This window comes from Gelidibacter sediminis, assembly GCF_004364975.1.
Lineage (GTDB): Bacteria > Bacteroidota > Bacteroidia > Flavobacteriales > Flavobacteriaceae > Gelidibacter > Gelidibacter sediminis.
On sequence record NZ_SOBW01000008.1, the window covers coordinates 288,358 to 519,043 of the forward strand.

The following is a 230,686-nucleotide window of genomic DNA, read 5'->3' on the forward strand; positions in this document are numbered from 1 at the left end:
TTAGTATTGTTCTTAATTTGTTCTTGATCCTGTTCATCTTCACTCTAGCATTTACCTCGCTGATCCCCAAGGTTACACTAATTTCTCTATAGTCTTTATCTTCTAAATATAGAAACACAAGAGCTTTTTCAATATCATTCAATTGGTGGACGGCGTCATACAATAATTTTAACTGCTGTTCTTCAGTGTCGTCATACTCTTCAGCACTGAGCTTAAATTGATAGGTCTCTAATTCATAAGTGTTGATAGTGCGCTTTGATTTTCTGTATAAGGTGATGGCGGTATTTAAACCCACACGGTACATCCAAGTGCTAAACTTTGCGTCACCTCGGAACTTAGGATAAGCTTTCCATAATTGAATGGTGATCTCCTGAAACAAATCATTATGCGCCTCTCTATGGTTTGTATATAGCCTACAAACTTTATGCACAATGTTCTGATGCTCCTCTAGTAACGCGACAAAATTATGTTCTAATTCGTTGTTCAAATCGGGTAGTTAGTTACAAGGTTAGTAGGAAGATGAGGGGTTTTGTTACATTAAATAGTATTTATTTTTTTAAAATAAATGCCTGCACATTAATTTAGACTAAAGCTTTAATGGATATGGTTAAAATATCTGATTAATAATGATTTGATTATAAACTATAGGTAAAATCTATCGTTGTTTTAATAGGCCTAAAACGATAAAATATTGCGCCAACCCATACGTCAACATGACGAAAATGGATGCAAACGGGATGGCCATATAAAATTTATGAAGTGCTAATATACTATCTGAAATGACAAACAAAAGTGCTCCATTAAACACCAATATAAAACTATACTTGGGTACATTATACCGACGTAAATAGGATGTAATTACCATGATTAAAATGACGACCATGTAAATTATGACGGGAATCAATAAATCATTCAAACCTTTTTTCAATATAGAAAGAAAACCAAATGTATATAATGCTAATATGCCAATAAGGACAATTGGATTTATTTTTGGGTTTCTTCTTTTGTAAAATACAACACTATACATTAGATGCGCCATTAAAAAGGATATCAACCCTAATATGAAATAGAGGTCAGATTGGGTGTCAAATAGTAATAAGATATCTCCTGCCAATGAGAACATGAGAGCCAGTACGGTCAATGATTGTGTTTTGGTGCCTAGATGCTTGCTCTGACTTAAAAAATAGAATAAGAGACTTATAAGTAACAACGGTTTGGTAATATGGTGCCAAAACGCCAATGTCTCTATGGTGCCGCAAATAAGCTCCGCCATTAGAAGAACTGCAAATACAAAGGCAAATTGAGTATCGGGTTTTGAGAGCATGAGCTAGTAATTGATTTGCGAAAACATGTGTTATAGTTCTTAGAGTATGAATGGAATTCTCGTGAGGTTAAATGGAAGATCAAAACATCCTATACATCTCAAAATTATTTATTCTGCACCTGAAGCTTCTTTTGTTCTAAGTTTATCCAATTGTTCCTGCGCCTTCTTTAGTTGCTCTTTGGTAGCCGGTGTTGGCATTTGATGTTTGGCGTCCTCTGGCTCATAAGTTAGCGCAACGTAATATGGGTAATGATCAGATTCTATTGAGTTGCCAACTCTTAATTCGGCTACTCTGAATTCTGGTGAGACAAATACATGATCTAATGGCCATCTGAGTAAAAATTTTGTGGCGTCAAACGTATTGTAAAATCCGCGACCAACCCTTACATCAAGCAACTCGCTGGTAGCTTGAAACAAAAGTGTTGTTGGAGACCATGCAACATCATTAAAATCGCCAATAACAATGACTGGAATTCTGGAGTTGCGCGCCAATTCAGAAGTCATCATGAGCTCTGCATCCCGATCAGTGGATAAAGGGTTTTCTTGGGGCATAGGCGGGGTGGGGTGAATGGCGTAAATCTGTGCCAAATCTCCAGAAGGTAATCGCACTTTACTATGGATGGACGGAATGGAATCCGTCACCAAAAATTTAACTTCCGGATTTACGAGCTCTAGTTTTGAATACATGAGAATGCCATAAGTGTTTTCTAATGGTAACTCTACCTTATACATATACTCTGATGATATTGATTGTACAATAGCATTGCGCCAGCGGGTGTTGGCTTCAGTAAATACTATTACATCAGCATCCATCTCATTTATAATAGCCTTTAATTTATTGTCATTTTCATTTTTCTGCAACACATTAGCAGTAAGAACCTTTATGGCGGAGGTTGAGTTGTTAGTTGTGGCATCTAAGACCTGTTTTTTATAAAATGGAGTGTAGGGCGCAATTTTTGAAAATTGAAATATAAAACATGTTATAAGTATAGTTACGAAGGCATAATCTTTCAAATCTTTAAAATCAAATTTTATATAATACACCAAAATGGCTAGTAATGTGAGAGATGTTAACTGTATATGTGGGAAGTCAAACATCCTAATCCACCAGTAGTCTGCTGGAATTAGTGGTAAGAGCGTGAGTGCAATAGCAATAATTCCAAATCCGGTTAAAAACTTTTTTAGAGACATACGTTAATTTTGACCTGAAAATAGTTAAAATTTTAACAAATTAATTGTTATTTATAAAATAATGGATTAGCGTTAATGCTTTTGGTAATAGAAACATTATAATTCTTTTAAAATAAAGAAATTGCAATAAACATTTAATTATGAAAACAGCATATCAAAATTGTATTGAAGCCTGCCAAAAATGCTTGGTAGATTGCCAGAACTGTCTTATCGAAATGACTGGTAAGGAAAGTATGAATGATTGTCCAAAATGTTGTGTAGAATGTATTGATGCCTGCTTGGTGGCCATTAAAATGATGTCAGCCAACAGCAAACATGCTGCTAATTATTGTAAACTCTGTGCAGAAATATGTGAATGGTGTGCTGAGCAATGTAGCCAACACGATCATGAACATTGTCAAATTTGCGCAGAATCTTGCAGAAAGTGCGCTGAAGAATGTAGAAAAATGGCTGCTTAATTTCTGTCTTATAAATAAACTATGGCAATACTCGGTAATATAATCAAAGGTTTCATAGATGTAAAAGAATCCTTTTCATCAGAAACAAATCCAATAAAAGAACAGCAGGAAGTCTTAAAAAAGCTTTTGTCAACTGCAAAGGATACGGCATTTGGAAATCACTATGATTTTCAATCCATATTGAATTCAGAAAATCCTTCCGAAGTCTTTGCTAATACTGTGCCTTACTTTGACTATAATAAGATTCATAATGAGTGGTGGTATCGATTACAAGAGGGAGAAGAGAACATTACTTGGCCTGGTCACCCCAATTATTTTGCATTGAGTTCAGGAACCACCGGAAAGTCGAGTAAAAGGATTCCTGTAACAGACGCGATGATAGACGCTATTAAACAAACAGGAATTCAACAAGTTTTTGCCTTGAGTAATTTTGATTTTCCTGCAGATTTTTTCGAGAAAGAAATTATGATGTTGGGTAGTTCTACCGAGCTTAAAGCGCACAACGATCATTTAGAAGGTGAGATTAGCGGTATTAGTGCCAGTAATATACCTTTCTGGTTTAAATCATACTATAAACCAGGTGAAGAAATTGCTAAGATAGACGATTGGGATGCACGTGTACAAAAAATTGCGGAAAATGCTGAAAAATGGGATATTGGAGCGTTAAGTGGGATTCCTTCATGGATTGAGCTGATGTTACAAAAAGTTATCAGCCATCATAATCTTAACAATATCCACGAAATATGGCCAAATCTTCAAGTGTATACATCTGGTGGGGTCGCCTTTGGGCCTTACGAAAAAAGTTTTAATGCCTTATTGGCACGACCTATTACGGTAATTGATACTTATTTAGCATCAGAAGGGTTCGTTGCGTTTCAATCGCGACCAGACACTGATGCCATGAAACTCGTAACTGATGAAGGCATCTATTTTGAATTTGTGCCGTTCAAACCTGAGTACATCAATGAAGATGGTTCTCTAATTGAGAATGCGCCGTCTGTAACCCTGGGGAATGTTACTACAAATCAGGATTATGTGTTAATTATGAGTACGGTTAGTGGTGCTTGGCGTTATGAAATTGGAGACACCATAGCTTTTACTGATGTTGAACGTGCCGAAATTATCATTACAGGTCGTACCAAATTTTTCTTGAACACTGTAGGCTCTCAGCTCTCAGTAAACAAAATGGATGATGCTATGAAGCATCTTGAAGATCAATTTTCTACCAAAATTCCAGAGTACACCATTTGTGCAAAACGATGCGAAGATGGCGAATTTTATCATTGTTGGTATATAGGTACAGAAGATGATCTCAATAACGAAGAGATTGCCAATAGCTTAGATATATTTTTAAAAGAAGCCAACAAAAATTATAAGGTTGCGCGAAGTAAGGCTTTGAAAGGCGTGAAAGTTACGGCAATTCAGCCTTCAGTATTTCATGAATGGAGTGGTGCCAATAAGAAAAAAGGCGGTCAGGTAAAAATGGAAAGGGTTATGAAAGAGGACAAGTTTAAAGAGTGGGAAGAATTTGTTAATCAACAATAGACTCACTAATCTTTGCTTTGGAATTTCGCCTTTCAATAAGATCCATGATTTCTTCGGGAGATAAATAATATTTTTTGATTCTCAATTTGTAAGCGTCATGAATCTCGGCATTATTGAGTATAAAATCTTTAGTCTTAAGAATATAATCTTCCATATTATGTTGAACCGCATAGGTGTCAGCGGCACGTTCAGCTTCTACAATATGAGTGTCAGATAAGAGGTATTTAATGCCAAACCATATTAAGTTTAACTTACTTCTATTTGTGTAATCCATGATATGTCCTAACTCATGACCTATCCAACCAATCAATATATCGGACGGGATGTGAGTTGTTAAAAATTGTTTATCCGCAATTTTAAATGACTCACTAATCAGGATAACGTAGCTTCTATGCTGCCTACTTCTAAAAAAACTACCAAACGTAGGTCTAGCTTGCATAGTCGATTTTTTGATGTGGGGCTTAAATCGAAATTCAATGGGAGTCTCTTTGAGCTCCGGATAAAATTCAAGAGCTTTATTAATTTCTTTAGCGATGGAATTGGGGATAATATGCTGTGCGTTCATTGCCGTGTTTAGACTTATAAATAAATAGATTAGGTATTTCATAGTGTAGCATCTTCAAAATACATCTATTTTAAAGAATGAGGGGCAGGTTTTAAATTTATTTAACGAAATAGGAATTCCGTTAAAGTATGTGTCTTTAGAGACAAACAAGTGTTAATAATTATGATACTTTTGAACATCAAAAAAATGACTCTCAGTCCCCACTGATTATCTTTTTTTGCCCCCTACATTAAAAAAAACGGTTATATACCGTTTTTTTTTTTTTTATTATTTTATTTTTAAGGCTATTTAATAGCATTCGAAACATTTTAAATAATGCCCATTAAATTCAACATTTTCTGAGCCTTTTAGAATTTTTGTTGGGTATTCTTTATCATTCAAAACCCGCTTAAATTCTTCTGCATATTTTAGGAGTTGATCTCTCCTGCTTTTTAACTTTTTTTCAATGTCTTTACCATCCAACTCATATATTTGTGAGGGCCATTGGCGCATCGCTTTTTTAATCACTTTGTCAGTCAATAGTTGTTGTAAAGCTTTGGCCTCTTCCATAAAAACATGTTTTGGAGTGCTCTTCAGAAAGTATATATCAAAGTCATGAATTAATCCTGGCATGTAGTCAATATCGGCTTGAAAAGGTCGCATTTCTGGTGTCACATTTTTACTTGCAATAATATTAGGAATAAGTCCGCTGATGCTAAAAAAAGCATTATCTCTATCTGCCGGTAACGGAATGGCAATTTGCCTACCATCTTGCTCCTTAATGATCCAGCCCCATTGTTTGGCATGTCTATCCCAATCGCCAATAACCAAATCAAATAGTCGTGCTCTTACCAGTGCACGCTCATCTATTTTAAGGGACTCCCCAAGCTCTAATTTTAATTCCTGCAAATCGTCAGTTTCTATGATTTTACTGACGTTATCCTCTGATGTCCAGTTAGCATCACTTTCTGTCTCATGTTCAAATAGAAAAAGTTTATTTCCATAATTTTCGTTAAATTCTTGTAGCGCATCCTGCTTTGGTATGAAATAGATTTTTGGCTGTGTGTGGTGTATATGCACAGCATCGGCCAAAACAGCAACAACTGTAGCCGCATAAGGATGTTGTGCTGAAATACCATCTACAATAATATTTTCAAGCCCCAATGTTTTTGCAAATTCTGGAACTAATGGATCCGGATTTTTATTGATGCTTCTCAGCGTGTATTTATTGCCTATGCTATCTTCAAGTTTTAAGGATTTGGTTTGGTTGCCCCCACCTTCCTTTACTACAGTAAGTCCGCCTAGAAGAGTGTCTAAAAATGCAATTTTCACTTGTATTGGTGTGGACCATGCTTTGCGATAGTGTTCGCCTTGCATCATTTTTTTGAGATCATTGGCTTGGTATAATGTGCTGGCCGCTATGGTGAGCGAATCATAATCTTTAAAATTGATTTCCTCAATATTATCAGGACCAACAATGGCCGAAGTTTTATATTCGTCTGGCGTGCTATTTAGGGATATATATAGTAAAATGATAAAAAGAATAAGGACGGCGCCTATTATTAATATTACTTTTTTCATAAAAATTTTGTTTGTTAATTTTGATAAGGTGTAATCTAAAGCATCCTTTTAGACCTTACTGAAAAACTGGTTCATTGTCTTTGCGCCACTTAATATTGCAGCCTAAACTAGGTTTTTGATGTTTTGGCGATTTTTGATCTGCCAAAAGTGCCTCAATTGCATTAATCATATCTTCTCCAGAAACTGGGATGCCATTGCCAGGTCGAGAATTGTCTAATTGTCCTCTATAAAACAACTCTAAATCCGCGTTAAATAGATAAAAATCTGGCGTACAAGCTGCTTTATAGGCTTTGGCAACGCTTTGGGTCTGATCATATAAATAAGGAAAAATAAATCCTTCATTAATGGCATTTTCCTTCATTAATTCCGGACTATCCTCAAGGTAATTAACAACATCATTACTAGAGATAGCTATAAATTCTATGCCTTTAGACTTGTATTCCTTGGCAAGTTTTGCAAGTTGAGGGTTTACATGCTTTACAAAAGGACAATGATTGCAAATAAACATTATAACTGTTCCTTTCAACCCTTTACAAGATTCTAAGGAAACGTGATTGCCACTTACAGTGTCCAATAAATTGAATGCAGGAGCTGAGGTACCTAATGACAGCATATTTGAGGGCGTTCGGGCCATAGATTTATTTTATTATCTTGTAATTTATTAGAATTTTTTTAGAATGGAAAAGATAATAACTTTTGAGGAGTTCACCAAAGTTGATTTGCGCATTGGAACTATTATTGAGGTACATGAATTTCCGGAAGCACGTCAACCTGCATATCAACTGCTTATTGATTTTGGAGACCTCGGAATTAAAAAGTCTTCAGCTCAAATCACCACCATTTATTCTAAGGATGATCTCCTTAATAAACAGATAGTTGCGGTAGTTAATTTTCCGAAAAAACAAATTGCCAACTTTATGAGTGAATGTTTAGTGGTTGGGGCTATTAATAAGAAGGATGTGTTTTTGTTACATCCAGAAAAACGGGTCAACAATGGGTCGGCGGTTAGCTAAAGTCATTTGTTGATATACACATATGTATGAACAATATAAAAATTACGCGGTTTATATGTATTTGTGTTAACCGCGTAATTTATGGTTTGAATACTACTTCAATTATTAAACATCAAAGTTCTTCTCTAAAAAAGATAGCGTTCATCATCAATTTATTAGTTCCAAACCAAAATGCTCTAAAATTAGTATTATCTGTAAATGCCACTACTTTTCCACGTTTTAAACGCTGCATCTGATAAGGTACACTCAGCGCCAAGCTGTCTAAATTTGGTTTGGATACGTAGCCACTCAATAGTGGGTTTTTTGTATATTGGATAGGGTTATTATAGCTCTGTTTATCAGGATTTACGAATATTGTAGAACCTCTGAATAGTGGTAATTTATTATTTTTAAATCCAAAATTAATAGGGTGTGAGCGGTCTAGTTTCGCTTCAAATATTGCCCCTCCAATTACTTGGGCGCCGTTATAATCACTTCGGTCTTCAAAAGTTACATTTTTAGCAACGCGCTCCATTTTTTTGAAGTCTAATTTGATGAGTTTGTTCGTATCTAGCCAACGTACAGCGTTTTCAAACCCGATAAGTGTACCTCCATTTTCAACCCATAACGTCAATTTTTCAGCCGCACTCTTGCTGAGGTTGGCACTAGGTAGAATGATGGTATTATAGCGACTTAGATCTGCTCGGTCTAATTGGTCAGTATCTAGCCTTGTTAAGCTCATGTCATAGCGTTGGTCCAATAAATGCCAGATTTCGCCAGCATCGTAAGGCGACACACCCGAGCCAACAATCATGGCAACTTTAGGAGGTGTTAGCGATTTAAAATGATTGCTACCCAAATCAATTCCTTGAGTTAAGCCAGTTGCTACAGCATCTATTTCTACATGTGCATCTTGAGCCAAACCATTTAAAAACGCATAGAGTTCTTCAGGGTTTTTTGTTTGATTTTGAACAGGTATCATAATAGTGCCATAGTCATATGTCTTGCCATTTGTGCTAAATTGTTTCATGCCAACCTTAACACGAAGGTCACTTTTTAAGATCTGATTTAATACCTTAGGGGTGTAATACTCATGCCATTCCATGACATAGGCATAATTGCTTTTTCCGGAAACACGCCCTGGTTTCCGCTTTAGATTGGTTATTTTTTCACCTAAATTTGAAGATGACACTCCTTCAGCATAATCTAAATTGAATGCCAAGGGTAATGTCCACGCGGAAACGTCATAAAACAAACTATCTTCAAAGGTTGTTCGTTTTTCAAACATTGCAGTAATGAGTCGTGTATTCTTTTGATCAGTAGGAATAACGTAGCTATATCCTCGTTTAAATGCTTTGCCGTCAATAATGGCATCTTCTTTCAGTTCATAAATGCTGATTTGATGTCTTCTTAGTATTTCTGCTAATTCAAATGCTTTAGCAGCATCTTTTTCATCACCAAAGACAATATTTTTACCCTTTAATTTTTTGGCTTCTGAACGGGCATTTTTGAAAAAATCATGTTGGTACTTTAAAATGTCTTCGCGCATATGCACTGCTGCTTCCAAGGTAGAAAGTGCCGCTGTAAACTGATTTCTTATTGTGAAGGGAAAGGTTAGGAGTCCGTTGTCGCTTTCCTGAACATGACCTCGGGAGCTGGCTTGCTCAAAAAGAATACCAATACCACCATTGATATCAGGAAATGTAGAACCTTTACCATAGTAAAAATCGTCAAAACTTTCTTCTGTATAGTAGAAAGAGCCAATTTTATCTAAAGCTCGGGCATGAAAGTCTCCAATTTTGCTGGTCAATTCCTGATTTAATCTTGGGGTTAGTGGATGGGTTCTGCTTGGTATTCCTGGCTGAAAGAAGAAGGAAGAATTGGTGCTCATTTCATGATGATCAGTAAGAATGTTTGGCAACCACTTATGGAAAGTTTCCAATCTTACCTTTGATTCTGGCAACTGCACAGGTAACCAGTCTCTATTCATATCAAACCAATAGTGGTTGGTTCTGCCTCCAGGCCAAACTTCTGAAAATTCACGATCGTTAGGATCCGAAATTAAATTTTTGCTTCTGTTAGAATTTGCCCAATAAGCAAAGCGCTGTAACCCATCTGGGTTAAACGAAGGATCAAATAGCACCACCATGTTTTTTAACATCTCTTTAACTTCGTTGCTTTCTGCCGCTGCAAGGTAGTAGGCTACCAATAATGCCGCATTAGACCCGCTAGGTTCATTGCCATGAATTGAAAATCCTTGGTTTACCACAATAGGCATTGTGCTTATATTGACCGCGGTATGGTCTTCAGTGGCTGCAATATGTTGTGACCGAATGACGTCAATATTTTGATGGTTTTGAGGAGATGTAATGGTAAGAAGAATTAAAGGTCGACCCTCAAAAGTTGTGCCTCTAGTATCTAAAGTGATTCTATCAGAACTTTTTGCCAAGGCTTTCAAATATTCCACCAATTTGTCATGGGTAACGTGCCATTCCCCTACCTCATGCCCTATAACAGATTGGGGTGTGGGAATAGCTTGGTTATATGTTGTGTTTTGCGGTAAATAATAGGATAGATCTGTCTGTTTTTGCCCGAAAATGACCCACGACGATAAGAGAAATAGAGTGTAAAAAAATTTCATGATTAAAATAAATATAAAGAAGCGTTAATATGGTGTTTTTGAACGGATAGGGAAGCTGGCTATAAAAAAACCGCCATGTCATATAGCGGTTTTTTGTAATGCTGAGTACGTTGTTTGGCGATTAAATATCTTCAAATTTAATATCAGTAAAGCTTTCTGTAGATTTGATAATCTCTGCGTTAGAAGAGCTTACTTCAGTGTCAAATTCATCTTTCTTGAAATCTTTTTGGTGACGCTCACTAATGACTTCATCACCTTTCTCATTAATGACATAGTCTGTCATTTCTCTTAAAATCTCATTAAATTCACTAAAATCCTCCTTGTAAAGATATATTTTATGTTTTTTGTAGTGAAAAGATCCATCGTCATTTGTGAATTTTTTACTCTCAGTAATAGTGAGGTAATAATCTCCAGCTTTTGTGGCCCTAACGTCAAAAAAATAGGTTCTTCTTCCTGCGCGCAATACTTTAGAGAATATTTCCTCTTTCTCCATCATTCCGTGATCACTCATAGATTTTTATTTTAATTAGTAACAGTTTACGTACCAAAAATCTAAAAAAAAACTATAGTAACCAACAATTTCTGATATTTCTTTTAAGGAAATTTTAAGAATGTATTTCTCCACCATTAGCGGTGGTTATAATGGAATTATTCCTTTTTATTGAGCCTGGAAACCTTATTGGTTCTTAAAATTTAATATGTAGATCTTCCTTACGTGCGTTTGGGCGTTGCGCTGAAACTTTTAGTTGTTTTCTGTCAATTGTTTAAGATATAATTCTCTATAATAGCCATCCACATCTATAAGTGTATCATGAGAGCCTGATTGAATCATCTTACCATCTTCTAACACAATGATGTTATCTGCACTCTTAGCTGAAGAGACTCTATGGCTTACAATAATAGTAGTCTTATCTCTTGTAATGGCCCTCAGGTTATTCAGGATTTTCTCTTCAGTTTCGGTATCTACGGCCGACAAACAATCATCAAATAATAAAATTTGAGGTGCCTTAATGATGGCTCGGGCAATGGAAACCCTTTGTTTCTGTCCACCAGACAGGGTTATGCCACGTTCACCCAAAACAGTGTCATAACCTTTAGAAAATCCTTTAATGTTTTTGTGTACGTCTGCATTTTTTGCCGCATTGATAACTTCTTCTTCGGTTGCATCTTCCTTGCCAAACATGATGTTATTTCTAATACTATCCGAAAACAAAAAGGCTTCTTGTGGTACGTATCCAAGATTGTTTCTCAAACTATTTAAGTTCAGGTTTTGAATAGGGGTACCATCTATTTTAATCTCGCCCGAGCTAACATCATACAACCGACCAATAAGATCTAACACCGTTGATTTTCCTGAACCTGTTTTGCCAATAATGGCCATGGTGTCGCCTTTTTTAAGCTTGAAACTCACTTTGTTTAAAGCTTGGATGTTGGTGTCTGGATAGGTAAATGAGACGTTGTCAAATTCGATAGCTCCTTCTATATGGGAAGGCTCCGGATTGGTATTTTTAATAGTAGGTTCCTGTTTTAAAAATTCATTGATGCGCTTTTGGGATGCTTCAGCTTGTTGTACTACAGATGTCACCCAGCCAACGGTTGCTACGGGCCATGTGAGTAAGTTGACATAAATGATAAACTTGGCTATAACCCCTAAACTTTCAATTTCTCCATCTATATATTGTTTTCCGCCAATATAGATTACAATAATATTACTGAGACCGATTAAGAAAATCATTAGCGGAAAGAATAATGCTTGAATCCTGGCGAGGTCAATATTTTTTTCTCTGCTTTCTGCAGAGAGTTTGTAAAATTCAGCATTAGTGCTGGCTTCCAAACCATAAGACTTTATAACACTGACACCACTAAAGGTTTCTTGAGAAAAAGTTGAGAGTTTCGATAACCATTGCTGTACAATTGTACTTCGTTTATGAATGGATTTACTTAAAATATAAATAAAGTAAGACAGTATAGGTAGCGGAATAACAGTGTATAAAGTTAAGGTGGGCGCTGAATTGAACATTAATATAAGGGCAATAACAAATAATGTTACCGTGTTAATACTATACATAAGGGCAGGGCCTGCGTATTCCCTTACTTTACCCACGTCTTCACTAATTCTGTTCATTAAATCTCCGGTGCGGTTAGATTTGTAAAAATCAAGAGACAGGCGTTGGTATTGTTGATAGACTTCGTTTTTTAGGTCGTACTCAATCTTCCGAGATACATATATTATAGTTTGCCGCATCAAAAATGTGAATATACCGCCGATAATTGCAGCGCCAACGATATAAAGAATATTGATGAGTAATTCGGTTTTTACGGTCGCAACATCAGTGGTGATTCCCTTTCTATAATTATCAATGACGTCTACAGAATTTCCTACCAATTCTGGGGTGAAAAGTAAAAAAATTCTTGCAATAATTGTGATTAAAATACCTGCAAGTAATTTATATCTGTATTTGTAAAAGTATTTATTGACGTGTTGTAATTCTCTCATTGATAAATCTAAACCGTTTGAAATTGATGATTTGATAATTTAGCAGCTATAATTTTGCTAGAACTCCAATATTCATTTATTTTTGGGCCTAATATTTAGATAATCTAAAAAAGGCTGAATTAATTATAAGTATATGAATTCAAAAGTTATAAGTGCTAAGGAACTTGCAAAGGCAGACCCTGTCTTTGGACAACTTTCTTTTGATGATCACGAACAAATTGTGTTTTGCAATGACAAAGATACTGGTTTAAAAGCAATAATTGGTATCCATAATACGGTTTTAGGCCCAGCATTAGGCGGAACGAGGATGTGGAATTACGCTAATGAATGGGAAGCATTAAATGATGTTTTAAGACTCTCTCGAGGTATGACCTTTAAATCGGCAATCACGGGTTTAAATTTAGGAGGTGGTAAAGCAGTAATCATCGGCGATGCCAAAACCCAAAAAACGCCTGAATTAATGCGTAAATTTGGTGAGTTTGTACATTCCCTGAGCGGTAAGTATATTACTGCAGAAGATGTGGGGATGACTACTGAAGATATGGATACTGTAAGAGAAGTTACACCTTATGTTACGGGGATTTCTGAAAGTAAAGGAGGGGCGGGTAACCCTTCTCCAATTACTGCTTTTGGCGTTTTTATGGGCATGAAGGCTGCAGCAAAATATCAATTTGGATCTAATGTTTTAGAAGATAAGTCTGTATTTGTTCAAGGTATAGGGAATGTAGGAGAGGCTCTAGTAGAACATTTAGTTAATGAAGGAGCCAAGGTAACTATTGCAGATCTTAGTGAAGAACGCTTGGAAAGCGTTAGCAATAAATATGGTGTAGCTATCTATAAAGGTAAAGACATTTATAGTGAGGCTATGGACATCTACGCGCCTTGCGCATTGGGGGCTACAATTAATGATGAAACCATAAATAAGATTAAAGCTAAGGTAATTGCTGGAGCGGCAAATAACCAATTGGCCGAAGATAGACACGGTGTAATGTTGCAAGAACGAGGTATTGTGTATGCACCTGACTTCTTGATCAACGCTGGCGGAATTATTAACGTCTATGCTGAGCTAGAAAATTATGGGCGTGAGGAAATTATTCGGAGAACAGAAAACATTTACAATACTACTTTAGAAATACTAGAGCGGGCCGCAACTAATGGGGTTACACCCAATGTTGCAGCGTTAAATACTGCACAAGAACGAATTGCAAAACGAAAAGCCGAAGATTCAAAATAAGGCGAATATATCTGCTGTTTTTGTTTTGAAGTTATAAATTAATACTATTTTTGCAGGGCGAAAAGTCAACCATACTTTTCGCCCTTTTAATTTAATAAGTTCTTACAAATGCTAAATAGAAGACATATTCGTATAAAAGTGATGCAAACCCTTTATGCGTTTAAAGGTGGAGAAAGTGACGATTTCAAAAAAGACGAGCGATTCTTACTTCAAAGTCTCGATCACATGTATGATTTACACCTCTTAATGTTATCCCTCTTAATAGAGGTTCAAAAGCGGGCTGAAGATTATCAGGATAAATCCCAGCGCAAAATTTTAGCAACCAAAGAAGAAAAACATCCGAATTCAAAATTTATTAATAACCAAGTATTGCAACTCTTAAGAGAAGACCGGTCACTTCAAATAGAGATTGAAAAGCGCAAGATTGATTATTGGTATCTAGATTTTGAGTATGTTGATATCATTTTTAAAAGCATTTTGGAAAGTGAGCTCTATAAGGACTACATGAAAACGTCTGTATCTGACTTTAAAGAGGACCGAAATTTTATTATGGACGTGTTTAGTGATATTGTAGCTCCAAATGATAAGCTTTATGATTATATTGAAGATAAACGACTGACCTGGTTAGACGATTTGCCAGTAGTCAATACGGGAATATTGAAATTGCTTAGAAAAGTTAAAAAGGAAAACAGCCACAATTACTTTACTCCAAAATTGTTTAAAGACACAGAGGATAGAGAGTTTGCAACAACACTGTTTAAAAAGTCTATTCTTAATAAGTCTAAGTTCAATGAAGAGGTGGCCGCAAAAACCAAAAATTGGGATGCAGACCGGATTGCAAGTTTGGATGCCATTTTACTTCAAATGGCTATTTGTGAATTTCAAAAATTCCCTTCCATTCCTGTTAAAGTAACAATTAATGAATATATAGATATTGCTAAAGAATACTCAACACCTAAGAGTAGCTTCTTTATAAACGGTATTTTAGATAAAATTGTTAAGGAATATACTGAGAAAGGCGAATTAAATAAAATAGGACGAGGGTTGATGTAGTAAGAAATTATTCTTATTTTTACCTTCTTAAAGTTGTTTTAAACAGAACATATAAAAAAGAATACAATGAAAAAAGTAATGTTAGGTGTTAGCGCACTATGTTTGGTAGCATTTATGTCTTGTAAAGAAGATGCTACAGCAAAAATCAAATCTGAAAATGTAGCCGAAGCGGCAGAGAGAGATGCTAATTCAGGGAGCTTTGCAGTAATTGAATTTGAAGAAGTTGAACACGATTTTGGAACAATACAAAACGGAACACCAGTAGAAACAGTATTTAAATATAAAAATACGGGAACATCTCCTTTAGTGGTGAGTGATATTAAAAGTACTTGCGGATGTACAGTGCCATCAGATTGGACACGACAAGTGGCACCTGGTGAAACTGGTGAATTTAAAGTTAAGTTTGACGGAAAAGGTAATGGTGTAGTTACAAAATCAATTACTATGACCACAAACACTGAAAAAGGAGCAGAAACGGTTAGAATTAAAGCTATGGTAGAAGGTGGCGCTGGAACAGCACAACCTGCGGCCCAAACAGGAACGCAATCTATCATGCAGCAACCAGCTCGTAAATACAGTACACAACCTGGTCATGAAGGCCATAACCACGACTAATAATACTTAAGAATCAATGGGAGAAGGAATAAGTTCATTTTTGCCTTTTATAGCAATGTTTGCTGTAGTTTATTTTTTTATGATTGCACCGCAAATGAAACGTGCCAAAAAGGAGAAAAAGTTTGCAAGTGAATTGAAAAGAGGTGACAAAGTAATTACCAAAAGCGGAATGCACGGTAAGATTGTTGACCTAAATGATAAAGATAACAGTTGTGTTATTGAAACCTTAGCGGGAAAAATAAAATTTGATCGCTCTGCAATTTCCATGGAGATGAGCAGTAAGCTTAACATTGATCCTGCAACAACAACATCAAAGTAAACTTTGTTTAAAGTCTAAAAAAGCCACTTAAAAGTGGCTTTTTTTTTGTTAACAGTTTTTGTATTTATCGTGAAGTCCCATACCTTTTAAAATCATTGGTTTAATTTTATTCAATCGGGAATGTTTGGTATTATCTCTTTTTGCTGATGCAATATGTTCTGCATACTCCCTCTGTTTTCCGGGAGTGAGGCTGTCAAAACTTTGCTTAAAGATTTTATCTTGTTGGAATGCTTCTTTTAAAAGAGATGGAAGGTCAACATTTTTACTTTTGCGTTCTGGCAGCAATTCTTTACCCAATTTTTGGTTTTCAATGGCCTCCTTGACATAAGCCAAAACCACTGGTTTATTAATGTCTACTATTGATACAAAGCGCATTTGCCGCAAGCCCTTCGTTTTTTCTTGGGCATTCATCAACAGTTGATTGTCGTCTTTTAAAAACACACCATTAAAAAACCATATACAGAAGTGATTCTTAAAAGCGCCAATTCCCAATACATTTTTACCATTTAAAGTGTATACAGGTGCGCTCCATTTTAGGGTTTCTTCTAATTCTGTAGAAGTGATGAGTTGTCTTAAAGTTTTAAGTGCTTCGCCATAATGGGAATAAAGTTCAATATATTCATCTACAGTAGTTGCTTTTGCCATAGGGCAATAAATTTTTAGGGATTGATTTTGTGTATTAAAATTAATAAAAATCCTTATACATCAAATATTTGATAATCCTATTACTTTCTTAACGCTGTCAATTCTGCAATTTTACAAATAACTTCAGTAGCTTTAATCATGCTCTCTACAGGAACATACTCATAACGTCCGTGAAAATTATGGCCACCAGCAAATATATTGGGGCAGGGTAAACCCATATAGCTTAATTGCGAACCATCAGTGCCCCCTCTAATAGGTTTTATAAGTGGTTTAATGTTAACCGCTAACATTGCCTCCGCAGCAATATCTACAATGTGCATAACCGGCTCAATCTTTTCTTTCATATTGAAGTATTGATCTTCGATATCTATAGTCACAACCTCTCTTTCGTATTGTGTGTTGATGTCAAAAGTCAATTGGTGCATTGCTTCTTTTCTGGCGTTAAAATGATCTTTGTCATGATCTCGCACAATGTACTTCAATACTGTTTCCTCTACACTACCATCTATGCTGGCAAGGTGAAAAAAGCCTTGATAATTTTCAGTATGTTCAGGGGTTTCCAATAATGGAAGTGAGTTAATGAATTCAGTAGCTATATACATGGAGTTGACCATCTTCCCTTTAGCATAACCAGGATGCACAATGGTGCCTTTTATTTTTACGGTAGCGGCAGCAGCGTTGAAATTTTCATATTCTAATTCGCCTATCTGGCTGCCATCCATTGTATAGGCCCATTCCGCACCAAATTTCTCTACATCAAATTTATGGGCCCCTCGACCAATTTCTTCATCAGGGGTAAACCCAATTCTTATTTCTCCATGTTTAATTTCAGGATGCTGAATCAGGTATTCCATAGCAGAAACAATCTCTGTAATCCCTGCTTTGTCATCAGCACCTAAAAGCGTGTTGCCGTCAGTAGTTATGAGCGTTTGACCAGTGTACTGTAATAAATCATCAAACAGGTCAGGAGATAAGACAATGTCCTTTTCAGCATTTAAAACAATGTCTTTACCATCGTATTTTTCAATAATTTGAGGTTTTATGTTTGCACCGGTAAAATCTGGAGAGGTATCAAAATGAGAAATAAATCCGATAACGGGAACATCATGATCAACATTACTGGGTAAAGTTGCCATGATATAAGCATTCTGGTCTATGGATACATCTGTCATGCCTATGGCAGTAAGTTCTTTAACCAACGCATGGGCCAAATTCCACTGTTTTTCAGTACTTGGGGTCGTGTCAGAATTAGGATCAGATTCTGTATCAATAGTAACGTAACTTATAAACCTGTCAATTATGTGTTTCTTATCAATCATATAATTTTTCTTTAATGATGCAAAATAAAGCATATTCAAATGAACATTTACGAGGTTGGTTAAATTTTCAGTAAATATTCCCATTATAATAGGATGATGTTAACTACTTAATTAAATAAATTAACGCAATCAAACAAATGATGAGCAGCACTAAAAAACAACACTGCCTAAACTGTATCTAAGTATTGAGTTATTAGCAAAGCATATGATGAACGTTTTTTATTTGCAAGAGTCAGTTTTAATCTTAAATTATTTTATATAAAATGAATCCCTTTAAAAACTGCCCTATATTTGGGTAATTTTTATTTTTGCACTTATGTATAGAACATTACTTCGTCCACTATTATTTTCATTTGATCCTGAAGCTATCCATCACTTTACCTTTAAGGTAGTGAGGTTAGCTAATGCTATTGGATTAGGAACAATTTTCAGGTCATTATATAAAGTAGATCATCCTGCTCTAAAACGAGAGCTTTTTGGTTTACAATTTCCAAACCCTGTAGGTTTGGCCGCTGGGTTTGACAAAGATGCGAAGCTGTTTAAAGAACTTTCAAATTTGGGATTCGGTTTCGTAGAAATTGGAACTGTGACACCAAAACCACAGTCCGGTAATGAAAAGCCTCGTTTGTTTAGGCTGAAAGAAGATGCAGCAATAATCAATAGAATGGGTTTTAACAACGGTGGTGTAGAAGATGCTGTAGAACGCTTAAAGACCAATGCTCCAGTTGGAAATAAACATCGGGTTTTAATTGGTGGTAATATTGGTAAAAATAAAGTAACACCTAATGAAGATGCTGTTAAAGATTACATCATCTGCTTTGATGCCATGTTTGACTATGTCGATTATTTCGTGGTCAATGTGAGCTCTCCAAATACCCCAAATCTTCGTGCTTTACAGGAAAAGAAACCGCTTACGGATTTGTTACGAACGCTTCAAGACAAAAACAATTTGAAGGAGAAACGGAAACCTATTCTTTTAAAAATTGCGCCCGACTTAACCGATGAACAACTTTTAGATATTATTGATATTGTTTCAATAACCAATATTGACGGTGTTATTGCTACCAATACCACTATTTTAAGAGAGGGTTTACAAAGTGCAAACAAAGACGAATTAGGCGGTTTAAGTGGACGACCTTTAGCAAAAAGAGCTACAGAAGTCATTCGGTTTTTAGCAGAAAAAAGCCATAAAGCATTCCCAATTATTGGGGTAGGAGGAATTCATACGCCTGAAGATGCATTAGAAAAGCTAGCCGCAGGCGCTGATTTGGTGCAGTTGTATACTGGTTTTATATATGAAGGACCCCAACTGATTAAAGATATTAACAAGGCAATTATAAAACGAACGTAAGGTTTTTGACGATATAGACTACAGTGAATTAATAGATAAACCTTGCCAGCTGGCCATGATAGAAACGCTCATCTCATTTTCAATAGCCACCCTTGCGTTGGCCATTTCTCCAGGCCCCGATAATATATATGTCCTGACCCAATCATTGATTAATGGTACTAAAAGTGGCGTTGCTACAACTGCCGGATTAATCAGCGGCTGTATTGTGCATACCACCTTATTGGCCTTCGGAATTTCTGCCATCATTACGGCTTCAGAATCTCTCTTTTATGGTATAAAAGTGCTTGGCGCGTGTTATTTACTCTATTTAGCTTACATGGTTTTTAAGAGCGATCACTCTATTTTATTGTCTGATGACGCCCCAAAAAGATCCTATTGGATGCTTTTTAAAACAGGGGTGATCATGAACTTGGTGAACCCCAAAGTCATGATTTTCTTTTTAGCATTTTTCCCTGGGTTCTTATGGGAAAAGGATGGAAATACTGTTGTTCAATTTTATATCTTGGGCGCTGTATTTATGGCCGTGTCATTCGTTGTTTTCAGTGGAATAGCGCTTTTGGCAGGTCGGATTTCAGATTTTATTACAGAACAAAAAGGAGTTGGTATTGTTCTGAAATGGCTCCAAATTGTTGTGTTTGTTGGTATTGCACTCTACATTATTGTTGATTAATTTATATGTTGTTGTTGATTGGAGATGCTAAAAATTGTTAGGGTGGGTAAATGAGGTATTAAAAAAAATATACCAATAGACACACATCACTTATTTCTGTAATGTTTTTTTATAGGGAAGGATTTCTTCTACAAATGAATTCCTATCTTTGAACCCATGCAACACGTAAAAATCATAGAATGTCCGCGCGATGCCATGCAAGGCATTAAGGATTTTATTCCAACCGATAAAAAAGTACAGTACATCCAGTCGCTGTTGCGCGTTGGTTTTGATACTATAGATTTTGGCAGTTTTGTGTCGCCTAAAGCTATTCCGCAAATGGTCGATACTGCAGAAGTGCTTTCAAAATTAGACCTTTCTAAAACGAAGAGTAAATTACTCTCCATAATAGCTAATACTAGAGGTGCGGAAGATGCATCTGTGCATCCTGAAATACAATACTTGGGATATCCATTTTCTATTTCAGAGAACTTTCAAATGAGAAATACTCATAAAACCATAGCTGAGTCAGTAGTAACCTTAAATGAGATTCTAGAAATTGCTGATCAAAGCAATAAGGAAGTGGTGGTGTATATTTCTATGGGCTTTGGCAATCCTTATGGAGATCCGTGGAATGTGGATATTGTTGGCGATTGGACGGAGCGTTTAGCTACTATGGGTGTCAAAATATTGTCGTTGAGTGATACTGTAGGAACCTCAAATCCGGAGAACATTAATTATCTGTTTTCAAACTTAATCCCAAAATATCCACATATCGAGTTTGGAGCACATCTTCATACTACTCCAACCTCGTGGCACGAAAAGGTGGACGCTGCCTTTAAAGCTGGCTGTAATCGTTTTGATGGCGCTATTCAAGGCTTTGGTGGGTGTCCGATGGCTAAAGATGAGTTGACGGGTAACATGCCTACTGAAAAATTGTTATCTTATTTTACAGCAAAACAACGGTGCGATCTTAATGCCCTAAGTTTTGAAAGCGCCTATAATGAGGCCACGAAAATTTTTTCGTCCTACCATTGATTAAATTTAACTTTTAGTAAGATTCACAATCACAGTTATTTAACGTTGTGTTAAAAATATTATTTTAAATTAATCTAAATAAGCTTTGTCAAATTGAAATCGTGTTTTATTTTTGCCGAATAATTAATTATAAATAATCATTCTAAATAAAAACAATTTCAAACTCTTACAATGAAAAATAATTTATTGGTAGTAGCGCTGTTAATTTCAGCTATTACATTTTCACAAACATCTCAAGATTCTTTACCGGTCAATAAAGACCAAAATTCTGCTGAACGTATACTCTCGGGTAATATCAGTTCTGGTGTTACAGTAGGTGGCTACGGTGAAATTACTTATAATCAGCCGGAAGGAGGCAATGGCGAGCTGGACGTTCAACGTTTGGTGTTAATGTTTGGCTACAAATTTAATGACAAAGTGCAATTTGTAACTGAAGTTGAATTTGAACATGTTAGTGAAGTGTATGTAGAGCAAGCTTTTTTACAGTACAGTTTAAATGACAATTTGAATCTTCGTGGTGGATTAATGCTTGTGCCTATGGGTATTATTAATGAATACCATGAGCCTACCACATTTAACGGTGTAGAGCGCCCAAGTATGGACAAAAGCATTGTCCCAACAACTTGGAGAGAAATTGGTGTTGGTGTGGCTGGAACTGTGGATGATGCATCATTACGTTATCAGGCATATATTTTTAACGGATTTGCTTCTGTTAATGGTTCTAAATTCTTAGGCGGTAAAGATGGCTTGAGAAATGGCCGTCAAAAGGGAATTAAATCGAACATCGATTCACCTAACCTTTCTGCAAAATTGGATTATTACGGATTGCCAGGATTGCGTTTAGGATTGTCTGGCTATGTAGGACGCTCTCAAGCTGAAGATAATGTAGAGGAATTGGATGGTTCTAGTGTAGGTATTTCTATGGTAGGATTGGATGCACGTTACAACTTTAAACGATTTGCTGCCCGCGGACAATTTGTATACTCCTCTTTAACCGATACTGAGGCTTATAATGAATTGCATTATGATTTAGATGCCAATCCAACCCAAGGCTTAGGTAGTGCTATGCAAGGATGGTATTTAGAGGCAGCGTACAATTTATTACCGCTTACAAAGCAACAGCAATTGTATGCCTTCGCACGTTATGAAGCTTATGACACAAATGCGTCTGTAAGTGGAGATTTGTTAGTCAATGATGCCTTTAATAGAAGCGATTGGACTGTTGGTCTATCTTACAAATTAGCTCCAGGTGCGGTCCTAAAAGCAGATTATCAATTTAGGGATGATGCTACGTCTGCTAATTTGGCCAACCAATTAAACCTTGGTATTGGCGTGTGGTTCTAATTAAATTTGATTTACTATAAACGTGTCAATAGCTAGAGAATTATATCTCTAGCTTTTGGCATGTTAATTGGACAAGAGAAACAATTAAATATCTTTGCAACATGAATTTGAAATTTACCATTATCATTTTTATTCTTACTGCATTTCAAAATGTAGAATTGCCTAAGCATATACAGAAGAAAGTTGATAAAGAAATAAGTGAAACATTTCAATCAACCGCAACTCAATTTGAAACGTTTAAAATTCCGCAGGATGTTGCGAAAGGTTTGCCCTCAACCTTTGGGTCTGACAATTTTTTTAAAATTCGCCATAACAACAAATTGTTAGGGTATGCTTATATTGCTAAAGCTCCAAGTAAAACGGATGAATTTGATTATTTGGTACTATTAAACCCTGATCTTGTGGTGTTGTCTACAAAAGTATTGGTCTATCGTGAAGATTATGGAGGAGAAATTGGAAGTAAGCGCTGGTTGCGTCAATTTATTGGAAAATCCCTAAAGGACGAGCTGCGTTATGGCGACAATATTATGGCTATTTCAGGAGCTACTATCTCAGTTAGATCTATGACATCAGCAATGAACGATCTTTTAAAGTCATTAAAAATACTTCACTCTAAAAATATCATTTAGTATGCATCTAAATGGCTTGATATATACATTCCCTAAAGAAATAAAATTCTTAATTGCTGCGTTTATAATCGTATTAAGTGTTGGGTTTTATACAGGTTTGCTTTTTGTAGGCAATACATCAGGAGCAGAGCCGAAAGGGATTGAAGAACAGTATTTGGGAAATGAACTTGATGAGGATGCTAGTGTGATGAAATTTAAAAAAAGTGAGCAAGAAATGCTGACCTTGGTTCATAACCACATTTTGTCTATGTCCATTATTTTCTTTTTAGTGGGAATTCTATTAAGTACCACGCAACTCAACAAAAAACTCAAGCTATTCTTAATTGTAGAACCTTTCTTATCTGTGATATTGACCTTTGGTGGCTTATATTTTCTTTGGTCCGGTCATTTATGGATGAAGTATATTGTCATGTTTTCTGGTATGCTTATGGCTATAACCTATACATGCTCTATAGTCGTTATTCTAGTTCAAGTATTCCAATCAAAAAAGGTTTTGTAAATATATCATCAGATATCATCCTTTATAATAAATTGAGGCCTCTTCTAAACTTTAGTTTTATTTTTATTAGGTGTATAACTTCAAGGTGCTCGTTACTAGTGCCAAATTGTACATAGATTTTAAAGTTATTAGCAAGGTTCTCTACTCATAATCTACAGTTGTATCTACAATAATTTATAACCCAATAATTTTAGGTTATTGTTTATTAAAGCATAAATAATTATTTTAAGATAATCTTAAATCTGTTTTCGGTATAAATATTGTACATTTGCACGCAATTAAACCGTAATTGCAATGACAGCACACGAAAGCAAAATAGTAAGTGAGGGATTAACTTATGATGACGTACTCCTAATTCCTGCATATTCTGAAGTCCTTCCTCGAGAGGTCAACATTCAAACCCAATTTACACGTAATATTAAGATTAATGTTCCTATTGTATCTGCCGCTATGGATACGGTAACTGAGAGTGCTATGGCTATTGCCATTGCTCGAGAAGGTGGAATTGGTGTCTTGCATAAAAATATGAGTATTGCGCAACAAGCTAATGAAGTGCGAAAAGTGAAGCGTGCTGAGAGTGGTATGATAACTGACCCTGTAACGATGCCGTTAACGGCAACAGTTTTAGATGCGAAGCAACTAATGGCAGAACATAGTATTGGTGGTATTCCAATTACTGATGGGAAGGGGGTCTTAAAAGGTATTGTTACCAATCGTGATTTACGTTTTGAAAAAGATGGCTCTCGTGCCATTTTAGAAGTCATGACTAAGGATAATCTCGTAACTGCACCCGTCGGAACATCATTGCAGGATGCCGAAGGAATTCTTCAAAAGAACAAGATTGAGAAATTACTGATTGTTGATGAGAATTACAATTTAGCGGGTTTAATTACATTTAGAGACATTACCAAATTAACTACAAAACCTATCTCAAATAAAGATACTTACGGGCGTTTGCGTGTTGCAGCGGCAATCGGTGTAACGGGTGATGCTGTTGAAAGGGCAGAAGCTTTAGTGAAATCTGGCGTAGATGCTGTTATCATTGATACTGCTCACGGACATACCAAAGGTGTGGTGACAATTTTAAAAGAAATTAAAAAACTATTCCCTGAGCTTGAAGTGGTGGTTGGTAATATAGCTACGGCAGAAGCTGCTGAATATTTGGTTGAGGCCGGTGCAGATGCCATTAAAGTTGGTATCGGACCAGGATCTATTTGCACCACAAGGGTTGTTGCAGGTGTTGGTTTTCCACAATTCTCAGCAGTATTAGAAGTGGCTGCAGCCATTAAAGGTTCTGGTGTTCCTGTAATTGCAGATGGCGGCATCCGCTATACAGGAGATATTCCTAAAGCCATTGCGGCCGGCGCAGATACGGTGATGTTAGGTTCCTTATTGGCTGGTACAAAAGAATCTCCAGGAGAAACTATCATCTATGAAGGTCGTAAATTTAAATCCTATAGAGGTATGGGATCTGTGGATGCCATGAAACAGGGTAGTAAAGACCGTTATTTTCAAGATGTTGAAGATGACATTAAAAAATTGGTTCCAGAGGGCATCGTAGGACGCGTACCATACAAAGGCGATCTTTTTGAGAGTATCCACCAATTTATTGGAGGTTTGCGTGCCGGTATGGGCTATTGCGGCGCTAAAGACATTGAAACACTTAAAGAAAATGGTCGTTTCGTAAAAATAACATCTTCCGGAATTAATGAAAGTCACCCTCATGATGTGACCATTACTGAAGAATCTCCTAATTACTCAAGATAAATTACTTAAGTAATTCGATATAAAACACGACCTTGATAGGTCGTGTTTTTTTATGGTTATTATAAATTTTTAGTGTATTTTGTATGGGACTTCTATTGATGTACCTGTGGGTACTCAATATTCATGATTTTAAAGCTACGATCTTCCTTGGCCAATTTAAGAACAGCAATATCTCCTACTTGTTTGTCTGTTAATAATTTGGCGATGGGTGATAAAAATGAAATTTTTCTTTTTGAGATATCCGCTTCGTCTACCCCAACAATTTGATAGTGTTGTAAGTTTTTATCGGAACCTATTTTTAAGGTAACAATGGCTCCAAAACGCACTTCATTTTGCGGTTGAGTTGATAAATCCACTATCTTGGCGGTTAGAATCCTATTATTGAGTAACTGTAATTTGGCATTGATATAATTTGTGGTAATTCGTTTTTCCTTTTCATTGGTATTGTCTAACCCGTCACGTTCTGTAATTAGTCGTTCTCTTTCACCTAATAATTCGTCCATACCTACCTGAGTCACATAATTAATAGCGCCTTCTGGCAAATCTGCTCTCGGGGGTACCATTGGCACTTCTTCTTGATCCTCTTCTTTTACAAATCCTCTGCTCATAATAAACGTTTTTTGTCAGGTTGCTTGCTAAGGTTAACAAACTATAGCTTTAACTAACATTTAAAAATAAATAGAATACGGGGTAATGGTTGTCCGTATGAGTTATTTTATGAACGCAATACCAAGTCTAAAGTCATTAAACACAGTTCAACGCGCTTTTCTGTAAATAGTGCTAGGAAGTTGTCGTTGTAAGTTCAGTCAACACCTGCTTAAACACGTCTACTGGTTGTGCGCCCGTTACGGCACTTTTTCGATTAAAGACAATTGTTGGGACCGATGTTACTCCTAATTGGCGCCAAAATTCTTCCGCATTCTTTACATCGCTACGTACCTTATTATCCTCTAGGCGTGTTAATGCTTCTTCCACATTTAACCCAACATCAGATAATATTTGGTTTAATACCGTTCTGTCCGACACATCTTTTCGATTACTAAAAAAAGCCTTCGTCAATCGCATCTGTAATTCTGTTTGTTTACCAAATTGTTTGGCATAGTCCAACAAAATATGCGCATCAAAGGTGTTGACAATTCGCATCTCATCAAAATAATCGAACTTAAAATCGACCTCTTCCCCCGCAGCAACCAAGTGTTGGTGTGATGCTTCTTGTTGTTCAGAAGTAGAACCATATTTTTCGGCGAGATGTTCTTTCAAATTTTGTCCTTCCATGGGCATGTTTGGATTTAATTCAAATGGCTGCCATTCAATTTCTACCTGATCTTGAATGCCCAATTCCGTAATGGCTTTTTCTAACCGTTTATAACCTATGGTACACCAAGGACATACCACATCAGAAACAATATCTATTTTTAATTTCTCTTTCATTGTTTTATAGTTTGTTAAAATCTTAATCGTAATACATAGCATAAACTTTCATTGTAGCGCTGATATTCCTCAGATTTGTAGTTGGTTGCTCACAATCCATAATACTACATTCTATTTATTTGATACTTCTAGACTCGAGGCCTAGCCGCTCAGTACTATATTTAATTCAACTCTGATAGCGCAGATTTTTATCCCCCCCCCCTTTTGAAAAATTTGACAGGTGAACTAAATGAATTTGATTACAGAGGTCTCTTGCAAAAGGCTGTTAAAACCACAGAGAAATGCTATGGATTGTAAGTTAGATGTTCAATATTAAATCATAAATTATAAGTTTTTAAAACCATAAAACTGTAATTTCGCGCGTAAATAATTATGACATTCAATGACGGATTTTAAACCTATTATAAAGGTTCTTGAAGAGGCTTATGAAATCCCACATTTGCAGGCTACCAGAAAAATATCTGCGTTGTTGCCTTACAATTACTATGAAACGGATAAACATTTCCCTGTGCTTTATTTACAGGATGGGCAAAATTTGTTTAACCCCATGTCTCCTTTTGGCGATTGGGCTATAGATCAGTCGTTGGCAAAACTGGCCGAGCAGGGCATGAGTGATATTATTGTCATTGCTATAGATCATGGAGAAGACGAGCGTATCACTGAGTATCTGCCGTATTACCATCCGAGATATGGTGAAGGGAAAGGCAATTTCTACATTCAGTTTATCATTGAAAAATTAATTCCTTACATTAACAGTAATTATAGGACACTGCCTGATTTTCAGAATACGGGCATTGGTGGGAGTTCTTTGGGAGGTCTGATTAGCCTACACGCAGGATTGTCAAATCCGGGTGTTTTTGGTAAAATGATGATATTTTCACCAAGTCTGTGGATTGCGAAAACAATTTTCAATCAAACGGAATCATTTCAGCCTTTACAGGAGTCAAAAATTTATTTGTATTCAGGAGGTAATGAAAGTGCCGAACATTTGCCAAATGCTCAAAAACTGGAAGCCATTTTTAGAGAAAAGATGGTTGAAAATCATTCGATAGATTTCCATTTTTCAATCAACGAAATAGGAAAACATGCGGAAATTTATTGGAAACATGAGTTTCCAAAAGCTGTGAAATGGCTTTATTTTTAATTTGAAATTATGATTTATAAACACATTACCCAACTTAACATTCATCAAGATGTCATTGTACCATGTCGTAAAGGGCAATTGGACCATCTTAGTCAATATACCACGGTAAACGACCCAGATTTTAATGGTGAGTTTTCAACCGTTCAAATGCTTTACGGAGCAGAAGGCAATAGAGTTTATTTGTTAGGGTTAGGAGAGGAGAAGGATGCCGTAAAAATTGATGACGCCTTCAGAAAGCTCAGTTTTGATTATAAAAAATATTGGAAAGAACCTGTTCAAATTATAACAGAAGGTTTTTCTGATGCTGAACTTCGTAAAGTGGTGATTGGTTTAGAAATGTCGGCTTACAATATTGGCGCTTTTAAATCTAAAAAGGAGCAGGATGGGCCAATTACATTTGAAATTGTAAATTCTCAAAACGTGACCGCCCTTCTTGAAGAATCTCAAGAAATTGGCGCCACCATTAATAGAATTAAAACATTAGTAGATGCACCGGCCAATCAAAAAACACCTGAGTTTTTAGGGCAATGGGCGCAAGCTTCTGCGCATGATGCTAACTACACATGCACAGTATTACACAAAAAGGAACTTGAAGCCCAAGGATTCCAAGCCGTTATGGCGGTAGGGCAAGGTAGTGCAAATCCGCCAGTGGTTATTGTAACTGAATATATGCCGAATAAAGATGCTGCGGTGGATATCGGTTTGGTAGGTAAAGGCATCACTTTTGATACCGGCGGTTTGTCAATTAAGCCTTCAACTAATTTGCATTATATGAAGAGTGACATGGGAGGCGCCGCTATTGTACTTGGCGTTGTAGAATTGGTGGCAAAATTGAAACTCAACGTTAATGTTGTTGGTGTAGTAGCTTCTGCAGAAAACGCGGTAGATAGCAATAGTTACCGTCCTGGAGATGTTATAAACAGTTACTCAGGAAAAACTATAGAAATTATTGATACTGACGCTGAAGGTCGTCTGGTCTTAGCAGATGGCTTAAATTATATTATTAAGGAATTTAAGCCCAAGCAAGTTATAGATTTGGCTACTTTAACGGGGAGTGTCGTTCAAACCTTAGGATATTCCGCTGCAGGCATGTTTACCAACAATACCGAGATGGCACAAAAACTCTCAACAATAGGGTTTGAAATCAATGAACGGGTGTGGCCGTTACCCCTATTCTCAGACTTTGATAGTGATTTGCATAGTGATATTGCGGACCTCAGAAACTTTAGTGGGAAACCTATTGCAGGTGCAACTACCGCAGCAAAGTTTTTAGAAGCTTTTACGGAGGAGCATCAGGCATGGATGCATTTGGATATTGCCGGCGTATCATTTGGCGACTCTAAATATGCCAAAATGAAAAGTGCAAGTGGCTATGGCGTCCAATTAATGGTAAATTATATCAAATCTATTTCAGAGAACTAAAAGTTTATTTTGTATTTTGTGTGAGAATAGTACTGAAGTAACCGTTGCTTCAGGAAGAGTTTTTATTTAAGGTATCTTATCTAAAAGCTTTCATCAATAAAAACTCCACAGTAATATGTCTGCCAAACGACCACTCAATTTTCTATGTGTTACTACGTATCATAAAGGTGCCGATTTTATAAAAAGCTGTAAAGCTGAAGGCAATAATGTCTATTTATTGACCAAAAAGAAATTGGAACACGAGGTGTGGCCGTGGGAAGCCATTGATGATGTGTTTTACGTGGAAAATTGGAATCAAAGTGATGTCACCAAGGGCATCGCTTATAAATTCAGAACTATAAAGTTCGATCGTTTTGTGGCCTTGGATGATTTCGATGTCGAAAAAGTAGCGCTTTTGCGCGAACATTTCAGAATGCCCGGCATGGGCAGAACGACCTCACATTATTTTAGGGATAAATTGGCCATGCGTATGAAAGCGCAGGAGGAAGGCGTCAATGTACCCAGGTTTACAGCTCTTTTTCATGATGTTGATATCAATGCCTTTGCGGATAATGTGAGTCCACCATGGTTCCTAAAACCGCGTTTGGAAGCTTCTGCAACCGGTATTAAGAAGATCAACAATCGCGAAGAACTTTGGCAAATAGTCAATGCACTTCAAGACGAACGTGATAATTATTTAATTGAAAAGTTTGCCCCAGGTGATGTTTACCATGTAGACAGCTTGACGCTTGACGGAAAAGTCATATTTTCCAGAGTGAGCAAATATTTGGATACGCCGTTCGAAGTGGCCCATGGTGGAGGTGTCTTCAGATCTGCCACTTGCAAAATTGGCACAAAAATAGAAAAGGCATTAACCAAAATGAACGCTGAGGTCATGACCGCTTTCGGGATGCAGTTTGGTGCATCTCACACTGAGTTTATTGAGTCTAAAGACACAGGCGAATTGTTTTTTCTGGAAACATCTTCACGTGTAGGCGGGGCTAATTTAGCGGAAATGGTAGAGTTGGCATCGGGTATTAATCTCTGGGGAGAATGGGCGCGTATTGAGAGTGCCACCCTAAGGAATGAAAAGTATACCTTGCCTGAAGTCAAAAATCAGTATGCGGGAATTGTGGTGTCCTTAAGTAAATTTGAGAATCCGGATACGTCAAGTTTTAACGATCCTGAAATTGTATGGCGAATGGATAAGAAATGGCATATCGGGATGATTGTAGTTTCTGAAAATGCAGAACGGGTGATGGAGTTGTTAGATGATTATACCAAGCGTATTGCGACTGATTTCCATGCGAGTATTCCGGCACCGGATAAGAGTTTGTGATTTAAGATAGAACGCTGAGTGTTTATGATTTTCACTGATTTTTAAAAGGAATTACCTAAAATCTACTTCACCGTCTGAACGGACCGGCAGGTCAGCGTTCCACTTAAAGAAACTTAAGATTAAAAAATTCTATTTTTAAGATTTCGTGAAGAATGATGAACGGTCAAAATGTCTATTCGTGATGGACTGACAACTTTATAGATAATTCTATAGTGGCCTTCAATTAATTGTCTTGTATGTTGTTTATTTATTTCAGGAACGGTTTGCCCAGAATAAATCTGAGAATGTAGAATCTTCGTGCGTTACTTGATTCTTATAACTTGAAGTTTAGCGTAGTTTTTAGAATCTTTTGAAATGTAATCAAAAATAGCTCTTAAATCTGCAACAGATTGATGGGTCCAATTTATTTGAACCATTTTTCTAGTTGCAGTTTTTAGAATCTTTTGAAATGTAATCAAAAATAGCTCTTAAATCTGCAACAGATTGATGGGTCCAATTTATTTGAACCATTTTTCTAGTTCAGTGGTTAAGTCAGATTCAGAAACATAATTCCCACTTTCAGACTGTTGGTACCCGTTCTCTATTTTTTCAATTAAAATTAATCACTCAATGAGTTCATCAATAGTAAATTCGTCAGGTATACTTTCGATTTGTTCTTTTAATTTAGTCTTTGTAATCATCACACAAGATTGAAATCTAATATACAAAATTATTGATTTGGTCTACTTAAAAAGGGAATTAACTTGCTAATCCGATGGAACTCGGATGAGGATGATTGTTTATGATTTATAAATAGATATCTGTGATAATCAGTTAACTCTGCGTCGCCCGCCAGAACGGTCGGGCAGGTCAGTGTTCCAACAATCTCACGGTTCAAAAAAACCAGTGCTGCCACCAACCCAAGTTTTATCCTTGTTGTACTTTACACCCACCATTTCGCCTTTACTGAGTCGCATCAAATTACTGACAATTTGAGTTTGATTGGTTTTGCTATTATGGAGTAACATCATCCGAATCTCACACTTTGCCGGTTCATCCATGGTTTGGATGATAGGCGCATAGGCTACTTTTTCTTGTAACAGGTAATTCGATTTATCTTTAACAGCGTCTATCTTCGCCTGATCGACATGTATTTCAACGCCAGCTCCCGCAAAAGAGTAGAGCGGTTTTAAAACATAATTTTCTAAATCTGTCGGGATGTTTTCAAGTTGGTCCAAGTAATAGGATTTTGGAACATAGTCACCTTTTAGCAATGGCATCGTGTATTTGCTAATTCTGAAAAACCAATTGGGGTGTCCAATCCATTCAATATCTACGTCTTCTTTAAAATCAAATTCCCGGTCTAAATCTGGCCGTTGGTCCAATTCATCAAAAATGATGCGGTTATAAATCTTTAAGACTCGAATTTCTTCGCCATTAGCATCCACATAAAATAATTGCCTTCCTCTTTTAATCAATTCGGAAATGCACAACACTTTAATTCCTAACAACGCTTCCGTGGCATAAAAGTCGATGGCTGTAGCCTGTTTTTCAGGCTCAATTTCTAAAAGAATCACTTGTTTGGGATCGGTAGCTCCTACAATTTCTGCGCGTAATAACTCCACATATTCTTGAGAAGTCAGCTCGTTAAGGTGTTGCGAAAAATCATGTGGAATTGCCTCGTAATGTTTACGATACATCCTGCCTAAAAGTTCCTGAAAAAAGTAGAGGGACGGAAACCCTTGCAGTTCGATAAGTTTAGGGGTGAGTTCTCCGTTGTCATCTAAACACACTCCAAAATCCAATTGTAAAAATTTTGCGTGCGCATCTTCATTAGGCACTCTCATTGCCTCGTTAAAGAACGCACCGTCAGTGAGGTCTTTAAAATTAGGCTGATTGATAACTTTCATAATGTCATCACAAGCTTCCATTAATTGTTTTTTTAATGCTTTTGGAATAAAAACAGGCGTTTCGGCAATTTTAAATTGAGGTGTATAATTGAATTGCGTGTTAATATCAGCCAGCATGCCAGCGTATTTATCATCCGTAAATTGCGCGTTGAATGCTTGGCGTAAGGAGGCAATCATAGTGTTATGAGATTAGTTCTGGTGACAATTGTTTAATAGCGCTTGCAATATAGTTGGGTAGAATGATTTTGTGGGTTTTAATGATTTTATCCGGGTCGTCCATTTTATCCATCATATCATCATATTTTTCTTCACCAAAATTGGCAATGACCTTATGTTTATTGGCATCGGCGAGAAAGTGGGCACGCATCCCAATAGGATCGGCTTCGGGGTGGAATTGTGTACCTACAAATTCCTTAGAAAAACGTACCGCCATAATGGCGCGCTCATAACTTACATGGCTGCGGATTTTTTCTAAACTTAAAATAGAAGCGCCGTGTTCCTTAAAGACTTTCAGTCGGGGTTGTACCAATTGCCAATCACGAGAATCTACAGCATAAAACGGATCGTCCAAACCTTCTAAAAGCGGGTCTTTTAGCCCTGCTTTAGTTTTGTGGATGGGCAAAACCCCAAAAGAAGTGCTACGTCTTGGTCGCATTTCGCCTAATTTAAAATAATCGCATACCACTTGAAAGGAGTAGCAAATAAAGAACATATATTTCTTTTGATCTAAAGAACTCTTATTGAAATCCCACAAGTCTTGAACCAAATTCAGATAGGGAATGCGCCAAGGTCCATCCTCAAGCGGACTGTCCGGTCCGCCGCTCGAAATATAAATATCGTAAGAGCTGTCTGGTAATTCATCAGCACCTCTCACATTAAATATGGCATAATCAACTTCATCTTCAAAGCCTCTCACAATATCAGCAATACAACGCAAGCCCTGATTGGGTTGGTTGTTGTTCATATCCAGTATGGCTACTTTTATCTTTTCTTTGGGCATGTATAGTGTTCTAAGTTCCTAAAACGGTCTGTGCAATAATATAATCGACCACCTTGGTCAAATCCTTGGTGTCTTCATAAACAGCAATTTGCCGATCAGCTCCCGTTCCGTTAACTAACATAGTCTTAATATGCTCTATTTCCTTACGCGATCCGAGCTCATCCACAACATCATCAACAAATTCGAGTAATTCTAGCATTAATTCTCTGGTGGGCACTTCACATTCTTTGCCAAAATCAATCATCTTCCCATCGATTCCGTATCTACTGGCACGCCATTTATTCTCATTGATTAAGGCGCGGTGGTAGAGCATAAAATTAAGATTTTGAGTTCTTAATTTATAAAGTTTAGCAACTAGAGCTTGAATTAAGGCGGCAATGCTCAAGGTTTCCTCAATAGTCATCGGCACGTCACAAATCCGCACTTCCACCGTTGGAAAAACGGGATGGATCCGGATGTCCCACCAAATTTTCTTCGGATTGTCAATACACTTTGTTTTAATCAGGATGTCAATATAATGCTCATATTCTGCAACGGTTTGAAAAACGCCAGGGATTCCTGTTCTAGGGAATTTGTCAAATATTTTTGAACGAAATGATTTGAACCCTGTATTACGGCCTTCCCAAAATGGCGAATTGGTAGACAGCGCGTATAAATGCGGTAAAAAATAACGCATGGCATTGGTTAAATGCAAGGCCAATTGTTTGTCTTCAATACCTATATGCACATGCAGTCCGAAAATTAAATTTGAGCGGGCAGTATCTTGAAGTTCATTAACAATCTCGTCATATCGCGGATTAGGGGTCATCAATTGAGTTTCCCATTTGGTAAACGGATGAGTGCCGGCTGCGGCAATTTTAAATCCTAATGTACCTGCAATTTCTGAAATGGACTTTCGCAAATGCGTCAGCTCCGTGCGTGCTTCACTGATGTCCTTACAAATATTGGTGCCCACCTCCACAACAGCCTGATGCATTTCAGCCTTTACTTGCTCATTTAAGAGTTTGGCCGCTTCTGATACAATTTGCTGATCATGGGAAATTAATTCTCGGGTTTTCGGACAGATGACTTGATATTCTTCTTCAATGCCTAATGTGAACTTCATAAAATACAATTGGTTTTAATTACTATTGCGGCATAAATGATGTCTTTCAAATACTTTAAAAGAGCACCGTATAATTATTTATAAGTGGTTTTTTTACCGGTAATTTGGTCTTTAACAAAAGTTCCCCAAGTGAGGTTCATCTTGTCATTTTTATATTTCTTAGCCTTCGCAATGGCCATGTTGGCCGCGTTTTCAACAATCCATTCAAAATTGTCCTGACCTACCGAATTGATATCAGCATCAGGCGCTGGATTACAGAAATCGATGGCATAAGGGATACCGTCTCTTACGGCAAATTCCACAGTGTTAAAATCGTAGCCTAAAGCTTTATTGAGTCGGATACAGTATTTTTTGATTAAGTCTAACAGCTCTTGTTTAACAGGAGGCCCGTCAATGACATAGCGTAAATGATGCGGATTTCGCGGTTCATACTGCATAATATGCACGTTGTCCGTATCTAACACATAACATCTGAAATACTCGGTAAAATTGATTTCTTCTTGCAACATCATTACCAAGTTTTCAGTTTCGCCGTGTTTTTTCCACAAATCTTGCGAATTTTCAACACGATACACACTTTTCCAGCCGCCACCATCATGAGGTTTCATATAGGCAGGAAAACCAATGGTATCGAACATATGTTCCCAAGCAAAAGGGAATTTCATGTTTCTAAATGAATTTTCATCTGTATCAGGCGGACGGTGTGAAGACGGTAAAATAAATGTTTTTGGTACCGGCACACCCACTTTTTCTGCCAAGGCATTATTGAAGAATTTTTCGTCGGCACTCCACCAAAACGGATTGTTGATGACCGCAGTCCCAGAAATTGCCGCGTTTTTTAAATAGGCGCGATAAAACGGGACGTCCTGAGATATTCTGTCAATTATTACCGCATAATCCGTAGGTTTTGCCTGTTCTACCATATCGATAGAAACGGCTTCCGCCATAATATTTTTTACTTTCTTCTCATTAACACGATCTATAAATGCCTGTGGAAACGTGTTTTCTTTTCCGAATAGGATGCCAATTTTTTTCATATGTATAAATTTTTGGTGGTGTATCTTAATTAGTTTAAAGTTTTGAAAGGTATTCTGGAAATATATCGCGCCATAATGGCCAATCGTGTTTTGCCCATTTTCGGACATCATACCAAAAGGGAATATTTTTATCGCGGAGTATTTGGGCCATTTTTTCGTTCGCTTCCAAACAAATATCCCATTCGCCAACGCCAAGGATAATCTTCATTTTCCATAAATCGGGATGGTTATTTCCGGGTAAAAAATCTATGGGGTTATTGAAAAATACAGTGTTATCATAATAACCGTCTACAAACGATTTGATATCAAAAGCGCCGCTCATACTAAACATATGGCTTACCTTTTCTGGATGCTTAAACGCGAAATTTGAGGCTTGATAGCCTCCAAAACTCGGTCCTGCTACCGCAACCTTAGGCAATCCTTTGTCCTCACAAATAGGGTTGACTATTTCATTCATAATAAACTGATCGTACCATTCGTGGTTTCTTGCACGTTGTGATGGATGGATTTCTTTATTGTACCAACTCAGTTCGTTAATACCATCAGGACAATAGATTTGGACTTTACCTTGCTCCACAAACCATCGGACAGATTCTATAAGTTTCATGTCTTTACATTCGTTGTGTTTTCCCATGGTCGTTGGGAATAATATGACGGGATACCCGGCATGTCCAAAAACGAGCATTTCTATATCCTTGCTAAGGGTTGGGGAGTACCATTTGTGATGTTGTTCTTTCAATAGTTGAGTGCTTTAGTGTGTAAGGTGTCCTCGTAAAACTATGTGTGGACGCAATGGTCAGTCATAGGTTAAGCGTGTTCTGTTTTAACTTGATACAGATACAACAATATACTTTTTTTAATTATAAATTGCGATGAAATACAGTGAGATTCTTAAAATTTTATAGAATATGGATTAAAGTTGATATTGTAGTTGTGTTTATCTTATGTTTTAATGATAAAGCTTAAGATATTTTTAGCACTACAATAAGGTGCTAGGTTGTTTTTGTAGTGTCAACTCGCGCCTTCAAATAAAATTAAATACCTATAATGAGCAAGAGGTTATCGTGGCCAGAGAGCGCGAAAAAGAATTTAAGGAATGGTTGGAATAGTTATTCATCAATCCTATTCTCATCAAATGCCGAAGGGAGTAATTTCGGGATAAACTTGATAAATAAAGGCAGTAAGAGTGCACCTCCTGGCAACATAAAGATGGCTAAACTTGGTATCGATTTAAAGATGTCCATCAATTGTTCTTGAACTTTTTTATGTTCGGCCGCTGTGAGTTCTCGTGTGGTGGACTTGGTTAAAAGCACCATCAATTCTTTACTCTCCTTGAGTTCTTGTAGTAAGCGTTTGCTGTTTCTACTGATTAGCTTCATCACCATCTTGCTCGAATTGTCATAAAAACTCTTCACAAAATTTTTGGAGCCTAAGGCAGCAATTTTGCTTTTATTCGAACTATAGAAAAGGTCAATATCAACAATAGACTGTCTTAACACTACGATTTCGAGATCTAGATGTTCACAGAATTGAGCTAAAAACAGGTTCTCACTCTTATCAATCACATTATCTGTCCAGGATGCCATGCAGGCAATATCAATAATATACCGTTTTTCTAAAGAAGTCTTGAGCGTAGCGATGGCTTCACCATAATCTAAAGGGCCATTGGAATGGTAACGTCTGGATAATTTAAAGAGCTTGGTTAAACTGTCGTCATACTTGGTCTTTTGAAGTTTAGATTCAAAAACTTCAACCACTATAGTCTCAATAGTCGTTTCAATGTCTTGTAGATATTTGTCTGAAACGGTGTTGGTGTCCAAATATTTCTGATACGCTAAGACATCTACAAACAATAGGGCGTTAGTGATGAAATAATTAAAATTCTTGGTAAACACGTTGTCATCAATATGTACGCGTTTTTCAATCAAGTCTTCCAATAACGCCCCAGATTTCTTTTTGATTAATAGCGATTGAAAAATGGAGGTTTTACTGACCGTTATGGCACTATAGAAATTAATGACCGTGTCTATAAATTTTTCTTCGGATGGGTTTTGCTTATAGAAATAGAAAAACGCTAAAATTAAATTGACTTTACACAATTCTTCGTCGGTCAAGTCTTTTTTAGGAACCGCATTGCTAACAACCCCCACATTACTACCATAGATAAATCCGCACTGCTTGAGTTCTTGATAAAAACTTTCAAGAGTGATGTTGAAAAAAGTTTCATCCAGCGAAACTTCTTTTAGTAATTTTTTGATCCAGCCCGAAGCAGAAGGATTCATAGTCGCTATTCAATTAGACTGCAAAGATACTTTTAAAAATAAAATTCCTCATTTTTTTACGTTAACAAAACTTTAACAAAACCGACATTCTTAATTTTCCGTAGGTATGCACAGAGACATTAATAATTAACAAAAATCTCATTATTATGAAAAAATCAAAACTTTTATTAGGAGCGGCAGTTATCGCGGTAACGGGCTTCTTCGCAATTGCGGCAGATCATATTGATGCGCCTGCGGTTACTGGTGGTACAAATGACATCACCGACTTCTATGCCTTTCAGGGGCAGAACACGAACAACATTGTTTTTGTAGCAAACCTTCAAGGACTTTTATCTCCAACGGCAACTCAAAATGCAAAATTTGATGAAAACACCATGTTGGAAATAAATATTGACACCAATGGTGATGCTGTTGAAGATCTGGTTATCCAAGCCATTCCTAAAAATGGTAAAATGTATTTCTTTGGACCGGTGGCTCCAGGGCAAACAGGATTGAGTAGTACAGTACGCACAATGGGTACAATGGCTAGTGTAGATATTACACCAGCAGGTTCAAACGCTATGGTTTCTACCAATGCAGGCATGAGCTTTTTTGCTGGCCCACGTGATGATCCTTTCTTTTTTGACTTTGATCAATATACTGCTATTTTAGCTGGTAATGCTAGTGGTTTTAATAACCCAGGAACAGACAAATTTAAAGGCACAAATGTGTTATCAATTGTGGTAGAAGTGCCAAAATCAATGATTGGTGGTAGTGGAAACATCAACACATGGATAGAATCAAAAAGAAAACAATAAACTCTAAAAAACTTTTATTATGAAATTCAATAATATAAAAATTGCTGCACTAGCAGTATTGGTATCATTAACTGCATATAACTGTAGTAATGACGACGACGCGATGGATAATTCAGGACCTGACTTTTCAGGCAACTACGTCCAAGAAGATCAAATGGCAAGGCCAGCGATTAACACGGTATTTGTAACAACTGGAAACAAAGATGCTTTTAATACAACGGTACCTTCTAAACAGAATGCTGCTTTTCAAGCTGCATTTCAAAGTAGATTACTTGCTTTAAATTCTGGATATACAACAAATGCTTTAGGCATGGATGCTGCAACTTTTACCGGTGCGTTGGCTACTGATGTCTTGACGGTTTCCTTAGATGGAAAAACTACATTTTTTGACGGTACGAATGTCTTAACAGGTCGTGCATTAGCTGATGATGTAATTGACACAGAACTACTCTTAATTTTTGGAGGGCCAACAGGTGGCGATAATGGTGCTGTAACGAGTGATAATGTAAGTGCGAATGATAAACCATTCTCTAATTCATTCCCATACTTGGCAGCGCCACATATGTAATTATATAATCCCTGAACTCGCACTCACGTTAGTTCAGGGTTATTTTACAATACTCATAACAAAAACTCAAAAACTCAAAAACTCAAAAACTCAAAAACTCAAAAAATCAAACTCATGAATTCACACTATATCTTATCACTTTTTACTTTGGTGATCCTAAGTAGTTGTAGCACATCTCCGAATAAAGTTAGTGATGTTTCAGATTATAATGATTATCTGAATGTTGCAGAAAACAAAACGATGATGGATGCACAAAAAGACTACGATTTTTGGACTGCAAAATCTGCTGAGGCTCATAATCCATATTCTTATGCAAGTCAGATTGCAAATTCACAGTCGGCTTTATTTGCTACAACTGGAAATATTGATTACTTAAAATCAGCCGAAACACATTTAGTTCAACTGAATCAATCTAACAACTACAGTGTTTCTGGTCCGATGAGAAGCTTAGCGGCCAATTACATATCACAACATAAATTTAAGGAAGCTTTGCAATTATTGAATAAAGCTGAAATGAATGGCGATAATCTGGACGGTACCAAAAAAATGCTATTTGATGTGCATTTGGAATTGGGAAATTACAAACTGGCCAAAACCTATTTAGAAGGCTTCGCGAACATGTCAGATTTTGATTATTTGATCCGACTCTCCAAATGGAGTGACCATCAAGGCAATTTAGATGCTGCTATCCAATACATGGAAAAAGCTAAAGTAATCGCAGAAGCATCTAATTTGGATGGCATTAAACAATGGTCTTATACTAACTTGGCCGATTTTTATGGACATGCCGGTAGAATTGAGGATTCGTATACCCATTTCTTAAAAGCACTGGAATTGGATCCAAATGATGCCTATGCTAAAAAAGGTATCGCCTGGATCGTTTATTCTCATGAGAAAAACCCGGATGAGGCCTTACGCATTTTAAATACGGTAATGAAAGATTACCATGCTCCAGACTATTACCTATTAAAATCAGAAATTTTTGAGTTTAAAGGAGATTTAACATCTAAGAATGAACAATTGGCGCTCTACCATGATGCGGTTAAAAATGAAGCTTACGGTGTTATGTACAATCAATATAACGTGCAATTATACACCCAGGAGAATCATAATTTACTGGAGGCCATTGCCATTGCAAAAATAGAAGTAGAAAACCGTCCAACACCACATTCTTATGATTTATTGGCTTGGTCTTATTTTAAAAACGGACAATTGCAGGAAGCATTACAATTGACTAAAAACCATGTATTAGGACATACTTCGGAACCTAAGGCGTTATACCATAGTGCTGAAATATTAAAGGCTTCCGGTAATTTAGAAAAGGTAAAGGAACTCAAACCAGATCTCATGGCAAGTTCATATGAATTGGGACCGATAATGGCAGAAAAAGTAAGCAAACTATAAAAGTGGACACCTATGAAACTTGTAAATTTAACAACATTGTTTGCGGTGTTGGGTGGTATCGCTCTGGCGCATTCCCAACAAATAAAAGGTAAGATTACGGATCAACAAAACCAACCTTTAGAAGCTGCCTACGTATATAATATTAATAGTAAAAGTCATGCCCACACGTCGGAAAACGGTGTGTTTATTATCGAAAACAATAGGGTAGGTGACAGTCTAAAAATAGGACTGTTAGGCTACGAAACTAGAATTGTTACCTTGAACGCTTCCAACTTTTCACAGATGATTACCACGATTCTTCAAGAAAAGACATTTCAATTGGATGAGATGGTGCTTACAGAAGAGCTGAATCCGGTAAGTACAATCAGTCGTTTGGATTTAAATACCAACCCGCTGAACTCCTCACAGGAAGCCTTGCGGAAAATTCCAGGTTTGATTATAGGTCAGCATGCCGGTGGTGGTAAGGCAGAACAAATATTCTTAAGAGGTTTTGATATTGATCATGGTACGGATATTTCCATTTCAGTAGACGGAATGCCAGTAAATATGGTTTCTCATGCCCACGGACAAGGCTATAGCGATTTGCATTTCCTTATCCCAGAAACGGTTAATAAGATTGATTTTGGAAAAGGACCTTATTCGGCTAAGCATGGCGATTTTGCCACTGCAGGTTATGTCGATTTTTCTACCCGAGATGTCTTGAAAGAAAGTTCAATATCCGTTACTGCAGGACAGTTTAATAGTTTGCGGACCTTAGGTTTATTCAATCTATTGGAAACTACGACAAATCAAAATGCCTATATCGCAGCCGAATATTTAGCGAATGATGGACCTTATGAATCCCCTCAAAACTTTGATCGGATCAATATTTTTGGCAAATATGTGGCCTTTTCTCCCAATAATGATAAGATATCCTTAACAGCGTCGCATTTTACAAGTGGGTGGGATGCTTCAGGACAAATTCCGCAGCGTGCAGTTGATAGTGGAATGATTTCAAGATTTGGAGCCATTGACGATACTGAAGGTGGCGAAACGGAACGCACCAATTTAAATGTGCAACTCAGCAAGCGCTTATCCAATAAAACGACGTTTAAAACCAATGCCTATTATTCGCATTACACATTTGAACTGTATTCTAATTTCACCTTCTTTTTAGAAGATCCTATCAACGGTGATCAAATTAAACAAAAGGAAAACCGAAACATATTCGGCCTGAATACGTCGCTTGTTCATGATACCAATATAGGAAATACGCCATTGACGTTAACCTCCGGTTTAGGATTTAGAAAAGATAGGGTAGATGGTATTGAATTATCGCACACTTTAAACAGAAGCACGATTTTAGAACACCTGCAATTGGGCGATTTAAATGAAACGAACGTTAATGCCTTTATAAATGCCGAGTTTGAATTAGGGAAATTCAGGATTGCCCCAGCCTTGCGTTTGGATTATTTTAAATTTTTATACCAAGATCAATTGCAATCAGAATACCAGAATCTTGCAGAAACTAAGGCTATAGTGAGTCCGAAGTTTAATTTTTACTGGGATGTAAAAGATAACTATCAAGTCTTTTTAAAGTCAGGTATTGGGTTTCATAGCAATGACACTCGGGTTGTTGTGGCCAATCAAGGTAAAGAAATCTTGCCACGAGCTTATGGTGTGGACTTAGGCGATATTTGGAAACCATTTCCAAACTTAGTTGTAAACACTACGCTATGGTATTTGTTTTTAGAACAAGAATTTGTCTATGTGGGCGATGCGGGAATTGTAGAGCCTAGTGGCAAAACAGAACGTTACGGCTTGGATTTTGGATTTCGTTACCAATTTAATGATTATCTGTTTTTAGATACTGATATGACACTGACTCACGCTAGAAGTACAGAAGATCCTAAAGGCCAAAATTACATTCCGCTGGCGCCAAGCTTTACCATGGCAGGAGGCTTATCCCTTAACGAATGGAACGGTTTTTCTGGAGGCTTACGTTACAGATTTATAGATGACCGACCTGCAAATGAAGATAATTCTATAGTGGCGAAAGGTTATTTTATTACGGATATGAATGCCAATTACAAGTTTGATAGTATCACTATAGGATTTGCTATTGAAAATCTATTTGATGTGGCCTGGAATGAAACCCAGTTTGCCACGGAATCAAGACTTCAAAATGAAGCGCAAGCGGTAGAAGAAATTCATTTTACACCTGGAACACCATTTTTTATTAAAGGCACTATTGCCTATACTTTTTAAATAATACGATTTTAAGTCTGATATTGTTAAGACAATAAGACTTGCACAAATGAATAGAGTTCATTTTGTAAAGAGACCACGTGAGTTGTGGTAGTTTTTTAGAGTTTTTTGTTAGTGGAAAGCACTTGGCCATAGAGATAGGGTTAGGTGCTTTCCTAATTATAGTCTTGAGGTTGTTTTGATTTAGTCAAGAGGATTCAAAAGTTCTTTTTTTGGCAGTTAGAACGGTTTTAATAGTACGATTCGATATTGAAATCTATAGTTTAGGAACTATGCAGCTATTTATATTTCAAAGATTCATGAACTTTGATGTACTCTTGCTGATCATCAGCAAGCACCATTAAAGTGTCGCCTGCTTTTATCTCAGTGGAGCCGCCAGGGCGGATAAACTGATTGTCGCGTTTAATCATGATGATAAACGCTGATCTTGGGAAATTCAGATCTACAATACGCTTATTAACTGCGAAAAAATCAGGCGAAATCGAGAATTCCTGCAATGACGATTTTGGTAGTTCTAAAAGCAATTGGTCTACCTCGTTAATGATCTTCGATTTTTCAGGCAATCCTACATTGAGCCATTTTGCTAAAACGGACAAAGTGGTGCCTTGAATCAAAATTGACGTAACAGAGATGAAAAAGACGATACTGAAAATCATATTCGCTTTTTCAATTCCTGCTAAGAGTGGATACGTTGCAAATACAATCGGTACGGCGCCTCGCAATCCTACCCAAGAAATATAGAAACGGCGTCTTAATTTCATTTTGAAAAACACTAAACTGATAAAGACACCAACAGGGCGAGCAATGAAAATAAGAAATAATGAAATGAGCATTCCAATGCCAATATAAGGCACTATTTGAGAAGGAAAGACTAACAATCCTAAGGTAAGGAAGAGTACTATTTGCATCAACCAAGCCAATCCATCAAACATTTTTAATATAGTAGCTTTATGAATAATATCCTGATTGCCCAAATACACTGCACAAATATATATGGCAAGGAATCCGTTTCCACCCACAAAATCTGTCGCAGAAAATGTGATGAACATAAGCGCTATGACCAATACTGGATAAAGACCTTCAAAATCAAGTTTAATTCTATTGATAATATATTTGCTTGCATATCCAAATCCAAACCCTGCAGTAGCCCCTACTACCATCTGCTGAAGAAACATAGGGATTATGGACGCCAAACCTTGATCTTGATTGATTACTAGGGTCAAGAAAGCAATGGTCAGCACATACGCCATCGGGTCATTGCTACCACTTTCCAACTCTAATGTTGGTCTGAGGTTTGTTTTTAGGGCGAGATTTTTAGAGCGTAAAATGGAGAATACGGCCGCAGCATCAGTGGAAGACACAATAGATCCTAATAGCAAACTTTCATATATGGTGAAATCAGTAACATAATACACAAAAGTGCCTAGTGATACTGCGGTTAACAAAACCCCTAGGGTGGATAGCATAATTCCTTCTTTAAGAACGGGTTTTATAGAACTCCAGTTGGTGTCCAATCCACCAGAAAATAAGATGAAATTCAGTGAGATGATACCGATAAGCTGCGCGTAACTTGGATTATTAAAACGAATATCACCAATACCATCTGAGCCAGCCAGCATGCCGATAGCCAAAAACAAAATTAATGTTGGTACGCCAAATTTATAGGATGTTTTTCCGACAATAACGCTGATAAAAAGTAATAACGAACCAACTAATAAAATGTTTTCAATGGTTAATTGCATGCGTTTTTCTTTTTTTTATGGATTCAAGCGAAGATACTTTTTTTTCTTTTCAAAATTTTGAGAGTGTTTAAAGGAATAGTCGTTATGAAATTAAAATATTCCGCAATAAAAAAAGCACCAACAAACGTTGGTGCTTTAAGATATATGTTGAAAGTCTATTTAAGGTGCCGCAGCTACCACAACTCCTAAGGTATACAATTGGTCCATGGTAGGTGTTTCACTACCACCTTCAGGCTCTAAAGTGATTCCAAAAGCTTCACTCTCGTTAGCGTTGGCAATGGCAAATATTTTGTTGTCATCTGAATTAAAATTGTCAATAGTACCTAAACTCGTAGGTGTTAACGGATTCAATTTTAAAGACCATACTTGGTACACTTTACCAGCAGGTGCTTCAGGCAGACCTTGGGCATCTAGATAAATGCTGTTGTCTTTCTTGTTCCAATACACCTTAGCGTAGGTGTTTGCAAATTCACCCTGTCCCCCCAGCGGTACTGAAATGATATCTTTGTCACGTAAAATGTTCAATAGGTTTTTGGATGCGGCAAGGTCTGTTTTTGCGTTTGCAATTTGCTCTTCTAAATACGCATTCTCTATTTCGGCAGTCGTTAAGTTGGATTTTAGATTGTTAGTTTGATTTAATGTCCAAAGCAATCCAGCGCCAATAATAAAGGCAGCAGCCCAGCCTGTATAAGTAATCCAGTTGTATTTAGGTTTTACAATAGAAATCACTTTAGGGATCGACTCTCTATTTGCAGATTGATTTTGAACCCTTGTTTTAATAGGTTCAAATAAATCAGCAGTAGTATTCGGAGCTGCAGCAGCAGTTAATTTTTTGATGGCAGCCTCAATCTGTTCTACTTCCTTCTGTATTTCCGGATGTTGTTGCATCAAACGGTACACCTCTCTATTTTCTTGATCAGAAAGGGCGCCAGCGACGTACAATTCTAAAATTCCAGATGCTATGTAAGCGGTTATATCCATATTATTGAAGTACAATAGTTCTTAATTCGTTAATGCAATTTCTGTTCCGTGTTTTAATTGTGCCAATAGGCATGTCAAGTGTTTCTGAAGCCTCCTTTTGGGTATAGCCCTTAAAGTAAAGCAGTTCAATAACTTCAATGCATTTTTTAGCAAGTTGACTCACAAATTTTTTAATTCCAATGGCGTCAGTCTGATCATCCAAACTATCACCGTGGGCCAGAATATCTACGAAATATTCGGCACCTAGGTTTTTTTTAGAATTCTTAAAGGCTTTTGAACGGGTTTTGTCAATGGCCGCATTTCTGGCAATGTTCAGGATCCAAGTAAAGAATCGTCCCTTTTCTGCCGAATAGCTGGCAGCATTGTTCCAAGCTTTGATAAACACATCCTGCATCAATTCTTCAGCAATATCATGATCTCTCACAATGTTGTAGATAACGCCATGCATACTCTTACTATACATGTTATAAAGCTCCTCAAATGCTTTGACGTCCTTCTGTTGGAATTTTGTGATCAATAGTTCTAATTGCTGCATAAAGTTTTGTTTTTAGGAAATATTGCTGAAAATTAAGAAAAGCCACCTTTTATAGTGGCTTTTAATGTTATTTAGATATAACGTATAAATATTATTTAATAATACCTCCACAACTAACGCGTCCACCTGCATTACCTGTTGGTTGCGTTTTAAAGTCGTCAACACCTTCGTGAATTATGATAGCTTTACCAACAATATCTTTGTTGGCATCTCCACATCCAATACACCATTCATCTGTAGTAACAGTTATAGTTCCGTTTCCATTGGCATCAGCTTTAAAGTTTCCGATATCACCTTTATGGTAACCATCTGGGCTTCCCCATTTACCGTGTGGTTGATTTGTTGGGTTCCAATGTCCACCGGATGATGTCCCATCATCTGCTGAACAGTCAGCTTTTTCATGAAGATGAATAGCGTGTTCACCTTCTTTAAGTCCACCAACAACTGCAACCATGGTAACGGTGCCATCTTCTTCAGTAAACACAGCGTTTCCTTTTACAGTACTTCCGCTTTTAGGCTCTAAGGCTACCTGCATTTTCTTAATGTCAACAGTCTTAGTTTCCTCTATTTCTTCTATTACTTCTGTCTTAGTTTCTTTCTTGTCTTTTTTACAAGATGTAGTCATGGTCAGTGCAAATACTGCAATGAAAATGAATGATAATCGTTTCATATGTTTAAGTTATTTAGTGTTTAATGATTAAAGTTACTATTTATTTAGGGCTTAAACAACCATCTATGTTAATTTCAGTAACTCCTGCTTTATTGTCATTTGATCTTCAATTCATAAAATTACAGGAAAGGGAATTGCGTGTATGACTTATATCATATTTTTTATAGCCGATTTAGAATAATTTTGCCTCAAACATAAGTATGATAAACATGATGCGGTCTTTAATTGATAAATATAATGTTGCAGGTCCTCGATATACAAGCTATCCAACAGTTCCATATTGGGACACTGACACATTTACCATGCAAAAATGGAAAAACGCATTAATTGAGGCCTTTAATGAAAGTAATGAAGCCGAAGGTATCAGCTTATATCTGCATTTACCGTTTTGCGAAAGTTTATGCACTTTTTGCGGATGCCATAAACGCATTACAAAGCAACATAGTGTGGAAACGCCGTATATTAATGCGTTAATAAAAGAGTGGGATTTATATTGTGATATTTTACCTACAAAACCCAAAATTAAAGAGTTGCATTTGGGCGGTGGCACCCCGACATTCTTTTCGCCTGAAAATTTGAACTTACTCATTAAGAGTTTGTTAAATCGCGCCACATTGGCTGATGGTTATGAGTTTAGCTTTGAGGGACATCCAAACAATACTACTGAAGAACATCTACAAACGTTTTATGACTTAGGATTTAGACGCGTTAGTTATGGTGTTCAGGATTATAATGAAACCGTCCAAAAAGCCATCCACAGAATACAACCTTTTGAAAATGTAAAGCGCGTTACAGAGCAAGCTAGAGCTATCGGATACACTTCCGTTAGTCATGATATTATATTTGGATTGCCGTTTCAAACCGAGGCGCATGTGACAGAAACCATAGCTAAAACTAAATCTTTGAAGCCTGATAGAATTGCCTTTTACAGCTATGCCCATGTGCCTTGGATTAAAGGTAATGGCCAACGTGGTTTTGATGAAAGCAATTTGCCATCTGGAACAGCCAAACGTCAGCAATATGAATTGGGTAAAACCTTACTCGCAGAAGCTGGCTATCACGAAATTGGCATGGATCACTTTGCATTGCCATCAGATTCTTTGTACCAATCCATGACCAACAAAACCTTACATCGGAATTTTATGGGGTATACAGCTTCAAAAACAAAAGCAATGATTGGTTTGGGGGTATCTTCAATTAGCGATAGTTGGTATGGTTTTGCACAAAATGTTAAAGGTATTGAAGCATATTATAGTTTACTTAATGAAGGCATTATTCCTGTTGTTAAAGGACATATCTTAAATACTGAAGATTTAATTATTAGAAGACATATTTTAAATTTGATGTGCCAATTTGAGACGTCTTGGAGTTTGGATGCACTCAAATTTGAAGAGTTGCCAGAAGTGCTGAGCAATTTAGAAGAAATGGAACATGATGGACTGCTGACTATAAATAATTCAACATTAACAGTAACCGAAAAAGGCAAACCGTTTGTACGAAATATATGTATGTCATTTGATTTGCTTTTAAGACGTAAACAACCACAAACGCGCATTTTTTCAATGACTGTTTAAAGTGTGTCAATATGTTATTGACATACAGAACTAACGCCTTAATTAATATATTTTCCTAATTATGGGATAAAATACAACCTATTATGAAAAAAATAATTGTACCAATAGACTTTTCAAAATATTCTGAATATGCTTTAGAAGCCGCCGCGATATTGGCGAAGAAGAACAATTCAGAAATTTTGGCATTGCACATGTTAGAAATGGCTGATGGCTTATTTACTGCGTCTGATGCTGGACAAAAACCTAAAATGTTATATTTTTTAAAACTAGCGGAGCAAAAATTTGATGAATTTTTGAATAAGCCGTTTTTAGAAGGCATCAACGTAACGCCCATAGTAAAACAATCTAAAGTGTTTAGTGAAGTAAGTGAGGTAGGCGCTCAACATCATGCTGACCTTATTGTAATGGGATCGCACGGTGTTAGTGGTTTTACCGAGGTATTTGTAGGTTCTAACACTGAAAAAGTAGTGCGTTATTCAGAAATTCCAGTCTTAGTTATTAAGCGAAAACCGAATACACTTAGCTTTGATACTACAATTTTTGCTTCCAATTTCTCAGAAGAAGCGGTTGGAGCATATTTAAAAGCTTTAAAAATGTTACCAAAAACGGCCAAGATAGAATTGCTGTATGTTAACGTTCCTGGAGAAGATTTTAAAAGCACTTCAGAAATGGAACAACAAGCTGCAAATTTCCTGACAAAAGCTGAAGGCAACTTAGACCGACTCAACACCGTTAATTATGTGTCAGATTACTCAGTAGAAAAAGGTATCCTAAATTTCTCGAATCTTGTGGGGGCTGACCTGATCATGCTACCAACTCGTGGTAAAAAGGGCCTGGCACATTTTTTTGAAGGAAGTATTTCTGAAGATTTGGTCAATCATGCCAATTTGCCGGTCATGACTTTTAAAATATAACCACACCATAAATTTTATAAATTACCTTAGCTGGACGGAAGTTCAGCTTTTCTTTTATCTTTATCTAATGTGGATAAAATTGTCCTAATATGACCATCGTCATATTTTTATGAGATTGATTAATTTAATTTTGAACCATAAACCAATATGTATATGAAACCACAAACAATCCTTAAAACAGTGTCGCTGCTGTCATTATTATTAGTGTTCAGTTGCTTTAAAGACAAAAAAACCGAATATGCTTCTGCTGAAGATATTCCTGTAAGTCGTGAAATGATTGCAGAATTGACTGCTCCACCACACGTGCCAACGCCAATTGGTAAGCGCAAAGCCAAAAAACTTATTGTAAAAATGGAAATCCTTGAAGAAGAAGGAGAAATTACTGATGGCGTACGTTATGTTTATTGGACTTTTGGAGGTTCAGTGCCTGGTAGTTTTATCAGAACTCGTGTGGGAGATGAAATTGAATTCCATTTACAAAACCACCCAGACAATAAATTACCACACAACATCGATTTACACGCAGTAAACGGACCTGGTGGAGGTGCTGAATCTTCTTTTGTAGCGCCAGGCCACGAAAAGGTGTTTTCATTTAAGGTGTTAAATCCAGGCTTATATGTCTATCATTGCGCAACAGCACCGGTAGGGATGCATATTGCCAATGGAATGTATGGGCTTATTTTAGTAGAACCAGAAGGCGGTTTGCCTCCGGTAGATAAGGAATACTACGTAATGCAAGGCGATTTCTACACGAAAGGTGCCAATGGAGAACGTGGATTGCAACCTTTTGACATGCAAAAAGCGGTTGATGAAAAAGCAGATTATGTTGTGTTTAACGGTAAAGTAGGGTCCCTAACTGGTGATGGTGCCTTAACAGCAAAAGTTGGAGAAACTGTTAGATTGTTTGTTGGAAATGGTGGGCCTGGATTGGTATCATCTTTCCATGTCATCGGTGAAATTTTTGATAAAGTGTACGTAGAAGGTGGAGATTTGGTTAACACCAATGTTCAAACAACCTTAATTCCTGCAGGTGGTGCTGCCATAGTGGAGTTTAAAGTTGAGGTGCCGGGAACGTTTATTTTGGTAGATCACTCCATTTTTAGAGCATTTAATAAAGGTGCCCTAGGGATGTTGAAAGTGGATGGAGAAGAGGATAAGAAAATATTTTCAGGAGAGTTGATGGAAAATATTTATATTCCTGAGGGTCCTGGAATCCAAACTATGCCGACTACAGATGAAATTAAAGAATCTGCAATACCTGCAAAATCATTTGCTGAGCAAATGGAGTTTGGAAAACAAATTTACGGACAAACATGTATTGCTTGTCACCAGTCAGAAGGACAAGGTATTCCTGGTGCGTTTCCTCCATTGGCAAAATCAGACTACCTAAATGCAGACGTAGACCGCGCAATTAGTGCCGTACTTCATGGATTAAGTGGCGAAATCACCGTAAATGGCGAAAAATACAACAGTATCATGACCAAGCAAATGATTTCCCAAGAAGAAGTTGCTAATGTGATGACCTATGTGTATAACAGTTGGGGTAATAATAAAACAGTTGTTACACCAGCAATGGTTAAAAAAGTAAGTGAAAAAAAGTAATTGATTTACCACCTTTAAATAAATTTTAAACTAATAATTATGCGTACCAAAATCTTCAGATTGTCTTTTGTTCTAATGTTTGTGCAACTGTTTAGTTATGGACAATCTGAAGGTATGGCGCGTATTGAAGGTGCACGTTATATCCCTTTATATGGAAGGGATTCAACGGTAGTTGCTGTTAAAGATTTCGATTTGGACGTGTACCCTGTAACCAATAAGGAATATCTAGATTTTGTAAAGAATTTTCCAAATTGGCAGAAATCTAAAGCCAAAAAGATATTTGCAGATGGCTCCTATCTCAGAAATTGGAAAAATGATTTAGAGCTAAATGACGACGCTTTGCCTAACAGTCCTGTGACATACGTCAGTTGGTTTGCGGCAAAATCATATTGTGCCAGTCAAGGCAAACGTTTGCCAACAATGGATGAATGGGAATACGCCGCAATGGCTGATGAAAAGCTCAAGGACGCCCGAATCAAAAAATCCTACAATGAACAAATCTTATCGTGGTACGAAGCCCCGCGTTCTAATGAAAATGTCATTGGTCAACATCCAAAAAATTATTGGGGAGTTCATGATTTACACGGTCTGGTTTGGGAATGGACGTCAGATTTCAACTCCGTTTTACTATCTGGAGAATCGCGGAAGGATAATGAAAAAGACAACAATTTATTTTGCGGAAGCGCCGCATTGGGTGCGACAGATTTGATGAATTATGCGGCTTTTATGCGCTATGCGTTTAGAGGAAGCGTTAAGGCTAATTATGCTATTAAAAATCTGGGATTCAGATGTGCAAAAGACGTTGAAAACATAAAATAAACATGAAAAATACGTTACTAATATTATGTAGCATTCTTTTTATCGGATTGACCTCTTGTAAAAACGAATCGGCTAAAACTTCAGATGTTATCGCTTATTACTGCCCGATGGAATGTGAAGGAGATAAAACCTATGATGAACCTGGCAGTTGCCCAGTTTGTAATATGGATTTAGTGCTTGTTGATACCAATGTAGATATGGCATCCGATGAAATTTCAGAAACTTCAATTTTTAATCTCACCTCCACATGGACCAACCAAAATGGCGAAGACCTTCAATTGGAAGATTTAAAAGGTGATGTTTTGGTAATGGTTATGGTGTATACCTCATGTAAGGCAGCCTGCCCAAGATTGGTTGCGGATATGCGTAACATTGAAGAGCGATTACCTAAAGATGCCAAAAACAATTTAAAAATGGTTTTTGTGAGTATTGATCCAAATACTGATACTCCAGAACGCTTAAAGGCGTTTGCAGAAGAAAATGTAATGGATAAAGAACCGTGGTTATTCTTAAGGTCATCAGTAGATAATACACGAGAGTTTGCGGCTGTATTGGCTGTAAATTATATGAAAATTTCGCCTCTAGATTTTTCCCACTCTAATATCATAAGTGTATTCAATAAACAAGGCGAGCTCGTATACCAACAAGAGGGACTCGGTGTCAACTCTGATGCTACCGTACAGCATATTAAAGACGCTATGGCAATCTAATACGTTTGCTCAACTTTGGTAATCTAATTCCAGAATCATGAAAAAACTAGTCATTTTAGCATGCCTCGGCATGTTGAGCCTCACTACCTATGCCCAAGAATTTGGGATCGATTTACAGTTAAGGCCTCGTGTTGAGTATCGGCATGGCTACAAAACCTTGATTCCTGATGCTATTGATGCTGCGACTTTTGTGTCACAACGATCTCGGCTTAATCTGAAGTATGGCAGAACAACACTCAATGCCTTTATATCCTTGCAAAATGTAAGAGTTTGGGGTGATGTAAGCACTTTATCTGCGACAGATGCTAACGGTACAGCCATTCATGAAGCATGGGCATCATTTAAATTAGATTCGGTATTGAGCTTTAAAATGGGGCGTCAAGAAATAATTTATGACGATTCTAGAATTTTCGGTAACGTTGATTGGGCACAGACGGGGAGAAGCCACGACGCTTTTATTGCTACTTACCAGCCTAATGTAAATAATCGTGTAGATCTTGGTATCGCCCTAAATGAAGAAGATGAAACCCTTTTTAAAACGGATTATAATGTCAATAATTACAAGGCTTTTCAATATGTATGGTATCATACAAAATTTGATAATTTAAATTTAAGTCTGTTAGCACTGAATACAGGGTTTACAGTTAATACCGATGGTAACCAGGAAGTAGATTACAACCAAACTTTTGGTGCGTATGTCACTTTCGGAAAAAACGTGTTCAAAGCAGATGCTTCAGCCTATTATCAAACGGGGAAAATCGCGGATCGCGACTTGAATGCTTTTAATGTGTCTGGAAATTTGCATTATCAAGTAACTTCAAGTCTTAATCTTGGTATTGGTGCTGAATATGTATCGGGAACGGATATGAACAGTACGGATTCTGAGATCAATTCTTTTAACCCGTTATTTGGAACCAATCATAAATTTAACGGTTGGATGGATTATTTTTTTGTGGGCAACCATATCAATTCTGTGGGTTTGGTGGATATCAATCTACCCATAAAATATCAACAGGATAAATGGACACTTCAATTGATTCCACACCTTTTTTCATCTGCGGCGACGGTAGTAAATCTTATGGGCAATGAACAGGATGCTTATTTAGGCACCGAAATTGATTTTTCATTGGGCTATAAAATCGCTAATGACATCGATTTTCAATTAGGATATTCACATATGTTCGCTTCCGACACGATGCAATTGCTTAAAGGCGGTAATAACGACAACACGAATAATTGGGCTTGGGCCATGTTTGTGTTCAAACCTAAACTATTTACGCATACTAAATAACACGTTTTAGAAACCTTCCAAAAAGGATCAAAACATCCTTCAGAATTTTCATATGAATTTTGAGGGATTTTTTTCAGTCTTATCTAATTTTTGATTCATGATTTGCCCTACTAGGATTCATGAAATCCTTTGCTGAAATACAATCTTTATTTATATAGGATAATTTTATCCTATATATGATTTTTATCATGTTTTTTAAAAACCTAAGGTTATAAATTTGTTAAAGAAAACCAAAATTAAGGCTGTTGTCTTAATGTATCAAATGGAGTTTCAGAACCATAAATTAGAACCTAAAATTATAAAACAATGAAAAAATCATTATTGATTATTACAGGATTTTGCTTCATGCTATTCCTAGGATGTGGAGATGGCGAGAAGAAGAAAGATTCTCCTTATGAAAAATCTACTTCTGTAGAACAAACAACACCAGCAAAATCTAAAGTGCCAGCTTCAGAACGTATCGATTTAACAAGTAAAGGTGTGGGCCCTATTAGTTCGATTACCCTTCCTTCGGAAATAGACCAAACAATGGTGGCGCACGGGAAGGACGTATATGAAAAAATGTGTACGGCATGCCATAAGGTTGATAAAAAATTCATAGGACCACCACCAGTAGGATTGTTGGAACGCAGAACACCGGAATGGATTATGAACATGATCTTAAACCCTGAAGAAATGGTTCAACAAGATCCTCTTGCTAAAGACTTATTGATGGAGTTTAATGGTGCCCCAATGGCAAATCAACATCTTTCTGAAGAAGACGCAAGGGCTGTTCTTGAATATTTTAGAACCCTATAATAGTTAACATATGAAAACTACACTTAAACTTTTTAGTTTTTTACTGCTAATCGTAGTGTCTGTATCATGTAAAGAAAGTACTGACCAACAAGCAGAAACACCGATAACTACAGTAGAAACAACTGATGATAAAAATAAAGGTCAAGCGTTTATAAAAGATGACCTGGCTACACCTAATGTTTTACAGATAGCTGTAGGCTCAGAAGATCATACCACACTGGTAGCAGCTGTTCAAGCAGCACAATTGGAGAATGTTCTGGTTAATGCCGGTCCGTTGATGGTATTTGCACCAACTAATGAAGCTTTTGATGCCTTGCCGGCTGGCACTGTTGAAGGCTTATTAAAACCAGAGAATAAGGAAGCTTTGTCTGATATTCTTAAATATCATGTAACGCCTGGCAATTATTCAAAAGAATTCTTAACCAAATTTAAGAAACTAGGACAAGCTAACAATCAATATGTACAGATAGAGATGATTGATGGTGAACCCATAATTGGAGGCGCCAAAATTATTGCAAGTATACCGGCTGGTAATGGTATTGTACATGTAGTAGATAAAGTATTACTGCCACCAACTGACAAGAACTAACACGAATTAAAATTTAGAACTAATGAAGAATATATTACAAACCACAATTGCTCTTGTTGTAATCCTAATAGGGTTTACAAGTTGCAACAACTCAGAAAATTCGAAGGGCAAATCTGGTGCCTTGGCAAGTAATGTTGCTGAAAAAGTATATGTTGCACCAGGTGAGCATGATTCGCATTATGCATTTATTTCAGGAGGATACAGTGGAAACTTAACGGTTTACGGTTTGCCTTCTGGAAGGATGTTTAAAGAAATTCCAGTCTTCTCACAATTCCCAACCAATGGCTATGGATATTCTGAGGAAACAAAACCCTTATTAGAGACCTCATACGGATTTATTCCTTGGGATGATTCGCATCACCCAGACATTTCTCAAACCAATGGAAAACTGGATGGACGTTGGGTTTTTATCAATGGAAACAACACCCCGCGTATTGCTCGAATCAGTTTGACCACATTTGAAACGGAAGAAATCATTGAAGTTCCAAACAGTGCAGGAAACCATAGTTCTTCTTTTATAACAGAAAACACAGAGTATGTAGTTGCAGGGACACGTTTTTCTGTGCCAGTACCTCAACGGGATATGCCAATTAAAGATTATAAGGGCAACTTTAAAGGCGCTTTAACTTTTATTTCTGTAGATCCTGAACATGGACATATGGATATCAAATTCCAAATTCTTATGCCAGGTTTTAATTATGATTTATCACATCCTGGACGTGGAAAGTCACACGGTTGGTTCTTCTTTACAACGTATAATACGGAAGAAGCAAGCTCATTATTAGAGGTCAATGCCTCTCAAAATGATAAAGATTTTATTGCCGCAATCAATTGGAAGAAAATTGAAGAATACGTCAATAATGGTGGTGGTAGAATGATGCCAACTAATTATGCACACAATGTTCATGATGAGGCAACGCACACTGCAACCTCTACAATGAAGAAAGAAGTACGTGTTGTGGATCCAGCTGACATTCCTGGTGCAATTTATTTATTGCCTACACCAAAATCGCCACACGGGTGTGACGTAGATCCATCTGGTGAATATATTGTAGGTAATGGAAAATTATCGGCTAATTTAACGGTGCATTCTTTTACAAAAATGCTTGATGCCATCGAGAAGAAAAAATTTGACGGTGATGCGTACGGTATTCCGATCTTAAAATTTGAAGACGTATTGGCAGGTTCTGTTGAACAACCAGGATTAGGCCCATTACATACAGAGTTTGATGGCAAAGGGAATGCATATACAACGTTCTTTATTTCTTCTGAAGTTGTTAAATGGAAATTAGGTACTTGGGAAGTTCTGGATAGAAAACCTACCTACTATTCGGTTGGTCACTTAACAATTCCTGGAGGCAACTCAAGAGAGCCATTTGGTAAATATATGTTTGCCATGAATAAAATTACCAAAGATCGTTACTTGCCTACTGGTCCAGAAATGGAGCACTCAGCACAGTTGTATGACATTTCTGGAGATAAAATGGAGTTATTAATAGATTTCCCAACACATGGTGAGCCCCATTATGCTGCTGCCATTCCTGCGGAAATCATTAAAAATAATTCTAAGAAAATCTACCGACTGGCTGAAAATAAACATCCTAGAAAGACAACAACGGATGCTGAGACAAAAGTTGTACGCGATGGTAAAAATGTACACGTGTATATGGCCATGATTCGCAGCCATTTCTCACCAGATAATATTGAGGGTATCAAAGTAGGAGACAAAGTTTTCTTTCACTTGACAAACCTTGAGCAGGATTTTGATGTGCCACACGGTTTTGCGATGATTGGTGCTAATAATGCAGAATTATTAGTTGCTCCAGGTCAGACAAGAACCTTAACCTGGGAACCAAAACAAGTAGGGGTATGGCCATTCTATTGTACAGACTTCTGCTCTGCACTTCATCAAGAAATGCAAGGTTATGTGCGAGTATCTCCTGCAGATTCCAACATCCAATTATCTTGGTCATTAGGTGACTAGTTTTGATTAATAGCAGATAGGGAAATTTTGTTTTAGTGTTTATTTTCCTATGAAAGGCGAGAGTTGTGGTTTCGCTCTCGCCTTTCTTTATTAAATCACTAAAAACAGTATGTAAAAAGTTTCCGCATAACTAAATAATACTAAATTATTCTAAATGAAAACGGCTAGCATTATAATGATACTCGGTTCCTTGCTATTATTGGGACTCTTTAAATTCCCCCTCTGGAACATCATGCTTGGCGCACCACAATATCCAGACCCCTTAGGTATGAATATATATATTGATGGTATTAAGGGTGTTGAAGAATTTGATTTGCAAAATATTGATGGTATTAACCACTACATTGGCATGAAGACCATCCCGAAACCCGAAGAAATGTGGGAGTTTTCCGTGTTTCCCAAAGTTATTTTGGGCATGTCAGTATTGGGTGTCATAATTGGCTTGTTGGGTTTTTTTGGAAAAGTAAGCTATAAATTCTTTTTAGGTTGGTTTGTTTTAATGGCCGTTTTAGGCCTTCTTGGGATGTATGATTTTAATAATTGGCTGATTTCTTACGGCAGCGATCTGGATCCTAATGCAATTATTAAAGTGACCAATCCGGACGGTTCACCAATGTCCTATAAACCACCATTATTTGGCTTTCAAAAGCTACTTAACTTTGATGTAACATCATTACCCCATATAGGAGGTTACCTTATGTTTGTCGGGATGCTCTTAACCTTAATAGCATCATGGTTAGGAAGAAAGGCAAGTTTAAAAACATCTACGGCGTAAACATTCATTGTGTATAAAACACGAAACCCATGAAAACACTAAAACACTATTCAATTTTGGCATTACTGCTAGTCATGTTCAATTGTACTGTATCTCCCAAAGCCATAGATTATGGCAATGATGGCTGCAGCTTTTGTAAAATGACCATTGTAGACAAGACACATGCTGCGGAAATTGTAACTAAAAAAAATAAAGCCTATAAATTTGACGCAACAGAATGTATGGTCAATTTTATGGATGATTTTAAGTCTTCAGAAATTGAACTTTTTCTCTCTAATGATTTTTCTGAGCCAGGGACCTTGATTGATGCAAAGAAAGCAACATTCTTAATCAGTAAAAATATTCCAAGCCCTATGGGTGCCTATCTTTCAGCTTTTAAAAATAAAGCGGATGCCCAAAATAAGCAGGCTGAAGAAGGAGGCGATTTATACTCGTGGGAGGAATTATTAATGCATCTTAAAGGCTAGCCACATGAAAAAGTTAGTCGTTTTTATGAGCGTCATGTTAATGACGGTTACATCTGTTGCACAAAAATTAGAAGTATGCAAAACCTGTGCAATTACTACAGTGCAAGCGGCTATAACCCAGGCCAAGCCATTTGATACCATCATTATTAGGAAAGGCATTTATAAAGAGTTTGATCTCAATGTAGATAAACCGCTGACAATCATCGGGAAAAACCAACCTGTAATTGATGGTGAATTAAAGGGTGAAATTATAACCATAACCTCAGACAATGTCGCCATTGACGGTCTTATCATTAAAAATGTCGGTACGAGTTATACATCAGATTATGCAGCAATTCGTGTAAAGCGGAGTAAAAATTTCACCATTCAAAATGTTGTTCTGGAAAAACTTTTTTTCGGAATATATATTGAACGCTCTAATGATGGAAAGATTCTTAATAATAAGATCATCGGAGATGCGGTTGAAGAATACAACTCCGGAAATGGAATTCAGTTATGGTACAGTAAAAATATTCAAATTGAACATAATGTTGTGCAACATGTGCGGGATGGTATTTATCTCGAATTCTCTGATTTTTGCACCATCAAAAACAACCTGAGCTCCTTAAATGTGAGATATGGCCTGCACTTTATGTTCTCCAATGACGATGTCTATGAGAATAATGAATTCTCTAATAATGGCGCTGGTGTGGCGGTCATGTTTTCCAAGCGCATAAAAATGTATAATAATTTGTTCAAGGACAATTGGGGAACTGCGTCCTATGGCATGTTGCTAAAAGAAATTAATGATGCTGAGATTATTGGCAATACCTTTCATGACAACACCATTGGGATTAATATAGAAGGCTCTAACCGCATTATTTACAAACACAATAATTTCAGAAATAATGGTTGGGCCATTAAAGTCCGCGGAGCCTGCTACACCAATACGTTTACTGAAAATAATTTTTTATACAACTCTTTTGACATTGCCTACAACAGCAATGTTAATGATAATACATTCGATCGTAATTTTTGGAGCAGTTATACCGGTTATGATTTAAATAAAAATGGGATTGGTGATATTCCTTATAGACCGGTAAAATTATTTTCATACATCGTCAATCGCACCCCAGAGACCATCATATTATTGCGGAGCATGTTTATTGATATTATTGATTTCTCTGAAAAAGTGTCCCCTGTTTTCACCCCAGATGATTTGATGGATAATAACCCTCTAATGAAAAAAGCCACATGGTAACAATACAAGGTTTACATAAAAAATTCGGAAAAAATCTCGTCTTGAGCGGACTGGACCTGAGCATCAGCGCAGGTGGCATATTTGCCATTCTAGGCCCGAATGGTTCTGGAAAAACAACATTAATTAAGTCGGTATTAGGAATGGTCATTCCTGATAAAGGTGACATTACGGTATTGGGTAAAAATATTACCCAGAATTCAGATTACCGCCATCAGATTGATTATTTGCCGCAAATCGCAAATTTCCCAAGTAACTTAAAGGTTAGGGAACTTATAAAGATGATCAAGGATTTACGTAAATCTACCAAAGAAGATGAGCGCCTGATAGAATTGTTCAAACTAACGCCGTTTTTAGATAAGAAATTAGGCCAACTTTCTGGAGGTACAAAACAGAAAGTAAACCTGGTATTGACCTTTATGTTTGACAGCCCCATCATTATTTTAGATGAGCCTACTTCAGGTTTGGATCCCATTTCAATGCTTCGCTTAAAGGATTTAATTCAAACGGAAAAAGAAAAAGGAAAAACCATTCTAATCACTTCTCATATTATGAGTTTTGTTGAAGAAATCTCAGATGAAATCGTCTTCATTTTGGAAGGCAAAATTTACTTTAAAGGAACCATATCAGAATTAAAAACCAAGACCAATCAGCCAGATTTTGAACATGCTATTGCGTCCATCTTAACTGACAATCATGCTTAAAATATTAAAATATAGTTTTTATGACCTGATGCGCAGCCGTTGGAGTTATGTCTATTTTGCATTCTATCTCCTGCTTGGCATCGTCTTATTATTCTTAAATAACGATTTATCAAAAGCGGTCATCACCCTAATGAATGTCATCATTATTCTGGTGCCGTTAATAGGAACCATTTTTGGAGTCATGTATTATTACAATTCTAAAGAATTTACAGAACTGCTGTTGGCACAACCTTTAAAACGCTCTTCTATTTTTTTGGGACAGTATTTAGGCGTCGCAATATCGCTATCCATGAGTTTAATTTTAGGATTAGGATTGCCATTTGTATTCTACGGATTGTTTGAGAGTAGTGCCATCTGGGACTTTTCATTGCTGCTGATAACTGGAACATTTTTGACCTTAATTTTTACTGCGCTTGCTTTTAACATAGCGCTTTCCAATGAAAATAAAATCAAAGGCTTTGGTTATGCCATCTTGCTATGGCTCTTTTTAGCGGTTATTTATGATGGCATATTTTTAATGATATTGATAGGTTTTGAAGAATATCCATTAGATAAGGTATCATTAATTGGCACCATGCTGAATCCTATAGATTTATCCCGAACCTTGATTCTATTAAAATTGGATATTTCTGCATTATTAGGCTACACTGGCGCCATTTTTAAACAGTTTTTTGGAACTAGTTTTGGATTGATAGTTTCTTTTATTGCCTTAAGTTTATGGGTAATAGTACCTGTACTGCGCATTGTCTATAAATCGAAGAAAAAGGATTTTTAATGCATTTCAGATGGCTTTTAAATTGTGACTAGTGCGACTTAAAGTTGAAATCATTGTTCGTAAATTTGTAATATGATTGCAGGCATTGCACATAAAATCACAGCCTTTTTATTGGTGTTTATATTATTCGCACATAATATCAACACCCTCGTGATTATTGGCGATTTCTTAGCGAACCAAGCCGTTATAGCAAAAAATTTCTGTATCCAAAAAGACAACCAGCAAGGTTGTAACGGAAAGTGTCAGTTGACCAAAGAACTCAAACAAAGCACACCAGAATCTAATACTGACTTGCCTGCTCAAGAAACTAGACGCCTGTCTTTAGATGTGTTTTGCTTATTTCAAATAGCGCGTTCAACGATTGAAAACGAAGCTCCCACAAAACTCCAAAATGCGCATTTTTATTTCGAAAATCATCTAATTCTTAGATATCAAGATATCGAGACCCCACCACCAAATTTTAGTTAATTTTTTTCGGTATAAAAAAACCAATGGTTTTTTACTTTTCTGGCTTGTAAATACGAGCTAGCAGGAGGTTTTACAATTTATTATAACCAGATACTCAAAAAAAATGAAATTAAAATATATCATCTCAATCCTATGTGTCGTCCTATTTACGCTCTCCTGTTCTACAGATGACGATACCAACTCAATACTTAATGAAGTGGAAGATCTTATCAAAATTCAAGATATTAATAATAACACACACACCATTGAATTCTTTAATAAAACTGGCAAATTTGAAACAGGGTACAACGCGATTAGTTTGCGCATCAAAGATAACACCACTGATACTTATGTGGAGAATGCCTCACTAAATTGGATACCGGTCATGCAAATGCCAACTACAGCGCATTCTTCACCAAAATCTGAGATTTCAAAAACCATAGGAATGAAGACTGTTTATGAAGGGTTTATTGTCTATCAAATGGCAAATCTTGATGGTTCAGGATGGTCGTTATCTATAGATTATACAATTGATGGCAATACCTATAATGCCAGTTCAGATATTGTGGTGATGCAAAGCGAATTTCAAAATGTAACCAGTTTTACTGGTGCTGATGAAAAGCGTTATGTGCTGGTCCTGAGGGCGCCAGAAGAGCCTAAAATAGCGATTAACAGGTTGAAAGTTGGCTTGTTTACCATGGAAACAATGATGTCATTTCCGGTAGTTGAAGCTTTTAGAATGACCTTGGATCCACGTATGCCTGGGATGGGAAACCACAGTTCTCCAAACAATACGGATTTGACCTACAATAGTGCAAAACAATTGTATGAGGGTAATTTATCCTTAACAATGACGGGCTATTGGGTGCTCAACCTACAATTGTTGAATGCTGCTGGAGAACTTCTTAAAGGAGAACCAATCACTGAGGATCATCCAAAAAGTTCACTTTATTTAGAACTTGAATTTTAATCCATTCTATTTTACAAAGCTATCTAAACACATCGTTCTGTCAGGTTGAGCGCAGTCAAAACCTATTTAATATGGAGAGCACTTTCAGTCTGACAGGCGGTATAGTTTTTTAACCACTACTACAATGAAAAAGCTCATAACAGCTGTCATTTTGGTGTTTTGTTACGGATTTATAGTCGCTCAAGAATCAAATGACACTAAAAAAGATACCACCAAATTAGAAGAGATTACTTTGGTTGGCCGACGTCAATTAAGCAATTACCGTCAAGAGAAAACCTTATCAAGTATAGACGATTATTTAGAAAAATCGAATAAAATTACCATGATCAAACGTGGTAATTACGCTTGGGAACCGGCCATGAACAACATGAATAGCGAACGTTTAAACGTTACTATTGATGGCATGCAAATATTTGGAGCATGTACAGATAAAATGGATCCCATCACCTCTTATGTAGATGTGTCCAACTTACAAAAAGTAAGCGTAGGTTCAGGACAATCGGGTTCAGAGAACGGTCATACCATTGGGGGCGGTATCGATTTGCAATTACCAACTGCTAAATTCTACCAATCTGGATTAAAAACGAGCGTCGATTTGGGTTACGAAACCAACGGCAATTATAAAACCGGCGGACTGGACCTTGAATATTCCGGAGATCGTTTTTATTTCAATACGGACGGGATTTTTCGAAAATCAGATAATTATGATGCCGGAGATCGTCATGAAGTATTATACTCGCAATTCCAGAAGTATAATATTTCATTACAAACCGGGTATAAGCTCAATGATAAACATACGTTGGATGCCGCTATTATTTATGATAAAGCTACAGATGTGGGCTATCCAGCACTGACGATGGATGTGTCGCTTGCAGAAGCGCTGATCACTTCGGTGACCCATAATTATGCGAATGACTCTACGTTTATCGAATCGTTGGAGTCGAAATTGTATTTCAATACCATTACGCACGTTATGGACGATTCCAAGCGTCCTATTGTACCTATCCGTATGGATATGCCCGGGTGGAGCGACACCTACGGATTTTACAGTAAAGCGGCTATGAGTATCAGCAAACACACACTTTTAGTAAATCTTAACGGGTTTTACAACCGTTCTTTGGCTGAAATGACCATGTACCCAAATGATCCTAATCAATCCGCAATGTTTATGTACACTTGGCCTGATATCAGAACTTTATATTCTGGAATCTATGCTAAAGATGTGTACGCCTTTAATGAGCATGCGTCTCTGTCTGCAGCGGTGAGAGTTGGATTTCACCGGAATGAAATTGCTAAAAAAACAGGTTTGCAAAGTCTTCAGATCTTCTATCCAAGCATTGAGGATACAAAACACCGAGTATTGTCGAGTTTTACTACAGATTATACGTTTAAAAAGCAGCACTATGATGTATCATTTGGTGTAGGCTATGGTGAAAGAGCGCCTTCAGTAAGTGAAGGGTATGGTTTTTTCCTCTTCAATAGTTTTGATAATTATGATTATATTGGAAACCCAACCTTAAAGAACGAAAAAGCTTTGGAAGCTAATGTTAAGGCCAATTACCACAAGCGTAATTTTCATATAGGTGTAGAGACCTCATATTTCTATATCATGGACTATATCATAGGAACCATTGACGAAAGTTTGAGTTCCATGACCATTGGTGCCAACGGTGTCAGGATGTATAGCGCGTTATCCAATGCCCGCATATTTGACGTGTATATAAATTCAAGTTACAAATTATCACGTTCATTTTCTGTCAATGGAACCATAGGCTATAATTATGGAACCGGCAGTAATGATGAGAACCTGCCCTTGATCAAACCATTTACCTATATCGCTGAAGTAAACTATTCTACATCAAAATTTAATGCAGCGCTTCAGTTGGAAGGGAATGGCAACCAAAGTAACTATGGCAGTTTTTATGGTGAAGATGAGACACCTGGATATGCAATTTTAAATCTGAATTTAGGAAATAAATTGATTATTCAGAACAATAAAGTTGTCCTCAAATATGGAGTCGAAAATATTTTGGATGCGAGCTATTCAACTTATGCTGATTGGAAAAACATTCCCAGACAAGGCCGTAATTTTTATATGAACTTGTCTTTTGTGATCCGTTAAGTTAACGCCAAAACTCGTCTTTCACATTATCTACAAAGCCTTCTTCATGATGAATTTCGGCAATGAGCGCCAATTGTTCTTCGGTTGCTGCTTTCTGAATTTCAGGGAACAAAGTGCGTTCTTCAAAACGGATATGCTGCTCTAATTCTTCCTCAATTTTATGAAGATTTTTAGCGGCATCTTCGTCATTGGTAAATAAGCGTTTTAAACGTCTATGCTCCGCTAGGGCACGTTTAACAAGTTCATTATCTGAAGGTAAAATGGTAAAAATATGCGTTTCTTCTAATGCAAAGTGTGGTATCAAATGGTTTTCAAAAAACCAATCGGCATATTGTTTAATACGTTCAATTTCAATGTTTTTACTAAATCCACTTCTGATTTTCCAAGATAGCAACAAACCGTGGTGATGCTCTCTGCTTAAAGGTTGCAATGCTTTATGTCGTTTTAATGGTTTTGGTGTCATAATTTTTGAGATTTAAAATGAACAATAAGATGCCCACAGGTAAAAAGATGCTGCATAATAGCAACATGAGATAATAATGAGGTAACATTCCTAAGCCTAAAAAATAGAAAATTCCTTGAAGAATGAGTAATGCTTCTGTAGTAATAAAACCAAATATAAAAGCATAAATTCCAATACTTAAACTCTTGCCACTAATATTTTTTGGAAATTTCTGTGCTAAAAAAGCAAATAAAAACCCGCTAATAACGCCCAACATCATTAAATGAATAAAACCAATTACAAAGTTACGGTATTGGTAGGCCATCTCAGCAACTTGTGGGAAAATGGATGCGGATTGCAATACAATTTTTAACATAAAAGAGAGTAACGCCAAGCCATAGAGTGCTTTGATGGGTTTAGAAATTCCCGCCCAAAATGGGGTCCAATGTGGTTTTAACAATAGGATAAAATAATAACCTGAAAGTAGCTGTAGCAAGACGCCTAATCCGTTTATGATCAACCATAATGGGTGGTGTACAAACCAACTTACAGGTAAGGCGAAGGTTAAGATGGTTGCGGCTATAAGTGTATTGAAAAATCGTTTAAATAGCCTTGAATGGCTTAAATTGAATTGATTTAGAAACACTGCCAAAACGGCCAGCATAAACCATCCATTAAACTGAAAATGTAAAAAGAACTGAATGGCAATTTGATAAAATGCTGACATCTGACCTAAGGTAGCCACTGCTGGTCCCAAGCACCAAACACCAACTGTTGATACTATCATAAACAGCAATGACCATTTTAACAACCTACGAACAAGAGGTGAGCTGACCTTATGGTTCTTCCAGACCAAGATTGCAAAATAGTAGCTGCAGAAAATATGCAAACTAGAGAAGGTTATGGAGATTGCCGCGTATCCGGTAACCGGGAAGCTGACCATCATGCCTACAACTGAAATTTGAGTTAACCAAAATAAGCGCTGATACACAGGTTTTTTATCTGGTATAAAATAATAGACTATAAAGAGGTATAACATTAAATACACCCAGCCTAACATGGCAACATGCGAATGCGCATGGGTGAGGTATCTAAAATTAATGTGGAGGGGTTGTACAAATATATAGCGTAATGTTAAACCCATTAAAGCGGCTACCAGGAAGTTGATGAGGCATACAGCAATAAGCTTTTTTTGCATTAAGAAATGATTTGGTTTTATAAAGTTACACATAATGTCAGATAAAAACACTTCCTAACTCATTTCATTTAACTGATGCTCATTTCCCCTCAAAGAAACGTAGGTCGCAACAGATAAAAATTAAGAAAGGAAGTGTTACCTTAACAAAAAAACTAAATAAATATTATTTTAATGATGTTTCCAATTTTATAGCTTGCGGAAACAAAATGTTATTTTCCAAATGGATATGTAAATGCAAATCTTTTTCAAACTCCTCTAGCATTGCAAAAGTTACCTTATAAGTGTTACAAGCATCTGCAGGAGGTGTATAATTATTGGTCAACTCGGCAATTTTTCTAAATCGTTCACCTTCAGCTTCATGTTCGTGTTTCATCATCGCGATAGGGTTTTCTACAGTATTAAACTGAGGAGACTCAATTTTAGTACCTTCTATTTGAGCTTTTAACATGCGTTTGATAAATGGGAAGATTATTAATTCTTCTTTTTTCATATGCGCTGCCAATTCTTTGGAACAGCCAATAAATAATGCTGTAATTTCTAACAACTCCGGATGTCTTAATCCGTGTACTTTGCATAATTTATCTAAAAACTGACGTAATATAGGCGACTTTTCCTCCACATAGCGATGGTGTTTTTTTTCTATGTATTCTGCCAATAAATCTAATGGCCATGATTTATAATCGATGGATTGTTGACTGTTGGAAGATTGAATAGCTTCTAATTTGGTCAATAGTTCATCAATGTCTATTTGATTTTTGTTGCAAACCTCTTCAATGGTTCTTTCACCTTTACAGCAAAAGTCTATCCCGTAAGTCGAAAAGACAGCAGCAGTTCTGAAATCCTCAGCCACAAATTGACCGATCTGTTTTTGTGAATCTTTATGTAATGTTTCCATAAAATTGTCCCATACCTAAATATTTAAGGCGTTTTTCTGGGCGTTTTAAATTAGACAAAAGTTAATTCGGATAAAATCATCCTATTTATAGTTAAATTTTTTTATAATTTTAGAAAGCTTGCTCCAGACTTTACATCCAAGGCCAATTGCTCTAAATTTGTACTTTCTAACATGTCTTTCAACTGTGTTCTTATGCTTTTAAATTGGTCGTGAACAGGGCAGGGGAGGTGTTCATCACACACATGCAAACCCAGTCCGCAACCTTTATAAATACTATCGCCGTCAATGGCTTTTACAATTTGAGAGAGTTTTGTAGCGGCAATATCTTTTTTAGGAATTTCAAATCCGCCATAAGCACCCTTCACTGATTTAATTATTTTATGCCTGACCAAATCTTGAAGTATTTTTGCTGTAAACGCTTCAGGAGAATCAATTTCTTTAGCAATTTCTTTTAAACTCACGCGGTGGTCATCATAAGAGCTAGTCGCTATATAAATAGACGCTTTTAATCCGTATTCGCAGGCTTTAGAAAACATATTGCTATAATTTTGTCATACAAAGATACGTAATATTTTAAATAGGACCAAACTATCCTTATTAAAATTTAATGGTAATTACAATTGTTGTTAGTGGCATTCAATTTCACCTTGAGCCATTTCAGTTACCGGGGCGGGAGATAGGTAAGGAATGTCAAGGCCCATGCCGCGTATAATAAATAACAAACCGATGGCTATTACAACTACTGGAATAGCTTTTTGGATGTGACGTTTGACATTGGTATTTAAAAATTTACCTAAGTAAATTGCGGAGGTCATTAGCGGGATAGTACCTAATCCGAACAACGCCATATACAAACTTCCTTGAAGAGCGCTGCTCATAGCTAGAGACGCAAAGACCGCCATATAAACCAATCCACAGGGTAAGAATCCGTTTAGAAATCCGATGGTAAGAAACGTGTCAGCCGTTTTTTTCTTTAAAGCCTGACCTAAAGCTGTCTTGACTTTAGAAATGAGTTTGTAAAGCGGTTTGGAAAAATTGTATTTGTTAAAGGTTTTTGTAGGAATTACAACAACCACTATCATTAGAACTCCTATAAGGATGGATAGTTGTTGTTGCAGTCCAAAGATATATAAGCTTTTGCCAACCAATCCGAAGATTAGTCCGATAAGACTATAAGCGAGAATTCTGCCAAAATGATAGGTGAAAATTTGAACTACTTTTTTGGTGGAATTGGTGCGGTCTACAGGCAACATAAAGGCTATGGGGCCACACATGCCTATGCAATGAAAGCTTCCCAACAGGCCAAATATGAGTGCAGACCATAACATTTAATACGTAATATCCTTTTTAAAAATGTACGCATTGCCTTGATACTTCCAATCCACTTTAATGTTCCAACGACCACCTAACAAACGTTTGTCAGGTATGAGCAAATTATGGTCAGACAATGAAATTGCACTTTCAAAGTCTAATTGTTTATTAGATGGTCTATAAAGGAACACTTTACCCGTAATATCTGATGGCGTCATGCTCTCAGGAAATGTGATGACTAATCCGTCTTCAGTATGGGACCAGAAAAGATCTGTTTTTAGTGTTTGCGCATTGCGTTGCTTATGAAGTTCATTTTCAAATTCCAGTTCTTGGCCGTAATAGTTTTCTGTTACCAAATCGTGTTCATATTTTTTGTTAACCGTCATAGATATAACAAAATATAATATGAAGCTAATAAAGCCTATAAATGCCAAAACAATACCTGTACCCCAATTGAATTTCATAATCGCTATATTCCTGTGCAGACAGGATTTTTTTTTAGTTAATAGTATACTTTCTTAATTTACATATAAGCTACAGGAGCTTCAATAACTTGTATTTTATTCAACTGACCATAACATTTCTCTACTTGTAACTTCTTGGTCCCAAAAAGTTAACGGTGGTTGTTTCAATCAAATCGTCATCACTGTACACCTCAATCATCAATTTAGTTTTATCAGATTCCAATTCACTCTGCGGAATTTCGATAAACATGGTGCCTTCTGCTAAGCCTTGCATCGGAACGGTAAATCGATCTTCTGCCGACACTACTTTAATAGTCCCATTATAGCTTCGCAATTTAAAGTGGATCTCAGGAATATCCCTTGTTGTTTTATTGATGAGTTTATAAGTGAATACGTTACTGATAATGTTATTGTCCTTATGTTCAAATAACTGACCAGGAAGGCGTAATACACGTGCTTCAACATCATTTCGCAACATCAACATGCCTATTAGCAACCCTGTTAGAATTACCAATACAGCAGAATACCCTTTAAGTCGTGGTGTAAACTCAAATTTCTTTTTCTTTTCAATATTTTCTTCACTAGCATATCTTATAAGACCCTTAGGCAGGTTGATGCTTTCCATAATATGGTCACACTCATCAATGCAGGCGGTACAGTTAACACACTCCAACTGGGTCCCGTTTCTAATATCGATACCGGTAGGACAAACATTTACACATTGGAAACAATCAATACAATCACCATGGCCCAATGCTTCCCTGTCTTCGTTTTTACGGAATTTTTTACGTCCATTTTCACCTTCACCACGCTTATGATCGTAGGCCACTACAATAGATTTGTTGTCCAACAGTACGCCTTGAAGCCTTCCATAAGGACATGCTATGATGCACACTTGCTCTCTAAACCAAGCAAATACAAAGTAAAATACAGCTGTAAATATTACCAATGATATAAACGTACTGGCATGTGCCAATGGACCATCAGTTATATAATTGATCAATTTGTCACTACCTATTAAATACGCTAAAAACACATTAGCAATAACGAAGGAAATGACTAAAAATAGGGACCATTTTATGCCACGCTTTCTAATTTTTTCGGCGTTCCATTCTTGTCGATCCAAACGCATTTGGGCGCCTCTATCACCTTCAATCCAATATTCAATGCGTCTAAAAACCATTTCCATGAATATGGTTTGTGGACAAATCCATCCGCAAAAAATTCGACCAAAAGCTACCGTAAACAGGGCAATAAAAATCACACCAATCAGCATAGAGATCACAAATAGATGAAAATCTTGCGGCCAAAAAGGAAAGCCAAAAATATTAAACCTCCGCTCTAAAATATTGAACATCAAAAATTGATTGCCATTTATTTTAATGAACGGGGCTAGCAAAAAGAACGCAAGTAGAATATAGCTGACCCATTTACGGTAGTCATAAAAGCGGCCACTTGGCTTTTTAGGGAACACCCATTTGCGCTTCCCTTCTTCCGTAAGGGTGCCAATCGTATCTCTAAAGCTTTCGTTTTGGGGAGTTTCCACTTTCTATTTTTATAGATTTATACACTGTTATTACATTACCCATTTAACTGGCATAGCCACGCAAATAGGTTATTCTTCTGTGTTTTATTGTTCGGCATTGTCATCTACCCAAATCTCGCCTTCTGGTTCTTTAGGTTTTGCAGGGGTTGTGCCTTCAAATGTCATAATATAGCTTGCAACTTGTGCCATCTCATTAGGTTTTAAGGTAGATTTCCATGCAATCATACCTTTTCCACTACGGCCACCTTCACTAATAGTATTAAAAATATTCTTAATGCCGCCACCTAAAATCCAGTGTTCATCCGCAAGGTTAGGTCCAATACCGCCACCCCCATCTGACATATGACAGGCCACACAATTAGCTTCATAGATAATCTTGCCGTTAGCCAAATCAGCCGGATCTGTCAGTACTGTTACGGTATTGATATCTACCAAATCTTTTGCTGTCTTTTTGTATTCTTCCAGCTCGGCTTTAGCTATTTCTAAGGTGGTTTGCAGTTCTTCATATTGATTCTCTCCATCAAAAACATGGTAGCGAATTAAATATACAGCTGCAAAAACTATCGATGCATAAAACCCATAAAGCCACCATGGTGGAAGGTCGTTATCCAATTCTTTAATGCCATCATAATCATGGTCAAGCACAATTTCGCCTTCTTTTTCAATTGGTTTTGAACCCAACATCTTTTTATACGTGGTGCTAATCCATTGTTTAAGTTGTGATGGAGAAGTTTTTGTTGCCATAAATCGGGCTTTTGCAACGTCATCTAAACTTTGATACATGACGTTCTCTAAAGCAGCTATAATGGCTTCAATGGCCAAAAGCAGTAACAATACCAACAAAAGGAACAAAATAATCATTGGATTGGCAATGAACGCAGGTTGATCTCCCGAGTCCACAAAAAATTCAATTAGACCCCAAATGATAAAAAATATCAAAGGCACCCTAACGTAAGATGGAATTAAATGTCTCATAGTGTTGTGTCGTTTTCGTTGTCTAATGGAATATCACTCATTCTTTGAATGTAGTCTTTTTTGGCGGTAAAGACCCACCAGAAAAGTGCTACAAAAAAAGTAAAGAAAATAAGTAAGGAAATCACTGGGTATATTTCTATACCTGCAATGCTATCCATATGGTTTTTTACAAATTTTAGCATGGTTGTTAGTTTTGTGTCGTTTCTAAATCTTGTATTTTAATATCTGTTCCTAAACGCTGTAAATAGGCAATGATAGCTACTATTTCACGATTTCGCATTTCTACAAAGTCGTCACCACTGCTTTTTTTATCTGCTTCATAAGAAGCTACAAAATCTGGGTCGGCATATAGATTATTTTCAATCTGCTCACCTTGCTCAGCCATGTGCTGCTGTGCATTTGCAATGTCTTCATCCGTGTAAGGCACGCCTAAATTGACCATGGCCTTCATCTTATTTTCTGTATTGGATTTATCCAATTCAGTAGTAATCATCCATTTATAGGCTGGCATAATGGAGCCTGATGAGGTGCTTTGTGGATCATACATATGGTTGAAATGCCAATTGTCAGAATATTTACCTCCAATTCTATGTAAATCTGGTCCAGTACGTTTACTGCCCCATAAGAATGGATGATCATAAACATACTCCCCTGCTTTCGAGAATTCGCCGTAGCGTTCTACTTCATCCCTAAATGGTCTAATCATTTGAGAGTGGCATCCTACACAGCCTTCACGAATATAGAGGTCTCTGCCTTCAAGTTCTAAAGGTGTGTATGGTTTGACACTGGTAATGGTTGGAATGTTTGATTTTACCATAATGGTGGGCACAATTTGGATTATACCACCAATAAGGATAGCAATTGTAGCGCCAATAGTCAATTGGATTGGTCTACGCTCCAACCAGCTGTGCCAGTGCTCTCCAGCCACACGGCTTTTAGAAACACGTTGCAAAGCTGTAGCTTCAGCAAGCTCATCAGTTACTTCACTACCTTTTCTGATGGTTTGGATCACGTTATAACACATGATCAACATACCAGCTATAAATAAAGTACCACCTATGGCGCGCATCCAGTACATTGGCATAATTTCAGTAACAGTTTCTAAAAAGTTACCATATACTAGAGTCCCGTCAGGATTAAATTGTTTCCACATACTGGCCTGTGTAAATCCGGCCACATATAATGGGAGCGCATACATGATGATTCCTAAGGTTCCAATCCAGAAATGGACGTTGGCTAAGCCAATAGAATACAATTTACTTTTGGTCATTCGCGGAATTAACCAATAGATCATACCAAAGGTTAAGAATCCGTTCCAAGCCAATGCGCCAACATGTACGTGGGCAATAATCCAGTCTGTATAATGCGCTATGGCATTCACGTTTTTCAAAGATAACATTGGGCCTTCAAATGTTGCCATCCCGTAACCGGTCAGGGCCACAACCATAAATTTTAAAACAGGATCAGTTCTTACTTTGTCCCAAGCACCACGAAGTGTCAGAAGTCCGTTGATCATTCCACCCCAAGAAGGCATTAATAACATAACAGAGAATGCCACACCTAAATTCTGTGCCCATTCTGGTAATGCGGTATATAATAAGTGATGTGGTCCTGCCCAGATATAAATAAAAATCAAGGACCAGAAGTGAATAATGGAGAGTCGGTAAGAATACACCGGTCTGTTAGCCGCTTTTGGTACAAAATAGTACATCAATCCTAAGAATGGTGTGGTTAAGAAGAACGCCACCGCATTATGTCCGTACCACCATTGTACAAGAGCATCCTGAACTCCTGCATACACCGAATAACTTTTAAAAGCACTTACAGGTATTGCCAAACTATTAAATATATGGAGTACCGCAACGGTTACGAAGGTTGCAATATAAAACCAAATGGCCACATACAAATGGCGTTGCCGTCTTCGTAAAATGGTTCCGATAAGGTTCCAACCGAATGCCACCCAAACCACCGCAATAGCAATATCAAAAGGCCATTCTAATTCGGCGTATTCTTTAGATGACGAAAACCCTAAAGGAAGGGTAATGGCAGCACCAACGATAATTAATTGCCAGCCCCAAAAGTTGAAATTACTTAAAGCATCGCTAAACATCCGGGCTTTAAGTAAACGCTGTGACGAATAATAAATTCCGGCAAAAATGGCATTCCCAACAAAAGCAAAGATTACCGCATTGGTGTGCAAAGGTCTTAATCTACCAAAGCTCAACCATGAAACGCCATCAGTTAAATTTGGGAATAGAAATAAGAAAGCCAGTAATAGCCCCACCAACATCCCTATTACGCCCCAAAACATGGTAGCATATAGGAACTTTTTGACGATTTTATTATCGTAATAAAATTGTTGCATCTCCATAGTAAAATAATTAGTCTTGATTAGTTAGTTTTGATGTTTTTGGTTTTTCTTTTATAAGCTCGTCTTCAAAAAGCATACGAACGGAAGGGGTGTAACTGTCATCATACTGTCCACTTTTAACTGCCACGATAAAGGCAATAAAAAAGATGACAGCAACAATGATGCTGATAGTCAATAAAATATAGATAACACTCATACCTAATTAGAAGTTATGCATCAAAATTACAGTTGATGCAATAGTTATTTTATGATATAAATCATGTTTTGCGATTTTTACATTTATAAAATCGCGATTATTTAAACTTAAAATGTCTTATTTATTTCAAACATATACATTTTTTATTACAATGGTAATTTCATACATCACTTTAAATTTCGAGATACCCAATTGGTGGCTATGGTGGTAAATACCACAACACTTATAGAACTTAAAGGCATCAGGATGGCCGCAATAACAGGAGCTAATTGCCCGGTGACAGCAAAATACACACCAATTACATTGTAGAATAGGGATAACATAAAGCTCCAATTCACAATTTTTATGGCCGATTTTGATAAGCCTAGGAAATCTCCCAAACGGTTAAATTTTTCCGCGTCCAGAATGGCGTCACAGGCAGGTGAAAACACATTGACATTTTCAGATAGTGCAATCCCAACATTACTTTGTGCTAAAGCACCAGCATCATTCAATCCGTCGCCAAGCATCATCACTTTAGCGCCTTCACTTTGATGGTATTTAATATATTCTAATTTATCATCTGGTTTTTGATTGAAGAGCATCTTGGTTCTAACCGGCAATAATTTTTTCAGATTCTCCAATTCGCCTTCGTTATCGCCCGATAGAATGGCCAAATCATACTGTTTTTTGAGGGTGTTGAACAATTGTGACAATCCTTTTCGGTAGCTGTTGTAAAATGTGTACTTGCCTTTGTAGGTGTTGTTGCTGCTAATATGAACGGCAGTATTCAACAAGGCGGTTTCGGTATTTTTACCAACAAAATTAGCCGATCCTATTTTGATCCGATCTTTAAGGTGTACGCCTTCAAGGCCTTGGCCTAGATGTTCTTCAAACTGATCGAGGGTAATGATGTCATGTTCTTCTAAAAGCGCATAGAGCGTTCTGCTAAGTGGGTGGTTAGAGCCTCTCAAAGTATTTTTTAGCAACTTCTCTTCTGAAGACGATAAAGTAGCCCCTTCATACTTTGCAGTGCTCTGTTTATTGGAAGTTATTGTTCCTGTTTTATCGAATATGATGGTGTCAATGGCCGCCATTTGCTCAATAACCGTAGCATTTTTGAGATAAAATTTATGTTTTCCAAAAATTCGTAGCATATTTCCAAGGGTGAACGGCGCAGCTAAAGCAATGGCACATGGGCAGGCAATGATTAATACCGATGTAAAAACATTCAGTGCCTTGCTAGAATCGTAAAACAACCAAAACGTTGTAGAGATAAACGCAATACTCAATACGACTATGGTAAAGCGCTTACTGATCATGTTGGTTAAGGTAGTAAAGCCATCTTCTTTAGATTTGTTAAACACATCATTCCCCCACAATTGGGTTAAATAACTTTGTTCCACACTTTTTAAAGCTTCCATTTCAATGCTTCCTGAAGTTTGTTTACCACCTGCAAAAAGTTTATCGCCTGACACTTTCCGTACCGCTTCAGATTCGCCCGTTACAAAACTGTAATCAATTTTGGCATTTCCTTTAATCAGAACTCCATCTACAGGAATAAGCTCCTCATTTCTAATCAGCAGTCGGTCGCTTTCTTTAATATCATAGACTTGAACGGGTTGTTCTTTTCCATCCTTGGTTATTTTGGTGATAGCAATAGGGAAATAGGATTTATAATCGCGTTCAAAGGATAAAAAGGAATAGGTCTTTTGCTGGAAGAATTTCCCTAATAATAGAAAGAATAATAATCCGGTTAAACTATCAAAGAAACCAGAACCGAAATCGAACATGATGTCTATTGTACTTCTTAAAAAGAGCACAATAATTCCTAGCGCAATAGGGACATCAATATTTAAGACTTTTGCCCGCAACCCTTTGTAGGCGGATACGAAATAATCTGACGATGCATAAAATACTACCGGTAAAGAAAAGGCAAACATTAACCATCTAAAGAATGGTTTATACTGTTCCAACCAAAATTCATTGACTTCAAAATATTCCGGAAACGATAAAAACATCACATTTCCGAAAGCAAAACCGGCAATACCAAGTTTGTAAATTAGGGAGCGATTTACGTGGCTCTTTCCTGTAGAGAAATCTTCTAAACTAATGTAGGGCTCATAACCAATTGAACTCAATAAAATGACGACTTCCTTTAAGCTGTAGTGTTCGGAATTGTACTGAAGCCGAACTGTTTTTTTACCGAAGTCGACTTGTGGAGACGATATATTTGGGTTAAGCTTATTGAGGTTTTCGAGGATCCAAATACAGGAGCTGCAATGAATTTGCGGAATGTAGAGTGTGACGATTTGAGATTTACCGTCATCAAACTCTACTAATTTATCTATAATGTTTTGTTGGCTAAGAAAATCATATTTACCCTGAATATCTTGAGGTGTGGTTCCCGGGTTGGATTGTAAGTCATAATAGCAGGTAAGATCATTATCTGAGAAAATCTCATACACGGTCTTACAGCCCTGACAACAAAAAGATTTTTCATCATGAAGAACTGTGGACGTGTCACAAAGATCGCCACAGTGGAAACAACTCGTATGTTCCATAATTATGCTCATTTATACCTGCCGCAAATGTTTTAATTATATTCTTTATAAAAAATGATATATGTCATAGTTTATGGCAAAATTGGAATATTGCGGTGCGGATATATTCTTCAAATAATTCCATCGCGAACATAATAGCTGAGGAGGTATATCCCGACATGGTTTTAAATAGGGCGGCATGAACAATGATAAACCCCAAAGCTATGACACCTTGGGGTTATAAATTACCAATTTTGTTTTAAATTCAATTGTGAAGAGATATCAGTCTTCCGCTTTAATTTCCGTTGATTTCAATTCGCCATCAACAGGTTGTTTGTCAGCTTTTAAATAGGTGTCCAGAAATTGGACTACTCTGCTATACGCTTCAATTTGATTTTCTTTTTTGATAAATCCGTGGCCTTCATCTTCAAAAAGCACATATTCTACAGGCACTCCATTTTTCCTAACACCGGCAACAATTTCATCAGACTCTACCTGAAGCACTCTAGGGTCTTTAGAGCCTTGTAAAACGATGAGTGGCTTAGTAACTTTATCAGTATGGAATAATGGTGAAATGCGTTTCAATCGGACAGAATCAGCCGTATATGGATCTCCTAATTCTAAATACAACGATTTCCGCATCGATTCCCAATACGGAGGAATGCTTTTGAGAGTCCTGATCCAGTTGGTCACACCAAATAAATTCACGCCAACATCAAATTCTTCAGGGGCATAGGTAAGCGCTGCCATGGTCATATAGCCGCCATAAGATCCGCCTATGATTACTATTTTGCTACCGTCAATCTCAGGTTGGGTTGCTAGCCAGTTTTTGCCTTCAACACAGTCTTGTAAATCTTTTTCACCGTGATTTAAATCGTCCATTTGATAAAACGTTTTTCCATATCCGCTGCTGCCACGGTTATTTACCGCTAAGACAGCATAACCTTGATTGACCATATATTGGATCATCGAACTGAAATTCTGGCGGGTCTGTCCTCCCGGACCACCGTGTACCCAAACCATGGCAGGAACCTTGTTGTTTTCAGAAGCTTGATGTGGCAGGTAATAAATGGCAGGAATTTCTACGCCATCAAAAGATTTGTAACGCACTACCTTTGCCGTAACTAAATCTTCTGGGTGAATCTCATCGTTTAACACATTCGTTATTTGATATTTTTGCTTTGTTTCAAAATTATAGGTGAATAAATTGGAAGGCGTATTAGAACCTCCAACATATAACCTCATCCATTTTTCGTCATTACTAAAGCCGACACTTGTAATACTTTGATCTCCAAAATCGGGTAAAGCGATAGGCTTGTTAGTTTTGGTGTCAATCACTTCAATGGCATTTTTCCCATCCTCATTCACGTAAACCACCATATAACTGCCTTGTTCTGTAAACCCTGCACCCATAATGTCCCACGGCTTTTGTAACACCGTTGTGGTTTCTTTGGTATTCAAATCGTATTTCATCAAATAGGAAAATTCTGCACCATCATCAGTTGTATAATACAGCGCGCTATTGTCATTTGAGAAGTCTTGCGCTGAATTGCTACTTTGGTTGGTATTAATTTTTGTTTTCTGCCTTGTTTTGACATTATAAACATACAAATCGCTGTCATTGGTGTTTAAGGACTGTACCAAAGCAATATGATTTTTGTCCTTAGAAATAGCGCTGAAATTAAGGCCGTCATTATTTTGATAAATCATTTTAGAATTAAAATTGCTGACATCCATTTCATAAACATCAAAGAATTTCGGATTCATTTTATTTGATCCAAAGTAAAACGATTTCCCATCCTTAGCCCAACCGTAAAATTGTGCTTTCGCTTCCTTTTCTGGCGTTAAATCTTTGATGGTTCCTGTACTATCCCGTAAAAAAATATGATCAATTTCGTCGCCATTACCATCTGCAGACAATAACATACGGTCATCATGAGGAAAAAACGATTCCGCAAAATAAGACGTGCTGTCAGATGCTGTTACAGGCGTGTAGTTACCTCCAGTTGTAGGTACGGTGTACACGTTATAAATTCCTGACCGATTACTGGAGATTAAAAGTTTAGAATTGTCATAGGAAAAACTACCGCCACCTACGGCTTCATTGTCCATAAATTGCTCGATGGTATACTGCTGTACGGTCATTGCAGTATCTTCTTTTTGTGCGTCTTTGTTGTCTTTACAACTCGAGCATAAAAGAATTAGGAAAATAAATAGAAAGTGTTTCATATGGATTGGTTTTAGTGTTGATTGGTTACAGTTTTGTTAGTATAAAGCTCTGAAAACACAGATGAGTGAGGTTCTATAAATCAGACCCTTGCCTTAAAGATAATAAAAACGCATTACTTGATTTGCAAAATCGATGTTAATAGCAATTGGGGGCATTCAAAATGTTGTATTTTTATGAGGCTATGATAAATAATACGAATACACGCAAAGGGTTTGTTTTTAAAACCTACGAAGCCCCGTTTCAATCGCCTTTTGATAAATTATTTGAAATTTTCAAGGAATTGATAACGCATACTTCTGGCGATTTTGATGAAGCCATTGATTGGTTGCGCGAGCTGGACAAGGAGTACAAATTGACCACCGCAGAATATACAGTGGATGATTTTATTGAAGACCTTAAGAAGAAAGGCTATATAAAAAAAGAAATTGATCCGGATGGCAATGGTGGGATGGCCATTACCGCGAAAACAGAACGCGCTATTAGGCAACAAGCCTTAGACCATATTTTTGGAAATATCAAGCGCAGTGGCCAGGGCAATCACAAAAGTAAAAGTCCTGGAATTGGTGATGAGCATACAGGCGATTTCAGAAATTATCAGTTTGGCGATGCTTTAGATAAAGTTTCCATGACCGAGAGTTTGAAGAACGCTCAAATCAACCATGGTATTGGCGATTTCAGGTTGTCTGAAGACGATTTGGTGGTTGAAGAAACGCTGCATAAATCGCAAATGAGTACGGTTTTGATGATTGACATCAGTCACAGTATGATTTTATACGGAGAAGACCGCATCACTCCAGCTAAGAAAGTGGCGATGGCCTTGGCAGAATTGATTACCACACGCTATCCAAAAGATACTTTGGATATTATTGTGTTCGGAAATGACGCTTGGCAGATTGAAATCAAAGATTTACCGTATTTAAAGGTCGGTCCATACCACACCAATACCGTTGCCGGTTTACAATTGGCGATGGATTTACTCCGAAGAAAGCGAAATACCAATAAACAGATTTTTATGATTACGGATGGGAAGCCAAGTTGTTTGCGACTTCCGGACGGCCAGTATTATAAAGACAGTGCAGGTTTAAATCCCTACATTACCAATAAGTGTTATGATATGGCCCAACAGGCCAGAAAACTGCACATCCCGATCACTACGTTTATGATTGCGCAAGACCCGTATTTAATGCAGTTTGTGCAGGAATTTACACACGCCAATCAAGGAAAGGCATTTTATACCGGAATTAAAGGTTTGGGAGAAATGATTTTTGAAGATTATGAAACGAATCGGAAGAAACGAATTCGGGGGTAGATTTTTTTGAGAAAATTGAAAATAGAAAAGAGAATAGCGAGAAGAGATTGCTGATAGGACATGATGCTTACACCAAGAATTATCTGTTGGCGTTCTCAGTACACAAAACATAGAAACAGAATATGAACATAGAAAAAATAACCACCTTAGGCGAACTTAAAAAGGCCGGGTACCAAAGCAAGTCTATTAAGGATGAATTACGAGATAATCTGATTCAGAAAATTAAGAATAAAGAAACCACTTTTGAAGGCGTTCATGGCTACGAGAATACCGTAGTTCCAGAATTGGAGCGCGCCATTTTATCCCGTCATAATATCAATTTATTAGGTTTGCGTGGTCAAGCAAAAACGAGACTAGCACGTTTGATGCTGAATCTATTGGATGAATACATTCCCGTAGTGGAGGGTTCTGAAATTAATGATGATCCGTTACATCCCATTTCAAGATTTGCTAAAGAATTGATTAAAGAGAAAGGCGATGATACGCCGATATTTTGGTTGCACCGAAGCGAACGTTTTGCTGAAAAATTGGCCACCCCAGATGTGACCGTGGCCGATTTGATTGGTGATGTAGACCCGATTAAAGCAGCGAACTTAAAATTGAGTTATGCGGATGATCGTGTGATTCATTACGGGATGATTCCACGTGCCAACCGTTGCATCTTTGTTATAAATGAGCTGCCAGATTTGCAAGCACGGATTCAGGTGGCCTTATTTAATATTTTACAGGAAGGCGATATTCAAATTAGAGGTTTCAAATTGAGATTGCCTTTGGACATTCAATTTTTGTTTACGGCGAATCCTGAAGATTATACCAATAGAGGTAGTATCGTAACCCCATTGAAAGATAGAATTGGGTCTCAAATTCTAACTCATTATCCGTCAGATATTGAAACAGCACGCTTGATCACAGAACAAGAAGCACGCTTAGTGGAAGGTCAGAAAGACATGGTTGAGGTACCTGATTTGGCACGGGATTTATTGGAGCAGATTGTCTTTGAAGCCCGTGAAAGCGATTTTATAGATGCTAAAAGTGGTGTAAGTGCACGTTTGAGTATTACCGCTCTTGAGAACTTGTTGAGTACCGCAGAACGTCGTGCCTTAAAAGCTGGAGATCCTAAAACAATGGTACGCTTAAGCGATTTTGTGGGCATCATTCCGTCCATTACGGGTAAAGTGGAATTGGTTTATGAAGGAGAGCAGGAAGGTGCTGCCGTTGTGGCTTATAACTTAATTGGCGAAGCGGTTAAAAACCTATTTGAAGAGTTCTTTCCTAAGATTGAAAAATTGAAAAAGGAAGATACTGAAACAGCTTATGATGAGGTCATCTCATGGTTTTTTAATCAGAAGGATGGTTTTGAGTTGTTAGATGATTTAAACGAAAAAGAGTACAAAAAAGTGTTGGATGCTATTTCACCTTTAGAAGACTTGTTAAAAGAACACCAGCCTAATTTGGATATAAAAGAAAGTTACTTTGTTAAAGAATTTGTGCTTTGGGCCTTAGTGGAATTTAAACAGTTGAATAAATATCGTTTTTCTGAAGGCACTCAATTTCAGGACCCTTATGGCAGTTTTATAAGCGGTATATAATTTTATTTAAGGCCATCATTCCTTTAAATGAATCAAGTTCCTTTTGAGATTTGAAGTAATTTTATCCTGTGATCATTTTACATAGTAACTTAAATTAAACTATTATGAAAACGAACAAAGACACAAGGTCTCAAGATAAACAAAGCTTAAAAGATCAAGCCATCAATATAAAAGAGAAAGCCTCAGATGGCAAAAAAATTAATCCGCAAGTCGAGCAAAAACAGGAAAAACATCAACCTCGTGATAACGCTTAACTAAGGCAAAAATAGACATTCAATTATGATGGCAACAAATTTATTAGGAATGGCAAATTTTCTTGTAAAAGGAAAAAAAGCGAGTATGGTCCTCATTGGAGTTCAATTGGCCTATTTAATTTATAAATATCAAAAGGACAAAAAAGCTCAACTTAAAAGACTTAAGGCTAAATTTTAAAAAACCAATAGGTCAAATAAATTATCACTACATACTTTAAAAAGTAAATAGTCTTTAATATCCATTAAAAACCCAGTAGGTCACTACTGGGTTTTTCTTTGTATCTATTACTAATGTTGTGGCTTATAAGTGCGCTAGACACTTATAACTTCTTTTTAGCTACATAATAATTAGGATTAACAGTCAATGCGTTTCCTTGTGTTTTGATACTGGTCCAATTCGCTTTAGGGTAGAGCTGTACTCTTTCTTCATTAATAGACACTTCAATTGGCATGTCGAAATCTGAAATAGTGTTTATCCATCGGTATTTTAAGTCACCTTCTATAAATTCATATTCTAAAATTGGGATTCTGAAATCTCTTAAATATTGATTAAAAAAAGCGGTTAATTCGATTCCGGATTGTTCAGAAATATAAGTTTCAATTTGGTCTGTTGTAACGGTTTGATGATAAAAAGTTTTATTTAAACCTCTTAGAATCTCACGCCATTTTTCATCATTATTAATCCATTGCCTTAACGTGTGTAACATATTGGAGCCTTTAAAATACATATCACCAGAACCAGACTGATTCACATGATAAGGCCCAATAATGGGTTTGTCATTTTGAATGGCTCGACGCGTCCCAATTACATATTCAGAGGCAGCGTTTTTACCATAGAAATAATCCAAAAACAGACTTTCAGAATAGGCGGTGAAACTCTCGTGAATCCACATGTCAGCCATATCTTTGTAAGTGATATTGTTGGCAAACCACTCGTGTCCGGATTCGTGTATGATGATAAAATCAAATTTTAAGCCCCATCCCGTCCCTGAAACATCATTCCCTAAATACCCTTTTTTATACTGATTGCCATAGGTTACAGAACTTTGGTGTTCCATTCCCAAATAAGGCACTTCTACCAATTTGAAACCGTCATCATAAAATGGATAAGGCCCAAACCAATGTTCAAATGCTTCCATCATTCGTGGGGCATCTTTAAAATGTGTTTTTGCCTTTTCAAGATTATTGCGCAACACGTAATAATCCATTTTTAACGGCCCTTTTTCGCCATTGTAGGTTTCGGAAAAATGGACATAATCGCCAATATTGACGTTCACGCCATAATTGTTGATAGGATTATAGACAAACCAATTATAGGTTTTTCTACCGTTTTCCAAAGTGTCTATACTGCGTAATTGCCCGTTAGAAACATTCATTAAATCTTTAGGGACGGTCACGCTAATGAGCATGCTATCTACTTCGTCGTACATGTGATCTTTATTGGGCCACCACACACTTGCACCAAGCCCTTGGCAGGAGGTTGCTACAAAGTCATTGCCGTTATCATCTTTTTTCCAAGAAAAGCCACCATCCCAAGGCGCTCTTATGGCTTCTTTAGGCTGACCTTCATAATACACCTCTAAACTTTGAATGCTTCCAACTTCCTGAGCATTTTTTAAGGTGATGAAATGCGCATTGCCTTCATGTGAAATCTCTAAAGGAATATCGTCTTGAGTGACTTTGGTGATGGTTAAAGGGGATTGCAAATCAATTTGAAGTAAGTTATGTGGCTCCAAAACCTTATACTGAACGGTGTTTTTCCCTTTGATGGATTTTGAGGAAGGATTCACTTCAACATCCAGATGGTAATAGGTCAAATCCCACCAAGCGCGTTCGGGCGTTATAGAACCTCTCAAAGTATCCTGTCTTGTAAACGATTTCTCTTGGGCTGTTGCCGTTTGAAATGTTATTAAGGCAAGAGCCATTACAATATATTTGTTCATTGTTTAGTTTCTTAAGATAGAATTTGGGAACACTACTACGCTTTCATGACCGTCGGGTCCTACAGAAGCAACGCCAAAATAATAATTATCAATGACAATGCCGTTGAGTGTAAATTCTTCAGTATTGCTTACATATCGAGAATGGTCCCAAGTGGGAGACGTTGTGTCTCTCCAATAAATTTTATAGCCTTTAGCGCCTTCAACTCTATCCCATTTCAATTTAGCGGATGGCTCCACAATGCCACCAATAGCAACAGTTTTAGGTGGAGGAGGAGCAGAGGCTAAACTCGCCAAACTAATCGCGTTGACGGCGGTTAGTTTGGCGGCGTAAGGAAAATTGACATGTTCAAAGGTATCGCCATAGGCAATGCCGTTTTCAGTACGGATATCTTGATGTTGTTGGGTGTAATTTTCGTGGGCTTCCATAATTCTAATGCCGGGAAACCCTAAATCATTAAATGGACGGTGGTGTCCGCCACGGCCAAATCGATCTAATCTGTACACCAGCATCGGATTCATTTCTGGCATGTAAGTTTGCGTAGTTTTGTGGACATAGCGTGCCAATTGACGTGAAATCCCATCGACTTCACCACCATAAAATCGGCGCATTTGACGTTCCTTTTCAGTTTCAGTAGGAGGGACGGGTTCAGAAAAAATTCTAAAGGTGCGGTTGTCAATGACCCCATCAACACCTTCAATATTACCGATCATGTCATTATTTAGAATACCAATAATATCCCAGCCTTGTTCTTTAGCATGAGCAGCCAAACCAGCGCCGCCAAAGAGACCTTGTTCTTCTCCAGAAAGCCCGACGTAAATAATACTGTTTTCAAATTTATATTTTGATAATACCCGGGCAGCTTCAATAGTGCCTGCCATTCCGGAAGCATTATCATTAGCGCCAGGAGCGTCACTAGTAAAATCCATCGTGTCGCTGCCACGCGAATCAATATCACCACTCATGATAATATAGCGGTTGGGATATGTACTTCCTTTTTGAATAGCAAGTACATTAACCACCCAAGCATCGTGAGGAACACGGTTGTTACCTTCTTTTGTCACAAAATCCTTTTGGTATGACACCTTTAAACAGTTGTTGCATTCTTTGGAGATGGTTTCAAATTCTTTTTTAATCCAACGTCTTGCGGCGCCAATTCCTCGAGTATCTGAAGTTGTGTCACTAAAGGTGTTTCGGGTGCCAAAATTGACGAGTGTTTGCACATCTTTTTCGATACGCTCAGCTGAAACAGCATCAATAATATCGTACATCTTTTGATCCGTTTGGGCATTAAGGCTCAAGCTGAAACACGCGACTAAGCTGAATTTTAAAATATATTTCATATTAATTATTTTGAAAAATTGGATTTCGATTCTATTTTTTATAATTGAATTTTACGTTTTCTATACGACCATCATCTTGCTTCATATCAACATAAACATTCATTTCATGATCACTTATTTTCTCAAAGGTCATGCCTTCAAAAACAACTTTATTGTGTGTAATTTCCTTTAACGGGAAATCGATAGTTTCATCTTTTTCTTCCCATCCTTTAAGGTCGTTGCCAAAATGTTTTAGCTGTAAAATCAGGGTGTTTTCAATTTCACGAATAATTTCAATCTCGTAAAATACTACCGTGCCCTTATCAATTAATTTAAACGTCGCCATCATTGATCCGCCGGACGGTTCGCTCCAATTTTCTTCAATTTGGCCGCCAAATGCCTCGCCTTTCCAGTTGCCAGAAAGCCACTTGATATTGTCCAGGGTTGGAGCTAAAGGTTGGTCTGAAAAGCTTGTATTTGTACCTGCCTGGTCAATCAATTCGCCAACAATCGCTAATCTTTTACCGTCAGGGCTGACCGCTAAACGGGAGAGATTGGTAACTCCAAACGCTTTTAACGAGGCCACTTCAATCCATCCTAAGTTAGTGTGAATATCCAGTTTATAAACTACATCACCATTTGTCATGAGGATGCTGTTTTCTGTGAGCCAGAATAAGTCTTCACTATCTGGGAGTGCTTTCGCAATTGTTTTGATCATTCCGTTTGATGGGTTGAATGACTTGATCTCCGACGGTCCAGTGGTAGTCTTTGAAAGAAAGCTGATCAAATTTGAATTTGGTATGTTATGCAAAGCGCGTCCTATAGTTGTTGCTAATCTTTTGTTTTTTTTAGTATTTAAATTTGAGGTAAATAAAGAAAGGCCATTATTTTCTAAAACAGCAGAAACAATTTCATTTTTGTTTGACCACACGTGATAACCTACAATCAAAGTATCTAGTATTACCGTACTGGAACTGTTATCTAAATCATAACGATAGAGCCGTTGTGTGCCATCAGGATCTAATCTAATTGCTGACACGGCATGTTGCTTAGGAATTTTTAAGGGTGAATATTCGCTACCTTCGGTAAAGCAAATCCATGTTTTTAAACCATAATTAAGGTTGTATTTGACGATATCGGTTTGTCCATTACGGGTGCTCGAAAATAAGATCGTTTCATTATCCATAAACGAGGGCTGATTATCGTAACCATCGTTGTTTGAAATGTTCTGGAAATTTGAGATGTTAAAAACACCTTTATCCATATTCAAATCAAATAGAAAAACTTCAGTATTGGTTTGTGCAAAACTCCATAATAAGCTCAGCGTAAAAAGGAATAATAAACAGACTCGCATGGACATTAATTTTTATAAAGATATAATTTTTGAATCTAATCTGTCAGAAAAATATGAAATACGAGGTGCCTGATTCATCAAATGAGAGAAGGTGAGTAGTGCTTATCTAAAAAAAGCAAAAAGCCAATTCAAATTCATGAATTGGCTTTTCTCAGTTAATAAAATTTATGTTAGTCAGAATTTTAGAAACTATATTTATTATCAGCTTTAACTTTTTCAGCAATTGCTTTACGTAAATCAACAATGTCTGGATAGTTTGCATATTTTACATAACGCTTCAGACCCATCAACATCATACGTTGTTCATCTCCTTCAGCGAATGAAATAATACTTTCCTTACCATTCTTTTCTACAATAGAAACGGCATTGTATAAGTATAATTTAGACATTGCAATCTGAATTTCTTGAGATGCTTCACCAAAACGTTTAGCGTTTTTCTCAGTTCTCAAGATCGTGGATTCTGCCATATAAATCTCGATCAAAATATCAGATGCAGCCAATAATAATTGTTGTTGGTTGTCTAACTTTTCGCCATATTTTTGAGCTGCAGCACCGGCTACCATTAAGAATACTTTCTTCAGTTTAGCAATCATTTCCTTTTCTTCTGCAAATAATTCAGAGTAATCAGGGGTGTCAAAAGATGGAATGCCCATCAATTCATCAGCCACCGCTTGTGCAGGACCCAATAAATCTACATGACCTTTCATTGCTTTCTTAACCAACATTCCTACCGATAACATTCGGTTGATTTCGTTAGTACCTTCATAAATTCTTGCAATACGTGCATCTCTCCAAGCAGCTTCCATTGGCGTGTCTTTAGAAAAGCCCATCCCACCAAAAATTTGGATCCCTTCATCAGCACAATGTTGTACATCTTCAGAAACCGCAACTTTTAAGATTGAACATTCAATAGCGTATTCTTCAACACCTTTTAATTCGGCTTCTTGATGCGAATTACCCGCAGCCTCACGAAGCGCAATACGATCTTCAATATTTTTGGCAGCTCTGTATGATGCAGATTCACCAGCATAACAGTTGGTTGCCATTTCAGCCAATTTCAACTTAATAGCTCCGAAGTCGGAAATAGGCGTGTTAAATTGTTTACGCTCATTAGCATATTGCACGGCATGGGAAGTGATTCTTCTTTGAGAATCTAAACATGCTGCTGCTAATTTAATACGACCAATGTTTAAGGCGTTCATAGCGATTTTAAATCCTTCACCTCGACCAGCCAACATGTTTTCAACCGGAACTACGGTATCACTAAAGAATACTTGACGTGTTGAGGATGCGTGAATTCCTAATTTATGCTCTTCTTCACCTAAAGAGATGCCGTTGTTAAGATCTTTCTCAACGATAAATCCGGTGATGTTTTTGTCATCTTCAATTCGGGCAAATACAATAAACAAATCGCAGAATCCCGCATTGGAGATCCACATTTTTTGGCCGTTAATTTTGTATGATTTGCCATCTTCAGATAAGGTTGCTGTTGTTTTACCAGAATTGGCGTCAGATCCAGCTCCTGGTTCCGTTAATGCATATGCACCAAACCATTCGCCTGTAGCTAATTTTGGAACATATTTTTGTTTCTGCTCTTCAGTTCCATAAAGGGTAATTGGCATTGTGCCAATTCCTGTATGTGCTCCAAAGGCCGTACTGAAAGATCCCGTTCCACTAGATATGTACTCGCATACAATCATGGTAGACACGAACCCCATTCCCAATCCGCCATAAGCTTCAGGAACAGATACCCCTAAGAATCCCATTTCTCCAGCCTTGCGCATGACTTCTTCCGTAAGTGCATAGTCTTTAGCCTCAAAACGATCTCTGTGCGGAATGATTTCACGATCATTAAACTCAATAACCGAATCGCGCATCATTTTTTGCTCTTCGTTAAAATCTTCAGGGGTAAATACGTCTTCGCATTTTGTTTCCTTCACGAGGAACTGTCCACCTCGTAGTATTTCTTTTTCTTGTTGTGCTTCCATGTTGTTAGTAGTATTAAGTATTTGGTATTAAGTATTAAGATTGAAAAGTTGAATTTTTATTCATCTTAATACTTAATACTAATGTCTTTGTTATTTTATTTTAAAAGAATCAAGAGCCAAGAGCCAAGACTAAAGATTTAATCCAGATTGAAATCTTGATATCATTTTTTGAATTTGTATTATTTTTTGTTCGAGTTCTTTAAATTTTTCTTCAGACAAGTAGTTTTCGTTAAATGCCACTATCAATTGTGTTTCCCATTCGAATGCTGAACCTAAACTGTCTTCAAGATATTTATTGAAATGTCTATTTGTGCTTTTGCTCGATCCTTCTGCGATATTAGAAGGAATAGATACTGCACATCGGTTCATTTGTGTTACTAAAGCAAATTTTTCAAAATCTGGAAAAGTTCGAGTCAGCCTATAGTTATGTTGAACTAGACTGATTGACTCTTCCCAAATTTTTAATTTTTTAAAATTATGCATTAGTCATGGTTCTTGATTCTAGTAGTCCTGATTCTAGTTGAGGAACTCAAATATCCCACAAGCGCCTTGACCTGTACCTACGCACATCGTAACGGCTCCGTATTTACCTTGCATGTTACGCTGACGCATTTCATCAAATAACTGAACTGATAATTTTGAACCTGTACAGCCAAGTGGATGACCTAAGGCAATGGCACCTCCATTAACGTTAATGATGTCTGGATTTAAATCCAATTCTCTAATAACGGCAATAGATTGTGAAGCAAACGCTTCATTTAACTCAATTAATTCTAAGTCTTTTTGCTGTAAACCTGCCTGTTTTAATGCTTTTGGAATCGCTTTTACAGGACCAATACCCATAATACGCGGTTCAACACCTGCAGCTGCATAATTGACTAAACGCGCAATAGGTTCAAGATTTAATTCTTTAACCATTTCCTCACTCATAATCATTACAAACGCAGCACCATCACTCATTTGCGATGAGTTTCCTGCGGTTACACTTCCGTTAGCCGCAAAAACTGGACGCAATTTTGCAAGAGCTTCTAAACTTGTTCCGGCTCTTGGACCTTCATCTTTAGTAACTGTGTACGATTTTGTCGCTTTTTTACCGTTGGCATCGATATAAGTTTGATCAACAGTAATTGGTACAATTTGTTTTTGAAAACGATCTTCTGCTTGCGCTTTTAAAGCTTTCATATGCGAATGATAGGCAAACTCATCCTGATCTTCACGAGACACATTAAATTGGTTGGCAACTGCTTCTGCAGTATTTCCCATGCCCCAATAATATTCGGGGTGACCCGCTTTTACGGTATCGTAATTTAATTCTGGTTTAAATCCGGTCATCGGGACGGCACTCATGCTTTCAGCACCACCTGCAATGATGCAGTCAGCCATTCCTGCTTGAATTTTTGCTGTGGCAATTCCAATGGTTTCAATACCCGATGCACAAAAACGGTTGATAGTTACACCTGGAACATCCACAGTGTCCAATCCGATCAATGAAATAAATCGTGCCATGTTAAGGCCTTGTGCGCCTTCTGGCATGGCATTACCTACGATAACATCGTCAATACGTTTCTTGTCGAGGTTAGGCAATTCTTTCATCATGTACTGAATGGTCTCAGCGGCGAGCTCGTCCGTTCTTTTAAATCGGAAAATACCTTTGGGCGCTTTACCAACAGCAGTTCTGTATGCTTTTACTATATATGCGGTCTTCATAGTTCTATTTTATGTTTTTAGTGAGAAAAGAGAATAGAGAAAAGAGAAGTAAGACTTTTTTATCTATTTCAAAATATTCTTATATGGCTTCTCTTCTCTAAATTCTTTATTCTATTTTCTAATTACGTAAGGGTTTCCCTGTTTTCAACATGTGCTGAATTCTTTCCAAAGTTTTTCTTTCGGTACACAATGATAAGAAGGCTTCACGCTCCAAATCCAATAAATATTGTTCAGATACTAAGGTTGGTTCAGATAAATCGCCGCCTGCCATTACATAAGCTAGTTTGTTGGCAATTTTCTGATCATGTTCACTAATGTATTTACTGTCTTCCATTGAGTCTGTTCCTACTAAGAACATTCCTAAGGCCTGTTTTCCGAGTACTTTAATATCTGTACGTTTTACAGGTTGGGTGTAACCCGCATCTGCCATCAATTTAGCATGTGCTTTAGCCGTTGCTAACTGTCTATCTTTATTGACCACCACAAGGTCTTTTCCTTTTTGTAAGAGGCCTAAATCAAAAGCTTCGTATGCAGAAGTAGAAACTTTTGCCATCCCAATAGTTAAAAAGTATTCTTGAAGTGTATTCAATTCCACATCACCTTTTTTAAAGGTATCCTGAGCACGTAAGGCCATTTCTTTAGAACCACCGCCGCCAGGAATAACACCTACACCAAACTCTACAAGTCCCATGTAAGTTTCAGCTGCAGCAACTACCTTATCAGCATGTAATGAAATTTCGCAACCGCCACCAAGTGCCATACCATGTGGTGCAGCAATTGTTGGGATAGCAGAATAGCGCATGCGCATCATGGTATCTTGGAAATATTTAATCGCCGCGTTCAACTCATCATATTCCTGTTCAGCAGCCATCATAAAGATCATTCCGATGTTTGCTCCAACAGAGAAGTTTGCGGCTTGGTTACCAACCACCAATCCTGCGAAATCTTTTTCGGCAATGTCTATCGCTTTATTTAAGCCAGAAAGTACATCACCTCCAATAGTGTTCATTTTAGATTGGAATTCAACATTTAAAATGCCGTCTCCTAAATCTTCAACCACTACGCCAGAGTTTTTAAAGACTTCTTTCGACTTACGGATGTTATCTAATATGATAAAGGCATCTTGTCCTGGAACTTTCTCTTGTTGTTTTGATGGAATATCATAGAAAAACGTGTTACCTTCCTTAACAGTGTAGAATGATGTGTTGCCCGATGCAATCATCTCTGTAACCCAAGCTGCAGGCTCTAAACCTTCCGCTTTCATCAATTCGATTCCTTTTTCTACACCAACAGCATCCCAAATTTGGAAAGGTCCGTGTTCCCATCCAAATCCAGCTTTCATAGCGTCGTCTATTTTGTAAAGCTCATCGGCGATTTCTGGAATTCTATTAGAAACATAAGCAAACATTGCTGCAAAGTTCTTTCTATAAAATTCGCCTGCTTTATCTTTTCCGGAGATTAAAATCGGGAAGCGGTCAACCACCTTATCGACAGTTTTTGTAAGTTCTAAGGTTGCAAATCTTGCAGATTTTTTATCTCTATATTCTAAGGTGTTTAGATCCAATGTTCTAATATCCTTGCCTTCTTTTTTGTAGAAACCTTGACCAGTTTTACTTCCCAACCATTTATTTTCCATCATGGTGTTGATGAAATCTGGTAATTTGAAAAGTTCGTGAGCTTCATCATCTGGACAGTTGTCATAGATGCCATTAGCCACGTGAACTAATGTGTCTAATCCAACAACATCAACTGTTCTGAAGGTCGCCGATTTTGGGCGGCCAATAACCGGGCCGGTTAATTTATCGACTTCTTCCACCGTTAAGTCCATTTCCTTAACTTGATGGAATAAACTTTGGATTCCAAAAATTCCAATACGGTTTCCGATAAATGCCGGCGTGTCCTTAGCTATTACTGATGTTTTCCCTAAGAATTTTTCTCCATAACCATTTAAGAAATCCAACACCTCTTGAGACGTTTTTGGTCCAGGAATGATTTCAAATAATTTTAAGTAACGCGCAGGGTTAAAAAAGTGAGTTCCACAGAAATGCTTTTGGAAATCTTCACTTCGGCCTTCACTCATAAAGTGAATAGGAATACCAGAGGTGTTAGACGTAATCAACGTACCAGGGGTTCTGTGTTTTTCAAGTTTTTCAAAAACTTGCTGCTTAATATCTAAGCGTTCCACAACAACTTCCATAATCCAATCCACATCCTTTACTTTGGCAATGTCATCTTCAAGATTACCTGTAGTAATTCTACTTGCAAAAGATTGGTGGTAAATAGGAGAGGGTTTCGATTTTAGTGAGGCGGTCAGAGAATCATTTACAATTCTGTTTCTAACGGCTTTGTCCTCTAAAGTTAATCCTTTAGCTTTTTCAGCATCGGTCAATTCTCTTGGAACAATGTCAAGAAGCAACACATCCACACCAATATTGGCAAAATGACATGCAATACCGCTTCCCATAATTCCGGAGCCAACAATGGCTACTTTTTTTATTCTACGTTTGCTCATATTATTATAAACTATTTTCTTTTTGATTGTATATATTTTTGTTACTAATCATATTATTGATGACTTCAGCCACTTCGTAAAAATGTTTCAGTTGTTCATCCGTTACATTCTTGCGAATCGTATCATTAAAGATCAGTACTTTCTCTCTAGAGTAGGCACGCTTTTGTTTTCCAAAATCGGTTAGGAAGATCAAAACGCCGCGTCCATCTTCGGGGTTTGGCTTGCGCTCAATCAATCCACGAGCTTCCATAGATTTTAGTGTTCTAGACAAACTTGTAGTTTCCATGCCCATTTTCGGTCCCATAGCGGTAGAAGGTGTTCCTTTTTCAGGGTCAATACTCAAAAGTGCGAAACCTGTGGCCATGGTGCTGTCAAACTTGGCGGCTTCTTCATTATACATTTTTGTAACTGCTAACCAAGTGGTTTTTAGTACATAATCAATGGTCTTATCTTTCATTTTAAATCATAAGGAATCCAAATATACAAAAATATACTATGCATGCATAATAAATTACAAAAAATTTAATGAGATTTTTACCATAAAAGCAATAGTATAAATACTTGCAATTATTTATTGGTGTGCGTCTTATTTGTACTTTTGCCAGCACTATCCATAATCAGAACTATTGGTATGAGGTTATTTTTTCGAAAACAGGAATATAAGGTGTTGCTATACCGCCTGTTTTTGGTTTATATATTTTATTTTGTAGCGCGGTTTTTATTTTTCGTCTATAATTATGACGTTTTAGAGGTGCATTCTGCCGGAGCATTCTTCAAACTGTCGTATTACGGCTTGGCATTTGATACAGCGGCCATATTATATGTCAATTTACTTTTTATTTTATTGTCTATAGTGCCATTGCGTGTCACGACCGCACCTTGGTATGGTAAATTTTTAATGGTAGTGTATTTTGTCACCAATTTGGTGGCCTACGCGCTTAACTTTGTTGATTTTATATATTACAAATTTAATTTTGCGAGGACAACACTATCAGTTCTAGATGTCGTAAAAAATGAAGGCAATAAAACGGCGATGTTTTTCAGGTTTATGGTCAGTTATTGGCATGTGTATCTATTATTTATCGTGGTTAGTCTGCTCTGGATCTACTTGTATAAACGTGTAAAACTCCCTCAAAACCAACAGCATCTTTCCAATAAATCTTATTATATATCATCGGCAATTGCGTTTGTGATTATCGGAACTTTAATTGTAGGTGGAATTAGAGGTGGTGATTTCAAAAAAAGCACACGTCCAATCAATTTGGTTGATGCGAGTAAGCACGTCAAAAAAATGGAACAGGCTGATTTGGTACTCAATACGACCTTTGCATTTATAAGAACCTTTGGAAATAGTAGCTTTAAGAAAGTGGATTACGAAATTAGTGATGAGGAAGTGAAATTCTACATCAAGCCGATTAAGCAGTACGCTACTAATGTATCAACAAAGCCTAATATAATTGTCATCATTACCGAAAGTATGGGAAGGGAATATATTGGAGCGTTTAATAAGAATTCTGGGATTCCCAATTACGAAAGTTATACACCATTTTTAGATTCTTTGGCACAGCACAGTCTCATCTTCCCAAATGCATTTGCAAATGGCGCCAAGTCTATTCATGGAATGTCCTCTGTGTTGTCTGGGATTCCTTCATTTTCCGATGCTTTTACATCGTCAAGTTATTCTAATCAAGAGATTCAGAGTTTGGTTTCAGTAATGAATGATTTGGATTATGACACCTCATTTTTTCACGGCGCTCCCAATGGTTCTATGGGCTTCTTAGGATTTAGCAATATTCTGGGATTTGATCATTATTATGGTATGGAAGACTATGGTCATGATGATGATTATGATGGCAGTTGGGGGATTTGGGATGAACCCTTTATGCAATTTATGAAAACGACTTTAGACAAAAAAACAGAGCCGTTTTTTAGTACTGTATTTACAGTGTCTTCCCATGAGCCTTTTAATATTCCCGAAAAATACGATGGTAAATTCCCGAAGGGCCATATTGATATGCATGAACCTGTTGGTTATACGGATTATGCATTTAAACAATTTTTTGAGACTGCGAAAAAGGAACCTTGGTTTGACAATACCATATTTGTGATTACGGCAGACCATTGTAACCAAGTGTATTATGATGAGTATAATAAAGTAATTAATAGACGTGCAGTGCCAATTTTATTTTATAAATCGGATGGAAGTTTAGTTGGTACTATTGACGAATTGGCTCAGCAAATTGATATTTATCCAACCCTATTAGATATGATTGGTTACAACAAACCATTTAGAAGTTGGGGTAGGAGCCTAATTTCAGATGATGGTGTTGAACCTTTTGTAATTAATCATAACGCCTCTCAATATCATTTACAACGTGGCAATTATATATGTACTTTTGATGGAAAGCGCGCCACAGGGTTTTATGATATTAATGATAAAAGCCTTGAGCATAATTTGATTGCGAGCAGAACACCAGATATGGATGCTACCGAATTAGCTTGTAAAGCATTTTTGAAAGATTATTTTGAACGTATTGTAGATAAAAAATTAAACTAACAAAAAGAGCTTCAATTATTGAAGCTCTTTTTTGTTAAGGTCTGTAAATCTTTTCAATAAGATCTTTGTACATTTCTTTGATGATTTTTCGTTTCATTTTTAAGGTTGGGGTCAACTGTCCACCTTCAATAGACCATATGTCAGGCGTAATTTCAAAACGTTTCACTTGTTCCCACTTTCCAAAATGTTCATTAGCTTCATCAATTTCTCTCTGAATACGCGCAATAACCACGTCTGATTTTATAATAGAGGCATTGTCTAACTTAATATCTTTATCTTTCTTTTTAATCCACTCTTTAATAAAATCAAAGTTTGGCTGAATTAAGGCAGCAGGCATTTTCTCACCTTCACCAATGACCATGATCTGCTCAATAAAACGCGATTGTTTTAACTGATTTTCAATAAGGGCAGGTGCCACATATTTTCCGCCAGAAGTTTTGAACATTTCCTTTTTGCGGTCCGTAATCTTCAAAAAACCATCCGCATCAATTTCACCAATGTCGCCGGTATGAAAGAAATCGCCTGTCATGACCTCTTTAGTTTTTTCAGGATCTTTAAAATACCCCAACATCACATTTGGGCCTTTAACTAAAATTTCGCCATCAGCTGCAATTTGAACTTCTACTTTTTCTATTATTTTTCCAACGGTGCCTACTCTAAAGCCGCCGTTGCGCATGTCGTTTACAGCTATTACTGGAGATGTTTCAGTTAACCCGTAGCCTTCCATAATGGGCATTCCTGCTGCAGCAAAAGTTCGTGTCAATCGGGTTTGTAATGCAGCACTACCCGATACCATTAAATCCAACTCGCCTCCAAGTCCTTCTTTCCATTTGCTAAAAATGAGTTTACGGGCTAATTTAAGTTGTGTTTCATACCACCAACCGTTGGCGCCGTAAGGTTCATACTTCAGGCCTAGTTCTATAGCCCAAAAGAATAATTTTTTCTTAATTCCTGTTAAATCACTACCTTTGGCTACAATTTTATCATAGACTTTTTCATAAAGTCTAGGGACTGCAGTCATCACATTTGGCTTCACTTCCTGTAGATTCTCACTCATTTTATCAATGGATTCTGCAAAATAGATTTCTACACCACATACTTGATAAAGATATATTACCATGCGCTCAAAAACGTGACACACTGGTAAGAAACTAAGGGATTTAGACTTCCCATTTTCAAACGGAACACGCTTTTGGCTGGCCAAAACATTAGATACTAAATTGTTATGAGATAACATAACTCCTTTTGGTTTTCCTGTGGTTCCTGAGGTGTAAATCAGCGTTGCCAAATCATCTGGTTTTACGGCAGCCATCCGGGCCTCAACCTCCTGTTGATTGCTTTCGTCCTTGCCTAATTCTAAAATTTCATTCCAACTTTTTTCTCCTTTTACATCATCAAACGTGTAAACTGCTCTTAGTTTTGTGTTGTCTTTAATGGCATTCACTTTAGCCATCACCTCAGCATCAGAAACAAAACAGATCACAGATTCAGAGTGGTTAAGGATATACTCATAATCTTGTTCTGAAATTGTAGGGTAGATTGGTGTGTTTTGCGCGCCAATTTGTAGGATTCCAATATCCAAAACATGCCATTCTGTTCTGTTATTTGTAGAAATGACGGCAATTTTATCATTGGGTTGGATTCCTAAGCGTAGTAAACCTCTACTTATAGCATTGGCATTCTCTACATATTCCTTTGATGAAATTGATTTCCATTCGCCATTATATTTAGTAATTAGCGCTTTATCAAGATTATAATTTTCTAATTGATATTTAGGAATATCAAAAATTCTTGTAATACCTGTCATTGGTTTTGTGAAGTTTAGTCTCTGCAAAGTATGAAATTAAATAGGATTTTCAAATGTAGACCAAAAAAAAGGGATTTTTGTTAACAAAAACCCCTTGGTAATCTTAATATGATAACTGAATATTATCTGTTTTCAATCCATTTGCGAGCATTTACAAAGGCCTCTAGCCAAGGTGAAACGTCATCTTTTCTAGCGTCTGGGTAATGTGCCCAGTTCCACTGAAAAATAGAACGTTCAATATGTGGCATGGTTACCAAATGACGTCCTGTTGTATCGCACATCATGGCCGTGTTGAAGTCAGATCCATTTGGATTTGCAGGATACCCTTCATAGCCATATTTTGCTACAATCTGATAGTTGCCTTCTGATAGTGGTAATTTAAATTTTCCTTCACCATGAGAAATCCAAACCCCCAGTTTGCTGCCTTCCAAAGTTGAAAGCATCACCGAGTTGTTTTTCTGAATTTCTACAGATGTAAATCCGCTTTCGTGTTTTTTAGAATCGTTATAGGTCAATTTTCCATGAATTTCATGCTCCGGATTTACCAATTCTAATTCCATCCAAAGTTGTGCACCATTACAAATACCTACTGAAAGTGTGTCTTCTCTTTTAAAGAAATCCTTGATGACTTTATTGGCTTTCTCGTTGTATTTAATAGCACCTGCCCATCCTTTAGCAGAACCTAATACATCAGAATTTGAGAAGCCACCAACAGCACCTAAAAATTGAATGTCTTCTAAGGTTTCACGCCCTGAAATTAAATCGGTCATGTGGACATCTTTTACATCAAATCCCGCAAGGTACATGGCGTTTGCCATCTCTCTTTCTGAATTTGAACCTTTCTCACGTAAAATAGCCGCTTTTGGACGGTTTTCTGAACCTCTGGCGTTCTCTAATGCTCCCGTAAAATGCTCAGGGAATTTAAATTGTAGGGGTTGATTTTTATAATTATCAAAACGATCTTGCGCTAATCCGTTGGCTGTTTGCTTCTGATCGAGTAGGAAAGAGGTTTTGAACCACGTATCTCTCAATTTTGAAACAGTTAGATTATAAACATCTGTACCGTTTAATATGTTCAAGTTGTCGCCTTCAACAACAGTTCCTATTTTGAAAAACTCAATATTTGCGTTAGTCAGGAGGTCTTCTGCGGAAGCGTCAATCGTCTGAAAAACTAGACCTGCATTTTCAGAAAATAACAGTTTAAAGGAATCTTCTTCACCGATAGTCGTCAGATCCAATTTCGCACCCAAATTGTTATCAGCAAAACAAAGTTCCAATAAGGTGGTAATCAGTCCGCCTGAAGCCACATCATGGCCGGCAACAATTTGATTGTCCTTAATTAAATTTTGAATTGTGTTGAAAACCGTTTTTACATACGCAGCTTGTTGAACTTTTGGCGTTTCATCACCAATTTTATTCACAATTTGCGCAAAGGAACTACCACCTAATTTAAAATCGTCTTGTGATAGATTAATATAGTAAACAGGTCCCGCATCCTTTTTGAAAACAGGCTCTACAACTTTAGTGATGTCGTTACAGTTTGCTGCTGCAGAAATGATTACCGTTCCTGGAGAAATAACCTCTTCATTAGGGTATTTCTGCTTCATAGAAAGCGAATCTTTTCCTGTCGGAACATTGATTCCTAAGTCGATTGAAAACTCAGAAACTGCTTTCACAGCTTCGTAAAGACGTGCATCTTCACCTTCATTTTTACAAGGCCACATCCAGTTAGCTGAAAGTGACACACTTTGCAAGCCGTCTTTTAATGGCGCCCAAATAATGTTAGTAAGCGCTTCAGTAATTCCATTTCTACTTCCCGCTACAGGATCAATTAAACCTGAAATTGGCGAGTGTCCAATGGATGTTGCCACACCTTCTTTTCCTTTATAATCTAAAGCCATTACCGCCACGTTGTTCAGGGGTAGTTGCAATGGACCGGCACATTGCTGTTTTGCAACTTTACCGCCAACACAACGGTCAACTTTATTGGTAAGCCAATCTTTACTTGCTACAGCTTCCAACTGTAATAATTGGTCTAAGTAATCGTTAAATTTATCTTTAGCATAGGTAACCGCTTCGTAATTACGGGTAACCGTTGTATCTGTCATTATTGTTTTTGGAGAACTTCCAAACATGTCTGCCAAATCTAAATCCATTGGTTTTGCTCCTGTGGTTTTAGACTCAAACGTAAATCGGTTATCTCCGGTCACATCTCCAACAGTATACATTGGGGAACGCTCACGATCAGCTATTTTTTGTAAAGTTTCTACGTGTTTTTCAGCAATGACCAAGCCCATTCGTTCTTGCGATTCATTACCGATGATTTCTTTTGCCGAAAGGGTAGGGTCGCCCACAGGTAATTTATCTAAATCGATAAGTCCGCCAGTTTCTTCAACCAATTCGCTCAAACAGTTTAAATGTCCGCCAGCACCATGATCATGTATGGAGACGATAAAGTTTTCGTTACTTTCAACCATTCCACGAACCGCGTTTGCAGCACGTTTTTGCATCTCAGGATTGGAACGTTGAACGGCATTTAAAGTGATTCCTGTAGAAAACTCTCCAGTATCAGCAGAAGATACCGCAGCACCACCCATACCAATACGGTAGTTTTCACCACCTAAAATAACAACTTTATCACCAGTTTTAGGGCTGTCTTTTAAAGCTTGATCCGCTTTTCCATACCCTATTCCTCCTGCTTGCATGATGACTTTATCATAGCCTAACTTACGTGCGGACCCTTCGGCTTCGCTTAGCGTGCTATCCAAGTTTTCGTCATGCTCAAACGTCAAAATTGAACCGCAAATTAACGGTTGACCAAATTTGTTTCCAAAATCGGAAGCACCATTACTTGCTTTTATTAAGATATCCATAGGCGTTTGGTACAACCAAGGACGCGCATCCATTTTTTGTTCCCAAGGACGGTTTTCTTCCAATCTTGAATAAGAGGTCATATACACAGCAGTTCCTGCCAATGGCAAAGAACCTTTTCCTCCTGCGAGTCTGTCTCTAATCTCTCCGCCCGAACCAGTTGCAGCACCATTGAAAGGCTCTACAGTAGTTGGGAAGTTATGGGTTTCAGCTTTTAATGAAATAACTGATTCGAATGGTTCTGTTTGATAATAATCGGGCTTGTCAGCTGTTTTTGGTGCAAATTGCTCTACAGTTGGCCCTTTTATAAACGCGACATTGTCTTTATATGCCGAGACAATGGAGTTCGGGTTTCTGTTTGAAGTCTCACGAATCATCTTAAATAACGATGTTTCTTTTTCTTCACCATCAATGACAAATGTACCATTGAATATTTTATGACGGCAATGCTCACTGTTAACCTGTGAGAATCCGAAGACTTCAGAGTCCGTTAATTTTCTTCCAATTTTTTTAGAAACACCTTCTAAATACTCAATCTCTTCATCGTTCAGTGCTAAGCCTTCTTTTTGGTTATAGGCAGCAATATCTTCAATTTCTAAAATTGCTTCTGGTTGAATATGAATGGTGAAGGAATCTTGGTTGAGTCCTTGGTACTTTTCAGAAATCATAGGGTCATAATCTTTGAAATCTTCAGCTACAGCTTGAAATTCTTCAATACGAATGATGTCAGAAATCCCCATGTTTTGAGTAATTTCAACAGCATTGGTACTCCAAGGGGTAATCATTGCAGCGCGAGGACCAACAAAAAAAGCATCGAGAGATGCTTGTTCTATTTTCGGTTGATTGCCAAATAACCACACTAATTTAGCGATGGTTTTTGGGCCTAATTCTTTTGTTGTTTGAACAGCGAATAGCTTGCTGCTTGTGTTTCCAAAGAAATGAATCATTATGTCTTAGTTTGTGGCTGCCGTTTAAGCAGACAAGTTGTGTTTTGAAAGTGCAAAATTAATCTTTTTTAGGCATATTATTTTAAATTGTCGCATAAAAAAAAGCGACCTATTAGAGATCGCTTTTTGTGATAATTGATAAGCTATTCTTCTCCAGTAAAAAATGCTTTTTCTAGTATCTTAATATAATTGTATATATTATTTTTTTTGGATTAGAGCCATATAGAATCCGTCAAAACCTGATTTATGAGACAAGACTTTTTCGTCTTTCATAAACGTGAAATCTTTACCTATCTCAGATTTTAAAAATTCACTCACCTGGTCTTGGTTTTCTGATGGTAAAATCGAGCATGTTGCGTATACCAATTGACCTCCAGATTTCACGATTCTTGCGTACTGTTGCAAAATTTCTTGTTGGGTTTTTTTGATGTTCTCAATAAACTCTGGTTGCAATTTCCATTTGGCATCCGGATTTCTTCTCAGTACGCCTAAACCTGAACATGGTGCATCAATCAATACACGATCAGCTTTGTCATATAGCTTTTTGATGACTTTGGTGCTTTCAATCGCACGTGTTTCAACATTAAAAACGCCGTTGCGTTTCGCTCTACGTTTAAGCTCGTTAAGCTTATTGCCATAAATATCAAGTGCAATTACCTGGCCTTTATTTTGCATTAATGTTGCAATATGTAATGTTTTGCCGCCTGCACCTGCACACGTATCTACAACGCGCATGCCAGGTTCTACATTTAAAAATTCAGCCACTAATTGTGAGGACGCATCCTGTACTTCAAAATGGCCATTTTTAAAGGCTTCGGTTTGAAATACATTAGCCCGTTCTTTTAATTTTAAAGCGTCAGGATGATTTGCTAGGAATTCTGTTTCAATATCCAAATCAAATAATTCGGCTTGAAGCTTCTCTTTGGTTGTTTGTAAGGTGTTAACCCTTAAAATGACGTCAGCTTGTTGATTTAAAGCACTGATTTCTTTGGTCCAAAGTTCTGCGCCCAATTCTTTCTCGCCCAATTCATCCATCCAATCTGGAATAGACTCTCTGTATTTTCTAATTTTTGAAAGTTCATCAAATTTCCCTTTGATTTTTCGGGTAGGTGTATTTTCAAAATAAGACCAGTCTGGCAGTTTAATGCCCTTCAAAGTGGCCCAAACGGCAAACATTCTCCAAATATTATCTCTATCAAATGGTTCCTTAACTTCGGCAATTTCTGCATATAGTCGTTTCCATCTTACAATATCGTAAGTAGTTTCTGCTACAAAAGCGCGATCGCGGGCTCCCCAGCGTTTGTCGCGTTTTAATAGTTGTTGTATGACTTTGTCAGCGTATTGACCTTCATTAAAAATGAGCATCAATCCATCAATAACTGCAAAACTTAGATTTCTGTGTAACCTCATTTTGTGATGTTGTTTATTGTGAGTCGTTTTATCAAACGACTGTAGTTTAATATAAAAATTTGCGATTGCAAAGTTACGCTAAAATGCTGCGAATGTAGCCTTAATTTAATATTTTTAATGCGAAAACAATTACCTTTCCAGAAAAATTATATCGATGAGAATAGTACTCTTTATTTTAGTGTTGACAACAATTTTTTCTTGCAAAAATGATGAGGAAAAAGTTAAGAAAACTGTTGATACTGTTGAGATAGAAACCATTTACGCAGACTCACTGCTTAGCATTAGGGCGATAGATGTAGCTTCAGATAAGAGCATTGCCTTTGCAGCCAATAATGGGGTATTTGGGCTGTATAATCCGCTTACCAATCAATGGGGAACGGCAAAACAGAGTTACGATACGTTAGATTTACAGTTTAGGGCTGTGGCTAGAACCGTAAATGATTTTTTTATGTTAAGTGTTGGAAATCCGGCATTGCTATATAAAACTGGTGAAACAGGAGCAATGGAAGTTGTTTATAAAGAAGAACATGAAAAGGTGTTTTATGATGCTTTGGCGTTTTGGAATGCTCAAGAAGGGGTTGCTATTGGTGATCCAACGGAGGATTGTATGAGTATCATTATTACGCGTGACGGTGGTGATACTTGGAGTAAAATTGCATGCGATCAACTACCAAAAGTAAAAGAAGGGGAGGCAGCATTTGCAGCCAGTAATAGTAATATTGCTATTGTAGGGGACAATACATGGGTAGCGACTGGGGGAAAAACCAGCCGTATTTTATTTTCTCCAAATAAAGGGAAATCTTGGGAGGTTTTTGAAACCCCAATGGTTAATGGAGAAGCGACAACTGGAATTTATTCCATTGATTTTTATGATGCCAACAATGGATTTGCTATTGGTGGCGATTATACAAAACCAGGGCTAACTACAGCTAATAAAATGAAAACGACAGATGGAGGTAGAACTTGGAATATAGTAGGCGATGGTAAAGAACCAGGTTATAGGAGTTGTGTGCAGTATGTTCCCAATAAAGGAGGGAAGGCGCTGGTTGCTGTTGGATTTAACGGGATTGATTATTCATACGATGGTGGCAATACGTGGAAACATTTAAGTGATGAAGGCTTTTATACGCTTCGCTTTTTAAATGATAGCGTGGCTTATGCTGCAGGAAAAGGGAGAATCTCGCGACTAGATTTTAAATAGCCGTCACTAATATGCATATAAAATCCCAAATTTCGAAAAGTCGGAATTTGGGATTTTTTGTTTTACTAGACGATTTTTAGGTTTTCTAATTTTTATTGTTCCGGTCATGTCGCTTCTTATATTCGTGCAGCATTTTCCTATTGAATTCTTCTTCCGCAAGTTTTAATTGAATAATTTTTTTAGCAGGCATGACCTTCAGTAAGTTTTCTACAAAGTTGGAGCGTAAATTTTCACGTTCTTTTTCAAAAGCCACAAAGTCTTTCAACATAGCCCTAGCTTGGGCCTCAGTCATTTCTTCTGAAATTTGTTTTCGTTTTTCATAGCCCATTCGTCTTTGCTCGTCTTTTTTGCTTTCATAAGTGTTATAGATGGGCCAAAATTTTTGGGCTTCTGTAGTTGTCAATTCTAAACGCTCAGTAATGAACGCTACTTTTAACGATTTTATCTTTTCTCTTTTTTCTGAATGTTGAGAAAATGTAGTCCATGAGGTTAGGACTACGCATAACATGAGGATTATTTTTTTCATTTTTCATTAATTAAGTCTTCAATAGAAGTATTGTTAAGTAGGTAATTTTCTAAAGATTCATCTGTAAAGGTATTGGCCACAAAGTCATCTGCTATAATATCCTCAGCATTTAAATAGGAGGCAATATCATAAGTATTTAGATTTTCATTGTTAAGATAGATTTCAATAGAAGCCGTCTCAACCTGAGTAATGGATAATGGAACTTCAGTTTTTAAAAACACAGTAAACATCAATAAAAGTACCGCTGCAGCACCTGACATAAAGGCGACATGTCTCCAAGACATTAAAGGCCTTATTTTTGGTTCCTTTATAGCGTTGAGTCGCTCAGTCAATTGAGTCTCAAAATTCTCAAAATAATCATTAGGAATTTTAAATCCAGGCACATCTATTTCCGACAGATCTTTCTGAACCGCTAATCTTTTAAATAGCCGATCATCAAAGTTGTCAAAATACGAACTAGGGGTGTTGTACCCTGGTTCCTTAATATTATGTAACTCACTTTTTTTCATGCTATTAGTAGGACAGATTATTTGTCGAAAGGTTTAATCGTTGGTCAAGTATGCTTCAATTTTCTTTACTGCAATATGGTATGAGGCCTTTAATGCACCTTCGCTGGTCTCTAAAATATCTGACATTTCGGAATACTTTAAATCATCAAAATACCGCATATTAAACACCAATTGCTGTTTTTGAGGTAAGGTTGCCATAGCTTGCTGTAATTTCAATTGGATCTCATTACCTTCAAAATAAACGTCAGCTTGAAGATTGTCTAAAGTTTGATCTTGCAATTCTTCATTGGTAATGTTTTTTAATTTGGCATTATGCTTTAAGTGCGTAATGGCTTCATTGGTGGCAATACGATACATCCAAGAAAACAGTTTGCTTTCACCTTTAAAGTTATGAATATTTTTATAGACTTTAATAAAGGTGTTTTGCAGCACATCATCAGCATCATCATGAGAAATAACAATCTTTCTTATGTGCCAATATAAACGTTCTTTATATAAGGCTAACAATTCCTTAAACGCCGACTCTTTGGTGTCTTTAGAGGTTAATTTTGAAATAAGAGCAGCATCGTTTTGCACAGAAACGTTTTTTAATAAGACTATAATGGGAGTAAAAAGTTTAAAGTAATAATCAAAATTATATAATGAATTGAAAATCAGTTATATATAATTTTATTATCGCTAAAACGTATATAATAATCGACAAAATGCAATTTTTTATTGATTATAATTATAAAATGGTATATATTAGCCTAACTAACCTGCTAAGTTATCAGTGATTCCCCAAGCATTGATACTAAAAGAAAAGGATGCCACGCGTATGAGGCATCCTTTTCTTCATTTATGTGTAGTAAGCGTTATTCAAAGCTTTGCATGTCTACTAGCATTTTATAAACACCATTTTTTTCAATTAGATCAGTGTGTTTGCCTTGTTCTACAATTTCACCTTTTTGCATCACCACAATCTCATCCGCATTTTGTATAGTAGATAAGCGATGTGCAATAACGATAGATGTTCTGTTGCGCATCATATTTTCTAAGGCAGACTGTACCAATCGTTCACTTTCAGTATCTAAAGCAGACGTGGCTTCATCTAGAATCATGATAGGTGGGTTTTTTAATACAGCTCTTGCAATACTTAATCGTTGCTTTTGTCCTCCAGATAATTTATTCCCAGAATCGCCAATATTTGATTCTATACCTTTAGGAAGCTCTTTTACAAATTCCCAAGCGTTCGCTATTTTTAAGGCATCTATAACTTCTTCATTTGTGGCATCTTGCTTTCCAATTTTGAGGTTGTTTTTAATGGTGTCATTAAAAAGTATGGAATCTTGAGAGACCACACCCAACATACCTCTTAAAGAAGATAATGACAGCTCCTTGATGTTGACGCCATCTATGCAAATACTACCCTCATTTACATCATAAAATCTCGTCAGTAAATTTGCGATCGTACTTTTACCACTTCCAGATTGCCCAACAAGTGCTACGGTTTTACCTTTAGGAACATTAAGATTGAAGTTTTTAAGCACTAAATCGTCCTGATATTTAAATGAAATGTTGTTTACCGCAATATCAGATTCAAAGGTTTCTTTAACCACAGGCGTGTCAATTTCCTCTATAGTATTTTCAGACTCTAAAAACTCTAAAATCCGATTAGCCGCGCCATTTCCTTTTTTTACGCCATAACTAGCTTTGGCAATGGCCTTGGCTGGAGTTAAAATATTATAGGCTAAACTGATGTATCCTATAAAGAAACTCGCATCCATAGAATTATCAACAAAAACTAAATAACCGCCATAAACCAATAAAATTCCAATCACAATAATACCTAGAAATTCACTAATTGGCGATGCTAAATTCTGTCTATTTAGAAGCGCATTGGAATATGTGTAATAACGTTGGTTGGAATCTTCAAATTTTTTGGCAAAAACATGTTCAACGTCAAAAGCTTTAATAATGCGTAGGCCCGTCATGGTTTCTTCAAGGATAGATAGAAAAACACCTTGTTCCTGCTGTACTTTTAAGGAGCCTTTTTTGAGAGATTTACCAACTTTAGAGATGATAAATCCTGATATTGGAATAAAAATAAAAACGAATAAAGTTAATTTTGCACTTAAAATCAACATTGCTACCAGCGAAAAAAGGATGGTTAGGGGCTCTCTTACGATCATTTCTAAGATCGCTAAAAAAGAATTTTTTACTTCATCAACATCACTACTCACTCGCGAAATTGTATCGCCTTTAGATTTCTCAGAATAAAAAGCCAATGGAAGGGAAACAATTTTATCAAACAGCACGTTTCTGATGTCCTTCAACACGCCATTTCTTAAAAATGTGATGTAATACATGGCTAGATAGTTAAAGAGGTTTTTTAACAGGAATATGCTTATGATGAGGCCAACCATTAACATTAGCACTTTAAAATCGCCATAAGTGTCAATTTTATCTCCTATAAAATAATTGAGATAGTCTTCGACATAGCCTTTAACATTGCCCAATCCTTTGAAGGTAGGTTTGGCAATAACTTCGCGTTGATCATTAAAAATAACCTTGAATACCGGTATTAATGCGACAAATGATAAGGTGCTAAATAACGCATATAGGATATTGAAAAAAATATTGAGGTAGGCAAACTTTTTATAAGGAACAATAAACCGATAAAACTTCTTTAAATATTCCATTTAATTAAGGTGCATATCTTTTAATATGGCGTCAATTTTACGCTGTAACTGGGTATTTGCTTCTGCAAACTCTTCAATAGATTTCAGCGGGGAATTTACACTCAGATAAAATTTTATTTTAGGTTCAGTTCCACTTGGCCTCAGAGCAATCTTGCTTCCATCTTCAGTGTAATAGATAATGACGTTTGATTTCGGAATCGTAATTTCTTCTTCCTGACCAGTAAGGAAATTTTTCGTTTTTGACAGTTGGTAATCTTCAATTCGCGTTACTGGAGAACCATTTATTTCTTTCAATGGATTTTCTCTAGCGTCAATCATCATTTGCTTGATTTCCTGAGCGCCTTCCATTCCTTTTTTCGTGATGGAAACTAAAAATTCCTTATAGAGTCCATGAGATACATACAACTGTAATAGGGCTTCATAAAATGAACTGCTATCTGCTTTGGCTTGGGCTGCAATTTCACAAGCCAAGAGGGTAGAGGTGACAGCATCCTTATCGCGTACAAAATCGCCCACCATATAGCCAAAGCTCTCTTCGCCGCCACCAACAAAGTCGAGTTCCGGAAAATCTTTGATCATTTTGGCAATCCATTTAAATCCGGTTAAACCTTCTTTGTAGTCTACACCGTATGATTTCGACAATACTTCTACCATAGGAGTCGATACGATGGTTGAGCCAATAAACTCATTTCCGTCTAACTTACCTTTTTTCTTCCATTGTTGTAATAGAAAATCGGTCATCACCAACATGGTCTGATTACCGTTTAAAAGCACAAGATTATTATCCAAATCTCTTACAGCAACACCTAATCGGTCGCAGTCAGGATCAGTGCCAATAACAATATCGGCGTTCACTTGTTCTGCAAGTTCCATGGCCATTTGCAATGCTTCTGGTTCTTCAGGATTGGGCGACTTAACCGTAGGGAAATCACCATTAGGAGTTTCTTGCTCTTTAACTAAATGCACGTTAGTATATCCTGCTCGTTTTAAGGTTATAGGTACTGTCGTAATTGAAGTGCCATGAAGGGACGTAAATACAACCGTTAAATTATCTTTAGTTTGCTGACTGGTAAAGTTACCGTTTTTGACTGATGCATTAATAAAAGCGTTATCTACCTCTTTTCCTATGTATTGTATCAGATTATCATTGGCTTCAAATTTAATTTCAGAATAGTCCAATCCATTAATTTTGCTAACAATTTCTGCATCTTGAGGTGGTACCAACTGTCCGCCATCTTGCCAATATACCTTATATCCATTATATTCTGGCGGATTATGGGAAGCAGTTAGTACAATACCACAATGACATTCCAAATGCCTGACTGAAAATGATAATTCAGGGGTGGTACGTAAATCTTCAAATAAATACACTTTAATATCATTCGCAGAAAATACATCAGCTACAATCTTAGCCAAAGATTTACTGTTATGTCTGCAATCATAAGCAATTACCACTTTAACCTGTTCGTTAGGGAATTGTTCATGCAAATAATTGCTTAAACCTTGTGTGTTTCTCCCTAGCGTATATTTATTGATACGATTGGTGCCTACACCCATGATGCCACGCATACCACCAGTACCAAACTCGAGATCTTTATAAAATGCATCTTGAATCTCTTCAGGTTGAAAAGCAATGCTATCTTTAATTTTATCTCGGGTGTCTTGATCAAAAGTTGGTGTTAACCAGGTATTGATGCGATCTAGAATTTTTGGCTCAATGTGGATCATGGTGATATGATTAAGATTTATGTTGCAAAAATAAGGAATTCAAAAAATGTTAACCCGAGTTAAACCTTAGAAATTCAATTCGTCGTTAATAAGATAGCGTTTTTTGTCCTCTTTAGTACGTAAAATAATTTCTCCTAAAAAGCCGGCAATAAAAAACTGGGTTCCAATTACCATGGTGGATAAGGCAATATAAAATTGTGGTCTGTCGGTGATTAATCGTCCACCAGGGTTTAAGAAAACTTTGTCGATGCCCAAATAGAGTGTAAACCCAAGACCAATAATCAACATGATCACTCCAAGTGCACCAAAGAGATGCATTGGGCGCCTGGCAAATCGGGAAAGGAACCAAATAGTAAGTAAATCGAGAAAACCGTGAATAAAGCGGTTCATGCCGAATTTTGTAGTCCCATATTTTCTAGCTTGATGCAGTACAACCTTTTCGCCAATATTGGAAAATCCGGCATTTTTTGCCAGAACAGGGATGTAGCGATGCATTTCACCGTTAACGTCAATATTTTTTACCACGTCAAGGTTGTAGGCTTTGAGTCCGCAATTGAAATCGTTCAATTTTACCCCTGAGGTTTGACGTGCGGCCCAATTAAAAAGCTTAGACGGGAGGTTTTTTGAAATCACGGAATCGTAACGTTTCTTTTTCCAACCCGAGACCAAGTCATAATGCTGGTTGGTAATCATTCTGTAAAGTTCAGGGATCTCTTCAGGATTGTCCTGTAAATCCGCATCCATTGTAATCACTACATCGCCTTGTGCTTTTTCAAAACCAGCATGAAGCGCTTGGGATTTTCCGAAATTTCTTAAAAAACGGATACCTTTAACATTGTGGTCTATCTGTGATAATTGCTGAATTACCTTCCATGAATCGTCAGTACTTCCGTCATCAATAAAGATGATTTCATAGGAAAATTGATTGGACAGCATCACTTTTGCAATCCATTCATGTAATTCAGTTAACGATTCCTGCTCGTTGAGTAGTGGTATAACTACTGATATGTTCATTTATGAGGTTTCAAAATAGTGATGTTTCAAAAGTAACTAAATTAGTTAGAAAGTTACTTAATCTTTTTTCATAACTAAACCAGCAATCACTGAAACTACAAGCCCAAAAAGTAATGACCCTATAACGGTAGTGAGACTGAAAAACATAGGTGTCATAAATATATTGCTGATTTCCATTGTTTTAGAGATCTGCTCTTCGCTCATGTTTGGGTTTTGCTCCGAGATGTCGAGATAGGCTTTGTCTCTTGCCATATCAATAAATTCTGGATAAATATAAGCATAATGTAGATAGGCATAAATAGCGGCAAGGATGCCACCAATTACAGCAATGGCCAAGCCTACTTTTATAGCCTCACCTACGGTTAGAAAACCCGCGTTTTGGTGTTTGTATGTTTTTATGCCATAAACCAAAACAACTATGGATGCTAGAGAACTCACCGCTGAGAGTATCCAGCTTTGTTGTAAATTTGCCACATACATAATGACTAGAATGATTATGCTTACGAGTGCTAAGTAGAGACCATAGGTATACGCTATTGGTTTGATGGATGGTTTTTGTGTTTCCATAGTGAGTGGTTTGAAGGGTTGGTTTGTTTGTTAGTAAGCAAATATATATAAACGTTACAATTTAAACATAGAAAGTGTGCAACCCATTATTATAATAGTGAAAATTTTAAGTTGCATGAACCTATTTTAAAGACGTCTCAACCCTCAATTTTTTTATCGCAGATCAAATTGGCAAAAAATAAAAGTAAATGTATTGCACATAAGGAAAAAATACTTAAATTTGCACTTCCAAAAATTGAACGATTTAAAGTATTTAGAGATGAAAAAAGGTATACATCCAGAAAATTATAGACTAGTAGCATTTAAAGATATGTCTAATGAAGACGTATTTTTGACAAAATCTACAGCAGATACAAATGAAACTATTGATGTGGACGGTGTGGAGTATCCACTTGTAAAGATGGAGATTTCAAGATCATCTCACCCGTTCTACACTGGTAAATCTAAGTTAGTAGATACGGCTGGACGTATTGATAAATTCAAAAATAAATACGCTAAATTCAAAAAGTAATTTAGTGTCCAAGATATTAAAAGCCTTCAGATATTAACTGAAGGCTTTTTTTGTTTTCTATAAATAACTTATTTTTGCGCCCTAAAAAGATTACAATTACATAATCTGCAATAGTGAAACTTAGATCACTAGGGTCGGAAGTAATCCCTTTTTTTTTGTTATCAAATTTATTGAGAATTTATTTTTGTATTCAATTAACTTCTAATATAATCCATGAACTATATCCTTTTCGACGGGCCATCTAGAAATAGTCTTTTGCCTTTTACCTACACGCGACCAGTAGCAGAAATTAGAATTGGAATATTGACCATAAGAGAAAAATGGGACATGTTTTTGGGCACCACAACTACAACGATTACGGAAGACTATTTATCTGAAAAGTATCCCATGGTGGAGCTAGAGGATAATGTGTTGATCAATGCCTCCTTTCTTCCTACAGACGAACTGGTAGATATGGTTAAAAATCTTGGGGAAAATCAGGCCATTTTCAAGGATGAAGATGTCATAGCTTTTTATACTAAAGATGCACAAGAAGATATTGAATTTGATTTATTTGAAGCTATTGAATACGATGGCGATGCTATTAAAATTGAACATACTTGGGATATCTTCAGTAAAAATGCAGAAGCTATTCAACAAGATTTCGATTTAATTACAAACGGAAGGACCTCACAGCCTTTATCTGCTACCAATAATGTTTTAGGAGCCCATAATGTGTTTTTAGAAGAAGGTGCTGTTGTAGAGTTTGCAACGCTAAATGCGAGCAAAGGACCTATTTATATAGGTAAGGATTCGGAAATCATGGAAGGTGCCCTTATTAGAGGTCCTCTGGCAATGTGTGAGCACTCTATTGTTAAAATGGGAAGTAAGATTTATGGACCAACAACCGTTGGGCCATATTGTAAGCTAGGAGGAGAGGTGCATAGTTCCGTGCTATTTGGTTACAGTAATAAGGGGCATGAAGGATTTCTTGGAAATTCTGTTCTTGGAGAGTGGTGCAACTTAGGTGCAGATACCAACACCTCTAATCTGAAAAACAATTATGCTGAAGTGAGAATTTGGAATTATGAGAGTGAAAGTTTTGCCCGGACAGGATTGCAATTTTGTGGCCTGATGATGGGCGATCATAGTAAATGTGGCATCAATACCATGTTTAATACAGGTACGGTTGTGGGGGTGAGTGCCAACATTTTTGGAAGTGGTTATCCACGTAACTTTATACCAAGTTTTAGTTGGGGTGGCGCTTCAGGGTTTACAACTTATTTGACTAAAAAAGCTTTTGAAGTGACAGAAGTTGTGATGACTAGACGTCAGTTGGAATTTACTGACATGGATAAAGCCATCTTGAGTCATGTTTTTGAACTCAGTAAAAAGTTCAGGCGCGATTAAGAAAGTGTACAGTGCCCATTTATCTGCTCTAAATGCTCTTAAAATACTCTTTTGGTATTTAATTTATAAATCTGCACTCTTAGAGTTGATATGGGTATTACTTTCAAACAATTGCGTAACTTTGCATCTTCGAATAAAAACTACGTTAAAGGCATTTTTTACTTTTAAAATCAGGCGGCATCGGTTTAGATTCAGCTACTGATTTTTTGAACTGAAGACGATACTATGAAAAAGAAAGTAGCATTTTATACTTTAGGTTGTAAACTCAATTTTTCTGAGACCTCTACCATAGCCAGAAGTTTTATCAATGAAGGTTTTGATCGGGTGGAGTTTAATGAGGTTGCAGACATTTATGTGATTAATACATGTTCCGTTACTGAAAATGCCGATAAACGCTTTAAATCTATCGTGAAGCAGGCTCAAAAGGTCAATCCTGATGCTTTTGTTGCAGCCGTAGGTTGTTACGCGCAATTGAAGCCCCAAGAGTTGGCTGATGTTAATGGTGTGGATTTGGTGCTTGGTGCTACTGAAAAATTCAATCTGACCAGCTATATCAATGAGTTGATCAATAATCCGGAACGCAATAAGGGCGCTGGAGAAGTCCACTCTTGTGAAATTGAAAATGCCGATTTTTATGTTGGTAGTTATTCTATAGGCGATAGAACTCGTGCTTTCCTTAAAGTTCAGGATGGTTGCGATTATAAGTGTACCTATTGTACAATTCCTCTAGCACGCGGCATTTCGCGTAGTGATACCATGGAAAGTGTCATTAAAAACGCTAGAGAAATTGCGGCACAAAATATTAAGGAAATTGTTTTAACGGGAGTTAATATCGGCGATTATGGCAAAGGGGAGTTCGGCAATAAAAAGCATGAACATACCTTCTTGGATTTAGTTACACAATTAGACCAGGTAGCGGGGATAGAGCGTTTGCGAATTTCTTCTATTGAACCGAATCTTCTAAAAAATGAAACAATAGATCTCGTGTCTAAATCAAGAGCATTTGTTCCTCATTTTCATATTCCTCTACAAAGTGGCAACAATGATATTCTTAAAAAAATGAAACGTCGGTATATGAGAGAACTTTATGTAGATCGTGTTTCAAAAATAAAGGAGGTCATGCCGCACGCTTGTATTGGTGTTGATGTTATTGTAGGTTTTCCAGGAGAGTCTGATGACCATTTTTTAGATACTTATAATTTTTTGAACACATTGGATATCTCTTATTTACATGTGTTTACATATTCTGAACGAGACAATACTGAGGCATCAGTTATGGATGGTGTCGTTCCTAAAAAGGTGCGAGCAAAGCGCAGTAAAATGTTACGTGGATTATCAGCTAAAAAACGTCGTGCATTTTATGAAAGCCAATTGGGGAGTACCAGAACGGTGTTGTTTGAAAGTGAGAATAAAGAAGGCTATATTCACGGGTTTACAGAGAACTATATTAAAGTAAAAACACCATGGAATCCTGCTTTAGTCAACACTCTGCACGATATTGAGCTGACTAAAATTGACGAAGACGGCATTGTACGCTTTGAATTTTTAAAGATATTGGCGCGCTAAATTGTTGTTTCATCTGACTTTTATACCGTTTGCCCTGTTTTTTTCAATTCACAGGTCCTTATCCATAATTTCGATTCCGTTTCCCATGTCTATATCATATTATGGCTAAATCATCGTTTTTATTCTGCGCATTAAGTTGCTTCATTCTAAGCTCAGGCTGCACTGAAGACGATGCCAATAATCCTGTTCTTGGCAATTGGAAACTAACGTCCTGGTCTATCACAATTCCTTTAGACATGAATTTAGATGGCATAGCCAATACCAATTTGCTCATGGAGACAGAGTGTGAAGTCAATGAAAAGCTCATATTTGATAAACATGGGGTGGTCACTTCTAAAGACACCTATAATCCTGAATTAAAAGTTAGTCTAATAGATGATACCACAGATATCTATAAGGTAGAAGAAATGTGTTCTGAAGGTAGTATTGGATTTGCTACAGAGTACATTCAAATTGGTGCAGAGAGTATCAGTTTAAATGGAAAGGTTGGAGTTGTACATCAAGGCAAGCTGACATTTGTATATAATGGTGCAATACCTGTTTACAATGAAAACTACACTGAAATAGTTGATAAAAAAGATCTTATTTTGATTTATGATAAGTCTGGTTCATAATCTTTAGCATCAAGTAAAAAAAAATATCCAAAGTTAATTTTGGATATTTTTTTTCAGTATTGCAACTTAAATTCTAATGCCTACAGGTAACATCTTTTTATATTTTCTGTTTCGCCTTAAAAATTTTGCGATCTCTGGGCTTGTGGGCACAACGCTAATATTGCGTTCTAAAATGTTTTCAAAAACCAGGGTTAAAAATTCATTCTCAAATTCTTCGGCGGCAATGCTTTCAGGAATTACCATTTTAGTCAAAAAAATCTTACGGTCTTGGAGAGAATATTCAATTTTAGCTATATCGTCATCAACTTTAAGCTCAAATTGACGTAAGAAATCATTGTCAACTAATTCTGTTGCGTCAATCATAATTCTATATTTAATTTATTTCAACTCTAGGAAGGGTGTAGTCACTACATTTTTATATAGCTTTGTCCTACAAATTTACGAAAAATAAGCATAGCAATGCCTTCATTAATTGTTAAATGCTTATGAAATAATGGCTTATGGATGTTTTACTTTAAAGTTTTTTTTAAATTGCCAATATAGGACATTATGAGAGTCAAAATGTGAATATAGCAGATGGAGAACAACATTATTCCGGTATATATGATGCCAGGTATGGCAGCCAAACCAACTATTTTTGATCGGATAAAACTTCCTGAAACGCGTTATAAAGTATATTGGCTGGAATGGTTGATTCCTGAGGACAATGAAAGTTTGGAGCACTATTCAAAACGCATGATTAAACATATCAATCATGAGAACCCTGTCTTATTGGGAGTGTCTTTTGGTGGTGTGTTGGTGCAGGAAATGAGCAAGTATATGAAAGTGCGTAAGCTTATTGTCATCAGTAGCGTCAAATCTAAACATGAGCTTCCTAAGCGCATGAAAATTGCAAAGTTCATAAAAGCTTATAAATTTGCCCCTACACAATTGTTGTCTAATTTAGACGTTCTCCAAAAATATGCATTCAATAATACCATTAGCAAGCGCATAGATTTGTATAAAACCTATCTTGCATTTAATGATAAAAAGTATCTGGACTGGGCGTTAAAAGAAATGTTGCTATGGAATCAGGATAAGCCTTTAGAGGACGCTATTTACATACATGGTAATAAAGATGCCATCTTTACGCATTCGTGTGGCGGAAATTGTATTGTAGTAGAGGGCGGTACCCATATTATGGTCGTAACAAAATACAAATGGTTCAATAAAAATCTGCCCGCTATAATAGAAAGTTCAAATTAAAAGTTATTGATATATTTAATACATTTATAAAAAATTACAACATGAAGATTATTAAGAATTTGTTAGCCATCGTCGGACTTGTTTGCATTTCAGGACTGTTCATATTTGCAGTGCAAAAGCCTATAGAAACTACTGTTGAGCCAGAACCGACCACCAGTAACAGTTATAATGTCTATGCTATTAAATTACCAAATGATCTCAATTTTGCGGGAGAAAAACTTCCTATTTCTGACCCTGATGTTTATGAGCGTATGGATAGAGAACTTCTTGTCAATACGTATTGGCAATCTAATGGTTTATTAATGTTTAAGCGTGCCAAAAAATACTTTCCAATTATTGAACCAATTCTTAAAAAGCATGGTGTCCCAGATGACTTTAAGTACTTGGCGGTCATAGAAAGTGGGTTGACAAATGCTGTCTCTCCTGCGGGCGCAAGAGGAGTTTGGCAAATAATGCCGGCCACTGGTAGAGAGAATGGCTTAGAGGTAAATGATAATGTGGATGAACGCTACCACTTAGAGAAGGCTACGGAAGTGGCTTGTAAATATCTATTGCAATCCAAAAAAAATCTAGGGTCATGGACTTTAGCCGCTGCGGCTTATAATGCTGGAAACGCAGGAATTTCAAGACGTTTAAGAGAGCAGGGTGTTGATGATTATTATGATTTATTATTAGGAGAGGAGACCGGACGCTATATGTTCAGAATTGTAGCGTTAAAGGAAATTTTAAAAAATCCAAAGACTTATGGGTTTAATTTTGAAGATTCAGACCTTTATTCCAACATTCCAACATTTTCAGTTACGGTAGATACAGAAGTCAAAGACTTTGCTGCGTTTTCTAAAGAATATGGTATTAATTATAAAATTCTTAAAATTCATAACCCGTGGTTAAGAGAACCTCACTTAAATAATAAATCAGGTAAAAAATACATTATTGAGATTCCTGAAAAAGGCTATTACAATAAATCTTAATGACGAGCTTCATCTCAAATAATATATGGATAATTCTTATAAGTTTTAATTATCTACTGGTTATTTTGGCGGCATTTACCGTGCTGACAAAAAACATCAATCCAACCAAAACGATATCCTATATCATCGTTTTGGTTTTTTTTCCATTTTTCGGACTTATTGTATATTACTTATTTGGACAAGAGTACCGAAAAAATAAAATCTTCAACAGAAAAAACATTTTAAACCAAAAGTTAATTACTGATGTCAGTAAGCGATTGAAACCGGATAAGGAGGAGATTTCAGATTTAAAAGAGGATCTTCTAGATGATAAAATAAAACTGGTTAAATTATTACATAGCAGTGAAAACGCCCCACTTACTACTTATAATGAAGTGGATATCATTAAAAATGGTGAAAATAAGTTTAAATTTCTTATAAAGGATATTAAAGAGGCTAAACAGCATATCCATATGGAATATTATATTCTACGTGATGATAAAATTGGATTAGAAATTATTGATCTCTTATGTGAGAAGGCAAAGGAGGGAGTTAAGGTAAGATTGAGTATTGATGATGTTGGGAGTAGTGTTTCTAGAAAGAATAAGAAAAAGATGGAGCAGAGTGGTGTAGAATGGTTTTCATTCATGCCCGTATTGTTTCCAGGGTTTACAGGGAAGATGAATTATCGAAACCATCGAAAAATCGTAATTATTGATGGCGAAATTGGATATATAGGCGGCATTAATGTCTCCGATACGTATGTTAATTATGACAATTCACCAGAGTATTGGAGAGATACACATTTGCGCATCATTGGTGAGTCTGTAAAATCTTTACAAATTCATTTTTTAATGAATTGGGAATTTGTTTCAAGACGAAGGATTGAAATGGAAGAAAGCTTTTTTCCTAAGGAAAACTGCAAAGAGTTTGTTGCCATGCAAATTGCAGCAAGTGGCCCAGACACGGATTGGGCCAACATTATGGAGGTAATTTTTACAGCCATTGTAACTGCTGATAAATATGTGTATCTAACAACGCCATATTTTATCCCTAACGAACAAATTATCACAGCATTACAAGTGGCCTCAAAAAGTGGGGTAGACGTGCGGTTGCTCATTCCAAAAGATTCTGATTCATGGACGGCAAAGCACGCAACCAATTCTTATATAGAATGTTTGTTAGAGGCGGATGTTAAAATTTATAGGTATTGTAAAGGTTTTATTCATGCCAAAACAATGGTGGTAGATGATGTTTTCTCTACGGTTGGCACTACTAATATGGATTACAGAAGTTTTAATATCAATTTTGAGATCAATGCCATCATCTATAATAAAGCGAAAAGTTTGGAGTTAAAGGCGCATTTTTTTGAAGATCTTGAAGATAGTGAGATGATTGATAAAGAGCGATGGTTTAATAGACCAAAAAGCGAAAAGCTTAAGGAATCTTACTGCCGCTTATGGGCTCCTCTGCTTTAATTCAGGGTTAATCTATTATAGAAAAGTCATCGATGATAAGAGATGTATTGGTTTTGTTTTCAGACTCCAGTAAATCAGAAATGCTTTTTTGTGTTTTTTCAACAAATAGGTTCTTAGTCGTGGCATTCAAATTCTTTAGAAAAAATTTCCTATCTATATCAACAATCTGTTTGTTTTTGTTAATGTAGAAACATGCAGGTACTCCAAACGAGTGTTTGTAAATTGATAAGGCATTGTTCATGTTGTTGTTGCGTTCATCAGCATATACAACGGTAACATGGTTATTGTAGCTTCGAGCCTTTTTTTTAGCGATACGCCGCTTATCCCAATACACAACAATTATTGTTACACGATTCTTGTACTCGCTGGCTAGACTGTTAATTTTGCGAATTTCAGCTTTAGTTTGAATAATGGCTGAGTTTTTAGTGATGAGCAAAAACGGCTGGTTAATAGTTTCTGTATAGAGTTTGCCTCCTGAAGCTTTTTTAAATTTTAGATCAAAAATATAAGTGTTTTTTAAATGCTTTTTTACCAAAGAATCGAATAGAATATCAACTTTTTCTGGTAGCCCTTGCTTTAATGCTATATCAGATTGATTATTAAATCGCTTTAAATGTTCGGATAAAGCGTCGTCAAAGTAAACTTTTTCTTCTTGAGCGAAGAGAAGTGGCGCATAGGCAATTAGTAAAAGTGCAAGTAGTTGTCTTACGGCCATTTATAACGCTTTCTATTGGCTATTACAAAGATACTGCTAGTTTGTTACACCTACAAAACTTCTCGATAAGTAGCGTAAAAAGACTGCAGAACTTTAAATAAAAAAAACACTTCTTATAGAAGCGTTTTTTTAATGTTTAAATAACTACAAGATTTTGTGGCTATATAGTGTCAATATTTATAGGATTAACGTCTTCGGCCTTGCCTGTTTCCGCCGTAATGCTGATTGGGCATCTGCGCTTTTTTCATGCTGTCTTTCATCATTTTAATCTGATCAGCCAACATGTTGCGCTTATCTAGTTTTTGTGCCTCGTTTAGTAGCAACTTTGCTTCTTGAGGACGTCTTTTGCTAAAGGCAATGCTAGCCAAATTTAATTTTGCCATAGCCATATCATGATCCATGGCAAGCCCAAAGCTTAAGGCTTTTTTGAAATATTTTTCTGCTTCATTCATGTTGGTCTGAGAAACCATAATCCCATGCAGATAATTGTAATAACCTTCTTGCTTCTTGACCAATGCGCTGGATGGGTTTTTAATTTTATCCAACCATTTTTTGGCACCTACAAAATCTTGCTTACGCAACCTTAAAAATGCTAATAAGATAAATTCATTTTTAAAATATAGAAATACAAAAATTAAAGAAAGTAAAATAAGCATGATGCCGTTGCCAATGTAGCCTTCAGTAAATTGATAGACGGCAAAAGCAAGGATTAACGCTGTAATAACAAGTTTAAAATTTTTATTGTACATGATTTAATTTAATAATTTATAAGTAATTGTAGAGGTTATTTCTGTTGGAATGGTCATGTTGGAAGCATGAATTTGGGTATCTCCAATATAGTTGCCGGTAACAGTAATGTTAGTGAAAAGCCCAGTTTTTGAAGTCGCCTTTATAAGCGTTTCTTGAGTGCCCGTGAGGACCATCATAATATTGTCGTCAATATTGGACATTGTTGTATTAGCAGTGCCGTAAACCTCATAAACACTTTCATTATACGTTTTTAAGGTCCAATTATTCTCAGCCTTTAAATCGCCTTTATAAGTATTTTGCCAAGAATCTTTAACTTTAACTGGCTTGCTAGGTAAAAAATAGGTCATTTGTTCAAAACTATTGGAGAGTGCTTCACTTCCAAATTGCTTCTCAAATTGGGCCTTATTTGCTTCAATTGCAGCTTTATCTGTTATATTGGCAGCCTTAAACATGGAAGCAATCAATTTGTCGCCACCTGTAATAGATTGAATTTTACCAGTGTTTTCCATAACCATGGTAACAGGAATGTTTAATGTGCCTCTGAACATTTTTGATGTGAGATCATTTTCATCTTCAATGTCAGTATCTGCATTCAACAATTCTCCCAAACTAGGAGAACTCATAGTCATTTTCATATGGGTAAATACCATTTCTAAGGTTATAAGTTGGGGCGTTACATTAACCACTTTAAAATTCATGGTGCTCCTTAAGTGGTTATCAATAATCTGATCCACACCTTGTATGTCTTGTATAATATGTTGTTTGGCTTCTTGCTCAACCTGAAATGTATCATCTACTTTAAGGTTGTAATGCAATGTTTTTTGGGCATTAACGCCTAAAGTGAGTAGAAAAATAAGTAGAAATTTGTACACTTTCATAAGCGGATATTGTGGCTATTGTAATAAAAATACAAAGAAACTAATTTTTTTTAAGTTGACATTCATAATTCAACTTATAAGTCGCTTTGTCTGCGTAATATTTATGCTATCTTTGAGCATAAATTTACCTGATAAAAAATATGCAAAATAATTTAATATTAGATTTGTCAGAGTAAAAAGTCTTTGTATATTTGCCCGCAGTTTTGGAGAGAGCATCCAATTGATATTTTAGACTATACAAGATTATTTTAAAGATATAAGACAATGAGCAAAAGAACGTTTCAACCATCGAAAAGAAAGAGAAAAAACAAACACGGTTTTAGAGAAAGAATGGCTTCTGCTAATGGTAGAAAGGTTCTTGCACGTAGAAGAGCTAAAGGAAGAAAAAAACTATCTGTATCTTCAGAAGCAAGACATAAAAGATAATGATTAACAATTGTTAATATATTAAGGTGTTACTTAGGTGTAACGCCTTTTTTTGTACCCAAATCATATTTATTTTTGCAATACAAAATCCATCAAAATGCCTAGAAATAAAAACATCAAATCTGTACTTATTATTGGATCAGGTCCAATCGTTATCGGACAAGCTTGTGAGTTCGATTATGCTGGTACCCAAGCTCTACGTTCACTTCGTGAAGACGGTATAGAAACTATCCTCATCAATTCCAATCCGGCAACTATTATGACAGACCCTACGATGGCTGATCATGTCTATTTATTGCCGCTAACAACTAAGTCCATTATCCAAATCTTAAAAGAACATCCCCAAATAGACGCTGTTTTACCAACAATGGGTGGTCAGACCGCATTAAATTTGTGTATCCAGGCGGATGAAAAAGGTATTTGGAATGACTTCGGAGTGAAGCTAATTGGAGTAGACATAAATGCAATCAACATTACTGAAGATCGAGAAGAATTTAGAGAGTTAATGCTTAAAATTGGCGTGCCCATGGCGCCCCAGGCCACGGCAACATCATATTTGGAAGGTAAAGAAATAGCACAGGAATTCGGATTTCCATTGGTTATTAGAGCCTCTTTTACATTGGGTGGTGAAGGAGCCTCTTTTGTACATACTGAAGATCAGTTTGATGAATTGCTGACTCGCGGATTGGAAGTCTCTCCAATCCATGAAGTCATGATTGATAAAGCTCTAATTGGATGGAAAGAGTATGAGTTGGAGTTGTTAAGAGATAAAAATGATAATGTTGTCATCATCTGTACCATCGAGAATATGGATCCTATGGGGATTCATACTGGAGATTCCATAACAGTAGCGCCTGCAATGACCTTATCAGATACTACTTATCAGCGTATGCGTGATATGGCTATCCATATGATGCGTAGTATTGGAGATTTTGCAGGAGGTTGTAACGTGCAGTTCGCCGTGAGTCCTGATGAAAATGAGGATATCATTGCAATTGAAATTAATCCACGTGTATCGCGTTCTTCTGCATTGGCAAGTAAGGCAACAGGGTATCCAATTGCAAAAATTGCTGCAAAATTGGCCATCGGATATAATTTAGATGAGTTGAGTAATCAAATTACCAAATCGACATCCGCTTTGTTTGAACCGACCTTAGATTACGTTGTTGTAAAAATTCCACGTTGGAATTTTGACAAGTTTGAAGGTTCTGATAGAACATTAGGGCTTCAAATGAAATCAGTAGGAGAGGTTATGGCCATTGGCCGTTCATTTCAAGAAGCACTTCATAAAGCCACACAATCTTTGGAAATTAAGCGTAACGGACTAGGCGCGGATGGTAAAGGATATAAGGATTATGATCAGATCATAGATAAATTGACCCATGCCAGTTGGGATCGTGTGTTTGTGATTTACGATGCCATTCAAATGGGAATTCCGTTGAGTCGCATTCATGAAATCACCAAAATTGACATGTGGTTTTTAAAACAATATGAAGAATTATATCATTTAGAAAAAGAGATTTCAACGTTTACGATTGACACAATTGACCGCGATTTGTTATTGGAAGCAAAACAAAAAGGTTATGGAGACAGACAGATAGCGCATATGTTGGATTGTTTGGAGAGCCAAGTGTACAATAAACGTGAGGCGCTTAAAATTAAACGTGTATATAAATTGGTTGATACTTGTGCTGCTGAGTTTAAAGCACAAACCCCATATTACTACTCTACTTTTGAAAATGAAATGGAAACGCCAGACGGCACACGGATTTCAGCGAATGAAAGTGTGGTTACTGACAAAAAGAAAATCATTGTTTTAGGATCAGGACCAAACCGAATTGGGCAAGGAATCGAGTTTGATTATTGTTGTGTGCATGGGGTAATGGCAGCTTCAGAATGTGGATACGAGACCATCATGATCAACTGTAACCCGGAAACTGTATCTACAGATTTTGATATTTCTGATAAATTATATTTTGAACCTGTATTTTGGGAGCATATCTACGACATCATTCGTCATGAAAAACCAGAAGGTGTAATTGTGCAGTTAGGTGGCCAAACAGCTTTAAAATTAGCCGAAAAATTAGACCGATATGGTATCAAAATAATTGGTACAACTTATGAGGCATTAGATTTAGCTGAGGACAGAGGAAGTTTCTCAAAATTATTAAAGGAAAATAATATTCCTTATCCAGAATTTGATGTAGCCACTACGGCAGATGAGGCCTTAGAAATTTCAAATAAACTTGGGTTTCCGATACTCGTAAGACCATCTTACGTACTTGGAGGCCAAGGAATGAAGATTGTCATCAATAGAAATGAGTTGGAAGAACATGTGGTGAATTTGCTTCGAAGCATGCCCAATAATAAATTGTTGTTAGATCATTATTTGGATGGAGCCATTGAGGCTGAAGCAGATGCTATTTGTGATGGAGAAAATGTCTACATTATAGGCATTATGGAGCATATAGAGCCATGTGGTGTCCATTCAGGCGATAGTAACGCGACATTGCCACCTTTTAATTTAGGAGAGTTTGTGCTGCAACAAATTAAAGATCATACCAAAAAAATTGCTTTGGCATTGAACACTGTCGGATTAATAAACGTTCAGTTTGCCATAAAAGATGATGTGGTGTATATCATTGAAGCCAACCCTAGAGCCTCAAGAACGGTACCGTTTATTGCTAAAGCCTATAAGGAGCCTTATGTAAATTATGCTACAAAAGTTATGTTGGGCGATAAAAAGGTCACGGACTTTAATTTCAATCCGCAATTGGAAGGTTTTGCCATCAAACAGCCGGTATTCTCTTTTAATAAGTTCCCTAATGTGAATAAGCAATTAGGACCTGAAATGAAGAGTACAGGAGAAAGCATCTTATTTATTGATAGTTTGAAGGATGATGAGTTCTATAACCTGTACTCAAGACGGAAAATGTATCTAAGTAAATAATAAAAAAAGTATAGTCACGCGGTAAATCTTGTTAATAATTTGTAATTTAGTGATTATTAACAAGATGCCGTTTGATAATTCTGGTTTAAATTTATAAATTAGAACGCATAAATAGAGTGTATAATATTGTTTTAAACATGAAGCTTATATGAGAAAAATTACTTTATCCCTTTTGGGTTTATTATTAATTTCTTTTAGCTACGCTCGCACCAGCGCTGTTGAAGCTATGGAGGTTTATAATTATGACTCTAAGATGTTAAATGAAGATCATGTATGGCCGCTTAACACTTATATTCTAGATCAGGATGGAGAGGTGTTGACTGATTTTAAAATGACGCCGAATCCTGCCAGTTCCAAATTTCAATTGATTTTACCTAAGGGTATTACGAATGTTAAACTGGAGATTTTTGATGTGTTGGGAAATAAAATTATATCTAAACCGCTATCTAAACTCTCAAGTACAATTGACATATCCAAATGGAATGACGGGGTGTATCTCGTAAAAATTTCGTCTGATAATGGCAATCATATTAAGAGATTTGTAAAGCAATAAATAAATTGTAATCACATAATCAGTATTACATTAAACCACCGCTAAGGTGGTTTTTTTGTAATATAATCAAATAATCATCAAGTACATTAGGCCTATCAATATAGCAATTCCAAAACTAATAAGGGTGCCTATTAAGATGTATTCTGTCAATTTTCGTTCTTTGGATTCCTTTAGATCGCCAAATCTGAACACTGATTTTGCCGTAATCAAGAAACCAACGGCTTCCCAATGATTTAAAATCACGAATACAAATACCAAAATACGTTCTAAAATGCCAATATACATTCCGGCATCCTTAAGCGATTCATTACCCTCGGTCAGTTTTGAAATATCCCATTTCATAAAAATGGTTTTCATGATAATGGAGACGGGAAGGGTTAAGAAGACAATGCAGGTTAAAAGAATAAGTGTATGGTCTGTAAAGAGCTCGGTTATAAATCCTTTTTTGGATAATTGCTCCCAGTAAATTGCTAGGAGGACTGAGAGGTGTAGAAATTGGTCAATGAAGAATAGTAAGCGTTTAGTTTTTTTTGTTTGAAGTATAAGTTTGAGGGCATCAATGACAAAATGGGAAACTCCGACGGTCAGAATAATTGGCCATAGCGTAAAATCCCAAAGGATTAGAAATAGCAATGCAATATGGATGAGGACGTGAAGATAAAGTTTTGGCGATTTTAACTTTCGATTCTCTTTTTCTTTTACCCAAGATGTTGGTTGCAGAAAAAAATCTCCAATTAGATGGGCAAGTATGAGTTTTATCAAGATCATATTTGTAAGTGTGTTACCTTTTTGCGATAGAGCGCTTCCAGCTGCATAATAACATCCAATTGTGCGCGCTTCTGTCTGCTACTTACGGCATTTTGATTAATTCCTAATTGTTGACCTAAGTCCTCTTGGAGGGCTTGAGGTTGTTCGAGGTATAACTTGACAATTTCCGCAGAATTGGCAGTCCAATGGTCCATAATGGTCAGAGCTAATTTAAAATACAAATTAAGCGCTTCATCTAATTGTGAATCGTTTGTTTTTATTTTGAGATTAACCTTTTCTTTTTTTAATTGCTCTAAAGTTTCACCAGAGTATTGGAAAGCTGGACCATTAGATTCCACCACGCTTTGACCTGTAAATGTCTTTTCACCAATGCCTATGGCAATACGTACATCTAGACCCTTAATGGTTTTAATGCAGGCCTTTATATATATGGCCGCTCTAAGACTGTCGGCAATGATTGGAGTTTCCAATTGAAAACTGTCTCCTCTATAAATGTCCCAGTCACTACTATTTTGGGAAGACTTTATTAAGGCTTCTTTTAATACTGTCAACCATCTTCCTGAATCTTTGATAGAGCGGGACTTAATAATATCTCCAGTTAAAATACTCGTTATTACAGTCATACATACTTTACATTAATAGCACCAATAAGCTTCATTACTCATTTTATCTTCTATCTAAGTGATAAAGTAAAATATCAATTTATTAAGTGATATTCAAATATATCACATATTTACGAGATGTAAAAATTATGAAAGCATAACTTTCACTTTGTAAGCATCCAAAATGTGTAAATAATCATTTGGAGAGAAATCTTTTTCTTCAAATTCTTTCTGTCTTAACTGTTTCATTTCTAGACGCTTCAGGCACTTTAAAAAGCGTCTAATTTCTTGCTTATCATTTAAAATCAAGCCTGGAACTTCAACTGAATTTCCATCGTCATCTTTGGCAACCATTGTAAAGTAGGATGAGTTACAGTGTTTTACAACACCAGTTCTAATATTTTCGGCCTCAACCCGAATGCCTACCACCATCGATGTATTTCCGACATAATTTACGGAGGCTTTCATCGAAACCAACTCGCCAATTTCAATAGGATTTAAAAAATCTACAGTATCTACAGATGCGGTAACACAGTAGGTTTTGGAATGTTTTGAAGCACATGCAAAGGCAATTTGGTCCATTAAATTCAAAATGTACCCACCATGAATTTTACCGTTAAAATTGGAGTAGGAGGGTTGCATCAATTCTGAAATTAAGATTCGGGAGTCATCTACCTTTTTATAGATCTTATCATCTTGTGTATTAGTCATCATCAGTAGCGCGTTTCAATAATTTTTCGTTTTGTTGTTTACTAGCTTTGGCACCAAGGGTTTTAAGTGTTTCTACCCGTTTCACCAAGTTGCCTTTCCCGGTTAATTTTACCATGGCACTATCATACGATTTTTGAACTGTGCCAAGCTGATTGCCCACTTTAATCAATTCGTCAGTTAAATTAACGAAAGAATCGTACAGTCGGCCTGCCTGTGTGGCAATTTCTATGGCGTTTGCCTTTTGTTTCTCGTTTTGCCACATGCTGTCTATAGTTTTTAAAACGGCAAGTAGGGTTGTAGGCGTCACAATAATAATGTTTTTTTCAAAGGCATCACTATACAGTGCCGGGTATTCCATAGAGGCAATGGCGAAAGCGGATTCGATTGGAATGAATAGCAATACAAAATCAGGACTTTCCATGTCATAGAGTTGGTGGTAATTCTTTTCGCCCAATTCGCTCACCCGTTTTCTAACGGATAGCAAATGATTTTTTAGATGTTTAGCCCGTTCAGTCTCGTCAACTTCATTAATATAGCGCTCGTAGGCCACTAAGGACACTTTGGAATCTACAATCATTTTCTTATCGCCCGGTAATGAGATGACCACATCAGGCATTACCCGTTTACCATCTTCCGTGGTAAAATTTTGTTGTACAAAATATTCGCTATCTTTTTGAAGTCCGCTACGCTCCATAACACGTTCCAGCACCAATTCGCCCCAATTCCCTTGCATTTTAGTATCGCCTTTTAAAGCTTTGGTTAAATTTGTCGTTTCCTTGCTCATTTGCTCATTAAGCTCCGTCAGTCCGATAATTTGACGTCGTAAATCAGCACTTCTAGTAATATCTTCCTTGTTGGTTTCTTCCACACGCTTTTCAAAATGCTGAATTTTGTCTTGCAATGGCTTTAAAATGGCATCAATATTTTCTTTGTTCTGCAGGGTGAATTTACTTGATTTCTCATCGAGAATTCTGTTGGCCAAATTTTCAAATTCTTTGGTGAATTTCTCCTGTAATTTCTCAACTTCAGCTTTCTGTTCCTGATTTTTTAGGGCGAGATTTTCAAAATCTGAATTTTTGCGTATCAATTCTGTATTTAGAAGCTCTTTCTCCCTGCGGATGTGTTCGCGCTCCTGTTCTAGTTTGTTTAGCGAATCTTTTATTGAAGTGAGCTGTGTTTCATAATGATGTTCCGTTTTTTGAACTTCTGAAGCATGCTGAAGTTTTATATCTTGATGCTGCTGTTGTAGATTGAGAATACGCTCTTCTAGCGCGCCTTGTTCGGCTTTGCTTTTCAGTTTGGCTAAGGTCAAGCCCATATAAGCACCAATGCCACCGGCAATAAGAATAACTGTTATGATAAGGATAGTATCGTCCATTTAAAATTTCAAATTTATCAAAGATAGATTTTTTTGGGTGATGACCGATTGCTGGGAAAAGAAGATTTAGGCGCAGTAAAAAGTGAGACATTTGGTGCAGCGCTTGCATCATTTCGCCAATTCGAGATTATTTGTTGACTGTAAAGCGTCCCGTAGTCTGATCAAACGCAATTAAATCTTCTGGAAATAAAGTATTAAAAGTTCCATTTGAGATCAGTTGGCAGGGCGTACCTGAAATCACTTCAGTGCTGCTCATCACAATCATCGCATCACACAATTGAATGGCCAAATCTATTTCATGCGAAGAAAATAAAATGGTCTTTCCGGTTTCTTTGGCTAATTTTTGAAGTAATTTTAAAATATATGCCTTGTGGTACATGTCTAAATGTGTGGTAGGTTCATCCAAGATGATTAAATCTGTGTCTTGGGCCAGAGCCCTTGCAATCATAACTTTTTGTAATTGGCCGTCGCTCAATGCATAACACTTTTTATCTCTAAGGGCGCTTATGTTTGTGTATTGGAATGCTTGTTCAATAATCTCGAGGTCTGTGTCAGAAAGATTGCCCACCCAATTTGTATACGGCTGCCGTCCTAAAGCCACCAATTCAAAAACAGATAAATTCTTTGAAGCGATTTGTTCTGTCAGCACCAAACTCAACTGTTTTGCCAATTCTACAGTGGTGTACTCCATAATCGATTTTGAGTTGATATAAATATCGCCTTGCAAGGGTTTTTGAACCGTGGTTAAAGTTCTTAATAACGTCGATTTTCCAATCCCATTTGCACCCACTAACCCGACCAATTGACCTTTATGTAATGAAATGTTTATTGAATTCGCAATAACATTGGCACCTTTTTTAGAAGTGTAGCCAACGGACAAATTTTTAGTTTCAAGGACGATATGTTGCTGTGCTTCTGTCACTTTAAAAAAACATTTTACGTTTTCGGGTTAACAGCCAAATGACTACTGGCGCCCCAATTAGCGAGGTAATGGCGTTTATTGGAAGCGTATAATCGCTGGTTGGTAATTGTGCAATGCTATCGCAAATGAGCATCACGATACCGCCAAATAAAAAGACTGCTGGTAACAGGATTTTATGATTTGAGGTGTGAAACACCTGACGCGTCATATGCGGAATAGCTAACCCTATAAAAGCTATAGGACCCGCAAAGGCAGTTATTGTTCCTGCTAATAAACTTGTGGCTATAATGATGATCAGTCGGCTTTGTTTCAAATTTAAACCCAGACTCTTTGCATAGTTTTCGCCTAATAATAAGGTGTTCAATCCTTTTATCGAACTAATGGTCATTACTATTCCGGCTGTATAGATTAAGAAAAAGATCAACAATTCATTCCAAGAGAGGTTGCCCAAACTTCCAAATCCCCAGAAAACATACTGTTGCAACTCCTCTGCAGAACTAAAGTAAGAGAGCACGCTCACCACCGCTGATGTGATGCTTCCAAACATCAACCCAATAATAAGTATGGCCATGGTATCCCTTACCCGTGATGAAACGATCATAACCGCGAGTAATACTAAAAAACTACCTAAACTGGCCGCTACAACAATGCTCCATTTTGAAGTTAATACACTTGCAAAAACACCACCAAAGAGTCCAGATCCCAAAATTACCAATGCCACGCCTAAACTCGCCCCCGAACTGATGCCTAAAACAAACGGTCCTGCGAGCGGGTTCCTGAAAAGGGTCTGCATCAATAATCCTGAGATGCCGAGGCCCGATCCTACTAAAATGGCAGTAAACGCTTTAGGTAAACGGTAATTTTGAATGATGTATTGCCATGATTCATTTTCAATGTTGCCCACTAGACTTTTAAAAATTTCTAGCGTAGGAATTGACACAGAACCCAAACTAATGTTTACGAAAAAAAAGATGATGAGCAAGGCTATCAAACTTAAGAAAGGGTATGTGTATTTAATGTACAAGTAGTTGGATATTTGCCGTTGGTTAAAAGCTTTAATTCAATTGTTTAAAAAAGTAAGGCTCGTAATCTTCCATGAGTTCTGGATGGCAGATTTTTATCAAATCTTTCAAAACTAAATCCGGACGCGCCATGCCCATTTCAAAATAGGAAACGCCACCTGTTGCCCCTGTGGTGCCTACAAATGAATATATTTCTCCTGTTTTAAAGGCTTTAAACTTGGTATAGTGCGAATTTGCCTTTTTAATAGCTTCCAAACTTGGGTAGTAGGAGGGGCTGATCCAAATATCTGCGTCGTTTGCGTTCTCAAAAACAGTCTCAAAACTAAGTGATAAACTACCTTTTTCAGTGGTTTCACTATACAGATAATTGGCATTGGCATCTTTTAATAAAATCGCTTCTGAGCTCGTACCGCTTGGTAAATACCAGACATCCTTATGCATGGCACCGCTTAAAACGGTGGGTTGATTAGTGGCTTGTTTAGCAATTGATTTAGCTTCCAAATAATCAGATGCAATAGATTTAAAGATAGCATCTGCTTTCTTTTCTTTCTGATATAAAACTCCAAAAAGCTTAATCCATTCGGCTTTTGCCAACGGTGAAGCTTCTATCCATTCTCCATTAAAAATCACAGGAATGCCCGCTTTTTGAATATTATCAAAAGTTTTATTATTACCATCAATCCCAAAACCGATGACCACTTCTGGTCTCAGCTCCAATAAGACTTCTGTATTAATGCTTTCATTTTTACCCAATTCTCTAATGGAGCCCTGATCAATCAACGCACGTGTTTTTTCGGAAGACACATAATCTGTTCCTGGAAAACCAACCAATGTGTGTTCAACATTTAACAATTCCAAACCAGGAATATGTGTGGTAGAAGTGACGACAATTTTTTCAATTGGGGTTATCAAAATACCATCATAGTCATCTTTATTCAAAGTGATTTTGGGCGCCATGTCTTTGCTTATCAAAGCATATCGAAAAATATGTTCTGATTTTGGCCACGGATTCTTAATCGTTAAAACCTTAAAATCTTGAAAGTCTTCAATTGAAAAACCTTGGGCATATAACAACGTATCTTGTTGCGTTGTCGGAGCTTCATTTAATGTCTTGGAAGGCGCTGTGTCTTTACAATTTACAAGGAATAGGAATAGAAATACTAAGGAAAAAGTCTTCAAAGCGGTTTTGGTTTTAAATGTCAAATTTAAGATTAATTAATTGAATTTATGGCAGGACCATTTTTAAAACCTTTCATTTCATCATTCGGAATCCATTTTAAATGATTAGTTTTGCACAGAATTTTGGTTTGACATATTCATCTATGTCGATTAAAAGGGAATCTGGTTAAAATCCAGGACTGTTCCCGCAACTGTAAGTTTTTGTCCAAATTTTGGGCGACTCAAATTGAGATGTTACACACTTCAATTGCCACTGGTTAACACTGGGAAGGTATTGTAACATAAAACAAGTCAGGAGACCTGCCAATTTCATCCATCACGAGCGGCTTTCGGGTAAAGAGCCTTAAGATTATGAAAAGACTAGTTTATATATTTTTACTTTTTAGTATTGGTAATTCTACAATTGCTCAATCACAATTGGATTCTATCCAAAAATTGGACGAAGTCATCTTGAGCGATGTCAAATTGAAACGCTATGCGTCGGGTTATAAAATAAGGACTTTAGGCGATTCTATCTTAGAGAAAAATTCCTTGTCTTTGACCGATTTGCTGCGCTATAATTCAAATATCTATTTTAAGGAAAATGGCTATGGCATGGTGTCCTCACCTTCTTTTAGAGGCACAAATGCCTCACAGACTGCTGTAATTTGGAATGGTATTAATATCAATTCACAGCTTAACGGGCAAGTTGATTTTAACACAATTAATACCTCCAATTATGATGCTGTTGAGATCCGGAGCGGTGGCGGTAGTGTGCAGTACGGCAGTGGTGCCATAGGAGGGAGTGTGCATTTGAGTAATGACTTGTCGTTTACAAAACACACCAATCATACGGTTAGAATGCGTTATGGCAGTTTTGATACCAAGCTGGCAAATTACGGACTTTCTACGGGTTCAGAACATTGGTCGGTTAATTTTGGAATTGCCTATGTCAATTCAGAAAATGACTATAAATATCTGGGCACCGATAAAATTAATAATAATGGGCAATACGATAATTTAAGTATTAATCTCAATGCGGGCTATCTGCTTAATGACCATCATGTGCTCAAATTGTATCATCAAAGTTTTGCAGGGGATCGGAATTTCTCAGGAACGCTTGTGGCACCTTCAAAAAGTAAATACGAAGACACCAATTACAGGTCCATGCTGGAATGGGATTATTTTCAAAGACAGTACACCTCAAAGGTGAAAGTGGCGCATCTTCTTGAAGAATTTAAATATTTTGAGAATAAAGATGCAGAACACTTTTCCTTTGGTCGCGTCCAAAGTTTTATAGGAAATCACAATCTCAATATCAAACTTACCGAGGCTATTGATTTGCGGACTATTATAGAGTTTGCCAAGTACACGGGCAACGGAGATAATTTTGCAAGCCCAAACAGGGATGAATTTTCCGCCACCGCATTGTGGCGACATGAGCTTTCTGAACGTCTGATTTATGGATTGAACATCAGAAAAGATTTTACATCAGATTTTCAAAGTCCGTTCGTATTTTCTGTGGATGGCGAATATCGTTTTAATGAAAGTTATGCCGTAAAGATAAATGGTTCCAAAAATTTTAGGGTACCCACGTTTAATGATTTGTATTGGAGTCCTGGTGGTAATTTGGATTTGCTTCCTGAGTCCTCTTATCAGGTGGATTTGGGTCAAGAATTCTCATCTAAATTCATCGATCTAAAATTTAATGCCTATTATATCAACACCAAAGATATGATTCAGTGGGTACCAGATAAAACTGGATTATTTCGTCCGCAAAATATTAATAAGGTTAAAACTTATGGTAGCGAAGTGGAACTTTTCCTTAAGTATACTATCGGAAGCCATCATTTAAATATGAACTCAGGGTATTCTTATACGGTTTCTAAAAATGATGCCAGTGCAAAGCAACTCATCTATGTTCCGTTACACAAGTTCAATGTAAACCTCAGTTATAGTTTTAAAGTTGTAGAATTATTCTATCAGCATCAATTTAATGGAGAAGTCAACATAATTGGAGGACAGTTAGAGAAGTATGATGTGGGCAAATTAGGACTTTCCTATAATTATAAAATCGCCAAAAACGTTCATTCCATTTTACAGTTTAATATCAATAATCTTTATAATACAACCTATGAAAATGTGGCATTGCGTCCCATGCCCAACCGAAATTATCAATTACAATTAACTCTCAAATTTTAAACTATGAAAATTAAAAAACATTTAATCTTAGGATTATCACTAGTAATGTTAGCATTCTCTTGCAGTAATGACAACGATAATATCCAGACAGAAGCCAGTGGTGCTTATGAAGATGGTATTCTGATAACAAACGAAGGTAATTATAGCCAAGGCAATGGTTCAGTGTCATTTGTATCAACCGATTTTTCGTATGCCGAGAATACAATTTTTTCAAATGTGAATGGTAAATTGTTAGGAGATACGGTGCAAAGTATCGAGTTTTATGAAGATTTGGCCTTTATCATTGTAAATAATTCACAAAAAATTGAAGTGGTCAACCGTTATACATTCAAGTCTGTTGCGACAATTGATTCTGGTCTAAACAATCCGCGTTACATGACGGTCTTATTAGGCAAGGGCTATGTAACCAATTGGGGCGATGGTTCTGATCCGTCCGATGACTATGTTGCAGTTATTGATTTAAATACTTTTGCAATAACTACTACCATTTCGGTGGAAGAAGGCCCTGAGCGTATTGTCTCTAATGCGACTACGGCTTATGTAGCGCACAAAGGCGGATATGGACAAAACAATATTGTATCTGTAATAGATGCAAATGCTACAGTTTTAAAAACTATAACTGTGGGCGATGTTCCAAATTCTATGGCATTCGATAATCTTGGCCAATTGTATGTATTAGCTGAAGGCAAACCTTCTTGGACTCAAGATGAAACTGCCGGTAAATTGAGTGTGATTGATCCCACAAATAATACGGTTATTAGCAGTCTTGATTTTGCTATAGACCAACATCCAACTAATTTAACGTATGGGGAATCTTTGTATTACTATATGAGTGGTAAAGTTTATAAGTATGATGTAGATAGTACCAATCTGCCGTCTACAGCGGTCATTGAAGGTGTTAATTTTAATTATATGACTGTAAATAATGGTGTGTTATATGGTGTAGATGCAGGAGACTACACAAACAATGGCATTTTTAAAAGTTATGATTTAGCCACATATACTGCTAAAAACTCTAAGGAGGTTGGTATTATACCAGGCGGTATCTACTTCAACAATTAATTCCTTTTTTGTCTCAAATCCTTTTACATTAATTAAAAAAACCGCTTTATAGCGGTTTTTTTTTGTTAAATAATGTGTATAATTTACTGTACTTTGTTAAAGATTAAATTGGTATCATCAACATCAATATACATTTCATTATCCAACACATTCGCGTCTACTTGATCATTTAATGGCGTTAGATTTCTATCGATACTAAATGGTGCTGGACGATTGTTACCAGTAATATCAGCAATTGCTTTAGCTAAAAACGGCTCGTTTTCATCTCCTAAAATTCCAAGGTTATTAACGCTCTCTCTCATTCTAAATGCAGCTACTGAGCTCTCTAATCCGGAAGGTGCTACGGGCTGATCATTTTTGTTTATAGACATAGCCACCAAAGGTTGAATAGCATAAGTGTGATTTGGGTTGGCATTGGCACGAGAAAAATTAGAAGAGTCATATAAAGTAATGGACGCTTGCGATTTTCCTGTGGTTTTGTCTCCAATTTGAACCACCTCAATGTAAGGCGAAAGACTGTTAATGATCAACTCACTCGCCGACGCCGTTCTACTTGTGGTCAGCACATAAATTTTATTTAATTTAAGAGAGTTAATAGTGCCGCCTGCCTCACTAGCAGAATCTCTAAAATTAAACGATGTGTTTTCTGACTGCAAATTTTTGTTATACACAAGTTTAGAAAAAACCTGACCAGTAAATTGACCTGTTATCATACTCCCCAAAAGCGCTGCTGTATTTACTGATCCGCCTCCATTATATCTTAAATCCAAAACTAAATGTTGGACACCTGCAGTTTTAAATTCGCCAAAAGCGTTATTTAATTGTTCGTCATAATTTCTAGTAAACCCATTGTACATTAGGTAACCTATTTTCGCTCCATCTACTGTTAAAACTTTCGAGACATGGATTGGGTTTTCATTATACTCTACTTTAGTTAATGTGACTTCGGTATTGTTAGATTCTATACGGTCATCCTCAACAGTAGAAGTGCCATTGGTATTATAATTGGCGAAATTTAAAGTATAGGTATCAGGTGCCAATAATGTTCCAAAGTTTTCAACAGTCATAGGTACACCATTAATAGCATTAAAAATCTGACCACGTTTTACTCCGGCAATACTTCCTGGACTATCATTTAAAGCCATACGTACAAGACCAAAAACAGCATTTGGGTCTTGCGGTTGTCTATAGAAATTATATTCTAGACCATTACTTTTAAAAACACCGGCAAACCGTTGTTCTAACTCAATGTAATCTGGAGTAATAAAACTGAAACGATCAACGAGTTCTGGTTGATACAGTAGACTTTCAAAAAGATCTTCAGGTTTCTCAAAACCGTTAATATAATCCTTATACGCTTTTTCAGATTCAAAACGATTATCAGCCAAATTTGGAATTTCATCTTTATAGAGATAAAAAATGTTCATGGCTTTATATACAAAATCATTAATCTCATTAATTTCTGTCTCGTCAATGATATTATCAATGTTGTCATCTTTATCTTCATAGCAACTGGTGTTGATGCTAAAAACCACAAGGGCAAACAGGGCAATCTTTAAAATTTTCATAAGTTTTCTTTTTCTAATCAATAACTTGAAGCGTTATTTTGGTCTAAATTTACCACCATTATTGTAAAATAAAAATAAATTGTAACAAAACTGGTCCTGTTTCGTCGTAATGATAGAAACAGGCTTAACTCCCTTGTTATAAACTAACCATAATGACACAAACTAATTTTTTAAAATTGGTAATGCCTTTTAAGGATAAGATTTATAGACTCTCCAAGCGTCTATTGGTTTCCAATGAAGAGGCAGAAGATGCCACGCAAGAGGTCCTTTTGAAATTATGGAAGAACAACACTTCTATTGAAAAATATAATAATGTTGAAGCCTTTTCAATGACCATGACAAAAAATTTGTGTCTAGACCGGTTAAAATCCAAACAGGCACAGAATTTGAAGATTGTGCACAGCAATTATCAAGATCATAATGTGTCATTGCACAAACAGATTGAAAATAATGATAGTATACGTTGGGTGTCGAAAATTATGGAGGGGTTGCCAGAACAACAAAAAATAATAGTGCAGCTCAGAGATATTGAAGAATATGATTTTGAAGAGATTGCCAAAATGTTAGACATGAATGAAACTGCAGTGAGAGTTGCGCTTTCAAGAGCCAGAAAAACAATACGGGAACAATTGACAAATAAACATCACTATGGCATTAGATAATATAGAACAACTTTTAGAAAAGTATGATAATGCTGAGACAACCTTGGCTGAAGAAGCTCAAATTAGAGCCTATTTTGCACAGAATGACATTCCGCCGCATTTGGAATCTTATAAACTCTTGTTTCAATATGTATCTCATTCCAGACAGGAAAAGTTTACCAAAGCGGTTACATTACCAGCAAAACGTAAAACAATCTATCAATGGGTTTCAGTTGCAGCGGTGGTCACATTAATGGCTGGTGCTTATTATCAAGTAAATCAAATGAATCAAAAAACGAGTTTTGATGATTTAAGTCACGAAGAATTATTGGCCTACAATCAAACCATAGAGGTGTTTAATCTCGTCTCATCAAAATTAAACAAAGGATCGGGAAATTTAGAAGCTTTTAAATTGGTGTCTTCAAAGCTGAATGAAGGCGCAGGAAACCTTAATTATCTTAAGGATTTTCAAAATACAGCAAAAAGAATAATTAAAAACAACTAACACGATTAAAACAAACAATTATGAAAAATGTAAAACAACTTCGCACATATCTGCAAATGGGTAGCAATTTAAGTAAAACCGCAATCATTGCATTGGCTATTATGATTTTGCCAATGCTATCCTTCGGACAAAGCTTTTTTAGTAAATATGAATCGATGAAAGGGGTAACCTCAGGAGTTATCAGTCAGAAAATGTTTAAAATGATTGCAACTATTGATGTTGATCTCGACGATCCGGAAGCACAAGGATTTTTAGATATGGTCAAAAAAGTGGAGAGTATCAAAGTTTTGAGCACAGGAGATAAAACGATTTCTTCAAACCTTGCTGCTGATGCTGAAAAATACATTGGCTCTGCAAAATTAGATGAGCTGATGCGTTTTAAGGATGGAAACCAAACGGTAAAGTTTTATGTTAAGGAAGGCCGTGATGAAAACCATGTAAAAGAACTATTTATGTACATTAACGGTTTGAAAGAACTGACGCAAGATGCCAAGATTGAAATTAATGGCGAAAAAAGAGATATTGAAACCATTGTGGTATCTATTATTGGCGATATCGATTTGAGAGAGATTTCTAAAATCACCAGCAAAATGAATGTACCTGGTGGGCAACACCTTGAAAAAGCAAGTAAAGGTAAAAAACAATAATCATGAAATCATCAATCAAAAAAATAACAGGAATGGTGCTATTGGTTGCAACGCTTTTTAGTTGTAACCAAGGACCATCATTACAAACCTATTACGTAGATAACCAAGAGCAGCCTAATTTTTTATCAATTGATGTGCCGTTGAGCATGTTAAATATTGATAAAATGCAATTGAGTGAAGATCAAAAGAACGCTTACGAATCTATTAAGAAGCTGAACATGTTGGCCTATAAGATAAAGGCAGATAACATGGACGATTACGAAGCCAAATTGACAGAAATCAGCACTATTTTAGCTGATCCTAAGTATCAGGAATTAATGCGTGGTGGAAACCCTGAAGATGGCAAGTTTATTGTCAAATTTTTAGGAGAAGAAGATGACGTTGATGAGTTTATTGTATTTGGTAATAGTGATGACAAAGGATTTATAGTGGTAAGAATTTTAGGTAAAGAAATGAACCCCAACAAAATTATGTCTTTGGTGTCGACACTGGATAAAGCTTCAATTGACGATTCGCAACTCAATCAATTTAAGGCGTTTTTCAATTAATTGAAATCTCATAACGTGACAAACTAAAAAATCACCCAAAGCCATTAGGTTTTTGGGTGATTTTCGTTTTTGAATAAACATATCAACATGGCCATTGTAAGACCTCCAAAGATGATAAATAGTAAGAGCTTCACAATAGCATAGTCTAGGACATCAAAAATAGCCGCAATTAAAAATCCAAACGCTAGTATACCAGTTAGTGTGCGGGCAATGAAGTCAATTTGAGTCATATGTTATATTCCGGTGTAATTGCTTGGCGTTATCTGCTTAAGCTCGTTTTTAATATCTTTAGATACCTCTAAGGTATTAATAAAATCTGAAATCGACTTTTGATCGATTTTTGTGTTGGTTCGGGTCAATCCTTTTAAAGCTTCGTAAGGATTTGGATAAGCCTCACGTCTCAAGATAGTTTGAATAGCTTCTGCTACAACGGCCCAATTGTTTTCGAGATCCTCTTTAAATTTAGGCTCATTCAATACTAATTTGCCCAATCCTTTCAGCGTGCTTGTAAAACCGATAAGTGTGTGTCCAAATGGTACGCCCACGTTTCTTAAAACGGTACTGTCTGTTAAATCTCGTTGTAATCTTGAAATTGGAAGTTTTGCAGATAAATGCTCAAAAATAGCATTGGCAATGCCTAAGTTACCTTCACTATTTTCAAAATCGATAGGGTTTACTTTATGCGGCATGGCACTACTGCCAACTTCTCCTGCTTTTATTTTTTGTTTAAAATAATCCATAGACACATAGGTCCAGAAATCTCTATCTAAATCTATAAGGATCGTATTGATGCGTTTAAGCGTATCAAACAAGGCGGCCATATGGTCATAATGCTCAATTTGCGTGGTTGGGAAAGAATGTTGCAAGCCTAATTTGCCTTGCACAAAATCTTTACCGAACGTTTTCCAATCAATAGAAGGATAGGCAACTTTGTGGGCATTAAAATTTCCTGTAGCACCACCAAATTTAGCGGCACTTGGGATGTCATTTAATAAGTTAAACTGTTCTTCCAAACGCACTGCAAATACTGAAATCTCTTTTCCTAAACGCGTAGGAGAGGCCGGCTGTCCGTGCGTACGTGCCAACATTGGGATATCTGCCCATGCATCTGAAAGTTCTTTTAATTTTTTAACCACGTTACGGAATTCAGGAACATAAACATCATTCATAGCTTCCTTAATACTCAAAGGAATTGCAGTGTTGTTGATGTCTTGAGAAGTCAAGCCAAAATGGATAAACTCTTTGTATTGATTTAAATTAAGGGCATCAAATTTTTCTTTAATAAAATACTCAACCGCTTTAACGTCGTGATTGGTAACTTTTTCTATTTCTTTAATTGCCAAGGCATCTCCCGTAGAAAAGTTTTTGTAGATAGCCTTTAAATCATCAAATTTTGAAGCATCAAAAGCCTTAAGTTGTGGTAATGGCAGTTCGCACAAAGCGATAAAATAATCAATTTCTACCTGAACACGATACTTAATAAGGGCTTCTTCAGAAAAATATTCAGCTAAACTAGATACTTTGTTTCTGTACCTTCCATCAATTGGTGAGATGGCATTTAAAGTTGTTAATGACATTGATTGCGTTGTTAATTGTTGTGTTTAAAGAAGCTGCAAAGATAAGAAAGAAAGTTAGAAGCAGGAAGTATGAAGAATGATTAAAATAAGGACCAACCCAACTGATTTTTTTTAATGAATGTTTTAATTGACAATTTGTAGGTCTCTTTAAAATTGAAAGCTCATGGTGTTGCCAATAATCAGCTCAGTTTGTTGTTCACCTTCCACTTTTACATTAATCATTCGCCACTTTTTCATACTTTTAACCTTAAATAAGCAGAGATGAAAATTTTGAAAATTATTTTGGTTGGACTCCTTATTGTTTTTGTCTTGGCACAATATATTGATCCGGAAGAAAATTCAGGTAGTATCACCTCATTCGAAACGTTTTTAAAGGATACCAATCCGAATGAAGAAGTGACCGCAATTTTAAAAACATCGTGTTTTGACTGCCATAGTGATGTGACAAACTATCCTTGGTACAACAATATTACGCCACTAAATTTCTGGTTGGCGGAACATATTGAAGATGGTAAAAAACATTTTAATATTTCGGCATGGGATGGTTATTCTGTTAAAAAGAAAGACCATAAATTTGAAGAACTGATAGAAATGGTTGAAAGCAAAGAGATGCCATTGGAATCTTATACTTATACCCACGCTGAAGCAAAATTAACCGATGCGCAAATAGCGGCTGTTGTAGAATGGGGTAAAAAAGTGCGACTTAAATACAGTTTGGCCCCACAACCGCAATGATTTTAAGGTTCAATCTGCTGAATTCCAAATTCTAAAATAATATGAGATACATAATTAGAATTTGGAATTTTTATGTTTAACATATTTTAAATTTAGACTATATAATGGCTTCAAAATTACTAATCATTGGTCACGTTTGGCCAGAACCTAAAAGTTCCGCGGCCGGTAGCAGGATGATGCAACTTATTGAAAGCTTTCAAAAGGAAGGATACGACATTGTTTTTGCGAGTGCCTCTTCTAAAAGTGACAGGGCCTTTGATCTTTCTGAAATTGGAATTGTTCAAGCAACAATAGCTATGAACGAGTCCAGTTTTGATTCTTTTGTAAAAAGTTTGAAACCTGATGTTGTACTTTTTGATCGATTTATGACCGAGGAGCAGTACGGTTGGCGTGTTTCTGAACAATGCCCAAATGCCCTTAAAGTATTGGATACTGAAGATTTGCATGCCTTGAGAAAAGGTAGGCAGCAAGCCCTTAAAGACAAGACTGATTTTGATCAATCCTATTTATTTAATACCCATGCAAAACGTGAAATTGCCAGTATTTACCGTTGCGATCTTTCATTAATTATCTCAGAGTTTGAAATGAAACTATTGATGCATGATTTTGGGGTTCCCGAAAATCTATTATTTTATTTACCATTTCAATTGGATGTCAACTCCAATACGACTGTTAAAAATTTACCATTATTTAATCAGCGACAAAATTTCATAACCATTGGTAATTTTCTTCATGAGCCAAATTATAATGGAATTTTGTATTTAAAAGAGACCATATGGCCGTTGATCAATCAACAACTCCCTGAGACCAAATTGCATATTTATGGCGCCTATGCCTCACCAAAAATCAACCAACTGCATCATGAAGCTAGCGGGTTTCTGATAAAAGGTTTTGCAGAGAATGTAAATGAAGTGATGGCACATGCCAAAATATGTTTAGCTCCTCTAAGATTCGGTGCAGGATTAAAAGGCAAACTAATAGATGCCATGATAAATGGTACACCTTGCATCATGACTTCCATAGCTGCAGAAGGTATGTTTGGACATGTAGGGCCCAATGGTTACGTGGAAGATTGTCCACAACACTTTGCAGACAAGGCGGTGCAATTATACGGAGATGAAGTATTGTGGAAGGAAAAACAGCAATATGGTTTTAAAGCGTTAACAGAACGCTTTAATACTCATAAATTTCACAAAGACTTCTTTATTAAAATAAATGATACCATCATTCAATTAGAAAAACATCGGCACCAAAATTTTACAGGACAAATGTTGCAGCATCATACACTACAATCCACTAAATATATGAGTAAATGGATTGAGGCTAAAAACAAATGATGCATGCTTATCTATATTCAGGATTTTCAAAATTCCATCGATTGCCATTATCCCAATCTTTTTTAGAATTACCATAATTTGAATATCCATTGTTTTCTTTTAAAAGTTTGGCCAAATGCAGCATGTTGTAGGTCATAAAGGTGGTGTTTCTATTGGTGAACTCGTTATTTTTAGCATTACTTTCCTGGTCTAAATAGCTGGGTCCAGGTCCAACTTCGCCAATCCAACCACAATCGGCTTGCGGCGGAATTGAATAACCAATGTGTTGTAGCGCATACAGGATACCCATTGCACAATGTTTCACACCATCTTCATTGCCAGTAATGATACAACCGCCAACTTTGCCATAATACAAATACTGCCCCTTAGCATTGGTCTTTCCACTCATGGCATAAAGTCTTTCGATTAACTTCTGTGCAACTGAAGATTTTTCTCCCAACCATATTGGTGTACCAATTATTAGGATATCGGCATCAAATATCTGTTTAAACACAATTGGCCATTCATCTACTTCATCACCGTGCTTGGTCATGTCAGGATGCACTCCAAAAGCTACGTCATGGTCTACAAACCTTATTTGCTCTACAGTAACACCTTCTTTTTCCATAATCCGTTTGGAAACTTCTATAAGTCCAGCGGTATGGCTTTTCTGAGGCGATTTTTTTAAGGTGCAATTGACATAAATCGCTTTCAGGTTGGAAAAGTCTGTTGTTGCCATAATGGAGTGTGTTAACGGTTCTTTTTTTCTAATACATAATCGGCAAAAAGCTGCTTCGAATCTGTTAAACGATCACAAATTTTTAAGGAGGATTGACCTAAAATGTCTTCCAATATTCGGTCGTTATATTTTCTACTCGTTTCAGTGTGGATTTTTTCACCTTCTGTAAAGTGAAACGATTTATTTAAGCTCCTGACCGTCACTGTTTGATTTTTTGTGCTTACTAAAAAGCTTCTGGCAATACCTTCTTCTTCAGTGTATTCAGGCTTGTGCTCAAAGGAGTTGAGATCAAAATCGGCCCCCAGTTCAGTATTGATACGTGTCAATAAATTGAGGTTAAAACGTTTGGTAATCCCCTGTGCATCATTATATGCCGGAAGTACGATGTCCTTAGACTTAATTAAATCGACGCCAAGTAAAACACGATCACCAATTTTTAAGTTATCATTTAGCTTGTGAATAAATTCTTTAGCCCTAGAATCCGGCAGATTTCCAATATTGGATCCTAAAAAGAGCACGATAATGGGGTGTTCAGTTTTTTTTAAATCGGCCAACACATTAAAATAATCACCTTGTTTAGGTCTAATTTTGACATTTGGCAATTCAGACGCTACTGAAGACTTCAAATTAAGAAGGGCGTGCTCTGAGATGTCGATAGGAACGTATTCAAAATTGTAATTTTGATCATCTAAGGCCTTTAATAATTGCTTGGTTTTAGTACCATCACCAGCACCTAATTCAACCAATTCAAAAAATGTTGAAGGCTCTAATTGTAAAGCTTTAATGAGTTCTTGATTTTGGTTTTTAAATATATCGAATTCTGCTTCTGTCAGGTAATACTCCGGCATGTTCATGATTTCAACAAATAGTGCGTCCCCAATTTTATCATAAAAATATTTTGATGGTAATGTTTTATGTGGAGCACTTAGGCCTAGATCAATGTCTTTTTTAAAGTTTGTGTTCATAAATTATTTAGCGAGTCTAATTCCTGTATATTGCCATTGGTATTGGGGGTGAAAAAAATTACGGTAGGTATGGCGACTATGTCCGGGTGCCGTGGCATAAGAAGCCCCTCTCAGCACCATTTGATTGATCATAAATTTACCATTATATTCGCCTACAGCGCCTTCAGCAGTTTTAAAATTAGGGTAGGGCAAATAGGCGCTATTGGTCCATTCCCAATGTGTTCCCCATTCTAGGTCTTTAGAGGCAACTTCCCATTCAAATTCGGTAGGAAGTCTGACAGCTTTCCATTGGGCATAAGCCGAGGCTTCATAAAATGAAATATGGGTTAAAATGGCGTTTTTATCAATGGGTTGTAATCCTGAGAGTGTATAGTGATACCATGTATCATCTACTTGCTTCCAATACAAGGGCTGCTTTATCTGATTGTCATTTATCCAAAACCAAGCTTCATCTAGCCAATATTCCGGTTTAGTGTAGCCTTCAGCAGCTATAAATTCTAAATATTCGCCACAAGTAACTAAGCTTTTTGAAATTTGAAAAGGTTCCAAAAATACCCGATGAACTCCTAACTCGTTGTCAAAACAAAAGCTGTTTTCTTGATGGCCAATTTGATAGATACCCTCATCCACTGTAAGCCATCCTTTCTGTGTGTTATGATGACTCACTAAATTCTTTTGAAATAGTTTTGGATAGAGCGGGTTTTTAGACAGCGTGTATTTAATGTCAGTCAATAGTAATTCTTGATGTTGTTGCTCATGATTGATCCCTAAAATGGTCAAGGCTTCAATTTCTTCTGTACAATTTGATTCTAATAAAGTAACCATTGCTTGATCAACATAGGTTCTAAATTTATACACCTCTTCAATTTTAGGTCGGGTAAGGAGACCTCTGTGGTGTCTTTCAATCCGTTCGCCAATACTGTTGTAATAGCTGTTAAAAAGAAAGCCAAAGTTGGGGTCAAAGAGTTTATGGTCAGATTTGTGCTTTTTTAAGATCATTTCTTCAAAAAACCACGTTACATGAGCAATATGCCATTTTGGTGGACTGGCAAAAACAGCCGATTGTGGCGTGTAATCTTCAATTTGTAAATTCTGACAAATCAGTCCAGTGCGCTCTCTAACTTCAATATATTTTTGGGTAAGTGTTTTCATGTCTGTTATAAATATACTAAGGATTTTGCTTTTATGGGATGAAAAATCCTAAAGGAGCATAAATTCTCTCAAATGAGGTCTTGCAAACCGCATTTACAATGTTTTTACGCGAGATGCTATTTGGTGGAAACGATTTGAATAAGATCTCGTTTTCAGAAATTTTATAGTCTACAATTATCAAAATAAATTATAGTTTTGCAGCTCAAAAATAAACTTATGATATCAGTCGATAATTTAGCTGTAGAGTTTGGTGGAACTGCTTTGTTTAGTGAGGTTTCCTTTACCATAAATGAAAATGACAAAATTGCCCTTATGGGAAAAAATGGCGCCGGAAAATCTACTATGATGAAAATTATTGCTGGAGAACAACGTGCAACAAGAGGCCATGTGCGTTTCCCAAAAGATGCCATTATTGCTTATCTGCCACAACATTTGTTGACTGAAGACAAGTGTACCGTTTTTGAGGAGGCTTCTAAAGCCTTTGCCCATGTTTATGAAATGCGGGATGAGATGGAGGCACTGAATAAAGCCCTGGAAACCCGAACAGATTATGATTCTGATGAGTATATGCAAATCATTCAAAAGGTGTCTGATTTGGGTGAAAAGTATTACGCATTAGAGGATGTCAACTATGATGCTGAAGTAGAAAAGGCTTTGGGCGGATTAGGATTTAAGCGTGAAGATTTTAGGAGAATGACTAGCGAATTTAGTGGTGGATATCGAATGCGGATTGAGTTGGCGAAAATATTATTGCAAAAACCAGATTTAATTTTGTTGGATGAGCCTACCAATCATATTGATATAGAATCAGTTATCTGGCTGGAAGATTTCCTGTTAAATAAAGCTAATGCTGTAATGGTTATTTCTCACGATAAAGCTTTTATTGATAACATTACCAATAGAACTATTGAAGTCACCATGGGGCGCATTTATGATTATAAGGCAAATTATTCACATTATTTGCAATTGCGTGAAGATAGGCGTGCCCATCAAATTAAAGCGTATCAAGAACAACAGAAGTTTATTGCCGATAATATGGCGTTTATTGAACGCTTTAAAGGCACATATTCTAAAACCAATCAAGTGAATTCTCGTGAAAAAATGTTGGAGAAATTAGAAATTATTGAGGTTGATGATATTGATACCTCTGCCTTAAAATTAAGGTTTCCACCAGCACAACGCTCAGGTGATTATCCGGTAACGGTAAAAGATTTATCTAAATCTTATGGAGAACATGTGGTCTTTAAAGATGCAAATATGTCTATTTCTAGAGGCGAAAAAGTGTCTTTTGTAGGTCGAAACGGCGAAGGGAAGTCTACTATGATTAAAGCCATAATGGGCGAAATAGATGTAGAAGGGACTTGTAACTTAGGTCATAATGTAAAAGTGGGGTATTTTGCCCAAAATCAAGCCTCCTTATTGGATGAAAATTTGACTATTTTTCAAACTGTAGATGAAGTAGCATTTGGAGATATCAGAACTCAAATTAAGAACATATTGGGTCAGTTTATGTTTAAGGGTGATGATATTGACAAGAAGGTGAGTGTACTATCTGGCGGAGAAAAAACCCGACTAGCAATGGTCAAATTATTGTTGGAACCCGTTAATTTATTGATTTTGGATGAGCCCACCAACCATTTGGATTTGAAGTCAAAAGATGTGTTGAAAGAAGCGCTTCTTAATTTTGACGGCACCTTAATTTTAGTGTCCCATGATCGTGATTTTCTAAAAGGACTTTCTCAAAAAGTGTTCGAATTTAAAGATCATCGTGTCATTGAACATTTTGAAACCATTGATGATTTCCTGGTGAGAAACCGAATTGAAAATTTAAAGGAAATAGATCTAAAGAAATAGGCTATTGATGGCATATGCGTGCATAATCTTTTAATTGGGCTCACATTTTTAAGATTTTTTCGTTAAACTTAAGGTTTGAAATTTTTATTAGAAACATTTCTTTTTTGAACATCAGTAATTATGAGAAAAACCGTAAAACTATTAATAGATAATTTAAGGGCATTTTTAAGAGAGAAATTTCATCAATATGATGTCACGCTGCCATATATTATTACTGTTGTAGTTGCGCTAATAGTTGTTGTTGTTGGTATCAACGTGTTTATTGAGCTTACGGAGACTTTAAAATCTGATATATTGGCAGATTATGACCATAACATTACTGAATATGTTATTTCACATCGATCACCCGCACTTACTAAATATTTTGTATTTGTCACTCATGTTGGTGACGTCTATGGTTATGCTATTGTTTTGGTAGTATTTGCCGTATTATCTTACTTTGTCTTTAAACAGTGGAAGTTAATGCTGCAAGTGTTTTTTGTATTGGCATTATCAGCAATATCCAATTTAATTTTAAAGCGATTTGTGGATCGTGCCAGACCGGGAATAGAGCATATGGTATCTGTTGAAACCTTGAGTTATCCAAGCGGACATGCCATGAGTGCCATGGCCTTCTATGGATTCTTAATGTATCTCGTTTATAGGTTTAACATCAATAAGTATCTTAAAATTGGTATTATCCTTCTTTTGGGCGCGTTAATTTTAAGTATCGGTCTGAGCCGTATTTATCTTGGCGTACACTTTCCATCTGATATTGCAGGAGGGTTTATTGCAGGTTTTATCTGGGTGGTATTTTGTGTCCTTATTTTTGATGTGATAGAAGTGTTTAGGAGAGATCCACGAACACCTGCTGTTTAAATTGCTTCTGGTATTTTCAGAAACTGTTGTATAATTACTCTAAGGTATTCAATTTATCCAATAGGGTTTTAACACCCTGTGTTGCGGTTTCTGCGATCACGGTTAAATGACCACGGCTTTTCATAGCTGGTCTTGGATCGATAAAAAATGTGGGTGTGCCGTGAGGTACATAATGCATTAAACTTGCTGCAGGATAGACCTGCATTGAAGTTCCGATAATTACTAAAACATCAGCAGTAGCGCAAACCTCGATAGCCTTATCAATCATTGGTACCGCCTCTCCAAACCATACAATATGTGGACGCAATTGGTGCCCCTTTGGGCATGTGTCTCCTAATTTAATATCACCGGTATGCGGAAAGTAATTTTTGTCATTGACAATATTACGAGACTTCAACAATTCACCGTGTAAATGAATAACGTTTGAACTCCCGGCACGTTCATGCAAATCGTCTACATTTTGGGTGATAATTGACACTTGGTGGGTTGCTTCCAATTGTGCTAAATTATAATGAGCGCTATTGGGTTGCACCTCCAATAATTGGCGTCTTCGTTGATTGTAAAACTCCAAAACCAGTTCAGGGTTGTTTTTAAATCCTTCGGGTGTTGCCACGTCCATAACATTATGGCCTTCCCATAAGCCGTCAGCATCTCTAAACGTTTTTAAGCCACTTTCAGCGCTTATTCCTGCTCCTGTAAGTATAACTATATGTTTCATATATACGCAATTTAAGTGTGATTTGCCAAATTTATATGCCATTCTACAGCTTGTTGGCATTCAAGTTAAAGAAAATGAACCTAAAATTTAAGTTGAGGCCTTATCTTTGTAGTTGAAAATTCTCTAAATATAAACTTTTTCAATGATTGACCTTCAGCTTCTCCAACATTTAGAAACCTACTTAACCCCAGAAAGAAAATTGCGATTTGATACCGTACTTCCAAATAGAACCAAGCATTTTACGGTGGCTACTGAAGATGTTTACCAATTGCATAATACGAGCGCGGTAATACGTAGTTGCGATGTTTTTGGAATTCAGGAAGTGCATATTGTGGAAGAACGTAATTCTAAACGCATTGATAGGGAAATTGCTATGGGATCTCAAAAATGGGTTGATTTGCAGCGCTATCATTCAGTGTCGGATTGCATTCAAAGTTTAAAGCAAAACGGCTATCAGATTGTGGCTACCACACCACATGAAAATGACCATGTTTTATCCGACTTTGACATTGCGAAAAAATCGTGTTTCTTTTTTGGAAGGGAAACGGAAGGATTATCTTCAGAAGTCTTAGAGGCGGCCGATAGCTTTTTGAAAATTCCTATGGTTGGGTTTACAGAAAGTTTAAATATTTCGGTTTCTGCGGCCATTATTTTGCAAGACGTAACCAATAAACTCAGACAATCAGATATAAACTGGCAATTGTCAGAACATGATCAATTGGAGAAGCGACTGGATTGGATTTCCAAGACTTTAAAAAGTTATGATAAAATTGTGGAACGGTATTATGAAGCTGCTAGACGTTAGTACCTTTTTTTACTTCGGCTTAAAATTTTGTATTCTTCGTAACACTCACTAATGGCATCTAGAATTTGGAGGTCATTTGCAGTTTGAATAAAATCTCTAGAATAATTACACTGGCTCACAATTTCATCTAAGTCCACGCGGTCTAAATCCAGTAGGACCATCAACATTTCTCGATCAAAACGAGAGGCAAGCAAATTCCGAATTTCATCATCTTTCTTCATTTGCTTTAGCTTACTAAGTTCATTAGGTTTTTTACCGAACATATTGTATAAAAAATCGGCAGGATTAAATATGGCTCCTAAAACCTTATTTACGGCACCTGCATCACCTGCTTCATAACCTGCGGTGGATAAGCCAGAAATACTGTAGCGATAATTTGTTCTAACAGGGACTTGGTTCATGTCTACCTCCAAAAAACCAGTAAGTCTCAGTTGGTTAACCACGACTTCTTCTAAAGCAAGAGCCAACTCGGTCAGTTCAATTTTCGTCTCTCCAAACTTTAACCAGTCATTCGTAACCCTGACTTTAATGGATTTATATCCTAAGAACGAAAAGTGAAGGGTATCATTGGCGCTGGCTCTAATTTCAAAGGTGCCATCGCTATTGGTAGTTGTACCTACAACTTTATTTAAGTTGACAATATTGACGCTTTCCATAGCCTCGTTGGTACTCGTGCTATAAACCACGCCTTTTACGGTGGTAGCCTCTTGTGCCACACTAAATGCTGAAATGAATAGAAAAGCAGTAAGTACTAGTAGGTGCTTCATTGGTGAATTTAAGCGATAAAAGTAAGAAACAAAACTTAAAAACATATTGAAACCTTGTAAATTTGATATAATATTAACTTTATTCAGTTCAGAGGATTGTGTAAATAGTTTAATATTTAGCGGACTTATTAGAATAAAAAAAACGAAGAGAAAAGTTAAACCCTCCACTTCGTCTTACAATTATGCTATAAGGTTTAAATTAACTAATCCTTACGTCTTGAGCGTGTTGGTCTAGAAAAGCCAACGTCTGAAGTTGTTCTTTCGCTAGCACCAGAACGTCTATCTCTTCGGTTTGGCCCAGCGCTATCTCCAGAACGTCTTGGTCTTGAGGCATCAGAAGACCTGCCGCCTCTACTTCCTGAAGACTTGAAGTCGCCACCAGAACGTCTATCGCTGCGTGACTTAAAATCGCCACCAGAACGTCTGCCACCGCCATCACCGCTACTAGAGCGTCTTTTGTTTCTGCTTGTACCTCTGCCTTTATCTTCACTAACTTCAACGTTTACAAAACGTCCATTATGCTTATAATCATTGAAGAATGCCAGTATTTTTTCTTGTAAGCCTTTGTCAGTATTAAAAAATGAGAAACTTTCTTTAACATCCACTTTAAAAACATCATCCCTTCCAAGATCTAAGATTTCCTTCAAGAAGTCTTTTAAGCTCATCCAATCAAATCCGTCTTTCTTACCCACGTTGATAAAATAACGTGTAGAATCATTATTACCCCCATAACTCTTTCCAAAATCGCCATCTCTATCACTGCTTCGAGCGTCAGGTACTGAAAGGTTTTTAGATTTGTTATAATAATTAAAGAAACGTGTAAATTCTACAGAAAAGAATTTCTTGATGAGTTCATCTTTAGAAGTATCTTCAAATAACTCATTAATACTAGTCAAATATTTTTCAATTTCAGGATTGATTTCAGTAGTATGGATTTTATTTGCCAAAGACATTAACTGCACTTCACAAATTTCCATTCCGTCAGGAATTTCTTTCTTGTCAAAATTCTTATTAATGATACGCTCAATACTTTTTATTTTACGCAACTCACTCTTAGAAACAATCACCATTGAGACACCAGTTTTACCGGCGCGGCCTGTTCTACCCGAACGGTGTGTATAGGTTTCAATTTCATCAGGCAATTGGTAATTGATAACGTGTGTAATGTTATCAACATCAATACCTCGGGCAGCAACATCAGTAGCCACCAACATTTGGATTTGATTTTTACGGAAAGAATTCATGACCATATCACGTTGGTTCTGGCTTAAGTCGCCATGTAAGGCACCAGCGCTATAACCATCTTCAATTAACTGTTCCGCTACTTTTTGGGTATCACGTTTGGTACGACAAAATATTACTGAAAAAATATCAGGGTTTGCGTCGGCCAAACGTTTTAAAGCTTGGTAACGATCTCGAGCATTGACCAAATAATATTCGTGCGTAACTTGATTCGTGCTTTCATTTTTATTTCCAACAGTGATTTCAACTGGCGAATTCATGAATTTTTTCGCAATGGTCGAAACTTCTTTTGGCATGGTTGCAGAAAACAACCAGGTATTTTTGTCTTTTGGAGAGTGGGAGAGAATATCAGTGATATCTTCATAAAATCCCATGTTAAGCATTTCATCGGCTTCATCTAGTACCGCATATTCAATTTTAGAAATGTCAACCATGTTACGGTTAATCATATCTTTCATACGACCAGGTGTAGCGACAATAATTTGTGCCCCTCTTTTTACTTCTCGTGCTTGGTCGCTTATGCTCGCTCCACCATAAATGGCAGCTACATTAAAACCTTTACAATATTTTCCGTAATTTTTTAACTCGTTGGTAATTTGCAAACATAGTTCGCGAGTAGGAGAAAGGATTAAACCTTGTGTTGTTCTGCTATCAAAGTTAATTTTCTGTAACATCGGAAATCCGAAAGCAGCAGTCTTACCTGTTCCTGTTTGTGCTAAAGCCACTAAATCAGTGTCTTGGTCTAATAAAATTGGAATTGCTTTGGCTTGGACGTCACTAGGGGTTTCAAAACCCATGTCAGTAATAGCGCGTAATAGGTCATCATTAAGACCTAAATCTTGGAATGTGTTCATTCGATTTAATAAGTATTCGATTATGTTCTTTGGTGTTACAACAGAAGCGAATCGACATACTTAACCTAAACCTCTAGTAACACATCCTCACCTTGAGGAAATTTTTACAAGGTGCAAATGTAGGGTTTTATTTTTTATTTAAAGTTATAAATTTACAATTTATTTAGAAGTGCTCTGGGCATGGTTTATTGAAGATGGTGATTGGATGTCAGGAAGTTATAGTTAATACGGATGCTTTTAATGTCAATTAGGTTTGGGTGTTTAAAAAATGTATTAGCTGTTTCACCGCTCTTCCACGATGACCAATCTCGTTTTTTTCTTCCAAAGAAATCTCTGCAAATGTTTTGTCATAACCTTCCGCTTTAAAAACCGGATCATAGCCAAAACCATCGTTACCCCTTTTTCTTTTCGTAATTTCTCCCTTACAAATACCTGTAAAGGTATGCTGCTCTCCGTTCAATACTAATGCAATGACTGTTTTAAATTGTGCGTGTCTATTGTTACGATCTTTTAGTTTGTTGAGAAGTTTTTGAATGTTGTCTTCTGAATTTCGCTGTATACCAGCATAACGCGCTGAAAGCACTCCAGGTTCACCATTTAAGGCGTCTACTTCTAAGCCGGTATCGTCTGCAAAACAATCATAACCGTACGTTGTCTTAATGTATTCCGCTTTTTGGATGGCATTACCATGTATGGTGGACTGTGTTTCAGGAACATCTTCAAAACAGCCGATATCTACTAAACTTAATAGTTCGATGTTATCCGGAACCATACGCTGGACTTCCTTTAATTTGTTGATGTTATTGGTGGCGAATACGAGTTGCATAGTAAAATTAATGGACTAAAAAATGGATGCGTCCGAGAAGCATCAAAAGTAATAGAAATTATTATAATTATAAAATCAATGCTCATATAACCAATGCGTAAGCCATTTGGGAATCATTGGTGATAAAGAGAAAATAGCTCAATTTACGGGAATGCGATCTGCAAATTATGCTTTAAAAGGGTCTTTTTCAATGTGCAACTTTTTACTTTACTGCAAATTCAGATAGATTCATTATCAAAAAATAGCCATTCACTTCATTCTTTAAATTTAAGGGAGAACTTCTCTTAATTTAGTGGTGTACAATAATAATAACCAGTGGTTTAGTAATTAAAATTAATCATTAATCATAAAATAGATAATATTATGAAAACTCTAATAGTTTTATTGCTGTTTGTAGTAGCTACAACAGTAGGTCAAGCACAAGAGCTGACACATTTGGAAGAAGTGAAAGTGGAAAAAGCCCCGGCAAAACGGAAATATGTAAAAATCAATGATCGTGTTGTGTTTAAAGTTGATAGGGCGCATGTACTTGAATTCACTAAAAACCCAATAGGGTTTATGAATGATCATTTTGACATTCAGAGATTGATAGCAACCTTCGGAAACTCGAGAATTAACGAATATGAGGTTACACTAAGTAGTCAAAAAGGATTTATGATTGCCAATTTTGATAAGAAAGGAAACTTATTGAAAACCTATCAAAACTTTAAAGATATGCTGTTGCCTCTTAATATAAGACGGGAAATCTATAATTCCCATAAAGGCTGGACCATGACAAAAAACAATTATAAAGCCATCACAAAAGGTGAGATGCTTACCAAAGAGCAGTACCGTATTACCATGCAAAACGGGAACCGTAAGCAAACTGTAAAAATAAATGGTAATGCGGCAGGAGCTGTCGTAGCCAGTAATTAGCCTAAATATTTAGTTGGAAAGCAAGGCCGTCAAACAATACCAAATTGTTTTGATGGCCTCTTTTTGGATGGACAATGTGATTTTTATTAATCAGAATAGTCTTAAAAAACACATTTTATTTCAATAACTTTAACAACAAGTCGGTACTATCAATAAGAATTGGATATTTAACATATGAAAGCACTTGTAATAGATGATGAAGAGTTGGCCAGAAAACGGGTGGTTAAATTGTTGGAAGCCGTACCTGAAATTGAGTTGCGGGGCGAATGTACCAATGGTAAAATTGCCATAAAAAATATTAATGAACTGAGACCTGACCTCATATTTTTAGATATAAATATGAAAGACATGAACGGTTTTGAAGTGCTTCAAAAAATAACTATTTCTCCTAAACCCATTGTAATCTTCGTGACGGCGTATGATAATTACGCTTTAAAGGCGTTTGATGTAGATGCCTTTGATTTTCTTCTTAAACCTTTCAAGGATCAGCGTTTTTTTAGGACAATAGACAAGGTGTTACGAATTTCAAAAACGGAGGCAAATTTGAACTTTGAAGCCAGGTTTAAGGAATTGTTCAACTTATACAGTTCAAAACAGGGTTCTAATGAAATGTCTACTAAAATCTTGATAAAACAGGGTAACAAAACAGTATTAATTGATCCGTCAGATATCATGTACATTATTGCCTCAGGATATTATGTTGAAATTTATAGCGAAGGTAAAAAGTTTGTCCTGCGAGAAACATTAAAAAAGCTTTGTAAAAAATTAGATCATAATAGCTTCTTAAGAATCCATAGGTCGAGTGTTATAAATTTAAATCATGTGAAGGAGATTGTACATTCTGATTTTTCTGAAATCGATGCGAGAATGTCAGATAACAGACTTTTACATATCAGCAAATCGCATAAAACTGATTTTCTACAAAAAATAGGTATACAATGAGTTTCTTCAAAAACAAACGCAAATATATAGACCTTAAATTAGTTTTGGTTTTGGCTGGCTTTTATGCACTGTTTGATGTGGTGCTCATAGCCAAGGTACTATATATGCAGTATTTTGGCACTGAGAAAACATTATTCTCATGGAGGGAGTTTCTGATTTATAACTTGCTTATTGATTACATTATTGTGGTGAGTTTTATGATTTTAATTGCCATAAGTACCAAACGATTTCTTAATAAAAAATACTCTTGGACTAGAATCATTTCCACGCACATTGTCTATTCGTTGTTGATAGGATTGGTAATTCGGATGATTATTGATTTTCATGCCTTATTGACCGGGCTTGTAACTTTTGAAAAATATGACATCCAAAAAAGTATCTATCGGTTTATGTATGTTATCGATTTAAACTTTCTGATTTACTTCGCTATGGTGTCAATTATTTACACTTATTATTATCTAAAGCAAGTGAAAGAGGCGGAGAATAAACATCGTGAATTGGAATTGCAATTGGTGAATACCAGATTAAAAATGTTGTCGTCACAGTTGCATCCCCACTTCTTATTTAATACCTTAAACTCCATTGCAGTATTAACAGATATTGATGCCGAAAAAGCAAAGGACACTATTGCCGATTTGAGTAGCTTTTTAAGAGAAATACTTTATGATAACGATAGAAATACTATTAGTCTTGAAAAGGAACTCCGAGTATTAGAGTATTATCTCAACATTCTCTATGTGCGGTTTTCAGATCATTTACGGGTTACCAAAGAGGTTGATGATGGCTTACTGTCTTCCAAAGTTCCCGCATTATTGCTTCAACCTATTATTGAAAACTCCATAAAACATGGCTATTCTTATGATCATACAAATTTAGAGGTGCTGATCAGAATTTATCAAAAGGATAATAGACTGGTCATTGTGGTAGAAAATAATGGGGCCCTATTACAAGTGAGTCATCAATCTTTATTGAAGCAAGGTATGGGCTTATCAAATATTAATGACCGCTTGAATAACTTGTACGGGGAAGATTACTTTTTTGAGGTTAGAAATAAGCAGGATGGCAATGGTGTGGAAACAGTGGTAGAAATTCCTCTTACGCTCAATTTACATAAGGAAGTGGTAGTCCAATTAAAATAATATTATAGTTTCAGGGGATTGTTTTATTTTATGTTCCTAAGCTATAAAATGGAAATGAAATAACTGCACCTTAAAATATGATATGGTGTAGATTTCGAATCTAAATCAGGTTAAATTTGTATGTACGCAAATGTGTAGTGTGTTTTAATCAGTCTCCTTGATCACCCAACTTTAAGCTTAATTTATGATTTTTGTCATCGGGCAATCGTTTTTAAACTCGTAATTTAGTCACATAACCAAAACAATACTAATTATGACAATAAACATTCAATTCGTCAATCTAGATTATAGCGATTCATTGGCAGCACATACCACTGAACGATTAAAGAAAATGGCAGAGAAATACGATTGGCTGATCAGTGCTGATGTGTTTTTTAAGGAAGAAGGCAATGAACCTGAAAAAGGTAAAATATGTAATATCAAATTAAGTGCGCCAGGGCCACAAATTTTTGCAACCTCTGACGAGAAAAACTATGAAATGGCAGTAAAAGAAACTATTAGCGACTTGGAAATTCAACTTAAAAAAAGAAAACAAACCTATAAAACGTATTAGGTATGAAGTGTGAGGTGTATCGGGAATTTTAAACCTTTTACTCAACTATCTATGATGGTAAGGCTCATTCCTTAATATAGTAAATGCTCGATACAATTGTTCTATAATGAACAATCGAATCATCTGATGGGAAAATGTCATTTTTGATAATGATATTTTCCCATTTGCTTTATTATAAACGTCTTGCGAAAATCCGTAAGGGCCGCCAATTACGAAAACTACTTGTTTCACCCCGGAATTCATGTGTTTTTGGAGGTACTCTGAAAACCCTACGGAATCATGTTGTTTGCCATTTTCATCTAACAAAATGAGAATATCGGTAGGGTTGAGTTTTGCTAAAATTAATTCGCCCTCTCTTTGCTTTTGCTGCTCTTCGCTTAGATTTTTGACTTTTTTTAGGTCAGGAATGATCTCAAACTCGAATTTAATGTAAAACCCCAATCGCTTTTGATAGTCGGTAATAAGCGATTGCAGTTGTTTGTCGTCTGTTTTGCCAATGGCGAGAAGTTTTATATGCATGGGGTAAAATTACAAATTTGTTGGGATATGGAATTTGGGATTTGGAATTTGAGTATTTCAATTTTCAATTAGTATTTTTACGTAAAAATTACCTTAAGAATGATATCACAAGAGCAATTCAATTCAGAAATAGACATAATCATTGCCAATGCCATCAGAGAAGATGTAGGTGATGGCGACCATAGTTCTTTAGCATGCATCCCTGCATCAGCTCAAGGCAAGGCAAAACTATTGGTGAAAGATGAAGGTGTTATTGCAGGAATTGCGTTTGCGAAACAGGTGTTACAATATGTAGATAAAGATTTGAAGGTGGAAACACTGCTAGAGGATGGTGCAAAAGTGACCTATGGGGATATTGCATTTTATGTTGAAGGCGCATCTCAATCTATTTTAAAGGCAGAACGTTTAGTGCTCAATGCAATGCAGCGTATGAGTGCCATTGCTACCAAAACGAAGACTTTTGTGGACTTATTGGAGGGTACAGGAACTAAAATATTAGATACTAGAAAAACCACCCCGGGGATTCGTGCACTTGAAAAATGGGCGGTCAAAATAGGTGGGGGTGAGAACCATAGATTTGCTTTATATGACATGGTGATGCTGAAGGATAATCATATCGATTTTGCTGGCGGAATTACAAAGGCAATTACCAAAACGAAAGCCTATTTAAAGGAAAACAACTTAGATCTTAAAATCATTGTAGAGGCTAGAAATCTGGATGAAATAAAAGAAATTCTTAAAACGGATGGAGTTTATAGAATTTTAATTGATAATTTTAACTATGCTGATACCAAAACCGCAGTCGCATTAATAGGCGACCAGTGTTTGACGGAATCTTCAGGCGGCATCAATGAGGACACTGCAAGGGAATATGCCTTGTGTGGTGTGGATTTTATTTCTTCTGGAGCGCTTACCCATTCAGTTTATAATATGGACTTAAGCTTAAAGGCTGTTTAAATGTCTGATACACCAGATGCAAATATTGAGGACGAAATCGAGGATAAACTCGAGCGGATTCCCGTTTTAAAACAACTCATTAGACTTCTTAAGAAAATTGAGCTGCCTGCTTTAGAAGGGCTGACACTCTATTATTTTTTAAGACTGTATGGTAAAGGCATTATAAAAGGTGCTGTAACAAGTAGGGCCAGTGCTATTGCATTCAGTTTCTTTACAGCTATATTTCCGTTTTTATTGTTTATTATAATCCTTATCCCATATATTCCAGTAGCGGGGTTTGAATATGAATTTAAAGGATTCCTCAACTCTGTGTTGCCACCTCAAACTTCCGATTTCTTTTTTGAAAATATCTTTCAAAATATTTACAAGGGAGAAAATGGCGGATTAATGTCTACTGTGTTTTTATTGTCCATTTTTTTAATGGCCAACGGTATTAGTGCGCTGTTTTCTGGATTTGAAAGTTCCTACCACCAACAACTGACCCGTAGCGTTGTGAAACAATATTTGTACTCATTGTTTGTGGCACTGATTTTAGTTTTTCTACTGATTATTACTATCGCGGTAATTGGATACTTCCAGATTTATGTTATTCAGAGATTGTTGTATTATATGGATAAACAAGGCTATGAGACCTATGAGGAAGGCTTGTTTATGGCGGCCATTGCAAAATATATATTTTTTGTTTTTATGGTCTATGTTGCCACAGCTACAATATATTATTTCGGAACCAAGGAAGGTAAGCATTCTAAGTTCTTTTCAGCAGGGGCCTTGCTGACCACTATATTAATCATTGTCTTTTCATATTTGTTTGGAATTTATGTAACTTATTTTTCCACCTATAATGAACTGTATGGCTCCATTGGTGCCTTGTTAATTCTATTGTTTTATTTATGGCTTAATTCCAATATTCTGTTGTTGGGCTTTGAGCTTAATGCTACTATCAGACGTTTAAAGAAGTACAACGATTCTAAAAAACAGGATCAAATTCTATCTTAATTATAACATGTTACACTATATTGATGTTATTCTTCCCATTCCTTTGGAAAAGCTGTTTACCTACAGCATTACTACTGCGGAATCTGAGTTTTTGAAACCGGGCATGCGTGTGGCGGTGCCATTTGGTAAAAGCAAGATTTATACAGGCCTAGTATTTAATATACATCAACAAAAACCAGTGGCTTATGATGCGAAGGAAATTCATCAAATACTAGATGAGGCACCAATTACAACGGCCAATCAATTAAAGCATTGGCAATGGATTGCCCAGTATTATATGTGTACACTTGGGGATGTGCTTAGAGCTGCATTGCCTAATTCTTTTTTGCTTGAGAGTGAGACCATTATCACAAAAAATTTAGATAAAACGATTAATGATGAAGACCTAAAAGATGAGGAGTTTTTGGTTTATGAGGCTTTGCACCATCAGTCGTCATTAAAAATTCAGGATTTGATCAGTATCTTGGATAAGAAAAATGTGTTCCCTGTCATCAATGCGTTGTTAGATAAAGATGCCATAGTGCTGCAGGAGGAAGTTTATGAGAAATACAAACCAAAATTAGTACGGTATGTAAAGCTGAATCCGCGCTATTCAGATCCGGCTAAATTGCAAAGTTTGTTGGAGGAATTAAGTCGAGCGCCAAAACAACGGGACGTAATCATGACCTTGTTTTCAATCTCTGCCCAAACAAAAAAGCCTGTAAAGGTGTCAGACTTGTCAGAAGCCAGTGAGGCGTCTTCAACCATCATAAAAACGCTCATCGACAAGGAGGTTTTTGAGGAATATTATATACAAGAGGACCGAGTAGGGTATTCAGGAGATGCCAATGAAGATTCCAAAACACTCAATAACCATCAGGAGAAAGCACTGACAGAAATAAAACACACCTTTGAACAGCATAATATTACTTTGCTTCACGGCGTGACTTCTTCAGGGAAAACTGAAGTATATGTCAAACTTATAGAAGACGTGATAGCAACTGGTAAACAAGTGTTATACTTACTTCCGGAAATTGCACTGACCACACAGTTGGTTACACGTCTTGAGAATTATTTTGGAGGGAAAGTTTCTGTATACCATTCTAAATATTCGGCACACGAGCGTTTTGAATTGTGGCATAATGTCTTAGAAAATCAACCCAAAGCACAGATCATCTTAGGCGCACGCTCATCTATTTTTCTGCCTTATCACGATTTGGGGCTGGTAATTGTTGATGAAGAACATGAAACCTCTTTTAAGCAGTTTGATCCTGCACCAAGGTATCATGCGCGTGATGCAGCTATTGTTTTAGCGTCGCTATTTGATAGTAAAACCTTGCTGGGGTCAGCAACCCCGAGCTTGGAAAGTTACTATAATGTGCAACAAGGCAAATATGGGTTGGTTGAAATTACACAGCGTTTTAATGATGTGTTGATGCCGGATATCGAATTGGTTGATATTCAAGACAAGCACAAGCGCAAGCGGATGAATGGCCATTTTAGCGATCGGTTGATTGAAGAAATGACCGAGGCGTTAAAGGAAGGTCATCAAATTATCCTATTTCAAAATCGGCGTGGTTTTTCGCCTATAGTAGAATGTACTACTTGCGGACATGCACCACAATGTTCCAATTGTGATGTGAGCTTAACCTACCATCAATATAAAAATGAATTGCGATGCCATTACTGCGGATATTATACCGCCATGCAAAAGACCTGTATGGCTTGTGGCAGCGTAGAACTAGATAATAAAGGCTTCGGAACAGAACAAGTACAGGAAGAAGCCCAGGTTATTTTTCCAGAACATAAAGTGGCTCGGATGGATTTGGATACCACCCGGGGTAAATTTGGTTATGAAAAGATTATTCGGGCGTTTGAGGAGAAGGAGATTGATATTTTAGTGGGCACCCAGATGCTGACCAAGGGTCTCGATTTTAGAAATGTGAAGTTAGTGGGCATCATGAATGCTGATAATATGCTCAATTTTCCAGATTTTAGGGCGCATGAGCGTAGCTTCCAGTTAATGCTGCAGGTATCTGGTAGGGCAGGGCGTACGGATGAACGCGGGAAGGTACTCATTCAAACCTACAATCCACACCATCGCATTTTGCAACAAGTGTCAACAAATAATTACGCTGAAATGTATGTTGAGCAAATTGATGAGCGCCACAATTTTAATTATCCACCCATCTACAGGTTGATTAAAATCACCCTAAAACATAGAGATTTTAATAAAGTCAATATTGGTGCGGAGTGGTATGCTACGGCATTACGTCAGGTATTTAAAAATTATATCTTAGGACCGGAATTTCCGCCAGTTTCTAGAATCAGAAATCAGTTCCATAAAAATATCCTTATTAAGATTCCGCCACAACAGTCATTAGGGAAAACGAAAAAGGCCATTGCAAAAGTTAACAATAGTTTTTTGAGTATTAAGGATTTTAGATCCGTTAGGGTAATTCTAAATATTGATAATTATTAGTGAGATAGAAATTTGGTACAAATTTCGTAATCGAACTTATCTTAGATTTTAACGGAATTTCATCTGCTACGTGCTTTTAGTTTAGAATTTTGAAAACATTTCTAAAATAAAAAATCCCGCTGTATTGCGGGATTAAGAGTTTACTCGTCAGGGTTTGGATATAGAAAACTAGGGCAAATTTTCACAATCGCAATAACCCAAGCGTCAAGCGCTGATAGTTTTGTATTACAGAATTTAAAAGTTAAAACTCTAATCTATAAGTTGTAATAATTAAATTTATAGAACCTTAACAACTGCTATTGCCAATACATTAAATGTTATTCAACGCGTCTACAAGTTCTGATTTTTTATTTCTACTTAACGGGATTTCATAAGCACCCACTTCAACATTTTTACTGTTAAAACGGTCAACTTTATCAAGATTGACAATGTACGACTTGTGAATTCTTAAAAATTTTCCTTCTGGAAGTTCTTGTTCAAAAGCTTTCATGGTAGAAAGCACCACTAAGCTGTTCTCTTCAGTCACTAATTTCACGTAATCACCAAGAGCTTCAATCCATTTGATGTCCTTAATGTATACTTTACGTTTTTTAAGATTACTTTTTACAAAAATATGCTCTCCATCAGTTTCATTGAAATCGAGTTTCAATTTGTGTTGTTCTACGGCTTTTTCTACAGCAGTATTAAAACGCTCTCTGGTGATTGGCTTTTGTAAATAATCGGTGGCATCATAGTTAAACGCTTTAAACGCGTATTCCGTTTTGCCAGTGACAAATATGATTTGGGGTTTGTTGTTGAGAACATCAAGCAGCTCAAAGCCGTTGAGAACAGGCATTTCAATGTCCAAAAATATAAGGTCGACTTTATGGGTATTTAAGCCGTTTTTGGTTTCTAATGCGCTGCTATATTCTGCAATAAGGTTAAGCGATGAATGATTTTCAATTAACTTTACAATCGATAACCGTTGTATCGCAGAGTCATCAACTACTACACAGTTTAAAGTCATAACATTTCATTTGTTTAGGTTAAGATATCGACAATAGTACAAAAAATTCGGATAAAAACCAAAAAACATCGGTAAAGCGTTAAGTTTAACATTTTCTTTCTGGTGGAAATCTGAAGTAAAATTACTTTAAATTTAGTTGTCAATACAAGAAATATTGATTATTTTTGCACTCATTTTTAATTAATAAATAGAATTATATGAATCATTATGAAACTGTTTTCATCTTAAATCCCGTTTTATCTGAGACCCAGATAAAGGAAACAGTAGAGAAATACGAAGATTTTCTTGTTTCTAGAGGAGCGAAGATGGTAGCCAAAGAAGATTGGGGCTTAAAAAAATTAGCTTATCCAATCCAGAACAAAAAAAGTGGATTCTACCACTTATTTGAGTACACTGTAGATGGTGAAGTTATCAATCCGTTAGAAGTAGAGTTTAGACGTGATGAGCGTTTTATGCGTTATTTAACTGTAAAGTTAGACAAACATGCTATTTCTTGGGCAGAAAGAAGAAGAACTAAACTTAAACAAAAAGCATAATTATGTCATCAATAGAACAACAAGCTAAAGGAAAAAAAGATGGTGAGATCAGATATTTGACACCATTGAATATTGACACAAGCAAAACTAAGAAATACTGTCGTTTTAAGAAGTCAGGCATTAAATATGTTGATTATAAAGATGCAGATTGGTTATTAGGTTTTGTAAACGAGCAAGGTAAATTGTTACCAAGACGTTTAACAGGTACATCTTTAAAATACCAAAGAAAAGTTTCTGTTGCAGTAAAGAGAGCGCGTCACTTAGCGTTGATGCCTTATGTAGCAGATTTATTAAAATAATTAAAACATAACTATGGAACTTATATTAAAACAAGACGTTGAAAATTTAGGATTTAAAGACGATATTGTAACGGTTAAGAACGGTTATGGTAGAAATTTTTTAATTCCTCAAGGACAAGCTATTATGGCAACTGTTTCAGCTAAAAAAGTATTGGCTGAAAACTTAAAGCAACGCGCGTTCAAAGACAAACAAATTATTGCAGAAGCTCAAAAAGAAGCTGACGCGATTAAAGCATTAGATATCAAACTAACTTCTAAAGCAGCTGCTGGAGCAACTGCTGGAGACAAGATTTTTGGTTCTATAACCAATATCGATTTGGCAAATGCATTGAACAACGAAGGCATTTCAATTGATAAAAAGTATATCGCTATTACAGGTGGTAACATCAAACGTTTAGGTCAGTATGATGCTGTTATCAGACTTCATAGAGATGTAACGGTAGATATGACTTTTGAAGTTATTGCAGAAGCATAATTTTTAAAGCTCATTTTTAAGAAGCCTCAATCCTTTACTGGAATGAGGCTTTTTTCATAATTAAAACTTAATTGCAATGAAATATACAAGACTCACTAAAGAACAATTTGAAGAATTACACCAAGAGTTTATCAACTTTTTAGCTACACAATCCATCACAGCTGACGAATGGGCCGATATTAAGGCCAATAAACCTGAAGTTGCTGAAGAAGAATTGGATATTTTTAGTGATTTGGTCTGGGAAGGCGTTTTGTCTAAAGTAGCGTATTTAGAGCATATTTCGCCTCAGCAAATGCACCTGTTTCATTTAAAGGAAACAGACATGCAATTAATTGCAATTAAAATAAATTCTGACACGGTAGATTTGACAACTACTGAAGGATTTGAGTGGTTTAGAAACAACTTATTATCTGATGATGTAGAATTTTTAACGGCCAATAAAGCCTATTCTGAAGACAAAGCCTTAGATAAATTTAAGCTCATCCAGCAAGGTGGAGTGATAACAAAAGGTGATTTATACAGGTATTTTGAAAAGTTAGTGGTGAAGTAGCAGTCCAAACTTCTATGTTCTCTTCTCTCTAATCTCAGCTTTCTTTACCAAAAAAAACTATTCATAACGCAAAGACTCTACAGGGTCCAATTTGGCCGCTTTGACCGCTGGAAGCAGCCCAGCAACCACAGCTACAATAAAAGCGATGGAAAAGGCGCTAAACATAGCTAACCACGGTGTAGAGAACTCGAAGTCGGCCGCAGCTGACACTGCATAACCAATTAGCACGCCCAATATAATTCCAATAATGCCGCCCAATTGGCCAATAATAATGGCTTCCATAAAGAATTGGGTGGCTATGGTTTTCTTTTTTGCACCTAATGCTTTTCGAACGCCAATTTCACGCGTACGCTCGGTTACTGATACAAACAGGATATTCATGAGCGCAATGGACGACCCTAAAATAGTCACCATGCTTATTACCCAGGCAGCAATATAAAGATAGTCTGTAATTGAACCAATTCGGTTAATCAAATCATCACTGCGTTCCAAGCCAAAATTATTTTCCTCTATAGGGTTGAGTGCCCTGATATTTCTAAATGTTAAAATGGCATCATCCTGAGCGCCCTCCAACATATCTTTATTATCAGTCTTAACACTTAAGCTGTAATTGATATTCGGACTTGTAAACAATGTTCTCGCTTTTTGTATGGGTATCATGACCCGTAAATCTTGATTATTGCCAAACGTAGACCCCTTTGTTTTTAATACACCAATCACTTTAAACTTGGCACCTCTTACGCTAATTGTTTGTCCAATAGGGTTAACATCATCTAAAATGGCTTTCACCAAATCACTTCCTATGACACATAAGTTGGAACTATTGTCAATATCGAACACATTAAACTCACGACCCTCAGCCACTTCCAGTCCGGAATTTTGAATAAAATTTTCATTGATACCCAATACCGTAACTTCTGGATCGGTTTTTCTATTTTCAAATTTTACTTCGGCAGTCTGTGTGCCTATAAAAGAGACAGACACTTTGGTAAAAGGAAACTGGTATTTTTCTTCAAAGGCTTTAACATCGCGATAACTGATAATCGGATTTATTTTTTGGACTTCCTTGCCACTTTGACGTTGCGTTGTAAATTCGTAGCGTTGAATATTAAAAGTGTTGGCGCCCATGGAGGAAAAGTCGCTAGAAATAGTGTTCTCTAACGCCGACACTGCACTCAAAATACCCACCAAAGCTGTTATGCCAATGGCAATAATCAAAACGGTCAGAATGGTGCGTAGCAATTGGGTGCGGATGGAGTTTAAGGCAATTCTAATATTCTCTCTGAATAATGAAAACATAAATGTATAGTGTTCTTTTGACGGTTGATAGCTATAAGACTACAAACGGTCAATAAAGTTACTATAAATTTGAAATAACCGCTTTATTATTTATGATTCCGGCAAAAAATATCAATGATTTTGTACTGGCGAAGTAAAGGTGTTAATAATTTTCAATAGAATCCATCCAGAATAGTATTTGCTCATTGTTTTGGTTCTATATTCTCCAAATTGTAATATTTTTGCAGCAGTAATTTATTAACTGAGATTCCTGCCCGTGCAGGAAGATAAAAGAAATTCCCGTTTTTGCGGGAAATAAACATGGCAAAAAAACCAAGCATCCCAAAAGGCACGAGAGATTTTAATCCGGAAGAAGTTGCAAAACGCAATTATATTTTTAATACGATACGTCAAAACTTTGAACGTTTCGGATTTCAACCTATTGAAACCCCGAGTTTTGAAAATTCAGAGACGTTGATGGGGAAATATGGTGAGGAAGGTGATCGATTGATTTTTAAGATATTGAATTCTGGCGACTTTTTAAGTAAAGCAGACCAACAGGCTTTAAATGCGAAAGATTTCACAAAAATAACAAGTTCCATCTCAGAAAAGGCGCTGCGATATGATTTGACGGTACCATTTGCAAGATACGTAGTGCAACACCAAAACGAGATTGAATTTCCATTTAAACGTTACCAAATTCAGCCGGTATGGAGAGCAGATAGACCTCAAAAAGGCCGTTTTAGAGAGTTTTTTCAATGTGATGCCGATGTGGTGGGTTCACAATCCTTATGGCAGGAAGTGGAATTCGTACAGTTGTACGATGCCGTTTTTACAGCCCTTAAGTTGGAAGGGGTCACCATAAAAATTAACAATCGTAAAATTTTATCTGGAATAGCTGAAGTTATTGGAGCACAAGATAAATTGATAGATTTTACGGTTGCTTTAGATAAATTAGATAAGATAGGTGAGGAGAAGGTTAAGGAAGAAATGCTAGGTAAAGGCATTCCGCAATCTGGCATTGATAAATTGCAGCCTTTGTTTAGTTTGTCAGGATCATTTGAATCGCAAATTGAACAACTAAAATCCATTTTATCCACTTCGGAAGAAGGTAAAATGGGGATCGAAGAGTTGGAATTCATTGATAAAGCCATTTCTGAATTACAGTTACAAACAGCAAATTTACAATTGGATGTGACTTTAGCTCGCGGCCTCAACTATTATACTGGTGCAATTTTTGAAGTTTCTGCACCAAAGGGTGTGGAGATGGGTTCTATTGGCGGCGGCGGGCGTTACGATGATCTTACCGGAATTTTTGGGTTGAAGGATGTGAGTGGTGTGGGTATTAGTTTTGGATTGGACCGTATTTATTTAGTGCTGGAAGCCTTGAATTTATTCCCAGAAACAATTACCAATACCGTTAAAGCCTTGTTTATCAATTTTGGTGAAGCGGAAGCTATGGCCAGTATGAAAGCTGTGAAAGAATTGCGATCAAACGGTATCAATGCTGAATTGTTTCCGGACCATAAAAAGACTATTAAACAGTTTAATTATGCCAACAAGCGCAACATTCCAAATGTTGTATTGGTGGGTGAATCTGAATTGCAATCACAAACCTTTACACTTAAAAATATGGCTTCGGGAGAACAGCAGTCTGTTAATTTACAAACCTTGGTGCGTTTGTTGGGAGACGCTTAGTAATGTCTCATGTTATGAGGTAGGGCTGCTCAGAGTGTCACAGGGATTCACAGAGGGGTTTGAAATCGTGAAAATAAGGTTTTAGTCTAATTTCTTTTTTATTTAAAATTGCCAAAACAAAACATTCAAAGTGGCTTCGTGCGTAGTAAAGCGCTCTAAGACGGAAGGGTCAACTTATTTTGTAAACCAAATTTCTCAGGTTTTTAAGCCTTGTGAGTTTTTTGTTTTTTCTACAACCTAGCCGAACTTCCAATAAATTAAAGCGTGAGTCCCCATTCATCGCGTTGAATAAATCCTTCCCTTATTTCAAGGGAAGGTGGATTAAAGCGCAGTAAAGCGCTTTATGACGGAAGGGTTATTAAATTAGCTATACCAAACATCTATTGTCCTTAATAAAATAAAAAAATCGCCTACTCTAATTAAAGAATAGACGATTACAGTGATTGGTTGGTTAAATTTAGAATTTAAGAATCACTTTTCTTGTTGTTGCTATTGGTATGTAATATAAGAATTATTTCAGAATTATAAATTCGCAACGTCTGTTGATGGAATGTTCTTCATCACTACACTTATCACCACAATCTACCAACGGCACACGTTCACCATAGCCTTTAGATTTTAATCGTTTACGATCTATGCCATTTTCTACTAAATATTCAAGCGTTGCCGCTGCTCTTTGGTGCGATAGGTGCAAATTGTAAAGGTCAGATGCTCTATTATCTGTATGGGCGCCTAATTCAATTTCCATTCGTGGGTATTTATTCAGCAATCCTACCAAAACGTCCAATGTTTTTGCAGCTTGTGGTTTGATGTCCCATTTATTAAAATCAAAATAGATATTTTCTAATTCAATATAGATATACCCGTCATCTTTGGTCACCACAATTTCTTCAGCATCATCATAAGATTCAATGGTAAGCTCAATATTAAAAGTAATATTGCCATCATCATTGGTGGTAAATGTTTCTGTAGTAGGAATGTAAAATGCCTGATGGCCTTCAATGGTATAGGTTTTATTTGGCTCTGTATTAAATACATATTGGGCATCATCACCTACTACCATTTGTCCCAATATTGTGCCATCTTCATCAAATAAAGTTACAGTGGTGCCCGGGAGTAGATTTTTAGAATTCTTATCTCTTACATCTCCCACGACCGTAAATTGACGCTCGTTTTCTTTACGGGTAAACGCATATAAATTATCAGATCCTATGCGGTTAGAGGCAAAGTATCCTGTATCATCATCTTCATTAACAATATAGCCAAAGTCATCTAATTCTGAATTGATTGTCTCGCCCAAATTTAAAGGTTTAGCATAGACGTCATCAAACACTTTGCTCATAAAAATATCCAATCCGCCCATGCCCTGATGGCCGTCTGAAGCAAAATAGAGCGTATTTTCAGAATCGATAAATGGAAATTGTTCTCTATGGATTGTATTAATAGTATTGCCCATATGCACTGGATTACCGTATTCAGTTTTAATATATCCTTCAGGGTGTTTTGTAATATCAACATAAAAAATGTCAAAAGAGCCTAAACTTCCTGGCATATCACTAGAAAAGTATAATCTTGTATTGTCTTTATTAAGCACAGGATGTTGCGTAGAGTAGAGGTCACTACTAAAGGGTAGTACTTCAACATTAGTCCATAGGGTATCTATAAGTTCAGCTTTATACAATTTTACCGTGGCTACCAATTCTGCACCTACAAGTACACGCTCATCATTGGTTCGTGAAAAGTACATGGTTTTACCATCAGAGGTAAAGGTGGCATTACTCTCATGTGTATTGGTGTTGATCTCCTCTGAGAAAGGTTTAATGTTTATCAGTCTACTGTCTTTTGAAACTTCAGCCTTATAAAGGTCTAAATAGGGCTTGTTATTCCATGAATATATGGGATTTTTGCTATTTCTTAAGGATGCAAACACCACTTTATCACCAAAATAGGATATACCGAAGTCGCCAGTTCTCGCGCTTTGGCTCATCACTTTAATTTCGTAGGTATATGGGACTAATTTTTTGAGATTCTCTATAAACTTTCTGGAGTTTACCGCATAACCCAGATATTCGCCCATAATTTTATCGGCATTTTCATAATCTTTGACACCCTTTAAAGCTTGGGCATATCTAAAATACAGTTCTGGCTGTAAACTATCTTTATATTTGGTAAACAACCCAGTATAAGGCGTTCTTGCCAATTTCATTTCTCCATTAAAATAATAGGAGTCACCTAATTTCTGCAGTACTTCCTGACTTGGGTCAAGACCTTGATACATTTGTGCCGCCTCAGCATACGCTTTTTGCTCAAATAAGGCATTTGCCCTTTTTAAGCTCGGCCTTTGCGCATGGACTGTCCATTGCGATGCGAGTAGACAGAAGAGTATGCAAACGTGTTTCATGAGTCTTATTTTAGAAAAATCTTGGCGATTTATCATATCCTTTTTGTTTTCCTAATTTATCAATATCAAATAAAATCATGATTTCATGAGATCCTGAGTTGAACTTTCCAAGATTGGATAGCGTATGATCGTAGGCATACCCAATGCGCATAGACGGGCTAATATTGAAGTTAACAAGTCCTGAAAGTGCATCCTCCAAACGATATCCTGCCCCAATTTCAATTTTATTATTTATAAGCATATTTGCTGTAACGTCAATAGATAAAGGAGCTCCTGACACCGCTTTGGTCATAAATGCGGGCTTTAATTTTAAATTGTCGTTAAGATCAAAAACATAGCCTCCCGTCAAAAAGAAATGCAATTCTTCAGCGCCATTTGTTACTATACCACTATCGTTTTCAAGATGCTTTGAATGTAATAAGTTGGGTACTGAGAAACCAACATAGTAATTATCACCATACACATAAGCGCCAGTTCCAATGTTTGGAAAAGTTCTACTTAAATTATTAGCGAAAGCTGGATCTGGTAATTCATCAGAATAGACAAATCCATCAAAATTAGTACTATAGAAAGTGGCGCCCGCCTTCAGGCCTAACGACAATTTAGTACGTTCTCCAAGATTTAGTATATAAGCAAAATCAGCATATACATTGGTTTCATTGACCACATTGCCAATTTGATCGTTAATGATTGAAACGCCAACTTGAATTTTTTCTTTCAAAGGGACATGAACAAATAAAGAGCCCGTTGTTGGGGCGCCTTCCATACCAATCCATTGAGATCGGTATAACACGCCCACATTGATGTCTTCACCTTCTGTAGCATAAGCAGGGTTAATGACACTCATATTGTACATGTATTGGGTGTATTGTGGATCTTGTTGCGCCACACTGATCACCCCTATACAAAACAGGAATGAACTAAGCGTATATTTTAAAGTTTTAATGTTCATGATACATCTTTTCACTTTACCTGCTAAGGTAGACTCTACCTTGTATCGATTTTGTGGTTTGGTCGTTAAATTCTAATATATAAAAATATACACCTACAGGTAGTGCTCCGTTTCCAACCTCGCGACCTTGATTTGATCTACCATCCCAATTTGGAGTGCTACTATCACCCTTATAAAGAATATTACCATACCTGTTATAAATTTGTAATCTGAAATTAGGATAGAGTTCCGTAAGATTTTTAATTACAAACTCATCGTTGATATTGTCTCCATTAGGGCTGAATCCATCAGGAATAATAAGAACTAAAGGTTCACAGCGCTCAATACTAACCGTTACTTCCAATCGGGTATCGGAACTGCAGCCACTAGCAGTGCGGCCCTCAGCATAATAAGTTGTTCCATCTATAAGTGCATTATTTAAGTCGTAAGCATTGCCGTTTTCTGAGGCATCATACCATATGACTGTATTTGTACCAATTATGTTATTGCTTAAATCAGCAATAGTTGGTTCATCTTCAAGACAGAAAGCATTACCATCACTTACTAATTGTGGTGTTTGAGATTTTTCTATAGTAAATTGAACGTTAGGATTAGTTTCAGAACTCGTACCACAATTAGTTGTAGAATTAATAAGATTGGTAATAGTTAATGTGGTAATGCCTGCATTAGCCAGTTGTGATGCGGGAAGTGTAAATGTTGCAGAGCCATTGGTAACGGTAACCTCTATAGAGCCATTAAATAAATTGGAACCTGTAATACTATATTCAATTTGGTATATGCCATCTAGAAGTTGGGTGGCTCCAGAAAGATTGATGGTTGCCGCATCATTAAGACAAATTATGTCAGATGTGAGTACAAGTCCTATACTGTTTGGAGGTGTGACAATTTTTACGGTTACCGTTGCAGTATCAATGCCACAAGATGTTTCAACGGTATATGTGTAAATGCCATCACTATCTTTTGTTGGATCAAAAATACCCGTACCACTAGATAATGCTGGCGACCAAGTGCCTCCAATGTCTGGAGTACCACTAAGCGATTCAAACAAATCAACTGGTAGGTCATTAGTGCAAATGTCTAGAGCGCCGTTGGTTCCTGCACTTGGAACTTTATCTATGCTTACTGAAACAGTAGCGCTCGAAGGTTCACAGGAACCGTTTCCACTAACAGTATATGTGTAAACACCTTCAGCATCTTTAGTAGGATCAAAAATACCAGTGCCACTAGATAACGCAGGAGACCAAATTCCTCCTGATTGTGGCGAGCCGCCCAAACTATTGAATAGATCTTCAGGGGCGCTCTCCATACAAATAATAAGATTGCCATAGGTACCGGGTTGTGGTGCTGGAGTAATAGATACTGATACACTTGCAGATACCGGTCCGCACGGGGCATCACCGGTTACGGTATAGGTATAGTTGCCGGGCGCATCTTGCGATGGATCGAACATTCCGGAACCGCTGGCCAATGCTGGCGACCAAGTGCCCCCTGGCTCAGGTGTTCCTTCTAAACTGTCAAACAAATCAACTGGTGCATCATTACTACAGATGACCAGACTGCCATTTTCACCAGCGTTAGGGAGCGGATTTACGGTAACTGTAACAAATGCTGTTGCATCACCACAAGGAGTGATCCCGGAGACATTATAGATATAGGTGCCGGCAGCATCTTTTGAAGGATCAAAAACGCCAGTGCCGCTGGTCAATGCCGGCGACCAAGTGCCCCCGGGCTGTGGTGTGCCACCCAGACTGTTAAATAGATCTTCAGGACTGCTATCTATGCATACAACCAACGCACCATTGGTGCCCGGTTGGGCCTCAGGATTGACGGTCACGTTTACTGAGGCGGATGCCGGTCCGCACGGGGCATCACCGGTTACGGTATAGGTATAGTTGCCGGGCGCATCTTGCGATGGATCGAACATTCCGGAACCGCTGGCCAATGCTGGCGACCAAATGCCCCCTGGCTCAGGTGATCCTTCTAAACTGTCAAACAAATCAACTGGAGCATCATTGCTACAGATGACCAGACTGCCATTTTCACCAGGGTTAGGGAGCGGATTGACGGTAACTGTAACAGAGGCTGTTGCATCACCACAAGGGGTGATCCCGGAGACATTATAGGTATAGGTGCCGGCAGCATCTTTTGAAGGATCGAAAACGCCAGTGCCACTGGCCAATGCCGGCGACCAAGTGCCCCCGGGCTGTGGTGTGCCACCCAGACTGTTAAATAGGTCTACAGGACTGCTGTCTATGCATACAACCAACGCACCATTGGTGCCCGGTTGGGCCTCAGGATTGACGGTCACGTTTACCGAGGCGGATGCCGGTCCGCACGGGGCATCACCGGTTACGGTATAGGTATAGTTGCCGGGTGCATCTTGCGATGGATCGAACATTCCGGAACCGCTGGCCAATGCTGGCGACCAAGTGCCCCCTGGCTCAGGTGTCCCTTCTAAACTGTCAAACAAATCAACTGGTGCATCATTGCTACATAACACCAAATTGCCATTTGTTCCAGGATTTGGAGGCGCAATAATGGTTATGGTAACGGTAGAGGTGCTTGTAGGACAAGAATCTGAAGTGACATCATAAGAAAAAACATAAGGACTTCCCTCTGCCGTCATATCTGAAACAACCACTGTACCTTGACTGCCATTAGTTGTAGCGTACGGCCCTCTCCAGGTGCCGTTCGTAGCTGGACTTCCTCCCAATGCATCAAATAAATTAATAGGCCCTGTACTTGAAACGTCAGTAGAGCATATGTCAATACTGCCGTTAGTTCCCGAATCATTTGGAGCCACAAATTGAACAGTAACTTCAAGGCGTTCCTCACTTTCACAAATGTCGTCATACGTAGTTGCATAGTAAGTTTGCCCATCAACCAATAAGGTGTCATCTGGGAGTGGAGAACCTGAAGAGATGGTGCTGTACCAATGGTTGGTACCACTAGCTACTAAGTTGGCAATTGTAGGTTGGGTGCCTGAACAAAATTCTTGAAGGGCATCGCCAGTAGGTACTGGTGTTACACCTACATTAACATAAACAGAACGTCTTGAAGATCTGCAGCCTGTATCCGGATTGCCTTGATCTACATAATATATTGTATCGTCATTTAAAACAGTAGTTGATGCAAGTGGTGTACCACCATTAGCCCTATCGTACCATTGTATGTCATTGCCTCCAGCAAATAAATTTGCAATAGTCGCTTCATTGGCAGAGTCTACACAAACCCCTTGAAAACTCAGTCCAGATGGCGGTCCGTATATCTTAACCTCTACGCGTTGTCTCGTACCACAGGAACCAGTAGCATTGTCAGCAAAATAATCTTCTCCATTAATAAGTCCTGTAGAGTTGGAAAGCCTTGTGGTAGAAGTTGCTGTAGCATACCAAAACACACCACCGCCATTGTTGGTGGCGTCCAAGTCGCTAATCATGGGGGCCTCGAGGTCGCAAAAGCTTTGAAATTGGTTGGTCACGGTGGGACATTGAGAATACCCAGAGGTGACACTGCCCAATAGGAATAACGTCACAACAAAAAGTTGATAATAGAGCTGGTTGGGTATCTTTTTTCTCATAAATAATTAAGACGGCACATTGTATGCAGCCATTCAAAGGTATTCTGGTTAGTTAGCTTCCTTTAGGTTCGCTTCAGAATCATACTGCAATATATAAATCCCTTCATTGCTAAATCCACCTAAAGTGTTTTTCTCATAATCAAATTTCAACTGCGTATATTCCGTGGTGTCATTCTCAGCAGAGTGTTGAAAACTTTCCTGTTGGAGCATTCTGAGCAAACTGTCAAATGTAATATCAAATCCTAACATCACATTTGATGTAGGAAGCAAGTTATAATTTTTTTGATAGGTTTTAATAAATTGTTTTGAATTTTCTGTAGGCGCTGCAGGTGTTAAGGATGGATATATCATTTTTAGAATTCGGAATCTCAGTGTAGATACATCATCACCATCTGGTATTAATCCGCTTTCCAAAACTGCCAATTGAAGTTTGTAATTTGATAATTCGGTTAACATAGTAGTGGTAGCACTTAAAAATACACTGTTTCTTTCGCTGTCTATTACCACAACGTTGAGTTGATTCTTTCTAAATTTCGAAATTAATTCTTCTTCATTAAAAGTCCCATTCTTCCGAATGTTTACAAAATCAGTGGCTGGAACATGATTTTCAATAAACGCTTTACTTTCTGAACGGTTAACATCACTAAGAACGATAATGTGGGCTTGGTTCTGCTTTATATAATTCAACACTTTTAAACGCTGTTGATTGATGGATGGCAGTGCACTATATAAGTTATTAGTATTGCTCTGATGTGCAATAGTCGAGGCTGTAATAACCGGGATGTTCCGTTCTACTGTGTAGTCCGCAATGTCTTCTTCTACAGAATCATAAAAAGGCACAACAATGGCATCATATTTATTGATATTATGTGCTTCGGCTAAATCCATTATCTTGGAATTCCGTTGATTTGTTAGTGTTTCAACTATTTCAACGTTCAGCCTCAGCTTTAGGGCTCTAAGTGAGTCTATTGCTATGGTTGCTCCTTTATAAAATTCGAGGTGACGTTTTTTAAAGTCTTCAGAAACAATATCAAAATTATACCCATTAACGGCATAATTTTGAAATTCAGTTTGAGAAAAAGGTAGAAAGAATATAATATTTTTAAGCTCGCTTGACTTGGCTGTACTTCTTAAATCTTTATAGCGGGAAGTGGACCTTAGGGCAGTACTAGGTGTTGTTTCATCTGATAAGGTTACAGCACCATTGACAGGCATTTTAATAATAGTTCCTATTTGTACAGATTCCTTTAATTGCGGATTTAACTCCAAAAATTCTGGCATGGTCATCCCTGCCCGTTTTGCCAAACCAAATAAGGTTTCTTTAGGTTTTACCTCATAGTTGATGTACTGCTTATCAGAAACAGAATCGCTATTGGTAATTGTTGGAGCATTAGTTTGTTCATCTGTTTGAGGCCGTTGAGGTGTCTCCGCTACGTTATCAATGGTTGGTGTTTCTTTTTCATTCACTGGTTCGTCAAGGTCTCTCTCAACTTCTGTTTCAGCAATTTCTTCTTCAGCTAGTGGTTTAGATGCTGGGGCATTTTCTGGTACTGTAGTAATTAGGTCAGAAGTGTCATCTGCAGTCGCAGCTTCAGGCTTTGGAATTTTTATAGTATGTCCTGCCATCAACATGGTTCTGATGTGAGGATTTTCACGTTCCAATTCAGCAATTGTTACGCCGTATTTTTTAGAGAGTCCATATTTAGAATCGCCTTTTTGAACCAAATAGGTGCTGAAATTGGTATTTGATGCAGATTGTCCACTTGACGGAATTCGTAAACGTTGTCCTTCTTTTAATACACCAGAGAGTAAATCCGTATTAGCATTGGTCAACTCATTTACTGTTAAACCATTGGCTTGGGAAAGGCCCCATAGCGTTTCTCCTTTTTTTACAATGTAAAACTGTTCTGTAGAAGATGACGTGCGGGTTGGTGTAGCCGATGTTGGAAGGTTTGAATTGCTGGTGCTCGGTGCTGGTACATTAGGATTTGAGTTGGCGTAAATTTCAAGAACTTGTTCAGTCTGTAACCCAGAGACAATTTGCGGATTTTGGGATTCGAGTTCAGGGATGGTGAGGCCAAATCGTTTTGATAAGCCATATTTAGTGTCCCCCTTTTTAACCGTATAACTCACAGAAGTTTGCTTAACAGTGGCCCTTATGGAATCTGAAATACTTTTGATGACTGGGGCTTTAATTTTACTGGCTGGAATGGTAAGTGTGTCGCCTTCGTTAAGATTCGCGATGACACCTGGGTTTGCAATTTGCAACTCATATGGCGTCACGTTGTACTTTTTGGCAATGGAACTCAAGGTTTCACCACTGCTTATGGTGTGTTTTTTAAGATTCTCTTGTGCTATGACATTGGTAAGGCTCAAACATAAGAGCGTAAAAAACACAAAAAGTCGCTTCATTTTAATCACAGACTATCGAGGGTTAGTTATTTGGATTGTAATAATCTGATAAAAATACCAAAAAAATCCTTTAAGAGTGCCGACTTAGATGAATTTAATTTGGATCATGGACGTACATTTGTCAAAATTTTCGCTCCAAAATAGTAAATAGTATTTTAAAAGTCTACTATTTCAAATTTTATAAGGCGTGTTAATTGCCTAAATTGTGTTGTATCAGTACTGTACCTTCTCGTATTATAGCACATATATTAGGTGTGTAAACTAAAACGTAATTGATGGCATGGCTTCTATCTCATATTAAAAGCTACCTCTAAAAAGATTTAATTCAGATGCGGGTAATTCAGCTGAAGTTTCTATTTTTAACCACTCCTAGAACGCAATTGAACTAATGCATCTCAGTAGGAAATTCCTAATTAGATTCAGCACATACAAAGCTTAACACTATTTTAAATCCAGATCACCTATGAAAATTCTCCATACATCAGACTGGCACATTGGAAAACAATTGCATAAAATTGATTTGGCGCCAGATTTAAACCTGTTTTTTGATTGGTTGTTAGACACAATTGTTACAGAGCATATAGATGTCTTGTTGGTTTCTGGTGATGTATTTGATCAGGCAAACCCTTCTCAAGCTTCATTAAAGCAGTATTACGGTTTTTTAAAACGGATGATTGGTACCAACTGTAGAATTATCATCACGGGCGGCAATCACGATTCGGCATCGGTGTTGAACGCCCCCAAAGAAATTCTCGGATTTTTGAATATTGATGTGATAGGTGGCGCACCGGAGACAGTTGAGGAGCTTTTCTTTCGGTTCGATAAAGGCGACGAGCAGGTGGTAATTGCAGGGGTTCCGTTTTTACGGGATAAGGACATTCGTAAATCGGTAGCAGGAGAGTCCTACAGTGACAAAATTGTCCAAATTAAAGCAGGAATTCAAACGTATTTTTCAACTATAAATGCGCATTATAGCCAGCACTATGCGGGCTGTTGTTTTATAGTTATGGGACATTTATATGTGCAGGGCGCTCAAGTTTCGGAAAGTATGAGGGATATCCAAATTGGGAATCAAGCGGGCGTTCTTGGCACCGTGTTTGGAGAGGCCCCAGATTATGTTGCATTGGGCCATATTCATAAACCTTATGCTGTCTCCGTTACTAAAAACGTGCATTATTCAGGATCGCCAATATGTTTAAGTTTTAGCGAAAAGGATGAAATTAAGCAAGTCAATATTGTTACAGTTCAGGATAAAAATGTGTCCGTTGAAATTGTACCCATACCAAGGTTCAGAAATTTGGTAGCTTTTAATGGGTCTTTGGAGACAGTTAAAAAACAGTTGGACGATTATAAGCTGGACACACCATTGGTGTCTTTGGCGGAAATTGTTATAAATGAACCCAATGAAAATGTACAAATCAGGCGCGATTTGGATACGCTCCTAGAAACTTATAACAATCCACACTTGATGATTGTCAAATCAAAATTAAATTTTACCCATAAAATTAGAGGTGCCTCTGAAGCGTTTATTCCAGGTGTTAGCGTTGCTGATGTCAGCCCTATGGAAATGTTTGAAAAACGATTGGAACTGGACGGACACCATGAGGATGTGGAGGAGTTGAAACATGCATTTCGTCAAATTTTAGAGGAACTTAACCTGTAAGTTATGAAGATCAGTAAAATTAGTTTTAAGAATATACATTCATTGCGCGGCGAACACCATATCGATTTCCTTTCGGGGCCACTCGCTGAAAGCGGGCTGTTTGCTATAACCGGAGCTACGGGCTCAGGAAAATCGACGTTGTTAGACGTCATTACTTTGGCCTTGTACAATAGAGTGCCCCGGATTGGGGCCATCAGCAAATCTGTTATTGATGGAGAAGGAGGAATCATGACCCGAAACACCCAAGACTGTTATGCCGAAGTAGAGTATATTGTAAATGGCAAAATTTTCCGTTCCCACTGGTCTATAGAACGAAATAGGAATGACAATCTCAACGACCGCAAGCAGGAAATAATTGATGTTTTAACAGGTATGATTATTGAAAGTGGCAAAGCCTCGGTACCACTTAAAAATGAAGAATTAATTGGGCTTAGTTATGACCAATTTGTAAAGGCTATGGTGCTGTCTCAAGGACAGTTTAGTAAGTTGTTACAGGCCAGAAGAGATGAGCGCAACAAGTTGTTGGAAGACATTACAGGTGCAAAAGATTATAGAGCCATCGGGGCCGCGGTCTTTAATAAGTATAAAGTAGCAGTTGCTGCATGTAAAGCGCAGGACATCAAGCTTGGCGAAATAGAATTGCTCCCAGAAAAAGAACGTCAATCTTTAGAGAAACAAGCATCGGATCTGATTAAAGGCAAGGAAGGTCAACGCAAAAATCTAGAGGCTTTAAAGATTGAAATTGAACACCGAAAAGGAATGCTGAAGCAAGAGTCCATACTAACTATTAATGAAAAACAGCAACAGGAGCTGGCGCTTGCTTTAGAAACGTTTAAACATGAGGAGCGTTTGTTGGAGCAGCATGCCAAGTACGTGGGACATAATGTGCTTATTGCAAATTTTGAGCAAAAAGTGAATAGTTTACAGGAGCTAACAGAGACATTAAAACTTCAAACTACATCTTATAATGCCGTTGTAAAAGAGAAAGAGGCATTATTGGACACCGCAACTGTGCTTGTGGGCAAAAAAATTGAGGAGGAACACTTTGTGGAGTCCTTAACCCAACTCCGTAATACGGTAAACGCTTTAAAAGTACAAGAAAATATTGCCAGTTCACAGGCTCAGATACATGAGGCACAGATTAAAAAGATTCTTGAAGATATTAATGCTGATAGTTTAAGGGTGCCGTTCAACACTCATCCTGTTAAATTTAAAACGTCCATTCTCCCTGTAAAGGAAAAGGTACAACAGTTTTTGAAATCGGTTCAAATTGATAGAGAAGAAGATTTGGTTGCTAGGGAATCTCGGGCTAAGGAAAAATCTGTTTTGCTCAATGACTTAAAATTGGCGGTGACGCAGTATGCTTCCGAGGTAAAAAATTTGGAATCGAAAGATGCAGAATTGAAGGGGAGCACTAAATTGGCAGAGAGCTATCAGGTGCAGCTCAAAAATTTGGAGAAAACGTTAAAACCTTTAGAACAGGAAGTCGATACCTTAACCAGGGCAGAAGAGATGCGAAAACAGCATCAAAGCTTGGAGACCCACCGCTCTAGTTTGGTAAAAGGTGAGCCCTGTCCGTTATGTGGCGCTTTAGAGCATCCGTTTGCACAGCAACAACCTCGTTTTGATGTGCAGGCAGATGTCCTTAAATCGAAACAGGAATTATTGACAACCAAACGTGAGTTGAAAATTGCAACACAAGCCCATATAAAAAATGAGTTGGAAAAGAGCCACACCATACAGAGCAACATTCAAGAACTGACACAAGCTCTTAAACCAAGGAGACAGACGATTGAAAAGTTGAGTAATGCATTTGGAGTAGCATGTGTCGAAAGCATGGCTGCGCTAAAAGATCTGGAATTGACAGTTACGACCGATCTAAAACTTGTAGAGCGGGTAAAAAGGGCCTTTGGTTTACAAAAAGCATTCCATAATTTAACACATACCACGGCACAGTGGATTGAAAGTTCTGAACAGAAAACTATTAAAGAGACGGAGCGGAAGAAACTTTATGCTGCTGATGATATTGATACTAAAGTGCAGGTGCTATTGAGCAAATGGACACAAACATTGGAAAAAATAAATCATACCAGCAAGCAGATTTCAGAGAGTAACCGTAAGCTGAAGTCCGTTTCAGAAGAAAAACTGGATCTTGAGCAACAGCTCCAACGTATTTTAAAGACTGAAGGGATTGAAAGCATTGCGCAACTAAAACAGTACATCCTCTCTGAGTCAAAGGCTGAAGACATCCGAAAGAAGAAACAAAGTTTTCAATTGCAGCAAGAGCGTTTAAAAACTGAAAAACAAAATGCATTAAAGGAAATTGAAGCCTTCAAAATTAATGTTACGTCTACGTTGCCAATTGCCGATCTACAATCCAACTACCTGAAGTTGGAAGAGGATTTTAGTCGTTTAAATGAGCATATAGGTGCGCTTAAAACGACATTGGAAGCAGATAAAAAGGCGAAAGAAAAACAAGCAATCTTGTTGGCACAATTAAAGGACCTTAAAAAGGAAGAGGTCTTGTGGAAAACGATGAACAGTTTGATAGGGGACGCCAATGGAAAACGCTTTTCAAATTTTGTGCAAGACCTTACCTTGGAGCAGTTGATAGGCTATACCAATCTACGCTTAAAAGATTTAAGTGATCGTTACCGAGTAGATATCCCAACAGCGGATGAGGCCGATAAAAACGATTCGTTAAAAGTTTTCGATAGTCATCAGGGTGATGCAAGACGTTCAATAAACACCTTATCTGGAGGCGAAACGTTTATGGTGAGTTTGGCTATGGCTTTTGCATTGTCTGATCTGGCGGCTAAAAATGTAAAGATTGAATCCATTTTTATTGATGAAGGTTTTGGAACGTTAGATCCGGACACTTTAAATCAGGCCATAACCATCTTGGAGAAAATGCAGAATGAAGGCGACAAGTCTATAGGGGTTATTTCCCATGTAGAAGCGTTAAAAGAACGTATTACCACACAAATCCGATTGGAAAAAACAGGTTCAGGCTATAGTACCATTCAAATTGTTTAAAAATGATATGTTGAAATTATACGGGCTCGAAATTGGTTAAAAAAGTCTAAAAGCCTCTAGTTTACAAGGTGCCATCGTATAAAATTTGTATTCTTGCAAGTTGAATGTCTTTGACTATGATACCACCTAAAAACACACAATCCACAGCGCCTAAAAAGAGTTCATTAAATCTAAAAACTACAGATTTGCCGTCAGACTCTGATGCTATAATTCCTACTCAGGATGCAACCCCGGAGCCTATAGCGAAAGACCGTTCATTTGGCGAGCGTTGGAAAACACACCGGTTTTGGTTAGTGCGTGTTTCATATCATGTGCTATTTTCAGTTTGGGCTATTGTTATGGCTATTGGTGGCATTATAGCCTGGATTATTGCCATGCTATTTATATGATTTCACAATTACCATTAAGACTATTGCGTGGGTATGTGGGCTGTTCAATTGTGGTCTTTATTGCGGTGCAGACTCTCAAACACTTTGGAGTTGCATCTCCTAAATGGGTTTTTAGCCATCTTAATGATTTTATAGTATTGCCCTTGGTGGCTACTTTAGGATTACACGCCGTTTGGTTTCTTAAAAGAGATACCACCATCCGTCTCTCTATTGTAACAATCTTAAGTTTAGTCCTACTTTTTTCTATAGTCTTCGAATATTATTTACCGCAACAGTCACACCGTTATACTGCTGATATTCTGGATGTGGTAGCCTACAGTTTAGGAGGCGTAGTGTTTTATCTTCTTCAAAAGTTCAAATAGGATCTGAAAATTTATACGGTTTGCTTTTTCTCAATAGATTTTACAAGAGTAAGGTGTATCCCGTATTTTTTTAAGAATTAATCTATAGTTCTTTAAAGATATTATTAATTTCATTAGATTTAGTTCAAATTTAATAGGGTGTTGAAGCGAAGCGTAACAGGATCATTATTAGTGGGTTTGAGTCTCGTGATGTTGCTTTTTGTAGTGTTCAGAACTACTTATGCCACCACTAAAATTGTAGACAAAACACGGAAGGTTTTTATCATAAAAGACAAGGGTAAATTTCAACTCTACAGAAACGGCGTTCCGTTTAAAATTAGAGGAGCTACGGGCCATAGCTATTTAAAGGATTTAGCAGACATTGGGGCCAATACCGTAAGGGTATATGATTTTAAGAATATAGGTACCCTGTTGGACGAAGCCCATCGGCTGAACCTAGCCGTTATTGTAGATATCCCATTATCTAAATATACTGACGGCGACGAATTTTATTCTGATCTTAATCAAATCCGTCAGTTTAAGGATACCATCAAAAATTTAGTAAACTCTTATAAACATCATCCGGCCCTGTTATTCTGGAGTTTGGGTAATGAACTCGACTATCCTTTAGTTTTACGAAAAAATGATTTTATCAATACCTATAATGAGCTTATAGATCTGATTCAAACAGAAGACCCTGACCATCCTGTAGGGACGAGCATTGTGCCCTCAAGACCGCAGACACTGAGCATTCACTTACATTCGCCACAATTGGATTTTATCGGGTTTAATGCCTTTGGAAATCTGCAGATGATCAAACCCCTAATGCGTAAAATTAATTTGCTCACTAACGCCATGCCCTATTATATTAGCGAGTACGGCAATAATGGACCATGGGAGGAGGAAGGCACTCTATGGTCAGTGCCTATTGAACAGACTAGTACTAAAAAAGCGGAACAATACAGTAATTATTATAAGTCCTATATTCAACCAAACACAGCATCTATGGGAGATTTGGTGTTTTATTGGGGTCATAAACAAGAACATACGCACACTTGGTTCAGTATATTTGATGATCAGGGTAGGAAATCGGAGGTATTCTATACATTAAAAACACAATGGGGGCAGCCTGAAAATAAAGCGGAATGGCCGCCACAGATTAACTATATGCGCATTGATAATCAGGGTTCAAAAGACACCCTAATTTATAATGCTAAGACAATCAAAACAGCGGAGATTTTAATGGTAAAAGAACCAATAGAAGACTACCAATACGAATGGGAAATCTATAAGGAAGGCTGGAATTACCAGCAGACTAAAAAAGAAGCGCGCCCGGAAAACATCCCGTTTACTACCATCGCAAAAAATGCAAATTCCCTAACGTTTAAAGTGCCTGAAAAAGAGGGGCCCTATCGAATGTTTGTTTATGTATATGATCAGAAAGGCAATTTTGCAACCACTAATGTCCCCTTCTATGTGCTGAACTAATGACTGATCAAAACATTATAACCCAACCCAAACGACAGGAACTGCTCGTTCTTCGTACGCTTATTGTAATAGCGCTGCTATGTGTTGGTAATTTTTTTTATTGGTTTCTGCAACCTGAGCTTATTGAGACACCGGTGTTATTTATATTGTTAACCTTAGTAATGGTATTTGACACTTTACGGGTCGTGTATATTTGGTATCACTATTGGACAATCAGTGTCCCTGCGCCCCCTGTTTCTAACACACCTTTTACTGTAGATGTGTTTACAACATATTTTCCTGGTGAACCTTATGAAATGACTACCCAAACGCTTTTGGCGATAAAACAAATGGGGTATCCTCACACCACTTATTTGTGCGATGAAGCTGATGATGCTTTTTTAAAATCTTTTTGTCAAACTCATAATATTGTTCATGTAACCCGATCAAATAGGATCAATGCCAAAGCAGGAAACATCAATAACGCATTGCAGCAAGCTACTGGGGATTTGTGCCTCATTTTAGATCCCGATCATATCCCTAAACCTAACTTCTTAGAAGACATTGTACCTTATTTTGAAGATGATGCTATAGGTTATGTGCAAACGGTCCAGGCCTATTACAATATTGATGAATCTTATGTGGCTGAAGGCGCAGCACAGCAAACCTTCCATTTTTATGGTCCAATGATGATGTCTATGAATGCCTATGGTACAGTAAATGCCATTGGAGCTAATTGTCTGTTTAGACGAAAAGCGTTGCTCAGTATTGGTGGGCACGCTCCAGGCTTATCTGAAGATATGCATACGGCCATGCAACTACATGCTAAAGGTTGGCGCTCTATATACGTGCCCAAGGTGTTTACTAAAGGGTTGGTGCCGGCATCATTAACAGCGTATTATAAGCAACAGTTAAAGTGGTCTAGAGGTACTCTCGAATTGTTAGTATCAGTATATCCAAAACTTTTCAAATCATTCAATTGGCGACAAAAACTGCATTATGGGATGTTGCCTTTGCACTATCTGTCTGGAATCATCTTTTTTATAGGATTTTTAATCCCCATTATCTCACTATTTAACGCCTCATTACCTTGGCGCGGAAATGTCATCCGGTTTGGTCTCATATACCTTCCTGTGGTCATGTCCATTATCTGTATACGCATTTATGTACAAAAGTGAGTCATGCACAAAAGTGAGCGCGGTATTCATGTGCAAGGCGGACTGCTGCTCATGTGTACCTGGTGGGTGTTTACATTGGGGGCGTTTTATACGGTTATTAGAAAAAATGTGCCTTACTTACCAACACCTAAGGATGATAAAGAGGTGACCAATTTTAAGATTGTAGTTCCCAATATTGTGGTGGGAATGCTTTCTATTGCCGCCATTATCTATGGTTTGTCTATAGATTTTACGCCGTTTTCAATAGTCATGTCTGGATTTGCTTTACTTAACGCCTTGATTATGTTTTATACCTTGGTGTTTGCGTACCAAAAAATGAACCCTATTTGTTTTCCCAGTCATGAGAACTCCATTATTTATAAAAAGACTACTAGAAATAAGGTATTCAAATTTTTTAGTTCGTCAGCTTTGTTTTTAGTTGTGTTGACCGTTATTGGTAGTGCAGGACTTCAATACTATGGCGATTATGTAAAGTGGGAAGGCGTGACGCCGGCAAAAATAGAACAACATACAATTAATTATATCGGGATTTTTGCACCAAAAGAGGACAATGGACTAACCAATCTGGTGGAGGCTAAGAGAATTTCAAATATGGTGGAAAACGAGTTTAATTTAATCTCTCTTTATTTGGCATGGAATAAGGACATTGCAAATAGTTTTTCTTCACAATTGATTGACGCTATGTATAAACAAAATTCCATTCCTATTATCACTTGGGAACCATGGATCAATACATTTGATGAAAATATTCAAGAACAGCACGTTTTTGATTTGATTTCTTTAGGGTATTTTGACGATTATCTGAAGCAATTTGCCTATAAACTTAAAGATTTGAACAGACCTGTATTTTTAAGATTTGCGCATGAATTTGATAACCCGTTTTATCCTTGGTATTATGAAGGTAATCAGGCGCCAGCCAAATTTAAAATGGCGTGGGTGCATGTTTACGAAATTTTCAAAAATGAAGGGGCTGAGAATGTCATTTGGATATGGAATCCGTGGAAATCAGAACATATTGCCGATTACTATCCGGGGAAAGCCTATGTGGATTGGATGGGGGTTAATGCTCTTAATTATGGCAATTTAAATGGTGATGGCCAATGGCATGAGTTTGAAGAACTTTATGAACCTTATCACGATGCCTTCAAAAAACTACCACCAACTCCTGTGGTCATTTCTGAATTTGGATCCTTAAAAAACAATCCTCAGGAAAATTCCTCAGATTGGATCAATAATGCGGTTACCGCTATAGAGAACAATTTTAAAGAAATTAAATCCATTATCTATTTCAATAGTAAAGTAGATAACAACTGGCCATCAGGGGAACGTGTGGATGCGTATTTGGATTGGTCCCTACCATCGTCACAAACCAAAATTCACATCTTTGCCAACAAGGTAGTGCCCAACTACATCCCTGGACCTTTGCCGGCAATCAGTACTGAGATGATAGAAGTGGATGAAAGTGTCCATCCCTTGACACATATAAAAGGAATCAATTTAAAACAAGGGCAAAGTTGGGAGAATGACTATCACGTGTTGAATCGGAAAAAATTAATATCCAATTTTAAGGATTTGAAGACTATAGGTATCAATACCCTGAAATATCAAGGCAACTCCATCTATGATTACAATGTGTTAAACATCAGCAAAAAGACAGGCCTCAACTTGGCGTATACATTTTGGATTCCTGAGCATCTTGATTTTATGAAGGATACAATGCAACTGACTGAATTAAAAGCAGAGATCTTGGAACGGGTGCGTCATCAGAAATATACCGCGCATATTGTGTCGTGGCACATTGAAAATGATGTGCAGTATAGGCAGAACAATTTTTATCATAAGCCATCGCTACTGTACCAAAATAGAGCGTATGTGTTGTGGTTAAAAGCCTTGGCTGAAGAAATTAAAAATATTGATGCCACTCGGCCGTTGATAGTAGATGTTGAAGTAAATCCGCTAGCCATTTTCCATATCAATCGATTGCTGGCTAACAGTATGGATATAGATGCTATTGGGTTGGTGGTTAAAGAGACCGATTATTTAAATGTAGTGACCGCGTATCTTAAGGATATTAATAAACACTATATCATTAGTGATATTAAGACAGACGATTTTGCAGCGCATCCTATTGTCGCTACTGAAAACACTTTTTTTATAAATTCTTGGCAAGATAAACATGAAAGCAATGCGCTAGATTTTAATGGCATTGTGGATAGAAAGGGGAGGTATAAGCCTGACTATGTCACACTTGCTTCATTATTACAGGAGCATCAGGAAACCGTAGTCCTTCCAAAAATTAAAATTCTTAGACCGGCAAGGTTAATCTATGATGAGAGCTCTTACACATTTCATGCTATGGTCTATCACCCCCAAGACGGTTGGCAAGTGGCTTCTAAACAAAAAGATTTAAAAATTGAATGGTCCTTGATTAAATGTGATGCCTACGGTAATTACCTCGCTCTAAAAGCGGTGGGAACGAAAGCGAAACTCAGCTTAAAAATACCTAAAAACTACACCTATTATAAGTTGCATCTCAGCATTGTTAAGGGCGATTATGTTACAAGCACGCTCACCACTTTAAATACACCGTTACACGTCGATTGATGCATATAGTCGATTGATGCATATAATTGTAAACGGAAAATACATCTGCGTTCATAAAAAACAAATCGTACCTCCATTTATTTTGATAGATTTAACAATGCTAATTAGGATTCGCTCTAATGTATCAGTTTTGACACATAGGTATTAGTTCAAATTACAATACGATTCATTGATTATAACATTCAAATTTTATTAGTTATGCGCACCTTAAAAAAGTATTCTCAAATTTTAGCTTATGGTATCGCAGTCATTCTTGCGGTTGGTTGTTCAACTTCAAAAAGTGTCGTGCAACAGCAAGCTGTGCCAGCACCTGTGGCCATTATTCCGCAACCTCAAGTATTGACCCTGCAACAGGGCGTATATCAAGTGCCTAAAAAGATTACTATTTCCTATGAGGCCGCTTCTCAGGCTGCCGCCACCTTACTCAACAACATATTGCAATCCGCGCGATTGAATAGTGAGATGATTGAGGGATCAGCACGAGCGAATTTTAAACTTATTCATAACCAAGGTTTATTGACACAACTTGGTGATGAAGGTTATCTGCTGGATATTACATCTGATGGGGTGAGCATTCAAGCGGCGGGAGAGGCCGGTTTATTTTACGGCATCCAAAGTTTGAGTCAATTGTTGCCAGTCAGTTTAGCGAATGGCATTCCAGCACCTGAAAACATTCTGTTGCCACAACTTCATGTCAAGGATGTGCCAAAATACAGTTGGCGTGGGAATATGATTGATTTAGCCCGCAGTTTTTTTGGCGTGGACTATTTAAAGCGGCATATGGACCGAATGGCCCTTTATAAACTAAACAGGCTTCATCTACATTTAACTGATGATCAAGGCTGGCGCTTGGAATTGAAAAGCAAGCCTTTACTCTCCCAAATTGGGGGTCAGGGTGCCGTTAAAAATGGCAGAGCAGGATTTTTAACTACAGAAGACTATATAGAGTTACAGGCCTATGCCAAAGAGCGACATATCATCATCATACCTGAAATCGATTTGCCAGGCCATATTTATGCCGCTTTGGTGGCTTATCCTGAGCTAAATTGTGATGGACTTACCAATCTCACTCCTAAAATGGCCACACCACCAGCACATTATGATGGTTATGAAGTGGGATGGAGCAAGTTGTGCTTAACGAATCCTGAAATTTATGATTTTGTTGCTGAGGTGTTGAAAGAGGTTTCAGAAATGACTGAAGGCCCATGGGTGCATATTGGAGGCGATGAGATTGATGATGAGCTTTATGAAACTTTTGTGGTTAAAGCAGATGCCATGGTGCGAAGTTATGGAAAAATCCCTATTGGTTGGGAGGAGATGTCTAAAGCTGATGTGAGCAAGGAGTTTATCAGTCAACGCTGGAATGGTAAAACCGCTCCAAAGTACCCTTCAAAAGTCATCGAGTCTATTTGTACAAGTTTTTATTTTGATCATGCCAACGTGGCGGGACAGGAGCAAACCAATAATTGGTGCCAAAAATCAGGCGTGTCTTTAGAGGATGTGTATCACTTTAATGATCAATACGACGAAATCATAGGGGTGGAAGCACCAGTATGGACTGAATTGGTGGTAACTGATACGATGATGGATAACAGACTTTGGCCACGCTTAATGGCGGTGGCAGAAATTGGATGGTCTGCGACACATAACGATTTTAATGATTTTATCAGCCGTTTAAAAGCCCACGAGTCGCGGTTAGAGGCTCTAAATATTGCCTATTACCCTTTCCCGGAATAATTAAGGGACAACCTAGTAATTATAAACAATTTTTTGCAGTTATGTAAGCTCCAGTAATTATGAAGTTTTTTACGACTAATATGTTGTACACCTCAGTTGTAACCAATTAAATTACCGCTAAAGAGCTAGTATTAATACTTAAAATTTAGATTTCGCTACAGTGAAATATTTTGATATAAAGCGATATTATATTAAAAAAATTGATCGGTCAGTACCCGGTAGTAAAGTTTATAAAAACGTCTGTACATAGTAAGCAGTAATGGGTCTTAACCATGACAATATTGCCGCAACCCAGTCAACTTTGTATGGTAAAGTTTTCATTTTAGCCCCTAAAACCCACACCAAAAAAAGAGGATGGAACTTGCCCCAACCATTCCCCCTCTATACTCATGCTTCGCAAGTGTTTTCATGAGTGTGTCTTCAGCTTCTACAGCGGTTGGATTGTTGGTTTTATGGATGCGTGACCAAAACTTCCAAATGCAATGGTGTGCCGTAACTGTGTCAAGAGTTTGATAGGGTCTTCTTGTGGGAGTCTATCATCCGAAACAATTAAAACCGGTCTGATTCTAGTTTGCAGATGTTCAATTTTCTTCGTCAGATCTGCTCTTAGCAATAATCTTCAGCGAGCTTCATGGTTTTTGACAAAAGGTCTTGAGATTTTTGTATTGACTTGCTTTCATTCATTTTTAATTTGTGAGTATCTTATGGTAGTATTAGCGGTGAGGTTTACTATTCAATGCGCAAGCAAGGTATTAGTTTCTCAAACTCCAAATTTCGTGTAGTGGATCGCCTTTGCTCGATAAACCTTGATGATGCCAATGGCCGTCTTTGAGTTCATAATCAAATTGCAGACTGTTGCCAACGCGGGAGTTGTCTCGAGAAAAGAATTGGATCCTCTCGGTGTACTTACCGTCTACAGTGGTATAGGTGCCACCACCGGTACCCATAAACTGTTTGGTGTCGGTGTTATAGGCAATCCACTGAAAGCGGGTGCCCGATAGAATTTTCATGGTTTTCCGTGGACCGCTGGTGTCGCGCTCTTGCATGTTGCCGTCCCTAACCCGACCAGACATGAGCCAAGCGCCCTGCAAAGCACCTGGGGCGCCATCATCTATTCTTGTTAGCTGGAGGCCATCGGACATGCTGAGTTTTGTGTCGCTGAGCTTCACTTCCTGACGCATCGTTGTTCCCACATGCTCCGGATTTTGAGTGTCAAACTCCAAGGTTTGGGTAAGATTGTGGCCATCTAAAGTGTAGGAGCCGCCACTGGTCATCAGAAATGCACCCGTCTCTGGAGTGTAAGTCGTTGCGGCATAATAACCGTCAGCAAAAATGAGCACCTGCTTAAGGGTTTCGCCAGTATCAGATACGGATGTGCTTTCCCAAGCACCATTAATAGATTGTGCTGACAACGGAACACTTAATATACTACAAACAATTAGGAGAAGCATCTGTTTCATAATCTTAGGTATTGATGTATTTAAAAATAGCGAAAAGTCTTTAAAGTGGTGAATTGAGACGGTACTTCTCCGTTCTCTTAAATTATTGCGCTTTATCTACGGATTTTGAGCCTTATTATATTTCCTATGAGATAAAATCATAGAGGCAAAACCAGTGTAAATTATTTAAGTGCTATAAAGTAGAGCTGAAATATTATAACTGACTTTCCTTCCAATTTTTATAATCTTCAATATCCTTAGACAGCAAGCGGATGCAAAATGCGAACACCGCGGCATCATCTATAAGTCCTACTACAGGTAAAAAATCTGGGATAGCGTCTATTGGTGATAGTACATAAGCCAAAGCGGCACCTATGGAGACAATGCTAAGCCACGGAATTTGCGTATATACACCCCTGGAGTAATCTTTAATCAAGGAAAATAAGAGCTTAAAATCTTCCCAATATTCTAGAAGGTTATTGTTGTTTTTAAATTTTTTATTCAGCTCATCATCTTTCTTCAAAATGGTATTCAAATCTTCTTTTGAGAATTTTTTTGATGCTTTTATATGTTCTTGTTGTGCTTGTTGCTTAGTAAATTTCATCCTTTAGACAATCTTTTAATGATATATAAAACTTATGACATTGCTGTCATTGCCCATTGTTAAATTATTTTGATTGCAATAATTTAAAACAACTAGGTAATTTAAAGATTAAAATTACACTATAAAAAGTTTTTGAATGTAAATTAGATTGCATAGTCGTTACAATTCTTGCGGGAGTCACTTTGTTAACTCTCGAAGGGTTTAAATATACTATTTTTATTAAATAATATACGATTTTACCTACAGAATTGATACTTTTAAATTAGCAATATGAGTTGGAATTGTTATCAAAATGATTTTCACAAAATAGATTGATGTGGACTTATAATCCACTAATTTTGTCACCACAGCGAACAAATGTTAAATCATTTTTTCCATTCAATTTAAATTTTAACTTTTGCCAAATCTTATCTGCTAAACTTATGCCGCTTAAACTTAAGTTTGTACTACTTATCGTACTCTATCTCGTTACCACGTTTACTATACATGCGCAAATCGACTCCAAACCGACACCTAATGATGCCGAATTGCTAGAGAGCTTTATAAAAAAAGAGCCTACAGCTCCTCACAGTGAGACGGAGGTTAGAGTTGGTTATGGAGAAGACCGTGCAGCCAATGCTGCCAAAGTAAAAGATGCAGCAGCCCTAGATGAGGCACCCGTATTTAAGCAGAGCCCTTATGTGATGCGCGAATTTAGAGCAGCCTGGGTGGCTACCGTAGCCAATATTAATTGGCCGAGTAGGAACGGTCTGTCTACAAGACAACAGCAGGAGGAGGCTATCCAATTATTGGATTTTTTAAAAGCACACCATTACAATGCAGTTATTTTTCAGGCACGTCCGCAGGCAGACGCCTTATACCACAGTTATTTAGAGCCTTGGTCGTTCTTTTTGTCGGGTGAAGTTGGGAAAGAGCCCTCGCCGTGGTATGATCCGTTGCAATTTTGGATTGACGCCGCCCACGAAAGGGGAATGGAATTGCATGTGTGGTTAAATCCGTATCGCGCACATCATGGTACCGGTGGGGCTGTAGTACCAAAATCCTTAGTTAAAACCAACCCTGATATCATGGTGCCTTTGCGCAATGGCATGTGGTGGATGGATCCTTCCAAGCAGGCCACACAAGACCATTCGTCTGCCGTGGTAATGGACATCGTAAGACGCTATAATATTGACGGAATTCATTTTGATGATTATTTTTATCCATATGCTTCTTATAATGGTGGACAGGACTTTCCTGACGCCGTAAGTTATCAGGCCTATATAAAGTCTGGTGGGAAGCTTAGCAAAGCCGACTGGCGTCGTGCAGCTGTCAACACTTTTGTGAAACGCATCTATCAGGAAATTAAGGCAGAAAAACCTGAAGTGAAATTTGGTATTAGTCCGTTCGGAATTTGGAGACCTGGTTTTCCGAAATCAATCAGAGGTTTGGATCAGTATAACGAATTGTATGCCGATGCTAAGTTATGGTTAAATGAAGGGTGGATTGATTACTTTACCCCACAATTGTATTGGAAGATTGATAAATCTGGGCAAAGCTTTCCATTGTTATTGGAATGGTGGGAACAAGAAAATACCCAGAAACGCCATTTATGGCCGGGCATTCGTATTGATTACGGTAGAGATGCCGCCAATGTGGATGAGACCATCAACCAAATTAAGTTGACGCGCAGCCTGACAGCTGAAAGTGTGGGTACGGCGCACTGGAGTATCAGTTCCTTATTAAATGACCGCAAATTAGCCAAAGCCTTGTTGGACGGACCGTATAAAAAGCAGGCCTTGGTACCCGCGAGTCCGTGGTTAAATGCCACACCGCCTGCAACTCCGCAAGTGGACACTAAGATGGATGGGCATACCTTAACAATTTCTTGGAACCATACTGCAACAGAAGGTATTTCCAATTGGGTGGTCTTCTATAAATATGGCGAGACTTGGGACTATATAATTTTGGATAAAACAAAAGACAGCATCACGTTGGCACTTTTTTCGGGTGGTTTGGAGGATAGGGAATCTCTAACGGCCATTGGTGTTACCGCCGTAGATAAAACGGGCAATCAGAGTAGTTTTAATGCGGTAGAGCTGAATGAAATGGTATTGGGAACGTCATAGCGGGGCAACAACAGACACTATATAAAAAAAGACATCTTGTAATTAAGATGTCTTTTTTTTATTTTAATGGCGTGTTCTTAAAACATGTAGCCTAGAGAAAATTGCACCACACTATTTTTAATATCCGGGTTTTCAACAACGGTGGTTACGCCATAGCTATAGCGCGCTTGTGCAAATAAATTGTCATTAATGGAGTAGCCGAAACCAATATTCAGTCCGAAATCAAAGCCTTCGGCATCAGTTTCAGCATCAGGGATGGCACTGTCTTCAAACTCGGCTTTATCATTCAGTAAAAAAGAGAATTGCGGACCTGCTTCTATGCTGAAATGATCTGATACATAGTATTTTGCCATTAAAGGAATCGCAAGGTAATCGATCTTCACTTTAACGATATCCTGAGCTTCTGCGCCTTGTCGTGAATACAGCACTTCTGGTTGCAAAGAAAAAGTATCACTAAATCCTATTTCCGCAAGACCACCAATATGATAACTGAACAAATTGTTTCGGTCGGCATCGCCTCCTGAGAGTGTCGTGATATTAAGTCCTGTCTTTACTCCAAAATCGACATTTTGAGCTGTCAATGAAGTTGCTAGTCCAAAAAGGGCAAAGCTTAATAATAAGTAGATTTTTTTCATGATAAATATGGTTTTTATGATTAAAAAATACAATTTCAAAGCCTTCGTACACTAAAAAAAAACGTGAAGATTTAGGACCTAAGGCGATATCAAATCTACTAAAAGTTAGAGACACTATCAAATACTAGCTATTCTTATCTCACGTGTGTATAGCCTGATCAAATGGTATACAGATTAGAGTCCCAAATTATATCCTAAAATTAATTTTAGGGTGTTAGTTTTGGCGCTCCCGCCCACATGTTTTGGAACGTCGCCTGTATCGATGACCCCAAAATCATCACGTATTTCTAAGGTGAGGTCATGTTTGTCATTGAGCGCTATAGAGGCGCCAAAGCCTATAGAGAACCCAAAATCGAGGTCCTTCTGCGCTGTAATGGTACCATTTGTATCTTGGTGGTATTCTGGTTTGGTTTTGCTGCTTAATAGATAATTGAGGAATGGACCGGCATTGGCGAAAAATGGAGAGCTACCAAATTTATATTTTAATAAAATGGGCACGTTTATATAACTGTAGATTTTTTTGAAATCTTCCTTTCCAGATTCTTCGGCATCGTAATCGAAATAAATGATACGAAACTTTTTTAGCTTTTGTTCGTAATTTACAGAGGCTTTTACGGACAACTGCTCTTGTAAAATGTAATCTAAGGTCACGCCAAAAAGTTGGCCGACTTTATAATTTTGGTATTTGGCATACTCATGACCTCTAAGATCAGGATAATTTAAACCTACATTGACGCCTATTTTGTAATTGGTTTGGGCACTTGCGTGTACTGCACCAATTAAGGCGATGCCGATAAATAAAACTTTTAAATGCTTCATGGGTGTAGGTGGTTTTTTAAAGGAAGAGATGTGGTGCGCCAAATGCTACTCGTTCAATTTAATGGGTTTTTTATTCTCAAACCGATATTCATCTAAGTTGGCCAGTTCATTAGCTATTTTAATTTTCCATATGTTAAGCTGCTCTTTATCGCGACCGCTATCAGTGGCTTGTATCAGTTCCAACCGCAACTCCGAAAATTGGGCCATGATCTCATTATTAATTTGGTTGACAATGTCAAAACCTTTAGCAATCTTGCCTTTGTCTTTGAGGATTTGTTTTCTGAATTTTCGGGATTGGATTTCGGCAAGGTCAAATTGCAACTGCTGAAATTCCAATTGCTGTTGCAGGTGCGCCACTTTAGTTGTGTCTATCCAAGAGGCTTTTCCTAAAAAGATATTGTCGATTTTCTGATTCAGATTTCGTTTCATGAAATCGAACCCAGAAAGGGCATGGCTAATCATAAATTGACTAAATACGGCTTCATTCTGATCAGTACTAATCTTAATCTTAAAATCGTCCAAATTGAGTTTATGATCTTCACTCCACCTAAGTTGTCCCTCTTGTAATTCTTGCCCAAAATTGATTTGAACACATGCCATACTTAGCACTAGAACGAATATAATTCTGATCATCTGATGTTTCGATTTGAGATTGTAAATTTTAACTCTCGCATAGCTGCCATCCGAGTGTTAAGGAGGCTAATTTATAAAATTTCGGTATAGGTAGCTACAGATTGTCTTAATAAACTATTACAAATAATCAGGCATGCACATTGTGACTCTTTTTTGTTTGAAGGCTTGAGGTATTGAGTCCATTGGGCTGTTTAAGCTGGTTAACCAAAGTGGGTTGCTAAGTTTAAGAGATGTCTCTTGCGGTTATTTTTTTTTCTTTAGGGCGTCTAGGCGCTCTTTATAAGCAGAGTCACCGCTAAGGTCAAAAGCCTTGGTCAACATCAGTAGCGCCTTGTTGGTATTGTTGGTGTTTTCATAATAATCTGCCATCGCTGCATGGGCATTGGCACTCTGTGGATAATATTTTAGCGCGAACTCCAAATACATTTTTGCTTTTTCGGGCTGACCTATATCCATGTTCATATAGCCGGACATGGTCAAAAGTTCTTCAGGATATGGAGGTTGCGCGTAACCAAAATGGGCCTTAAGTTTTTGCTGTCTGTATTTTACAATTTCCATCAGCCGTTCTTTTGGGGTGTCAAAATTGTTGATTTCATCCGTATGTTCCATTTGAAACCATTCAAAAACAGAAATTAATCCATCCCTAATGGATGGCAAGGCCACCGTACCATGCAAATCCTTTGGGTAAAACTTCCAATTAAAATCCAAGCCATTTTGCGCGTTAGTGGTCATCAAATTCGCAAAGGCCATATTAGAGCGCGAAAAAAGGGTAAAGTCGGTAGTGTCTTGCATCACATTCTCTAAGGTTATCGTGGCGTCCTGCATGTGCAATTGGCCGCTTAAAGACATAAACACGGACTTATTTTTAAAGGTTTGTGAGGGTATTAGGGCTTGGGCGGCTTTTAACAAGTGTTGATCATCCCAATCTAAACTAGGATCTATGGCGATATAGTTTGAAAATACTGCAGGATGGTAAAGCAGGCTGTACATAGTAAACAATCCACCGTATGAATGCCCTATTAAGGTCCTGAAATTGGTAACAGGGTAAGTGTCTTCAATGTAGGGAATGAGTTCCGAAGCTATAAATTTATGAAAATTGACTGCCTCGCCGTTGTCCTGTTCAAATGGACGTCCGTACATTTGGGTTACTTTTGAGGTGGTGAAGTCTCGCATTCTGTGGCTCTCGTTGGCAATACCAACCAGAATCATTTCAGGGAAAAAGCCACCACTGTAAAACCTGTGGATATTGGTGAGCGTAGGCAAAAACACTTCGCCATCCAAAATAAAAACTACGGGGTACTTTTCGTTTTGGGCAGGGTTGTAATTCTCGGGGAGTTCCACGTATATTTTCCGGTACTCTTGTAAAGTTTCCGAATAGAGGCTGTCCAAAGTGCCCACCTGTTGTAAATACTGCTGTTGTGGTTTGGGTTGCCCGTAAGCAGCGCCTTGATAGCAGATACTTAAACCAATTGCTATGATGAATTTGATCGGCGACATGCGGTGTTAAAAGTGGTTTAGTGCGGGATGTTGCGAATAATCATTACCAATTTAACACTTTTGGCCGACTTATGAAAAAGATGGCCTTATTTTGATCGTGTATGTATTCATGCCTATGGTGGTGATGAAAAAATTTCGGGATCAAAATTTCCTACTGTAGATGGACCAATTGATAGCTTACTTGAAGCAGCTGACTTTATTTCCTGACTATTAATTTTCTTAACTGTTCTTTTGCCCCTTTTCCTGGTCGGTCTGCAAAGCCATTTACTAATTCTCCATTTGGATTATAAATTAAATGATGAGGAATCGTTTTAATTCCTAAATGCTCCATAACCATAGAGACATTTCCATTTTCAGCAAAATAATTTTGGCTATTCCAAATACCTTCAGATTCTATCGCTTTTTTCCAATTTTCTTTTTGGTCATTTAAACTGATATAAATAAACTCAATGTTATCTTCTTTAAATTCTTTTATAAGCTTTTTGGATTCAGGCATTGTTTCTCGACAAGGCTGACACCAACTTGCCCAAAAATCAATATAGAGCCATTTCCCTTAGTAGTGTTTAGCTGTAGTTTTTTGAAGTATTTTTCTTTGTCTTTCATTCTAAAATTTTGACCAATTCCATTATAAGCATCGAACAGTAAATAATTTTTAGCAGATTGATTAAATCGCTGATCATTTAAAATAGAGTCAAAACGAATTCTTGAATCGATATAGAACCCACCAGAATTCACATTGTTTTCTTTTATAAATTCCAAATTATATTGAGAGATATTCTTTAAATAGTCACGGAAAAATGAGAATGTCATTAAAGAGTCTGTTTTTGCCAAATCGAAACCGAACTTTTGCTCAATAATTTCTTTACCCCTTAGGGTGTTATTTTGTTTCAACCATTTTGTAATCGTTTTGAGCTTCTTATGTTTTTCCATTAACATATTTAAAGCATCTTTTCGATAGTTGTAGTTGGTCTCCGTAATTGTATTAGAATTGAATAAGGAATCTAATAGTATAACTTCTCTGTTATAATCAATTTGCGCCTTGTTGTAGTAATCAATGGAATTTTGTTCATGGTTTTTAAGATTGTTATCTATAAAAACACTTGTAAAAATCAGGTGATGGCTTGTGTATTTATTATTAAATAATTTTTTAAGTCTGTAACTGTTATAATTTAGTTCATCATCATTTACATTTCTATTGGTTATCTTCGCTTTAGGGATGTTGTCAGTATAATTAAAAACAACTGTATCTCCATTTTTCACTAAAAAGGTATCGGGCATGGAAGTAAAAAAGTTGTTTGTAGTGAATTCAAGATATTCAGAATAGCACTCAATAACAATAGTGTCACGAACATTTGGTTTGGGCAGCCAAGTTTGTTCGTTATTCATATAATCTAAATAGGTAAAACCATTTTTAGCGTAAAAAGCTTTTGGACCTAAACTATCCTTTAGTGTTTTTCCTATACTGTCTTGTTTTATTAAATGAGAATATTTTTTTGGTGCATTTATTGAAATCAAAACAATTGTATTTGATTTTTCTACTTTGGGTTCTATATTACTATGCTCATCCTTGCAGGAAAACATTAATGTTATGATTAGGAAAAAGTAGATTGTTAGATCTGATTTCATTTTCAAATAGGATTGTATTCCGAAGCCTGTCGGAGATAGTGTCATTCAGATTTATACAAATCAGGAGTGACAGCAATATCTAAGGCGAACGTACCATTTTTATCATAATACTTGTAATCCATGGTAATGTTGTTGTCTCTGTACACCTTTAAATCAGGGCTGGATTTGATGTTTTCAATGATACTGGGCCTGATATATTTGTTGACCGTGTCTAAATTTACCTCCGATTTCTCCAAATCGATAAGCGTATAATAATATATAAAGTTGGTTTTTCCTTTACTCGCCACACTATCTAATCTGGTGTAGGCATCAATGCTCATTGGCGTCTGCTTGTTAATTTCGACTACGGCTTTTTTTAGTTCGGATTCAATATCCTGCTTAAAAAATTGTTGCACGATAAAATAAGAGGAGACTGCCGCAATTACACCAACAACGATGCCTACCGTTTTGCCTTTTGATTGTTTTTTTTCTGGTTCCATGTGTGGTAAGTTTTTAGGGTTGATAATGTGTTTGTTAAGGGGGTTTTACGCATTATGGCCTGTCGTTATAAACAAAACCTACTATGCACCTATTAATCTAATTGCGGTGCTAGGTCTATTTGAAGCCAAGTTTCCAAAATCTGAATCAATCGCTGTTTTTCTGCTGGAGTCATAAATTTGATCCTTGCGTTTCCGTGATGCTTTCCTGGGAGTATAAACCATTCCGAATCAACATCAGGATTTGGTGGGACTGCACTAGCTGACCAGGTATCAATTTCACCATAAATATAGAGCATCTTATGGGCGTCAGTCTGCAACCATTTATTCACATCAGTTAACAGTTGTCCATCAAAAGTGTCTGTCATTTCAAAAGGGAAAAATAGTGCCATTGGGTTGGTATCAGTGGGCAGTTCCTTGAGATAATTTTTAAACTTTTTGGTGTCGTATCCATAATACCCCATTTCAGTTGCCGATTGGTAGTAATGTGAACTGTAGGTTTCAATGGTAGCATCACTAAAAAAGGTCAAGTTAGACACCGTTAAGAAATATTCGGTAAGGTCTTCTATGCTGGCAGATTTAGAAGGAATGGTTTCACAATCATAACCGTATTGCCAAAACGAAAACGGGAATTCCATAACGGCATATTCAAATGCTTCGTCCAAAGACAGGTACGAATAGTTTGCTTGTGCCCCTAGGCTATAAAACTTTAATAAAGGAATGATCTGCGCTCTGTTTTTTAATATCTGGAGCTGAAAGTTTTCGATGTTGGTCCTACAGTCTTTAGTGCCTACAGTCTCTAGAAAGCTGTAGATCCGTTGTTCTTCGTAAGCGGTGTTGATGGGTGCAACGTACGGCACGCTAACATCTATATCATTGGGATAAAAATAGCGATAATAAATGGTTGTGGCACCGCCCTTGCTAATTCCTGTGCTCAACCACTTTTTTGGGTACACCTTAGCAAACAGCTGTTTGATATGGTGAAGGTCTGCCGTTGCTTGTTTTAAATTTAAATAGCGGTAGTTTAATGAGTCGGGCATGCTTTCTCCAAAATAGCGGTGCTCCACCTGTAGTTGGTTGGCATCCAATAAGGTGGTCAACTCGTAAGTTCTGAGTTGATTCGCGCTATAGCCTTCCGTCACCATCACCGTTGGCTGATCAAAACCCTTGTGCGAGAGATAGACCTTTTGATGAAAAAAGCCTTTGCTGGCATCTTCATGGTCTATGGGTTGTTTTATGTGCAGGGTATAGTTGCTAGAGCCATTGGCGGCCTCTAATTTTTCAAACGATACATCTGGGAGTTGAGAGAGTACGGACGCGATATCGGTATGTTGCGCATAACTGTACAAGGACATCGCAACCAGTAGAAATAAACATAAAGTTCTTTTCATAATAATCATTTATTTTACCACATGGTGTCGTGGCCATGTTTCAGTGTTGCTTATTGATAAATTTTGGGCAACACAGACTATTTTAATTTTTAAATTTATTCTTTACACAGTTTCCCATTTATCACCTGTTTGATGTCTTGATCATTAAGTGTGGACTTAAAATAGAAACAATTACCTTCAATTTTTATGAGTTCTACAAGTAGGCCGTTAGCGTCATTTATATACTTTTGATAATCGCTCAGTTCCATTTTTGAGGCGTCAGAGGTAAGGCGGTAGCTGCAATCATCAATCCACTCTATAATTTGGTATGCGGTTTTGTTAAAGTCGGCACCTAATAGTTGATCAGGATCCTCTACCGTTTCAATTTGTTGTGTGCCATTTCTGTGAATTTTGTAGGACAAGAGTGTTTCTTTATCTGCAGGCACATAAAAATGTCCTTCCTTAAAATCGGCGCAGGTTAAGTCTTGCGCATTTGTAGCTAGAGTGATCAGTAAAGCCGAATAAATTATTGTTTTTTTCATAACATATACCACCAATTTTGATAGTACAAGTTGGTATTTATACCCATGCGGACTTGCTATTTGAGGTCTGGTTGGTGGTGGAAAGTTAGTTATTTTTATTCAGAATACGAGGACTTATTTAGGGAGCGCTCACCTTTGCTTATAATTTTATATGGAAGTATTCCAATATTTTTCAAGGTAAATAATTGGTTTATTTGTTGTTAAATTATTGATCTAGAAGCGTTTTAAACAATTTGATTAAACGCTGATCTTCCTTTCTTATATAATATGCCACTAAACCAAAAGCAATTGGGAAAATGAGAATAAACGGAAAAGGAATTCCTGTCAGTATTGTTAATTTTAGAACGGTCATCACTAATGATGGAATGAGCATCAACATCAACCAATATTTGCTTTTGGTTTCTAATATAATTTTTGTTTTTGAATCTGTCAACGCATGTAATCGCCCTAAAACTATAATGTCGCTTTTGGTATTATGATAATTTGTGTCGAACAAGAGATTGGAACCGAAAGAAAAATTTAAGCTTAGTACAAATTCGTGTTCTGATACTCAATTGCAATGGAAATGTTTAACATTTTGGTTCAGTTCCGTCTTTATATGAGCCGTGGAAAGGTTTATGACAAAAGATTCATAGTGTGCATCAAGTAGTTTTACTATTTTCATTTTAGTTTGGGGCTTGTTTACTTAGCCAGACAAATTTAAAAAAAATACGCGGGCATCATATACCTTAGCACATAATACGTTTTATGTATTAGCGGTGGCGAGGGCTGTTACAGACAACTGCAAACAGGAACTTGTCATTATAAAATTCGCAGGATTTTATAGGTAGGCGAGAACAAGCCACGCCAGAACATTTCTTTCGGGATGGTTGCTTATACACACTGCTTTAATACGTTATTTTTTCAGACGGAAGTTGGATGAACTTGAATTTGTCATCCAATTACTTTCAATACTTTCATTATTGTCTCAAATTGAGGGTTAATCCCATCCGATATTGCTTTGTATAAACTTGGTCTGCTCATTCCAGTTTCGTCCGCAATTTTTGGCATTCCTATTGCCTTTGCGATGTGTCCGCTTGCATTTATCACATCAGCATTGTTGGCTTGTTCCAAAACAGTGGGGAGATATGGGTTTTGCAGTAGAGTGAGTTTAATGCACCACAACATGATAATTTACACAACCAAAGAATGTTGTGTAATACACTACTTCAATACTTTAGTATGAAATTTTTACCTAAATAAAACGAATGCCGTGTTCAGCACAAATAGCAGTCACCTTTTCAAAATCGGGTGGACCGGCAGGTAATTGAGCTAGTTTTGTAAACATGTGTTCAATGCCGGCAGGAAACGCAGAAGTCATCATTTTAGCTTTTTTGGTACCCACCACTTTCCATGAATGAGGGATGTCTTTAGGTGCAAACGCCATGTCTCCTTCATTTAATGTTTGCGTTTTGCCATCAATGGTGATGTCAATTTGACCTTTGACAACCCTAAATATTTCATCTTCTTTAGTGTGGATATGCGGTGGAATTTCAACCCCTGGCGCCACGTTGTCCACCCATTCGACAATTTGATTATTGGTATCACTACCTACCAGCTTATGAGTTTGAATATCTCCTAAAACGTTCAAGACATCGCCTTCAGCGTCCTTAACAATTTTAGCTTTAAACTTAGTTAAAGATAAGGATTTTGAGCTGCTCGTTTGTGCCTGAAAAATTTCCGGAATAAACGTTAAACCTAATCCAAGTCCTGTGGTCTGTAAGAATTTTTTTCTGTCCATGATTAAAGTTTTTTAGCAAGTTACATGCCTGACTAAGGCGATGCAATGTGAAAATCACAGTTAATCCTTAGATTTTGGGAGCGCTTAATACATTCTAAGCTTGGAAGGCACTATTCCGGCATGATTTTTAAAGAAATAACTGAAATAATCAGGAGATGAAAAGCCGAGCTCAAAACTAATTTCTTTAATTGTTTTGTTCGAAAATTTTAAAGCATGTCTGGACCGCATAAGTAATTGTTCAATGATGATGCTTTTGCTGCTTGTTCCTAACACCTCCTGCACACATTCATTTAAATACTTAGGAGATATATGAAGTTGCTCGGCATAGAAAACAACATCATGATGGTTGAGTATATGTTGATCAACCAATCCTTTAAAAGAAAATACAATATGGTTTTTAGTATTGTTATTGGATACAACGGATTTGATATTACACTGTCCATCACAATAGATAAAAAATGTATTCAAGAGCGAAAGTATGGCGTCATCTTTATGATTTAAATGAGATCCTAATAATTCATCAATCATTTCAAGTATGGCTTGTGTTCTTTTTTCTATTCCTGGACTCAGTTTAAATAGTGGAATTTCACCAGAATTAAACAACACAACTTTATTAATGTGCAGCTGACTTAACACTGGATGGTTTAAAATGTCTCTAGACAGATACAAAATATACCCTGAATAGGTGAAACCATCATTTTTATGAATTTTCCAATCGTATTTAGGCTCAAGAAAAACAATGGAGTTGGAGACATTGCTGTATAAAACTTGATCTATTTCAATACCCTTTATCTCATTTTTAATCCAACATACGGCATAATAATCGCTATAATTTTTTACCGTTGTTTTTTTTATAATTTGCGTTATGTCTAAAGCGTCAGCTGTCATTAATTACTGGTATCACGTGTAGTTTGTTGATTTAGTGTGTGTTAAATATAATAAACTTTCAATACATGCTGAGAGAATTTAAATTACTGTTTATTCACAAACTCATATGGCTGTTGGTTGTATTCGGTTAAACCACCATAAGTAAGGATTGTAAGTTTAATGGTTGTAGGGGCCGTTCTCCAATTATAGATGATCTACAATTTATATAGGCGACGATTCAATTTTAAATTGAATGCTTCTGATTCTCTCAATTTTTATTCTATGAACGCGCTGCAAGATTACAGGGTAGAGATTAACAATAACATTCAACAATACCGTTACTATGGTAATAAGGAAATGTTTTTGGAGTATCAGCGGGATTATGGCCACAAGAATACATATAAATGCACCAAGATGGCCAAATTCCGACTGTCGCGTTTGAAAATCGAGATTTTCTAAGCCCTGTTGTGTACCGTCAAAATAGCGTTTTCTGTATTTATCTTTCCCCCAAATCAGTACCAATAGAAATTTTCTGAAGAGTTCTATGTTTAATAGCTGTGCAAATTTATTGAGAAATTTAGGGTTCTTAATGTGGTAGTAACGCTTGGTTAAGAGCCGATTGGTTTTATAGGCAAAGCCCACAAACGCGAAAACCCCTGTAATAAAAAGATTTATGAGGATGGCTGATATAATTTTGACCGACCAATGCAGCGCATCAGGTTCTAAAAACCATAAGGTTTTCAGGAGTTCATAAGACCTATAGGCAAGGAAGATAGCAATTAATGGAAACAGAATTTTTTTAACCATCCTTGTTTAAGCTCAAAAATTCACGTTCTGTAATAGATTTAAAAGTATTTTGCATTTTAGTCATCATCTAGGGTTTACCACACAGAAGGTGTACTAACACACCCATTTATTAATAAGGGGGGCTTTATTGTTCCATCTGTTGCGATTCTTCGTATGTAGGGCCGTATAACGACGGGATTTTATTTCCTGTGGCTCTTAAATGCGAGATCAGCTCGCCCCGATGATGATATAAATGGTTAAATAAAAAACTTCTGATAACCTGTATCTTAGGCATGGGAGGAAAGGCGGGTTGACCGTTCATGGTCATGGACCACACGTTCATGTATCCCGATTCGTCAGAATCTTCAATGGCTTTTTGCGCTGTTTTCAGGTTATTTTCCAGTTTTTCCAAGATGTTTGATGCTTTGCTGATATCGCCTTTGTCATAGGTATAAGAATTCATTTCAAAATTGTCTTTATTAAACGTCACATCGTACCAACTGTATACTTCTGCAATATGCGATGCCAGTTCAGCAACTGACCAAAGGTGAGGTTGTGGCCGGTAGTCTAAGGCACTGTCAGGTACCATGGCTAATAATTTTCGGGTGCCTTCGGCTTCGTGTTGAAATTCGCTGAGTAATGCTTTTTTTATCATGTTTAGGCGTATTAATGGTGATATTATTTTGTAGAGGTTAAACTTTGTAATAGACGAGAGGGTGGGGTGGTTGATGTGATAATATTTCGTTAAGTTAGTAAAATTCAGCCATATATTTAAGGTGTTCAAACAGTTTTTTGAAGGCTTTGATATTGATCAACCACTATTTGGACGCTCTGTTATTAACCAATTTTACCAAGTGTGGCGTCCAATATTTTTATGTGAGTTCCAACTGTTTATGGGAACCATCGCAATTGGGTGGTCGTTGGGATAGGCCGCAAGTACAATCATTAAAACCATAACCATCCATAATGCGCATTTTGTTTTTTTTAATTCTGGACTGTTTGGTTTTTGATTGTTTCGGGGCGTTAAAATGCAATAGGTAGCCGCGTTGTCTGCCCGGAGTTAAAGCATAAAATGCATTTTTAAAGTTCGCGTCGCTTTCAAATTCCTGTTGTAATTCTAAGGGCAAGTCATGATCAGAAATTTTTATTTTAGTGACGCGCAGGCCAGATTTTTCTATGCTTATGGCTTCATTGATATACTGCTTTAGGATGGGCTTAAGGTCCTTGATTTCTGATAGGTGAGTAAACCGTATCTGTCGGCCAGATTGGACATTTTTTGTTTGTTGTACTAGCAGCTGTTCAGTATCTTTTAATAAAGCACCTTTAGGAAACAGGAGAGCGCAATAGGCTTTAAAACCGTGGATTAAAACGATGTTTTTACCATGGTTTGTATAGCAAGGATGCATCCATTTAAACTCCGCTTCCAGTCCGCATTCCAAAATTATCTCGTGGAGTGTATGTAATTCGTCTTTCCAAGTTTTGAGAGTGTTTAGGAATCTGCTGACGTCTTGGTTCATTGCTTGTAAAGTATTGCACGTATCGTTTATGACTCTAATTTAAAACAAACACGAGAAACATGTCAACTTACGGAATGAAAATTTTCAGGATTATCAATGGTTATATCATAATAGCATCATATTTATCAATAATTGACGCTCCTCGGATTTATTCTTCCAAAATATCATAGCCATAAATCCCATTCTTGTTTTCAGGATGAAGTCTTTTCATGGTGAGATAGTAATCTTGCAGAAAACGGTTTAAGTCCGCAAGGCCATCAGTATAAAAATTAAGTGTATCGCTGTGGTGGGTAATGGACAAAATTCTTCGATGTTGAGATGTCGAGTTCTGACGGTGATTGTTTCGCGCAATAAACATATGTAAAGGCCATACCGTGTCATTTTCCGAGATTGATTTCTCGTACATTATTTGCCATTCCGGATCATTATGATCCTTAAAAGTTAATTCTTTAAACAGAGACCGTACTTTTAGGGAGTCTGATTTTTTAGTAATTTCAATGCGCTCTAATCCTTCGTAGGTACAAACGGAGTGGTCAAAAAACAACTTAATCGTATCCACATCAGTCATCTTATTTTTAAATTCACCGAGATCTGAATGTAAATCGAAATCAGATCTTAGAATTGCCGTATGGCGTGCTGTTTTTTTCTTACAGGACACCACTGCAAGGCTTATAATTAGCATTTTAATAATGTGGTTCAATTTAAGCGTATAATCAGGTTAAGTGTTATTGTGTATACAAAGCTGTATTGAAGACAATTTTATGGAATCAAAATTCCACATATTATATCACATACGGGAAGTCTAAGGTATAATTTAAAATCTAATGATGGTATGGCATTGTTCCTTAGTTACAATCAATTCAATTGGTCATCTACAATCCACAACACCTAATGTAGTCCAATTCGCGTCGCCACAAGTAGGATACATGCTGAAATAATTGTCACATATATCCATTTTAAATAGCGGTTCTTGCTTAACATCAGTCCGCATATGGCCAACAAGCCCATGAATCCGGTCTCAATTCTGGTGCAAAGAATCCCAAATATCATCAGTCCTAACATCAGATGTGTCCAGTTGCTTTTTGGTTTTAAGAGTAGGGCAGTGGCCACTAATAATTCCATAGCAATTGTAGTCCAGGCAAATACATGACTCACTAGCCCAAGATTGGGAATAATATCTTTGAATATAACAGTTTGCCCTAGGTTAGGATCGGAGGTTTTTAATGAGGAGAGCATTTCCGCATTAGCGTTGCTGATTTCTGTGCTTTGAGGAAGAATATCCATAAAATATTTAAATAAAAACCCCCTATTCATCATGTAGTAATAAAAATCGCCAGAAATAAACTGCGGCGATATGAGTTTTTGCACAACTGATGTGACAATAACCACAACTAAAAGCAATTGGATGTTTTTAATGAGGATAGCACTGCGTTGGTGATAGTTGTAACTAATTACAGCAATGACCACTAGCACTAACATAAAATGATGATTGGCAACCCTGAAATAATTGTAATAGAGATCAATAATAAGAAGTGTCAATAGCGTAAGCCAAATGATGGGATGCTTTATGCTATTTCTAAAAACAAACCAACTAAAAATACCAATACAAATAACGGGTAATTTCCATTGCCAATGGGCCTCAGCCATTATTACACAATAACTTATAACCATTGTAAGCAGTAATAAGCTGCTGATAGCAATAGGGTTTGCCAATTTATCCTTTATAAAGATGAAATAGTTCAAAAGTCAGTATTTTTAAGATAAAGTTCGTCCGCCAATACTCTCGTATAACTTTGCTGCTTGGAAGAGACGGATGGTTTCCATAGTTGGATGTGGATGCTGTCTTTTTTTGTGATTTTTAAAATGTGTTCGCCTGCCTTCTGAAGATTTCTACGGTTAGGCATAAGCAAGACTTTGCTCAAGGCTTTTTTAATACTTGGGCTGCTCTTTTTTAATGAATCAACTGACATGCCTGTTATATGGATATGATTATAGACGTAATGTAGTTCTGTATACATACCATAGCCGCCACCCTTCCATTTACTGAGATTTTGGGTATGTGCCATAAAAAAATGAATGGCGATGATTATGACAGCAAGGCTTGGAACACCAAATTTTAATATCAGTTCTTTAAATGGGTTGGGCATAAGCGCTACTCTATATTCATAATTCTTAATAAAAGATATCCACTAATTTATAAGTACTTAGCGGGTTATAATGTATGGCTTTATAGGAGGTTCTGTATGTTAACTTAAAACTCAATTGAGAATTAAAAGGGCGATTATGAAACTCATAAAATGGTTGTGCGGGCCATAAGTTAGGCTGCCTAAAGAATGGTAAGCCTTCTTTTTGCGCTATCCATTATGAAGATTTTTTTTGTAGGTCTCTAATCATCAACCTGGCTTTCAATTTTACCTCAAAGTGGTCCATAGTAATTTTTGAAAGTTGTCTTAACATTAAAGATTCCTTGGCACTCATTACTCGAGGTTTTTGATCGATGATACAAAAAGTACCGAGATTAAAGCCACAAGAGGACCTTAATGGTGCTGCGGCATAAAATTGTAGCACCAAGACCCCAACAACTAAAGGGTTGGCTAAAGTTCTTGGGTCAATTCTCGCGTTTTCAACAATATAAACATCATCAGATATAATTGCAGAACTACATAGACCGGGGTTACGCGGTATTTCTTCAGCGTCAATGCCAAAAGAAGATTTAAACCAAATACGATCAGTATCCACAAGTGATATAATAGCAATTGGCACGTCAAAAATTTTGGAAGCTAAAGACGTCATATCATCATAACAGCCGTCAGGAGGCGTGTCGAGAATTTCATACTGATACAAATTCTCGATTCTAGCAACTTCATGTGAATTTTCCATTAATTAACGATTATATAAAATAGTTTAATGCGCAAACAGTTATTTGTTACCAAATAGACAACCCTTTATGCAGAATTAAAAATACAATACTCGCCCTGAATTTCCGATAAAATCTCTAATAATTTAACATTATCCCATTTTATCTGTAATATAAAACTTGAGCGGATAGGCCAAAGGGTTAATTGCGCGGTCGCTTTAGCATCACATATTTAGGTAATGAATAACGCACCAAGTGCTGTAGAGCACGTTAGTTTGGCAAATTGCATTGTCAAAACTATAAGAACCGCGTATGATGTAGACACAGATTAGGAGGTGTGCATCGCCGTATGTTACCAAGGACCATTCTGGGTTATATTAACAAATTTGCCATTCTCCAATCGGAATGCCCCTCCAAACCCAACAAACCAAAGCCTGTCTTTCTGATCTTTGTAGATTTGGAAAATTACGGGTCCTTTATGGTCATCTGATTTTTGATATTCTGAAATGGTATTACCATCATATCTATATAAATAATGCTGATTGGAGGTAAACCACAACGTTCCATTTTTATCCTCAGCAATACTGCCGATGCCCTTACCAACTTCAATTTTATCTTTTGTGATATTGGTGAATCCCTTTGCGCTGAGACGGAACAAATCCTGTTTTGTAGAAATCCACAAGGTTCCTTTTTCATCTTCAAACACCTCATTTACAAAATTGGTTTTGATGTCAATATTATCAGACACGTTAATGAGTTGATTATTTGCGTATGAAAACAATCCGGCATTGGTACTGAACCACATGGTGCCTTTACGATCTTCCATAATATGATGAACCATTTTGGCGCTAGAAACGCCACGAGTGGCATCTGCTTTACCTTCAGGCAATTTAAAATTCGAGAATTCGAGTCCATTAAAAGTACAAACCCCGTCTATGGTACCAATCCAAATAGTACCAGTTCTGTCTGCCGTTATACACCATACGTCATTGTTCAATAAACCATCAGTTTCATAGTAGTTTGTCACTATGGTGCCGTCTATGCTACTGATACCATCGGTATGTCCAAGCCATATTTTACCCTCTTTGTCTTCAGTAATGTCTTTAATGGTGACCCCTTTTCCTGAGTCCCCTTTAATGTCATCAATGTGCGTTAACACCTGTCCATCATATTTAAATGCGCCGTTTTGGGTACCAAACCATAGGTGTCCTTTGCTGTCTTGGAAAACCGTTCTTACAACATCACTTATCTGCTTGTCAAAATTTTCAAGTTGAAACATACGCTCACCATTCAATTGTGGAATTTGAGGTTTTTCCAGAGTTGTATCACTAGTCTTTGTAGTGGTGCTATCAGTGGCGTCTTGTAAATCAATTTTACTCACTTGTCCTTTACATGAGGTTATGATGATACTTGCAACAACTACTGTCCATACTTTTATCTCGTGCAGTGTAAGTTTTGTTTTCATGTGATTCATTTTGAATTGAAACCCAGAATAACCCTACATAAAGGTTGTGGGTATTATAAATAACTAATATAATAAATCAAACTGATTAATTGTTACACCCTATAAGCTATTGGAATTTGATACATGGTGATGTCTTTCTACATCTTTTTATTAGGCTTGTAAACAGATTGCCAATGCGTTTTAATCATTGTTTTTTTTAAAAATTATATTTCTAACCTAATGAAAATTTTAGTTTACATCCGATTAATCTTCAATACATTTTCTATGCATATTGTGGTGCGAGTCCTCAGATATGGATATCCCGCTAATTAGTTATTATGAGATTTGTAAAAGAAAACTTTTGATGTGGGACAAATATTCTTCTTTTTGATCTAACCAACCATAATGCCCACACTCTTCCAAAAAGAATACACTTGAATTAGAGAAAACTTTTTGTGCAGTCAACGCTAGAGATTCCGGGATAACATCTTGTTTGCCCTGTAAAATTAGCACAGGTTTATTGAAGGATTTTAGGTTTTCTTTACAATCAAAATTGATGTTAAACATAGCGTTCCAAACCAATCGATTCAATCTCATATCACCCTGCATTAATCTTTGACTTACAACGGGGATGTGTTTTTTATCATACACATAGGCGGACGCTAGATACTCACTGAACTTTCTTCGATTGTATGCCGTGCCATTTGCTCTGTTTTTAGTTCTCCAAAAGCTCAAGGAATCAACTTCTTGCGGTGATAATCTAGCATGTAAATTGGCTTGCGCATTTTCAATCAAATGTAAGTCTAGGCCGCCGGATGATGAATGGATCATGGCCTTTACTTTATCAGGATAATGAGCAGCATAATAATTGGCAAGCATGCCTCCAAATGAATGACCAAATACGATCCAATGGGCAACACCAAAATCCCTTCGTATGAATTCAATGTCTTGAATCATTAAATTTAGGGTTATAGTAGAACTGTCAACTGTACTGAGAGTGGAATTTCCAGTGCCTCTTTGATCATATAGTATAGCTGTATATCCAAATGAGGAGAGTTCTTTGGCTATATCTGCAAAGCCTTCACTACTGAACCCAGGTCCTCCATTAATGATTAATATTGGTTGGCCAACACCAATCGTTTTATAGTGAATTTTGCCATCTTTTGTAAGTATTGTCTTTGACTCCTGACCATAAGACATTTGAATGCACATTACTATAATAGTGAATTTTAGTAATGATTTTGCGATGTTGCTAGTAGTTAACATATTAAATAATGGCAAATTATGAAGTAAGACATCCAATTTAATAAATAAATTTCAGAGTCTGTGATTCATAGGTTAAAATTGGAATACCACCTATTTTGTCGATATCTCATTGTGCAATTATAAGTAGTGGTTTGTTAACGCTATCCATATCATTGGCAACACCTGTTCTGTTGGACCTGTCTCGCAACTCGCGTAACTTTCACCTTTTGCTGCTCATTTGCAAGAAGCAGCAGGACTGCCATTTAAAACCCGTTGCAAAGCATTTTTTAAGGAAAACAATTTAAGAGGCATAAGGCAGGTAAATAATAAACTCTGCACCTTCATTGCTTTCGCTCTTAGCTTCAATAAAGCCATTGTGGTTTTCTATAATTTTTTTGACAATTGATAATCCTATTCCAGTGCCTTCAAATTCTTTACGTGTATGCAGGCGCTTAAAAACATCAAAAATTTTCTCACCTGAACTCTGGTTAAAACCGATGCCATTATCTTTTATACGTATTACAGTGTAGGATTTATTAGGGTCAATTTTATTATTCTCGATAGAAGCTCCAGGAACTTTAGAAGCAGAAAATGCAACGATTAATTTTCGTGAGTGGTCTCTAAATTTAATCGCGTTGGAAATTAAATTATACAATACCTGCTTAAACTGAAATGGAATTACCGATACTTCTGTAGAGGCATTAAGAACGAGTTGTCCGTCTACCATATTCAACTCTTCCTTAAGGTCATTATTGATTTCATTGAAAATTAATTTGAAATCGAAATTTTCTAAGGTTCTGTCGCTGTCATTAGTGCGCGAATAGGCAAGCAAATCATTGATTAAGGTTTGCATGCGCTGCGCAGACGCTTCTAATCTGTTGATTCTCGTTTTACTTTTTTCGGAGAGATTGTCAAAATCTTCTAGGACAATTTGTGATGTAAACGTTCTTATTTTCCGTAAGGGTTCCTGAAGGTCATGACTTGAGATATAGGCAAACGACTGTAATTCTTCATTAGATTTTTCAAGTTTCAGATTGGTCTCTTTTAATTCTTGGGTTCTCAGTTCAACTTTCTTTTCCAATTCATCAGAAAATAATTTTTTATCATGAATGTCTAAGGAAGAACTGACCGCACTTTCAAAAGTTTTATCATCTGAAAGTTTTGGCATAAAATAGGTGGCGATCCATCTGTATTGACCATTTTTATCCAGCATCTTTAATTCAGATTCCCAATGGTCATTAAGTTCCATATGTCTTAGGTAATCTTTTAGGGCCTGTTCTTTTTGTGAAGGGTGCACCAATTCTATCCAGCCCAAATTTTGCAATTCGCGCGTAGATTTCCCTGAGAAATTTGACCACGCCTGATTGAAATAAACCGCATTTTTTGTCTTATCGGCCATAGCAATCATCATCGAATTTCCTTCTGCAATTTTTCTAAAACGTTCTTCGCTAGCCACCAATGCCCTATTGGCCAACACTGACGTAGTTGTTTCATTCATAATAATGAGAATTCCCGCTATGTCATTATCTACATCCCTAACAGGACTAAATCCATAAGACCAATAGGCATCTTCAAGAGTGCCATTACGTTCTATGGGCATTAATTGATTGCTTTTCCAGGTGGCCTCACCGCCGTGTTTTAAGTTCAGTAATTCAGGGCCAAAATCATCCCAGATTTCAGACCAAAACTCAGCCGCTGGCATGCCTAAATTAGAAGGATGTTTACCGGTGGTACCTAAACTTTGCCTAAAAACGTCATTGTAAAAGCATATCAAATCTTCTCCCCAAGTAAGAATCATGGGAGATTTGCTGTTGAGTATAATATTGAGGCAGGTTTTTAAACTTACGGACCAGTTCTGGGCAGGTCCCATAGAAGTATCACTCCAATCTTTACTTTTGATAAGGGTTCCCATTTCTCCCTCACTTTTTAAAAATTGCAGCGCTTCGTTAAATGTACTTTCTTTCATGTAATGGCAATTAAAAAATTCTTATGGTTAACACCATCATTGATGGTAGAAAGTGCAGTCTTAATAGCATCGATTAGTGATAAATAATTACTTGGTTTACGAAGGTAATGGTTGGCACCATCCTCCTGTAAAATTGTCGCTACCTCTGGATTATAAGAGGTAGAAAAGATGATGATTTTTAAATCATCATATTTTGGATTGGAACGTAAAATTTTGAGGCATTCGTGCCCATCCATGACAGGCATATTTAAATCTAAAAAAATAGCGTCTGGCCTGAGGTCAGGGTATTGTTCAAGCAACTGGATGGCTTCCATGCCGTGTTCTGCCATCTTAAACTGTACTGGATTTCCAAGCGCCTCTAGTGCCTCTTGAAAAAAAATGCGATCATCTTCGTCATCATCCACCAGTAGAATAAGTTTATCTTTTAGCTTCATTTAACTCTAATATTGATAACAACAATCGGTTTTCTAAAACAAATTTAAAAAATATATAAATTGATGGTGTATATCAAAAAGAAAATATTAACGCAAAGACTAAAATATTAAGCGTTATCTAAAAATTTTCATTAATAGCACTGACTATTTTTTAAAAAAAATGTGATTTATGCAGCTCAAGGCACCTCTATATGGTTACTAATCAGGTTGCCCATTTGGCATGACACATGGCTAAAGCTAAATATTATAGTCATAAGTTTTTAAAATAGGCGAGGGCATGCTCTTATTGATACCCTATAAGCGATCAGTCTTTTGGGGTATAGTTTGTATAATCTGCGGCATTTTCCAATAGGTATTTTGGACTGTTTCCTAAGAAAATATCAAAGTAAGCTGTGTGTGTTGCCCCCATAATGATTAACACCCTGTCGTTTTTTGTTAAGGGAATATCTGAAAAATTGGAGTACATTCTTAAATTTCGTTTATAAAAATCGGCTATAATATCAGAGCCCTCAAAATTATTTGGTGTATGCATAGTGGCCAGAAAATTATAGAGGTCAAATGTTTCCATTTTATATTCCGTAGTGTTGATTTCAGTATATTGTTGGAGGAGTGGCTTGTTGTTTAAAGTTTCATAACCATCCATAATGGATTTAACATACAAGCTATCAGATGGGTTGCTATTGGCCAATGCAATGAGTTTTGGATAATTAAACCCGATGGGGTTATCAATCCCATAAATTTTTTTTGCGCCACTCAATCGCGCCACCTCAAGTCCAATAACGTTTACCTCCTCTGAATAATTAATGCGGTTGCTTTGGTCCGTCTTATACTTTTCAAATGTTTTATTGATGAATTGGGTGCTTTCAGGCGGAATTTCCACACAAATAATTGTGGGTTTAAATTGAACCAATTGTTTTACTATTTGGGCTATCTCAGCTTTAGCCTTGGCACTATTAACATTGGTAACAGAAGAATAGGCGTCTGTGCTTCCACTCAGATGCACTGACGCAAAATTCAGAACAGGTATTTTCTCTGTAGATGCGTTTTCTGATGGGATTTCCGTTTTTAGCTTCGTATTAGACTCCAATTGACAGGCTGATACTGTCAAAATCAAAACGAAGAGCAGTAAATTTTTCATAAGTGGTTGGAGTTTTTTTAAATCGTACTACCTCATTTGTAAACTCATGTGTGCCTATTATTTAAGCTTTAACACAGACCTTAAAGTTGCACATAGATATTACTCTATTTTGAATTCATCTAGTCACACAAATTTAAACGAATTCATAGTTGTGCATCAATTAATTGTGAGAAATTAGCGCATTAAAGACAAGCGCAGGTACTATTACGGAAACGAAGTTTGAGAGTGTTTGAGTGTTTTTGTATACCTGTGATACTTGCAATTTTTTGGACCTACACGAGTATGACTATTTGGGTGTTGAAGATATCATTTAAAAAACGGATGTTAGTCATTAATACGCTGATTGTTAAAGCATTGCGTAACATAGGGAGATGAAGATGACGTTGTTCTGACCTCCGGGTTATGAAAATTCAAAATCGTCCACTAAAATACATCAAAATAATTCAAAATCAATTAGTTACATAAAATTCTATTTTACATAATATCAATTGATATCAAGGAAAATGACCATTTGTTGTACCTATGTTGTACCTAAAAATTAGTAACTTAAGAGTCTAATTTTCAAGTTATGGCATCTATTCAAACAGTCCTTAGAAATAAACCAAATGCACGGAGTTTGTATCCAATTGCGATACGGATCACAAAAGATCGAAAAACATCCTACATTTTTACGGGTCAATATATAGATAAGATGGAATGGAATGAGCAGAAGGGGCTGGTTAAAAAATCTCATCCAAATGCCCTGTCTATAAATCAATTAATTTTTTCCAAACTTAGCCAAGCCAATAAGCGACTTTTAAATGCGGAATCTGATCGAGAATATCAATCCGTTGCTACAATAAAAACCAGTATCGTTAAAAAAGAGCGTTTCGATTTTTTTAGTGCAGTGAAAATTCAATTGAGACGTTTAGAAGAACGCGGTCAGTTTCATCAACGAGATGTTGTAAAACAAAGAATGGCAAAGTTTAAAGCTTTTGCAAAAGCAGACAAGCTCCATTTTAATGAAATAACTCTAGATCTTCTCAAACGTTTCGAAGCTTATTTAAAGAATGATAGAGGGTTAGCATATAGAACGACCGTGAATTATATGATTGCTATTAGAACTATATACAATATTGCGATAGGTGAGAAGTGGGCAGAACGCAATCATTATCCGTTTGGTAGAGGCGGCTATACGATTAAATTTTTGGAGTCTCAAAAAATTGGGCTCACTGTAGAAGAAGTGAAGTTACTTGAAAAGACAGAAATTGTAACCCCCGCTCAGCAGCATGCTTTAAATATTTGGTTGATAAGCTTCTATTTTGCAGGCATAAGAATTGGTGATGTCATGCAGCTTAAGTGGTCAGATTTTATTGATAATAGATTACGTTATCGGATGGGGAAAAATCAAAAATTGGTTTCGCTAAAAATTCCTGAGAAAGTAAAGCCAATACTCGCACATTACAAGGACATTGCTGTGGATGACTTTGTTTTCGAAGAATTGAGAATGGTTGACCCTAAAGATGCAAAAACACTACGTACAAGAATAAAGACCGTTACCCGAACGTGTAATAGGCATTTGAAGAATATTGCTGACGATCTAAGGATTAACAAAAATTTGAGTATGCATATTGCTCGTCATAGTTTTGGTAATATATCAGGAAGTAAAATTCCTATACAAATGCTTCAAAAGTTATACCGTCATTCTTCGGTTACCACCACGATTATGTATCAATCTAATTTTATGCAAGATGATGTGGATGATGCCTTGGATAGAGTTGTGAATTTTCAATAATTTTTTTATTTTTTGTTAGACTGCATAAGCAGAAGGCCATTGGTTCGAATCTATTTCCCGCTATTACTAAAACCAAGGCTTTACAGAAATCTGAGGCCTTTTTTGTTCTAAGGAGTACAGCATATCTACATCATAGTACTGTTTTTATCCTGCTCAATAGGGATCAAGTCCAATTGTTGTAGTTAGTGTCTTAAAAAAATGCTCTAAAAGGTTACTAGTAGTTCGTCTTTGAAAGAAATACCAATAATTAGCATTGATTGATATGCACAAGGGTTTCATATAGATATTTTTTTGATATATTTGCTAAATCAATTTAGCAAATTAGCTAATTAATTTAATCATTTAAACATTTAGTATTCAAATTAAACTAAAAAATCCATTTAACTTTTAAATTTAACTACAGATAGTATGAATTATAAAAATTTAGTAGGGCGATTGCCAAAAATAGGAATTAGACCAACCATCGACGGTAGATTGGATGGAGTAAGGGAATCTTTAGAGGAATCAACAATGCAAATGGCCAAAAACGCAGCCTTATTTCTGGAAAGCAATTTAAGACATGCTGATGGCAGTAAAGTAGAATGTGTAATTTCTGATACATGTATTGGTGGAGTAGTTGAGGCTGCAGCTTCTGCAGATAAATTTAGTAGAGAAGGAGTTGGTTTATCTTTAACTGTTACACCCTGCTGGTGCTATGGAACTGAGACCATTGATATGGATTCTACAATTCCAAAAGCAATTTGGGGATTTAATGGTACAGAACGACCAGGAGCTGTTTATTTAGCAGCTGCTTTGGCAGGCCACAATCAAAAAGGAATTCCTGCATTTAGTATTTATGGAAGGGATGTACAGGATAGTGGTGTTACAACCATACCTGATGATGTTCAGGAAAAATTATTGCGTTTTGCACGTGCTGGTCTTGCAGTGGCTACTATGAAAGGTAAATCATATCTTTCAATGGGTGCGGTATCTATGGGAATTGCAGGTTCAATTATTGATGCTGATTTCTTTGAGAGTTTTTTAGGAATGCGTTGTGAAAGCATTGATATGTCTGAGTTCATTAGAAGAATTGAAGAAGGAATATATGACAAAGATGAATATGAGAAAGCCTTAGCTTGGACTAAAAAAAATTGCAAAGAAGGAAAAGATTACAATCCAAAAGACAGAAAAAAATCGAGAGAAGATTTGGATAAAGACTGGGAGTTTGTTGTTAAAATGGCGCTAATTGGTCGTGATCTAATGATTGGTAATCCTAAATTGAAAGCAATGGGGTATGGCGAGGAGGCCTTAGGTAGAAATGCCCTGGTTAGTGGTTTCCAAGGTCAAAGACAATGGACAGACCATTTTCCAAACGGAGATTTTATGGAAGCAATTTTAACTTCTTCTTTTGATTGGAATGGCGTTAGGCAACCATTTATGGTAGCTACTGAAAATGATAGCTTAAATGGAGTCTCTATGTTATTTGGACACCTTATTAATGGAGCAGCTCAGGTCTTTAGCGACGTTCGAACCTATTGGAGTCCAGAATCTGTTAAACGCGTAACAGGATATGAATTAACTGGTGATGCTGAAAATGGATTCATTCATTTAATAAATTCTGGAGCATCAGCCTTAGATGGATCGGGAGAGCAAAGCATTAATGGAAAACCTGCAATGAAATCATGGTGGGATATTCAAGAAGATGAGGTTCAAAAATGTTTAGACAAAACAACTTGGGGACCTGGAATGTTGGAATACTTTAGGGGAGGTGGCTTTTCATCAACTTTTAATACAAAAGGAGGAATGCCAATAACGATGTGTAGAATTAATATTGTTAAAGGAATAGGTCCTGTGTTACAAATTGCAGAAGGTAAAACAATTGATTTACCTAAAAATGTGCATGATACTCTGGTTGAGAGAACAAATCCAACTTGGCCTACCACTTGGTTTGTTCCTAACTTAACTGGGGAAGGCGCTTTTAAAGATGTATATAGTGTAATGGCTAATTGGGGGGCTAATCATGGAGCTTTTACTTATGGACATATAGGAGCAGATTTAATAACATTAGCATCAATGCTTAGAATACCAGTGAATATGCATAATGTTGTTGAGGAAAAGTTATTTAGACCAAGTGCTTGGGCTTCTTTTGGAATGGATAAAGAAGGAGCGGATTATAGAGCCTGTTCAACATATGGTTCATTATACTAATCCTTGAAATTGTTTTAATTATGAGAAATGACACTTATGTTATTGGTATAGATTACGGAAGTGATTGTGTTAGGGCTGTAGTTATCAGTGCTTTAAATGGAGATGAAATATCTACGGCAACAAAGGATTATAATCGATGGAGTCAAGGTTTGTATTGTGACCCTTTAAAGAATCAATATAGACAACACCCCTTAGATTATATCGAAGCTCTTGAAGAAGTAGTTAAGGATGTTTTATCCACATGTGATTCTGTAGTAACAAATAATATAGTTGCATTGAGTTTTGATACAACTGGTAGCACACCTGTCTTGGTGGATCAAAAAGGAATGCCGTTAGCTTTAAAACCTGAATTTTTTGAAAATCCAAATGCAATGTTTGTATTATGGAAAGATCATACGGCAATTAAAGAAGCGGAAGAAATAAATAAATTGGCTAAGCAATGGAGAGAAGATTATACAAAATATGAAGGAGGTATTTATTCTTCAGAATGGGTTTGGGCTAAAATGCTACATGTTTTAAGAGAAGACGAATCTATCAGAAAAGAGGCTTTTTCTTGGGTAGAACATTGCGATTGGATGCCGGCTTTAGTAACAGGAAATACACTACCTAAAGAAATCAAGAGAAGTAGATGCGCGGCAGGACATAAAGCAATGTGGCATACTGATTGGGAAGGTTTACCTTCTGAAGCGTTTTTATCAACTTTAGATCCGTTATTATTAGGATTTAGAGAAAGATTATATAACGAAACTTTTACGAGCGGAGTTAGTGTTGGAAACTTATCTGATGAGTGGGCAGTAAGGTTGGGATTAACGACTAATGTAAAAGTAGGGGTAGGTATTTTTGATGCACATTCAGGAGCAGTTGGCGGTGAGATAAAACCCGGAGCATTATTGAGGATTATAGGTACATCAACCTGTGACATAATGGTAGTTCCTTATGAACAAATTAATGACAGACTAATACAAGGTATTTGTGGGCAAGTTGATGGTTCTGTAGTGCCTGGATTAATTGGATTAGAAGCTGGACAAAGTGCTTTTGGTGATATTTATGCTTGGTTTAAGGAAATTCTATCTTGGCCACTTACATTGATAAAAGATCAAAAGTTAGTTGCAAGAGTAGAAGCAGAAATAATTGAACAATTATCTTTTGAAGCGTCAAAATTACCAGTTACAGAATGTGATATTATTGCAACAGATTGGTTAAATGGAAGACGCACTCCAGATGCAGATCAAACCTTAAAAGCGACTATTACAGGACTAACGTTGGGGACTACAGCTCCAATGATTTTTAAGTCTTTAGTGGAAGCCTCAGCTTTTGGATCAAAAGCTATTGTAAATAGGCTTGTTGAAAATAGTATAGAGATTAAAGAAATAATTGCGTTAGGTGGAGTCGCTAAAAAGTCAGAATTTGTTATGCAAACACTTTCCAATGTTTTGAACTTGAAGATTAAAGTAGCAAAATCAAATGAAACTTGTGCTCTGGGAGCAGCTATGTATGCTGCAGTTGTTGGAGGCGTGTATAATACGTTACAAGAGGCACAAAAAGCTATGGGATATGGTATGGAGAAAGAATATTTCCCAAATGCTTCAAAAGCTAAAGTTTATGAATCTAATTACAATAAATATACAAAATTAGGTAAATGTTAAGTTAAAGTAATTAATTTAGACAAATAAATTGATTTGAAGGGATATCACTTTATTTATAATTTAATAAGTTTTATTAGGAAGAAAATATCAAAACGAAAGGAAATAATAAGTAAATCTAAAGGTTATATGAAGAAGGTAAGTTTGAGTGATATTTCTAAAGAATTAGGAGTTTCTAAAACATTAGTGTCTTTCGTTATGAATGGTAGAGCCAAGGAGAAGAGGATTAATGATGAAGTAGCAAAGAAAGTACTCGCTAAAGCAAAAGAATTAGGGTATAAAGCTGATTACCTTGCTAGAGCTATGAGAACAGGGAAATCTCAAACAATAGGATTAGTTATGGCAGATATTTCGAATCCATTTTTTTCAAAATTAGCAAGAAGTATTGAAAATGAAATAGCGAAATTTGGTTATAATGTAATTTTTGGTAGTTCTGATGAGGATCATATTAAATCAGGTAAATTAATTGAAGTATTTAAAGATAAAAAGGTAGATGGACTTATTATTTGCCCTACCGTAGGAGATAAAAATCACATCAAGAAATTAAATAAAGAAAAATATCCATATGTTTTGGTTGATAGGTATTTTAAAGAAATACCATCAAATAATGTAATGGTGGATAACTATGGAGGTTCTTTTGAAATCGTTGATAATCAAATTAAATCAGGAAGAAAAAAAATTGCTTTTATTAATTTTAATGTAGAGTTAATTAACATGATGGATCGTTTCCATGGGTATCTAGAAGCTTTAAAAGTGAATGGATATGAATTAGACAACACATTAGTTAAGAATGTAAGTTTTAAAGATATTGAAAAGGAAACTTATGAAGCAATGGAAGAGTTATTGAATGTTAACCCAAAGATTGATTCTATATATTTTGCTAATAATCGATTGGCTTTCCTAGGTATAAAATATCTCATTGAAAACAATATTAACGACCTTAAAAAACTACAGTTATCATCATTTGATGGTTTCGATTTTATGCCTTTGATGCAAATGCATATCAGTTATGGAATCCAGCCTATAGAGCAGTTGGGGATATCAGCGGTAGATTCTATTATGAAACAAATAAATAATAAAGAAGAATCTTCGAAACATGCTATGCTTCCAATGGATCTTTCCTTAATAAATTAATGGATTTTTCCCGTTATCACATATTTGTTTTAGGATAGTGTCTTTTTTGGATAACTATTAAAAATATGGTACTTTAGCTAAATCGATTCAGCAATATGAAAATATTGGTTTTGAGAAACTAACGTTTTTCCTTTTATATTGACATACTTTATTTAAAGTAAAATACGAAACTGAGAATATTATTTTAGAAACTAAAAAGAATGGCCTTTAGAGAATTCCGTATGTGAGATTTGATTGGAAAATTATGAATAAAGAAATTAAAAAAGTTGATAAGAATAAATCTATGGTAGATTTTTCTAATGGTCAGATCCCAATTGTTTCAAAGCAAGTGCTGATCCCATTTATTTTAATAACGTCCTTATTTGCTTTATGGGGTTTTGCAAATGATATTACCAATCCAATGGTTTCTGCATTTAAAAAAATCATGGAACTAGACAATTTTCAAGCCTCATTAGTGCAATTGGCTTTTTATGGAGGATATGGAACCATGGCATTGCCTGCTGCAATTTTTATAAAGAGATACTCTTATAAAAAGGGAATATTGATGGGGTTAACGCTCTATGCTGTTGGAGCATTATTGTTTTATCCTGCAGCAGTTTACGAACAGTATTATTACTTTTTGGCAGCCTTGTATATTTTAACTTTCGGACTAGCATTTTTAGAAACCACAGCCAACCCTTATATATTGGCAATGGGAGATGAAAGAACAGCAACCCAACGTTTAAACTTGGCGCAGGCTTTTAATCCTATAGGGGCATTGTCAGGGTTATTTGTTGCTCAAACTTTTGTGTTAGGAGCTTTACAATCTGACGATGTAAACTTTTCAGCATTAACTGAAGACGCCAAATCAGTAATTAAAACATCTGATTTATTGGTGATAAGAGACCCATATGTGGCTTTAGGAGCTTTTGTATTGTTGATGTTAGCTGTTATTGCCTTTGTGAAAATGCCAGAAAATATGGAAAGCAATCAATCAAGTGTTTGGGAGTCTATAAAAAGATTGTTTAAAAAAGAGCGTTTTGTAGGTGGGGTAATTGCACAAACATTTTATGTTGGTGCACAAATTATGTGTTGGACCTATATTTATCAATATGCCGAAATATTGGGGATTGACAACCAAACGACTGTTTATTACGCCATGTCTGCTTTAGGAGTATTTTTAGCTGGACGTTGGATTTGTACTTTTCTTTTGAAATATATAAACTCAGGAAAGCTATTATTAATTCTTTCCTTAGGAGCAATTGGTTGTACTCTCGGAGCCATATTTATTCATGGAATGGGAGGTTTGTATAGTTTGGTGGCTATTTCTTTCTGTATGTCTTTAATGTTTCCAACAATTTACGGAATTGCTTTAAAAGGTTTAGGCGACGATGCCAAATATGCTTCAGCATTCTTAGTAATGGCCATTGTTGGTGGTGCAATTATGCCATCATTGCAAGGTTTAATTTTAGATATTGGAGGTCCAGGATATAAAGATGTTTCAATATTAGGTGTGCCTGAAGTGAATTTTTCATTTTTTCTACCATTAACGTGCTATGTGGTAGTTGCGTTATACGGTTACCGAGCAATTAGGTATAATTAGAAACAAGTCAATGGACTGTAATTAAAAACACTATAAATCATGAAAAATACATTTAATAATGTAATTATAACAGTAATTGTTTTGATAATTACAGTTTCGTGCCATACTAAAAAAAATAAAAAAGTGGAAAAAACAACTGAAGAAAAAACAATAGAGGAAAAAGGAACTTTCGGTTACGATAAAGCCTTTCTTCTAAAGCATTACAAAAACACCATCGTTTTAGAAAGCAATGACGGTAAATCAGGTATGGTACTTTCTCCAGAATTGCAAGGACGTGTTATGACAAGTACTTTAAATGGAGAAGAAGGAATGAGTTTTGGTTGGTTGAATTATGACTTGATCAGCTCAAAAGAAACCAAAAATCATTTCAATCCTACCGGTGGTGAAGAACGCTTTTGGTTAGGGCCAGAAGGCGGTCAATTTTCAATTTATTTTGCAAAAGATAAAAGTTTTGAATTTGAAAACTGGTATGTTCCGGCATCAATAGATACAGAGGCATTTACAGTAATTGAACAAAATGACCATAGCGTATTGTTTAAAAAAGAAATGAATTTGGTAAATTATTCAGGCACAAAATTCAATATTGATGTAAATAGGAAAGTTAGCCTTCTAACGAAACAGCAGGTTCTAGAAACATTGGAGCTATCAAATGACAAGTTCAACATGGTAGCCTATGAAACTCAAAACAAGGTCAAGAACATAGGTAAGGAGCCATGGAGCAAAGATTCAGGATTGTTGTCAATATGGTTACTGAGTATGATGACTCCTTCTCCTGAAGTAACCGTAGTTGTCCCTATAAAAGAAGGTTTAGAAAGTGAAAAAGGAATAAAAGTGAACGATAATTATTTTGGGAAAGTAGCTGATGATAGATTAAAAAGTACTCAACGCAATGTGTTTTTTAAAGCTGATGGAAAAAGTCGCGGAAAAATTGGATTTTCTCCGCAAAGGTCAACTGAATTTATAGGAAGCTATGACGCTCAAAATAAAGTGCTAACTATTTTGCAGATTCCAGAACCAAAACCTACAGATAAATATGTAAACTCAGCATGGGAATTGCAAAAAGACCCCTATTCTGGAGACGTATTAAACTCTTATAATGATGGTCCTTTAGAAGATGGTTCTCAAATGGGGCCTTTTTATGAATTAGAGAGTTCTTCTCCTGCCTTGGCTCTAAAACCTAATCAGAGTTATATCCATACACAGCGTATCTATCATTTTAAAGGTTCAAAAGTAGTATTGAATAAAATAGCAAAACAATTATTAAAAGTTTCAATTGAAGAGATTGAAGCAGTCTTTTAAAAAAATAATTATGATTAATAAAATTTTAACCTGCGCATTTTGTGTACTAATATTCACAGCAGCTAATGCACAAGGTCAGCGAACAATAAAAATAAATTCAGAAGATTCACACGACGATATTATCGAAAAAGCAGCTTTGGTGGTTCCAACTGCCAACCAATATGCTTATAAAAAACTAGAGTTCACATGTTTTGTTCATTTTGGAGTGAATACGTTTACTAGAAAAGAATGGGGAGATGGGTTTGAAGACCCAAAAATTTTTAATCTCCAAAATTTAGATACCGACCAATGGTGTAGAACGGCGAAAGAAGCAGGGATGAAATTGGTTATGTTTACCGCGAAACATCACGATGGATTTGTTCTTTGGCAATCACGATACACCAAGCATGGTGTAATGTCTTCACCATTTAAAGATGGTAAAGGGGATGTGCTTAAGGAACTAGCGGCATCTTGCCAAAAATATGGATTGAAGCTAGGTGTGTACCTTTCTCCGGCAGACTTATATCAGATAGAAAATAAAGAAGGACTTTATGGAAACTTAAGTGAATATACCGAACGTGTAATTCCTCGACCTATAGAGGGAAGGCCTTTTGCTAACAAAACATCTTTTAAATTTAAGGTAGACGATTATAATGAGTATGTTTTGAACCAGCTTTTTGAATTGTTAACAGAATATGGGCCAATCCATGAAGTATGGTTTGATGGAGCACATCCAAAGCGTAAGGGAGATCAACAATACAATTATTTGGCGTGGAAAAAATTGATACAAACTTTGGCTCCAGAGGCTGTTATTTTTGGAAAAGAAGACGTTCGCTGGTGCGGTAATGAATCGGGTGCTACGCGTGAATCTGAATGGGATGTGGTTACCTTTGATGAAGACCCTCATCAAATGAATCTTTTTCCAGATATGCATGGAGATTTAGGGAGTCGAGAAAAATTATTTGATGCAAAATATTTGCATTATTTACCGGCAGAGACAGATACGTCTATTAGAGAAGGTTGGTTTTATAGAGATGAGACAGATCAAAAGGTGCGTAGTGCAGATGATGTGTTCGATATCTACGAACGATCGGTTGGAGGGAATGCTACATTTTTGTTAAATATACCGCCCAATAGAGAAGGAAAGTTTTCTGATGAAGATGTAAGCGTACTTAAAGAAGTAGGGAAAAGAATAAGAGAAACTTATGGTAATGATCTCTTGAAAAATGCCAAAGGAGAAAGTGCTATACTTGATGCAAATGAAGATTCTTATGTTTTGGGAGAAAATGGTAAAGATACTTTTATCATTACTTTACCAAAGACGATAACATTGAATCGTTTTGTATTACAAGAAGCCATTCAAACTCATGGACAACGCATAGAAAAACATGCATTAGATGCATGGGTAAATGATAAATGGGAACATGTAGCGGAAGGTACTACAATAGGATATAAAAAAATATTAAGATTTGCTGATGTGACCGCCAACAAACTGAGAGTAAGAATATTAAAATCACGTTCAAAATTTTCCTTATCTAAAGTATCTGCACATTATTATACACCGCGTCCACCGCAATTGTCAATTAACCGTAACCTTAACGGCCAAGTAACTATTGCACCTAAAAAAAGTGATTTCGGATGGAAATTACATGGAGAAGGTTTTCAAAAGGATTTATCAAATGACTTGGAAATTAGATACACTACAGATGGTACCGTTCCTAATAAAAACTCTAAAATTTTTACAAATAGTTTTTTCTTGAAATCAGGTGGAGTCAAAGCTATTGCATTCGAAAAGGAACAAACAGGAAGTTTGTCAGAAAGAGAATTTGGGTTGGTTAAAAAGAACTGGACTGTCAAAGGTACAACTGATAATAAGAACAAGCCAGAAAATGCAATTGATGCCGACGAGAAAACGTATTGGAATTCCGGAAATGGAGTACCAGAATTAACAATCGATTTAAAAGAAACTAAATCGATTCGAGGGTTTATTTATACGCCACCATTAAACTTTAAAGAAGGACTTATTGAGAAAGGAATTATAAAAGTAAGTAAAAACGGGGAATCATGGAAAACAGTACAAACTTTTGATTTAGGAAACCTTATCAATGACCCAACGGCACGGACAATACAATTTACCAAAAAAGTAAAAGGACAATATATTCGAATAGAAGCAATAATAGGTGCGGGAGGAAGCACTTCAGCAACCATTGCAGAAATTGATATATTAGAATAAATGATGCATTATACCTTTTAAAATGAGGAGGGAAATATATCAAAAAAAGAATGTTTTTTTTAGATTTAAAATTAGCCAATAGAAACTTTTATTACCAAAATACAGAAAAATGAAATCAATAAACATAGTTGTAGCAATAGTGGTCACTCTAACCATATCTTCATGTAACATCAGTAAAGCGCAAATCAATAAACCCAATGAGCAAGGGTTGTCGCTGTTGGAACTTGCTGATATACCCTATTTAAAAGGAGAAAGTCGACAAATATTTGATCCAAAACCAGCTAAGGATTTTGATGAAAACAAATGGTTCACTAATGATCATTGTTTTGTAACCGATAAAAAAGGAGAACTTCATTGGTTTGGAATCAATAATCCTTTTCCTCCAGAAGGGAAAGAACTATATAGATACCATCCCTATTTAGGTCATTTAACTTCAAATAGTGCAACCGAAAACTGGAAACGTCAACCTTTTGCTATTAATGAAATTGAAGGAACTGAATACGTTGGAGCTCCATTTGTTGTATGGCATGATGAATCTAATCGTTGGGTAATGGTTGTAGAACAATGGAGAGAGAAAAGGCAATTAGAGGTTTATTGGTCTACAGATTTAATGAACTGGGAAGAAACTAAAACCGCCATTTTACCAAATAAATTAAGGATAGGAACAAGAGATCCTCATATCATGAAAGGCTCTGATGGAAAATATTGGATTCACGTGGTGGCAACTGGAAATAAAGGTGTAAAGCAATCACAGGTACTTAGAATTAGAACTAAAGATTTCATCACTTTTGAAGACCCTGAAACCATCTTAGGGATTAATGACATAGAATGGGCAACTTTAATAGAATCTCCTTATTTAAAAGAACACAACGGACTTTGGTATTTGTTTTTTACCTATGCCCACAGACGTTATGCAGAGACATTAGTAGTTGTCTCAGATGATCCAGATCATTTTGATTACGAAAAAAATGTGGTAACAACCTTATTTGGTCATGCGGCAGAAATAGTCAATTATAAAGGAAAAGAATATATCACTTCTTGTGGTCCTGAAGATGCACATTATTTGAATGGTCATGGTGTGACTATGACTGAATTGGGGTGGTTAAAACAATAATAAATAATTGAAATAAAAAATATAAAGTCGTGAATAGATTATATGCCATTATTTTAATGGGACTGTTCGTATTGAATGTAACAGCTCAAACAGATAAGAAAAGTAAATTAGAAGGCAGTTCAACAAATGAATTAAAGTATATTGGAATGCCCGTGGGAGGAATCTGTGCAGGACAAGTATACCTTGGAGGTGATGGCCAACTTTGGTATTGGGATATTTTCAACGTAGCAATGTTAAACCCAGGTAATGAAGGAGGACATCGATATTATGAAAACCCACTAACCCAAGATAAAAAGTTTGAAAACGGTTTTGGATTGACCATTCGCCAAGGAGATCGTGTTCTTGTGAGAGCTTTAAACAGTACAGGTTTTTCGGATGTGCTATTTGAAGGAGAATATCCTGTTGGTAAAGTTTCTTATAATGATGATAGGTTACCAGTAAGTGCAAACTTAGTAGCTTATTCTCCTTTTATCCCAACAGATGCTAAGAATTCTGGATTACCAGTTACAATATTAGAATATACAGTAAGCAATAATGATGATGAAGATGTAGCTATAGAATTATCAGGATGGTTACAAAATATGTCAAGTTTCTTAAGTGCAGAAGGCAATGAAGGAAAGCATACTAATAAAGTGATTTCAACAGAAGAATATACTCGTTTGGTATGTGAGAGCGATGATAAATTTAAAGATAAATTACCCGATTGGGGCTCAATGAGTTTGACTTTAGTTGGTAAAGGAAAGGCTACTGCAGAATCTATTGATTCAAAAGGATTGCCAATTTTTAACGCGAATGGTGACAAGAAGGAAGCCTCGACAAGTCTTGGAAATAAGCTAGTCGGTAGCGTATCTGGATCTACAGTTTTAAAACCAGGAGAAAGCAAGACTTTTACGTTTCATTTAAGTTGGTACTTTCCAAATATTCATTTGTGGGATGGAGGGCATCATTGGAAAAATAAAGAAAACCTAAGACATTATTATACGACATATTTTAATAGTTCTAAAGAGGTGTCTGATTATTTACTAAATAATAATAATCTTTTGGAAACCACCAAAACATGGAATAAAACTTGGTATGATTCTTCCTTGCCAAAATGGTTTTTAGACAGAACATTTGTCAATGTTAGTACTTTGGCTACCACAGCCTCGGTAAGGTTTAACGATCTAACCGATTCTCCAGAAAGTGAAGGACGCTTTTATACTTTTGAAGGAGTTTATCTAGGTGAAGGAACTTGCACCCATGTTTTTCATTATGAGCAAGCTATGGGTAGAGTTTTCCCAAACTTGGCACGACAACTTAGAGAACAGATAGATTTAGGCTTGTCATATGAAGAAAATGGTATTATTGGTTATCGGGGTGAATTTAGTAATACAGGACGTCATGATGGACGAGGATTTGCTATTGATGGGCACGCAGGTACGATAATGCGCATTTACCGTGAACATTTAATGTCTTCAGACAAAACATTTCTAAAAAATAACTGGAAGAGAATTAAGAAATCTATCCAGGTTATGATAGATCAGGATAAGGAAAAAACAGGACGTGCTGATGGGATTTTGGAAGGTAAACAATACAATACCTTAGATAGAACTTGGTATGGAAAAATTACTTGGATAAGTGGTTTGTATGCAGCTTCTTTAAGAGCAGGGGTTGAAATGGCAAAGGAAATGGGTGACTCTAAATTTTCTAGGGAATGTGAAAAAATAGCAAATAAATCATTCAAAAATATTTCTAAGGAATTATTTAATGGAGAATATTTTATTCAAAAAACAGATATGGAACATCCTGATTCTCCAAATACCAATATAGGCTGTCATACCGATCAATTATTGGGGCAATATTGGACGACTCAAACAGGGTTGGGAGATATTTTACCAAGCGATCAGGTAAAAAAAGCACTTCAATCTATTATGAAATACAATTTTACCGATAACTATGGAGACTATTTGAAGCATGCAGATATTCCTGTAAAACGTTTCTATGCTGATAAAGATGAACAAGGAATTATTATGTGCACCTTTCCAAAAGGCGGTACAGATGAGGCTCCTGGAATTATTAAAAATGAATGGGAAAATCTGGTTATAGGTTATTTTAGTGAAATATGGACCGGACAGGAACATCAATTGGCGGCAACTCTTATCTCTGAGGGACTTGTAGAAGAGGCTATGAAAATTGAAAAAGCGGTACATGATCGCTATGCTCCTTCAAAAAGAAACCCATATAACGAGATTGAGTATGGGAATCATTATACCAGAGCAATGAGTGGTTATGCTCCTTTTATTGCGGCTTCTGGCTTTAAATATTATGGCCCAAAGGGAATTATTGGTTTTGCACCGAAGATGAATCCGGAAAACTTTAAATCAGCCTTTATAACAGCAGAAGGCTGGGGAAGTTTTAGTCAACAGGTAACGGATTCTTCCCAAGAAGTACAGTTGAGTATGAATTATGGCAAATTAAACCTGAATCAAATCCAACTCGAACTTCCTAAGGGGAAAAAAGCTTCCAAGTGGCAGATTACCTTAAATGGAGAAGCTGTGACGACCCTTGACTCTAAATCTATAGAAGGAGCATTAAATATAAGAACAGCTCCCATTTCCTTAGAGAAAGGAGATGTTATAAAAGCAGTGTTAGTCCTGAAATAATATACAATGAAAATAAGATCCAATTTTGTTATAACCATATTTACCCTGATTTCTATCTTTTTGAATATGTCTTGCTCCTCAACAGAAAAAGTTCTTGGCAGTAAAAGACAGCCCTTGGCCAAACATATTATTTTGGTAGGGGCCGATGGGTTAGGAGCTTATGCCTTTGATAAAGCAGAGATGCCTAATATAAGAAAAATGATGGAGGGAGGAGCATATTCTTTAAGTGCTAGAGCAGTACTACCTTCTTCAAGTGCTGTAAATTGGGCTTCCATGATAATGGGATCGGGACCAGAGCTTCATGGCTTTACGGAATGGGGAAGCAAAAAACCAGAGTTACCTTCTGTTGTTCTGGGAAAAAGCGGACTTTATCCTACCATTTTTAGTGTTATAGATCAGCAATTGCCAAAGGCTAAAATGGGGGTGTCCTATAGTTGGTCAGGAATAGGCTATCTTTTTGAAAAAGAGTTGGTCGATCTGGACAGAAAAGGTGAAACAGAAGAAGAAACGATGCAGAATGGCATTGATTTTATTATCCA

208 protein-coding genes, 1 pseudogene and 1 riboswitch (2 of these 210 running past the window's edge) are annotated in these 230,686 nt (G+C 36.8%); of the genes and pseudogenes, 97 read left to right on the top strand and 112 right to left on the bottom strand.

Features of this window, described 5'->3' with window-relative positions; all coding sequences use genetic code 11:
* From BXY82_RS07920 to BXY82_RS07930, 3 genes are all read right to left on the bottom strand, one after another.
* A protein-coding gene (locus BXY82_RS07920) for an RNA polymerase sigma factor (protein ID WP_133757666.1) crosses the window boundary here: on the bottom strand, positions 1-487 show its 5' portion. The gene continues 8 nt to the left of window position 1, outside the view; the window shows 487 of its 495 coding nt (coding positions 1-487); the start codon lies at positions 485-487; the stop codon falls past the left edge of the window.
* 168 nt (positions 488-655) lie between these two features.
* Positions 656-1,324, bottom strand: a complete 669-nt coding sequence (locus BXY82_RS07925) for a lysoplasmalogenase (RefSeq protein WP_133757667.1) — start codon at positions 1,322-1,324, stop codon at positions 656-658.
* Between the two features lie 108 nt (positions 1,325-1,432).
* Entirely contained in the window at positions 1,433-2,515 is a 1,083-nt protein-coding gene (locus tag BXY82_RS07930) for an endonuclease/exonuclease/phosphatase family protein (protein ID WP_133757668.1), read from the bottom strand.
* 140 nt (positions 2,516-2,655) lie between these two features.
* Between BXY82_RS07930 and BXY82_RS07935 the strand changes: the two genes are divergently transcribed.
* Both BXY82_RS07935 and BXY82_RS07940 read left to right on the top strand, forming a co-directional pair.
* Complete coding sequence (locus BXY82_RS07935; protein WP_133757669.1) at positions 2,656-2,973, top strand: four-helix bundle copper-binding protein; 318 nt, start codon at positions 2,656-2,658, stop codon at positions 2,971-2,973.
* 21 nt (positions 2,974-2,994) lie between these two features.
* Positions 2,995-4,518: a GH3 family domain-containing protein gene (locus BXY82_RS07940; RefSeq protein ID WP_133757670.1), complete on the top strand. Its 1,524-nt coding sequence runs from the start codon at positions 2,995-2,997 to the stop codon at positions 4,516-4,518.
* Here the strand turns inward: BXY82_RS07940 and BXY82_RS07945 are convergent.
* The 3 genes from BXY82_RS07945 to BXY82_RS07955 form a co-directional block, all read right to left on the bottom strand.
* The gene (locus BXY82_RS07945) at positions 4,505-5,125 is read right to left on the bottom strand and encodes a hypothetical protein (RefSeq protein ID WP_133757671.1); all 621 of its coding nucleotides are present in this window, start codon (positions 5,123-5,125) and stop codon (positions 4,505-4,507) included. The genes BXY82_RS07940 and BXY82_RS07945 overlap by 14 nt on opposite strands.
* A 246-nt stretch (positions 5,126-5,371) precedes the next feature.
* Positions 5,372-6,643, bottom strand: a complete 1,272-nt coding sequence (locus BXY82_RS07950) for a hypothetical protein (RefSeq protein ID WP_133757672.1) — start codon at positions 6,641-6,643, stop codon at positions 5,372-5,374.
* Between the two features lie 55 nt (positions 6,644-6,698).
* Positions 6,699-7,277 (bottom strand): thioredoxin family protein, encoded by a 579-nt coding sequence (locus BXY82_RS07955; RefSeq protein WP_133757673.1) that lies wholly within the window; start codon positions 7,275-7,277, stop codon positions 6,699-6,701.
* A 43-nt stretch (positions 7,278-7,320) separates the two neighbouring features.
* Here BXY82_RS07955 and BXY82_RS07960 point away from each other — a divergent pair, with 43 nt between their 5' ends.
* Complete coding sequence (locus BXY82_RS07960; RefSeq protein ID WP_133757674.1) at positions 7,321-7,656, top strand: tRNA-binding protein; 336 nt, start codon at positions 7,321-7,323, stop codon at positions 7,654-7,656.
* A 112-nt stretch (positions 7,657-7,768) separates the two neighbouring features.
* On the opposite strand, the gene BXY82_RS07965 is transcribed toward BXY82_RS07960, so the two are convergent.
* The 3 genes from BXY82_RS07965 to BXY82_RS07975 all read right to left on the bottom strand — a co-directional run bounded on the left by BXY82_RS07965 (position 7,769) and on the right by BXY82_RS07975 (position 12,773).
* The gene (locus BXY82_RS07965) at positions 7,769-10,276 is read right to left on the bottom strand and encodes a M14 family metallopeptidase (RefSeq protein ID WP_133757675.1); all 2,508 of its coding nucleotides are present in this window, start codon (positions 10,274-10,276) and stop codon (positions 7,769-7,771) included.
* Between the two features lie 121 nt (positions 10,277-10,397).
* Positions 10,398-10,787 carry a PUR family DNA/RNA-binding protein gene (locus BXY82_RS07970; RefSeq protein ID WP_133757676.1) on the bottom strand — a complete coding sequence of 130 codons (390 nt, stop codon included), beginning with the start codon at positions 10,785-10,787 and terminating at the stop codon, positions 10,398-10,400.
* Positions 10,788-11,018: 231 nt separating this feature from the next.
* Positions 11,019-12,773, bottom strand: coding sequence for an ABC transporter ATP-binding protein (locus tag BXY82_RS07975; protein ID WP_133757677.1), 1,755 nt, complete (start codon positions 12,771-12,773; stop codon positions 11,019-11,021).
* Between the two features lie 133 nt (positions 12,774-12,906).
* On the opposite strand from BXY82_RS07975, the gene BXY82_RS07980 reads away from it, so the two are divergent.
* The 4 genes from BXY82_RS07980 to yajC all read left to right on the top strand — a co-directional run bounded on the left by BXY82_RS07980 (position 12,907) and on the right by yajC (position 15,994).
* Complete coding sequence (locus tag BXY82_RS07980) at positions 12,907-14,007, top strand: Glu/Leu/Phe/Val family dehydrogenase (protein WP_133757678.1); 1,101 nt, start codon at positions 12,907-12,909, stop codon at positions 14,005-14,007.
* A 108-nt stretch (positions 14,008-14,115) separates the two neighbouring features.
* Positions 14,116-15,060 (top strand): transcription antitermination factor NusB, encoded by a 945-nt coding sequence (gene nusB / locus BXY82_RS07985; protein WP_243835746.1) that lies wholly within the window; start codon positions 14,116-14,118, stop codon positions 15,058-15,060.
* Positions 15,061-15,126: 66 nt separating this feature from the next.
* On the top strand, positions 15,127-15,675 hold the full coding sequence (locus BXY82_RS07990; RefSeq protein ID WP_133757679.1) for a DUF1573 domain-containing protein: 549 nt from the start codon (positions 15,127-15,129) through the stop codon (positions 15,673-15,675).
* 16 nt (positions 15,676-15,691) lie between these two features.
* The gene (yajC, locus tag BXY82_RS07995; protein WP_133757680.1) at positions 15,692-15,994 is read left to right on the top strand and encodes a preprotein translocase subunit YajC; all 303 of its coding nucleotides are present in this window, start codon (positions 15,692-15,694) and stop codon (positions 15,992-15,994) included.
* A gap of 48 nt (positions 15,995-16,042) precedes the next feature.
* Here yajC and BXY82_RS08000 read toward each other — a convergent pair whose 3' ends face one another.
* Both BXY82_RS08000 and pepT read right to left on the bottom strand, forming a co-directional pair.
* The gene (locus BXY82_RS08000; protein WP_133757681.1) at positions 16,043-16,639 is read right to left on the bottom strand and encodes a YdeI/OmpD-associated family protein; all 597 of its coding nucleotides are present in this window, start codon (positions 16,637-16,639) and stop codon (positions 16,043-16,045) included.
* 80 nt (positions 16,640-16,719) lie between these two features.
* Positions 16,720-17,958: a peptidase T gene (pepT, locus tag BXY82_RS08005; RefSeq protein ID WP_133757682.1), complete on the bottom strand. Its 1,239-nt coding sequence runs from the start codon at positions 17,956-17,958 to the stop codon at positions 16,720-16,722.
* A 316-nt stretch (positions 17,959-18,274) separates the two neighbouring features.
* Between pepT and BXY82_RS08010 the strand changes: the two genes are divergently transcribed.
* The 7 genes from BXY82_RS08010 to guaB all read left to right on the top strand — a co-directional run bounded on the left by BXY82_RS08010 (position 18,275) and on the right by guaB (position 25,235).
* Positions 18,275-19,309: a quinone-dependent dihydroorotate dehydrogenase gene (locus BXY82_RS08010; RefSeq protein WP_133757683.1), complete on the top strand. Its 1,035-nt coding sequence runs from the start codon at positions 18,275-18,277 to the stop codon at positions 19,307-19,309.
* Positions 19,310-19,364: 55 nt separating this feature from the next.
* On the top strand, positions 19,365-19,979 hold the full coding sequence (locus BXY82_RS08015; protein ID WP_133757684.1) for a LysE family translocator: 615 nt from the start codon (positions 19,365-19,367) through the stop codon (positions 19,977-19,979).
* Positions 19,980-20,135: 156 nt separating this feature from the next.
* Positions 20,136-20,996 (top strand): hydroxymethylglutaryl-CoA lyase, encoded by an 861-nt coding sequence (locus BXY82_RS08020; protein ID WP_133757685.1) that lies wholly within the window; start codon positions 20,136-20,138, stop codon positions 20,994-20,996.
* A gap of 171 nt (positions 20,997-21,167) precedes the next feature.
* Positions 21,168-22,340: a porin gene (locus tag BXY82_RS08025; RefSeq protein ID WP_133757686.1), complete on the top strand. Its 1,173-nt coding sequence runs from the start codon at positions 21,168-21,170 to the stop codon at positions 22,338-22,340.
* A 101-nt stretch (positions 22,341-22,441) separates the two neighbouring features.
* Positions 22,442-22,969: an FMN-binding protein gene (locus BXY82_RS08030; RefSeq protein WP_133757687.1), complete on the top strand. Its 528-nt coding sequence runs from the start codon at positions 22,442-22,444 to the stop codon at positions 22,967-22,969.
* 1 nt (position 22,970) lies between these two features.
* Entirely contained in the window at positions 22,971-23,468 is a 498-nt protein-coding gene (locus tag BXY82_RS08035) for a hypothetical protein (RefSeq protein WP_133757688.1), read from the top strand.
* 294 nt (positions 23,469-23,762) lie between these two features.
* Positions 23,763-25,235, top strand: a complete 1,473-nt coding sequence (gene guaB / locus BXY82_RS08040; RefSeq protein WP_133757689.1) for an IMP dehydrogenase — start codon at positions 23,763-23,765, stop codon at positions 25,233-25,235.
* Between the two features lie 92 nt (positions 25,236-25,327).
* Here the strand turns inward: guaB and BXY82_RS08045 are convergent, their stop codons facing one another.
* Together BXY82_RS08045 and BXY82_RS08050 are read right to left on the bottom strand one after the other, a co-directional pair.
* Positions 25,328-25,843, bottom strand: a complete 516-nt coding sequence (locus BXY82_RS08045; RefSeq protein ID WP_133757690.1) for a GreA/GreB family elongation factor — start codon at positions 25,841-25,843, stop codon at positions 25,328-25,330.
* Positions 25,844-26,015: 172 nt separating this feature from the next.
* Positions 26,016-26,666: a DsbA family oxidoreductase gene (locus BXY82_RS08050; protein ID WP_133757691.1), complete on the bottom strand. Its 651-nt coding sequence runs from the start codon at positions 26,664-26,666 to the stop codon at positions 26,016-26,018.
* Between the two features lie 382 nt (positions 26,667-27,048).
* On the opposite strand from BXY82_RS08050, the gene BXY82_RS08055 reads away from it, so the two are divergent.
* From BXY82_RS08055 to BXY82_RS08065, 3 genes are all read left to right on the top strand, one after another.
* Positions 27,049-27,810 (top strand): alpha/beta hydrolase, encoded by a 762-nt coding sequence (locus BXY82_RS08055; protein ID WP_133757692.1) that lies wholly within the window; start codon positions 27,049-27,051, stop codon positions 27,808-27,810.
* A gap of 9 nt (positions 27,811-27,819) precedes the next feature.
* Positions 27,820-29,232, top strand: a complete 1,413-nt coding sequence (locus BXY82_RS08060) for a leucyl aminopeptidase family protein (RefSeq protein ID WP_133757693.1) — start codon at positions 27,820-27,822, stop codon at positions 29,230-29,232.
* A gap of 115 nt (positions 29,233-29,347) precedes the next feature.
* Complete coding sequence (locus tag BXY82_RS08065; RefSeq protein ID WP_133757694.1) at positions 29,348-30,550, top strand: ATP-grasp domain-containing protein; 1,203 nt, start codon at positions 29,348-29,350, stop codon at positions 30,548-30,550.
* 119 nt (positions 30,551-30,669) lie between these two features.
* Here BXY82_RS08065 and BXY82_RS15695 read toward each other — a convergent pair whose 3' ends face one another.
* The 6 genes from BXY82_RS15695 to BXY82_RS08095 form a co-directional block, all read right to left on the bottom strand.
* A complete protein-coding gene (locus BXY82_RS15695) occupies positions 30,670-30,843 on the bottom strand; it encodes a type II toxin-antitoxin system RelE/ParE family toxin (RefSeq protein ID WP_133758620.1) in 174 nt (57 codons plus the stop codon).
* Between the two features lie 573 nt (positions 30,844-31,416).
* The gene (locus BXY82_RS08075) at positions 31,417-32,616 is read right to left on the bottom strand and encodes a hypothetical protein (protein ID WP_133757695.1); all 1,200 of its coding nucleotides are present in this window, start codon (positions 32,614-32,616) and stop codon (positions 31,417-31,419) included.
* A 4-nt stretch (positions 32,617-32,620) separates the two neighbouring features.
* Entirely contained in the window at positions 32,621-33,439 is an 819-nt protein-coding gene (locus tag BXY82_RS08080; protein ID WP_133757696.1) for a type 1 glutamine amidotransferase, read from the bottom strand.
* A gap of 10 nt (positions 33,440-33,449) precedes the next feature.
* Positions 33,450-34,544 carry a carboxylate-amine ligase gene (locus BXY82_RS08085; protein WP_133757697.1) on the bottom strand — a complete coding sequence of 365 codons (1,095 nt, stop codon included), beginning with the start codon at positions 34,542-34,544 and terminating at the stop codon, positions 33,450-33,452.
* 74 nt (positions 34,545-34,618) lie between these two features.
* Entirely contained in the window at positions 34,619-35,581 is a 963-nt protein-coding gene (locus BXY82_RS08090) for an ATP-grasp domain-containing protein (protein WP_133757698.1), read from the bottom strand.
* Between the two features lie 34 nt (positions 35,582-35,615).
* Positions 35,616-36,320: an esterase family protein gene (locus tag BXY82_RS08095; protein WP_133757699.1), complete on the bottom strand. Its 705-nt coding sequence runs from the start codon at positions 36,318-36,320 to the stop codon at positions 35,616-35,618.
* Between the two features lie 274 nt (positions 36,321-36,594).
* Between BXY82_RS08095 and BXY82_RS15605 the strand changes: the two are divergent.
* Positions 36,595-36,690: pseudogene (locus BXY82_RS15605) on the top strand (DNA-binding response regulator); the annotation flags it as partial.
* Here the strand turns inward: BXY82_RS15605 and BXY82_RS08105 are convergent.
* On the bottom strand, positions 36,691-37,863 hold the full coding sequence (locus BXY82_RS08105; RefSeq protein WP_133757700.1) for an LETM1-related biofilm-associated protein: 1,173 nt from the start codon (positions 37,861-37,863) through the stop codon (positions 36,691-36,693).
* A 146-nt stretch (positions 37,864-38,009) separates the two neighbouring features.
* Between BXY82_RS08105 and BXY82_RS08110 the strand changes: the two genes are divergently transcribed.
* The 4 genes from BXY82_RS08110 to BXY82_RS08125 all read left to right on the top strand — a co-directional run bounded on the left by BXY82_RS08110 (position 38,010) and on the right by BXY82_RS08125 (position 42,879).
* Positions 38,010-38,660: a DUF4331 family protein gene (locus BXY82_RS08110; protein ID WP_133757701.1), complete on the top strand. Its 651-nt coding sequence runs from the start codon at positions 38,010-38,012 to the stop codon at positions 38,658-38,660.
* Positions 38,661-38,679: 19 nt separating this feature from the next.
* Positions 38,680-39,228, top strand: coding sequence for a DUF4331 family protein (locus BXY82_RS08115; RefSeq protein WP_133757702.1), 549 nt, complete (start codon positions 38,680-38,682; stop codon positions 39,226-39,228).
* Positions 39,229-39,342: 114 nt separating this feature from the next.
* Entirely contained in the window at positions 39,343-40,632 is a 1,290-nt protein-coding gene (locus BXY82_RS08120; protein WP_133757703.1) for a tetratricopeptide repeat protein, read from the top strand.
* A gap of 12 nt (positions 40,633-40,644) precedes the next feature.
* Positions 40,645-42,879, top strand: coding sequence for a TonB-dependent receptor (locus BXY82_RS08125; RefSeq protein WP_133757704.1), 2,235 nt, complete (start codon positions 40,645-40,647; stop codon positions 42,877-42,879).
* Between the two features lie 278 nt (positions 42,880-43,157).
* Here BXY82_RS08125 and BXY82_RS08130 read toward each other — a convergent pair whose 3' ends face one another.
* From BXY82_RS08130 to BXY82_RS08145, 4 genes are all read right to left on the bottom strand, one after another.
* On the bottom strand, positions 43,158-44,621 hold the full coding sequence (locus tag BXY82_RS08130; protein WP_133757705.1) for a potassium/proton antiporter: 1,464 nt from the start codon (positions 44,619-44,621) through the stop codon (positions 43,158-43,160).
* A gap of 159 nt (positions 44,622-44,780) precedes the next feature.
* The gene (locus BXY82_RS08135; protein WP_133757706.1) at positions 44,781-45,602 is read right to left on the bottom strand and encodes an anti-sigma factor; all 822 of its coding nucleotides are present in this window, start codon (positions 45,600-45,602) and stop codon (positions 44,781-44,783) included.
* A 1-nt stretch (position 45,603) separates the two neighbouring features.
* A complete protein-coding gene (locus tag BXY82_RS08140; RefSeq protein ID WP_133757707.1) occupies positions 45,604-46,137 on the bottom strand; it encodes an RNA polymerase sigma factor in 534 nt (177 codons plus the stop codon).
* A 91-nt stretch (positions 46,138-46,228) separates the two neighbouring features.
* Positions 46,229-46,807, bottom strand: coding sequence for a superoxide dismutase family protein (locus BXY82_RS08145; RefSeq protein WP_133757708.1), 579 nt, complete (start codon positions 46,805-46,807; stop codon positions 46,229-46,231).
* A gap of 209 nt (positions 46,808-47,016) precedes the next feature.
* Here BXY82_RS08145 and hemN point away from each other — a divergent pair, with 209 nt between their 5' ends.
* The 17 genes from hemN (at position 47,017) to BXY82_RS08230 (ending at position 64,585) form a co-directional block, all read left to right on the top strand.
* Positions 47,017-48,381, top strand: coding sequence for an oxygen-independent coproporphyrinogen III oxidase (gene hemN / locus BXY82_RS08150; RefSeq protein WP_133757709.1), 1,365 nt, complete (start codon positions 47,017-47,019; stop codon positions 48,379-48,381).
* An 83-nt stretch (positions 48,382-48,464) separates the two neighbouring features.
* Entirely contained in the window at positions 48,465-49,295 is an 831-nt protein-coding gene (locus BXY82_RS08155; RefSeq protein ID WP_133757710.1) for a universal stress protein, read from the top strand.
* A gap of 153 nt (positions 49,296-49,448) precedes the next feature.
* Positions 49,449-50,897, top strand: coding sequence for a copper-containing nitrite reductase (nirK, locus tag BXY82_RS08160; RefSeq protein ID WP_133757711.1), 1,449 nt, complete (start codon positions 49,449-49,451; stop codon positions 50,895-50,897).
* Positions 50,898-50,936: 39 nt separating this feature from the next.
* A complete protein-coding gene (locus BXY82_RS08165) occupies positions 50,937-51,716 on the top strand; it encodes a formylglycine-generating enzyme family protein (protein ID WP_133757712.1) in 780 nt (259 codons plus the stop codon).
* Positions 51,717-51,718: 2 nt separating this feature from the next.
* Positions 51,719-52,426, top strand: coding sequence for an SCO family protein (locus BXY82_RS08170; RefSeq protein ID WP_133757713.1), 708 nt, complete (start codon positions 51,719-51,721; stop codon positions 52,424-52,426).
* Positions 52,427-52,463: 37 nt separating this feature from the next.
* Entirely contained in the window at positions 52,464-53,717 is a 1,254-nt protein-coding gene (locus tag BXY82_RS08175) for an alginate export family protein (protein ID WP_133757714.1), read from the top strand.
* Between the two features lie 306 nt (positions 53,718-54,023).
* Positions 54,024-54,515 carry a c-type cytochrome gene (locus BXY82_RS08180; protein ID WP_133757715.1) on the top strand — a complete coding sequence of 164 codons (492 nt, stop codon included), beginning with the start codon at positions 54,024-54,026 and terminating at the stop codon, positions 54,513-54,515.
* Positions 54,516-54,525: 10 nt separating this feature from the next.
* Complete coding sequence (locus tag BXY82_RS08185; protein ID WP_133757716.1) at positions 54,526-55,104, top strand: fasciclin domain-containing protein; 579 nt, start codon at positions 54,526-54,528, stop codon at positions 55,102-55,104.
* A gap of 22 nt (positions 55,105-55,126) precedes the next feature.
* Complete coding sequence (nosZ, locus tag BXY82_RS08190) at positions 55,127-57,088, top strand: Sec-dependent nitrous-oxide reductase (protein WP_133757717.1); 1,962 nt, start codon at positions 55,127-55,129, stop codon at positions 57,086-57,088.
* A 154-nt stretch (positions 57,089-57,242) separates the two neighbouring features.
* Positions 57,243-57,863: a hypothetical protein gene (locus BXY82_RS08195; RefSeq protein WP_133757718.1), complete on the top strand. Its 621-nt coding sequence runs from the start codon at positions 57,243-57,245 to the stop codon at positions 57,861-57,863.
* A gap of 29 nt (positions 57,864-57,892) precedes the next feature.
* A complete protein-coding gene (locus tag BXY82_RS08200; protein WP_133757719.1) occupies positions 57,893-58,330 on the top strand; it encodes a nitrous oxide reductase accessory protein NosL in 438 nt (145 codons plus the stop codon).
* Between the two features lie 4 nt (positions 58,331-58,334).
* The gene (locus BXY82_RS08205) at positions 58,335-59,570 is read left to right on the top strand and encodes a nitrous oxide reductase family maturation protein NosD (RefSeq protein WP_243835748.1); all 1,236 of its coding nucleotides are present in this window, start codon (positions 58,335-58,337) and stop codon (positions 59,568-59,570) included.
* Positions 59,564-60,271 carry an ABC transporter ATP-binding protein gene (locus BXY82_RS08210; protein ID WP_133757720.1) on the top strand — a complete coding sequence of 236 codons (708 nt, stop codon included), beginning with the start codon at positions 59,564-59,566 and terminating at the stop codon, positions 60,269-60,271. Before BXY82_RS08205 ends, BXY82_RS08210 begins: the two co-directional genes overlap by 7 nt.
* Positions 60,264-61,046, top strand: a complete 783-nt coding sequence (locus tag BXY82_RS08215) for an ABC transporter permease (protein ID WP_133757721.1) — start codon at positions 60,264-60,266, stop codon at positions 61,044-61,046. The genes BXY82_RS08210 and BXY82_RS08215 overlap by 8 nt, the downstream gene beginning before the upstream one ends.
* Positions 61,047-61,118: 72 nt before the next feature.
* Entirely contained in the window at positions 61,119-61,514 is a 396-nt protein-coding gene (locus tag BXY82_RS08220; protein ID WP_133757722.1) for a hypothetical protein, read from the top strand.
* 103 nt (positions 61,515-61,617) lie between these two features.
* On the top strand, positions 61,618-62,463 hold the full coding sequence (locus BXY82_RS08225) for a hypothetical protein (RefSeq protein WP_133757723.1): 846 nt from the start codon (positions 61,618-61,620) through the stop codon (positions 62,461-62,463).
* Positions 62,464-62,587: 124 nt separating this feature from the next.
* Positions 62,588-64,585 carry a TonB-dependent receptor plug domain-containing protein gene (locus BXY82_RS08230; RefSeq protein ID WP_133757724.1) on the top strand — a complete coding sequence of 666 codons (1,998 nt, stop codon included), beginning with the start codon at positions 62,588-62,590 and terminating at the stop codon, positions 64,583-64,585.
* A gap of 1 nt (position 64,586) precedes the next feature.
* Here the strand turns inward: BXY82_RS08230 and BXY82_RS08235 are convergent, their stop codons facing one another.
* The 13 genes from BXY82_RS08235 to BXY82_RS08295 form a co-directional block, all read right to left on the bottom strand.
* Complete coding sequence (locus BXY82_RS08235) at positions 64,587-65,048, bottom strand: hemerythrin domain-containing protein (RefSeq protein ID WP_133757725.1); 462 nt, start codon at positions 65,046-65,048, stop codon at positions 64,587-64,589.
* Positions 65,020-66,225 (bottom strand): hypothetical protein, encoded by a 1,206-nt coding sequence (locus tag BXY82_RS08240; RefSeq protein ID WP_133757726.1) that lies wholly within the window; start codon positions 66,223-66,225, stop codon positions 65,020-65,022. The genes BXY82_RS08235 and BXY82_RS08240 overlap by 29 nt, the downstream gene beginning before the upstream one ends.
* Positions 66,226-66,388: 163 nt before the next feature.
* The gene (gene ric / locus BXY82_RS08245) at positions 66,389-67,120 is read right to left on the bottom strand and encodes an iron-sulfur cluster repair di-iron protein (RefSeq protein WP_133757727.1); all 732 of its coding nucleotides are present in this window, start codon (positions 67,118-67,120) and stop codon (positions 66,389-66,391) included.
* 101 nt (positions 67,121-67,221) lie between these two features.
* Positions 67,222-67,656 (bottom strand): RrF2 family transcriptional regulator, encoded by a 435-nt coding sequence (locus BXY82_RS08250; RefSeq protein ID WP_133757728.1) that lies wholly within the window; start codon positions 67,654-67,656, stop codon positions 67,222-67,224.
* 90 nt (positions 67,657-67,746) lie between these two features.
* On the bottom strand, positions 67,747-68,448 hold the full coding sequence (locus BXY82_RS08255) for a sulfite exporter TauE/SafE family protein (protein WP_133757729.1): 702 nt from the start codon (positions 68,446-68,448) through the stop codon (positions 67,747-67,749).
* On the bottom strand, positions 68,449-68,895 hold the full coding sequence (locus tag BXY82_RS08260) for a FixH family protein (RefSeq protein ID WP_133757730.1): 447 nt from the start codon (positions 68,893-68,895) through the stop codon (positions 68,449-68,451).
* A gap of 121 nt (positions 68,896-69,016) precedes the next feature.
* Positions 69,017-70,441 carry a cytochrome c oxidase accessory protein CcoG gene (ccoG, locus tag BXY82_RS08265; RefSeq protein ID WP_133757731.1) on the bottom strand — a complete coding sequence of 475 codons (1,425 nt, stop codon included), beginning with the start codon at positions 70,439-70,441 and terminating at the stop codon, positions 69,017-69,019.
* A gap of 84 nt (positions 70,442-70,525) precedes the next feature.
* Positions 70,526-71,416: a cbb3-type cytochrome c oxidase N-terminal domain-containing protein gene (locus BXY82_RS08270; RefSeq protein WP_133757732.1), complete on the bottom strand. Its 891-nt coding sequence runs from the start codon at positions 71,414-71,416 to the stop codon at positions 70,526-70,528.
* Positions 71,413-71,598 (bottom strand): CcoQ/FixQ family Cbb3-type cytochrome c oxidase assembly chaperone, encoded by a 186-nt coding sequence (locus BXY82_RS08275; RefSeq protein WP_133757733.1) that lies wholly within the window; start codon positions 71,596-71,598, stop codon positions 71,413-71,415. Before BXY82_RS08275 ends, BXY82_RS08270 begins: the two co-directional genes overlap by 4 nt.
* Before the next feature lie 5 nt (positions 71,599-71,603).
* The gene (ccoN, locus tag BXY82_RS08280) at positions 71,604-73,787 is read right to left on the bottom strand and encodes a cytochrome-c oxidase, cbb3-type subunit I (RefSeq protein ID WP_133757734.1); all 2,184 of its coding nucleotides are present in this window, start codon (positions 73,785-73,787) and stop codon (positions 71,604-71,606) included.
* A 10-nt stretch (positions 73,788-73,797) separates the two neighbouring features.
* The gene (gene ccoS / locus BXY82_RS08285) at positions 73,798-73,983 is read right to left on the bottom strand and encodes a cbb3-type cytochrome oxidase assembly protein CcoS (protein ID WP_133757735.1); all 186 of its coding nucleotides are present in this window, start codon (positions 73,981-73,983) and stop codon (positions 73,798-73,800) included.
* Between the two features lie 167 nt (positions 73,984-74,150).
* On the bottom strand, positions 74,151-76,526 hold the full coding sequence (locus BXY82_RS08290; RefSeq protein WP_133757736.1) for a heavy metal translocating P-type ATPase: 2,376 nt from the start codon (positions 76,524-76,526) through the stop codon (positions 74,151-74,153).
* Positions 76,527-76,787: 261 nt separating this feature from the next.
* A complete protein-coding gene (locus BXY82_RS08295) occupies positions 76,788-78,734 on the bottom strand; it encodes a S9 family peptidase (RefSeq protein WP_133757737.1) in 1,947 nt (648 codons plus the stop codon).
* 182 nt (positions 78,735-78,916) lie between these two features.
* Between BXY82_RS08295 and BXY82_RS08300 the strand changes: the two genes are divergently transcribed.
* From BXY82_RS08300 to BXY82_RS15650, 4 genes are all read left to right on the top strand, one after another.
* Entirely contained in the window at positions 78,917-80,044 is a 1,128-nt protein-coding gene (locus BXY82_RS08300; RefSeq protein ID WP_133757738.1) for a vWA domain-containing protein, read from the top strand.
* 122 nt (positions 80,045-80,166) lie between these two features.
* A complete protein-coding gene (locus tag BXY82_RS08305) occupies positions 80,167-81,633 on the top strand; it encodes a magnesium chelatase (protein ID WP_133757739.1) in 1,467 nt (488 codons plus the stop codon).
* A gap of 104 nt (positions 81,634-81,737) precedes the next feature.
* Positions 81,738-81,887, top strand: coding sequence for a hypothetical protein (locus BXY82_RS15435; RefSeq protein ID WP_166643275.1), 150 nt, complete (start codon positions 81,738-81,740; stop codon positions 81,885-81,887).
* 49 nt (positions 81,888-81,936) lie between these two features.
* Positions 81,937-82,065, top strand: a complete 129-nt coding sequence (locus tag BXY82_RS15650; RefSeq protein ID WP_262711364.1) for a hypothetical protein — start codon at positions 81,937-81,939, stop codon at positions 82,063-82,065.
* Between the two features lie 142 nt (positions 82,066-82,207).
* Here the strand turns inward: BXY82_RS15650 and BXY82_RS08310 are convergent, their stop codons facing one another.
* From BXY82_RS08310 to BXY82_RS08345, 8 genes are all read right to left on the bottom strand, one after another.
* The gene (locus tag BXY82_RS08310) at positions 82,208-83,830 is read right to left on the bottom strand and encodes a M1 family metallopeptidase (protein ID WP_133757740.1); all 1,623 of its coding nucleotides are present in this window, start codon (positions 83,828-83,830) and stop codon (positions 82,208-82,210) included.
* Between the two features lie 3 nt (positions 83,831-83,833).
* A complete protein-coding gene (locus BXY82_RS08315) occupies positions 83,834-85,171 on the bottom strand; it encodes a M28 family peptidase (RefSeq protein ID WP_133757741.1) in 1,338 nt (445 codons plus the stop codon).
* A 31-nt stretch (positions 85,172-85,202) separates the two neighbouring features.
* The gene (locus tag BXY82_RS08320) at positions 85,203-86,504 is read right to left on the bottom strand and encodes a DUF6265 family protein (RefSeq protein WP_166643276.1); all 1,302 of its coding nucleotides are present in this window, start codon (positions 86,502-86,504) and stop codon (positions 85,203-85,205) included.
* 182 nt (positions 86,505-86,686) lie between these two features.
* Complete coding sequence (locus BXY82_RS08325) at positions 86,687-88,492, bottom strand: acyl-CoA dehydrogenase family protein (protein WP_133757743.1); 1,806 nt, start codon at positions 88,490-88,492, stop codon at positions 86,687-86,689.
* A 129-nt stretch (positions 88,493-88,621) separates the two neighbouring features.
* Positions 88,622-88,975 carry a four helix bundle protein gene (locus BXY82_RS08330; protein WP_133757744.1) on the bottom strand — a complete coding sequence of 118 codons (354 nt, stop codon included), beginning with the start codon at positions 88,973-88,975 and terminating at the stop codon, positions 88,622-88,624.
* A gap of 33 nt (positions 88,976-89,008) precedes the next feature.
* Positions 89,009-90,199: an acetyl-CoA C-acyltransferase gene (locus BXY82_RS08335; RefSeq protein WP_133757745.1), complete on the bottom strand. Its 1,191-nt coding sequence runs from the start codon at positions 90,197-90,199 to the stop codon at positions 89,009-89,011.
* Between the two features lie 118 nt (positions 90,200-90,317).
* Positions 90,318-92,711, bottom strand: coding sequence for a 3-hydroxyacyl-CoA dehydrogenase/enoyl-CoA hydratase family protein (locus tag BXY82_RS08340; protein WP_133757746.1), 2,394 nt, complete (start codon positions 92,709-92,711; stop codon positions 90,318-90,320).
* A 4-nt stretch (positions 92,712-92,715) separates the two neighbouring features.
* Complete coding sequence (locus BXY82_RS08345; protein ID WP_133757747.1) at positions 92,716-93,168, bottom strand: MarR family winged helix-turn-helix transcriptional regulator; 453 nt, start codon at positions 93,166-93,168, stop codon at positions 92,716-92,718.
* Between the two features lie 174 nt (positions 93,169-93,342).
* Between BXY82_RS08345 and BXY82_RS08350 the strand changes: the two genes are divergently transcribed.
* The gene (locus tag BXY82_RS08350; RefSeq protein WP_133757748.1) at positions 93,343-95,268 is read left to right on the top strand and encodes an LTA synthase family protein; all 1,926 of its coding nucleotides are present in this window, start codon (positions 93,343-93,345) and stop codon (positions 95,266-95,268) included.
* 34 nt (positions 95,269-95,302) lie between these two features.
* On the opposite strand, the gene BXY82_RS08355 is transcribed toward BXY82_RS08350, so the two are convergent.
* The 3 genes from BXY82_RS08355 to BXY82_RS08365 all read right to left on the bottom strand — a co-directional run bounded on the left by BXY82_RS08355 (position 95,303) and on the right by BXY82_RS08365 (position 102,303).
* Positions 95,303-97,075 (bottom strand): AMP-dependent synthetase/ligase, encoded by a 1,773-nt coding sequence (locus BXY82_RS08355; protein ID WP_133757749.1) that lies wholly within the window; start codon positions 97,073-97,075, stop codon positions 95,303-95,305.
* A gap of 122 nt (positions 97,076-97,197) precedes the next feature.
* Entirely contained in the window at positions 97,198-100,893 is a 3,696-nt protein-coding gene (purL, locus tag BXY82_RS08360; protein ID WP_133757750.1) for a phosphoribosylformylglycinamidine synthase, read from the bottom strand.
* Positions 100,894-101,091: 198 nt separating this feature from the next.
* Positions 101,092-102,303: an RsmB/NOP family class I SAM-dependent RNA methyltransferase gene (locus BXY82_RS08365; protein ID WP_133757751.1), complete on the bottom strand. Its 1,212-nt coding sequence runs from the start codon at positions 102,301-102,303 to the stop codon at positions 101,092-101,094.
* 154 nt (positions 102,304-102,457) lie between these two features.
* Between BXY82_RS08365 and BXY82_RS08370 the strand changes: the two genes are divergently transcribed.
* Positions 102,458-103,504 (top strand): WD40/YVTN/BNR-like repeat-containing protein, encoded by a 1,047-nt coding sequence (locus BXY82_RS08370; protein ID WP_133757752.1) that lies wholly within the window; start codon positions 102,458-102,460, stop codon positions 103,502-103,504.
* An 85-nt stretch (positions 103,505-103,589) separates the two neighbouring features.
* Here the strand turns inward: BXY82_RS08370 and BXY82_RS08375 are convergent, their stop codons facing one another.
* The 7 genes from BXY82_RS08375 to BXY82_RS08405 form a co-directional block, all read right to left on the bottom strand.
* Positions 103,590-104,030 carry a sensor of ECF-type sigma factor gene (locus tag BXY82_RS08375; RefSeq protein ID WP_133757753.1) on the bottom strand — a complete coding sequence of 147 codons (441 nt, stop codon included), beginning with the start codon at positions 104,028-104,030 and terminating at the stop codon, positions 103,590-103,592.
* Entirely contained in the window at positions 104,027-104,539 is a 513-nt protein-coding gene (locus BXY82_RS08380) for a hypothetical protein (RefSeq protein WP_133757754.1), read from the bottom strand. The genes BXY82_RS08375 and BXY82_RS08380 overlap by 4 nt, the downstream gene beginning before the upstream one ends.
* A 33-nt stretch (positions 104,540-104,572) precedes the next feature.
* Entirely contained in the window at positions 104,573-105,115 is a 543-nt protein-coding gene (locus BXY82_RS08385; RefSeq protein WP_133757755.1) for an RNA polymerase sigma factor, read from the bottom strand.
* 278 nt (positions 105,116-105,393) lie between these two features.
* On the bottom strand, positions 105,394-107,220 hold the full coding sequence (locus BXY82_RS08390; RefSeq protein WP_133757756.1) for an ABC transporter ATP-binding protein: 1,827 nt from the start codon (positions 107,218-107,220) through the stop codon (positions 105,394-105,396).
* Complete coding sequence (locus BXY82_RS08395) at positions 107,221-108,948, bottom strand: phospho-sugar mutase (RefSeq protein WP_208293688.1); 1,728 nt, start codon at positions 108,946-108,948, stop codon at positions 107,221-107,223.
* Between the two features lie 66 nt (positions 108,949-109,014).
* The gene (locus BXY82_RS08400) at positions 109,015-109,962 is read right to left on the bottom strand and encodes a glycosyltransferase family 2 protein (RefSeq protein WP_133757757.1); all 948 of its coding nucleotides are present in this window, start codon (positions 109,960-109,962) and stop codon (positions 109,015-109,017) included.
* A 57-nt stretch (positions 109,963-110,019) separates the two neighbouring features.
* Positions 110,020-110,529, bottom strand: coding sequence for a DUF4199 domain-containing protein (locus tag BXY82_RS08405; RefSeq protein ID WP_133757758.1), 510 nt, complete (start codon positions 110,527-110,529; stop codon positions 110,020-110,022).
* Between the two features lie 259 nt (positions 110,530-110,788).
* Between BXY82_RS08405 and BXY82_RS08410 the strand changes: the two genes are divergently transcribed.
* The 3 genes from BXY82_RS08410 (at position 110,789) to mtaB (ending at position 113,995) form a co-directional block, all read left to right on the top strand.
* The gene (locus BXY82_RS08410; protein WP_133757759.1) at positions 110,789-111,040 is read left to right on the top strand and encodes a type B 50S ribosomal protein L31; all 252 of its coding nucleotides are present in this window, start codon (positions 110,789-110,791) and stop codon (positions 111,038-111,040) included.
* A 213-nt stretch (positions 111,041-111,253) separates the two neighbouring features.
* On the top strand, positions 111,254-112,429 hold the full coding sequence (locus tag BXY82_RS08415) for a GlmU family protein (RefSeq protein WP_133757760.1): 1,176 nt from the start codon (positions 111,254-111,256) through the stop codon (positions 112,427-112,429).
* Between the two features lie 225 nt (positions 112,430-112,654).
* Positions 112,655-113,995, top strand: coding sequence for a tRNA (N(6)-L-threonylcarbamoyladenosine(37)-C(2))-methylthiotransferase MtaB (gene mtaB, locus BXY82_RS08420; RefSeq protein ID WP_133757761.1), 1,341 nt, complete (start codon positions 112,655-112,657; stop codon positions 113,993-113,995).
* 94 nt (positions 113,996-114,089) lie between these two features.
* Here mtaB and BXY82_RS08425 read toward each other — a convergent pair whose 3' ends face one another.
* Positions 114,090-114,269, bottom strand: a complete 180-nt coding sequence (locus BXY82_RS08425; protein ID WP_133757762.1) for a hypothetical protein — start codon at positions 114,267-114,269, stop codon at positions 114,090-114,092.
* On the opposite strand from BXY82_RS08425, the gene BXY82_RS08430 reads away from it, so the two are divergent.
* Positions 114,268-114,609 carry a hypothetical protein gene (locus BXY82_RS08430; protein ID WP_133757763.1) on the top strand — a complete coding sequence of 114 codons (342 nt, stop codon included), beginning with the start codon at positions 114,268-114,270 and terminating at the stop codon, positions 114,607-114,609. The two genes, BXY82_RS08425 and BXY82_RS08430, sit on opposite strands and share 2 nt — an antisense overlap.
* Before the next feature lie 66 nt (positions 114,610-114,675).
* Here the strand turns inward: BXY82_RS08430 and BXY82_RS08435 are convergent, their stop codons facing one another.
* A complete protein-coding gene (locus BXY82_RS08435) occupies positions 114,676-114,972 on the bottom strand; it encodes an N-acetyltransferase (RefSeq protein WP_208293689.1) in 297 nt (98 codons plus the stop codon).
* A 213-nt stretch (positions 114,973-115,185) separates the two neighbouring features.
* On the opposite strand from BXY82_RS08435, the gene BXY82_RS08440 reads away from it, so the two are divergent.
* The 3 genes from BXY82_RS08440 to cls are packed head-to-tail and all read left to right on the top strand — an operon-like array spanning position 115,186 to position 118,282.
* On the top strand, positions 115,186-115,854 hold the full coding sequence (locus BXY82_RS08440) for an alpha/beta hydrolase (protein WP_133757764.1): 669 nt from the start codon (positions 115,186-115,188) through the stop codon (positions 115,852-115,854).
* A gap of 41 nt (positions 115,855-115,895) precedes the next feature.
* Positions 115,896-116,825, top strand: coding sequence for a lytic transglycosylase domain-containing protein (locus tag BXY82_RS08445; protein WP_133757765.1), 930 nt, complete (start codon positions 115,896-115,898; stop codon positions 116,823-116,825).
* On the top strand, positions 116,825-118,282 hold the full coding sequence (cls, locus tag BXY82_RS08450; RefSeq protein ID WP_133757766.1) for a cardiolipin synthase: 1,458 nt from the start codon (positions 116,825-116,827) through the stop codon (positions 118,280-118,282). The genes BXY82_RS08445 and cls overlap by 1 nt, the downstream gene beginning before the upstream one ends.
* Before the next feature lie 7 nt (positions 118,283-118,289).
* Here the strand turns inward: cls and BXY82_RS08455 are convergent, their stop codons facing one another.
* The 3 genes from BXY82_RS08455 to BXY82_RS08465 all read right to left on the bottom strand — a co-directional run bounded on the left by BXY82_RS08455 (position 118,290) and on the right by BXY82_RS08465 (position 120,625).
* Positions 118,290-118,997: a hypothetical protein gene (locus tag BXY82_RS08455; protein ID WP_133757767.1), complete on the bottom strand. Its 708-nt coding sequence runs from the start codon at positions 118,995-118,997 to the stop codon at positions 118,290-118,292.
* Between the two features lie 185 nt (positions 118,998-119,182).
* On the bottom strand, positions 119,183-119,746 hold the full coding sequence (locus BXY82_RS08460; RefSeq protein ID WP_133757768.1) for a DUF2892 domain-containing protein: 564 nt from the start codon (positions 119,744-119,746) through the stop codon (positions 119,183-119,185).
* Between the two features lie 3 nt (positions 119,747-119,749).
* Entirely contained in the window at positions 119,750-120,625 is an 876-nt protein-coding gene (locus BXY82_RS08465; RefSeq protein WP_133757769.1) for a DUF6263 family protein, read from the bottom strand.
* A gap of 264 nt (positions 120,626-120,889) precedes the next feature.
* On the opposite strand from BXY82_RS08465, the gene rpmH reads away from it, so the two are divergent.
* From rpmH to BXY82_RS08480, 3 genes are all read left to right on the top strand, one after another.
* Positions 120,890-121,051, top strand: a complete 162-nt coding sequence (gene rpmH, locus BXY82_RS08470; protein ID WP_133757770.1) for a 50S ribosomal protein L34 — start codon at positions 120,890-120,892, stop codon at positions 121,049-121,051.
* A gap of 97 nt (positions 121,052-121,148) precedes the next feature.
* The gene (carB, locus tag BXY82_RS08475) at positions 121,149-124,001 is read left to right on the top strand and encodes a carbamoyl-phosphate synthase large subunit (protein ID WP_133757771.1); all 2,853 of its coding nucleotides are present in this window, start codon (positions 121,149-121,151) and stop codon (positions 123,999-124,001) included.
* Positions 124,002-124,149: 148 nt separating this feature from the next.
* The gene (locus BXY82_RS08480) at positions 124,150-124,554 is read left to right on the top strand and encodes a T9SS type A sorting domain-containing protein (RefSeq protein WP_133757772.1); all 405 of its coding nucleotides are present in this window, start codon (positions 124,150-124,152) and stop codon (positions 124,552-124,554) included.
* A gap of 66 nt (positions 124,555-124,620) precedes the next feature.
* Here the strand turns inward: BXY82_RS08480 and BXY82_RS08485 are convergent, their stop codons facing one another.
* From BXY82_RS08485 to BXY82_RS08515, 7 genes are all read right to left on the bottom strand, one after another.
* Positions 124,621-125,322 (bottom strand): DUF3307 domain-containing protein, encoded by a 702-nt coding sequence (locus BXY82_RS08485; protein WP_133757773.1) that lies wholly within the window; start codon positions 125,320-125,322, stop codon positions 124,621-124,623.
* Complete coding sequence (locus BXY82_RS08490; protein ID WP_243835756.1) at positions 125,319-125,945, bottom strand: SatD family protein; 627 nt, start codon at positions 125,943-125,945, stop codon at positions 125,319-125,321. Before BXY82_RS08490 ends, BXY82_RS08485 begins: the two co-directional genes overlap by 4 nt.
* A 126-nt stretch (positions 125,946-126,071) precedes the next feature.
* The gene (locus tag BXY82_RS08495; protein ID WP_133758625.1) at positions 126,072-126,635 is read right to left on the bottom strand and encodes an acyl-CoA thioesterase; all 564 of its coding nucleotides are present in this window, start codon (positions 126,633-126,635) and stop codon (positions 126,072-126,074) included.
* On the bottom strand, positions 126,628-128,013 hold the full coding sequence (rmuC, locus tag BXY82_RS08500; protein ID WP_133757774.1) for a DNA recombination protein RmuC: 1,386 nt from the start codon (positions 128,011-128,013) through the stop codon (positions 126,628-126,630). The genes BXY82_RS08495 and rmuC overlap by 8 nt, the downstream gene beginning before the upstream one ends.
* Positions 128,014-128,140: 127 nt before the next feature.
* Positions 128,141-128,935, bottom strand: coding sequence for an ABC transporter ATP-binding protein (locus tag BXY82_RS08505; protein ID WP_133757775.1), 795 nt, complete (start codon positions 128,933-128,935; stop codon positions 128,141-128,143).
* Position 128,936: 1 nt separating this feature from the next.
* Complete coding sequence (locus BXY82_RS08510) at positions 128,937-129,959, bottom strand: FecCD family ABC transporter permease (protein WP_133757776.1); 1,023 nt, start codon at positions 129,957-129,959, stop codon at positions 128,937-128,939.
* 31 nt (positions 129,960-129,990) lie between these two features.
* Positions 129,991-131,136 carry an ABC transporter substrate-binding protein gene (locus BXY82_RS08515; RefSeq protein ID WP_133757777.1) on the bottom strand — a complete coding sequence of 382 codons (1,146 nt, stop codon included), beginning with the start codon at positions 131,134-131,136 and terminating at the stop codon, positions 129,991-129,993.
* A gap of 107 nt (positions 131,137-131,243) precedes the next feature.
* Positions 131,244-131,458, top strand: a riboswitch (cobalamin riboswitch).
* Positions 131,459-131,487: 29 nt separating this feature from the next.
* On the opposite strand from BXY82_RS08515, the gene BXY82_RS08520 reads away from it, so the two are divergent.
* Together BXY82_RS08520 and BXY82_RS08525 are read left to right on the top strand one after the other, a co-directional pair.
* The gene (locus BXY82_RS08520; protein WP_133757778.1) at positions 131,488-133,317 is read left to right on the top strand and encodes a TonB-dependent receptor plug domain-containing protein; all 1,830 of its coding nucleotides are present in this window, start codon (positions 131,488-131,490) and stop codon (positions 133,315-133,317) included.
* 3 nt (positions 133,318-133,320) lie between these two features.
* Complete coding sequence (locus BXY82_RS08525) at positions 133,321-134,379, top strand: YncE family protein (RefSeq protein ID WP_133757779.1); 1,059 nt, start codon at positions 133,321-133,323, stop codon at positions 134,377-134,379.
* Positions 134,380-134,462: 83 nt separating this feature from the next.
* On the opposite strand, the gene BXY82_RS08530 is transcribed toward BXY82_RS08525, so the two are convergent.
* Positions 134,463-135,947 carry a S41 family peptidase gene (locus tag BXY82_RS08530; protein ID WP_133757780.1) on the bottom strand — a complete coding sequence of 495 codons (1,485 nt, stop codon included), beginning with the start codon at positions 135,945-135,947 and terminating at the stop codon, positions 134,463-134,465.
* A 152-nt stretch (positions 135,948-136,099) separates the two neighbouring features.
* Between BXY82_RS08530 and BXY82_RS08535 the strand changes: the two genes are divergently transcribed.
* The 4 genes from BXY82_RS08535 to BXY82_RS08550 are packed head-to-tail and all read left to right on the top strand — an operon-like array spanning position 136,100 to position 138,288.
* The gene (locus BXY82_RS08535) at positions 136,100-136,609 is read left to right on the top strand and encodes an RNA polymerase sigma factor (RefSeq protein WP_133757781.1); all 510 of its coding nucleotides are present in this window, start codon (positions 136,100-136,102) and stop codon (positions 136,607-136,609) included.
* On the top strand, positions 136,596-137,093 hold the full coding sequence (locus BXY82_RS08540; protein ID WP_133757782.1) for a hypothetical protein: 498 nt from the start codon (positions 136,596-136,598) through the stop codon (positions 137,091-137,093). Before BXY82_RS08535 ends, BXY82_RS08540 begins: the two co-directional genes overlap by 14 nt.
* A gap of 20 nt (positions 137,094-137,113) precedes the next feature.
* Positions 137,114-137,740, top strand: a complete 627-nt coding sequence (locus tag BXY82_RS08545; RefSeq protein ID WP_243835758.1) for a DUF4252 domain-containing protein — start codon at positions 137,114-137,116, stop codon at positions 137,738-137,740.
* Between the two features lie 2 nt (positions 137,741-137,742).
* A complete protein-coding gene (locus tag BXY82_RS08550) occupies positions 137,743-138,288 on the top strand; it encodes a DUF4252 domain-containing protein (RefSeq protein WP_243835760.1) in 546 nt (181 codons plus the stop codon).
* 44 nt (positions 138,289-138,332) lie between these two features.
* Here the strand turns inward: BXY82_RS08550 and BXY82_RS08555 are convergent, their stop codons facing one another.
* Both BXY82_RS08555 and purB read right to left on the bottom strand, forming a co-directional pair.
* A complete protein-coding gene (locus tag BXY82_RS08555; protein WP_133757783.1) occupies positions 138,333-138,518 on the bottom strand; it encodes a hypothetical protein in 186 nt (61 codons plus the stop codon).
* Between the two features lie 3 nt (positions 138,519-138,521).
* A complete protein-coding gene (gene purB, locus BXY82_RS08560) occupies positions 138,522-139,865 on the bottom strand; it encodes an adenylosuccinate lyase (protein WP_133757784.1) in 1,344 nt (447 codons plus the stop codon).
* Between the two features lie 261 nt (positions 139,866-140,126).
* On the opposite strand from purB, the gene BXY82_RS08565 reads away from it, so the two are divergent.
* Entirely contained in the window at positions 140,127-140,600 is a 474-nt protein-coding gene (locus tag BXY82_RS08565) for a heme-binding domain-containing protein (protein ID WP_133757785.1), read from the top strand.
* 104 nt (positions 140,601-140,704) lie between these two features.
* Positions 140,705-141,937, top strand: coding sequence for a glycosyltransferase family 4 protein (locus BXY82_RS08570; RefSeq protein ID WP_133757786.1), 1,233 nt, complete (start codon positions 140,705-140,707; stop codon positions 141,935-141,937).
* Between the two features lie 7 nt (positions 141,938-141,944).
* Here BXY82_RS08570 and BXY82_RS08575 read toward each other — a convergent pair whose 3' ends face one another.
* Genes BXY82_RS08575 through egtB form a run of 3 tightly spaced genes read right to left on the bottom strand, consistent with a single transcriptional unit; the run spans position 141,945 to position 144,772 of the window.
* Positions 141,945-142,655, bottom strand: coding sequence for a flavodoxin family protein (locus BXY82_RS08575; RefSeq protein WP_133757787.1), 711 nt, complete (start codon positions 142,653-142,655; stop codon positions 141,945-141,947).
* Positions 142,656-142,666: 11 nt separating this feature from the next.
* Entirely contained in the window at positions 142,667-143,620 is a 954-nt protein-coding gene (locus BXY82_RS08580) for an L-histidine N(alpha)-methyltransferase (protein ID WP_133757788.1), read from the bottom strand.
* 3 nt (positions 143,621-143,623) lie between these two features.
* Positions 143,624-144,772, bottom strand: coding sequence for an ergothioneine biosynthesis protein EgtB (gene egtB / locus BXY82_RS08585; RefSeq protein WP_133757789.1), 1,149 nt, complete (start codon positions 144,770-144,772; stop codon positions 143,624-143,626).
* A 216-nt stretch (positions 144,773-144,988) separates the two neighbouring features.
* Here egtB and BXY82_RS08590 point away from each other — a divergent pair, with 216 nt between their 5' ends.
* Both BXY82_RS08590 and BXY82_RS08595 read left to right on the top strand, forming a co-directional pair.
* Positions 144,989-146,626 (top strand): ABC-F family ATP-binding cassette domain-containing protein, encoded by a 1,638-nt coding sequence (locus tag BXY82_RS08590; RefSeq protein ID WP_133757790.1) that lies wholly within the window; start codon positions 144,989-144,991, stop codon positions 146,624-146,626.
* 120 nt (positions 146,627-146,746) lie between these two features.
* A complete protein-coding gene (locus tag BXY82_RS08595; protein ID WP_133757791.1) occupies positions 146,747-147,484 on the top strand; it encodes a phosphatase PAP2 family protein in 738 nt (245 codons plus the stop codon).
* 34 nt (positions 147,485-147,518) lie between these two features.
* On the opposite strand, the gene BXY82_RS08600 is transcribed toward BXY82_RS08595, so the two are convergent.
* Positions 147,519-148,202, bottom strand: coding sequence for an SIR2 family NAD-dependent protein deacylase (locus BXY82_RS08600; protein ID WP_133757792.1), 684 nt, complete (start codon positions 148,200-148,202; stop codon positions 147,519-147,521).
* Positions 148,203-148,344: 142 nt separating this feature from the next.
* Here BXY82_RS08600 and BXY82_RS08605 point away from each other — a divergent pair, with 142 nt between their 5' ends.
* Positions 148,345-149,007 (top strand): TrmH family RNA methyltransferase, encoded by a 663-nt coding sequence (locus BXY82_RS08605; RefSeq protein WP_133757793.1) that lies wholly within the window; start codon positions 148,345-148,347, stop codon positions 149,005-149,007.
* Here BXY82_RS08605 and BXY82_RS08610 read toward each other — a convergent pair.
* From BXY82_RS08610 to BXY82_RS08620, 3 genes are all read right to left on the bottom strand, one after another.
* Positions 149,004-149,774, bottom strand: a complete 771-nt coding sequence (locus BXY82_RS08610) for a carboxypeptidase-like regulatory domain-containing protein (protein WP_133757794.1) — start codon at positions 149,772-149,774, stop codon at positions 149,004-149,006. The genes BXY82_RS08605 and BXY82_RS08610 overlap by 4 nt on opposite strands.
* 203 nt (positions 149,775-149,977) lie before the next feature.
* The gene (locus BXY82_RS08615; protein ID WP_133757795.1) at positions 149,978-151,870 is read right to left on the bottom strand and encodes a DEAD/DEAH box helicase; all 1,893 of its coding nucleotides are present in this window, start codon (positions 151,868-151,870) and stop codon (positions 149,978-149,980) included.
* 247 nt (positions 151,871-152,117) lie between these two features.
* Entirely contained in the window at positions 152,118-152,696 is a 579-nt protein-coding gene (locus BXY82_RS08620) for a non-canonical purine NTP diphosphatase (protein WP_133757796.1), read from the bottom strand.
* A gap of 363 nt (positions 152,697-153,059) precedes the next feature.
* Between BXY82_RS08620 and BXY82_RS08625 the strand changes: the two genes are divergently transcribed.
* The 4 genes from BXY82_RS08625 to BXY82_RS08640 all read left to right on the top strand — a co-directional run bounded on the left by BXY82_RS08625 (position 153,060) and on the right by BXY82_RS08640 (position 156,245).
* Positions 153,060-153,611 carry a hypothetical protein gene (locus tag BXY82_RS08625; RefSeq protein WP_133757797.1) on the top strand — a complete coding sequence of 184 codons (552 nt, stop codon included), beginning with the start codon at positions 153,060-153,062 and terminating at the stop codon, positions 153,609-153,611.
* Positions 153,612-153,785: 174 nt separating this feature from the next.
* Complete coding sequence (locus BXY82_RS08630; protein ID WP_133757798.1) at positions 153,786-154,553, top strand: LytR/AlgR family response regulator transcription factor; 768 nt, start codon at positions 153,786-153,788, stop codon at positions 154,551-154,553.
* Positions 154,550-155,692 (top strand): sensor histidine kinase, encoded by a 1,143-nt coding sequence (locus BXY82_RS08635; RefSeq protein WP_133757799.1) that lies wholly within the window; start codon positions 154,550-154,552, stop codon positions 155,690-155,692. Before BXY82_RS08630 ends, BXY82_RS08635 begins: the two co-directional genes overlap by 4 nt.
* A gap of 253 nt (positions 155,693-155,945) precedes the next feature.
* Positions 155,946-156,245, top strand: coding sequence for an HPF/RaiA family ribosome-associated protein (locus tag BXY82_RS08640; RefSeq protein ID WP_133757800.1), 300 nt, complete (start codon positions 155,946-155,948; stop codon positions 156,243-156,245).
* A 45-nt stretch (positions 156,246-156,290) separates the two neighbouring features.
* Here BXY82_RS08640 and rlmH read toward each other — a convergent pair whose 3' ends face one another.
* A complete protein-coding gene (gene rlmH, locus BXY82_RS08645; RefSeq protein WP_133757801.1) occupies positions 156,291-156,764 on the bottom strand; it encodes a 23S rRNA (pseudouridine(1915)-N(3))-methyltransferase RlmH in 474 nt (157 codons plus the stop codon).
* 99 nt (positions 156,765-156,863) lie between these two features.
* Between rlmH and nadC the strand changes: the two genes are divergently transcribed.
* From nadC to priA, 3 genes are read left to right on the top strand one after another with little or no spacing between them, the layout of a single operon-like run.
* Positions 156,864-157,721 carry a carboxylating nicotinate-nucleotide diphosphorylase gene (gene nadC / locus BXY82_RS08650; RefSeq protein WP_133757802.1) on the top strand — a complete coding sequence of 286 codons (858 nt, stop codon included), beginning with the start codon at positions 156,864-156,866 and terminating at the stop codon, positions 157,719-157,721.
* Positions 157,722-158,717 carry a YihY/virulence factor BrkB family protein gene (locus tag BXY82_RS08655; protein ID WP_394345929.1) on the top strand — a complete coding sequence of 332 codons (996 nt, stop codon included), beginning with the start codon at positions 157,722-157,724 and terminating at the stop codon, positions 158,715-158,717.
* A 7-nt stretch (positions 158,718-158,724) separates the two neighbouring features.
* Positions 158,725-161,178: a replication restart helicase PriA gene (priA, locus tag BXY82_RS08660; protein ID WP_133757803.1), complete on the top strand. Its 2,454-nt coding sequence runs from the start codon at positions 158,725-158,727 to the stop codon at positions 161,176-161,178.
* Between the two features lie 310 nt (positions 161,179-161,488).
* Here priA and BXY82_RS08665 read toward each other — a convergent pair whose 3' ends face one another.
* A complete protein-coding gene (locus tag BXY82_RS08665) occupies positions 161,489-162,184 on the bottom strand; it encodes a LytR/AlgR family response regulator transcription factor (RefSeq protein WP_133757804.1) in 696 nt (231 codons plus the stop codon).
* A gap of 197 nt (positions 162,185-162,381) precedes the next feature.
* Here BXY82_RS08665 and rpsF point away from each other — a divergent pair, with 197 nt between their 5' ends.
* The 4 genes from rpsF (at position 162,382) to BXY82_RS08685 (ending at position 164,044) form a co-directional block, all read left to right on the top strand.
* On the top strand, positions 162,382-162,720 hold the full coding sequence (gene rpsF / locus BXY82_RS08670) for a 30S ribosomal protein S6 (protein WP_133757805.1): 339 nt from the start codon (positions 162,382-162,384) through the stop codon (positions 162,718-162,720).
* Between the two features lie 2 nt (positions 162,721-162,722).
* Positions 162,723-163,019 (top strand): 30S ribosomal protein S18, encoded by a 297-nt coding sequence (gene rpsR, locus BXY82_RS08675; RefSeq protein ID WP_033961670.1) that lies wholly within the window; start codon positions 162,723-162,725, stop codon positions 163,017-163,019.
* 13 nt (positions 163,020-163,032) lie between these two features.
* A complete protein-coding gene (gene rplI, locus BXY82_RS08680) occupies positions 163,033-163,494 on the top strand; it encodes a 50S ribosomal protein L9 (protein ID WP_133757806.1) in 462 nt (153 codons plus the stop codon).
* 76 nt (positions 163,495-163,570) lie between these two features.
* Positions 163,571-164,044, top strand: a complete 474-nt coding sequence (locus BXY82_RS08685) for a DUF6495 family protein (protein ID WP_133757807.1) — start codon at positions 163,571-163,573, stop codon at positions 164,042-164,044.
* A gap of 57 nt (positions 164,045-164,101) precedes the next feature.
* On the opposite strand, the gene BXY82_RS08690 is transcribed toward BXY82_RS08685, so the two are convergent.
* Positions 164,102-165,343: an ABC transporter permease gene (locus BXY82_RS08690; RefSeq protein ID WP_133757808.1), complete on the bottom strand. Its 1,242-nt coding sequence runs from the start codon at positions 165,341-165,343 to the stop codon at positions 164,102-164,104.
* A gap of 300 nt (positions 165,344-165,643) precedes the next feature.
* Between BXY82_RS08690 and hisS the strand changes: the two genes are divergently transcribed.
* The gene (gene hisS / locus BXY82_RS08695) at positions 165,644-167,020 is read left to right on the top strand and encodes a histidine--tRNA ligase (protein ID WP_133757809.1); all 1,377 of its coding nucleotides are present in this window, start codon (positions 165,644-165,646) and stop codon (positions 167,018-167,020) included.
* A 511-nt stretch (positions 167,021-167,531) separates the two neighbouring features.
* Here hisS and BXY82_RS08700 read toward each other — a convergent pair.
* Genes BXY82_RS08700 through BXY82_RS08715 form a run of 4 tightly spaced genes read right to left on the bottom strand, consistent with a single transcriptional unit; the run spans position 167,532 to position 176,362 of the window.
* Positions 167,532-169,421 carry an OmpA family protein gene (locus tag BXY82_RS08700; protein ID WP_133757810.1) on the bottom strand — a complete coding sequence of 630 codons (1,890 nt, stop codon included), beginning with the start codon at positions 169,419-169,421 and terminating at the stop codon, positions 167,532-167,534.
* 10 nt (positions 169,422-169,431) lie between these two features.
* Entirely contained in the window at positions 169,432-170,373 is a 942-nt protein-coding gene (locus tag BXY82_RS08705; protein WP_133757811.1) for a PorP/SprF family type IX secretion system membrane protein, read from the bottom strand.
* A 16-nt stretch (positions 170,374-170,389) separates the two neighbouring features.
* Positions 170,390-173,950 (bottom strand): gliding motility-associated C-terminal domain-containing protein, encoded by a 3,561-nt coding sequence (locus BXY82_RS08710; protein ID WP_133757812.1) that lies wholly within the window; start codon positions 173,948-173,950, stop codon positions 170,390-170,392.
* Positions 173,951-173,998: 48 nt separating this feature from the next.
* Positions 173,999-176,362, bottom strand: coding sequence for a LysM peptidoglycan-binding domain-containing protein (locus tag BXY82_RS08715; protein ID WP_133757813.1), 2,364 nt, complete (start codon positions 176,360-176,362; stop codon positions 173,999-174,001).
* 463 nt (positions 176,363-176,825) lie between these two features.
* Here BXY82_RS08715 and sbcD point away from each other — a divergent pair, with 463 nt between their 5' ends.
* From sbcD to BXY82_RS08755, 8 genes are all read left to right on the top strand, one after another.
* Positions 176,826-178,025 carry an exonuclease subunit SbcD gene (gene sbcD, locus BXY82_RS08720; RefSeq protein ID WP_133757814.1) on the top strand — a complete coding sequence of 400 codons (1,200 nt, stop codon included), beginning with the start codon at positions 176,826-176,828 and terminating at the stop codon, positions 178,023-178,025.
* A 3-nt stretch (positions 178,026-178,028) separates the two neighbouring features.
* Positions 178,029-181,061, top strand: coding sequence for an SbcC/MukB-like Walker B domain-containing protein (locus tag BXY82_RS08725; protein ID WP_133757815.1), 3,033 nt, complete (start codon positions 178,029-178,031; stop codon positions 181,059-181,061).
* A gap of 116 nt (positions 181,062-181,177) precedes the next feature.
* Positions 181,178-181,450 (top strand): hypothetical protein, encoded by a 273-nt coding sequence (locus BXY82_RS08730; RefSeq protein WP_133757816.1) that lies wholly within the window; start codon positions 181,178-181,180, stop codon positions 181,448-181,450.
* On the top strand, positions 181,447-181,812 hold the full coding sequence (locus BXY82_RS08735; protein ID WP_133757817.1) for a hypothetical protein: 366 nt from the start codon (positions 181,447-181,449) through the stop codon (positions 181,810-181,812). Before BXY82_RS08730 ends, BXY82_RS08735 begins: the two co-directional genes overlap by 4 nt.
* A 141-nt stretch (positions 181,813-181,953) precedes the next feature.
* Positions 181,954-183,279 (top strand): glycoside hydrolase family 2 TIM barrel-domain containing protein, encoded by a 1,326-nt coding sequence (locus BXY82_RS08740; protein ID WP_133757818.1) that lies wholly within the window; start codon positions 181,954-181,956, stop codon positions 183,277-183,279.
* Complete coding sequence (locus BXY82_RS08745) at positions 183,279-184,436, top strand: glycosyltransferase family 2 protein (RefSeq protein WP_133757819.1); 1,158 nt, start codon at positions 183,279-183,281, stop codon at positions 184,434-184,436. The genes BXY82_RS08740 and BXY82_RS08745 overlap by 1 nt, the downstream gene beginning before the upstream one ends.
* Positions 184,437-184,439: 3 nt before the next feature.
* Positions 184,440-187,040 (top strand): glycoside hydrolase family 26 protein, encoded by a 2,601-nt coding sequence (locus BXY82_RS08750; RefSeq protein WP_133757820.1) that lies wholly within the window; start codon positions 184,440-184,442, stop codon positions 187,038-187,040.
* Positions 187,041-187,238: 198 nt separating this feature from the next.
* Positions 187,239-188,777: a beta-N-acetylhexosaminidase gene (locus BXY82_RS08755; protein ID WP_133757821.1), complete on the top strand. Its 1,539-nt coding sequence runs from the start codon at positions 187,239-187,241 to the stop codon at positions 188,775-188,777.
* A 427-nt stretch (positions 188,778-189,204) separates the two neighbouring features.
* Here the strand turns inward: BXY82_RS08755 and BXY82_RS15700 are convergent, their stop codons facing one another.
* The 3 genes from BXY82_RS15700 to BXY82_RS08765 form a co-directional block, all read right to left on the bottom strand.
* Positions 189,205-189,390: a DIP1984 family protein gene (locus BXY82_RS15700; protein ID WP_394345930.1), complete on the bottom strand. Its 186-nt coding sequence runs from the start codon at positions 189,388-189,390 to the stop codon at positions 189,205-189,207.
* 139 nt (positions 189,391-189,529) lie between these two features.
* Positions 189,530-190,237 carry a membrane or secreted protein gene (locus BXY82_RS08760; protein ID WP_133757822.1) on the bottom strand — a complete coding sequence of 236 codons (708 nt, stop codon included), beginning with the start codon at positions 190,235-190,237 and terminating at the stop codon, positions 189,530-189,532.
* A 193-nt stretch (positions 190,238-190,430) separates the two neighbouring features.
* On the bottom strand, positions 190,431-190,820 hold the full coding sequence (locus tag BXY82_RS08765) for a YkvA family protein (protein WP_133757823.1): 390 nt from the start codon (positions 190,818-190,820) through the stop codon (positions 190,431-190,433).
* A 422-nt stretch (positions 190,821-191,242) separates the two neighbouring features.
* Between BXY82_RS08765 and BXY82_RS08770 the strand changes: the two genes are divergently transcribed.
* The gene (locus BXY82_RS08770) at positions 191,243-192,928 is read left to right on the top strand and encodes a glycoside hydrolase family 10 protein (RefSeq protein ID WP_208293690.1); all 1,686 of its coding nucleotides are present in this window, start codon (positions 191,243-191,245) and stop codon (positions 192,926-192,928) included.
* A 77-nt stretch (positions 192,929-193,005) separates the two neighbouring features.
* On the opposite strand, the gene BXY82_RS08775 is transcribed toward BXY82_RS08770, so the two are convergent.
* From BXY82_RS08775 to BXY82_RS08900, 25 genes are all read right to left on the bottom strand, one after another.
* Positions 193,006-193,563, bottom strand: a complete 558-nt coding sequence (locus BXY82_RS08775) for a porin family protein (RefSeq protein ID WP_133757824.1) — start codon at positions 193,561-193,563, stop codon at positions 193,006-193,008.
* 174 nt (positions 193,564-193,737) lie between these two features.
* Positions 193,738-194,382, bottom strand: coding sequence for a porin family protein (locus tag BXY82_RS08780; protein WP_133757825.1), 645 nt, complete (start codon positions 194,380-194,382; stop codon positions 193,738-193,740).
* 45 nt (positions 194,383-194,427) lie between these two features.
* Positions 194,428-195,015 (bottom strand): hypothetical protein, encoded by a 588-nt coding sequence (locus BXY82_RS08785; protein WP_133757826.1) that lies wholly within the window; start codon positions 195,013-195,015, stop codon positions 194,428-194,430.
* Positions 195,016-195,258: 243 nt separating this feature from the next.
* Positions 195,259-196,512 (bottom strand): alpha/beta hydrolase-fold protein, encoded by a 1,254-nt coding sequence (locus tag BXY82_RS08790; RefSeq protein WP_133757827.1) that lies wholly within the window; start codon positions 196,510-196,512, stop codon positions 195,259-195,261.
* A 196-nt stretch (positions 196,513-196,708) separates the two neighbouring features.
* Positions 196,709-197,008, bottom strand: coding sequence for a TlpA family protein disulfide reductase (locus BXY82_RS08795; RefSeq protein WP_243835762.1), 300 nt, complete (start codon positions 197,006-197,008; stop codon positions 196,709-196,711).
* Positions 196,984-198,093 carry a hypothetical protein gene (locus BXY82_RS08800; RefSeq protein ID WP_133757829.1) on the bottom strand — a complete coding sequence of 370 codons (1,110 nt, stop codon included), beginning with the start codon at positions 198,091-198,093 and terminating at the stop codon, positions 196,984-196,986. Before BXY82_RS08800 ends, BXY82_RS08795 begins: the two co-directional genes overlap by 25 nt.
* Positions 198,094-198,179: 86 nt before the next feature.
* Entirely contained in the window at positions 198,180-198,617 is a 438-nt protein-coding gene (locus BXY82_RS08805) for a hypothetical protein (RefSeq protein ID WP_133757830.1), read from the bottom strand.
* Between the two features lie 92 nt (positions 198,618-198,709).
* The gene (locus tag BXY82_RS08810; protein ID WP_166643278.1) at positions 198,710-200,005 is read right to left on the bottom strand and encodes a S28 family serine protease; all 1,296 of its coding nucleotides are present in this window, start codon (positions 200,003-200,005) and stop codon (positions 198,710-198,712) included.
* 95 nt (positions 200,006-200,100) lie between these two features.
* Positions 200,101-200,526 carry a hypothetical protein gene (locus tag BXY82_RS08815; protein WP_133757832.1) on the bottom strand — a complete coding sequence of 142 codons (426 nt, stop codon included), beginning with the start codon at positions 200,524-200,526 and terminating at the stop codon, positions 200,101-200,103.
* 205 nt (positions 200,527-200,731) lie between these two features.
* Positions 200,732-201,022 (bottom strand): hypothetical protein, encoded by a 291-nt coding sequence (locus BXY82_RS08820; RefSeq protein WP_133757833.1) that lies wholly within the window; start codon positions 201,020-201,022, stop codon positions 200,732-200,734.
* Between the two features lie 437 nt (positions 201,023-201,459).
* Entirely contained in the window at positions 201,460-201,693 is a 234-nt protein-coding gene (locus tag BXY82_RS08825; protein ID WP_133757834.1) for an addiction module antidote protein, read from the bottom strand.
* Positions 201,694-201,760: 67 nt separating this feature from the next.
* Positions 201,761-202,306, bottom strand: coding sequence for a cupin domain-containing protein (locus BXY82_RS08830; RefSeq protein WP_133757835.1), 546 nt, complete (start codon positions 202,304-202,306; stop codon positions 201,761-201,763).
* Between the two features lie 84 nt (positions 202,307-202,390).
* Positions 202,391-203,194 carry a helix-turn-helix domain-containing protein gene (locus BXY82_RS08835; protein ID WP_133757836.1) on the bottom strand — a complete coding sequence of 268 codons (804 nt, stop codon included), beginning with the start codon at positions 203,192-203,194 and terminating at the stop codon, positions 202,391-202,393.
* Positions 203,195-203,395: 201 nt separating this feature from the next.
* Positions 203,396-203,980 carry a glycosyl-4,4'-diaponeurosporenoate acyltransferase CrtO family protein gene (locus tag BXY82_RS08840; RefSeq protein WP_133757837.1) on the bottom strand — a complete coding sequence of 195 codons (585 nt, stop codon included), beginning with the start codon at positions 203,978-203,980 and terminating at the stop codon, positions 203,396-203,398.
* Positions 203,981-204,104: 124 nt separating this feature from the next.
* A complete protein-coding gene (locus tag BXY82_RS08845; RefSeq protein WP_133757838.1) occupies positions 204,105-204,614 on the bottom strand; it encodes a DinB family protein in 510 nt (169 codons plus the stop codon).
* Positions 204,615-204,831: 217 nt separating this feature from the next.
* Positions 204,832-205,476, bottom strand: a complete 645-nt coding sequence (locus tag BXY82_RS08850; protein ID WP_133757839.1) for a DUF1801 domain-containing protein — start codon at positions 205,474-205,476, stop codon at positions 204,832-204,834.
* A 148-nt stretch (positions 205,477-205,624) separates the two neighbouring features.
* A complete protein-coding gene (locus tag BXY82_RS08860) occupies positions 205,625-206,158 on the bottom strand; it encodes a hypothetical protein (protein WP_133757840.1) in 534 nt (177 codons plus the stop codon).
* 206 nt (positions 206,159-206,364) lie between these two features.
* Positions 206,365-207,219, bottom strand: a complete 855-nt coding sequence (locus tag BXY82_RS08865) for a hypothetical protein (RefSeq protein ID WP_133757841.1) — start codon at positions 207,217-207,219, stop codon at positions 206,365-206,367.
* The gene (locus BXY82_RS08870) at positions 207,216-207,623 is read right to left on the bottom strand and encodes a hypothetical protein (RefSeq protein ID WP_133757842.1); all 408 of its coding nucleotides are present in this window, start codon (positions 207,621-207,623) and stop codon (positions 207,216-207,218) included. The genes BXY82_RS08865 and BXY82_RS08870 overlap by 4 nt, the downstream gene beginning before the upstream one ends.
* A gap of 214 nt (positions 207,624-207,837) precedes the next feature.
* Complete coding sequence (locus tag BXY82_RS08875; RefSeq protein WP_133757843.1) at positions 207,838-208,356, bottom strand: GAF domain-containing protein; 519 nt, start codon at positions 208,354-208,356, stop codon at positions 207,838-207,840.
* A gap of 329 nt (positions 208,357-208,685) precedes the next feature.
* The gene (locus BXY82_RS08880) at positions 208,686-209,798 is read right to left on the bottom strand and encodes a ligand-binding sensor domain-containing protein (RefSeq protein WP_166643279.1); all 1,113 of its coding nucleotides are present in this window, start codon (positions 209,796-209,798) and stop codon (positions 208,686-208,688) included.
* A gap of 315 nt (positions 209,799-210,113) precedes the next feature.
* Positions 210,114-210,989, bottom strand: a complete 876-nt coding sequence (locus BXY82_RS08885; protein ID WP_166643280.1) for an alpha/beta fold hydrolase — start codon at positions 210,987-210,989, stop codon at positions 210,114-210,116.
* Between the two features lie 334 nt (positions 210,990-211,323).
* Positions 211,324-212,988 carry a sensor histidine kinase gene (locus tag BXY82_RS08890; RefSeq protein ID WP_133757846.1) on the bottom strand — a complete coding sequence of 555 codons (1,665 nt, stop codon included), beginning with the start codon at positions 212,986-212,988 and terminating at the stop codon, positions 211,324-211,326.
* Positions 212,985-213,422 (bottom strand): response regulator, encoded by a 438-nt coding sequence (locus BXY82_RS08895; RefSeq protein WP_133757847.1) that lies wholly within the window; start codon positions 213,420-213,422, stop codon positions 212,985-212,987. Before BXY82_RS08895 ends, BXY82_RS08890 begins: the two co-directional genes overlap by 4 nt.
* Positions 213,423-213,726: 304 nt before the next feature.
* Entirely contained in the window at positions 213,727-214,560 is an 834-nt protein-coding gene (locus BXY82_RS08900) for a DUF5694 domain-containing protein (protein ID WP_133757848.1), read from the bottom strand.
* A 568-nt stretch (positions 214,561-215,128) separates the two neighbouring features.
* On the opposite strand from BXY82_RS08900, the gene BXY82_RS08905 reads away from it, so the two are divergent.
* The 10 genes from BXY82_RS08905 to BXY82_RS08950 form a co-directional block, all read left to right on the top strand.
* Positions 215,129-216,334 carry a site-specific integrase gene (locus BXY82_RS08905; protein WP_133757849.1) on the top strand — a complete coding sequence of 402 codons (1,206 nt, stop codon included), beginning with the start codon at positions 215,129-215,131 and terminating at the stop codon, positions 216,332-216,334.
* Positions 216,335-216,742: 408 nt separating this feature from the next.
* Positions 216,743-218,521: an L-fucose isomerase gene (locus BXY82_RS08910; RefSeq protein WP_133757850.1), complete on the top strand. Its 1,779-nt coding sequence runs from the start codon at positions 216,743-216,745 to the stop codon at positions 218,519-218,521.
* Positions 218,522-218,541: 20 nt separating this feature from the next.
* A complete protein-coding gene (locus tag BXY82_RS08915) occupies positions 218,542-220,167 on the top strand; it encodes a ribulokinase (RefSeq protein ID WP_133757851.1) in 1,626 nt (541 codons plus the stop codon).
* 126 nt (positions 220,168-220,293) lie between these two features.
* Entirely contained in the window at positions 220,294-221,298 is a 1,005-nt protein-coding gene (locus tag BXY82_RS08920; RefSeq protein ID WP_133757852.1) for a LacI family DNA-binding transcriptional regulator, read from the top strand.
* Between the two features lie 283 nt (positions 221,299-221,581).
* Complete coding sequence (fucP, locus tag BXY82_RS08925) at positions 221,582-222,880, top strand: L-fucose:H+ symporter permease (RefSeq protein ID WP_133758631.1); 1,299 nt, start codon at positions 221,582-221,584, stop codon at positions 222,878-222,880.
* 39 nt (positions 222,881-222,919) lie between these two features.
* Complete coding sequence (locus BXY82_RS08930; RefSeq protein ID WP_133757853.1) at positions 222,920-224,179, top strand: DUF6786 family protein; 1,260 nt, start codon at positions 222,920-222,922, stop codon at positions 224,177-224,179.
* Positions 224,180-224,189: 10 nt separating this feature from the next.
* Entirely contained in the window at positions 224,190-226,391 is a 2,202-nt protein-coding gene (locus tag BXY82_RS08935; RefSeq protein WP_133757854.1) for an alpha-L-fucosidase, read from the top strand.
* Between the two features lie 109 nt (positions 226,392-226,500).
* Complete coding sequence (locus BXY82_RS08940; RefSeq protein ID WP_133757855.1) at positions 226,501-227,505, top strand: hypothetical protein; 1,005 nt, start codon at positions 226,501-226,503, stop codon at positions 227,503-227,505.
* 29 nt (positions 227,506-227,534) lie between these two features.
* The gene (locus BXY82_RS08945) at positions 227,535-230,147 is read left to right on the top strand and encodes a GH116 family glycosyl-hydrolase (protein WP_133757856.1); all 2,613 of its coding nucleotides are present in this window, start codon (positions 227,535-227,537) and stop codon (positions 230,145-230,147) included.
* 6 nt (positions 230,148-230,153) lie between these two features.
* Positions 230,154-230,686, top strand: the 5' portion of a protein-coding gene (locus BXY82_RS08950; protein ID WP_243835765.1) for an alkaline phosphatase. 394 nt of this gene lie beyond the right edge of the window; only the first 533 of its 927 coding nucleotides appear in the window; the start codon lies at positions 230,154-230,156; its stop codon lies beyond the right edge, outside the window.

Bases quoted from the DNA above. Each gene is read 5' to 3' on its own strand.
- BXY82_RS08705 (WP_133757811.1), bottom strand. From the start codon at position 170,373: ATGAACATTAAAACTTTAAAATATACGCTTAGTTCATTCCTGTTTTGT.
- BXY82_RS08365 (WP_133757751.1), bottom strand. From the start codon at position 102,303: ATGAGGTTACACAGAAATCTAAGTTTTGCAGTTATTGATGGATTGATG.
- BXY82_RS08015 (WP_133757684.1), top strand. From the start codon at position 19,365: ATGATAGAAACGCTCATCTCATTTTCAATAGCCACCCTTGCGTTGGCC.
- BXY82_RS08530 (WP_133757780.1), bottom strand. From the start codon at position 135,947: ATGAAAATTTTAAAGATTGCCCTGTTTGCCCTTGTGGTTTTTAGCATC.
- BXY82_RS08795 (WP_243835762.1), bottom strand. From the start codon at position 197,008: ATGCCTGAATCCAAAAAGCTTATAAAAGAATTTAAAGAAGATAACATT.
- BXY82_RS08200 (WP_133757719.1), top strand. From the start codon at position 57,893: ATGAAAACACTAAAACACTATTCAATTTTGGCATTACTGCTAGTCATG.
- BXY82_RS07960 (WP_133757674.1), top strand. From the start codon at position 7,321: ATGGAAAAGATAATAACTTTTGAGGAGTTCACCAAAGTTGATTTGCGC.
- BXY82_RS08940 (WP_133757855.1), top strand. From the start codon at position 226,501: ATGAAATCAATAAACATAGTTGTAGCAATAGTGGTCACTCTAACCATA.
- BXY82_RS08895 (WP_133757847.1), bottom strand. From the start codon at position 213,422: ATGAAGCTAAAAGATAAACTTATTCTACTGGTGGATGATGACGAAGAT.
- BXY82_RS08020 (WP_133757685.1), top strand. From the start codon at position 20,136: ATGCAACACGTAAAAATCATAGAATGTCCGCGCGATGCCATGCAAGGC.
- BXY82_RS08910 (WP_133757850.1), top strand. From the start codon at position 216,743: ATGAATTATAAAAATTTAGTAGGGCGATTGCCAAAAATAGGAATTAGA.
- BXY82_RS08465 (WP_133757769.1), bottom strand. From the start codon at position 120,625: ATGAAAGTGTACAAATTTCTACTTATTTTTCTACTCACTTTAGGCGTT.
- BXY82_RS08445 (WP_133757765.1), top strand. From the start codon at position 115,896: ATGAAGATTATTAAGAATTTGTTAGCCATCGTCGGACTTGTTTGCATT.
- BXY82_RS08600 (WP_133757792.1), bottom strand. From the start codon at position 148,202: ATGAAACATATAGTTATACTTACAGGAGCAGGAATAAGCGCTGAAAGT.
- BXY82_RS08900 (WP_133757848.1), bottom strand. From the start codon at position 214,560: ATGAAAAATTTACTGCTCTTCGTTTTGATTTTGACAGTATCAGCCTGT.
- BXY82_RS08540 (WP_133757782.1), top strand. From the start codon at position 136,596: ATGGCATTAGATAATATAGAACAACTTTTAGAAAAGTATGATAATGCT.
- BXY82_RS08485 (WP_133757773.1), bottom strand. From the start codon at position 125,322: ATGATCTTGATAAAACTCATACTTGCCCATCTAATTGGAGATTTTTTT.
- BXY82_RS08850 (WP_133757839.1), bottom strand. From the start codon at position 205,476: ATGAACCAAGACGTCAGCAGATTCCTAAACACTCTCAAAACTTGGAAA.
- BXY82_RS08270 (WP_133757732.1), bottom strand. From the start codon at position 71,416: ATGAGACATTTAATTCCATCTTACGTTAGGGTGCCTTTGATATTTTTT.
- BXY82_RS08935 (WP_133757854.1), top strand. From the start codon at position 224,190: ATGATTAATAAAATTTTAACCTGCGCATTTTGTGTACTAATATTCACA.
- cls (WP_133757766.1), top strand. From the start codon at position 116,825: ATGACGAGCTTCATCTCAAATAATATATGGATAATTCTTATAAGTTTT.
- BXY82_RS08170 (WP_133757713.1), top strand. From the start codon at position 51,719: ATGAAAAATACGTTACTAATATTATGTAGCATTCTTTTTATCGGATTG.
- fucP (WP_133758631.1), top strand. From the start codon at position 221,582: ATGGTAGATTTTTCTAATGGTCAGATCCCAATTGTTTCAAAGCAAGTG.
- nosZ (WP_133757717.1), top strand. From the start codon at position 55,127: ATGAAGAATATATTACAAACCACAATTGCTCTTGTTGTAATCCTAATA.
- BXY82_RS07950 (WP_133757672.1), bottom strand. From the start codon at position 6,643: ATGAAAAAAGTAATATTAATAATAGGCGCCGTCCTTATTCTTTTTATC.
- BXY82_RS08415 (WP_133757760.1), top strand. From the start codon at position 111,254: ATGAACTATATCCTTTTCGACGGGCCATCTAGAAATAGTCTTTTGCCT.
- BXY82_RS08615 (WP_133757795.1), bottom strand. From the start codon at position 151,870: ATGAACACATTCCAAGATTTAGGTCTTAATGATGACCTATTACGCGCT.
- BXY82_RS08610 (WP_133757794.1), bottom strand. From the start codon at position 149,774: ATGAAGCACCTACTAGTACTTACTGCTTTTCTATTCATTTCAGCATTT.
- BXY82_RS08400 (WP_133757757.1), bottom strand. From the start codon at position 109,962: ATGAACATATCAGTAGTTATACCACTACTCAACGAGCAGGAATCGTTA.
- BXY82_RS08120 (WP_133757703.1), top strand. From the start codon at position 39,343: ATGAATTCACACTATATCTTATCACTTTTTACTTTGGTGATCCTAAGT.
- BXY82_RS08460 (WP_133757768.1), bottom strand. From the start codon at position 119,746: ATGTACAATAAAAATTTTAAACTTGTTATTACAGCGTTAATCCTTGCT.
- BXY82_RS08055 (WP_133757692.1), top strand. From the start codon at position 27,049: ATGACGGATTTTAAACCTATTATAAAGGTTCTTGAAGAGGCTTATGAA.
- BXY82_RS08130 (WP_133757705.1), bottom strand. From the start codon at position 44,621: ATGCAATTAACCATTGAAAACATTTTATTAGTTGGTTCGTTATTACTT.
- nirK (WP_133757711.1), top strand. From the start codon at position 49,449: ATGAAACCACAAACAATCCTTAAAACAGTGTCGCTGCTGTCATTATTA.
- BXY82_RS08760 (WP_133757822.1), bottom strand. From the start codon at position 190,237: ATGAAACAGATGCTTCTCCTAATTGTTTGTAGTATATTAAGTGTTCCG.
- BXY82_RS08640 (WP_133757800.1), top strand. From the start codon at position 155,946: ATGACAATAAACATTCAATTCGTCAATCTAGATTATAGCGATTCATTG.
- BXY82_RS08060 (WP_133757693.1), top strand. From the start codon at position 27,820: ATGATTTATAAACACATTACCCAACTTAACATTCATCAAGATGTCATT.
- priA (WP_133757803.1), top strand. From the start codon at position 158,725: ATGTTACACTATATTGATGTTATTCTTCCCATTCCTTTGGAAAAGCTG.
- BXY82_RS08665 (WP_133757804.1), bottom strand. From the start codon at position 162,184: ATGACTTTAAACTGTGTAGTAGTTGATGACTCTGCGATACAACGGTTA.
- BXY82_RS08870 (WP_133757842.1), bottom strand. From the start codon at position 207,623: ATGCCCAACCCATTTAAAGAACTGATATTAAAATTTGGTGTTCCAAGC.
- BXY82_RS08370 (WP_133757752.1), top strand. From the start codon at position 102,458: ATGAGAATAGTACTCTTTATTTTAGTGTTGACAACAATTTTTTCTTGC.
- BXY82_RS08745 (WP_133757819.1), top strand. From the start codon at position 183,279: ATGACTGATCAAAACATTATAACCCAACCCAAACGACAGGAACTGCTC.
- BXY82_RS08345 (WP_133757747.1), bottom strand. From the start codon at position 93,168: ATGAAAGATAAGACCATTGATTATGTACTAAAAACCACTTGGTTAGCA.
- hisS (WP_133757809.1), top strand. From the start codon at position 165,644: ATGGCAAAAAAACCAAGCATCCCAAAAGGCACGAGAGATTTTAATCCG.
- ccoN (WP_133757734.1), bottom strand. From the start codon at position 73,787: ATGGAGATGCAACAATTTTATTACGATAATAAAATCGTCAAAAAGTTC.
- BXY82_RS08725 (WP_133757815.1), top strand. From the start codon at position 178,029: ATGAAGATCAGTAAAATTAGTTTTAAGAATATACATTCATTGCGCGGC.
- nusB (WP_243835746.1), top strand. From the start codon at position 14,116: ATGCTAAATAGAAGACATATTCGTATAAAAGTGATGCAAACCCTTTAT.
- BXY82_RS08880 (WP_166643279.1), bottom strand. From the start codon at position 209,798: ATGAAAACAAAACTTACACTGCACGAGATAAAAGTATGGACAGTAGTT.
- BXY82_RS08495 (WP_133758625.1), bottom strand. From the start codon at position 126,635: ATGACTAATACACAAGATGATAAGATCTATAAAAAGGTAGATGACTCC.
- mtaB (WP_133757761.1), top strand. From the start codon at position 112,655: ATGAAAAAGAAAGTAGCATTTTATACTTTAGGTTGTAAACTCAATTTT.
- BXY82_RS08430 (WP_133757763.1), top strand. From the start codon at position 114,268: ATGGAGACAGAGTGTGAAGTCAATGAAAAGCTCATATTTGATAAACAT.
- BXY82_RS08375 (WP_133757753.1), bottom strand. From the start codon at position 104,030: ATGAAAAAAATAATCCTCATGTTATGCGTAGTCCTAACCTCATGGACT.
- BXY82_RS08105 (WP_133757700.1), bottom strand. From the start codon at position 37,863: ATGAATCCTTCTGCTTCGGGCTGGATCAAAAAATTACTAAAAGAAGTT.
- BXY82_RS08825 (WP_133757834.1), bottom strand. From the start codon at position 201,693: ATGTTGTGGTGCATTAAACTCACTCTACTGCAAAACCCATATCTCCCC.
- BXY82_RS08335 (WP_133757745.1), bottom strand. From the start codon at position 90,199: ATGAAGACCGCATATATAGTAAAAGCATACAGAACTGCTGTTGGTAAA.
- BXY82_RS08765 (WP_133757823.1), bottom strand. From the start codon at position 190,820: ATGAAATTTACTAAGCAACAAGCACAACAAGAACATATAAAAGCATCA.
- BXY82_RS08205 (WP_243835748.1), top strand. From the start codon at position 58,335: ATGAAAAAGTTAGTCGTTTTTATGAGCGTCATGTTAATGACGGTTACA.
- rplI (WP_133757806.1), top strand. From the start codon at position 163,033: ATGGAACTTATATTAAAACAAGACGTTGAAAATTTAGGATTTAAAGAC.
- BXY82_RS08525 (WP_133757779.1), top strand. From the start codon at position 133,321: ATGAAAATTAAAAAACATTTAATCTTAGGATTATCACTAGTAATGTTA.
- ccoS (WP_133757735.1), bottom strand. From the start codon at position 73,983: ATGAGTGTTATCTATATTTTATTGACTATCAGCATCATTGTTGCTGTC.
- BXY82_RS08535 (WP_133757781.1), top strand. From the start codon at position 136,100: ATGACACAAACTAATTTTTTAAAATTGGTAATGCCTTTTAAGGATAAG.
- BXY82_RS08480 (WP_133757772.1), top strand. From the start codon at position 124,150: ATGAGAAAAATTACTTTATCCCTTTTGGGTTTATTATTAATTTCTTTT.
- BXY82_RS08165 (WP_133757712.1), top strand. From the start codon at position 50,937: ATGCGTACCAAAATCTTCAGATTGTCTTTTGTTCTAATGTTTGTGCAA.
- BXY82_RS08310 (WP_133757740.1), bottom strand. From the start codon at position 83,830: ATGAACAAATATATTGTAATGGCTCTTGCCTTAATAACATTTCAAACG.
- BXY82_RS08620 (WP_133757796.1), bottom strand. From the start codon at position 152,696: ATGCAACTCGTATTCGCCACCAATAACATCAACAAATTAAAGGAAGTC.
- BXY82_RS08390 (WP_133757756.1), bottom strand. From the start codon at position 107,220: ATGGAATATTTAAAGAAGTTTTATCGGTTTATTGTTCCTTATAAAAAG.
- BXY82_RS08295 (WP_133757737.1), bottom strand. From the start codon at position 78,734: ATGAAACACTTTCTATTTATTTTCCTAATTCTTTTATGCTCGAGTTGT.
- BXY82_RS08000 (WP_133757681.1), bottom strand. From the start codon at position 16,639: ATGGCAAAAGCAACTACTGTAGATGAATATATTGAACTTTATTCCCAT.
- BXY82_RS08840 (WP_133757837.1), bottom strand. From the start codon at position 203,980: ATGGTTAAAAAAATTCTGTTTCCATTAATTGCTATCTTCCTTGCCTAT.
- BXY82_RS08780 (WP_133757825.1), bottom strand. From the start codon at position 194,382: ATGAAGCATTTAAAAGTTTTATTTATCGGCATCGCCTTAATTGGTGCA.
- BXY82_RS08805 (WP_133757830.1), bottom strand. From the start codon at position 198,617: ATGGAACCAGAAAAAAAACAATCAAAAGGCAAAACGGTAGGCATCGTT.
- BXY82_RS08330 (WP_133757744.1), bottom strand. From the start codon at position 88,975: ATGCATAATTTTAAAAAATTAAAAATTTGGGAAGAGTCAATCAGTCTA.
- BXY82_RS08915 (WP_133757851.1), top strand. From the start codon at position 218,542: ATGAGAAATGACACTTATGTTATTGGTATAGATTACGGAAGTGATTGT.
- BXY82_RS08930 (WP_133757853.1), top strand. From the start codon at position 222,920: ATGAAAAATACATTTAATAATGTAATTATAACAGTAATTGTTTTGATA.
- BXY82_RS08350 (WP_133757748.1), top strand. From the start codon at position 93,343: ATGAGGTTATTTTTTCGAAAACAGGAATATAAGGTGTTGCTATACCGC.
- rpmH (WP_133757770.1), top strand. From the start codon at position 120,890: ATGAGCAAAAGAACGTTTCAACCATCGAAAAGAAAGAGAAAAAACAAA.
- BXY82_RS08320 (WP_166643276.1), bottom strand. From the start codon at position 86,504: ATGCGAGTCTGTTTATTATTCCTTTTTACGCTGAGCTTATTATGGAGT.
- sbcD (WP_133757814.1), top strand. From the start codon at position 176,826: ATGAAAATTCTCCATACATCAGACTGGCACATTGGAAAACAATTGCAT.
- BXY82_RS08625 (WP_133757797.1), top strand. From the start codon at position 153,060: ATGAAAACTCTAATAGTTTTATTGCTGTTTGTAGTAGCTACAACAGTA.
- BXY82_RS08575 (WP_133757787.1), bottom strand. From the start codon at position 142,655: ATGGCAACAACAGACTTTTCCAACCTGAAAGCGATTTATGTCAATTGC.
- BXY82_RS08145 (WP_133757708.1), bottom strand. From the start codon at position 46,807: ATGAAACGATTATCATTCATTTTCATTGCAGTATTTGCACTGACCATG.
- BXY82_RS08395 (WP_208293688.1), bottom strand. From the start codon at position 108,948: ATGATCCACATTGAGCCAAAAATTCTAGATCGCATCAATACCTGGTTA.
- BXY82_RS07970 (WP_133757676.1), bottom strand. From the start codon at position 10,787: ATGAGTGATCACGGAATGATGGAGAAAGAGGAAATATTCTCTAAAGTA.
- BXY82_RS08860 (WP_133757840.1), bottom strand. From the start codon at position 206,158: ATGCTAATTATAAGCCTTGCAGTGGTGTCCTGTAAGAAAAAAACAGCA.
- nadC (WP_133757802.1), top strand. From the start codon at position 156,864: ATGATATCACAAGAGCAATTCAATTCAGAAATAGACATAATCATTGCC.
- BXY82_RS08255 (WP_133757729.1), bottom strand. From the start codon at position 68,448: ATGTTATGGTCTGCACTCATATTTGGCCTGTTGGGAAGCTTTCATTGC.
- egtB (WP_133757789.1), bottom strand. From the start codon at position 144,772: ATGAAAACACTTACCCAAAAATATATTGAAGTTAGAGAGCGCACTGGA.
- BXY82_RS08065 (WP_133757694.1), top strand. From the start codon at position 29,348: ATGTCTGCCAAACGACCACTCAATTTTCTATGTGTTACTACGTATCAT.
- BXY82_RS08355 (WP_133757749.1), bottom strand. From the start codon at position 97,075: ATGACAGGTATTACAAGAATTTTTGATATTCCTAAATATCAATTAGAA.
- BXY82_RS07925 (WP_133757667.1), bottom strand. From the start codon at position 1,324: ATGCTCTCAAAACCCGATACTCAATTTGCCTTTGTATTTGCAGTTCTT.
- BXY82_RS08605 (WP_133757793.1), top strand. From the start codon at position 148,345: ATGATTGACCTTCAGCTTCTCCAACATTTAGAAACCTACTTAACCCCA.
- BXY82_RS08580 (WP_133757788.1), bottom strand. From the start codon at position 143,620: ATGAACACAAACTTTAAAAAAGACATTGATCTAGGCCTAAGTGCTCCA.
- BXY82_RS08735 (WP_133757817.1), top strand. From the start codon at position 181,447: ATGATTTCACAATTACCATTAAGACTATTGCGTGGGTATGTGGGCTGT.
- BXY82_RS08800 (WP_133757829.1), bottom strand. From the start codon at position 198,093: ATGTTTTCCTGCAAGGATGAGCATAGTAATATAGAACCCAAAGTAGAA.
- ric (WP_133757727.1), bottom strand. From the start codon at position 67,120: ATGGAAACATTACATAAAGATTCACAAAAACAGATCGGTCAATTTGTG.
- BXY82_RS08770 (WP_208293690.1), top strand. From the start codon at position 191,243: ATGCCGCTTAAACTTAAGTTTGTACTACTTATCGTACTCTATCTCGTT.
- BXY82_RS08030 (WP_133757687.1), top strand. From the start codon at position 22,442: ATGAATTTGAAATTTACCATTATCATTTTTATTCTTACTGCATTTCAA.
- BXY82_RS08090 (WP_133757698.1), bottom strand. From the start codon at position 35,581: ATGAAAAAAATTGGCATCCTATTCGGAAAAGAAAACACGTTTCCACAG.
- BXY82_RS08550 (WP_243835760.1), top strand. From the start codon at position 137,743: ATGAAATCATCAATCAAAAAAATAACAGGAATGGTGCTATTGGTTGCA.
- rlmH (WP_133757801.1), bottom strand. From the start codon at position 156,764: ATGCATATAAAACTTCTCGCCATTGGCAAAACAGACGACAAACAACTG.
- BXY82_RS08155 (WP_133757710.1), top strand. From the start codon at position 48,465: ATGAAAAAAATAATTGTACCAATAGACTTTTCAAAATATTCTGAATAT.
- BXY82_RS08125 (WP_133757704.1), top strand. From the start codon at position 40,645: ATGAAACTTGTAAATTTAACAACATTGTTTGCGGTGTTGGGTGGTATC.
- BXY82_RS07940 (WP_133757670.1), top strand. From the start codon at position 2,995: ATGGCAATACTCGGTAATATAATCAAAGGTTTCATAGATGTAAAAGAA.
- rmuC (WP_133757774.1), bottom strand. From the start codon at position 128,013: ATGGACGATACTATCCTTATCATAACAGTTATTCTTATTGCCGGTGGC.
- BXY82_RS08715 (WP_133757813.1), bottom strand. From the start codon at position 176,362: ATGAAGCGACTTTTTGTGTTTTTTACGCTCTTATGTTTGAGCCTTACC.
- BXY82_RS08710 (WP_133757812.1), bottom strand. From the start codon at position 173,950: ATGAGAAAAAAGATACCCAACCAGCTCTATTATCAACTTTTTGTTGTG.
- BXY82_RS08250 (WP_133757728.1), bottom strand. From the start codon at position 67,656: ATGTTTTCTAAAGCCTGCGAATACGGATTAAAAGCGTCTATTTATATA.
- BXY82_RS07945 (WP_133757671.1), bottom strand. From the start codon at position 5,125: ATGAAATACCTAATCTATTTATTTATAAGTCTAAACACGGCAATGAAC.
- BXY82_RS08490 (WP_243835756.1), bottom strand. From the start codon at position 125,945: ATGACTGTAATAACGAGTATTTTAACTGGAGATATTATTAAGTCCCGC.
- BXY82_RS08595 (WP_133757791.1), top strand. From the start codon at position 146,747: ATGAGAAAAACCGTAAAACTATTAATAGATAATTTAAGGGCATTTTTA.
- BXY82_RS08755 (WP_133757821.1), top strand. From the start codon at position 187,239: ATGCGCACCTTAAAAAAGTATTCTCAAATTTTAGCTTATGGTATCGCA.
- BXY82_RS08045 (WP_133757690.1), bottom strand. From the start codon at position 25,843: ATGAGCAGAGGATTTGTAAAAGAAGAGGATCAAGAAGAAGTGCCAATG.
- BXY82_RS08110 (WP_133757701.1), top strand. From the start codon at position 38,010: ATGAAAAAATCAAAACTTTTATTAGGAGCGGCAGTTATCGCGGTAACG.
- purL (WP_133757750.1), bottom strand. From the start codon at position 100,893: ATGATTCATTTCTTTGGAAACACAAGCAGCAAGCTATTCGCTGTTCAA.
- BXY82_RS07955 (WP_133757673.1), bottom strand. From the start codon at position 7,277: ATGGCCCGAACGCCCTCAAATATGCTGTCATTAGGTACCTCAGCTCCT.
- BXY82_RS08215 (WP_133757721.1), top strand. From the start codon at position 60,264: ATGCTTAAAATATTAAAATATAGTTTTTATGACCTGATGCGCAGCCGT.
- BXY82_RS08845 (WP_133757838.1), bottom strand. From the start codon at position 204,614: ATGATAAAAAAAGCATTACTCAGCGAATTTCAACACGAAGCCGAAGGC.
- BXY82_RS08340 (WP_133757746.1), bottom strand. From the start codon at position 92,711: ATGAGCAAACGTAGAATAAAAAAAGTAGCCATTGTTGGCTCCGGAATT.
- BXY82_RS07930 (WP_133757668.1), bottom strand. From the start codon at position 2,515: ATGTCTCTAAAAAAGTTTTTAACCGGATTTGGAATTATTGCTATTGCA.
- BXY82_RS08260 (WP_133757730.1), bottom strand. From the start codon at position 68,895: ATGAAATTCAATTGGGGTACAGGTATTGTTTTGGCATTTATAGGCTTT.
- BXY82_RS08700 (WP_133757810.1), bottom strand. From the start codon at position 169,421: ATGAAACACGTTTGCATACTCTTCTGTCTACTCGCATCGCAATGGACA.
- BXY82_RS08790 (WP_133757827.1), bottom strand. From the start codon at position 196,512: ATGTCGCCGATCAAATTCATCATAGCAATTGGTTTAAGTATCTGCTAT.
- BXY82_RS08890 (WP_133757846.1), bottom strand. From the start codon at position 212,988: ATGAAAGAAAGTACATTTAACGAAGCGCTGCAATTTTTAAAAAGTGAG.
- BXY82_RS08785 (WP_133757826.1), bottom strand. From the start codon at position 195,015: ATGATCAGAATTATATTCGTTCTAGTGCTAAGTATGGCATGTGTTCAA.
- BXY82_RS08730 (WP_133757816.1), top strand. From the start codon at position 181,178: ATGATACCACCTAAAAACACACAATCCACAGCGCCTAAAAAGAGTTCA.
- BXY82_RS08325 (WP_133757743.1), bottom strand. From the start codon at position 88,492: ATGGAAGCACAACAAGAAAAAGAAATACTACGAGGTGGACAGTTCCTC.
- BXY82_RS08920 (WP_133757852.1), top strand. From the start codon at position 220,294: ATGAAGAAGGTAAGTTTGAGTGATATTTCTAAAGAATTAGGAGTTTCT.
- BXY82_RS08305 (WP_133757739.1), top strand. From the start codon at position 80,167: ATGAACATAGAAAAAATAACCACCTTAGGCGAACTTAAAAAGGCCGGG.
- BXY82_RS08230 (WP_133757724.1), top strand. From the start codon at position 62,588: ATGAAAAAGCTCATAACAGCTGTCATTTTGGTGTTTTGTTACGGATTT.
- BXY82_RS08050 (WP_133757691.1), bottom strand. From the start codon at position 26,666: ATGAAAGAGAAATTAAAAATAGATATTGTTTCTGATGTGGTATGTCCT.
- hemN (WP_133757709.1), top strand. From the start codon at position 47,017: ATGATGCGGTCTTTAATTGATAAATATAATGTTGCAGGTCCTCGATAT.
- BXY82_RS08075 (WP_133757695.1), bottom strand. From the start codon at position 32,616: ATGATTGCCTCCTTACGCCAAGCATTCAACGCGCAATTTACGGATGAT.
- rpsR (WP_033961670.1), top strand. From the start codon at position 162,723: ATGTCATCAATAGAACAACAAGCTAAAGGAAAAAAAGATGGTGAGATC.
- BXY82_RS08835 (WP_133757836.1), bottom strand. From the start codon at position 203,194: ATGACAGCTGACGCTTTAGACATAACGCAAATTATAAAAAAAACAACG.
- BXY82_RS08630 (WP_133757798.1), top strand. From the start codon at position 153,786: ATGAAAGCACTTGTAATAGATGATGAAGAGTTGGCCAGAAAACGGGTG.
- BXY82_RS08025 (WP_133757686.1), top strand. From the start codon at position 21,168: ATGAAAAATAATTTATTGGTAGTAGCGCTGTTAATTTCAGCTATTACA.
- BXY82_RS08085 (WP_133757697.1), bottom strand. From the start codon at position 34,544: ATGAAGTTCACATTAGGCATTGAAGAAGAATATCAAGTCATCTGTCCG.
- BXY82_RS07975 (WP_133757677.1), bottom strand. From the start codon at position 12,773: ATGAGAGAATTACAACACGTCAATAAATACTTTTACAAATACAGATAT.
- BXY82_RS15435 (WP_166643275.1), top strand. From the start codon at position 81,738: ATGAAAACGAACAAAGACACAAGGTCTCAAGATAAACAAAGCTTAAAA.
- BXY82_RS08810 (WP_166643278.1), bottom strand. From the start codon at position 200,005: ATGAAAAGAACTTTATGTTTATTTCTACTGGTTGCGATGTCCTTGTAC.
- BXY82_RS08565 (WP_133757785.1), top strand. From the start codon at position 140,127: ATGAAAATTTTGAAAATTATTTTGGTTGGACTCCTTATTGTTTTTGTC.
- BXY82_RS08555 (WP_133757783.1), bottom strand. From the start codon at position 138,518: ATGACTCAAATTGACTTCATTGCCCGCACACTAACTGGTATACTAGCG.
- BXY82_RS08115 (WP_133757702.1), top strand. From the start codon at position 38,680: ATGAAATTCAATAATATAAAAATTGCTGCACTAGCAGTATTGGTATCA.
- BXY82_RS08815 (WP_133757832.1), bottom strand. From the start codon at position 200,526: ATGAAAAAAACAATAATTTATTCGGCTTTACTGATCACTCTAGCTACA.
- BXY82_RS08010 (WP_133757683.1), top strand. From the start codon at position 18,275: ATGTATAGAACATTACTTCGTCCACTATTATTTTCATTTGATCCTGAA.
- BXY82_RS08175 (WP_133757714.1), top strand. From the start codon at position 52,464: ATGAAAAAACTAGTCATTTTAGCATGCCTCGGCATGTTGAGCCTCACT.
- BXY82_RS08410 (WP_133757759.1), top strand. From the start codon at position 110,789: ATGAAAAAAGGTATACATCCAGAAAATTATAGACTAGTAGCATTTAAA.
- BXY82_RS08440 (WP_133757764.1), top strand. From the start codon at position 115,186: ATGGAGAACAACATTATTCCGGTATATATGATGCCAGGTATGGCAGCC.
- pepT (WP_133757682.1), bottom strand. From the start codon at position 17,958: ATGATTGATAAGAAACACATAATTGACAGGTTTATAAGTTACGTTACT.
- BXY82_RS08240 (WP_133757726.1), bottom strand. From the start codon at position 66,225: ATGCAAAAAAAGCTTATTGCTGTATGCCTCATCAACTTCCTGGTAGCC.
- BXY82_RS08545 (WP_243835758.1), top strand. From the start codon at position 137,114: ATGAAAAATGTAAAACAACTTCGCACATATCTGCAAATGGGTAGCAAT.
- BXY82_RS08135 (WP_133757706.1), bottom strand. From the start codon at position 45,602: ATGGATATAACCGCTTACATAGCATCTGGAATTTTAGAATTGTACGTC.
- BXY82_RS08275 (WP_133757733.1), bottom strand. From the start codon at position 71,598: ATGCTAAAATTTGTAAAAAACCATATGGATAGCATTGCAGGTATAGAA.
- BXY82_RS08300 (WP_133757738.1), top strand. From the start codon at position 78,917: ATGATAAATAATACGAATACACGCAAAGGGTTTGTTTTTAAAACCTAC.
- BXY82_RS08210 (WP_133757720.1), top strand. From the start codon at position 59,564: ATGGTAACAATACAAGGTTTACATAAAAAATTCGGAAAAAATCTCGTC.
- rpsF (WP_133757805.1), top strand. From the start codon at position 162,382: ATGAATCATTATGAAACTGTTTTCATCTTAAATCCCGTTTTATCTGAG.
- BXY82_RS07965 (WP_133757675.1), bottom strand. From the start codon at position 10,276: ATGAAATTTTTTTACACTCTATTTCTCTTATCGTCGTGGGTCATTTTC.
- BXY82_RS08315 (WP_133757741.1), bottom strand. From the start codon at position 85,171: ATGAAATATATTTTAAAATTCAGCTTAGTCGCGTGTTTCAGCTTGAGC.
- BXY82_RS08830 (WP_133757835.1), bottom strand. From the start codon at position 202,306: ATGGACAGAAAAAAATTCTTACAGACCACAGGACTTGGATTAGGTTTA.
- BXY82_RS08885 (WP_166643280.1), bottom strand. From the start codon at position 210,989: ATGTGCATTCAAATGTCTTATGGTCAGGAGTCAAAGACAATACTTACA.
- BXY82_RS08905 (WP_133757849.1), top strand. From the start codon at position 215,129: ATGGCATCTATTCAAACAGTCCTTAGAAATAAACCAAATGCACGGAGT.
- BXY82_RS08290 (WP_133757736.1), bottom strand. From the start codon at position 76,526: ATGGAACATACGAGTTGTTTCCACTGTGGCGATCTTTGTGACACGTCC.
- BXY82_RS08435 (WP_208293689.1), bottom strand. From the start codon at position 114,972: ATGATTGACGCAACAGAATTAGTTGACAATGATTTCTTACGTCAATTT.
- purB (WP_133757784.1), bottom strand. From the start codon at position 139,865: ATGTCATTAACAACTTTAAATGCCATCTCACCAATTGATGGAAGGTAC.
- BXY82_RS08655 (WP_394345929.1), top strand. From the start codon at position 157,722: ATGTCTGATACACCAGATGCAAATATTGAGGACGAAATCGAGGATAAA.
- BXY82_RS07990 (WP_133757679.1), top strand. From the start codon at position 15,127: ATGAAAAAAGTAATGTTAGGTGTTAGCGCACTATGTTTGGTAGCATTT.
- BXY82_RS08750 (WP_133757820.1), top strand. From the start codon at position 184,440: ATGCACAAAAGTGAGCGCGGTATTCATGTGCAAGGCGGACTGCTGCTC.
- BXY82_RS08220 (WP_133757722.1), top strand. From the start codon at position 61,119: ATGATTGCAGGCATTGCACATAAAATCACAGCCTTTTTATTGGTGTTT.
- BXY82_RS15650 (WP_262711364.1), top strand. From the start codon at position 81,937: ATGGCAAATTTTCTTGTAAAAGGAAAAAAAGCGAGTATGGTCCTCATT.
- BXY82_RS08380 (WP_133757754.1), bottom strand. From the start codon at position 104,539: ATGAAAAAAAGTGAGTTACATAATATTAAGGAACCAGGGTACAACACC.
- BXY82_RS08180 (WP_133757715.1), top strand. From the start codon at position 54,024: ATGAAAAAATCATTATTGATTATTACAGGATTTTGCTTCATGCTATTC.
- yajC (WP_133757680.1), top strand. From the start codon at position 15,692: ATGGGAGAAGGAATAAGTTCATTTTTGCCTTTTATAGCAATGTTTGCT.
- BXY82_RS07935 (WP_133757669.1), top strand. From the start codon at position 2,656: ATGAAAACAGCATATCAAAATTGTATTGAAGCCTGCCAAAAATGCTTG.
- BXY82_RS08035 (WP_133757688.1), top strand. From the start codon at position 22,971: ATGCATCTAAATGGCTTGATATATACATTCCCTAAAGAAATAAAATTC.
- BXY82_RS08185 (WP_133757716.1), top strand. From the start codon at position 54,526: ATGAAAACTACACTTAAACTTTTTAGTTTTTTACTGCTAATCGTAGTG.
- BXY82_RS07980 (WP_133757678.1), top strand. From the start codon at position 12,907: ATGAATTCAAAAGTTATAAGTGCTAAGGAACTTGCAAAGGCAGACCCT.
- BXY82_RS08635 (WP_133757799.1), top strand. From the start codon at position 154,550: ATGAGTTTCTTCAAAAACAAACGCAAATATATAGACCTTAAATTAGTT.
- BXY82_RS08690 (WP_133757808.1), bottom strand. From the start codon at position 165,343: ATGTTTTCATTATTCAGAGAGAATATTAGAATTGCCTTAAACTCCATC.
- BXY82_RS08235 (WP_133757725.1), bottom strand. From the start codon at position 65,048: ATGACACCAAAACCATTAAAACGACATAAAGCATTGCAACCTTTAAGC.
- BXY82_RS08195 (WP_133757718.1), top strand. From the start codon at position 57,243: ATGAAAACGGCTAGCATTATAATGATACTCGGTTCCTTGCTATTATTG.
- guaB (WP_133757689.1), top strand. From the start codon at position 23,763: ATGACAGCACACGAAAGCAAAATAGTAAGTGAGGGATTAACTTATGAT.
- BXY82_RS08520 (WP_133757778.1), top strand. From the start codon at position 131,488: ATGAAAAGACTAGTTTATATATTTTTACTTTTTAGTATTGGTAATTCT.
- BXY82_RS08775 (WP_133757824.1), bottom strand. From the start codon at position 193,563: ATGAAAAAAATCTACTTATTATTAAGCTTTGCCCTTTTTGGACTAGCA.
- BXY82_RS08080 (WP_133757696.1), bottom strand. From the start codon at position 33,439: ATGCCCAAAGAAAAGATAAAAGTAGCCATACTGGATATGAACAACAAC.
- BXY82_RS08425 (WP_133757762.1), bottom strand. From the start codon at position 114,269: ATGAGCAAATTGGTATTGGCTATGCCATCTAAATTCATGTCTAAAGGA.
- carB (WP_133757771.1), top strand. From the start codon at position 121,149: ATGCCTAGAAATAAAAACATCAAATCTGTACTTATTATTGGATCAGGT.
- BXY82_RS08685 (WP_133757807.1), top strand. From the start codon at position 163,571: ATGAAATATACAAGACTCACTAAAGAACAATTTGAAGAATTACACCAA.
- BXY82_RS08140 (WP_133757707.1), bottom strand. From the start codon at position 46,137: ATGCAGCAATTAGAACTATTGATCACAAAATTCCAACAGAAGGACGTC.
- BXY82_RS08570 (WP_133757786.1), top strand. From the start codon at position 140,705: ATGGCTTCAAAATTACTAATCATTGGTCACGTTTGGCCAGAACCTAAA.
- BXY82_RS08225 (WP_133757723.1), top strand. From the start codon at position 61,618: ATGAAATTAAAATATATCATCTCAATCCTATGTGTCGTCCTATTTACG.
- BXY82_RS08455 (WP_133757767.1), bottom strand. From the start codon at position 118,997: ATGGCCGTAAGACAACTACTTGCACTTTTACTAATTGCCTATGCGCCA.
- BXY82_RS08590 (WP_133757790.1), top strand. From the start codon at position 144,989: ATGATATCAGTCGATAATTTAGCTGTAGAGTTTGGTGGAACTGCTTTG.
- BXY82_RS08875 (WP_133757843.1), bottom strand. From the start codon at position 208,356: ATGGAAAATTCACATGAAGTTGCTAGAATCGAGAATTTGTATCAGTAT.
- BXY82_RS08405 (WP_133757758.1), bottom strand. From the start codon at position 110,529: ATGGAAACACAAAAACCATCCATCAAACCAATAGCGTATACCTATGGT.